Origin of the sequence: Halodesulfurarchaeum formicicum (assembly GCF_001886955.1) — an archaeon.
Classification (GTDB): Archaea; Halobacteriota; Halobacteria; order Halobacteriales; family Halobacteriaceae; genus Halodesulfurarchaeum; species Halodesulfurarchaeum formicicum.
In genome coordinates this window covers 1381279-1604544 of the sequence record NZ_CP016804.1, presented here as the reverse complement: position 1 = coordinate 1604544, position 223266 = coordinate 1381279, and the positions used below count along the sequence as shown (strand labels likewise).

Genomic DNA, 223266 nt, shown 5'->3' with positions numbered 1-223266 from the left:
ATCGGGCGCACCCCGCGGTCGAACCCGGCGACCTACACCGGCGTCTTCGATTACGTCCGGGAGCGATTCGCGGAGACCAAACTCGCCAAGCAGCGCGGCTACGACAAGGGTCGGTTCTCCTTCAACGTCAAGGGCGGCCGGTGTGAGGCCTGCGGTGGCCAGGGAACGGTCACCATCGAGATGAACTTCCTCTCGGACGTCGAGGTCCCCTGCGAGGAGTGTGGCGGGGCCCGGTACAACGACGAAACGCTTGACGTGACACTTCGCGAGAAGACCATCGCCGACATCCTGGATATGACCGTCGAGGAGGCCCTGGAGTTCTTCGAGGCGGACTCCCGGATCAGCCGGCGGCTCCAGTTGCTCGCGGACGTCGGCCTGGACTACATGCGCCTGGGCCAGCCCTCGACGACGCTCTCCGGCGGGGAGGCCCAGCGGATCAAACTCGCGGAGGAACTGGGAAAACAGGACTCGGGGGAAACCCTCTATCTCCTCGACGAACCCACGACGGGCCTGCACAAGGCCGACGAGCGCAAACTCATCGACGTGCTCCACCGGCTGGTCGAGAAGGGCAACAGCGTCGTCGTCATCGAGCACGAACTCGATCTGGTGAAAAACGCCGACCACGTGATCGACCTCGGGCCCGAAGGTGGGGAACGTGGCGGCGAAGTCGTCGCGGCCGGCACGCCGGAGACGATCGCGACGAACGACGAGTCTTACACGGGTCGGTATCTTCGGGACAAACTCCCGACGGTCGAACTTGACGGCCCCCGGGCCGGGGAACGAACCGCGGGTCGGGCCAGCGGGGACTGATCAGTCCTCGCGGTCGTTCGAGCGCTGGGCGGCGGCCAGATACTCCTCGAGCAGCCCCGGAAACTCCCGGCCGCGCATGTACCGCAGGCCGAACTCCTCGGCCCAGTTGATGATCCCCGCGTCCTCGGTCACCACGCCGGCGTTCATCTCGCGGGCCAGCACGAGCAGGTCAAAATCCTCCCGCGAGTCCAGAATTCCCTGTCTGAGGGCCCGGCGATACTTGTCCCGCAGATCGGAGATCACCTCGTCGGTCGGGGTCTTGTACTCGTGCTCGTCCAGGGCCTCGGCCTCTGCCTCCTGGGCATCCCGGACGGCTCGTTCGGAGACTCGCAGCCCCCGGTCCACGCGGTCTGACATCTCCTGGACGAACTCGTAGACGACCTCCGCGGGGATCATCACCTCGTAGTGGGCCGGGTTCTTCCGGATGATCCAGGTGTTCAACCGTGAGCGCAGCTCCTCGCTCACGTTTCGGGTCTCTAGCATCCGCATGAGTTCCTCCTGGATCGAGGGCGGCATGTAACAGGAGATCCCCAGCTCCAGCTTCGCGTCGGCGATCAGGTCCACGAACCGTTCGAGGGCCGCCTCCAGGTCCTCGTCCTCGCGGCGGATCTCCTCGGTGAGGAAAGCGGAGGTGTCGACGACGAACCGCTGTTTGAGAGGTTCCTCGGCCATGGGTTGGGGTTCTCTCCCAGGGGGTAAAGTTTAACCGGCGGACTGCTTTTTGTGCCCGACCGAGTATGACCGGTATGGACGAGGCCTCCCTGTTCGGGGTCGAACCCGAGGAACTCTCGGCGGTCCGATCGGCGTTTACCGAGGCCACGTACCGGGGGCTGGAGTACGCGTATCTGGGTAGCCCGACCCGTGGCATCGAGCGCGGGACGGTCCGTATCGCCGACACGCTGGTCCGGGGCTATCCCAGCACGCCTCGCGTGCTCATGCTCGACCCGGGCGTCCCGACGTTCTTCGATGGCCCACTCGCCATCGAGGAGAAACTCAATGGGTACAACGTCCGGATCGCCCACGTCGGCGAGCCACTGGCCTTCACCCGGAGCGGGCGGATCTGTCCGTACACGACACGAATCGCCCGCGAGCAGTTAAACCTGCAGGCCTTCTTCGCCGCCCATCCCGACCGCATGCTGTGTGCGGAGTTCGTCGGCCCGGAGAACCCCTACACGCCCCACGAGTACGATGTCGACTCCCTGGAACCGCGTGTTTTCGACGTGCGACATCGGGAGACTGGCCGGCCGATGCCGGTGAAACAGCGCCGGGCCATCGCCGAGCGCTTTGACTTTCCCCAGCCGGACTGGTTCGGGGTGGTCGACCCCGGGGACATCGAATCCATCCGAGAGGCGATCACGGAACTCGACGCCCGTGGCCGGGAGGGGATCGTCATGCAATCGATGGATGGCCGGGACCTCCTCAAGTACACGACTGCGGCCACCCACCGCCAGGACCTCGAATCGGCGTTTGCCCTCCCCTTCGACTACGGTCAGGAGTTTCTCTTCTCGCGGCTGATCCGTGAGGGGTTCCAGGCCGTCGAATTCGACGCGGACGAGACGGCGATCCGGGAACGGGCCCACGGCCTCGGTGAGGCCATCCTCGAACCGATGGTCGAGACCATCCGGGCCGTCGAGGCGGGCGAGACCGTCGGGGAGCGCCACACTGTCCGGGGCAGTGACAGTGCGGTCGGGGAGTTGCTCATCCACCTGGAGGAACAGGGGCTCAGCATCGAGATCGAGGCCGACCGCCGGCAGGGCGGGGAGCGAATCGTCGAGTTCGTCAAGATCTCGAACACCACCCGGGACAAGATCGAACACTTCCTCGCGGGCGGGACCATCGATCAGTAGCCGACACACACTTGAGGAGTCGACTGCAGGTCGAAACGATGGGAGCCGAGGCCGAAGATCGGGTCTATTATGTCATCAGTGACCTCCACATCGGCGGCGACGAGCAACTCGAAGCCGTCGAGTTCCTCCCGGAGTTGCTGGCGTTTCTCGACCGACTGGCCCACACAGAGGAAAACGCCGAGCTGATCATCAACGGCGACGCCTTCGGACTCTGGGAGTTCACGGAGATCGAGGGAATCGAGAAGTTCGAGGCCCTCGAAGAGCGGTACCCGACCCTCTTCGAACAGCTACGCGAGACCGGAGCCAACATCCCGATCACCCTGGTGCCGGGCAATCACGACCACGAACTCGCGGCTCACGAGGCGTACGTCGAGCGCTTTGCGGCCTACAACGTCGATCTGGTGGTCGAGCAGTCCATCGAGCGCGTGGTGGGCGAGACCCGCATTCACTTCGAACACGGCCACCAGCAGGACCCGAACAACCGGATCGAGGACTGGGGCAATCCCCACGCGAGCCCCCTTGGCTACTACTTCAACACCCTCGTCACCAGCCGCGCGGGCCGGCTCTCCGACCGGGGGCGGTTCAACTGGCTCAAGGACGTCCAGGCGGTCACGCCCACCGAGCGGATCCCGGCCTGGCTGATCTCGAAGTACTTCTATCGTGAGATGAACCCGCTGATCCGCTACGCGCTGGTCCCGTTTCTCCTGCTTTTCAACATCAGCGCCGTTCTCGCGGTGCTGGCCGGCCTGGATCTCGTCGGGATCTGGTCCTGGCCCGTGGAGTGGACCACGACCGCGCTGGGCCAGCTCGGGACTGCCGGCACTGCGATCTGGTTTCTCCTCGCGGTCAACGTGGCCGTCGCGGGCCTGCTCTTGCTCGTCGGCATCCCGCTTTACTTCCTCCGGCGAGACGTCAGGCAAACCGTCAACCGCTTTGGCGTCTTCGAGACCGATCTGACCGTCAACACGGTCGAGCCCTACGAAGACGCGGCCCGGGCCGTCTTCGAGGCCAAACCCGACACGCGGATCTTCTGCTATGGCCACACTCACCGCCCGTCGATTCGCCCAGTCGAGGACGGCCTGCTGGTCAACACCGGCACGTGGCTCAAACGACTCCACCGTCGCGAGGGCGTCATTGGCATCCTCCCGTCGGTCTTCTACCCGACCTACCAGCTCAGCGCCGTCCGCATCGCGGCCGAACCCGAGGGCGTGAGCGTCGAGTTCGAACCCATTCAGAAGCCAAATCCCACGCCGGAAGAACTCACGCGCACCGAGCGTTTTGTCACGCTGGGCCGCGAGCCGGATCCGGATCTCCCGGATCGGGCCGTCCTCCGGACCGAGCAGTCACGGCGAGAGTGATCGTGGGCACAAGGGATTTTGCCCGTGACCGGGTAGGCCGGGTATGATCGACGTCGCCGTCGTCGGGCTGGGGCCTGCGGGGGCCCACTACGCCCGCCGCGCGGCCCAGCAGGGTCAGTCCGTCGTCGCGTTCGAGCGTGGCTCGGTCGGCGAGCCACTCGCCTGCTCCGGGCACGTGAGCCGCGACCTCTGGGAGTTCCTGCCCGATGCGGCCCCGGATCGACTCCGGCAGCACGAGATCCGCGGGGCTCGCTTTCACGTCGCTCCCGAGGACGACGGCTATCTGTTCTACCGGGACGAGCCCATCTCGAATGCGATCGATCGGGTCGACCTGGACCGACTGCTGGTGGAGTTGGCCGCCGAGGCCGGGGCCGAAATTCGAACGAATCACCTCGTGACAGCCGTCGAGGAAGGGCCCGAGAGCGTCTCACTCACCGTTCGTGGCCCCGACGGTGTCGAACGCGTGGAGGCCGCGATGGTCGTCGGGGCCGACGGCCCACAGTCGACGGTCAGGCGTGAACTCGGGCTGCCAGAGCCGGAGCGGTTCCTCGTGGGCACACTGCGTCACGTGCCCGAACCGGACCACGCCGACCACGTCGACGTCTACCTGACGGTTCCAGGATTTTTCGCCTGGCGCATTCCCCGGGGGGACGCCGGCGTCGAGTACGGCCTCGCGGGCCCGCCCGGTTACGATGTGGTCGACCACCTCGACAATCGACTGGCCGGGCATGGTGTACCAGACGGCGAGCGCTTCGGGGGGCATATCCCGATCGGGCCGCCCGAGCGGGTGCACACGGACCGGGCGATCCTGCTGGGCGATGCGGCGGGCCAGACCAAACCGTTCACTGGGGGCGGCATCCTCTACGGGCTTCGGGCCGCCGAGATCGCCGCTCGAAAACTCGATCCGTCAGCCCTGGACACGACCGCCTACGAGCGGGCCTGGCGGGCCGAACTCGGGACCGAGATCCGACTGGGGCGGTGGCTCAGACGGGCCTACTCGCTTCCGGACCCGCTGGCCCGACTGGGACTGTCGACACTCGCCGGCGAGATCGACGTGCACATGGACGAACCCTCCTCGCTTTTCTCGAAAGACGCACTCACGACCCTGTTTCGGGGCTAGAACCCGATCAGCTCCCGGAGCCACTCGAAAAATCCGGGTTCGGGTTCGCCCGTTTCGGCTTCGATCGCCGACTCGGCCACCACGAAGACCGGTCGCTCCTTCCCGTCGTCGATCGAGACGAGCCCCGCGGACTGCAATCCCGAGAGGGCGGCCTCCAGGTCGTCGATGTCGGCCCCCACGATCGATCGCAGTTCGAAGACGGTCATTCCCTCCTCGTGGCGGTCGGCGAGGGCCTGGAGGACGGCCACTTCGGTCTCCTCGCGGTCTCGATGCTCCCGGCGGAGCTTCATGCCCGCTCCTACGCTAGCCCTTGCCTTAGGTAGTCGGGCCGCGGTGGCTGAGCGGTACCCTTTTGCGGGTGGACCGGAAATCACGCGCCAATGGGTCTCAGGTGTTCACTGCTGGGTCACGCCTTCGGGGAACCGGTGACCGAGCGCGACCGCGAGCAACGGGGGGACGAGGCGGTGGTCACGATCCGGAAGATCAAGACGTGTGACCGCTGTGGTGCCGAACAGGTCATCTCGGAGAATACGGAGGTCAGACACCTCGGAGCGGCGGATTCGGAACCCGAACCGGAGCCAGAATCGGAACCGGCCCCCGTCTCCGAGTCCGCAGAAGCCGAGGCGGACACGGCAGTCGACGTCTCCGAGCTCGTCGAGGACGCCGAGGCCGAACCGTCCGTCGAGGCGGACACGGACGAATCGATCACCGACACCGAACCGTCCGTCGAGACAGACACGGACGAATCGATCGCCGAGGGCGAGGACGCGGTCATCCTGGACGACTCAGCGGGCCCCGACGAAGCGACGACGGAACCGGACGATTCCGAGCCGGCGTCCCCCGAATCGGTCGAGGAAGTGGACACGGTGGAGTCCGAGGACACCGGCGTCGTCATCGAGGACGAACCCGCAGATGCAACCGCGGATACGGCCGAACCGGCCTCCATGTTCGGGACGGAAACGGAGGAATCGATGGCCGAACCGACGGATCCGGCCGAGGCGTCCGGGCCAGCCGACTCCGAGACGGCGACCGACACGCCGACGGAGACGACCGCGGCGGCCGAATCCACGACCGAAGCGACGGACACGCCGGCCGAACCCGACGGCGAGACCGGGGCAGGCGACGAGGCCGAACCCAGTGCGGCCACGGCCGAGACCGACGAGTCACCGATCGAAGGGACGGGAGACTGGCCAGCGGCCGACCAGGAAGCAGCGACAGACGCGGCGGCCGAGACGGGCGGTTGGTCGGCCAGTCCACCCGGGGACGAGGAGCCACCCGCCGACGACGACCCCGCCTTCCAGTTCGACACCCAGAGCGAGTCGGCGGCCGCCGAACCCGCAAGCGGGAATCGTGGCCCAAGCGGGATCACGAGCGAAGGGCCACTCGAGGTCGACGAAGACCCAGATTCGCCGGCCCAGTCCCTCGAATGCCCCGAATGTGGCTTCACGGAGGGGCCCGGCTCCTCGCTGCGGGCCGGGGACATCTGTCCGGAGTGCCATCGCGGCTACCTCGCCGGACGCCGGTGACGAAGGCGTTTTACCCATCAAAGCCGATTTCCTCAGCATGAAGGAGTACAAGATGCGTCGGGGGGAGTACCTCGAAGAGCGAGTGCCGGACCTGCAGGCGAAAATCGAGGAGTACTTCGGCCCGGTCGCGGGCACCGAGGAGTTCGAAGGCGTCGAAATGTACGTCGTCGAGGACCCGTCGAACCCGGTCTTCGACCGCATTTTGGCCGGCCGATCCGATTACGGTTCCAAGAAGGACCGGCTTGCGGTCCACTTCGATGAGCGACCGGCCGAGGAGGTCATCGCGGCCGGGCAGGCCGACGCGGCCGCCGAGGCTGTCGACCTGAAAAACGAGTTCCTGCTCGAAGTCACCGGCCGGGACGCCAAGTCCCGCCGCGAATCGATGAAGCGGACCGTCGAGGACTCCGACGACGTCCCCGAAGAAGTCTGATTAGCGGTTGAGCTTTTCTCGGCTGATGCCCACGCCGGTCGGCGTGATGATGATCTGGTCGTCGCCCTTCTTGACGATGTCGCCGCCGACCTCCTTTGCGGTCTCCCGGAGTTCGTCGATCGCGTGATCGATGGTCGGGTCCTCGGTGCGCAGCCGGGTGATCTCCGCGACGACGAGGTCCCCGTCGTAGACGGCGTCCTTGATCGCGATCACGTCCTCCTGGCCGTCGATCTCGGCGATGTGAAGTTGCATCTTCGTCTCCGCGTCGGCGGCCACGTCCTCCAGGTCCAGTTCCACGTAGTCCCCGGTACTCCGGCTTTCGCCCCCGAGGATGCGATCCATGAATCCCATGTCAACAGGATGCCCCGGGGCGGGCAATAGTGTTTCCCCTCGTCACACTTCGAACTCGAAGAGTTCGTCGCCGACGTGGTGTAATGACTCGACGACCTTCCCGGCCTCGCCGACCATGTCCTCGCCGTCGGTCAGTGCACGCCCGATCGCCAGGGCCTTGCCGTGGGTCTCCTCGACGATGATGACCAGATCCCCAGCCTCGATGTCGGGGTCGGCCTCGGTGATCCCCGGGCGCATCACGTCCGCGCCGTCGCTCACGAAGGAGATCGCCCCGGTGTCGACGGTCACGAGGTGATTTGTCGGTTCGTAGACGTTCGCGCCCTTGACCGTGAGAAACGGCTCGTCGTCGGGATACCACACGAGGGCGTCGCCGTCGATGAGGCCCACGTCGAAGTCAGCATCTGCCAGTTCTGCCAGTTCGAAGGCTTCGGCGGTGACCTCGATCCCGAGGGTGTTCGCCAGCGTGTCCTCGATGGCCGCCACTTCGTCGCTCCGGAGGTGATGGCGGGACGAAACTTCCATATCCGGGACTCGGCCCGGTCCGTACTTAATTGACCCGCTCGGCGGGCGGCCAATAGGACTAACTGCTGGCTTCGTGTACCCAAACCCATGACGACGGACCAGCAGGCCGAGGCGGGCACTGCCGAGGGGCAGGGACCGGTCGAGATCAGCCCGGATCTCGCGGATCGACTCGCCGCGAAACGCGAGGACCTCTTCGAGAAGTTCGAGATCCCCGAAGGGTTCCCGGCGGCCGTCCGGGAGGAGGCCGACGAGATCACCGACGACGTCCAGCCCGAGGTCGAATCCGAACTCGAAACGCGAACCGACCTGCGGGACATGACGACCTGGACGACGGACCCGATCGACGCCCAGGACTTCGACGACGCGCTCTCGATCGAGGAGCGGGACGACGAGTTCGTCCTCTGGGTGCACATCGCCGACGTGACCCACTACGTCCGCCCGGGGACGGCCATGTGGGAGGAGGCGCTGCGACGGGGGAACACGGTCTATCTCCCGGGGCATACCGTCCACATGCTGCCGCCGATCCTCGCCGAGACGGTCTGCTCACTCGTCGCCGAGGAGGATCGCCTTGCCCACACCGTCGAGATGCACCTCGACAAGGAAACCCTCTCCTTCGAGGACATCGAGATCTACAAGTCGGTCATCCAGAGTGACGCCCGGCTCACCTACACGGAGGCCGTCGATCGGCTGGCGGACCCGGATGCAGCACTTCACGACGAGATCGAACTGGTCTGGGAGGTCACCGACCAGCTACACGAACAGCGGAAGGCAGATGGCTCACTCGTGTTGAATCCCCGCCGGGACAAGGCCCACACGATCATCGAGGAGGCGATGCTCAAGGCCAACAAGGCCGTGACCCACGAGTTGATGTGGAATCGCGGGGTCGAGGCCGTCTATCGCGTTCACCCCCAGCCCTCGCCCGACGAGTGGGACGAGGCGCTGCGGGAGATTCAGGAACTGGATGGGGTCTCCATCCCCGGGGATTCCTGGGACGACCCGCGGAAGGCAGTCAACGCGACCCTGGAGCAGGCCCCCGAGCGCCAGCTCGGCAAGATCCAGTGGGCGGTCATGAAGGTCATGCCCCGGGCGAAGTACATGAACGACCCCTTCGGCGGCCATCACGCGTTGAACTTCGAGATCTACGGGCACTTCACCAGTCCGATCCGGCGGATGAGCGACCTGGTCAACCACTGGATCGTCTACCAGAACGACGTGCCGGAGAACCTCATCGAACTCTGTGATCGAGCTTCGGAGCGACAGAAAGCCGCCGAACAGTGCGAACGGGAGTACGAGAACTTCCTCGAAGAGGTGGGGCTGAATCCCGATGCGGTCACGAATCGCGGGCTCGAAATCCTCGCGGAGGACTAGAGGACACTGGGCACGATCAGTCCCAGCGCGAGGACCGTGTTCGTCGCCAGGATCCAGAGGACGTTGTCACGCTGGGCCCCGACCGGGAGGTCGGTGTCCGGTTCGGTGATGGCCCAGCGGGCCGGTCGAGCGAGTAACAGTGACGGAAGAATCCCGAGCAGTCCCCAGGCCGGAAAGATCCCAGCCGCCCAGCCGGCGACGATCGCGAGTGGCACACCAAGCCCGGCGATGACGTAGATCCAGCCCGCCGCCGACCGGCCCAGCCGGTGAATCAGGTTTTGTCGATCGCCACGTCGGTCGGCCGCCACGTCCGGGAACTCGTTGAGCAGGAGCAGGTTGAAGGTCAAAAGCGTCGCCGGGACGCTGGCCACGACCATTTCGGGCGTGATCGACCCGACCTGGACCAGTCCCGTGCCGAGCACCGGCAGCCCACCCAGTCCGAGCCCGGCGAAGAGTTCGCCCAGGCCATAGCGGGTCAGGTGGCTCGTGTAGAAGAGCACGCTGATCGCGCCGACGATCGTGATCGGAACGAGCAACAGGCCGACCTCGACGATGAAGTAGCCCCCGATGACGGCCCCGATCCCGGCGGTGACCGTCGCCAGGCGTTTGGCTGCGACTGGTTCGAGTTCGCCCTCGGGCAGGGTCTTGCTGCCGCCGCTGAACGGGGTCGGGTCGGTTTCGTGGTCCACTCCGGACTGGTAGTCACGGTACTCGTTGCGGGCGTTGATCGAGACGTGCAGGGAGAGCAGGCCCACGAACGCCAGGATCGCCGCCACCGGGTCGAACCCGCCGGCGACGACGGCCGCTGCCGAACCCAGGAGGATTAGCGTCACCGGGAGCGCCAGAAACGGGGCCCGGGCCACCTGGAGATAGCCCTGGACGCGATCCGTCGCGGATAACGTTTCCATGCTCGATTTTGGGGGCTGTGGCGATTAACGGTTTCCCATCCGGCAGGGGGCAACTACCGGAACGACATGATTAATACTGAAGGACTCGACGAGTCGGGTATGGAAGCTGATCGCTACGAGTGCTACCAGTGTGGGCGAACGGTCACCGATCCCGGAGCCCGAGTCTGTCCGGCGTGTTCGGGACGGCTTCGGAACTGCGCCCGGCCAGTCGAGTAGCTCACTCACTCAGATATCCGTCCTGGGCCGCGAGCAACAGCCCTTCAAGCGTGGCGTCGTTCGCGGGTGGCTCCCGGGCGATTTCGATAGCTTCCGTCCTCGGAACCCGACACACCGAGAGAAACTCGTTTTCGTCCAGATTCCGGGTTCCCTCCGTGAGGGCAGTCGCGACCACGATCCCGCGCTCGTGGCGCAACACGCCGGTGGCCACGTCCATGGTCTGGAGTAGTTCGACGCGTTCGGGCACCAGTCCGGTTTCCTCCGCCAGCTCGCGCCGGGCTGCGTCCAGGTAGTCCTCGCCGTCTTCGACGATGCCGGCCGGCAGCTCCAGGCTCTCGACCCGTGTCGTCGGGCGATACTGCTCGACGAACACCACCTGTTCGTCGTCGATGGCGACGACGATGACCGCCGGGGCGAGGTCGGCCCAGTAGTAGCGTTTGGTCGTGCCATCCGGCTGTTCGACCAGGTCATACCCCCCGTCGTACCACCCGGTCTCGTACTCGCGGACCGACTCCCGGACTGGCCACTCGTCGGTGGTCATTCAACCACCAGGTCGCGGTAAAACCGGCCGAAGGCCTGCCGGCGGAGCGAGGCGACCGCGGCGTCTGGCTTGTCCTGGAAGGAGACCGCCACGACCGCAGCCCGGGGCCAGACCGGGTGCCAGGCCCGCCGTGGGACGGTCTCGGTCCCGGCGAAGACGACTTCAAGGTCCTCGCGGGCCGCGAGCCAGTCCTCGTACTCCTCGGTGGAACCGACCTGCACTGCGAGCAACGAGGCAAAAAGCGCCTGTTGGGCGGTTTCGTAGACATCCTCATTCGTCAGTGCCCGGTAGGCGTCCCGGTCTGTCGTTCCCGCCTCGGCGATCTCCTTGGTCACCGTCTTCGCGGGGCCCGCGAGGGCCGCGTACTGTTCCCGGGCCGCTCGCTCGGTCTCGGGAGCGAACTGTCCGCGTGTCTCCATGGTGGTGCCAGGGAGCGAACCGACAACACGTTTGTGGCGCTACCCGAGTTCGCGGGTCAGCAACAGGGCGTCCTCACCGTTCGGGTAGTACTGCTCCTTGCGGCCGGCGACGGCAAACCCCGTGGAGCGATACAGCGACCGGGCCACCTCGTTGCTCGGTCTGACCTCCAGTCGAGCGGCCGTCGCGCCCTGGCTTTCGAGAGTTCCCAGCGCCCCCTGGAGCAGCCGTCGGCCGAACCCCGCGCCCTGCCGGGCCGGCTTGACGGCCAGGTCCTTGATGTGCCCGACCCGGGTCCCACCAACGCGCATGAGCGAGGCGACGACGTAGCCCGCGATCGACTCGCCCACGGCATCGCTCTCGGGATCTTCGAGCACCAGAAATCCGGGCGCATCGAGATAGTGCTCGAAGGTCGACAGCCGCCAGGGCTCCTCGAAGGTCCGGGCTTCGATCCGGACCACGGCGTAGAGGTCGGCCCGCTCGACGGGGCGCAATCTGGCACTGGCAGCGTCTGGGACCGTCACGAACGAGTCAACGCCTTGCGGTCAAAAGAGGGTCACGGTGACCGAAAGCACAAAGGCCATACGCCGGCCCGACCCGGATTCGAGCATGTTCAGAAGCGGCGCGTTCGTCGCCGACCAGCTCGATGGGATCGACGCCGAACAGGTCCAGCCAAACGGCGTCGATCTCCGCCTCGAAGCGGTCCTCGAACCGGTGGGAACCGGGCGAATCACGCGCGATGGGAAGGCGATTGCCGACCGAGACCAGGTCGAGTCGGTCGCGATCGGCCCCGAGGACCGCGAGGGGTATCGACTCGCGCCCGGGGGCTACATCCTCCAGTACGCCGAGACAGTTTCGATCCCTGAGGAACACGTTGGGTTCGTCCTGCCCCGGTCGTCGCTCATGCGCAACGGCGCAATGCTCAACACCGCTGTCTGGGACGCCGGCTACTCGGGTCGGGGCGAGGGGCTCCTCCAGGTCCACAACGAAATCGAACTGGAGCGTGGGGCCCGGGTCGCCCAACTCGTCCTGGCGGCGGCCGACCACGAGGGAACCTACGACGGGAGCTATCAGGGGGAGCGACTGGACCGGGCCTGAGATTATTTAAGGGAACGCGCGTCAATGGGTAGGCATGTCCGTCTCCGTGCGGCGAACCGTCGCCGTTTCACTCCTACTGGGGGCCCTCGCGCTGCTAGCGGTCTCGGCACCGGCGGCCGCCCAGGCAGGGCCGACGGTCGTCGAGCACAACGTCACAGAGACGACCACCTGGGATGGCGAGTACCGGATCGTCTCGAACGTCACGGTCGCGGAGAACGCGACCCTCGAAATCGAGCCCGGCACCACCGTCGAACTCGCGGAGGGAATCTCACTCTCCGTGGCCGGGACCCTCTCTGCCACCGGCACCAGCGAAGCGCCCATCAGGTTCCGCGCCTCGAAACCGGCGGCCACGGCCGGGGCCTGGGACGCCATCCGAACCACGGGAACGGGGTCGGCGACGCTCACGCTCGCACACGTCGAACTCCAAAACGCCACGAACGCGATCCGAATCGAGACCCCGGATTCGACCGTCAGGCTTACTGAGTCCACGACCCGGTCGACCGCGGGGGATGGGATCGCCGTATCCGTGGCCGACCGGAGCACGGATTTGCAGGTCCACTCGACCCGCCTGGAATCGATCGGCGGCGACGGGATTTCGGCGACCCGAACAGCGATCCTGCCGGTCGAGAGCGTCTCGGGGTGGGAAATTTCGGACACCACGTTCACCGACATCGAGGGGGCCGGCCTCGACCTCCACGCGACGACGGTCAGGGGCCTCTCGGTCCGTGACAGTGCCTTCACGGGACTCGAGACGGGGATCGGGATTGATACCGACCAGATCCGAACCACGGCCATTCGCGCGACCGCGATCGAACCAACCGGAACTGGGGTCGGTGTCGAGACACTCGACGTGCAGGGGTTCTCGATCAGCAACAACGAGATCACGGGCGCGGAGACGGGCGTGAACCTCCGGCTCGAGCGGAACGTCCACTCGCTGGTCCTCTCGGCCAACGAAATCACGTCGGGCGACCAGGGTGTCGCCATCGAGCACGACCCGCGAATGGATCGGTTCTACGGTTTTGACTTTGTCTTCGACGGGAACACGGTCACCGACCACACTGCGAACGGCCTGAGCCTCCACTCGAAACTCTTTGCCGACTCGTCGATCGCCGTCCGGAACAACACCGTCAGCGACAACGACGGGCACGGAATCGGTCTCTTCGTCGGCGCCTTCCAGGACGCGACAGTCTCCGGGAACGCACTCCGCGAAAACGGGGAAAGCGGCCTTTCGATGACGGCTCGACACGTCAGGAATACCCAGGTCGGGGACAATCTCGCCCGCGAGAACGGCGGGTCGGGCCTGTCGATCGCCGCACGACAGTCGATGACCGGGCTCCGGGTGGCCGAGAACGAACTGCTCGACAACGCCCGCGAGGGGCTCGCGATCGAAAACGGCGTTCGCACGGCTGGCAACTACACGATCGAGGAAAACTTCCTCGCGGCCAACGCCTACGGAATCACGGCTTCGGGCCCCCAGCGGGCGACGATCGAAGCCAACGAGATCGTCTTCAACACGGTGGCGTTCGGTGACCTCGATCCCCGGACAGACGCCGACCCTGGTGTGGGCGTCCTGTTGACCGAGGGGGCCAGCGGGGTCGACCTGCGGGCGAATGACATCTATGGCCATCGCGTCGGCCTCCTGACTGACGTGTCGGGAACGGTCCGGGCGGAAGCCAACTACTGGGGCGCGGCAAACGGCCCGTACCACCGCTCGATCAATCCCGAGGGCGAGGGGAACGCCGTGGAGACCCGGAACGGGTGGGTGGACCTCCACGAGGTGAGCCCGGACCGACACGGCCCGGCTTACGCCCGCCCATCCGCCGAAATCGAGTTCGCGCCATCGGCCCCCGCCGTGGACGAATCGATCGAACTCTCGGCCGCGGGTTCGAGTGATTCTGACGGGGCGGTCCGGACCTACCGATACTCGGTGAACGAATCAGTGACGGTCACGACCGAGGCCAGCCTCGACACCGCCTTTGACGCGGCTGGCTCCTACCCGATCACGCTCTGGGTCGAAGACGACATGGGCATCGAGAGTGCGACCCCGGCGACGGCGACGGTCACGGTCGAAGCCGCACCGACGCCGACCACGACCGGTCAGACCCAGCCACCCACGACTCACCCCGATCCGGGTTCGAGTGCCCCGCTGGGGCTCATCGGTGGGCTGCTCGGGGCTGGCCTGTACGGTATGGCCGTCCTGCTCGGGGCCCGTGGGCTGTATCAGACCCTCACCGAATCGTTGTTGACGGTCAGGGGGCGCCGGCTTCACGTTCTGGCCGGGGCCGGCATCCTGACCTGGGGGCTCGCGTCCATTCCGGGACCGTCGATTCTCCGCCTGGTCGCCGTGGCCGCCTTCCTGGTCTGGGTGGGTCTGACCGGGGTAGCGTACCTCGTGGTTCGGCTCCGCTGAGTCCGACTGAACCCCTCATTTTGAGAATCCTACCTTAGTTCGCAGAGTCTTGGATGGCGTCTGGGAACGGGCTGTCGGGAATGTTTCGCGGGCCTCCCAATACTCCACTATGTAAATAGCCCTCCGTATATTGGGACGTGTACTACCCCCATGGGAACCCACTATCTGTATGTTAATGTCCAGCATAAGTTTCGAGCGACGGGACTTCCTCAAGGCCGCGGGCGGGACCGCCCTCGCCACGGCCGCCGGGAGTTCTCGAGTCCTCGCACAATCGACCGAGGAAGACGGGGCCGCCGGTGATAGCTCCACCGAGACGGTAAAGACCATCTGCACTCACTGTGCCGTGGGCTGTGGGCTGGAGATGGAGGTCGAGAACGACGCCGTGGTGGGCTTACAGCGGTGGGAGGAGAACCCGATCAACCAGGGTGGGCTCTGTTCGAAGGGTGCCAGCCTGACTGACACGGTCAACTCCGAGACCCGTCTGAAGGAGCCGATGAAGAAAGTCGACGGCGAGTGGCAGGCGATCTCCTGGGACGAGGCGATGAGCGAGATCGCCGACGAACTCGACCGGATCCGGACGGAGTACAGCCCGGACTCGGTCATGTGGATGGGGTCGGCGAAGGTCAACAACGAGGAGGCCTATATGTTCCGGAAGCTCGCGGCCTTCTATGGGACCAACAACGTCGATCACCAGGCCCGGATCTGTCACTCGACGACGGTCTCCGGCCTGGCGAACACGTGGGGCTTTGGGGCCCAGACAAACCCCATCAACGACTATCGCAACCAGGACGCGAACCTCATCATCGGGCACAACCCCTCAGAGTCCCACCCCGTGATGATGCAGTACCCCCAGAAGATGCAGGACAACGGGGGCACCATCATCGTCGCGGAGCCGCGATTCTCGAAGACCGCCGCCCAGGCCGACAAGGTCGTCCGGTTCCGGCCGGGCACGGACACGGCTTTCATCAACGGCCTGCTCTATCACATCGTCTTCAACCTCGAGGCCCACGACGAGCAGTTCATCGAGGACCGGGTCTACGGCTGGGACGAGGTGAAGGAGAACCTGCGGGACTACGACCTGGAGACGGTCTCGGACATCACCTGGGTCGACGTCGAGGAACTCAAGGAGGTCGCCGAGATCCTCGCCGACGCCGAGGTCTCGACTGTGGACTGGGCGATGGGTGCGACCCAGCACAACAACGGGACCCAGAACATCCGCTCCTTTGCGACGCTGAACCTCGCGCTGGGACACGCCGCTCAGCCGGGGGGCGGCCTGAACGTCGTTCGTGGTCACGACAACGTCCAGGGGGCGACTGACCTGGGTGTCCTCTCGAACACCCTGCCCGGCTATTACGGCCTGGGTGAAGGGGCCTGGCGACACTGGGCCCAGGTCTGGGACCAGACCCCCTCGACCAGCGGCTCGACGTCCTACGACGAGCTATTCGATCGGTTCCACTCCAAGGAGATCATGGAGAAAAACGGCCTCACCGTCTCCCGCTGGTACGAGGCCGCTCATCCCGAGAACACCGTCGGCGAGGACTTCCATCAGCCCCATCCCCTCAAGGCCGTGATGATCTGGGGCCACTCGCTGAACTCCGTCTCCGAGATGAAGCGGATGCAGACGGCCATGGAAGAACTGGATCTCATCGTCGGGATCGACCCCTACCCGGCCCTGACGTCCTCGCTGCCGGACCGGGACGACGGCATCATCCTGCTGCCGGCCGCGACCCAACTCGAGACCAAGGGCAGTGTCACCAACACCCACCGCTCGATCCAGTGGCGCAGCCAGGTCGTCGAACCCAGGCACAACTCCCGCCCGGACTTCGACATCATGCAGGACCTGGCCGAGCGACTCGGCTTCGGGGAACACTTCGACTACGAGACGGTGGAGGACGTGACCCGGGAGTGGAACCTCGGCATGCGCACCATCGGCATGATCGGGCAGACGCCCGAGCGGCTGAAAGCCCACCAGCAGCACGCCGGCATGTTCAGCCCGGTCGATCTCAAAGCCGAGGTCACTGACGATCACGATCTCGCGGGGGACTACTACGGGATGCCCTGGCCGTCCTGGCACGACGAACATCCTGGCACCCCGATCCTCTACGACGCCGGCAAACACCCGGCTGCAGGCGGAGCCGACTTCCGAACCCGCTGGGGCACGGAGGGCCCGGACGGCGAGACCCTGCTTCGGAACGACTACGAACCGGACTGGTGGGACGGCACGCTCGAGGGTGTCCCGCAGTATCCGATGTGGCACACTGCGCTGCCGGATCCCGAGGACCCCGCCGCGAAGACCATCCCGATCGAGTACGCCGAACGGGAGGATACGTCGGTCTACGACGCCGCCCAGGCGCTTTCGGAGGCGGGGTATGACGTCGATCCGAGCGAGTACAGCGACTTCGATCACGCACAGCCGGACCCGCCGACGGGACGTGGGCGAGCCCGCGGCTCGGCCTGGAACCTCTACGATGCGGTACCGGTCCACCGCGAGCCGATCGAGACCCCGCGGCCGGACATCGCCGAGGAGTTCCCGACTTACGGGGACATGGAGGATGTCTTCCGGGTCAACCTGGAGGACCGCTCGAAACAGGAGAGTCGGGCGGACCTCAAGGACTCCCACCCGATGATCATGACCACCGGCCGGCAGGTCGAACATACCGGTGGCGGGGCCGAGACCCGGAACAACCCCTACACGGCCGAGCGAGCGCCGTTCATGTACGCCGAACTCAACCGGAAAGTCGCCAACGAGATCGGCGTCGATACGGGTGAGTGGATCAAGGTCGGGACGAAACGCGGGACGATGGTCGTGCAGGCTCGGGTGACCGAGCGGGTCAACCAGGAGGAGATATTCCTCCCCTTCCACTGGGGCGGGATCTTCGAGGGCGAATCGCTCGTCGATCGGTACCCCGACGGGCTCGAACCCCTCACGATCGGGGACTCGGCGAACATCGGGACGTCGGACGGCTACGATCCACACACGATGATGCAAGAGACGAAAGCCAACCTCGCGCTCGTCGAGAAGGCAGGTCCGGAGGAGATCCCGGAACTGCCGGAGAAGCAACTGGCCTACCAGGAGGAGAAAGGGATCATTCGCCGCCCGCTCGGAGGTGATGCGGAATGACGAAACGCGTCGTGCCCGACACTGACCGCTGTATCGATTGTGGCGGCTGTGAGGTCGCCTGCAAGGTCGAGTGGGACATCGGCCACACCGAGGAGCGTATCGAGGTCGTGACCCACAACGAGGGCCAGGAAGGCACCCGGTACTCCGGCGGGGAGTCCCACACGCCCATGCAGTGTTACAACTGCGCGGAGGCTCCCTGTATCGACGTCTGTCCCACGGACGCGTTACACCGGGACGAACACGACCTGGTGCAGGTGGACAAGGATCTCTGCATCGGCTGTTCGTACTGCTCCTGGGCGTGTCCCTTCGGGGCGCCACAGTACCCCAGCGAGGAGGAGACGGCCGGTGGCTCGGGGATCATGGACAAGTGCACCACCTGTGTCGACCGCCTGGAGGAGGGCAAGGACCCGGCTTGCGTGGAGACCTGTCCCACCGACGCGCTGGTCTTTGGCACCCCGAGTGAGATCTCCGACGAGATGCGTCGCCGCGGGAGCGACACGATGTTCACCGAGAGCGAGGCAGCCATCGTGTTCGGAACGGGAAGTGACTAACCCGTAATCGATCGATGAACGCAGATTACGTCCGTCACGCTGTCGCCGCAGTCGCCGCGGTCCTGATCGCCGCCGGAGTACTGGCCTGGCTGAACGGCCTGTCGCCGGGGCTCACGACCGGCGTGTGGATGCGCGACACGCTGGCGCTCGTTGGTGAAGGGGTCTCCCAGTACGAGTCCATGTCTGGCAACTGGGTGTTGCTCCGTGGCCTGCTCGGCGTGTACCTCACCGGCCTGGTCGCGACCGTCTCGGTGTTGCTGCTGCTCTCGCTGCGCACGCACCCGGGAGGTGTGGATCGATGAGCGGCTCCGAGGAGATCTCCCGGTTCTCGGCCGTCCAGGTGTACGTTCACTTCCTGATGGCCGCGGCCATCCTGATCCTCTTCCTGACCGGGGTCGCGATCACCTTCGGCGGCCAGGTCGGATGGATCGTGTCCCTGCTGGGCAACGAGTCCATCATCCTGATCCACATCATCGCCGGTGTGGCCCTGTTCGTCACCCTGCTCTACTATCTCGTCTTTGCGCTCACCGGCCTGGCGACTGGGGACTTCCCGACCAAGTGGCTTCCCGGCCCGAGTACGATCCGGGAGCTGATCACGTATGTAAACTACCACATCCTTGGTCGCGGCCCAGAGCCACGCCCCGGGAAGTACACCTGGATTCAGAAATCCGAGGTGCTGATCATCGCCGTGGAACTCACCGTCCTCACGGCGACGGGACTCGTGCTCACGTTCCCCGGGCTGTTGCTCCGTTATCGCCCCGCCTTCCTGGTCGCGAGTGACCTCCACGTGGTCTTTGCCTTCACGCTCCTGATGGGCGTGACCTTCCACCTCTATGACACCCATCTCCTCCAGTTCCCGCTCGACACCTCGATCTTCACCGGTCGAGTCTCCCTCGACCGGGCCCGAGAGGAGTGGGCGGGCTGGGTGGATGCCGGCCAAACCCGCTCGGACGGCGGCAGCGGCGACCGGTTCATCCAGGTCCTCGGTGTGTTCGCGGTGCTGTTCGTGTTCGCCGTCGTCTACTCGGGGGTCCTGATCGACCGGATCCTGGCTCCCATTCCGGGGACCCAGGAGACTCTCTATCTCCTGGAGCGTCCCGAGACGATCCTCGAGGGGCCGGCCGGGATATTCTGGACCGTCGGGTTCAACCTGGTGGTCATCGTGATTCTGGTCGGACTGGTGGCCCTGCTCTACGGCATCACGCTCCGATTCGGGGACTGATAGGCGAACTTTTCACTTTCAAATGCGAACTTCAAGACAATGAGTACGGAGGACACCGACGACGCAACGATGGCACAGCTCTATGACCTGCTCGCGGGTGTGTTCGCGGATCCACCGGACGAGGAGACTGTCGCCGCCCTCGCCTCGGGGCCGCTACCCGATCCCGGGGTCGCTCCGAACGACCGGTTGGCCGCCGGCCTCGAAGGCCTCGATGCCTGGGGCGAGACCGTCGAGGATCCGGCCGCGGAGGCCGACCGACTCGCGTCGGAGTTCACCCGACTCTTCATCGGCCCACGCCCCAAGCTCCAGATCCACGAGTCCTACTACGCCGGGGACTACCTCGGGGAACCGCTCGCGGCCGTCAAAGAGACCTACCAGGCCCTCGGGATCGCTTCCGCTCCGGATCGCAAGGAGGAGGCCGACCACGCGGCCGTCGAACTCGCGGTGCTGCGGGAGCTGACGGCGACCGACGGGGACCGGACGGCCCCCTTCCTCCGCGAGCACGGGGACTGGTTCGATGACCTCGCCCAGGACATCCACGAGCAGACGGATGAACCGTTCTACGAGGCGATCGCGGACCTCGTCGCAGGAGTCGTGGCTTTCGACGCCAGCCGGCAGGGGGTCCGTCAATGACTGTCGCCGTCATCAGTGATTGTCGCGGGACGGCCGACATCGACCGCAACGCCGTCGCCGAGGCGATCGACGTCGAGGAGGCGATTCTCACGAGCGCGGTCGCGGACCATCGCGAGGCCATCGCCGAGCGAATCGAGGACGCTGACACGGACGCAGTCCTCTTCGTCGCCGGCGACGGGCCGGTCGTCACCGAACTCCTGGAGGCCCTCGAGGAAGCCGGCTACCGAACGGACCGCGTGAGCCCCTTCATCGGTGCGTCCGTCGACTCGGCGGTCGGGACGGCCGTGGTGGCTGGCGCCGCGAACGCGGCCGTCCGACAGCTCGCGATCCGGCCGGAGATCGATCTCGATCCCGCCCCGTCGGGCGAGCACGTGGTCGTCGTCGGAGACCCGCTGGTCGCCCGGGACCTGGCCGGAAACGTCGACGTGACGCTGATCGCCGATCACCAGGACCTGGCGGGCACGTCACTTCCCGATTCGGTGACTGTGCGGCGCGGGACTGCAACCGCCCTGGAGCGTGTGGGTGGCGGCTACGAAGTGCAACTCGAAACGTGGGTGACCGAGGACTGCACGGGCTGTGGGCGCTGTCTTCGGCGCTATCCCGAGGCGACGACTGACGTACCGGTCCAGGTCACAGCGGACACCGTGGAGCCGGCGGTCTGTCCGGCCGACGCGATCCGGCCGGCCGATGAGCCACTCGTCGAACAGGTAGAAGCGAGCCAGGTCGTCTGGCCGAATCACCAGGGCCCCCTGGCAGCGGACCGCTGGGTGCACACGATTCGAACTGGCGTCGCCGGGGCCGTGAACCGGGCGGCCTGGATGCGAGCCCGACCGGAGGTGACAGTCGATCACAGCACCTGTGCCGTCGGCACAGCGGGCAACGAGGGCTGTTCGGCCTGCGAGGAGGCCTGTCCGAACGACGCCATCTCGATCTCACTCGCCCACGACGGGGGCGTCAGCATCGAACCCGACCGCTGTGTCGCGTGTGGGACCTGCGTCTCGGTCTGTCCGACCGCGTCCATCGAACCCACCCGGGCTCACGACGTGGCGACGACGGCGGACTTCGTCGAGGCGGCGATCGGTCCGGTGGCCGACGCGACCGCCGGGTCCAGTCTGCCGTGGGGTGGCAGTGCCACACCGTTCGGCGTGGTCTTCGTGAGCGAGGCGATCGAACCGGCCGTGCGGGCCACCCTCAGTTCTCGGTCGGTGCCGCCAGTTATCCCCATCGTGCTTCCGAACGTGCTCTCGGTCTCGGACGCGGTGGCGATCTATGCCGTGGCGCTGGGGGCCGATGGCGTGTTGCTGGCGAGTGACCCCGACCGGGCGACCGAACCCGTCGAGGATGCGGTCCGGCAGGCGAACCTGGCCCTCGACGATCTCGGCCTCGGGGAGCGGGTGGCGGTGGCAAACACTGCTGACCCCGACGCGCTTGCCCGGGCAATGGACGGTCTCGTTGCCGATTCGATCGACGCCGTCGAGACCGGTTCCGTGCGGACCGACTCCCGTCACGCCCTCGGTCTCGATGCGAGTGTGGCACTCGCGGCCGGGCACGGCAGCAATGCGAGCATGGTCGCGGCGCCAGGCTCGGGGACCGTCACGGTCGAGGAGTCGGGTTGCACGCTCTGTACTACCTGTCACGACGTGTGCCCGACCGGGGCGCTCGAACAGACCGAGGGGCAACTGCACTTCGATCCCGAGGCCTGTGTCGGCTGTGGCCATTGCGAGACGGCCTGTCCGGAGGACGTGATCGACGTCAGTCCACGGGTGCCCCTGGAGAACGGGGCCGTCCCGGAACGGGACGTCGTCGTCGAAAAAGAGATGGTCGAGTGCCGGGTGTGCGGCGAGCCGTTTGCCTCTCGGGCGGGTATCGAAGAGATGGAGGCCCAACTGGACGAGGCGGCACTCGAAGCACTCGATCTGGAGGTCTGTCCGGACTGTCGCTCTCAGCGGGCTGCGGAGACGGAGTTCCTGTAGCTACCGCATATCTTCGAGGGACACGAAGTCCTCCCCGGTGGCCGATACCCACTCCGAGAGAAGCCGCTGGGCGCTTTCGGGAACCGGCGATATCGTGCAGATCCACTCCCCGTTGGCGTCTCTGGTGACGTTCGCCATAAATGGTTCTCCACCTTCGGTCGTGAGTGGCCCCGGCGGGTTCCTGTCCCGTGGTGCGGTGTCCATGGTGATTCTCCTCGCTCGGTGGTTCATGCTACGGGACCCTCTCACATAGCTATTGGTTATGATTCCAAGATGTTGGGGGCGGGAGAGCGGCTACTCCTCGGCCTCGAGCATCCATCCGAAGCGCTTCTCCCAGAACTCCTCTGACCGTGGCTTCTTGGACTTCCCGTAGGTCTTCTTGTCCCGGATCTGGCGTTCGAGAACGTCACGAGCCTCGTTGATGGCGTGACTGGCACCGTAGCCTTCGCCGGAGGCGATGTACAGGCCCTGGTCGGTGTACAGACGGATCCGGGCGAGCAGCAGCGGCGTCCCCCGCAACTTCTCGTCGTGTTTGTGGAGATGCACCTTCGCGTCGAGGACCGACATCCCGTGATCGCGATCGTCGAACTTGTCGATCATGGCGACGATATCCTCGTAGCTGATGTCATCGACCAGGTCGCTCCCGTAAACCTGGACGGCCCGGTTCCCCCCGGCTTCCCAGGTCAGGGAGTCGAGGATGTCTGTTTTCGTGAGGATGCCGTGTGGGGAGCCCTCCTCGACGACCACCAGGGACGATCCGCTGTCCTCGAACAGCTTTTCGACGGCGACGTCGAGGGTCTCGGTCGGGTCGATCGTTCTGGCCGGGCTGTTCATAATGTTTCGCACCGGAAGGTCGAGCATTCGAGCGAGCTCGCCTTCTCGGGCGCCGAATCCGCCCCGTCCAGACCGGCCCGTGCTGGCCGAGACGTCACCGCCGTGGGGATCAGTGCCTGAAGCGTCGCCGCCCTGGCTGCGGTCCACGGAGCGAACCGTCATGTTGGTGACGTCATAGAGGCTCACCACCCCGACAGCGGAGCCAGCCTCCACGACTGGCAGGTGGGTAATGCGATTCTCGCGGAAGATGTGTAACGCATCGCCGAAGGTCGACTCGGGATCGAGGGTCACCAGATCCGTCGTCGCGGCTTCCTGAACCGTCGCCGCGTCGAGATACGGCTGGACCTTCCGCAGGATGTCGTTTGCGGTCACGACTCCAATGAGGGACTCGCCCTCGAAGACGGGAAGCAACTGGGAGTCGCTATCGATCATGAGCTGGGCGACCTTCCGGATGTCCTCGTCGGGAGTGAGCTGCGGGACGTGCCAGACGAGCGAGTTGAGCTTCTCGTTTGGCTGGTGCTGGGAGCTCGCGAGCTGGCGTCGGGTGACGACCCCCTCGAAGGTATCGCCCGCGACGATAACTCCCGGGACCGAGGGGTCCTCGAAGGTCCCGACGAGTTCCGAGACGGTGGTGTCCGGTGAGCGAGTGACGTAATCTTCCGAGACGATGTCTGCGATGTCCATGGTTGGTATTGGTTCGCACGTAACCTAATGGTTCCCCCGGGCGGCTCGATACTGTCAACATACACCAGTTGGCGTGGACGAACCAAGTTCCCGGTGGCCTTTCTCAGGAATTGGTAACCAGTCCAACTAATAGTTCCTCGCCATGAGGGCCCTTGCGTGCTTTTGACAAGGCGCATACGAAGGAGTCCGGAACCAGGCACATTCTGAACGGACGAAACCTCTCCGTGATCCTAAATATCCATAGATCTAAATATTTGAGTATCCTAATATTAACCGGAGGAAAACCTGATGCCACCACCCAGCCAACCCCAATCGACCGGACGAGCGGTACAGTTTCGTGGGCAGACCCGGAGCCGAGACGACGTTTCGACGGTCGATACGGCGGTCGTCGTCACCGGGGAGACCGTCTCCGTGAACCCGCTGGCGGGCGTCGAGATCGACTCGGCACTCGACTTCTCGGTTCCGCTCGCGGATATCACGGCGCTGCGGTGTGAGGGGATGCTCTGTCGGGCCATCACCCTCGAAACGGACACGGCGGAGTACCGGATTCCGACCGCGGACCTGGACGAGACCGCGTTCCGCAACGCGATCCTCCAGGCGACGGATCTGGAGAACTCGTGTACACGGCTGAGTCTGGGCCAGTACGGGATCTGTCTCTGTGGCCCGGGGACATACGCCGGCTGTCTGCTGACCGTCGCCGGGCTGGGGATGATCCTCTCGGTAGTCGGGGCCGCGCTCGGCGTGCTCGTGGCTGGTGCCGGTGTGTTGTTGCTGGCTGCCGTTTTCCTGTCCCGGACCATCTCGAAGTGGCGTGGGGCAAACGTCTGGGAGCGCCCCCGGACGGGAGCCACCGCGTGATCGTCCGACCCCACGTCACTCGTTCAGTTGATCTCTGATCACGCCCTGGATGACTTCGATGCCGTCGACGATCCGGTCATCAGCGATCGAGTAGAAGTTTCGCACGCCATCCCGCTCGCGGGTGAGCATCCCCTGATCGCGCATGACTTTGAGATGCTGGGAGAGTGTCGACTGGGGGATGCCAGTCTTCTCTTCGATCGTCGAGACCGAGTAGGAATCGCCGGACTTGAGCAGATCCAGGACCTTGAGCCGGTTCGCGTTCGCACAGATGCCACAGTACTCGGCGTGGGCTTCGTAGAACTCGTCGCTTTCGAGTTCAGTCATAATTGTGCTAGGGCTGTTCGCTGTAAAGAAGATTCGCCGTTGGCATCGAATCCATTTCTATCTGCACTGGCTCATCGTGAACGTGCCAGTGCCCACCCAAACATCCCCAGGGCGACGAAGTACAGCACGATTGCCGTCGTCACTGACGCGGTGACGACCGTTCCTGTCAGGAACCCGGTGCCAAGCAAGGTATGGAACCCCCCTAGTCCGATCCAGAAGTTCCGTCGAGAAATTCCAAGTCGTGCTCGGAGGACGGACATCTCCCTGTACTCTTCTACTGACGGGTTAACCTGTTTCGATAAGTGGGCCAAAACGAGTTCAAGAAATGGAGGGCGGAAGACCTCAAGTCCATCACGCTAAAGAACCAACTCGGGGCCGTTCGATTATTCTTTCAAGTCTGTGAACGGCTGGGAGTCACACCGACGGATATCAACCAGCGGCTTACATTGCCGGACCTCGGTCGTGAAGACGAAGTCCGGGAGACGATACTATTTTAGGAGGAATCACAGAGGATTCTTGACTATCTCGAACGGTTCGAGTACGCAATGTTTCGTAATGCCTTATTCTATCTGCTGTGGCACACTCGTTTGATATCTACAGGCTCACTCGTCCATACTACGCAGATGAATCCCCACATGGACGGTCACGCGACAAATGTGAGGCTACGACCAATGCCCACGCCTCGAAATGTCCGTCATCTGTGAGCCCGCACGCAATTCGTCGAAGGTCAATTACTGCTCATTGGAACGGGAACATCCCAAAGGACGTTGCATCCGACCGAATGGATGTTAGTGGCGTGGTTCTCGACAAACATCACGACATGGCGGCCCCGAAGGAAAGCAAAAACGAAGACAGGAGTTCCTTAATAAAATCTGGAACCCTTCATTCCAAGATGTGAGACGAGGCACACAATCCCAAGCTTATTTTGTGATATAGCCCGCTACTATCGCATCAGTGACGCTACCGAATCGGTCCCACTCTTATCGTGAATTTATCGACCCCTCTGAACCGATGTATATCTCGGATAGGGATATACTGGCAAAGCTTGTTGAATTTGAACACGCGAGCCCCGGTGAACTCTCCCAACAACGCTTTCGTGAGAATGTAATTAGGCTCCAACTTCGGGATTTAAAACGTATCGGCCTTGTGCAATCTTTATCTCATGACACCTATGAGATGACTGACTTTGGTAGGAGCGTATCTGAGGGTGAAGAATCACTTCCATCCAAAGACGGGCTTTTCATGGTTGCCGAAATTGATGATAGGACCTTTCCCGACTCAAACTGGCATCTTAATGATTTTTCCAACTTAGACGGGGAGACAATCATCGCTGTAAATTTTGATATCATCGATGATTCAGCAGAAGAGTATGGTTGGATTCAGGATTCACCAGAAAAAACACGACACAAAATTGGAAACGTTTCCGAAACCGACCTAAATCGTATTATGAGAGAGTTTCCAACGCATGAACCCATTCCACAACAGAGTGCCCATTGGGTCAGGGCCATTGCAGGGCTTCATTTTTTTCCTGATGCTAATCACCGTACTGCGATGAACACACTTTCCGTACTCTATAGGACCTTAATGGATGGGCCGCTTCCAATTGGTGACAATATCGGGCGTGTAGTATTGGAGTCCAAAATCGCTCGTGTTCTCTTAACCGACGTCCGATTTGACACTCTTTGGAAACGGGACGCTCTTTACCAAGTGTGGCACCGATACTTTCGGCGCGTTCTCTGTGGAGATGGGGACAAAAGACATGAACCACCAGAGCACAAGCTACGGTTGATTCTTAACTATGCGAGAGAAATTCTGTAGGGGAGTTATTCAGCGACGCCAAAGGAATCTGTATGCTCCGCCCGTCCCATGGCGAAGTAGAACTCGCTATTCGCCTCACGATGTTCACGTGCCATTGACAGGCCTTCCTCTTTCATTACCAGTAGGTAGAGAGTGGTGCCTATAAAATCTGTTGGTAATGCCTAATTCAGGTCGATTAACCGCTAAAACCAGCTACCAGTGATATGCAGTAGTATTCTACGGTTCAAATCACCGGCGATCAGAACAGGGCCGGCCAGGATAGCAACCTGTTCCCATTGACCGTAATTCTCGAAGCGTTTGGCTTGCGAACTCATCATAGCAGACCCGGCACTGGTAGGCCACGTATTGCTCCCACTCGGTCACGCAGACCACCCCGATAATTCGACAAAACCACCAACCGGCGGAGAGCCGGATTCAGTCGCTCCGTTACTTCGGTGATTTTGGGTACCCCTATTCCGGGGTAAATTTTCGGAGAATGCAAAATTGAAGGCCCAAGCTACGTGATTTTGAGACCTTCGAGAAGATGCGCGACAGTTATGGACTCGCCGGGATTTGAACCCGGAGGAAGACGGTCGCCTCACTCCGTTCGGCGCTGCGCCTTCCAGGGCTTCAAATCCACGCGTTTGCTCCGCGAACGCTCGGCTCGTCCATTCGCTCACTCGCAAAACTCGTTCGCTCCGATGGACTCGCCGGGATTTGAACCCGGGGCCTCTTCCTTGCGAAGGAAGCGATCTGCCACTGATCTACGAGCCCGCGCAATCATTCGTATCCACTGCGATGCCTTGAGGATTCTGCTTTACCGTCGAAACAGAATCGCGGCCAGCACGAGAGCGCGAATACCGGTTAGTCCTCGAGGACGATCTCGATGGAGACGTCGTTGGGGACCTGGATCCGCATGAGCTGGCGCAGTGCGCGTTCGTCGGCGTCGATGTCGATCAGCCGCTTGTGGACCCGCATCTCCCAGTGTTCCCAGGTGGCGGTCCCCTCGCCGTCGGGGGACTTCCGGGCCGGAACCTCCAGGGTCTTGGTGGGCAGCGGGACCGGACCGCTCATGCTGACGCCGGTCTTCTCGGCGATCTCCCGGACGTCGGTCGAGATGTCGTCGAGCGCATCCGGACTCACGCCGGCGAGACGCACGCGTGCTTGCTGCATTATTCGGACTCGGTGACGGAGAGGACCTTCCCGGCGGCGATGGTCTGACCCATGTCACGAACCGCGAAGGAGCCCAGTTCGGGGATTTCGCTGGACGGTTCGATGCTGAACGGCTTCTGCGGGCGGACGGTGACGACCGCGGCGTCGCCGGACTGGATGAAGTCGGGGTTCTCCTCCTCGACCTGACCCGAGGACGGGTCGATCTTCTTGTTGATCTCCTCGATGGTACAGGCGACCTGCGCCGTGTGCGCGTGGAAGACCGGGGTGTAGCCGGCAGTGATGACACTCGGATGCTGCATCACGACGATCTGGGCCGTGAAGGTCTCGGCGACCGTGGGCGGATCGTCGGCGGGACCGAGGACGTCACCGCGGCGGATGTCGTCCTTGCCGATGCCACGGACGTTGAACCCGACGTTGTCACCGGGGCCGGCCATGTCGACTTCCTCGTGGTGCATCTCGATGGTCTTGACCTCCCCACCGACGTCGGAGGGCTGGAAGGAGACCATGTCACCGGGGTGCATGGTACCGGTCTCGACGCGGCCGACCGGGACCGTCCCGATGCCGGAGATGGTGTAGACGTCCTGGATCGGCAGGCGGAGCGGCGCGTCCGTCGGCGGCGAGGGCTCGGGCAGGCCGTTGAGTGCCTCGAGGATGGTCTCGCCGTCGTACCACGGCGTGTTCTCCGAGTGTTCGGAGATGTTGTCGCCCTCGAAGGCCGAGATCGGGATGAAACTCGCGTTGTCCGAGTCGAACTGGACCTGCTTGAGCAGTCCCTTGACTTCCTCGACGGTCTCGTCGTAGGTGTTCTGCTCGTAGTCGACGAGGTCCATCTTGTTGACGCCGATGATGAGTTCCTCGATACCGAGGGTGCGAGCCAGGAAGACGTGTTCCTGGGTCTGCGGCTGGACGCCGTCGTCCGCCGCGACGACGAGAACGGCGTTGTCAGCCTGGGAGGCCCCCGTGATCATGTTCTTCACGAAGTCACGGTGACCCGGCGTGTCGACGATGGTGTAGTTGTATGTGTCCGTCTCGAACTCCTGGTGGGCGATGTCGATGGTGACCCCACGCTCACGCTCCTCGGCGAGGTTGTCCATGACGTAGGCGAACTCGAATCCGCCCTTGCCCTTCTCTTCGGCTTCTTCTCGGTGCTGTTCGATGACGTGCTCGGGAACGCTCCCCGTTTCGAAGAGGAGTCGGCCCACGAGCGTACTCTTCCCGTGGTCCACGTGGCCGATGATGGCCAAGTTCTGGTGTGGTTTGTCGCTCATGATCGTATTCGCGCTTTATACGCGCTCTGTGGAATCCCTTCGACAGTTCGGATTAAAACCATTTCGAAAGCGCCTGACACCCATCCCGACGCCGTCGGGTGGTTTGTCTTTTGGGCACGTTCGCGGCGGCCCGGATGACCCCCCTATCGAGAGCCGGTTCGGACGCTCGAAGTCGTATCACAGCTCAATCGGTCGACGTCCGCGAGGACCGCGGAGGCGGTTTCCGGGCCGCCCGCGCCGCGACCGCTGATGTTCAACTGCCCCGCGTGCTGGGTGTCGAACTGCAGGATGTTCATGGTGCCCGTCACCGCGAGCGTGGAGTTCTCCGGAACCAGCCGCGGCCCAACCCTGATCCGGTCGGCGGTGGCTTCTGCGATCAGGCGGACGGTCATCCCGTCGTCGGCGGCGACGTCCAGCGCGTTTGCCGGGAGGTCTTTGATGCCCTCGATGCGAGCGTCGGCGAGTGTGTGACCGCCACCGTCGAGGACGTTCGCCAGGATCACTCCCTTCAGCGCGGCGTCGGTCCCCTCCACGTCGAAGCTGGGATCGGTTTCGGCGACGCCCAGGTCCTGGGCCTCCGCCAGGACGTGTTCGTAGGCCAGTCCCTCGGCCTGCATCCGCGAGAGAATGAAGTTCGCCGTTCCATTCAACACCCCGCGTGCGGCCGTGACGTGCTCGGGGCCGAGGCCCTCGGCGGTCGCGATCGCGGGGATCGCTCCGCCCACGGTGGCTTCGAACCGAACAGCCCCCTCGCTGTCGGCGGCAACTGCGGCGAGGTCGTCGTACCGCTGGGCGACCGGGCCCTTGTTCGCGAGGACGACATCCCGGTCCCGTTCGAGGGCTGTGGTCACGTGACCGAATCCGGGTTCGGCGTCGCCCAGCGTGGTCGGGGTTGCTTCGATCAGCACGTCGTATTCGGCTCCGAGAACGCCCTCGGGATCGTTCGGGCCGACCGCACCCGACTCGCTTTTGCGTGTGAGTGCCTCCGTGACATCGACACCGTTCTCGTCCCAGACGGCACTGCTCGAATCGGCGATGGCCGTGACAGTGTGGCCGTACTCCCCGGCCAGACGGGCGACGGACTGCCCGACATCGCCGGCCCCCATGACAGCGAGTTTCATCGTGATCCCTCCACGAGCGGGGCGACGAACCGCAGATCCATGTCCGTGGCCACCTGCCGGACGGCGTCGAGTGCTGCGTCCGCTGCACCGGCTTCGAGTGCCAGCCGGAACCGACCGCTGGAGACGGCCTCCGAGTCGGTCGCTCCCGAGAGCGAGAGGTCGATGACCGAGGCCGGGGTCTCGGACTCGATGCGTTCGATGGTCGCCGAGAGGTCCTCCTCCAGGCGGGCGCCGATCAGGAGCACCAGCACCTCCTCACCGTACTTCTCGGTTCCGGCCTGGATGACGTTGATCCCGCGATCCCTGAGCGCCGCGGTGATCTGTTCGAGCTGTTCGGGCGCACACTCCAGATCGATCTCGACGGGGATCCGTCCCCGCGGGGTGACCGAGCCCCGCTCGTGAAAGATACTGAGCAGGTTGCCGCCGTTCTCGGCGATCGGTTCCAGCGCCCGCAGAAGTTCGCCCGGCTCGTCGACCAGTTCGAGCCGAACCGTATGGGCGCGGGTACTCCCGTGTTCGTCGCTCATACGTGCTGTCGACGGCCCGGTCGGTATAAGCCTTCGGCGATTGTCGACCCCGAAGGGATTCCCAACCTGCCGATACGTACCCGGTGGCTTTTTTATACCCCTCCACCAAAGGCAGATATCGAGATGGTACTGACCCGCAGGCCGGTTTCGGAGACGTCGGATATCGCAGTTTCGGCTGGGAGCACTGCGAAGGGGCCAGGAAGAAACGCGGAATGTGGGCGCGGGGACAAGCACACATGAGTGAAGCTACGCCGACCGTCCTGATCGTCGACGACGAGGTGAACATCACCGAACTCTTCGGCGTCTGGCTCGAGGCAGCGTACGACGTGCGGATGGCGAACAGCGGGGAGGAGGCGCTTGCGGAACTCGACGAGTCCGTCGACGTGGTCCTCCTCGACCGTCGCATGCCGGGGCTGTCCGGGGACGAGGTCCTCGAGGAGATCCGGGACCGGGGCTATGACTGCCGGGTCGCGATGGTCACGGCCGTCGACCCGGACTTCGATGTCATCGAGATGGGCTTTGACGATTATCTCACGAAGCCCATCGACCGGGAGGGCCTGGAGTCGGCTATCGAGTCCCTGCTCGACCGGAAGGAGTACGACGACGCGATGCAGGAGTACTACGCGCTGACCTCGAAGAAGGCCGCACTGGAGTCCTCGAAACCGGCCTCGGAACTGGAGGCCAGCGAGGAGTACGCCGAATTGAAAGCCGAGATCGAGACTCTCGAAGGGGATCTGGAAGGGGCCCTCGAGACCGAATCGGACTTCGAGTCCGCGTTCCGTGATCTTGACTGACCACTGCCGGCTTAATAGCCTCCATTATTAATCCGAACCCGAAAGCCGGGGGCTCGCGTTCCGTTGCACATGGCGGAGCAACAGCGTTCCGACGGCGACAGACAACCGACCCCGGCCGGTGAACACCTCAATCGAAGAAATCTTTTGGCCGCGCTCGGCAGCGCGGGCCTGCTCTCGACGGCTGGCTGTCTTGGCATCCTGGGGGACGACGAGACCGGCCCGCGCGCGGACGATCCCACTCCAGTACCAACCACCGAGGGTGGCGAGGGGACGACCACCGGTCCCGTCGAGACATTCGACATCGAGTGGACTGTCCAGGGGGCGACGACTGCGGTCGCCAGCAACGAGGTCCTGCTCGACGTGGCCATCGACGAAGGGCTCGACGTTCCATACCAGTGCGAACAGGGGATCTGTGGGGTCTGTACCTCCACGGTTCCCGGCGACGGGACCGACTACGTCGAGCACACCGGTGCCGACTATCTGAGCGACGAGCAGATCGCCGGCGGGTTCGTGCTTCCCTGTGTCGCCTCCCCGAAACAGGATTTCTCCATCGAGACCGGCAAGCAGGACGCGGCTGACGCCTACTCGCCCGACGGTGCGGAAACCGAGGAGACGACCACCGCGGCCGACGTTGAGTCCTTCTCGATCGACTGGACCGTTCAGGGTGCCACGACCGATGTGCCGGCCACCCAGACGCTGCTCGACTCGGCCCTGGATAACGACCTGGACGTGCCATACGAGTGTGAGCATGGCGTCTGTGGGGAGTGTACCTCGGAGGTTCCGGGTGCTGGTAGCGAGTACGTCGACCACGACGGCAACCAGTATCTCAGCGACGAACAGGTCGAAGCGGGCTATGTCCTCACGTGTGTGGGTTCGCCCAAGCAGGACTTCGAGATCACGACTGGCGTGAAAGACGACGCGGACGCAGTCTAGGTTCAAATTCGGCCGGGGCCGCCAGACTGCCGTGGTACCGTGTCGCTCCGGTATAAAAAACTCTGCAAAATTAACGACCACCCCTATGCCCGACCGTAAACTACCAGTGGATATGGATTCGACCGTCTCGTTCACACACACGAGTACCGCACATCCCGGTTGTCCCCGGGCGTACGCGGAGGGATATCCATGGTAAATCCGCTCCTGCCCGCCGAGTTCTGGGGGCTTTCGATCGGGATCTATCTGTTCCTGGGCGGCCTGGCCGGCGGGGCGTACGTCGCCGGGGCCGTCGCCGACCTCCTCAGTACCAGACACCCGGAACGTCGGGACTCCTACTTCGCCACGGCCCGCTGGAGCATGGTGATCGCGGTCGGGGCGATCGCCGTCGGTGGGGTCTTGCTGGTCTCACACCTCGGCGAACCGCTGAACGTGCTGAAGTTCTGGCTGTTCACGAACTCCCAGTCCTGGATGACGATCGGGATCTGGGTCATCGTCCTGTTCACGCTCCTCGCCTTCGTGCAGGCTCTCTGGCTGGGCTTCGGTCGCGAGAACGGCTTTGCGGTGACCCTCGGACCGATCGACACCCTCGCCAGGGTAACTCGCCCCTCCGAACCGGTTCGACGGGGAATCACCGCCTTCGGAATCGCCATCGGCATCCTGCTGGCGGTCTACACGGCACTGCTGATCAGCGCGGTCGGGGCGGTCGTTCCGCTGTGGGACCCGACCTGGCTCCCGCTTCTGTTCCTGACCAGTAGCCTCTCGATCGGCATCGCGGCCGTCTTCGGGTTAACCACCCTGACACAGGGCATCATCGAAACTGGCGTGGAGACGTTCAGCCTCGCCGACGACGCGATCATCCTCGCCGAGATGGGTGTGCTCGCGGTCCTGCTGGTGACACTGCAGAACGGCAACTCGACCGCCGTCGAAACCGTCCAGTACATCATGCAGGACGGCTGGCTCCTGTTCTGGGGCGGCGTGGTCGGTGTCGGACTGGTGGCGCCACTGGTCCTCTCGGCGGCCCTGATCCTCGTCGAGCGGCGGGTCGACCTCCACGGGAACGCGAAAACCCTGCGCCGGGTCCGTGGGGCCTACGTCCTCAAGTTCGGCCTCGTGGTCGTCGGTGGCCTCCTGCTTCGGCTCACGATCATCTTCGGCGCGCTGAACGTGCCGATCATCGGTGCGTGATAACTCATGACTGACAAGATAGACACAGACGACATCGACGACGTGGTCGGGGACATCCTCGCGGACGTCGACGCAGACGAGACACTCGGGAAACAGATGGCCACGGACGCCCGCCGGGTCTCGGCGGGTGAACTCTCCCGGGCCGAATTCGAGGACCGGTACGCCGAGGACGTGGCCGAGGAGTTCGGCACGGACCTCACCGGCGGCACGGCCGGCGCTTCGATGCCGGGTACCCCCTCGGTCATGGACCAGGCCTCGCGGCGATCCGTGCTGAAAGCCGCCGGTGTGGCCGCTGTGGGAGCCGCGGCCGTGGGCGCGGGCGTGTCTTCGAACAACGCCGCTGCGCAGTCCGATTCGGGCAGTTCCGTCCAGCGCGGGATGGTGCTGGACACGGAAACCTGCATCAAGTGTCTCTCCTGTGTGGAGGCCTGCAAGGAGGAGAACCACACGCCGGAGGGCCACTTCTGGATGGAGGTCCACCGCTATCAGCGGGCCGACGAGGAGTACGATGGGCCCACGGACTGTGACTCCCTGCAGCGACCCTGTCAGCACTGTGAGGACGCCCCGTGTATCGAGGTCTGTCCGAACAACTCCCGGTTCAAGACCGAGAACGGCCGGACGGTCTGTGATTATGACACCTGTCTGGGCTGCAAGTACTGTGAGGTCGCCTGCCCGTATCACGTGAACTCGTTTGTCGGGACCGGCGTCCCCGAGTACCTGGACGGCCCGTTCGAGGGCCAGCGCCGGGACGCGGAGGGCCACTGGCTCGCCGGTACGCCGCCGGAGGGCTCCTGCAGCAAGTGTACCTTCTGCATCCACCGCGAGTGGGACGACGAACTCCGCGGTACGACCGCCTGTGAGGAGGCCTGTCCGGTCGACGCGATTCACTTCGGGGACCTCAACGACCCCGAGAGCGCGCCGAACCAGTACCTCGAAGACTACGACGAGTCCGAGACGTTCAAGGCCCGTTCGGAGGTCTCGGATCCGAACGTGATCTACGTCGGCGACGAGCCGGAAGGGGTCGAAGTCGAACCGGTCCCGGGCCCGACCACACACCAGGACCTCGGCCTGGAGGAGTCCGAACCGACAGGGCACTGACCGCGGCTGCACGCTTTTCTGGCACGCATGCGGGTACGTCCCGGGGTGGCCGGACCAATCCGAGAGTGTGACGTGCAACTCGCCGCTCGAAATCGCTCGTTCGGTATTTCACGCCTTCTATTGCCGAAATTTCTGACCCCTACTTAATGACCTAAATTGTGCTCATGAACCCCTTTTGAAGTAGGGTTGGTAGGAGAAATTGCAATGGAACCTGATAGAAACGCGCGCATCGGATCTAACCTCTCGCGCCGGAAGTTCGTCGCTGGAACGGCCGCCGGTTTCGCGACGGTCAGTCTCGCCGGCTGTACGGACGGCAACGGCGAACCGACCACCACTGCGGAACCCGAGCCGGAAGACTACGTCGTCACCGACGACATCATCGTCAGTTCGTCGTACGTTCCGGAGAACGCCGGCTTCGCACAGGCCTGTTCGCCCTCCCGGATGTTCGTGCCGGGCATGCACCCGGTCTTCAAGATCGGTGTATACGATCCCGAAACGGGCGAGATCCTGGGGAACGACGAACTCGAATCGGTCGTCGTCAACATCGATGGGCACGGCTCGGTCGAGCTGGCCTGGAGTGGGGACGACGAGGAACATCCCGCTGACGAGTGGAGTGGGAGCTGGGCCATCCCCGAGGATGTCTCCCCCGGGACGATCACCTACACCGTCGAGGTCACCGACGGCGACGCCGAGTTCCAGCGGGTCGGCATTCTGGAGAGCTCCTTTACGGTTATCGAGTACACCGATCCGCGGAACTACGTCATCACTGATGACGTCTACGCTGGCTCGGCGGGGATGGACGGCTACGGCGACAACGAGTTCATCTCCTCGTGTCAGCCGAGTCGACAGTTCGCGCCCGGGATGATGGTCGGCTTCGACATCGGCGTCTACGAGGGACGGACCGGGAACCCGGTCGGGCCAGCCGACGGCGACCAGGAGGACGTCATCGCGGGCATCGAGTCCGCGACGATTACTATCGACGGCTTCGGCGAGACCCTCGACCTGGAATGGGCCGGCATTGACGACGAGGGCGAGCCCACCGAGGATCTCAACTGGAACGCGACCTTCTACATCCCCGAGGACGCCGAGTCGGGCAGTTACACGTACACCGTCGAACTCGTGCCCGCCGACGACGATGTTAGCTCCGGCGAGGTCGGGGCCACTGCCCACGTCGCCAACGAGTTCACGGTCGTGTAAGCCACTCGGCCTCAGTCCACTTCGACCCGCGATTTTACGTTCTCGAAGTATCGATCGACGTCGCCCTCGATGAACTTCTTCAGGAGTCGAGCACCGAGGCTAGCGACGCCGCCGGTGTAGAACAGTTCGGCCGCGTAGGAGAGATCGACTTCGCCGGTTTCGGTCTCCTGCATCTCCATCGCCGCGAGCACGTCGAAGGTACTGCCGGTCGTGGCGTCAAAGGCCTCCCCCTCCGCGATGATCCAGTCCGGTTCGTCCATCTCGACGAGTTCGAACTCCCCGTCGAGCGAGACCGAGACGTGGCCGATCCCACGCTCGATCTCGAGGGCATAGCGCCGTTCTGTGTGTCTGGTGACATTTTTGGCCCCCGGAACCACGTCCGCGAGGTTCTGGGCATCGGAGATGAACTCCCAGAGGGTCTGTTTGTCCGTATCGGCTCGCACGGTGTCCGTGAATTCGAGACTCGATCGATCGTCGTCTGTGTCGGGTGTCATGGATGTGTTGGGTCGTGTTTTATTGCTGCTGCCAGGGAGTGAGCCAGTCGCCGATCTCCTCCGGTCCGTGGACGAAGACCAGGCCGAGCACGTTGATCGAGAACAGGGCCACGTACAGCTCCAGGATCTTGAACTGCTGCCAGGACGTCCAGATCACATAGCCCAGGCCGCTGTCCGCCGCGACCATCTCGATGATGACCAGGAGGACCACGGCGATGCCGAGCCCGAGACTCAACCCGCTCGCGACCTGTGGGAGAATGCTGGGCAGGACGACCTCCCGGTAGATGGCCACGCGACCGGCCCCGTTGTCCCTCGCCGCGGCGATGTACTGGTCTTCGATCTGTGTCACGGCGTCCATGGTGTTGATCGTCACCAGGAGAAACACCGCGAGTGCCATCGTGAGGATCCGGGCCGTCTCGCTCACGCCGAAGATCGAGAACATCACCGGCAGGATGGCGATCTTCGGGAGCGGGTAGAGCACACTGAGATGCGGGTCGAGAATCGCCCGTACGCCGCCGTTTCGACCGGCGAGCAGTCCCATCGTCACTCCACTCGCCGTTCCCAGCAGCCCGCCGAGGAGGACCCGCCGGAGGCTCGCGAGGAGATGGGTCAGAAAGTCCCCGTGAACGTACAGTTCGACGGCCAGCCCGAGAACGGCCGTGGGCGGCGGGAAGAAACGCGCATCGATCACGCCGCCACGCGCACCGGCCTCCCAGACGACCCCCAGCGCTACAAACGGCCCCAGCAACAACAGGAGCCGGCTGCTAGAGCGTCGAGCGGCCGTCATTCCTGGCCTGCCGTGTCGTTGACGACCGTATCGAGGATCGACCAGACACGGTTCTGGAGCGCCTCGAACCGGGCGAAATCGAGGGTTTCCCTGGTCCGTGGTCGATCGAGGTCGACATCAATTACCTCGGCGATCTGTCCCGGCCGGTCGGTCATGACCCCGAGCCGATCGCCCAGGCGGACGGCCTCCTCGATGTCGTGGGTGACATACACCACTGTCTTCGGCCGTTCGCGCCACAACCGGATCAGCTCCGCCTGGAGCCCTCGTTTGGTCTGGGCGTCCAGATCACCGAAGGGCTCGTCCATCAGCAGGACCTCCGGATCGTTGGCGAAGGCCCGGGCGATGTCCACCCGCTGTTTCATGCCGCCCGATAGCTGATGGGGGTAGGCGTCCTCGAACCCGTCGAGGTTCACCTTTCGAATGTACTCCCGGGCGATCTCCCGGCGCTTCTGAGTCGGCACGTCCCGCATCTTGAGCCCGAATGCCACGTTCTCCAGCACCGTCTTCCAGGGGAAGATCCCCTTCTCCTGAAAGACGAGCCGGGACTTGGGGCGGTCAGCCGCGGACTCCTCGATCTCGATCGTGCCGGTGTCGGGTTCGAGTAGTCCACTGAGTCCCCTGAGAAACGTGGATTTCCCACAGCCGGAGGGCCCGAGCAGACAGAAGAACTCCCGGTCCCGGACCGAGAGCTCCATCCCGTCGAGGGCCTGGACGGTCGTGCCGTTGGACTGGTAGGCCATCGTCAGACCTTCGACACGAATACGGACCTGTTCGGCCGGTTTCGGCTGGGCCGTAGCCGGGGTCGGTCCGTCGCTGTGGGCGCTCTCGGGTGGGATCATCGGGCAGGTTAACAGCTCGAATCGGTGGGGAACTCACTCGGGGTTCGGCGCTCGCCCACGGGTGGATAGGGGGCCAGTGCGTTCTCGCCCCACTGTTCGATCGTCTCCACGTCGGGCCTGGCGGCCTCATCATCGAGTCGGCCGACCGTATCGAGGGCCGACTCCAGGAACGTCTCGTCGATCACGTCCTCGACGGGCACCGTCTCCTCGACGTTGCCCCGACAGGCGTAGAACGCCTGCTGGTTCTCGACGCTGTCGGCGTTGAGGTGGCCGTTCTTGTGTGGGAGGGAGGGGATCGAGGCCTGGATGGCCGCCTTGGGCAGGTCGAACGCCTCGCTGACGATCGTCGCGACCTCCTCGCTCGGGAACCCGCCGAGTTCGTAGTACTCTCGGACGCCTTCGAGGTACGCCTCGACCCAGCGAGTCGCCACCTCGGGGCGCTCCTCGACAAATGGGCCGCCGAACAGGTAGGCCCCGATCTGCATCCGTGGGGCGACCATGGAGGCATAGCCCAGTTGGGTCGCGTCCGCCTGGTCGGCGACCTGCAGCCCCAACGGGTCCGGAATCGCGCAGGCGTCGATCTGTCCCTCGGCCATCGTCACGGGCATGTTGGTATAGAGGACCTCGGTGGTCGAGACGTCCGCCCAGGTCATGTCGTTCAGCGCGAGGATCCGGCCCCAGACATACGAGTCGACGTTGCCCGAGCCGTGCAGGCCGATCGTCAACCCCCCGGGCAGGTCGTAGATCGAGTCGGTGTCCGGAACGGCTGCCGAACGCGCCCAGATTCGGTTCGCCGAGGGCTGGCCCGGCCAGTACTGGGTCTGGTCCGCGACGACCCGGATGTCGATGTCCTGGGCCACGGAGTTGAAGAGACTGGCCCCGATCGAGCCGGTGGCGACGTCCAGATCGCCGCTTGCAAGTTGTGGGGTCGCCTTCGGGGCACTCTGGATCCGCTTGACTTCGAGTTCGATATTTCGGTCCTCGAAGTAGCCGCGATCGCGGGCGATCAGCACTTCTGCCACGGCTGGGATCGTGAGCGTGCCGAAGGTGACTTTCTCGGGGCCGCCATCGACCGCGCCGAGACAGCCGCCGAGGGCTGTCGCGGTGGCGACCCCGGCACTGGCGAGGTACGCCCGTCGCGAGAGTCCCTGGCTCTTCCGCTTGTTATCGACTGATTCCGATACGGGTCCGTCCATGCCAGTGGGTAGTCTCCCCGTGACCGAAACGATCCACCTGCATTTTCCAGCCTTTTTTCCACGCCCCCACTTCAAGAACAGCCATTTGCTCGGGTCGCTTTAAGGTGGATCTTCGGGTGCCCGATGGGCTACTCGTCCCCGATTTCGCCGCCGTGACGGCTAACGGCCACTCCGCCACCGATCGGGAGCAGTTGGGTCTGGAACCGTGGCTCCGTGCGGACCGCCTGGAGGAACTCGAAAACGCCGCGCGTGTGCGCGTTGGTATCGGCTGAAAGCGTTCCGTTCTGCAGGCCCGCCAGAAGCGGTTCCGTCTCGATGATCGCTGCGGTCATGACGTTGTCCGCCACGAGGAGCCCACCCGTTGAGAGGCGATCGGCCACGGTCTCGAACGCCGCCGGATACTCGTCGTTTTTGTGATCGAGCAGGACCAGGTCGAAGTCCCCCGTCGTTCGCTCGAAAATCGACCGGGCATCGCCCTGCTCGAACCGGATCGACGCCCGAAACTCGCCCCGTTCCACGAACTCTCTCGCGAGGTCCAACTCGTCCTGATCGCGTTCGGTCAACACGAGTTCGCCCGAGCCATCGAGGGCCCGAGCCAGCCAGTAAGCCGAATAGCCAAAGCCCGACCCGAATTCGAAGACCCGGTCGATTCCGGGGCGACTGGCCAGTTGGTGGAGCCATCCGCCGACGGTGTGGCCCACGGTCGGGAACGAGGCTTCGCCGGGGAACCGGTCCCCGCGTTCCTCGGCCAGGGCTGTCATCTCTTCCTGGACCGCATCCGGCTCGGGAGCAAACGTTTGCACGAACTGTTCACTGTGGGTTGGCAGGATCTGGATTCGAGGTGCGGCCATGGTCAGGGGTTGATAATGGTGTGATCCCCCATCCGGTCCCAGGGGATGAGCCGAGTCCGCAGTGTTGCCAGGCCGTCCGTGACCAGGACCCCGATGGCCCCGATAACGACCAGGGTGGCATAGAGGTCCGGCAGGACCGAGGCCTGCCAGGAGATCCAGAGCACGTATCCCAGGCCGTCGGTTCCGGCGACGAACTCCACGGCCGTGACGATCAACAGGGACATGCTCAGCCCGAGTCGGAGTCCGACGAACACGAGCGGGAGGGCTCCCGGAAGCCACACTTCCCGGAGCTGGGCCAGTCGGGATCTGGCGCCGTTGTCCCTGGCTACTTCGAGGTAGACCGGGTCGATGGCCTTCGCGCCGTTGCGTGCGTTCCAGACGATCAGGATAAAGGAGCCGACCGCGCCCGTAAACACCAGCGCGGCCTCCGTACTCCCCATGACGAGGATGAGAAGCGGGAAGAGCGCGATGACCGGGAGCGCGAAGATCGCGGAGATCACCGGCGAGAGGACGGCCCGAATCCGCTTGTTGGCGGCCATCGCGAACCCGATCGGGATGCCAAAGAGCGCGGAACTTCCGGCCGCCAGGCCCGTCCGCCTCAGAGTCGCATAGACGTGCCCGCGGAAGTTCGCCTCCGTGAGGAGATGGAGTGTTCGCTGCCCGATTTCTATCGGTGGCGGGACGAAGGTCGGATCGAGGAGGCCGGCACTGACTGCTCCCTGCCAGAGGACAATGGGAAGGGCAAGCGAGAGCGTGCGAGTCAGCTTCGGCCCGACCATCGGTTATTCGGTGATCTCGATTGTCATGTGTAGCCCCGGGAGCGGCCGGATCGGGTGGTTGTCGAGATAGGAGAGGTGTGGTGTCAACTCGAAGTTGGGCTCGTCGTCTTTCACGTCGAAGAAGCTGGGGTAGACGTCGATGAAGTGATAGCCCGGCTGGCCGCTGGCGGTGATCTCGGTCTTTGCGGTCCGGGCCTCGAGCCCACAGACATAGCCGATGGGCTTGTTGTCATAGACGAAGTAGTAGGCGTTCTCGTAGGTCGGCCACCCGATGCCGCCGAGTTCGATCTCGATCGTCTCGCCCTGTTCGGCGGTCTGTGGGCTCACCTCCAGGATGTCCGCCTGCATCATGAAGCCGGTCGTGGCGACGGACCGGTCGTCGATCTTCGCGGCGATCGGCCTGGTCGAGCCCTTGTCCTGTGGGATGGTGATCTCCTCCTGGAAGCGGCCGTCTTCATCGGTGGTGACGGTGGGCAACACTTCGGGCAGTGGCTCGGGTCGGATCGGGATGTCCTTGACCCGGTGCCCGGAATGTGAGTGCCAGACCAGTTCGACGTCGGTGTTCGCGGGGAAGTCCGTGCCCGTGATGACCGCGTCGGTGCCCGGCTGGCCGGACTGGGGCGTGATGTCGATCGTGGCGTCGTGTTCGACCTCGGGGTCGGGGACGTGTACCTGGAGTGGGGACTCGTCGAACAGTTCCTCGACCCAGTAGCCGCCGAGTTCGGAGTCCGGTTCCGTGACCTCGACGTCGAACTGGTACTGGCGGCCGGCGGCGACCTCGCCGAACGGGGACTGGGTGTTGTTCTGCATGAACGGCACGCCGCGATAGTTGCGCCAGACCTGGATCTGGTGGCTCCCCACGGGGCCGGCCGCACGGATGCGAGCCGTGGCCGTGCCGTGATTTTTCACGCCGGTGATGAACCCGACCATGCCGTTGTCCCAGGTGAGCTGGTAGTTGTTCTCGACGACGTTCGGGCCGATGCCGTATCCCGTGACGGTGAAAAAGCCGCCGAGCGGGGCTTCGGTCTCCTCGATTTCGAAGTGCGGACGGATGCGAACGGCGGCCGTCGCGATCGCCTCGTCGTCGCCGTTCCGGACCTCGATCGTGTGCTCTCCGCCGTAGTCTTTGGGGACCGTCCACTCCTCGGAGAACTTCCCCTGGTCGTCGGTCTGGGCCGTGAGCGCGTGGATGGTCCGGGGGCGATACTGGGCCCCGTTGACCTCGTTGCCCTGCAGGACCCCCCACTTTCCCTCGACGGTCCGCCAGAACACGTCGAGTTCCGCGTCTGGGGGGAGGTTGAGCCCCCGAATCGTGATCGTGTCGTGTACGTAGGCCTCCTCGTCGCTGAGGATGAGGGTGCCACTCGCGCCCTGATTGGCCTCGCGGCGCTCCGAAAGCCGGTTTTTGACGTCACTGGATAGGCCGTCGTCTCCCATGACTCGAATGCCGCGACCGTCGGCGAAAGGGATTCGTCTGAAATATGCAGGGTTTTAGGCGAGCCGCGACTCGCTACTTCGATTTTCGCGTGTGGACGTCTTTGGTCCCCAGTATTGCGGGGATGATTTTGGATTCTGCCGCCCGGAGTCGCTGGGAGACCGCGGACTTCGAGATCCCCAGGTCCGCGGCGATCTCCTCGAGGTGGCCCCCGCGGGGCGAGGTGTAGTGCCCCTTCTCGTGAGCGACCCGCAGCGCCTCCCACTGTTTTTTCGTCAGATTGCCGACCTCGATCGTGAGCGGATGTGAGTGCTCGTTTTCGGGGTCGACGATCGTGATCGTCTCGATGTCTGATTCCATCGACCCGTAGGCCTGGATCACCTTCCGCAGGGCTGCCCGATCCGCGATTCGAAAGGTCACGTAGAGCGGTGGGTCACTATCCGACATGTGGACCACCGGTGCGAAGGATCGCCGGGTGGGTTCGCCGGGCTCTGTTCGGTCCCCCACCCGCCCGACGCGTCCTGGCCGTCCACCACTTCGGGCACATACTGGGACCGACGGGTCTCTGGCCCCTGTAGTTTAACCTGTACTTTCCTCCGCTTCAAACCGTCACTGGCCCGAAAGCTGGCCGACGAGTTTGCGGGCCAGCCGGGATTCGACGGCCTTGAGCCGCTGAGAGATCGCCGACTTCGAGACGTCCAGTCGGTCGGCCAGCACCTCCAGGTCGGCCTGGCGCGGGGAGTCGTAGTACCCAGTCTCCACGGCGACCTCCAGGGCTTCGAGTTGCTTCTCGGTGATCTCGGAGGTGTCGATCCGGATCGAGCCGCCCGAGTCGGGGGCGGACTGGGTGATGCTGTTGACACTCACCGTGGAGCCGGTGGCCCGGAGCCGACTGATGAGATCTCGAAGCGTCTCCCGGTCCGGAATCTGGACGGTGACGATGACCTTCTGCCGGTTGGTCCGCTCGAAGGTCGGGATGCAGTCGACCTGGTGGAACTGGAGACAGAAACAGCCGGGGGTGATCGCCGCGCGCATGAACTGGCTCTCACCCTCGTTCCCGTCCGCGGCCATGGCGGTGTTGCAGGTCCCGTGGTCGTGGGTCCCCTGACACGAGTTCTCCGAGCAGTCCGATTCGAAGGTGAGGTTCTGTTCGAGGGAGTCGACCTCCTCGGTCCCCTCGAATAGCGGGCACTCCATCTCCTGTTCGGGTTCGATGGCCAGGGTGGCGACGAGTGGCGGACCGGTCGACGATTCGCCGGAAACCGCGGTGTGGGTGTGTTGGGAGGACATATTTGCAGAGGGTTGTGAATACCGTGGGACCTGTCAAATATGTCTACACTATCCAGTTATTTAAGTGGGTTTCCGATTTCTACAACCATGGAATTGGGGGCTACTGACCCGCGGAGGCCCTGGAAAAGGCCCCGGTCACAAGCTTGGATTCGGCGGCTTTCAGCCGCTGGCTGAGTGCCGACTTCGAGATGTCCAGGCGGTCGGCCAACTCGCCCAGCGAGACCTCCCGGGGGGTCTCGTAGTAACCCGCCGCGACTGCCGCGGTGATCGCCTGGCGCTGTTTCTGGGTGAGTTCGTAGAGATCGAGGGTGACGAACTTCTGGCGGTCCCGCTCGTCCTGGGTGTCAACGCGCTTGAGTCGTCGGACCGAGACGCTCTCGACGGCCGCCCGGAGGTCCCCGATCAGGTCGCTGAGTCGCTCGCGATCGGTGAGGTAGGTCTTCATGAGGACCGTCGAGCCGTCGCTCTCGGTGACCTGGGGGACACAGCCGTACTTCACGAAGACCGGGCAGGCACAGTCGGGTTGGATCTGTGTTTCGATGTGTTCGACCGTGGTGCACTCGTGGGGACAGGAACAGTAGGAGTCGGTCATCTTCGCGTCCAGGTGACAGCGCTTCTGGCCGACCTGGTGGCGCACGTCGACGATGGACTCCTCGAACCGGCAGAGCGGACAGGGGTGTGTGTCGGCGAGTTCGACGTCGAGTTCGACGAAGAGCCGCTGGGTGCTGCGATCACCCTGGGCCCGGGTCGCTCCCGCGACGTCGTTTGCCATCACCCAATCTTCATTTCCGTTTCCTTAATGTTCGATGGGTTTTCCCACAAACCTGGAACGACTGCAAGAGCGCGGTGTGGTGGGACCTGGGATGACACCGCGATTGTGCGCACCGACACCGCACTCAGCCCTCACCGTAGCGCATTTCGAGTCGCGTGCTCAATCGGCCGTCAACGATCTCCCAGACGAGGCCGATCGGGTTCGTGTATTCGGGTTCGAAGGGGTAGTAAACGTAGTCCTCGTCAGGTGAGTCCCGCTCCTGGTAGTGGTCCAGGCCGTCGACGTGGTCGTTTTCGTGACGATGCCACCCACAATCGAATCCCGAGCTATCGTGGTAGTGAATTCGATACCAGTATGCATCACTGTCGGGCTGGGGCCACCAGTTCAGCGTCACGGTGGCAGCAGCGACATCGAGGATTCCGTCCCCGTAGATGTTCGGATCCAGTTCACCCACGAGTTCTTCGTCGACACCGGTTGTGCTTGACTCGAATCGAACGTTCGTGGTCCCTGGGATCTTTCGCAGGTTGGTCGCCATCGCGGTCAGTGCCCGCTCGCGGGTCCCCCCGATTGGATGGTCGAAGGGATTCCGGCCGGGTGTCGGTGGGGCCGGCATTACGCTATCGCCCGTTCTCGGCTGAACTCGTCGTAGCGCTCCAGGGCCTCTTCGAGGACGTCGAGTCGGTGGACCAGGGTCTCCCACTCGGCGGCCGCTTGCTTGTACTCGCGGACCGTCTCACCGCTGGTGTCTGCCTCGGTTGCCCGCAGCCGCAGTTCGGCCGGCGTTTCGACCCCATAGCGGGTTTTGGTCGTCGCGATCTGGTCCTGGGTCGTCGCGATCCGATCCATGAGCGTGTCCCGATCGAACTGTTCGACGTACTGGGCGACCGCCGTGAACCGTCGGTATGCGCGATCGAGTTGGTACTTCGTGACGCCGCGGGCTTCAGTCGTCGCGACAACTCCCAGGGTGGTCAGGCTGGCGAGGTGGTCACGAGCGGTCTGTTCCGCGACGGCCGCTTCCTCGGCCACCCACGCCGCAGTTCGGGGCTGATCGAGCGTGAGTGCGATTTCGATCACACGATCGATCGCCTTGGTCTGGGCCGTCCACTCCTCGCTGCCTGGCGGGGAACCAGATGTCTCGCGCGCGCCCGTGACTTCTTTCATGCTCACCATGTCGGATCCGATTTGATATTGGTCGCCCGAGACTAATTATCTTTGGATGGGAATGAAATAGTTGAGTTCCACGAGTCGGGGTTTCGAGTTGGGGTAACGAACTCGTTTTCCATCACTCTCACCCGCCTGGCTCCAGACGCCCGCGACAGGCCCGCAGCGGTCCGTGTGAACCGTTGCCAGACCGAGACGGCCACACAAAGCATTTATAGCAGTCTTGCCTTTGTTCGATTACCCCTACCCACTCCCACAGCTGACCGGGAGCCGTTCGCATGGAAACATGCAGACGGGAAATCAGTCAGCACGAACGATAATCATGACAAGCAATAACGGAAAACTCCGCGCCCTCTTCCTTGCGGCGCTGATGGTGCTCTCCATTACGGTGGGCAGTATCGCGTTTGCAGGTGGAGCGGCTGCGGCAGTTCAAGGTGACAATGGCGGCGCAGAAGTTGTCACCGTCACGGATGGCACAGCAAGCCAAAATGTCACATTTAATGTGACGAATGGCACAGATATAGTAGCTGATGGCGGTAACGTTGTCAACATTTCATTCACTGAAACCAATGGCATCAGCTTCGACGGCGCTACTGCTTCTGCAACATTGACAAACGCATCTGGAAACGAAGTTTCCGCAATCAACGCGGAAGTTGTCAATGATTACGGGGCAGACGACGTGAACGCTGTCAACATTACGATTACTGAAAATAGCCTCAACGCCTCGAACTACGAAGATGGCGATGAACTTCAGGTTGACGTCACTCTAACCGGCCTTGGTGTCTCGGACGCCGAGCACGGTGACGCGACGTATACGCTCACGAACGATGCGTACGATGTGAGCGACCTGGAGCTTGACTTCACCGTCGCAGACGACAGTGCCCAGGGAACCCAGTACCTTGGTCAGTACCTGAGTGCCGCCACTAACAACCTTGTCGCTGCGGACACTGAACTTCGTAGTGTTGATGACGGAGAGGTCGGCAATCTTGAACAGGTTCTCACAGTCTTTAGCGATCAGACTTCCGTTGATACTTCTGACCTGGCAGCTGGCCAGTACGTCATCACGGACAACGCGAGCGGTACCGAAATCGGCTCTGATGACGTGCGGTTCGAGCTGGTCCAACAGGACCTTGATGCCGAGTGGGACGAGGAGAGCATCGAAAACGAGGGCGACGATACGGAGACCTTCGTTGAACTCTCATCTTCGCTCCGGAACGACTACAATGTGATTGTGTCGGCAGATAACCTCGACCACGAGGATCTGACTGACATCTTCACTGAAGACACTAGCTCCCCCTATGCGTCCGAGGATGACGATGAGATCGTGATCGAGGACGCAGACGGTGAAATTAGCGCAGACTTCGACGGTATCAGCACCGGTAGCTACTCGTTCAACTTCGAGGTTGTCGACAGCACCGCCTCTGCTTCCGCATCGATTGATGTTGAGGAGGAGGCAACTGGCGAACTTGGCCTCGACGAGACTTCGGTCACTCAGCAGCAGGGTGACGTTGCATACATCCCGGTCACATTCCAGGACACGGAGACGGGTCAACTGGTCATCGGTGATGTCTCAGACAATAACTACCAGGCAAACATCTCGATCGACAGCGGTGGCGAAGACCTCGTGACCGTGGCCTTCAACACGATGGAGGCAGGCAACGACACGATCGGTGACGCTGTCTGGATTGCGGACGACGACACGGACGCTGAAATTACGGACGAAAGCGAAATTGTCGCCGGCGATGACGACAAGTTCGCTGATGTGCTGGACACCGGTGACTACCAGCTGAGCGTCAAGTCTGGTGAATCTGGCACGAACGGTGCGAACACAATTGACCAGTCCGATAACGTGGGGACGCTCTGGATCGAAGAGCGCTCGACGGATTCGATGAATGTGTGGACTGCGTCCAGCAGCAACGCTGGTGACATTGAGACGATCGATGACGTTACCACTGCGGTCGAAGACGGTCAGCTGACTCAGACCGAGACGGTCGCGATGGATGACGAAGTCGTCCTCGAAATCAGCGCAAGCGGTCTGAACGGCTTCATGCTTGACTCGTCCTTCGAGGATGGAGTTGTTACGGATGAGTTCTACACTGCGCTGCAGGGAGCAGAGAACGAAACGTTCAACATTACGTTTGAGCAGGCAGCACCGGGTGCGAACCGGGATGCTGAGACTCTGAACCTCGCAGACCTCGACAAAGAGGACCTTACGGTCTTCTATGACGAGAGCGGTGACAACTACTACGTCCTGGTCAATCAGGTGGACCTTGCGGACAGCGATAACGCAGATCATCTGAGCACTCTCGAGGACGAGGAAGAGTACGAAGTCAGCTTCGACGTTCAGGATGACTGGCTCCTGCAGTACGCTGCAGACTACAGTGGTCCTGACACGTACGACGGTGACGAGGACTCCCTCGAAGACGAGTACGAGACGGTTACGGCCTCGGTCACGTTCGAGGACATCACGGCGTCCTTTGACCTGACGGATGTCGAGGGTACGGATTACATTGTCGTGGAAGCTGCAGAGGAGCAGGAGATCACCGGAACTACCAACATCGCGCCGGGTAGTGAAGTGACAATCCGTGCCTCCGGCACGGGTGACGCTCGCTTCGTCGAAGAGAAGACCGAACTCGTCGTCGCGGAGGACGGCAGCTTCGCTGGCACGTTCGACTTCAGCGAGCAGTCTGATGGCGACGAATTCGAAGCTTCGCTCCGCGGTGACCTGCTGAACGATGACGACGGCGACAACTTCGCCGCTGATGGTCTCGTCCAGGAGGCGCAGCCGGCCGACACCACGACTGAGGAACCGGCCGACACCACGACTGAGGAGCCGGCCGACACGACGACCACGACTGAGGAACCCGCCGACACGACCACGGAGGCTCCGGCCGACACGACGACCGAAGCCCCCACGGAAACCCCGACTGAGACGCCCGGCTTCACCATGGGCCTGGCTCTCGTCGCACTGCTCGGCGCTGCGCTCCTCGCGCTCCGCCGCAACTAAGTAAGTAAAAACGACTGACCGGCGTTACCGGTCACTTCGACCTCCAACCCTGGGGGTCGAATTACCCCTACCCAACTTTTCATTTTTCACGCCCGATCAGCGACAGCTGTGGCACCCGATGATTTGACTGCGTTCCTCGCTATCAACTCGGGCTGCTGGGCCAGCGCTACCCCGCGAGCGTCTGCGGTACTGATCACGAATACGAAGCAGTCGGTCAATTCCGAATGGGTAGCGCGATGAAACACAACCGGATCGCTCCGTGACGAATCGGTGGTGGGCTTTGCCTGCCGTCTCCATTGATCGCGAACCCCCATGAACAACCGGCTACCCCCCAGCACATTTCTTCTCGCCGTCCGGAGGCCTCGAAACCAAGCGATCGAATCACGAGACGTGCACCGTCGTCGTGAGTTTGGTGGGAGCTCTCTCTCGTGAAGCCAATCGAACTCCGAAGCCCCCAACAAAGACGGGCTACTCGCGACCACCCCTCCCAAGAGTACGACCGTGACCGACCACACTGCAACGCGTTTGATCGAACCCACAGCAACGAGGCCGCGGCTTGTAGACACGAACCCAACTCGTAATGGGACGGGCTCGGCCATGCGAGCCAGGATCTCGTACCAATTCACGTCCGACAGAAAAGCCCACCAGCCGCGAACGCCCCAGGGAGCTAGACCGCGTAGCCGTCCCAGCGAGCGTAGGCCTGCACGGCCGGCGGCAGGACGATCACCGAGGCCGCAAAGGAGTAGAACACGCTCAGGGCCATCAGGAAGCCGAAGTCACCCAGCACGGGCGAGATCGCGAACGCGAGTGCGCCCGTCCCGAGCGAGGTCGTCGCCATGCTCCCCGCGAGTGCGCCGCCGGTCCCGGTGAGCGTGGTCAGCAGTGCCTCCTGCGTGTCGGTTCCGTCGCCGACCTCGTCCACGTAGCGATGGATCACGTGCACCGAATAGGCGATTCCGACCCCCATCGCGATCGAGAGGATCGTCGCGGTGACGGCGTTCAGCGCCATGTCCAGGGCCCGCATCGTGGCCAGCAACACCACGACGGCCACGACGATCGGGAAGACGTTGATGACCCCGAGCATCGGCCGCCCTTCGAGCAGCCAGTACACGACGATCAGGAAGGCCCCGGAGAGGACGATCGCCAGGATGAGACTCTGGATGGAGGACTCGAAGACGATGTCCGCGATCGCCCCGAAGACGATGGTGTCGCCCGTGGCCGTCGCCGAGAACCGGAAGTCATCGGCGAGTTGCGTCCCGTCCGTTTCGATCTCGTTCTGGGTCGCGTCGGCATCGACCGCATACGAGATGGTGGCACCGCGCCGGTCCTCGGTCAGGTACTCCGACGCGCGATCGCTGTATGGCGAGTCCTCGAGTTCGTCGTAGATCCGTTCGAGGTTTCGATCCGGCACGCCGTTCCCGTCGATGTCGTTGCGGGCCACGAGTTTGGCAAACGCCGGATTGGCCTGGGCGTAGGATTGGATGACGGTCACGATGCTCCGGCTGTCTGCCTCCCCGTTGGGGCCGACCGCGAAGGCGTCCGGTGGGTCCGCGTTGGGTTCGACCAGCGCTTCGAGGGCGTAGTCCGCGTCGAGTGGCCCTTCGACGTACACCATCACCGATTCGCTCTCCGCGGTCGCAAAGCGATCCTCGATGAGGTTCGTGGTCTCGGTCATCGTGTACTCGCTGGGGGCGAGTCCGGCGGGGAGGTTCTCGACGTAGTCCGGCTGGTCTTCCGGCGGGAGGAAGTCCTCGGTCTCGAAGGTGTTGTCGACGCCAGCCCCGTAGGCGGTGGCCCCGGCGGTCAAAAGCAGGATCACGAGGACCACCGCCACCGGGGCCCGGTTGCTGATCCGTGCCGGGACGGCGAGAATACGCCCCAGCGCCGACTCGTCACTGCTGATGGGGGTGTTGTCGAACTCCGGGAAATCGAATCGCTCCCGGAGCCGATCCGACTCGATCTTGGCGGCCGGGAGGAACACCCCGAAGATGAAGAAGGTGAACAGGATCCCGACGCCGGCCGCAAATCCCATCCGCTGGATCGGGACCAGGTCCGAGGACATGTTGGCCCCGAATCCGAAGAGGGTCGTCACGGCGACGATGACAAAGGCGACGAGGAGCTGTCCCAGTGCGACCCGCATCGATGGAAGATGGTCCCGCCCGATCGCGGTTTCCTCGCGATAGCGGTTGATGATGTGGATGCCGAAATCCACTCCCACGGCGAGTAGCAGCACCGGGACCGTGATCATCGTCAGGTCGAATGGCACGTCTGCGAACCCGAGGAAGCCAAACGTCCAGACGATGGTCATCCCGAGGGCGATCAACCCGAGTACCATGTCGATCGGGTCGCGGTAGGCGACCGCGAGAAAGCCGAGGATGAGCAACACGACGATCGGCATCACGATCGCAAGCGAGTCGTTGATGACGTTGTTCATCTCGGACTCGATGAGCCCGTCACCGATGACGAAGATCGTCGCGCTGCTGTCCTGGGCCATCGACTGGATCGACGTCTGAATGGACTGGATCTCGTCGGCCCGTTCGGGTGGCGTGTGGGTGATGACGGTTATCGCCGCGGAAGCGGTCCCCTCACGGGGGTTGAGATCCGTGCTCAGTGTTCGCTCGATGGTGGGCTGTTCGACGACCGCCTTGACGGCCTGTTCGTACTGTGTCTCGCTGGCTCGCTCGATGGCTCGTCGCTGCTCGGCGGGTGTCTCCGCGCTCGGATCGATCGCCTGGGCGATGGCGGTAGCGGGGCCCTGTGCAGCGTCCATGTACAGGTCCTCCCGCTGGTCGATCGTTTCCAGCAGGAGCAACATTTCCTGGGTGGAAGACCGTGAAAGGACGTTGTCCCCTTTCTGTACCAACTGGGTGGACTCCGAGTCGGTCTCGAATGGCCCCTGGAACTCGGCCTCGATGCTATCGAGGGCCTCCTGTTCGGGCACCCCTTCGGTGAACGAGTCGAGTTGATCGGAGCCGCCCATCGTCACCTGTCCCATCCCGAGACTGAAGACGGCGGTCACCAGCAGAAACCCGGCAATAACGGCTCCCGGTCGGTCGACGACGGTGTCGACGACCGTTTGCACCGCCGAGTCGATCCGCTCGCTGGCCGCCATCGGTCACCCCCTCCAGTACCAGAGGCCCCCGATCACGAGCACGAGGAGCAGGCCGACGAGAGCGATCTGCATCCACCCGATCCCCGTGTCCTCGGCCGTCGTGACAGTGATCGGGACGGTCACGGTATTTGAGATCTTCGAAGTGCCGTCCGCATCCTCGTACTTGACGTGGAAGTCAGCCGGATGGACCTTCGGAACCGCCTCGCCCGTGGCGCTCAATTCGAGGGTGACAGTGCGTGACGCTCCGGGCGAGAGCGAGCCGATGTATCCCTCGTCGTCTGCGCTATCGAGTGGATCGTCCACGAAGAGTTTCACGTCGACGTTGGTGACCTCCTCGTCGAGTTGGTTGGTGACCGTCGCCTCGATGGTGCGCTCTTCCCCGGCCTGGATGGTTTCGTCTTCGACCACGACATCGAACTGGTCGCGGCGCTCGTCGACAGCAGCTGCTGCGTTCACGTCCTTGTAGGCCCGTTTTTCGTTGTCCGCGTTGCGGTACGTGACCGCGAGGTTCAGGGAGTGGGTGATTGCCTTCCCGCTCGTGGTGACCTCGAGGGGCAGGACGAAGTCAGTAGACGCTCCAGGTTCGAGATCACCAACTGCAATCTTGGTCTCGACGGGGATGATCGAGGTGGTCGACTCCTCGGCGTACTGGACGACGACATCCTGGACCGGTTCCGGACCCGTGTTGGTCACGGTTCCTCGAAGTTCGCCCTCCTCACCGATCCGAAGTGTCGACTCGGTGGTTTCGACATCGAAGGTCTGTTCGGGGAGCGGTTTCACACCCACGGATAATCCTTCGTGGACCCCGGGCAATCCGTCCGGATCCGTGTACTGGACCGTCCCAGCGAGCGAGAACTCTCGAAGGCTCGTCTCCGGCGGGACGGTCACGTCGTACTCGAGGGTCGCGTTCTCGCCTGGCTTGAGTGTATCGACACGGCTCGTGTCGGCCTGGGCCTGTCCGAACAGGAACTTCCCACTTGCGGATTCCAGTGCCAGCCGAACGTCCTCGGCCGTCTGTGATCCCGTATTAGCAAGCGTTACGGCCATCGACCCCCGGTCGCCGATCCGAACGTCGGTGGTGGCGTTCTCGATCGAGAAGCGTGGCGCGTCGTCGACCTCGACTTCGACGGTTCGGGTGACCTGTTCGGTGTCTTCATCGACCCGTGTACTGCCGATCCAGACAATATCAGTGTAGGAGTATTCGAGATCGACATCGATCTCGTAGGTTCCTGGCTCCGTCCCTTCGGGCACCTTGAGGGTTAGTGGCACGTCACGTGGTTTGTTCGTCGTAATCGTTCCAACGGCCATTTCACCGCCCTGCACCTCGAGCGGGCCCTCGGCCTCCATGTCGACCCGAACGTTTCGGGCCGAGGTTACTATCTCCTGGTACTCCGCGGTTCCCCATTCCATCTCTCCGTCGTTGGATATCTGGAGGTCGATCTGGGACCGCTCGCCGGGCATGACGGTGTCCTGGGGCAGGTGGACGTCGAGATCCGGTTCCCCCTGGGCGGTCCCGGCAGCCGTTGCCGTCTGAGCGGCGCCGACCCCGGCCATCGCGACCGTTCCCGAGGCGATCAGCAGGACCGACAGTAGCAACGCGAGCCCCGACTGGCGGGAACTCATCGGCCTGGTGTCACCTCGATTGGGGCGCCTGATCTATCTCGATCCAACCGTCGCTGCACTGCGAGGCGGGTGCGACCAGTCGTTTGCCGGTTCATGGCTCGAAATAGGAATTCAAAAATACAAAATGTTTTTGTTCACAAGTTCGTAGCAAGTCCAGTATGACCGAAACACACGTGGCAATCACTCCGGGTGAACGACGATGAAGGGATTCTCCGAAGATGAGCGGGAGCGGATTCGTGCTGAACTCATCGAGGCGGGGAAAGAGTTGTTCACGGCGATTGGCCTCGAGCGAACCCGCGTCCGGGACTTGACCGACGAAGTCGGTATCGGGACCAGTACGTTCTATCAGTTCTTCGATTCGAAGGGGACCCTGTATCTCACCGTTCTGGACCACGAAGTCGAGCGGATCGCCCAGTCCTACGAGGGAAAACTCGACTCTGCACCGGATATTCGATCCGAGGTCCGGCTGGGTCTCGAAGCCCTGTTCGAGGAACTGGAGACCAATCCATTGTTCTATCGGGCAGTCGTCGAGAACGAGCGCCAACAGCTACTCCGGAACCTCCCGCCGGAGCAACAGCTGGGCAACTTCAAGGAGGGGCGGGATACGCTTGTCACCCTGGCCGAACGCTGGACGCGCAACCCGCGATTCCAGCTCGACGATCCGGTGGCCGTCGTCGACCTCTTGCGGTTGCTCTCCCAGACGGTTCGTCTCCGCGAGCAGTTCGAGACGTTGAGTTCCATCGAGGAGTACGAATCGGCCCGCAACGTGTTGATCGACTCGTTAGTCCACGGCCTGACTGACCAGGACCACACGGAGGATTAGCGCGTGAACCATCCCCAAGGCACTCGCCGTGCTCATCTGCAGAAATGGAGCGGGACTTGAACAACGCGAAACGCTCGCTGCGCTCGCGTTTCTCTCGTTCAAATCCCGACGGGGTTCACAACCGCAATCACGCGTTTCGCAACACAGCAAAGCTGGTTGCTCAACGGCGTGAGTTACTGAGAACGCCCGGAGCGGGATTTGAACCCGACGCAAACGCTCACTACCGTTCGCGTTTGCTTGATTCAAATCCCGCCGGTCGTTCACCACCGCGAATTCACGTCTCGCAACACAGCAAAGCTGGTTGCTCGACGGTGAATGTCGAAGAGAAGCGCCCGGAGCGGGATTTGAACCCGCGTCACGACCGTGACAGGGTCGTATGATGGGCCACTACACCATCCGGGCTTCACTCCTCGATAACTGGGTGATGTGTATAAGGCTTTCCAAAGGAAGGCCCTGTGGTTACAAGTACCAACTCGTGGTCCGAAATAGCAAGGCCGGTTGAGTTGACAAGACTTATCCGTTCGCTTCCTTTAATAATCTGTAGTATCTCGTGAGCAGTTCTCCCCACAGCCAGGTGCATCCATGGTAGATGTAAGCCAACACGAACTCGTACCGGAGCATACCGTCCTCGACGATGCGGCCCTCGAGGGCGTTCTCGAAGAGTACGGGATCAAGCGGACCGACCTCCCCAAGATCAAGGCCAGCGATCCGGCCCTGCCGGAGACGGCCGAAGAGGGGGATGTCATCCAGATCACCCGTGAATCCCGAACGACTGACACGGCCACCGTGTATCGACTGGTAATCGAATAATGCAAACGGAACAACGACGCAAACTGTCCCGGTCGTACTTCTCGAAGGAACGACTCGCCGACCACCACTTCCGCTCCTTTAACGCGTTCCTCGAACGCGGCATGCAGGAGGTCGTCACCGAGAAAGAACGCATCGAGACCGAAATCGGTGACAAGGAAGACGAAGAACCGGTCTGGGTCGAACTCGGCGACGTGCGCGTGGTCACGCCCCGCGTCCGCGAGGCCGACGGCTCCGAAGAACTCCTCTACCCCCAGGAGGCCCGCCTGCGCAACATCACCTACGCCGCGCCGGTCTTCATGGAGATGACGATCAAACGCGGTGGCGAGGAGGAACCCATCGAAGTGCTCGACACCACCGAGACCAAGGTCGGCCGCATGCCGATCATGGTCGGCTCCCAGAAGTGCAACATCGCCGGCTTCGACGACGAGGAACTCATCGAGATCGGCGAGGACCCCGCCGACCCCGGTGGGTACTTCATCATCAACGGCTCCGAGCGAGTCCTGATGACAAGCGAGGACCTCGCGCCGAACAAGATCCTCGCGGAGTACGACACCAAGTACGGCGACGAGATCCAGGTCGCAAAGACCTTCTCCCAGCGCCGCGGGTATCGGGCGCTGGTGCTCGTCGAGCGGAATCGCGAGGGCCTGCTTGAGGTCTCCTTCCCGAGCATCTCGGGTTCGATCGACTTCGTCACGCTGGTCCGGGCCCTCGGCCTGGAGTCCGACGAGGAGATCGTTCATCGGGTCTCCGACGACCCGGAGATCGTGAAGTTCATGCTGGAGAATTTGGAGGAAGCCAGCGTCCAGACCCAGGAGGAAGCCATCGAGGAACTGGGCAAGCGCGTGGCCTCCGGCCAGGGGAAGAACTACCAGCTCAAACGCGCGAACTACGTGATCGACCGCTACCTGCTCCCACATCTCCACGAGGACGAGGTCGAGGAGGAGGACGTGCGGATCAACAAGGCCTACTATCTCTGCCGGATGGCCGAGGCGGCCTTCGAGCTGGCCTTACACCGCCGGCAGTCCGACGACAAGGACCACTACGCCAACAAGCGCCTGAAGGTCTCGGGCGATCTGATGACCGACCTCTTCCGGACGGCGCTCAACAAGCTCGCTCGCGACGTGAAATACCAGCTCGAGCGGGCCAACATGCGCAACCGACAGCTCACGGTCACCACCGTGGTCCGATCCGACGTGCTCACCGAACGCCTCGAGCACCCGATCGCGACGGGGAACTGGGTCGGCGGCCGATCCGGCGTCTCCCAGCTGGTCGACCGCACCGACTACATGGGGGTTCTCTCACACCTTCGCCGGCTCCGGAGCCCGCTCTCCCGGAGCCAGCCGCACTTCGAAGCCCGTGACCTGCACGCCACTCAGTGGGGGCGGATCTGCCCCTCCGAGACCCCGGAGGGTCCGAACTGTGGGCTCGTGAAGAACTTCGCCCAGGCGATGGAACTCTCCCAGCACGTCGAGGACGAACGGGAACTCAAGGCCGAACTCGCCTCGATGGGCGTCGAGGGCATCCCGGAGATCACTACCGAACACACACCGGCAGACGATTAATATGAGTCAGGGACGAGACGCGAAAGTCTATGTCAACGGGAGCCTCGTGGGGACCCATCCGGACCCCGAGGGGCTCGCAGCACAGATTCGAGAGGCACGACGCCGCGGGGACGTAAGCGAGATGGTCAACGTCTCGGTTAGCGAACGGACCGACGAGGTCATCGTCAACGCCGACGCCGGCCGGGCCCGTCGCCCGCTTCTGGTCGTCGAGGACGGCGACTCGCTGGTGACCGAAGCCGACGTCGAGGCCGTGCAGAACGGGGACCTGGAGTTCGAGGACCTCGTCGAGGCCGGCAAGATCGAGTACATCGACGCCGAGGAGGAGGAAGACATCCTCGTCGCGGTCGACGAGGACGAACTCACCGAGGATCACACACATCTGGAACTGGACCCACAGCTCATCTTCGGTATCGGGGCCGGGATGGTTCCGTACCCCGAGCACAACGCCTCGCCGCGCATTACGATGGGTGCAGGGATGATGAAACAGTCCCTGGGGCTGCCGGCGGCGAACTACCGGATTCGCCCGGACACCCGCCAGCACCTTATGCACTACCCCCAGAAGGCGATGGTCAATACTCAGACCACCGAGCAGATCGGGTACGACGAACGGCCGGCCGGTCAGAACTTCGTCGTCGCGGTCATGTCCTACGAGGGGTTCAACATCGAGGACGCCCTGGTCATGAACAAAGGCTCCGTCGAGCGCGGCCTCGCCCGCTCTCATTTCTTCCGCACCTACGAGGGCGAGGAACGGCGCTACCCAGGCGGCCAGGAGGACCGCTTCGAGATCCCGGACACGGACGTCCGTGGCTCTCGCGGCGAGGACGCCTACACGCATCTGGACGAGGACGGTCTCGTGAATCCCGAGACCGTCGTCGACGAGAGTTCCGTGCTGCTTGGAAAGACCTCTCCACCACGCTTCCTCGAAGAGCCGGACGACATGGGCGGACTCAGCCCGCAGAAGCGCCGGGAGACCTCGGTCACCATGCGGTCCGGGGAGGACGGGGTCGTGGACACGGTCACGCTGATGGAGGGCGAAGACGGCTCGAAGCTCGCGAAAGTCTCCGTGCGTGACGAGCGAATCCCCGAACTTGGGGACAAGTTCGCGTCGCGACACGGCCAGAAGGGCGTGGTGGGCCACCTTGCGCCCCAGGAGGACATGCCCTTCACCGAACAGGGTGTCGTTCCCGACCTGGTCCTGAACCCACACGCCCTGCCGTCACGGATGACGGTCGGCCACGTGCTGGAGATGCTCGGCGGGAAAGCCGGGTCCCTCGAGGGCCGAAGCGTCGACGGAACGCCCTTTACGGGCGAGGACGAGGAGGAACTTCGCGACAGCCTGGTGGAACACGGATTCAAGTCCTCCGGGAAGGAGGTCATGTACTCCGGTGTCACCGGCGAGAAGATCGAGGCCGAGATCTTCGTCGGCACCATTTTCTATCACAAACTCTACCACATGGTGTCGAACAAGATCCACGCCCGGTCGAAGGGACCGGTGCAGGTCCTGACTCGCCAGCCCACGGAGGGGCGTGCCCGCGAGGGTGGCCTTCGCCTGGGTGAGATGGAGCGTGACACCGTCATCGGTCACGGTGCGGCCATGGTGCTCAAAGAGCGCCTGGTGGACTCCTCGGACAAGGAGTACATCCACGTCTGTGGCAACTGTGGCATGACCGCAGTGGAGAACGCGAACGAACGACGGGTGTACTGCCCGAACTGTGGGGAGGAGACCGACGTCCACGAGATCGAGATGAGCTACGCCTTCAAGCTCCTGCTCGACGAGATGAAGGCCCTTGGAATCGCTCCCCGACTCGAACTGGAGGACGCCGTATAAATGTCATCTGGACAGAGCCCCAAGTCGATCGGGAAGATCAGCTTCGGGCTGATGAACCCCGAGGAGTATCGCGACATGAGCGCCACGAAGGTCATCACGGCCGACACCTACGACGACGACGGGTTCCCCATCGACATGGGACTGATGGACCCCCGACTTGGCGTGATCGACCCCGGGCTGGAGTGTAAGACCTGCGGGCAGCGTTCGGGCTCCTGCAACGGCCACTTCGGTCATATCGAGCTTGCGGCCCCCGTGATCCACGTCGGGTTCGCGAAGCTCATCCGCCGGCTCCTGCGGGGGACCTGTCGGGAGTGCTCCCGCCTGCTCCTCGACGAGGAGTCCCGGGCCGAGTTCCAGGACGACCTCGAACGGGTGCGGAGCCTCGATCAGGACGTTTCAGACGTGCTGAAATCGGCGATCCGGGAGGCCCGGAAGACCGACGTCTGTCCCCACTGCGGGGAGAAACAGTACGACATCAAACACGAGAAGCCAACGACCTATTATGAGGTCCAGGACGTCCTCGCGGAGGACTACTCCGAGCGGATGGCTCAGGCGATGCAGCCCGACCCCGAGGACGAGGCGTCCGAACCGGTCGCCCCGCAGGACCTGGCTGACCAGACCGACATCGCCCTCGATCGGATCAACGAGATCCTTTCCGGGGAGTTCCGACCGCGCAAGGAGGACCGAGAGGCCCTCGAACGCGCGCTCTCGACGGATCTGACGACCGAGGACATGAACAAACTCATGCCCTCGGACATCCGGGACTGGTTCGAGGACATCCCCGACGAGGACCTGGAAGTGCTGGGGATCGACCCCGAGCACTCCCGGCCCGAGTGGATGATCCTCACGGTCCTGCCGGTGCCGCCGGTCACCGCCAGGCCGTCGATCACCCTCGACAACGGCCAGCGCTCCGAAGACGACCTGACCCACAAGCTCGTGGACATCATCCGGATCAACCAGCGGTTCATGGAGAATCGTGAGGCCGGCGCGCCACAGCTGATCATCGAGGACCTCTGGGAACTGCTGCAGTACCACGTCACCACGTTCATGGACAACGAGATCAGCGGGACGCCGCCGGCCCGACACCGCTCGGGTCGGCCGCTGAAGACCCTCTCCCAGCGACTCAAAGGCAAGGAGGGACGGTTCCGCGGGTCTCTCTCCGGGAAGCGCGTGAACTTCTCCTCGCGGACGGTCATCAGTCCGGACCCGACCCTCTCGCTGAACGAGGTCGGGGTGCCCGACCGGGTCGCAAAGGAGATGACCCAGACGATGGTCGTCAACGAGAACAACCTCGAACGCGCCCGGAAGTACGTCTCCAACGGGCCCGATAAACATCCCGGCGCGAATTACGTCACCCGGCCGGACGGGCGACGCGTTCGGGTCACCGAGAAGGTCTCCGAGGAACTCGCCGAGCGAGTCGAACCCGGCTGGGAGGTCCAGCGACACCTCGTGGACGGCGACATCGTGATCTTCAACCGGCAGCCCTCGCTGCACCGGATGTCGATCATGGCCCACGAGGTCGTGGTGATGCCCTACAAGACCTTCCGGCTGAACACCACAGTCTGTCCACCGTACAACGCTGACTTCGACGGCGACGAGATGAACATGCACGCCCTGCAGAACGAGGAGGCCCGGGCCGAGGCCCGTGTCCTCATGCGCGTGCAAGAGCAGATGCTCAGCCCGCGGTTTGGGGAGAACATCGTCGGCTCCATCCAAGACCACATCACGGGCACCTACCTGCTGACGAACTCCAACCCGACGTTCAACGAGACCCAGGCACTGGACCTGCTCCGCCAGACCAGCATCGACCAGTTGCCCGAGCCGGCAACCGAAGACGAGAGCGGTCAGCCCATGTGGACCGGCCGCCAGCTGTTCTCCGAACTGCTGCCGGAGGGGCTCAACCTGGAGTTCACGAGTTCCGCCGGGGACACCGTTATCGTCGACGACGGCCAACTCGTCGACGGAACGATCGACGAGGACGCGGTCGGTGCGTTCGGCGGCGAGGTCGTCGACACCGTCGCCAAGCAGTACGGGAAGACCCGGGCACGCGAGCTAATCAACGAGATCTCCGCGCTCGCGGTTCGGTCGATCATGCACTTCGGGTTCTCCATCGGGATCGACGACGAGACGATTCCGCCGGCCGCTCAGGACCAGATCGATGAGGCGATCGAGAACGCCTACGACCGCGTGCAGGAACTCATCGAGACCTACGAGCGGGGGGAACTCGAGAGCCTCCCGGGTCGAACCATCGACGAGACCCTGGAGATGAAGATCATGCAGACACTCGGCAAGGCCCGGGACTCCGCAGGTGACATCGCCGAGGAGCACTTCTCGGATGTCAATCCGGCAGTCGTGATGGCCCGGTCCGGGGCCCGTGGCTCGATGCTCAACCTGACCCAGATGGCCGGCGCGGTCGGCCAGCAGGCGGTTCGGGGCGAGCGCATTAACCGCGGGTACGAGGACCGCACCCTCTCGCACTTCAAACCAAACGACCTCTCCGCGGAAGCCCACGGGTTCGTGGAAAACTCCTACACGGGCGGACTGACGCCCAAGGAGTTCTTCTTCCACGCCATGGGTGGCCGCGAGGGGCTGGTGGACACGGCGGTCCGGACCTCGAAGTCCGGGTACCTCCAGCGGCGGCTCATCAACGCCCTCTCCGAACTGGAGACCCAGTACGACGGGACCGTCCGGGACACGAGTGACACGATCGTGCAGTTCGAGTTCGGCGAGGACGGCACCAGTCCGGTCGAGGTCTCCTCGTCGGTCGATCACGAGATCGACGTGGACGACATCGCCGATCAGGTGCTCGAAGCCGAGTTCGCCGACGAGGCCGAACGGGCGGCCTTCCTCGGCGAACGCGACGAGACGACCAATCTCTCCGAACACGGCGAGAGCTGGGAGGTGACACAATGACGACTATTACAGACGACATCGAGGCCCTCGTCGAGGATTCGGATCTCACGCGCCGCCTCAAAGACGAGGTCTACGAGACGATCGAGGAACGCTCCGTCTCCACGGAGGAGGCCGCACAGATCGTCGATGCGGTCGAGGCCCAGTACGTCGACACCCGGGTCGACCCGCTCGATCCGGTGGGCACCGTCTCCGCCCAGTCGATCGGGGAACCCGGAACGCAGATGACGATGAACACCTTCCACTACGCGGGCGTGGCTGAGATCGACGTCACGCAGGGCCTGCCACGACTGATCGAACTCGTGGACGCCCGGAAGACCCCGGATACCCCGATGATGACCGTCCATCTGGACGAGGAGTACGCGACCGACCGCGACCGGGCCCACGAGGTGGTCTGGCAGATCGAGGCGACGAAGATCCTCGCGCTGGGGGACATCTCGACGAACGTCGCGGACATGATCGTCCGCATCGACCTCAACGAGGACACACTCGAAGAGCGCTGGCCCACGGTGCCCGACACCGCTGAAGTCGCCGCCGAGATCGCCGACGTGATTCGGGGCGAACTCGGCGTGGAGGTCCGTCGCGACGGCATGATCCTGGAGTTCGGTCCCGAGCGGCCGAGCTACCGCGAACTCCTCCAGCTCGTCGAGCAGCTTCGGGACGTGGTGTTCAAGGGGATCGAGGAGGTCTCCCGGGTCGTCATCCGGAAGGAGGAGACCGAAAAGGGCGAGGAGTTCGTCCTCTACACCGAGGGCTCGGCGTTCAAGGACGTCCTCGACATCGAGGGTGTTGATGCCTCCCGGACGACGTGTAACAACATCCACGAGATCTACGAGGTCCTTGGCGTTGAGGCCGCCCGCGAGGCCATCATCGAGGAGACCCGGGACACCCTCGAGGAACAGGGCCTTGGCGACGTGAACATCCGCCACCTCATGCTGGTCGCGGACATCATGACCAACGAGGGGACGATCGAGTCGATCGGCCGCCACGGCATCTCGGGCAACAAGAAGAGCGTGCTTGCGCGGGCCGCCTTCGAGGTGACGGTGAACCACCTTCTCGATGCGGCCATCCACGGCGAGGTCGACGATCTGGACGGCGTGATCGAGAACGTCATCGTCGGCAAGCCGGTAAAACTCGGGACTGGCGACGTCGACCTGCGGATGCGGGCGAGTCGCTCGGACTGAGATGCGTGTCAGCCTCTCCGATACGGCACGGCAGTACCTCGTCCTCTTCGAGGACGTGACCGGGGCGACGGCCGTCGATTGCGTGCTCGACGAGGACCACGAGCAGGTCCTCTTCGTCGTGGCCGCCGGCGAGATGGGGCAGGCGATCGGGCCGGACGGCAAACGGGTCAAACGACTGGAGGCCCGTCTCGGGGAGGACGTAGAACTGATCGAGGACGCCCCCACCCCCGAGGGGTTCGTCGCGAACGCGCTCGCGCCCGCGGCGGTGTACAACGTGACGATTTCGGAGAACGACGACCGGGTCGCGTACGCCGAGGTTGATCACGAGGACCACGGCATCGCGATTGGCGAGAAGGGGCGCAACATCGAGGCCGCAAAGCGATTGGCAAAACGGCACTTCGACGTGGACGACATTCAGTTGACCTGAGTTTGGGTTCTGGTTTGGTCCAGCTTTTTGGCGGGCCGTCAGGCCCGCGAAAAAGGTGGGTGTGACTGGTTGAAGTAACTAATCTGTGTTGTCGTTTCGCTCCTTTTTGGTCCAGCTTTTTGGCGGGCCGTCAGGCCCGCGAAAAAGGTGGGTGTGAAAGGCCGAGTTTAAGTACATGGGTGGGTTAACCGAGCGTATGTCGAACGGCAAGTACGCCGCCCGCAAACTCAAGAAGGACCGCCAGAACCACCGGTGGTCCGACTCCGATTACGCGCGGCGGGAGCGAGGCCTTCGCACCAAGTCCGACCCCCTGGAAGGTGCACCCCAGGCCCGTGGCATCGTCCTCGAAAAAGTCGGCATCGAAGCCAAGCAGCCAAACTCCGCGATCCGGAAGTGCGTGCGAGTCCAGCTGATCAAAAACGGCAAGCAGGTCACCGCCTTCGCCCCCGGCGACGGCGCGATCTCCTTCATCGACGAGCACGACGAGGTCACCATCGCCGGCATCGGTGGGGCCAAGGGTGGCTCGATGGGCGACCTCTCCGGTGTCAACTACAAGGTCGAGAAAGTCAACGGCGTCTCGCTCATCGAACTGGTGCGCGGAAACGCGGAGAAGCCGGTGCGATAACATGTCCGAGGAAGCAGATCCCGAGGCCGAGACCGAGGCCGAAACGGACCCGGAAGTCGAGGAGGAAGAAGAGACCGTTTCTGCCGAGCTCTTCGGCAAGTGGGACGTGACCGGTATCCAGTACACGGACCCGAGCACTCGCCGGTACATCAGCGTGACTCCTGTGGCCCACACCATGGGCCGACACGCGGCCAAGCAGTTCAAGAAGTCGGAGATCTCCGTGGTCGAGCGACTGGCCAACCGGCTGATGCAGACCGAGGAGAACACCGGCAAGAAACAGAAGACCCTCAAGATCGTCGAGGAGGCCTTCGAGCTGATCGACGAGCGCACCGAGGAAAGCCCGGTGCAGATTCTGGTCCGCGCCATCGAGAACGCGGCCCCGCGTGAGGAGACCGTCCGCCTGAAGTACGGTGGCATCTCGGTCCCCAAGGCCGTGGACACGGGTCCACAGCGACGGGTCGACCAGGCACTGAAGTTCCTCGCCGAGGGCACCTATGGGGCGTCCTTCAAGACCCCGACCGACGTCGAGGAGGCACTCGCCCAGCAGCTCATCGGCGCTGCGGAAGGCGATGTGCAGACCTACGCGGTCAACCAGAAAGAAGAGAAAGAGCGCGTCGCGGCGGCGGCCCGCTAGACTCTCTGTCTTTTCTCTCTCCCGGCTGCAGAGCGGCAGCGCTGTACTCCGTTTCGCATTGTGAGTGGCTCACAATGCCATCTGTGCGGGAATCGCCGCGCAATCGGAAACACTACCCTTTTGAACCTGCTCTTGATACTACGGATTAATAATGGGCCGACGCAAGAAAATCGTCGAACAGTGTGAGCGGCTCATGGACCAACCGGAGCAGATCCGGAACATCGCTATTGCCGCTCACATCGATCACGGAAAGACCACGCTGACTGACAACCTCCTCGCTGGGGCCGGGATGATCTCCGAGGACCTGGCCGGCGAGCAACTCGCCATGGACACCGAGGAGGACGAGCAGGAGCGTGGCATCACCATCGACGCGGCGAACGTGTCGATGACACACAACTACCAGGACAAGGACTACCTGATCAACCTCATCGACACGCCGGGCCACGTCGACTTCGGGGGCGACGTCACCCGTGCCATGCGCGCGGTCGACGGGGCGCTCGTGGTGGTCGACGCGGTCGAGGGTACCATGCCTCAGACCGAGACGGTCGTCCGCCAGGCCCTGCGGGAGAACGTCAAGCCGGCACTCTTCATCAACAAGGTCGACCGCCTGATCAACGAGCTCCAGGAGGGGCCCGAGGAGATGCAGGAGCGGCTCCAGGAGGTCATTCGGGACGTCAACGAGCTCATCCGCGGGATGGCCGAAGAACGCTACGAGGAGGACAACTGGAAGGTCAGCGTCCAGGACGGCACCGTGGCCTTCGGCTCGGCACTCTACAACTGGGCGATCAGCGCGCCGTCGATGGCCGAGACGGGCATCGACTTCGGGGACGTCATCGAGATGGAGCGCAACGACAAGCGGGCCGAACTCCACAAGCAGTCCCCGCTCTCCGACGTCGTGCTCGACATGGTCGCCGAACACTTCCCCAACCCGGTCGACGCCCAGCCCGACCGGATTCCGACCGTCTGGCGTGGGGACGACTCTACCCAGCTGGCCGAGGACATGCAGATGGTCAACAAGGACGGCGAGGTCGTCTTCATGGTCACGGACATCTCGATGGACCCCCACGCGGGCGAGATCGCCACGGGGCGGGTCTTCTCCGGGACGCTCCGTGAGGGCCAGGAGCTGTACGTCTCCGGGACGGCCGGCAAGAACCGGCTCCAGTCTGTCGGGGTCTTCATGGGCGGCGAACGCGAGGAAGTCGATTCGGTTCCGGCCGGGAACGTCGCTTCGGTCACCGGCCTGAAGGACGCGATCGCCGGATCGACGGTCTCCTCGGTGGAGATGACGCCGTTCGAGTCCATCGAGCACATCTCCGAGCCGGTCATCACGAAGTCCATCGAGGCCCAGAAGATGGACGACCTCCCCAAGCTGATCAAGGTCCTCCAGCAGGTCTCCAAGGAGGACCCGACCATCGGGGTCGAGATCAACGAGGACACCGGCGAGCACCTGATCTCCGGGCAGGGCGAACTCCACCTGGAGGTCATCACCCAGCGCATCGAGCGCAACCAGGGCATTCCGGTTCGCACGGGCGAACCGATCGTCGTCTACCGTGAGGCCCCCACCCAGGAGTCCGAAGAGGTCCAGGGCATCTCGCCGAACCGTCACAACCGCTTCTACGTCACGGTCGAACCTCTCAGCGACGAGCTGATCGACACGATCAAGCTCGGCGAGGCCTCGATGGACATGCCCGAACAGGAGCGCCGTGAGGCCCTCCAGGAGGCGGGCATGGAGAAGGAGACCTCCCAGAACGTCGAGGAGATCGTCGGCACGAACGTCTTCATCGACGACACGAAGGGGATCCAGCACCTCAACGAGACGATGGAGCTCATCATCGAGGGCCTGGAGGAAGCCCTCGAAGACGGCCCGCTCGCGGCCGAACCGGTCGAGGGCGCGCTGATCCGACTCCACGACGCGCGGCTCCACGAGGACGCCATTCACCGTGGTCCCGCCCAGGTCATTCCGGCCATGCGCGAGGCCGTCCACCGGGCGCTCATCGACGCCGAGATCCGCCTGCTCGAACCGATCCAGGACGTCCGGATCGACGTTCCCTCCGAGCACATGGGCGCGGCTTCCGGCGAGATTCAGGGTCGCCGGGGACGGGTGGATGACATGTATCAGGAAGGCGACCTGATGGTCGTCGAGGGCATCGCCCCGGTCGAAGAGATGATCGGCTTCTCCTCGGACATTCGCTCGGCCACCGAGGGCCGTGCCTCCTGGAACACCGAGAACGCCGGCTTCCGGGTGCTGGTCGACAACCTCCAGCCCGAGAAGATCACCGAGATCCGCGAGCGCAAGGGCATGAAGACCGAACTGCCCGAGAGCATCAACTACTTCTAAGCTCCGGGTCCGGCAGGCCTTTACCCGCTCCGTGGTAACACTCGGGCGAACGAACATGCAGGGTCAACAGCAGCAGGCCTACGACCGCGGGATCACCATCTTCTCCCCGGACGGACGGCTCTACCAGGTCGAGTACGCACGCGAAGCAGTCAAACGGGGCACTCCCTCTGTCGGGGTTCGAACCGCGGAGGGCGTGGTCCTCGCGGTCGACAAACGATCGCGTTCGGAGCTCATGGAACCGGACTCCATCGAGAAACTCCACAAAGTCGCCGATCACGTCGGCATCGCCAGCGCCGGCCACGTGGCCGACGCGCGCCGACTGATCGACTTCGCCCGTCGCCGGGCCCAGGTCGAGGAACTGCGCTACGAGGAGCCAGTCGGCGTCGAAGTCCTCACCAAGGCCGTGACCGACAACATCCAGCAGTACACCCAGATGGGCGGCGTGCGCCCGTTCGGGGCCGCCCTGCTGATCGGTGGGGTCTCCGACGGGGAACCCCGGCTCTTCGAGACCGATCCCAGTGGCACGCCGAACGAGTGGAAAGCCGTCGCCATCGGCGCGGATCGCTCGGACATCCAGGACTATCTGGAGGAACACTGGACACCGGAACTCACCCTGGATGAGGGGATCGAACTGGCCCTGGGCGCACTCTCCCACATCCGTGAGGAATCGCTTTCGGCCGGCGAACTGGCGCTGGCCGCTATCGAGACCGAGACCGAAGCCTATCGCCGACTCACGGAGGCTGAAATCGCCGATCACCTGGAGGCCGTCACGGAGGAAGAATGAACGTCGAGGACCCCTACGAGCCCGAACTGGGGTCGCTGCCCGAATGGGAGTCGGCCGGTGGAGACACCAAACACACCGAGACCGGGACGACCTCGATCGGCGTCACTACCGCCGATTCGGTCGTGATCGCGACCGACCGGCGGGCGAGTCTCGGTGGCCGGGTCGTCTCGAACAAGAACGTGACCAAAGTCGAGCAGGTTCACGACACCGCGGCCCTGACCATGGTCGGCTCCGTCGGGGGCGCTCAGTCGTTCATCCGCTCGATCCGGGCCGAGGCGAACCTCTATGAGGCACGCCGGGACAAGCCGATGAAGATCGACGCCCTGGCGACGCTGGCCTCGAATTTCCTGCGTGGTGGCCCCTTCTTCATGATCAATCCCATCCTCGGTGGCGTGGACGACACCGGGCCACACGTCTACAGCATCGACCCGGCGGGCGGGCTCAGCGAGGACGAGTACGTCGTGACCGGCAGCGGCATGCAGTTCGCGATGGGTGTGCTCGAACAGGAGTACCGCGAGGATCTCTCCCACGAGGAAGGTATCGAGATCGCGGCCCGTGCCGTCCAGAGCGCGAGCGAGCGGGATACGGCCAGCGGCAACGGTATCACCATCGCCGAGGTCACGACCGAGGGCGTTGAGATCCACGAACACGAGGATATCGACGACGTCCTCGGTGGGGCCTAACGGACCGGTTCGTCCCGCAAGAGGACTGCAAACACTTTCTTCTGGGCCGTCCGCAGATGCTGGAGGAAGGTAGATTGGGAGATCGCCATCGTCTCGGCGATCTCCTCGCCGGAGTTCTCCCGCGGCCAGTCGAAGAACCCAGCGATGAAAGCCGTATGCAACGCCTCCCGCTGTCGATCTGTCAGTGACTCTTCGATGGTCGTCCGGACTTCCTCGGCGGTTGGCGCCGGACGCTCGGTCTCGCGTCGGGCCCGCAGTTCGATCGACGGATGATCGGTCTGGAGTCCCTCGATCACGGCCCGGACGTTCGCGTTCGGCGAGAGGTGAACTGTCAACCGGGCGCGACCGTCGGCGGCCTCGATGTGTCGGAGGTCGCCCCCCGCCTCACCGATCGGTCGTGCGAGGGTGGACTCCTGTACCTCGAAGCGAACCTGGAGCTCGGCATCGTCCTCGGTGAGGATGTCGACGGCCGTTAGGCTGGGGGTCCCAGCCACGTATTCCCGTATCGCTTCGGGTTGGAGTCCCGTGACCGTGAAGTACTGGACGAGCGTGTCGCCAGTCCCGGGGGTCATCCAGGTGAGTTCCATCGACCCGCCGTCCGCTGTCAGGGCCACTGGGAAGTAGGATGGGTCGGTCACCTGGAACTCGATCTCGGTCACACTGTCGGTCAGGAGCGCCTCCTTGCTCTCGACGGCGTTGATCGCGTACCCGATCGTCTCGCCCAGTTCGGCGAAGACGGCCGTTTCGATGTCCTCAAACGCATCTCCCGCCTCGGTCCCGATACAGAGCACGCCGTACTGGCGGTCGCCGTAGGTGAGTGGGATGGCGACGGTCGCCCGGTACCCCCGATCGAGCCACGGGTCACACCACTCGGCCTCGGGGTCCGCACAGCTGCTGATCTGGACGGTTCCGGTCCGGGCCGCCGTCCGAAGCGGGTCAGCGCCCTCGAGGTCGTTGATGGCCGCGATGAGCTCCTCCATGTCTGTGTCGTCGATTCCGGCTTTCGCCCGGGGGCGGATCATCTCGGCGTCGACGGCCTGATCGGAGAGGCAAGCGAAGGCATACTGGTCCGAGTTGGCGAACTGCTCGACGACGGCGGTCTCGATGTCCGCCCGGCTATCGGCCTCTACCAGTTCGCGATTGATGTCTCTGAGGACCTCGTTTGTCCGGTTCAGGGTCGCCAGGCGCTCTTTCTGCTCGGTAATTTGCTCCTTGCGTTCCCGCCGATCGGTGATGTCGGTGTCGACGGCCACGTATTTCTCCACGGCCCCCGAGTCACCGACGATGGGTGCGATCGTCATATCGACCCAGACCTCCGCACCGGATTTGGTCTCGTTAACGATCTGTCCCTCCCAGATCGACCCCGCCTCGATCGTCTCCCACATCTCCCGGTAGAAGGCTGGATCGTGATAGCCCGACTTCCACATCGAGGGGTCTCGTCCGATGACCTCGCCCCGGGTGTACCCGGTGACCGATTCGACGGCGCGGTTCGCGTAGGTGACCGTGCCGTCGGGCTCGGTGATGAAAATCGCGTGGCCCGCGTGTTCGATGGCTTTCTCGAAGGTCCGGAGGCGGTCGTTGGTCGCTTCGATCGTCTCCCTGATCGTTTGCTCCTGCTCGACGTACTCCGAGAGGTAGTAGACAGTGAGCACGGCGAGGACGCTGACGACCAATCCTGGCAGTTCGTCGATGCCGGAGGTACCAGTCTGATAGCTCAAGATCTGTCGTGATGCCATCAGCCCCAACATTAACGTGAAGAACCCGAACCGGCGGTCTTCGACCTGATACAACAGGTAGACCGAGTACCCCAGTCCGATAAGCCGGAGCCCGATCGAGGTCAGGATGACGAGGCCGTCAAGCGGGAACACGTGTACTGCACGCGACTTGAGCCGCCGAGAGTATAGGCTCGTCGCCTCCGGTCCAATACCTATTGGCCCGTTCTTTTTAAGGCAGCGAAACCCCTCACGCTGAACCTATCTATATTGGTCGACCGCTCAGGGGCCTGGATCCCGATGATTGCTCTGTATGCACTCACTGACCGAACCACGTCGAACCGACACGCGACCGCCGGGAGGGTCGCGATGAGCGTCGACGGCGCTCCGGGCGTACCCGACCTCGATCGGGCCCGGATGGACGAAATGGTAGAGGCCGAGCGGGCGGACCCCGAGGAGACACTGGCCGAGGTCGCGTACTCGACGGAGCTCGGGCTCGCCATGGCCGAGGACGCCAAACGAGTCTCCAGTGGGTCACTTTCGAGTGAGTCCTTCTGGGCGACGTACGACGAGCAGGCCAGAGCCGAGTTCGGGGCGGAGTATACTGAGACCCCGAACCCGGCCGTGGACAAGGGTGGAAGCTGCCAGACCATCGACGAGCCGGCGGCTGACCAGCTCTCCTGTTCGGTGGACTCGATGGACGCAGTCGCCGAACAGATCGAGACCCCGGAGGAGGGAGACGTTCGATGGGGCATGGTGATCGACCTGCAGAAGTGTGTCGGCTGTGATTCGTGTACGGTGGCCTGCAAGGCGGAGAACCGCACCCCGCCCGGGGTCACATACAACGTCGTCATGGAGGAGGAGCACGGGGAGTTTCCCAACACGACCCGGACGAACATCCCCCGCCCCTGCATGCAGTGTGAGAAGCCCTCCTGTGTCCAGGTCTGCCCGGTCAGCGCGACCTACAAGATGGAGAACGGGATCGTCAACATCGATTACGACCGCTGTATCGGCTGTCGGTACTGTATGATCGCGTGCCCGTACGGGGCTCGGTACCTCGACTTCGGTGGGAGTTACGAGGACGAGGTCATGGGCGCCGGCGAAGTGACCAGTCCGGAGTACGGCGTCGATCGAGGGGCCCGCGAGGAGGGCGAATCACCGATGGCCAACGCCCGAAAGTGTAGCTTCTGCTATCACCGGCTCGGACGGGGCGAGGAACCCGCCTGCGTGGAGACCTGCATCGGCGACGCCCGGAACTTCGGAGACCTGAACGATCCGGACAGCGAGGTCTCCAGGATGGCCGATTCCACCCGGGCTACACAGCTGAAAGAGCACACGGGCAACGACCCGAACGTGTACTACCTCAAGTGACAATGGCGACTGCAAGCTCACTTCCGAACTTCAATCCGGGTTTCGAAGACAATCGGATCCGGATCGCGTGGTACGGACTGCTGGTCCTCACGCTCCTGGTCGGTGCATACGCGACTTACCAGCGCATCGTCGGGGGCATGGCGACCACGAATCTCACCTCGATCACCCCGTGGGGGGCCTGGGTGGCCTTCTACATCTACTTCATCGGGCTTTCGGCGGGCGCTTTCCTCGTGAGTACCCTCGCGAACGTCTTCGAGATGGAGGGGATGGAGAAGATCGATCGCGACGCGCTGTTCGCGGCGATCATCGCCATGGTCGTCGCGATGTTGTTCGTCTGGATCGACCTCGGCCGGATGGAGCGGATGTACTTCCCCTTCATCTGGCGGCAGCTCACCTCGGCACTGTCCTGGGAAGTGCACGCCTACGTGGCCTACATCGGCGTGTTGACTGCCGAACTATACTTCTCGATGCGGGCCGATCTGGTCCGGGTCTCGAATCACGCGTCCGGACTGCGGGCCCGAATCGCCGGGCTGCTCACGCTGGGCCGCACCAGCCTGAGTGAGAGTGCCATCCAGACCGACCGCTCGTGGCTCAAACGCATCGGTATCCTCGGGATTCCGCTGGCCATCTTCTTCGTCCACGGCGGGACGGGGATTCTCTTCGCCGGCGTGAAAGCCCGGGCCTACTGGAACAGTGGCCTCTTCCCGGTCATCTTCGTCGTTTCGGCCCTGCTCTCCGGGACCGCACTGGTCATGGCCGTCTATGTGTTGCGTCGAAAGCTCTTCGAGGGAAAACCGGTCGATTTGGACCTCCTCGACCGGCTGGGCCAGTTGTTGCTCGGCTTCGTGCTGATCGATGCGGCCTTCACCGCGATCGAGGCCCTGATCGGCGTGATGTCGCTGGAAGGCGCCCACTTGAGCGCGTGGCTCACGATCGCCCTGGGCAAGATGGCCTGGTCGTTCTGGATCGTGATGGTCGGACTGGGGTGGGTGGTACCCCTCATCCTGACGAGCCGTCGGTCCTGGCGGCGCCGGCCGATGTTGATGGTGATCGCCGGACTCTCGGTCGTCATCGGGATCGTCGGTGTCCGGTTCAACATCGTCGTCCCACCGCTGGTGAACCCGGTCATGGAGGGACTCCCAGCCGGTGATTATCTGCCGTCGCTCACCGAGTGGGCCACGAGCTTCGGAATCGTCGCCGTCGGGCTCCTGATCTATACGCTCGGCGCTGAAGTACTGCCGTTGACCCCGCTAACTGAGGAGGATAACTCATGAGCACAGACGACCGACCCGATGACGAACCGAACGTGTCACGGCGCGAATTCGTGAAGGCGGCTGGCGGCTTCACCGCGCTGTCCGCCGGTGGCGCGGCCGGCGAACTGGACTTCTCGTCGCTGTTCGAGGACGAGACCCAGCACTACGTGGGTACCGACTACGACGAGTACGACGCGAGTGACGTCATTCACACGACCTGTGGGCAGTGCAATACGTTCTGCCCGATCAAGGTCCGACTGGACGACGGCGGATCCGAGAACTCGACGTACACCTCGCTGGTTCGGAAACTCGCCGGCAACCCCTACTCGTTTTTGAACACCCAGCCCTTCGCGCAGGTGCCCTACGACAGCGACTTCACCTCCGTCGCCACTGGCGACCTGGAGGGGACCGGCGACATCTCGACGGACCGCTGGTCGCTCAACGCGGGTCGCATGTGCCTGAAGGGGCAGGCTGGCATCCAGACGGCCTTCGATTCCTATCGGGTCCGGAAACCGATGAAACGCGTCGGCGAACGGGGTAGTGACACCTGGAAGACCATCTCGTGGGACCAGGCGATCCAGGAGATCGTCCACGGCGACGAGGACCTCGGCCATCGCGGCCTCGCTGAGATGTGGGATTACGTCCCCGAGGAGCAGGTCATGGCCGACAGGGAACAACTCAGCGACGCCGAATTCGAGGCCAAGTACGAGGACAAACTGATCGATACGGACATCCCGGAACTCGGACCCACGGCCAACCAGATCGTCGACGTCGGTGGGTTCCGACGGTTCCTGATCCGGGCGCGGATGTTCCAGGGCTCGCTGGGCTCGATCAACAGCCACCATCACGCCGGTGTCTGTGGATTCTCCTCGGTCCTCGGGAACGTCCGGTCCCACGCGAACACGAAAAAGCGCCAGTACCCGGACATCGAGAACACGGAGTACCTGCTGGTCTGGGGGACCAACCCGATGGTCTCGAACAAGGGTCCGACCTGGCTGGCCCCGAAACTCACCAACGCGATCGAATCCGGCATGCGGATGGACGTGGTCGATCCCCGGATGTCCAAGACCGCGGAGAAGGCGGACACCTGGGTCCCGGTCAAGCCGGGGGCTGACGGCGCGCTGGCGATGGGGATGGCCCGGTGGATACTCGAACACGAGCGGTACGACGAGGGCTACCTGACCAATCCCGCCGACGGTCCCGCGGGAGCGGACGGCGAGACCACCTTCAGCGACGCCACCCACCTCGTGATCGCCGACGGGGATCCGACCACCACGCCGAAGGCAAAGACCAAAGCGGCCGAGGCGCTGGGCGTCGAAGGCGACCGGGCCGTCCTGGACGCGAAGACCGGCGAGGCTGTCCCGGCTGGTGAGGCCGAGACGGGCACACTGGCGGTCGATACGACCATCGAGGGAACGTCGGTCAAGAGTGTCTTCACGCTCTACCGGGAGCGGGTCTTCGAACACAGCCTCGAGGAGTACGCCGAGATGGCCGGGGTCCCGGCATCCCAGATCGAGACCATCGCCGACGAGTTCACGAGCCACGGCAAGCGGGCCGCGATCATGCAGTATCGCGGGCCGTCGATGCACACGAACGGCTTCTACAACACCCGAGCCATCGCGACGCTGCAGCACCTCATCGGCAATTTCGACTGGAAAGGGGGCCAGATTACACCGTACGCGAGCTATGGCACCATGGGCGGCCGCTATCAGCTCGGAAACGTCCCCGACGGCCGCACGCCATGGGGGCTGCCGATCACCCGGGCGCTCCACAACGCCGAGGACTTCGAGGGCACCCGACTGTTCCCGGACGAGGACGGTGATCCCTACCCCGCGGAACGTCCCTGGTTCCGCCTCGCCCCCCAGCATCAGGTTCAGGAGATCTATCACAGCGCTCAGGACGAGTATCCCTACTCCATCAACGCGCTGTTCCTGCGGACCTACTCCGAGAACCACGTCATGGCGGCGGCTGGTGGGGACAACATTACCGACGCGCTGCGCGACGAGGACGCTATCGAACTCCTGGTGGCCTTCGACACCGTCATCGGCGAGATGAGCGAGAACGCCGATTACATCCTGCCCGAGCCGACCTACCTGGAGCGGTGGGAGAACTTCGGCACCTACCCGAACAAGCGCCTGGCGGACGACAAGATCAGCCACCCGGCCGTGAGGGTGTTGCCCGACACGAAACTCTCCGAGCAGGTCCTCATCGACCTGCTGAAGGAGTTGGAGACGACGACCGGCGAATCGATGCCGGGCGTCGGCGAGGACGCGATCATCGACCAGAACGGGGACACCTGGCCACTTCACGATCCGGAGGACTTCTACCTCAAGATGACCGCGAACCTGGCTTTCCAGACCAAGACCCTGGATCCGGATCGCGCCGCCCTCGAGCAGAGCAACTCACTCCCGCCGGGACTGGACCGCGAGAGTTTCCCCTACGAGGAAGGTCCCGTGCCGGACGCCGACGACGACGAACTGCAGGCCTTCCGGGAGGCCCACGAGACGGGCCTCGGCGAGTTCTTCGATTACGAGGCGTGGAAGGGGAAGGTCAAACCCGAGGAGTGGCGGAAGGTCGTCACCGTCCTCAACCGTGGTGGCCGCTTCGAGGAGCCGATCCCGAACTACGCCGAGGCCTTCGAGAAGCACGGCTTCGATTACGATTATGCCGAGCGGTACGACCCTTCGAACGCCTACGTCGGGGACAAGATGCGGTACCGCCTCGACGGCGAGGTGACCTTCTTCAACGAGATCATGCCAGTGGGGAAAGACGCCTACGACGGCACCCACTTCGACCCACTCCCGAAGGTTACCGACGTGACACACTTCAACGGTGATGTCCTCACGCCAGTCACGAGTGACACCGAGCCAGAGCGTCCGCTTCATCTCATCAACTGGAAGCCACGAACCCAGGGGATGACACGGACCCAGAACGCCCCCTGGCTCCGGGAGACACGCCCCGAAAACCCGGTCTGGATGAACCCAGACGACGCCGACCCCAGGGGCATCGAGAACGGCGATACAATCGAAATCGACGCCGGACGGAAGACAGTCGAAGGGATCGCGATGGTCACCGAGGGCATCCGGCCAGGCGTCGTCGGCACCATGTGGGGCTGGGGTCGACACGGCGACGGTGCAGTGGAACGAACCGTCGACGACGAAGCGATTGCCCCGGCCAACGACCGCTACGGCCACTCCCCTTACGAGTTCGACACGCCGATGACTGAGGAGGCCGGGTACGCGAAGGGACGGGACGCCGGCTTCGCCGTCAACCACCTCGCGCCGGTCGACACGACAACTGGCGACGTTGGACCGTCTGACCCGATCGGTGGCGCACAGTCACAATATGACACCCACGTGGAGATCACCCGACGTGAACAATGAGTGAGGGGACTGTCGCCGCCGAGTTCGCTCGGGCCCGCGCGGACCTCTACGATCTGCTCTCACGGGCCTTCGACGGGGACACCGAGGCGCTTGCGGAGGCCCTGGAGACAGGGGTCTTCGCGGATTTCGCCGGCGTCTTGCCGGGAGCTCCTGACACGGCGGTGCTGACACGGACCGACCTCGATCAGGACGCCCTTCAGGTCGGCTACGACAACCTCTTTGTCGTGCCGGGTCCCTACTACGTGCCGCCGTTTGCCTCTGGCCACGCGACAGAGCCGAGTGAGGCCTACGACTCGGACGCGGCGTATCACGAGGTCGGGACCGCCGGGGAACTCTTCGGCGACCCGGCCGAATCCGTCGCCGCGCTCTACGATCGCGCGAACTTCACCCCAGAACGCGGTGAGGGAATCCCCGACCACGTCGCCGCGGAGTTCGAGTTCATGGCCCGCCTCGCTGCGCGGCAGGCTACCGGTGACTCCCAGCCGAGCGAGGAACTGCTCGCGGTTCAGGGGGAGATGATCGATCACCTCGCGTGGCTCGCGGACTTCTCCGAGGCGGTCGGCTCGGCCGACGATGCTGAAGGAGTGTACGCGGCTGTCTGCTCGTTCGCGAGAGCCTTCGTCGCCTGGGATCGTGAACAGTTCGACGCGACGGAACGCTGAGACGATCGGGGCTAGACAGCGCGCGTCGCCGCGCTACTTTCTGTCACGTGGATAGGGACGGAGCAGCGTGAGTTCCACGGTCGAGTCCGTGACGTCGATGGAGCCGCCCCACTGTTCGAGCAACGCGTGGACCGGACCGAGTTCGAGGTCCGGCCGCGCAGCCTCGGTCGCCCGCCCGGTCAACTGCTCGCTGACCGCTGCCGGGAGCGCCGGCCCGTTGTCGCTAATCTCGACGATCGCCCGTGACCCCTCGGTCCTCACACGGATCCGGATCTCGGGCTCGCTCGAATCGTTGTACAGGACGAGTTGTTTCAGAATCGTCTCGGTGATGTCCACGAGGGTCGTCGCCTCCGCAAACACGGTACGTTCGGGGACCGCCTCCCGGTCGACTTTCATCGCCGGATAGGTCACTTGCAGATTCCGCGTGGCCGTCTCGATGACCGTGTTGAGCGTCGCTGTCGTGCCCAGCGGCAGGCTCACAAAGGCCCACGAGGCGAGGCGGCCGACTACCGGCAGCTGGAACGTCGCCGGCCCCAGCAGGCTGCGGTGTTTTCTGTCGGTGTCTTGGTCCGCCGCTCCCGGAATCGGGCCCGCGCCAAGTTCACGGGTCACGACGGCCTGCTGCTCGCGTTTTCGCTGTTCGACCTGGAGCCGCCGGCCCAGGACCCCCACCGTGAGCACCGCGAGCAGGTTCACACTCGTCTCGAAGACCTCGCCCAGGACGTTCCCGAGCGGGTTCGCCCCGGTGAGCAGCAGCCAGACTTCGGTCACCTGGTGGGCGCCCATGAGTCCGAGCAAAAGCGAGCCGATCAGGAGCCGCCGTTCACGGACGACCGCGCCCCAGACTGTCAGGACGAACCCGCCCGCGAGCACCGTGAGGGGGAGGACGGTGAACACGGCCACGGCAAGTGGATCGGCGGCCATTACTGGTGGGTTGGCCGGCCGGCCTCAAAGATGCGTGGATGTGTCAGACCCGCTCGATGGTTACATGGCTCCGCGTGACCGCCGCGACTTCCCCGTCGATCGAGGCGTGCTGTGGGTTGCTGATGCCCTCCTGGGCCGGCTCGGCGATCAGGTCCCCCTGCTCGACCCGCTCGCCAGGGACCACGACAGGCCGACTCCGCGTGACCAGGCCCTCGAGGCGTTCGTTCGTGAGCAGGGGAATCCGGACGGTGTCTGGAACGATTTGCTCCGGCTCGGTTTCGAAGGTGCGACTCTTCCAGGCCTGGGGGCCGAGAATGTTGATCCGGCCGCCGCCAAGCGTGTTCTCCGCGGCCAGGTTCTCGTCGACGATTAGCAGGCAGTTCGTCCGCTTGCGGACGCCGAACTCCGCCGGGCGCGCCTCGATCTCGAAGCTCCAGCCCGGGCCCCCATCCGCGAGGATTTCGCTCTCGCCGGGGCCGCCTGGCCGGCCCGCCTGGGCCAGCAGATCGGTCGCCGGCGTCCCGATCGGCACGTCGAGAAACCGGTGTCGCGGGGTGTCACCATCTACGTGGACCAGTTTGCGGGTCACGGGTCGTTCCGCCGCGAGGGCCCGGTAAATGTTGTACATCGATTCGGTGTTCTGGACGAGCCAGCCGTGATCCAGGGGCAGGTCCGACCCGATGGTGACTCCCGTGACCTCCCGCAGGAGGACACTCTCCATCCCGTACTCGTACCGATCCGGCGTGCAAGCGATGACGACCGATGGGGCCGTTTCGACGTCGATGGGGAGTTCCTCCGGTGACAGGACGGCGGCGTCGAGTTGTTCTTCGAGGGCTCCCAGCCAGACGCCCCGGTAGGCTTCTTTCGTCCCGATGACGACCGTCGAGACCCCCGATTCGAGCAGCCAGCCGATCAACGCGGCGAGTTCGTCGGCGTGCTCCCGGCCGAGATGCCTGTCCTTGAGGAAGTTCGGTTCGCTCTCCTGGTGGTTGATCATCACCGCGTCGACCTCGTCGAATCGGTCCCACTTCGCGTAGGCGGGAAAGCCGGCCCCACCGGCGCCGGCGACCCCTGCCGACCGGATCCGTGGCACGAGATCGTCCGGGGTAACGTCCGCGAGTGGTTCGTCCACGTCTGTCATATGTTAAGATACGAACTAGTCAGGGATAAACGTCCACGTAGGGGCACGTTTCGAGCCGAGGCTGTTCGGCGCTGGCAACCGAGAAAACGGAACCGGAGTTAGTCGCGGGAACCCACACTCGGGCGCGTGTGCTCGGAGCCCGTCCCGCGCTTGAGCATGCCGCGCCCCCGGTCGCCGGCCGTGGTCAGCCCGCGGAGGGCACGGTTCTCGTGGGCGTCGTCACAGATCCAGTTCAGGTCGTCGTCGTTCTCGATTGCGGGGTGGTTCGGATCCAGGAGGATCACTTCGAACCACTTCTGGCTGCCGTCTTCGCCGACCCAGTAGGAGTTGAGGACTCGGAGATTGATGAACTTCCGCGTCGCCCGCTCCTCGGCGATGCGCTTGAGATTCTTCTTGCGACCCAGTCGGTTGACGCCGGTGCGCTTCGAGCGCCGGCCGGCCGTGAACCGGGACTTCCGAGCGCCGCCCTTGCGCACGCTAACGCGTGCCAGGACGACTCCCTGCTTTGCCTTATATCCCAGGTCCCGGGCCTTGTCGAGCCGGGTCGGGCGCTCGATGCGCTCGATGGCGCCCTGCGATCGCCAGTCCTGTTTGCGCTGCCACTGTAGCTCGGCGAGTTTCCCGTCGTCGGGGTCCCGCCAGGCCTCCTTGATGTACGAGTAGGCGCTTCGTGTCATTGTTACCCGCGGGCGTTGGTGGTTCAACCCTCTCGGGTCACATCCCGTCCCGATATCTCGGGCGCCCACTGGTGCCCGCCGTCCAGCGAGTTATCGATACTCCGCCGTGTACCCCCAAAAGGACTTCGAAACCCCGGTTAGCCGCGACTGACCTGAAACTCGATCGAGCGATCCCGCTCGAAGGTGATCGGCGTGGCTTCGGCCCCGGGCCGGGAGAGCAGTGTCGCCGACTCGGTCCCCGCTGGAACGGCAAAGACGACGTATCCCCGGGCTGTCTCCCCGGCATCGAGGACGACCGGTGGCTGTCCGACCGCCCCCTGGAGATACTGCGGGCCGTATCGCTTCTCGCCGGTGGCAACCGCGAAGTCCCGTTCCCGGAGGACCTGTGTCGCTTCGGTCGGGTTCGTCGCGTTGAACTGGACGATTAGAAAGGTCGTGTCGTTGCCCGGCTCGAATCGGGTCCCGTTCGGGCCCACGACTGCCTGCTGGGTTCTGGCGTCCCACTGGACCCCGACCGAGGCGTTCTCGGCCTGCGTAAACGAGACCGCCGTCATGCTGAACCCACCGCCACCGAGGCCGAGGTCCAGCCCCGGAACTCCTCCCAGGGCGCCCGTCAGGAGGCCCCCTGCCAGCAGGACGATCAGGAAGAGCGCCCCGAGACCGAGGAGCCGTCGCCCACCGCCCAGGCTCGGGGTCGGCAGATCGACCGTGGGGAGCGAGGGGCGGCCGACGGCCGGAAGCAGGCCGAGCAACCGACTCGACAGGCCCCGTGACGTGTACTCCGCGAGCAAGTCCTCGAAGCCCTCGGCCGAGGCGGTCTCCTCGACGACGCTCGGATCGACCAGGTGCAGGCCGTTGTCCCTGGCAACCTGGTGGGCCGCATCGGTGAACGTGCCCTGGGTCGCCGCGACCGGCACGTCGAGGGATTTCTGCTCCTGGAGGGTCACCAGCGCCCGGACTGCTTCGGCGTCGACTGGCTCCTGGCCGGGAAACACCAGAATGAGACCGCGGGTGCCATCCGGCTGATCACCCGCGACCAGGAACTGCTCGCCGCGCTCGGTGACCTCGGTTTGCCAGTCCCGGCGTTCCCAGATGGTCGCGAGGAACTGTGCGAACTCGTGACCCGAAAGCTCCTCGACCATCTCAGGTCACCGCCTCCCGGGGACAGGCTGCCATCCCGTGGGACTGCACCCGCGCGGGTAATAAAACATGTCTCACCGATCGGCTCGCTTGTCGGCCATGCTACTGGTCGTAGAGCCGTTCGACCCGGTCGAGCGTGTCCACGTCGCTCACGGCGAGGTCGTCCCGGAACCCGACGAACCGCGGGAAGCGAAGCGCATAGCTCGAGTCGTACTCGGGGGAGGCCTGGATCTCCTCGAACTCGACCTCCAGGACGAGTTCCGGGTCGAGGACCACGTCCCGGCCCTCGGTCTCGACGATCAGTGGCTCCAGTCGCTCGGTGACGGTGGCGAGTTCCTCGTCGGTGAAACCCGTCGAGAGCCGGCCGACTTCCTTGAATTCGCCGCTCGCGTCTCGACAGCCCAGGTAGAGCCGCCCGAGCTGGTTCGACCGCCGCCCCTCGCTGTAGGTCGCCCGGGTGACCACCAGATCGAGGGTCTCCAGTGTGGGCTTTACCTTCATCATGTAGCCCACCCGGTTCCCGGGCTGGTAGGTCGCCGCCGGGTTCTTCACCATGATGCCCTCCTGGCCCGCCGCTAACGCGTCCTCGTAGAGGGCTTCGATGGCCGCCGGGTCCTCGCTCATGCAGTTTCGGGCCCGTTCGATCTCCTGGGTGGACTCCGTGAGAACCGATTCGAGCCGGTCGAGCCGTTGCGTGAGCGGGGCCTCAAGTAGCGACTCCTCGACGTACATCGCGTCGAAGAGCAGCAGGGTTACTGGGATCTCCGTTTTCGTGGCCTGCAGGTCGTACTTGCGCTTGATGCGCTTCGAGAGGGTCTGGAACGGAAGGGTCCCGCCCGTTTCGGGATCGTACCCCACGATCTCGCCCTCCAGAATTGCCTGTTCGGCGTCGACGTGCTCCTGGACGGCCGCGACCACGTCCGGGAACTGTGCCGTGACGTCGGCCAGCCGGCGGGTAAAGACCGTGACGTCCGCTCCGTCGACGTGGACCTGGGCTCGCATCCCGTCGTACTTGTACTCCGCGAGGACGGGCCCGTCGGGAGCGACACGGTCCATTCCCGTGCGCACCGATTCGGCCTTCTCAGCGAGCATCACGGCGATCGGCCGGCCGACCTGGATTTCGAGTTCCGCCAATCCTTCCACACCTGAACCACGGGCGACTGCTGCGACCGTCCGGTAATCGTTCGTGACCTGATAGGCCCGCTCGACAGCCGCGATGTCGGCCTCGCTCCCCCCGAGGAAGGCCTGGGCGATCGCGTCCCTGATCGTCCCCTCACCGACGCCGATGCGGAGGTTTTCGAGGACGGTCCGGACGAGGTACTGGGCCGTCTCGGGCTCGGCGTCGGAGAGCAGCCCGGCGATCGCATCGACTTTCCGTTCCTGGCTTCCCGCCCCATCGTAGGCCGCGATGGCTTCGAGGGTGTCCTGGACTCCCTCGACGGTCAGGGACTGGCCGAAGAGGGTCTGTTGCCGGTCGTTTTCGATCGCTCTCGCGGCCGCGCTCCCCAGGTCGCCCGTCTCGCGCCACCACTCCTCGATCTGTGCCTCGCTGTGGCCGGTCGCTTTCGCGATGGCCGTTCTGGTCAGACTCGAGGAGACGCCCAGATCCCGATCGTCCCAGGCCACGAACGGCCGGCCCTGCAGGAGGGTGACGAGCAGTTCGACTGTCTCGGGCCGCGCTGTCAGCGTGCGTGCGATCAGCGCCGTCTGTTCCGTGTTCGCTTCTGTCGCCGAGAGCTCCGCGTACAACTCCACCAGGCGGCCGTACTCCATTGGTCGGCCGTTGGAGGGCGTGGGGGATAAGCCTTCGAAAAGCCCGGCAGACACTTTCTTTGTCGGGCCCGCCGAAGGCAGGGCAATGGCTATCACCGACCTGCTTCTCGGGGCCGTGTTGCTCGGCTTGCTCTTCGTGATCGGACTCCTCTTCCAGGTCCGGCGGACTGTCGCCGAGTCCGACGCCGGCGTCGAGACCGACCAGCTAACCGCCGCACTCTCTCAGAGCCTCTCCTCGATGGAGTTCGGTGAGACGGTCTCGCGGATCGAGGACCGGGCGGGGAAGATCGAGTCCCTCCATGATGACTTCGACCGGCTGTTGCGGGCCCCTCGCGAACGCGGGGAGTTCGGCGAGGTCCAACTGGAGGTCATGCTCTCCGATCACCTCCACCCGGGGATGTACGGGATCAGAGAGCAGGTCGTCGGTTCGAAGACCCCCGACGCACACGTCGAGACCCCGGAGGGGATCGTGGCGATCGACTCGAAGTTCCCGCTGGATCGCTACGAGCAGTTCCTCCAGGCCGACGATCCCGAGCAAAAACGGGCGCACAAGCGGGCCTTCCGAGACGCCGTGGAATCTCAACTCGCGAAGATCGAACGGGATTACGTCGACCCCAGTGCGGGCACCACGGACTTTGCCTTTGCCTACATTCCTTCGGAGAGTGTCTACTACCATCTGATTACCGAGGAGTACGACCTGTTGCGGGAGTACACCAAACGAGGTGTGCAGGTCGTCTCCCCGCTCACCCTGGGGCACAAACTCGAACTGCTCAAGACCGGGGCGCAGGCCCAGAAGCTCTCCGAGGAGGCCGAGGCGGTGCTCGATCACCTGGCCCAGCTGGGGGACCGCTTCGAGTCCGTCGAGGACGAGTGGAGTACCCACAAACGACACGTGGACAACGCGGCCAAACGAGCGGACGACGTGGACCGGGCGCTGGGCCAGGTGCGTGATGCCTTCGACCGGATCGATCGGCCGGAGGGCAACCTCTCCGTGACCGAGGACTAGCCCGTGAACTCCCGCCAGTGGGTGATCGTCCAGTAGGCCAGGCCGCTGCCGATCAGGCCCGCTGCGAGCAGATACAGGATGAAATCCGGCTGGAAGACCGCTCCCGGGTTGGAGACGGCATACGCCAGGCCCTCGCCGGTCAGCGTGACCACGACGAACACGGTGACGGTCACCCCGATCGTCGCCATGAGCACCTGGCTCCCCTCGATACGGGGCCGCTCCAGGACGAACAGGGCACTCACGAAGCCGATGGCCATCAGGACCACGTAGTAGGGAAACCGGGCGCTGAATCCCTCGACGCCGCCCATCGTGAGCGAGAGTGCACCCAGAAACGACGCGGTAAGCACAAGTGTCGAGCCGAGGATCGGCCCGAGCACTCGCAGGAGTGGCTGCCGGGATAGCCAGTCGGGGCCCCGTTGCATGCTCGAAGTCTCTTTGCGCCCCGGGAAAAGTGTACTGACACCGATCGCCGGCCCGCGGCAACTATTTACCCCCGGGAATCGAACGGCCGAGCGAATGGCTCGCGAGACGGAGCGGATCGTCGTCTCCGAGGATGGGTTGTCCCTGCCGGTCATCGAGGTGTTGACCGGACGGGGCGCCATCTTCGGGAAGAGTGGCTCCGGGAAGAGCAACACCGCGAGTGTCGTCGTCGAGGAGCTCCTCGAACGCGGGTTTCCCGTCCTCATCATCGACATCGAAGGGGAGTATGCGACACTCAAGGATCGCTACGATGTCGTGCACGTCGGGGACGGCGACCAGTACGATTACGGCCTGTTCGAAACCGACCCGGGGAAGATCGTCGACTTCTGTCTCGATCAGCACCGGCCGGTCGTCATCGACATTTCCGAAATTCTGGAGATCGAACGGGCCGAGGTGACGATCCGGGACACATTGCAGTTGCTCTTCTCCCGCGAGAAACACGAGAACAAGCCCTTCCTCGTGCTGGTCGAGGAGGTCCACGAGTTTCTGCCCCAGCAGGGTGGGCTCGATGACCTGGGGGAGATGCTCATCCGGATCGCAAAGCGGGGCCGAAAGCGTGGACTCGGGCTCCTGGGGATGTCCCAGCGACCCGCCTCGGTCGACAAGAACTTTATCACACAGTGTGACTGGCTGGTCTTCCATCGCCTGACCTGGGAGAACGATACCCGGGTCGTGAAATCGATCCTCGGGAGTGATTATGCCGCGGACGTCAAGGAACTGCGTACGGGGTCGGCCTTCCTCATGGCCGACTGGGAGGACGCCGTCAGGCAGGTCACGTTCCGGCGCAAGCGAACGGACGATGCGGGAGATACCCCCTCGCTGTCGCCATCACAACGCCGTGACCTGACGTCCCCCACAGAGGAATCGCCCGAGACCGATTCTGAATCGGTGGCCGAGCAGGCTGCCGAGACCGAATCGGACGCTGAGACGGCCGCCACCGAGCCGGATGACGCGTCCGCGGCGGCGTCGACCTCCGATGCTGAGGCGGGCGTTACGCCCCTCGACGCCGACCCGCCGACGGTCCTCGTGGACCGCGCCGAAGCGGAAGAGACAGACCCAGTGGAGCGATCGCCGGAACCCGTCGACCGCTCTGACCCGGAGCCGTCGTCGAGTACGCCGGACTCGACGGCCGTGCCGGAACCGCTGGCCGAACCGGCCCGTCGGGAGGACTCACGGGTGGATGCCCGGGACGCGGATCCCGGGGCCGCAGAGACACTCTGGGAACTCGGCCATCTGGTCACCTACGTCCTGCTTCGAGCGTTCAGCGGACTCCGCTATGGGGTTCGACTCGCGTATGCGCAAGTGACTGGGCAGTCGAAGCCGGTCGATCGACTCGCCCCGCTCTCGATCGGGGGCGATCCGGACCGATCGGCGTCCACGCGGTTCGCGATTCGCGTCCTGATCGTTCTGCTCGCGGTCATCGGGGGGCTGGTGGTCTTTGCCGTCGCTGGCCTCTGATCGGGAGCAACCTTACCTTCTGGCGGTCGAAGAGCCGGTATCCGTGCCAGGTCGCCCACAGCAGGTCTTCGTCTCGCAGGCCGAGGGAACTGACCTACAGGTCTATCACACCTCGACGGCGTGTCCGGTATTGCCCGGTGCCTATCAGGTGTTAGCCCGCTCACTGGCCGAGGAGCGTGGGCTTCGGGAGTGTCACCGGTGCCGAGCGCGTCGCTACGACGTTCTGGAGCTGTGAGTTTTGGCTCGTCCGTCCCTGATACGGAGGCCGGCCGGTTCGACCCCCATTTGATATAGTCAATAACAGTTTATCAGCGTCGCTTGAGCCGCCGATTCTCCTAGTCGAGCCGGTCAAACGTGCCGTCTTCGATGGCTGTCGCGATGGAATCGGTGTCGATTTCCCCGATTTGTCCGGGATACTTGCGCTCGAAGTAGCTGGTGATGTTCTCGATGTCCCGGCGGAGGAACTCCTCGGCGTTGTCGTGATCGACGGGCACGGCCTGTGGCCAGTCGAACAGCGTGATACCTTCCGACGCGACGAAGACGTTGTACTCACTGATGTCTGCGTGCACGAACCCGGCCTGATAGGCCGTCTGAAGCTCCCGCAGGATCAGCTCCAAGACGCCACGGACCTGCTCGTCGGGGAGTCTGGCTTTGGCCAGTTCCACGCCGGGGACTTTCTCCATGACGATGGCGTGGCGGTTCTGGTCGATCGGCTGGGGGACCGACACCGCCGGGTACAGCGTCTCCAGGGCTTCATACTCCCGTTCGGCGGCTTTGCGGGCGGTATAGAGCCAGGAGACGTGTTCACGATCCGCGGTATAGTCCCGCTCTCGCCGCACGGCCCGGAAGTTCGCGAACCCCTCGCGGTGGAACTTCAGCGCGAGGGGCTTGTAGGACTCGACCTCGTAGACGTCTGATTCCTTGCCGACCCCGAGTGGCGCGCCAAATCCTTCGATTGTCCCCCGCTCGGCGAAGGTATGCAACGCGAGTGCGTCGTATCCCCGCTGGGTCAGCTTGATGCCCTCGTACTGGATGGTTTTGCGCTCGATGAGCTCCAGATCGAGCATCCGATTCAGGTGAAAATCGACGTTTTCCGTGGTTAAACCCGAAAAATCGGGCAGTTTCTCGCGATTGACCCACTCGGAGAATCGCATCCCCTGCTCGACGCCCGAGAGGAGATGGAAATCCTCGGGTGCGAGGTCGGCCATCGCGTCGGCGACAGTTCCGGCCATGGCCGGTCTAGCCTGGCGGTGCCTATAAGAGTCCGGTCCGCTTTCGATCGCCGAATAAATCAAATACCGCTATACAAAATTCAGAAACAATTTTGTCCGATATAGCCCGACAAAAAGATGGGGGCAGGACCGTCCCGTTTCGGGAAAGGGACTTACTATCGGCCCCTCAACGCCGTGTATGCGAATCGGAGCACACGTCTCTATCGCCGGTGGGGTCGACAACGCCGTCGAGCGAGAGCTCGCGGTGGGCGGGAACTGCGGCCAGATCTTCACGCACTCCCCGCAGGTCTGGCAGACCCCGGACATCGATCCCGAGGAGGCTACGGACTTTGTCGAGGGCACGGCGGCCAACCTCGCGGGCCCGTGGGTGATTCACGCCTCGTATCTCGTCAATCTCGCGACCCCGAAAGACGACCTGCGACGGAAATCGATCGACTCGATGCAGGCCGAAGTCGATGCCGCCGCCACACTCGAGATTCCTTACGTCAACGTCCATCTCGGCGCGCATACGGGGGCGGGAGTCGAGGGCGGCATCGAGAACGCAGCCGCCGCACTGGACGAACTCGATATTCCCGAGGACGTGACCGTCCTGGTCGAATCCGATGCGGGCAGCGGGACGAAACTCGGCGGTGACTTCGAACACCTGGCCGCGGTCCTGGAACAATCTTCCCAGGACCTCGAGGTCTGTCTCGACACGGCCCATGCCTTCGCGGCGGGCTATGACCTCTCTTCGCCCGCGGCAGTCAAGGAGACCGTCGCGGCGTTCGATGACGTGATCGGGTTGGACTCACTTGCCTGCATTCACCTGAACGATTCGAAACACGCGGTGGGAACGAACAAGGACGAACACGCCCATCTCGGTGAGGGCGAGATCGGCGTGGACGGCATTCGCTCGATTTTGAACCACGAAGCCCTCCGGGAGCTTCCTTTCGTCCTCGAGACGCCCACGGAGGACGGTCGGGGCTTCGAGTGGAACATCGACCGGGCCAGGGAGCTCCGAGAGGCTTAACCAACTTCCTCACCCACTCCCGCTGTGCGCCGTTTCACGGAAGCCTATCTACGCGATACCCGCCGTGGGCTCTGGGAGGATCGGGAGGCGCTGGCTCCGCTGTTCCGTGGAGAACCCGAACGTATTCTCGATGTGGGCGCCGGGACGGGCGAGTTCACGCGAGTCTTGCGCGAGGAATCTGGGGGGTGGGTCGTCTCACTCGACGCCGACGCTTCCTTGCTCCGTGCCGGGGCAGTCGAGACACCGATCCAGGGGGATGCCACGCGACTCCCCATCCCCGACCGGACATTTGACCTGGCGGCCTGCCAGGCCCTGCTTGTGAATCTTCCAGATCCAGATCGCGCGATTCGGGAATTGATGCGGGTCTCTGCGGACCGCGTTGCCGCCGTCGAACCCGACAACAGCGCGGTGACCGTCGAATCGACCGTCGAAAACGAGGCTACCCTGGCCAGTCGGGCTCGGGCTCACTATCTCGACGGCCTGGAGACCGACGCCAGTCTCGGGGCCGATCTGGGGGTTCGATTCGAGCGGGCCGGGCTCCGAGAGGTCGCGGTAACCAAGCACGTCCACGAGCGACGCATCGAGCCGCCGTATTCGGAGGCGGCCATGGAGTCGGCTCGGCGGAAGGTGACTGCCACTCGCATCGACGCTCACCGCGAGACGATGCTCGCCGGCGACCTGGAGCGGGCTGATTTCGACCGATTACGCGACAAGTGGCAGGCGATGGGGCGGGCGGTCGCCGAACAGGTACAGGCGGGCACCTACCGTCGGATCGAGCGGATCCCGTTTTACGTTGCCGTCGGGCAGATCGAGCACTGAGACACTGGGCGTTTATGGCGCCCTGGTGCCTACCGCCGGGCATGGATCCCCGCATTCGGGAGCACGCACGCATCATCGTCGACCACTCCACGGAGATCGAATCAGGTGACAACGTCCTCGTCACGGCCCCGCCCGTCGCCGAGGATCTGGCGGTTGCCGTCTACGAGGAACTCGGGAAGCGCGGTGCCCACCCGATGCGTATGGGGGGCGGTTCGAGAGCCAGCCGCGCCTATCTTCGCGCAGCGGACCCCGAGGACTTCGAATTGCCCGAACACCTGCTCGCCGCGGTCGAGGAAGCCGACGCCGCGATCCGCGTTCGGGCCGACCGGAATACGAACGAGCAGGGTGATGTGGCTCCCGAGACGAACACCGCCTACCAGAAGGTCCGCCAGCCGATCTCGGACGCGTTGATGGACACTCGCTGGGTGCTGACCCAGCACCCGGCCCCCGGAAACGCACAGGACGCCGAGATGAGCACGGAGGCCTACGCGGACTTCGTGTACGAGGCGATCAACAAGGACTGGGAAGCCCAACGCGAGCATCAGGCCCAGATGGTCGAGATCTTGGAGAGCGGGACCGAGGTCCACCTCAAGAGCGGGACCGAGACCGACCTCACGATGCGAATCGACGGCATGCTGACCCGGAACGACGACGCCGAACACAACCTGCCCGGCGGCGAGGTCTTCACCGCGCCGGTCCCTGATTCGGTCGAGGGAACGGTGCTCTTTGACATGCCGCTCATGGCCCAGGGCCGGGAGATCACCGACGTGTACCTGGAGTTCGAAGGGGGCCGTGTCGTCGAGCACTCGGCGGCCAAAAACGAGGACGTGCTCTCGGCGGTCCTGGAGACCGACGACGGGGCCCGCCGGATCGGCGAACTCGGGATCGGCATGAACCGCTCGATCGACCAGTTCACCTACAACATGCTCTTCGACGAGAAGATGGGCGACACCGTCCACCTGGCGCTGGGTCGGGCCTACGAGGACACTGTCGGCGAGGACCGGGAGCGCAACGACTCGGCCATCCACATGGACATGATCGTCGACATGAGCGAGGACTCCCTGATCGAGGTCGACGGCGAACTCGTCCAGCGAAACGGGACCTTCGTCTTCGAGGACGGCTTCGAAGCGAACTGAACTGGGGCCGAAACGGTGAAACCGGCGAGTCGGCAACTCTCACCCGATGGAATGTGATCGGTGTGGTCGGGAGGCCGTTATTCACGTGGCTTACTCCGGGGCCCACCTCTGTGGAACGCATCTCCGCCAGTCGGTCGACCGGCGCGTGCGCCGGCGCATTCGCTCCGATGGACTGCTGCCGGACACTGCGACCCCCGAGGATCCCGTCACCTGGCTGATCGGCCTCTCGGGCGGCAAGGACAGTGCCGTTCTCACCCATATTCTGGCCGATACTTTTGGAGACGACCCCCGGGTCGAACTGATCGCCCTCTCGATTCACGAGGGCATCGCGGGCTACCGCGACGAGAGCCTCTCGGCCGCCGAATCGCTCGTCGAAGACCGTCCGGTGGAATACGTGAGCACCTCCTACGAGCGGGAGTTCGACCTCCGGATGGACGAGGTCGCCGAAGCCGACCCCTGGGACATGGCCCCGTGTGCGTACTGTGGGGTCTTTCGCCGCGACATCCTCTCGGCGGTCGCAACCGAGTACGACGCCGACCTGCTCCTGACGGGGCACAACCTGGACGACGAGGCCGAGACGGCCCTGATGAACATCTTCGAGGGCGACGTCGCCCAGATGGCCCAGCACTACGACGCGAGCCTGGCGCCCCTCGAAGCACGCGAGGCGGACAGTCCGTTCGTCCCCCGGGCGAAGCCACTTCGGGACGTTCCGGAGTCCGAGATCGCGCTGTACGCTCGCCTCAGCGATATTCCGGCCCACATCGCCGAGTGCCCCCACAGCAGCGAATCCTTCCGCGGGACCGTCCAGGAGCTCTTGCTCGAACTCGAAGCGGACCATCCGGGGACCCGCCATTCGATCATGTCGGGATACGAGGAATTGGCCAAGCTCGCGGCCACACAGAAGCGTCGCGGGGAGCATGGGCCCGCCGGTGTCTGTGAGGAATGTGGGGCGCCGACCGATGGCGATCGCTGTCGAGCGTGTGAATTGCAGGCCGCATTAGAATAGTCGGCCGAGACCGGCCGCACCGGCCACGACTATCGGATGACGTCCAGGCCGTTCTCCTGTTCGAGTTCGTCCTGGCCGCCGTCGGAGTGAGCCCCGAAGGAGGGGGAACTCTCCGTCGAACCGGGATTCTCGATCTCTGCACGGGAGCGGTCGGCCTGCTCCTGAGTGGATGGCCCGAGGACCTGGGCGCTCTGCACGCCGGTCATGATGGCCATCACCCGGACCTTGCCCTTGTAGTTCTCCTGGATCCGCGCGCCCCAGATGACGTTCGCGGAGGCATCGAGTCGCTCGGTGATGTTGTCCGCGATGCCCTCGGCCTCCTTGAGCGTGAGGTCGGGGCCACCCGTGATGTGGACGAGGCCGCCGGAGGCCCCACGGTAGTCCACGTCCAAAAGCGGGTGGTTCATCGCGTCTTTCACCACTTCCTGGGTCTTGTTCTTGTCCTGGGTCTCCCCGACGAGCATCACGGCCACGCCGCCCTGGTTCATGATGGCGGTCATGTCCGCGTAGTCGAGGTTGATCAGGGACGGCTGGGTGATCGTCTCCGAGATACCCTTGACCGTCTCGGCGATGATCTGGTCCATGACCGAGAAGGCCTTGCCGATCGGGAGGTTGGGAACGTAGTCCAGCAGTCGGTTGTTGTCGAGGACGATGATCGAGTCGGCCTCGCTGCGGAGCTTTTCGAGGCCCTCCTCGGCCTTGACGGTCCGTGCGCGCTCGACGTTGAACGGCGTCGAGACCATCCCGACGACGATCGCGCCCTGTTCTTTGGCGATCTGAGAGACGACCGGTGCGGCTCCGGTCCCGGTGCCGCCGCCCATCCCGGCGGTGACGAAGACCAGGTCGGCGTCTCCGAGCACTTCCTTGATGGTCCCCTGGGCCATCTCGGTCGCGCGCTCGCCCATGCTAGGATCGCCACCGGCTCCGAGGCCGTTGGTCAGGGACTTCCCGACCAGGATCTTCGTGTCGGCCTCGACCATTTTGAGGTGCTGCTTGTCGGTGTTGATCGCGACCGTGTCGGCGCCCTCCACGCCGATGTTGTAGAGTCGGTTGACCGTGTTGTTCCCCGCGCCGCCACAGCCGACGATGACGATCCGCGGATCCCCGAATTCCGACGCGTCGTCGGCATCCGGCGTCTCCCTCGCCTCCTCTTCGGCGTTGTCAAGGGCGTCTTGAACGATGTCTTGCATTGTTACACCTTCACGTAGGTCCGCGGACTGTTCGTTTGCTCCCCTCGATCCTCCTCGAGCATATCGCGAACCGCTGCACGAATGGCCTCGCTACGATTGGGGTACTTCCCCGTCTCGACCATCCGTTCGACGGCCTCGATCTGCTGTTCCGGAATCCGGAGTGTCACACGCTCCATGGTTTGTATATCCCCGTTCCCGTAAGACCGGCCGACCCATCGAGTGGGTGCGCAGGTCTCACGTGGTGACAGTCGCCACCTGTAAGACCCGTGTCTTACGTAGCTTAGCCGACACTCCCATGCCATATATAATTAACGGCGATTGTAAACGGTTTGTTTACGTCCGAGCGTATTACACCCCGGGTGTGGTGTGTGAATCCAACACTTGGTTAGGGCCTGCATAAATGCTACTTAGAGCGCTTCTAAAGGCTATTGAGGTCAAATATTAACAAAACTTTGATAGGATTACAGGCTCGGAATGGACCCTCGGATGGGAATGGTAGGTGCCAATAGCGTCCTTTCGGAAAGGATAGAATTCGACCGTTCCTATCACGTTTGCACAACGGAACTGCGGACCTGGTGGGCCAAACCGGCGATCGATGCTTCGGGGCTGCTGGTTCGGGTGAATGACAATCCTTAAATTCGGACGGGGCGCTACGTGAGAGTGCACCCGCCCTTAGCTCAGACTGGTAGAGCAGCCGACTGTAGATCGGCTTGTCCCCCGTTCAAATCGGGGAGGGCGGACTGCGAGACCGACCGAAGGGAGGTCTCGATTTTGGCGAGCGGTGAACGAATGGAATGAGTGAGCCGCGAGCTGTGTCCCTGCGAACGAAGTGAGCAGTGAAAAATCCACACCGACACGATTTGAGCCTGGAAGGCGCAGCGCGAACGAAGTGAGCGACCGTCTTCCTCTGTCCAAATCGGGGCGGCGCAACGCGAACCCAAATCGACCACCCCTACTCGAGGGTCGTTGACAGTGTAATATCCACGCCCGCAAGCGCCTTCGAAACCGGGCAGTTTGCCTTCGCCTCGGCAGCGTACTCCTCGAACGTCTCGACCTCGATGTCCGGAACCTGCGCGTCGAGCGTGAGTTCGATGTGATCGATCTCCAGGGAGTCCGCGTTCAGCGAGACCGCCGCCTCGGTGTGGACACGCTGGGGGTCATACCCGTCTTCGGCGAGGGCGTTTGCAAGCGCCATCGAGAAACAGCCCGCGTGGGCCGCGCCGATGAGCTCCTCCGGGTTGGTGCCGTTCCCGTCCGCGAAGCGTGAATCGAAGGAGTAGGTCCCCTCGAACGCGCCGCTTCCAAGCGCCATCGAACCCGCTCCCTCCTTGAGTGTGCCTTCCCACGTCGCTGTGGCGTTTCTGACTGGCATAGCAGCAGTAGGTGCCAGCCCTTGATAGGTGTTGGCTAGCGGGCAGCGAATGGGAAAACCCTGACTAGCAGTTCAAAAAAAAACGGGGAGCCGCTCAGATCGGAATCTCGTCCTCGGGGTGCTTCTCGCCTTTGTCCTTGCCCTGCTTGCCGATGATCCACATGATCGCCAGCAGCGGCCAGACCGGCAGCAGGACCAGTGCGATCCCGGCGGCGATGATCCAGCCGAGGACCGACATCTCCGGCGCGGTGTGTGTGGGTGTCGGTGGAGTGACGGTGTCCATACGCCGCGGTTTGCGGGCCTAGGCAAAAGCCGTGACGGTTCTGCCCAGCGCAGGCCTACTGGTACATCCCCGGCATGCGACTCTCCTTGTACTGCCCCTGGCCCTCGACCATCTGTTCGTACTGTTCGGCGATCTGCTGCATGCGCTCCTGGATCTCCGCTGCCTGCTGTTCGAGTTCGGTGGTGTCGATGTCGAAGTCCACGAGCGGTTCGAGGGCCGTCTCGATCACGTGCTGGGCCGCCCCGGGATCGGGCAGGTAGGGGTGGGCCTTGACGATCAACACCGCCGCGGGGATCGACTCGTGGTGGCAGGCCTGGGCAAGCGCGCCGGTCACACCACCGATCACGCCGGGATCGGCCGCCAACTCGATGTCCTCGGCCTGGAGTTTCTTTTTCATGTCGGGGGTCGTCGCGACGGCCGTGACCGCGCCGCGCTCGTCTTCGAACTGAGCGGGCGCGCCCGCGAGGAAAACGGCCTCCTCGATCTCCCCGAGCTTCGAGAACGTTGCCGTGGAGAGCGGTCGGAAAGCTTGCCAGGGCAGTGCGAGGTCACTCTGGAGCGTGAGGATGGCCGGGTCAGCGCCGGCATAGACTCGGACTGGATCCCGGGCCATACCCTCCTGGAAGGTGACGACCTGGGGGAAGGTCTCGTCGTACAGCGTCCCATAGAGGTCGAGACCGAGCTGTTCGGTGATCTGGTCGACCGCGATCGAGGCCACCAGCCCGTGCCCGGGCAGTCCCTCGATAAGGGTCGTCCCCGCAACCTCGATGGTGTCGTGCTGTTCGAAGGTCGCCGCGTCGTCGATCTCTCGCTGGGTCGGGGCCATGGAGACATGTTTGTACGCCTATGTGAAAACAACTCCCATGGGTTCGATCGTCACCTCGAAACTTAGTTGAGGGGGAGGGCCCTGGCACGTGCCGTGCACGGACAGCGTTCGCCCGGACGAATTCGGGACGGTGAAACACGGAGGGAGCGATGGTAGAGGTCCTCGCGGTGGCCTCTGGGAAGGGCGGCACTGGAAAGACGACGGCGACGCTCGCGCTCGGGATGGGCCTGGCCGAGGAGTACGACGTGACCGTCGTCGACACGGACACGGGTATGGCGAATCTCCTCTTTCACGCCGGCCTGGCTGACGTCCCGGTGACTCTGCAGGACCTCCTCGTCGGCGAGGGCGACCACCCAGTCTCCGAGGCGGTCTATCACCGCTTTGGCATGGATATCGTGCCCTGTGGGACGAGCCTGGAGGCCTTCCGGGACGCGGATCCGTCCCGACTCCAGGACGTGATCGCGACCCTGGCCGAACGGACCGACGTGCTGCTGCTCGATTCCCCGGCCACACTGGGAAGCCGGGATGCGGTCCTGCCGATTGTCATCGCCGACCGGATCGTCCTGGTCGTCCAGCCGACGATCCCGGCGATCACGGACGGCCTGAAAGTGCAGGAGTACGCGACCGCCTACGGGACCGACGTGGCCGGCCTGGTCTTCAACAAGGTCCACGATCCCGAGGAGGTCTCTCACATCACGGATCGTGCGGGCGAGTACGTCTCGGGACCAGTTCTGGGCGCGGTCCCCATGGACGAGGCGGCCCGGGAGGCACGGAAGGCGGGCACCCCACTTCTGGCCCACGCTCCCGACAGCCCGGCCGGGTCGGCCTTCGCCTCGATCGCGTCGGCACTCGACATCGAGGCCGCCGATCCGGACCGCGTGGCCGATCGGTTCCGGAACGCCGTGATCCCGGACGCCCCATGAGCCGGCCGGACGGACAGGCGCGCTTCGACCGCGTCGTGATGGACGTCGGCGAACCGCTCTGGGAAGCACTCGAAACCGAACTCGTCGGGTACGGTGAGATCCAGCCCCAGGCCGGCCTCTTCGGGGACGGGGCCGGTCGGTGTGTCCTATGGTTCGACGAGGGTGTCCCGGTGAGCGTGCGCCACACGGGGACGGGTCGGAGTGGCTCCGAGGCCCTCGCCGACATCGCCGAAACCGGTCCCTACCGCGTTCGACTCGTCGAGACCGCCGACGTCGAGACGGTTCAGCACGGTGAGATTCCCCCGGCGGCCCCCGCCAAGCGGGTCGTCGGGGACGCCGACCTCGCCGATCGAACCCGCGAGGCGGCCGACGACCCTGAACCGGCGGAGCCGGACGCCGAACTCGACGCCGTCGAAGCCTTCCTCGCCGACGACGAGAAGATCGAGGCGATCCAGAAGCGGGCGGCGATGGAGGCCCGCAAGCGGGCCGAGGAGTGGGGTTTCGACGTCGCCGAGGAGTGATCAGACGAGGCCAGCGAGTCGGAAGCCCACCCAGGTGATCCCGACGAGCACGCCCGAGTGCAACAGGGCCTCGTAAACTCCACGTCCGGTGAGCCCGGCGAACCAGCCACTGGCGAGCATCGTCGCCTGCGTGAGGACATAGAAGAGCGGCCGCTTCTGGCCGGGCGCTTCCATAGCCGTCACCGTCACGCCGGCGACCGGGCCGGTGGGACTGGCCGTATCGAGCACCATCAGGTTCACCGCGACGACGATGGCCACGATCAGCAGGGCAACCGTCCAGCCCACCAGGATGACCACGGGAAACCGGGAGCGGCGGGCCCGATCGGCGTGAACCAGTCGCCCCGTCTCGGTCTGGAGGTGGGCCACGGCCGTCCGGGCGTCGGCCCCGGCTTCGATGGCCCCGATGGCCAGCCCAACCGTCCGGCCCGCGAAGGGCGTCCCGATTCGGCCGACGAACCGTTCGAGGGCCTCCGTCCGGCCGCCGGTCGGTCCGTGGACGAGTTTCAGATCGACGGCGAGCTTTCTGATCGGCTCCTGGAGCGGGCCGTAGGACTCCTCGGTTGCGATCTCCGCGACGGCCTGACGGAGGGGGCGACCGCTCTCGAGTCGCTCGGAGAGGCTGTGGACGAACCCGGGGAGCGCCCGATCGATACGGGCACGTCGGCGGGCCCGTCGCACGTCGACGAGCCCAGTTGGGACCGCGACGGCCACGTACGCCCCGAGGAGCAAGGTGGATACTGCCCCTCCAGACAAGAGTCCCCAGCCGAGTGCGCCGAGGGCGACCGGGAGCAGGACGAGCAGGGCGTTTGTCGGGTTGCGAGGGCTCGATTGCAGGACCGCGATCGGGCTCTGTGCTGGGGCCGGAGCAGCCCAGCGATGACCGCTCGGTCGGAGCAGGAAGGCAAACAGCGCTGCCACGGCCCCGAGCAGGACGATCCCGGCGCTGCCGACCCCGGCCAGGAGCCCGTCGAACTGTGGGCGGCCGAGTTCGAGTGCCGTTGGAAGTGCATCCGGGAAGACGATCGACACGCCGGCCAACCCGAGAAGAAGGAACAGCGGCCCGACCAGTAGCAGCACGAACAGCCCCACCACCGTCCGGAGGTACGACGCCTCTCGTCTGTGTCGTTGTTCGTCCTCGACGGCGAGCAGCCGACTCTCGTCGGCCAGAAACTCTCTGAGTGCCGCGTTTCCCTCGCGACGCCGTTCGATGAACGTCAGGAGAAAGGGCGCGAGTGACTCTGTCGCGGGTGTGTCACGGGCCTCCCGCCTGATCGCTGATTCCACGCTCCCCGTGAATTGCTGCCGACGGCGGATCCGTCTCGCGCTGTGGGCCATCGCGCCGTGTACGCGCTCGTTGTCGGCGATTCGCTCGAAGAGCCGGGCGGGATCGACCGTTCCAGCCGCCGTCACGTGCAGATACCTGACCGCCCCCGGGAGCGTGTGCTCGATCTGTGTTCGGCGCCGTCGGACGAGATACTCCAGAGCGAGACTCGCTGTCCGCCGGAAGAGGTACTTGGCGAGGCCCCCAGCGATCAGCCCGATAGTCAGGCTGCCCGCCAGGACGGCCCCGAATCCGTCGATGGCGGGGAGTGTGAACGGGGCCGATCGGAGGAACCCACGAGCGGCGATGGCTCCTGTGGCTCCAGCAGCGAGGGCGACGAGCCAGGAGAGTGCGTACTGACGGAGCAGATAGGTCTCGAAGGAGTGGGACCGCCCGAGGGCCGCAAAGCGGGTGCGGTCCCGTTCGTGGCGAGCCGAATCGACGTGTCGGCCGAAGAGCCGAAAGACGACCTGGCCGAGTCGGTTACGAACCCGCCGGCTCATTGCTCCCGATTTCGGATCCGTTCGATGGTCGCAGCCTCGTCCGTCCGCAGATCGGCGAGAAAGCCCATGAGGCGCTCCCGGTCGGTCGAGCCCTCGGTCAGGAGGTACTCGACGTACTGGCGGCGTCGCTCGAAGGCGACCGCCGGTGGACCCACCCCGGTCTCGGGACTTGCGGCCAGTGTGCGAGCGAACCGGCTGGAGAGTGACCCGTCTCCCTCGGTGTCGAAGAGCCGCTCGAACTCCAGGCCCGGGTTTCGTTTGGCACCCTTGTCATCGGGCGATACTGGGACCCAGCCCGTCGCGGTTTCGTCCGCGTCCGGCGCTGGCAGCTCGATTACGAGATCCACACCGGCCGTGAACTCCTGGACGATCCCGGCCTGGGACACCAGGTGGGCAAACAGGGACCGATCGGCAGCTCTCGCCGCCGCGAAGGCCGGCCGGCCGCTCGCGACGACACTCCCGAGTTGTTCCAGGGCCTCGGGGGTGTTCAGCCCGCTCAAAACGGCGACATCGGGGTGCAACGCGTCCCGCTCGATGCGCCGGTCCCGCACCCCGTTTTGCCGAGGGACTGTGATGGCCGTTTCGTGTGGCAAGTCGACCTGCGACCCCCCGGCCCCAATCTCGACCGGGCGGTCGGCGGCGGGGATAAACGGCGTGTGCGCGCCCAGTGCGGCGGTCGGTTCGGCATCCACCGGGCCCACGAACACGACCGTGCCCCGATTCGCGGCCGCGGTCCAGATTCCCGCGACGAGCTCGGGATCAAGTTGGTTCCGTTCGACGAGCGCCATTGGGGTCGGGGGCGTCTCGCGCTCGGCCGTGATCGAGACGTGCCCGCGCTCCGCTCTGTCGGGCAGGGACACCGAGCAGTGCATCTCCCGACGACCCGACTTCGTGTCCCGTTCGAGTGTCACGGTGGTGGCCGGTCGATGGACGCTCAGCTCGACGCCACCCTCCGCTGCGAGCGAGCGGGTCAGCGCGACGAACTCCGCCGTATCTTCGATCGAGAGGGTAGTCGGCATCCGGGTGTCCCCGACCGTGGTTCCCCGATGAGAGACGACCGTGATGCGGTCGCCGACCCGGTTGACTTCCACCGACCGGACTGCGGGATCACGAAGTGGAATCGTCAGCTTCCCGTCCCCGAGCAGGTCTCGAAGCACGTAGTAGGTCAAGGCGTCGAGGCGCTCGCTGCGGGACGCGGGGGTCAGCGATCCGGAACGGGATCGACGGGGGAGCGGAAGTCGATCGGCCAGGCGGGCAAGTGGCCGGGTCCCGATGCGACGGTTGAGCAACGTCCGAGCGCGTTCGGCCACGCTGTGGACCTCGTCGTCCAGGATCCCGGCGGGCGGGGATTCGAGGAGGCGGTCGAGGACGGTCTCGATCAGCGCTCGATCCCCGGGAAGCAGGTCCGGCTCCTCGACGACGTAGCTCACCTCGAAGGTGTCCGCGCCCAGGAGGTGTCCGCGGACCACCGTGACCGGGATCTCGAACCCGGCGAAGGGGACTGTCTCCCGACGCAGGCGCTCACCGAGAAACCGGTCGAGGAAGGGCGTGTCGTCCGGCAGGTCGGTGATCGCGGGCGCGAAATCCCGGGTGTGAACTGCGAGCCGATCCGCGTTCGTATCAGCGATTCGGACCCGGTCGTCAAGCGCCAGCGGCGTCAAATCTCCGAGGGCCCGCAACGACGCGAGCAGGTGGTACTGGAGCCGTCGTCGGCTGGCCGGTCGGCGACCGTCGAGTTCCGGCAGCCGGTCCCGGAGGCGACTGGGCAGGCCGTCGCTTACCCGCTCGACGGCTCCCGCCCGGGTTCGTGGCCGGCTGATCGTGGCGTCCTCGAATCGGCGTTCGATCCGTTCCTGGGCCGCTTTTTCCCGTTCGCTCAATGACGGTGTCCGGGTGTGATACCGATATCCCTCGCCCTGTTCGCTGACGGTCGCGACGATCCCGTTCGAGACGGCGTACTGCGAGCGGACCCCTGGGGCGTACCAGGCCGTCCGCTCGTCGGGTGGAACCGGCCCCGGAACGGATGCCGGCAACTCCTCGCTCATGGGCCCCTTTGCCCCGCCCCGGTTTGTAAACGCTCCCCCATCGGGGCAATAGTATATGAAAATTGATGTGCCAAAATCTGGAATCGATAGACGATTGTAGCGGCATAAAAATCCCCGTCCCCGATACCTATCGGGAATCCAATAGTGGTGTCGATGTGTGGCGCTGCCGGGTTGCTCCCGATTCGGAACCGAAACGGACAAAGGGGCCTGCAGGTAACGATTAGCTGCGCCGAGGTAGCCTAGCCCGGCCAAGGCGGTTGCTTCGAGAGCAACTGTCCGTCAGGACTCGTGCGTTCAAATCGCACCCTCGGCGCTTTTCTACAGGCTGAGCAGGCCGAGTGCCTCGGGGTCGCCGGAAGACGGAGTCTTTCGGGATGACGAGAGACCTTCGGTCTCTCGAACCACTTGACCCCGAGGCGGTTCACCGCAGTCCAGGTAGCCGATCGAGGAGCCGAAGCAACCACACCATTCCCGATTCGTACCACCCATTCGGGAGCCAGCGCGGGGGGTGAATCGACGGCCCCCGTTGTTCGGAGACCGTTCGGGCTTCGGTGTATTTCAGCACACCTTCCGGGCCGTGGCGCCGCCCAATTCCCGAGTCCCGCATGCCGCCCATGGGTGCGTCGATCGACCCCCACGCGGGAGCGTAGGCCCCGTTGACGTTGACGGTCCCACACTCGATCCGGCTGGCGAGTTCTCGTCCTCGTTCAGGCGTGTCCGTAAAGATGCTCGCGTTGAGCCCGTAGTCGGTCTCGTTGGCCATTTCGACGGCCTCGCTCGTGGCGTCAAACGGCTCGACAGTCACCACGGGGCCGAACGTTTCCTCGCGGGTGATAGTCATCGAGGAGTCCACGTTCGTCAGAACGGTCGGTTCGTACACGTACGGACCGACAGCCGGACGATGTCGGCCGCCGACCTCGACTGTCGCCCCGGATTCGGTCGCGTCTTCGACGTGAGCTTTTACCGTGGCCAGCTGCGCTGGGCCGATCAGCGAGCCGACGTCCGGCCCGTAGTCGTACCTGAGCCCCAGTTCGAGTGTGTCGATCCGTTCGACCAGCCGCTCCACGAACGGGTCGAACACCTCTCGGCTCACATAGAGTCGTTCGAGGGCGAGACAGAGCTGGCCGGCGTTCCCGAACGAGCCGTGGATCACCGCCGCGACAGCCCGATCCAGATCCGCGTCGGCGAGGACGATCATGGGGTTCTTGCCACCGAGTTCGAGTGTCGCGTCGATCAGGTTCTCCCCGGCGCGACTGGCGACCCTTCGCCCGGTCCCCGTACTCCCGGTGAAGACAACGAAATCGACCCGATCGACGAGTGCCGGGCCCACTGTCCCACCCGGCCCCGTCACCACCTGGAAGACGTCCTCCGGGAGGCCAGCCCGTCTGAGGAGGGTCCACACCAGCAGGGCGGTAAACGGGGTCGCACTCGCCGGAGTCAACACGACGGCGTTGCCCGCGAGTAGCGCTGGAATCGCATCAGCGATCGACAGGGTCAACGGATAGTTCCACGGCGAAATGACGCCGACCACCCCCACCGGCGGGTGCTCGACGGTCGTCCGGGTCAGGAATGGGATCGCACCCCGTCGGGGTTCAGGTTCGAGCAGGGCCGGTCGGTGCCCGTAGTATCGGGCGGTGTTCGCGACGTCCAGCAACTCGTTGAGGGCGTCGAGGCGGGACTTCCCGGTCTCCAGTTGAATCAGGTCGAGTACGGTGGCTCGATCGTCGAGGATCGTTTCATGAAACCGGCGGAGGATCCGGGCGCGGGATTCGACCGGGAGATTCGCCCAGGACTGCTGGGCAGCACGGGCCCGGGTCACTGCTTCGGCCACGTCGGTTTCGGTTCCGGACGGAACCGACCCGATTTCGGCATCCATCCCGGGGGCCCGGACCGAAATGGATTCCCGCTCGCCGGCCGTCCGAACCGTGTCAGCGAGTCGGGAGAGCTCGCTCTCGGAGACGCGTGGCGGGAACTGGGCGACTGTCATCCTATCACGATAGGTCCCCGCGTCCCAATAGTGTCGGGGGCCACCCGAACGTGTCAGTCGTCGGCCGGGAGCGCTGGGTCGTCCTCGGTGGCCAGCAGGCGATCGAGCCCGTCGACGATCGCATGGACGCTGCCCAGGGTGATGTCCGCCTCGCTGCCCGTCGCGGCGACCGAGCGATCACCCCGCGAGAGGGTCACCTCGACGGTGACGACGGCGTCGGTGCCGCCGGTGATCGCGTCGACGTGATACTCCTGGAGGTGGAAGGTCAGATTCCCCAGGGCCTTCTTCACCGCCTTCATCGCGGCGTCGACCGGCCCGCTCCCGGTGCCGCTCGCGACCCGCTCGGCGTCGCCCACGCGCAACCGGACGCCCGCGGTCGGGGTGCTCGACCCGCTGGTCGCGGTGAGATCGAGCAGTTCGACCTGGCGCTCGCGGTCCACGTCGGTCACGTCCTCGGCGATGGCGAGCAGGTCCGTGTCCGTCACACGCTTGCCGCGCTCGCCGAGGGCCTTCACCCGCGAGACGATCGCTTCGAGCTGGTCCTCGGTCACCGAGACGCCTTGCTCGTCGAGCGCGGCGCGCACCCCGGCCCGGCCGGCGTGTTTGCCCAGGACGAGTCGTCGCTCCCGCCCGACCGCCTCCGGTGGGTAGGGCTCGTACATGCGCTCGTCCTTGAGCGTGCCGTCGGTGTGGATCCCGCTCTCGTGGGCGAAGGCGTTCTGCCCGCTCACGGCTTTGTTCGGCGGGAGCTCCATCCCCATCGCGTCCGCGACCAGGCTGGAGAGGCCGTAGAGGGACTCGGTCTCGACCGTCTCGATGTCGTAGCCGTGCCACAGGGACACGACGACCTCTTCGAGGGCTACGTTCCCCGCCCGCTCGCCGATGCCGTTGACGGTCGCGTGAACGAGGTCCGCGCCCTCGCCCACGCCCGCGAGCGCGTTCATGAGTGCGAGGCCCAGGTCGTCGTGAGTGTGGACACTTACCGGGCCCAGGTCGGCCAGGCCGGCCACTGCCTCGGCGACCTGGTCCGGGCTCGCGTGGCCGACCGTGTCGGCGTAGGCGAACCGGTCGGCCCCCGCGTCGTGGGAGACCGCCGCGAGTTCCTGGAGAAAGTCGGGGTCCGCCCGGCTCCCGTCCTCGCCGATCACCTCGACCCAGAGACCGTGGTCGGTGGCGTACTCGACGAGTTCGGCCGTGGTCTCCTGGACCCCGGTCTTCGTGGTTCCCACCTTCGTCTCGACGTGGCGGTCGCTGGCCGGCACGACCAGGTTGATGCCGTCCACGTCGGCATCGAGCGCGAGGTCGACGTCGTGTTGGACCCCGCGCGCGAAGCTGGTCACCGTCGCGTCGAGGTGCTGGCTGGTGACCTGCTCGATGGCCCGCTGCTCGCCCGGGCCGGTACAGGCACTGCCCGCCTCGATGACCGAGACGCCCGCGTCGTCCAGTGCGCGGGCGATTTCGACCTTCTCGGCCGCCGTGAGGGACACACCTGGGGCTTGCTCGCCGTCCCTGAGCGTGGTATCGAGGAGCTGTACGTCGCTGTCGGGGGGTGCGTTAGATTGCACCCGCAATAAATCGATCCGTGGTCATCGCTGCCACACGTCCTCGAATGCGACCTGGCTACTTAAATTACACCAGTCGAACCCGGGATGCAATATTTGCGTTACTCCCGCAGTTCCACGCGATCACCGGGCGATATCGCGTCGGCCGTGCCCGCGGGCAGTTCGACGATGCTGTCCGCGCGATGGCGCTCGAACCCGGTCCAGGGCTGGAGTCGCGAAACGGCTGTCACCGTCCCGTCGACGAGCCAGAGCACGTCGATCGGGACGCGGACGAAGAGCATGTGGACGCCGCGTGTCTTGGCTGTCTCGAAGGGAAAGACCAGCCCATAGGACGCTGGGAGCGACGAGCGGAACATCACGCCCTGGAGTTTCTGTCTGAACGAGTCCGCGACCGAGACGTCCGTCGCGAGCGTGCGTGTCTCGCCGTCCGCGACGTGTACGAGGGGCACAAGGGCGCTCGGACCGGCGGGGCGAAAAGAATTCCTCTCTGCCGTTCGATTTTCGACCGTGAAGCGGACGCCAACGGGAACCAGCGTTGGAGTCGATGACCCCTACGCCCACGCGGGGCCCTGCGATCACGTCACGAGCGAGGGGCGGTGTCGATTCCCGCTGGACCACCCCGGAGCGGACCCCACGTTCGCCGATCGACGGCGCGCGGCCGACTTCGAGTGTCTGGTCGGTGCGGCCGAGCGTGACTGGCAGGACTGTCCGCACTACCGGGACACGAGCACCGCCGAGAAATGTGCCCGCTGTGGGCTCGAAGAGCGTCGCCAGGCCCACGAGGACTCCCGGCCCCTGCTCGAAGCCCACCACCTCGTGTATCCCGACGAAAAAGCGGTCTCCCACGAGATCACGGTCACGCTCTGTCGCTGGTGTCACGCCGCCGTGCACGACTCCTGGGGACGAATCGACGACGACGCGAACCCGGCCCCCGAGGCCCTGGCCGCCGCGGAGGCCCGTCGGAGCGAGGAACTCTCGGAGCTGTCCTTCGAGTCGGCCGCGGACCGGTTCGATCGGGAGCCCTGAGAACGAATGGGTTTTTGAGTCCGTCCCGGGTAAGTCCGTCAATGATCGATATCCACGTCATCGACAATCACGGCCAGTTCACCCATCTGGAGCACCGGATGCTCCGGGATCTCGATGGGGTCTCGACGGAACTGATCGACAACGAAACACCGCCCGAGGAGATCGACGCCGACGGGCTGGTGCTCTCCGGTGGCCCCTCGATCGAGGAGACGGGAAACTCGGCGGCGTACCTCGATCTGGACATCCCCGTGCTCGGTATCTGTCTGGGCCATCAGCTCATCGCTCAGGAACTCGGCGGCGAGGTCGGCGAGGGCGATTACGGCGGGTATGCCGACGTCGAGGTCCGGATCCTTTCCGAGTCGGATCCACTTGTCGGGTCGCTCGCGCCCTCGATTCGAACCTGGGCGAGCCACGCCGACGAAGTCCTGACGGTGCCCCCGGGCTTCGAGCGCACCGCCGAAAGCGACGTCTGTGGCGTCGAGGCGATGTCGGATACGGACCGGGATATCTACGGCGTGCAGTGGCACCCCGAGGTCGCCCACACCGAACGGGGCGAAGAGCTGTTCGCGAACTTCCGCGACATCTGTCAGTAACATGACCACGAACCAGGGCGAACTGGCCGGCCTCTCCCGGTACATCTTCCGGACGCCGCGCTGGTACTCCACGATGGCCGTCGGCCTGCTGGTCGCCGCCCTGGTCGGCGTCGCGGCCTTCGACTCCCGGTATATCTTCGAGGACGCCTGGCTGGGGGTCTTCTATCTGGGCGTGCCGACGGTCGTCGCGAGCGTGCTGACGGCCCCGATCGATCGGGCGCTGGGCGGGCAGTTCACGTTCAACCGTTCGACGCTGCTCGCGACGGTGAGTCTGCTGATCGCCGTGTCGGTGCTCACGGCCGCCGGCCTGCTCGCGGCGGTTACGAGCCTCGGGCAGAACTTCGTCTACGACGCGCTCATCGGGGCGCTGGCGCTCATCTTCGCGTTCCGGTTCCTGGTGGTGCATGCGGTCTCCCGGACCCATCCGCTGTCCGCGATCCTCCCCGCGAGCGTGCAGACTGGCTTTGCCGGGCTCTTCCTGTTCGTGTACAGCGGCACGATGAACTACCTGACACTGGGTGGTGGCCCGTACTTCCAGGCCCTCCTGTCTCGGCCCAGCCACGCACCGCCGGAGATAACGTACGCGTTCGTCCCGGGCGATTTCACGCTCCTGATCGGGATGTCGGCACTCTACACGGGGGTGGCCTACGCCTTCCTGCGCATTCTGGATCGCCCGTGGCGACGCAGCCTCGACGTGAGTTCGCTTGACTTCCTCCGTGGGTTCATCGGCCACATCGCGGAGGGCTCTCGCGAACTCGAGGACTTCTTCGAGGAGATCGGTGAGGAGGCGGTCGTTCCCGTGACGGTCCTCTCCTTCCGGCAGCCGGACGGCGAGGAGAAGGCCCGCTTTGTCCTCCCGATGATCCACCCCGGCCCGATGGGAGACATTGGGGGTGGGAACCTGCCCCAGCGGGTGGCTGAATCGACCACGGGGTTGGCTTTCCCGCCCCACGCCACCGCCGGGCACGACTTCAACCTCGTGACCGAACGCGAGGTCGAGACCCTGATCGACGCGGCGGATCGGGCGGCCGAGCAGATCGAGTACGGCGACAGCGGGACTCGTCCAGTTCGGGTGGACGTCGGTGAGGCCTCGGTTCTCGGCCAGCGCTTCGGGGACGACGCGCTCTTCGTGAGCACCTTCGCGCCCGGCTTCGCTGACGACATCGCCTACGCCGTTGGCCTCGCGGCGGGGGCCGAGGCCCGGGTCGAGGGAATGGACGACGTGCTCGTCGCGGACGCACACAACAGCAACAACGGCCTGCAGGGCGAGGATCTGGGCCACGTCGTGCCGGGGAGTCGCCGCTCCTTCGAGTTGATACAGGCGGTCAGCGACACGGCCGCCTCCCTCCAGGCGGAATCGACCGGCCCGATGGAGCTCGGCACGGCCTGGGACCCCACGAACTGGCGGCCGGAGGAGGGGATCGGCCCGCTGGGGATCCGGGTGGCCGTCCTGTCGGTCGATGGCGAACAGGTCGCCTACGTGCTGATCGACGGGAACAACATGGAACCGGGGCTCCGGGACCGCATCATCGCGGCGATCGACGGCGTCGACGCCGTGGAGGTCATGACGACGGACACGCACATCGTGAACACGGTTCGGTCCTCGAATCAAGTCGGCGGCGCGCTGGATCAGGACCAGCTGATCGACCGCGTGGTCGAACTGGTCGATCGCGCCCGCGAGGACCGCGAACCCGTCGAGGCCGGGATGGCCACGGAGATGGCGAGTGTCACGGTCTTCGGCAACGACCGGACCGAGAGCCTGGCCAGTCAGGCAAACGCCGTCATTTCGATGGGTGGGGGCCTGGCGGCTGCGGTCATCGTCGCGACGGCAGCCGTGACACTGCTCATCTTCTTCCTCACCTGAAAACCGCGGGGGCCTACTGCTCGAAGAGGTCGTCGACTGCGTTCCCAGCCGCCCGCGCCGCGTCGTCCGCAATCCGTTCCAGGTCGGCCTCGACCTCGGGTGCGAGTATCGAGACGTCGACTTCCAGGACCTGGTCTTCGAAGGAGACGGTGACGTCGATGTCCTCGACGTCAGACTTCTTGAGGCGTGAGAACACGTACCCGTGGGCGGCCTCGCTGGCCGTCTCCACGACCGTGTCCGAATCGACCATTCAGACGCCGTCGGGGGACGGCGGGCCGCCACCCATGCCGCCGGCACCGCCGGAGAGGAGCTCCTGCAGTTCCTGCTGGAGTTCCTCGAACTGCTCGCGCACGCGGTTCTCCTGTTTCTCCAGGGTCTGTACGCGAACTTCGAGCGTATCGGCCTTGTCCTCGAGTTCGGTCTGGGCCTCGTCGTACTCGGTCTCGACGAGCAGCTCGCCGACCTCCCGGTACATCGTCGTGCCGGGCTCGATGTTTTCGAGTTCTTCGAGGGCCGTCTCGGTCTCGGTGAGCTGTGTTTCGGCCTGCTGTTTCTGCATCGAGACCTTCTGGGCAGTCTCCTGAAGGTCTTCGAGTTCTTCGACTTTCTCCTGTGCTTCCGGCGGAAGGTTGCCCTGCATGCTCGTCCGGAAGAGGGGCCGACTGAAAAGTCCCCTGTTGTGTACCTCCCCATGAGAATCGCCCCCGACCGCCGGTCGGCACACTTGTAGGGACGGCCCGAGTACCCCCCGTCAATGCGACCCCTCCTCTCTGCATTTGTAATCGCGGTGTTTCTCGGGGCCCTCCTGGGTGCCGGAGCCGGTATCGTGGTGTTCGGCGCCGATGCTGGCCCGTCTGTCGACCCCCCGGCACCCGCCGAGACGGGGGCCACCGATGGGAACCTGACCGAACTCTACGAGCAGACCGCCGATTCGGTGGCGAAACTCCGCGTCGAGACCGACGCCGGCACCTCTCAGGGATCGGGATTCCTCTACGATCGACGCCACGTGGTTACGAACGCCCACGTCGTCCAGGGCGCCACCGACCTCACCGTCCAGTTCTCGGACGGTGCCTGGCGCACCGGAACGGTCGTCGGCACCGATCCCTACACGGACCTGGCGGTCGTCCGCGTCGATTCGGTACCCAACGGAGTGGAGCCACTCCCGCTTGCGGAGTCAGTCCCCCGACCCGGCCAGCCAGTCGCCGCCTTTGGCAGTCCCTTCGGCTTGCAGGGGACGATCACCCACGGCATCGTGAGCGGGGTCAACCGCTCGATGCGAGTAAACGGCGGCTTCTCGGTCCCCGACACCGTCCAGACCGACGCGCCAGTCAACCCCGGAAACAGCGGCGGCCCGCTGGTGTCGATGGACGGGACTGTCGTCGGCGTGAACCGGGCCAAAGAGGGTGACAACATCGGGTTCGCCATCTCCGCGCGGCTCGTGGAGCGGGTCGTGCCCGAGCTTATCGCGGACGGCTCGATCACCCACTCGTTCGTGGGAATTCGGACGGTTCCCGTGACACCCAGCGTCGCGGCCGAAAACGATCTCGAACGGGCGACCGGCATCGCGGTCGTCGAGACCACGGCCGACGGGCCTGCCGATGGCGTGCTCCAGGCCGGCAACTGGACTGGGACCTCGGCCGGCGGTGTGCCAAGCGACGCGGACGTGATCGTGGCGATCGACGGCCAGCCGGTTCACAGCCAGGAGGATCTCAGCCGGTATCTCATGCTACACACTCGCCCCGGCGAGACGGTTTCGCTCACGGTCTATCGCGGGGGCCAGCGGCTCACCGTCGACGTGACACTCGGGGAGCGACCGTCGCCTACCTGATCGTCTGAACTGTTTCCGCGACTTCGAGCAGGCCAAGCCAGGTGTTCTGGCCGGCCCGAAGCGCGACTGGGTCGCTGGCTCGAACTGTCAGTTCTAACTCCGCCCCCGCTCGGTCGAGACTGACAGTGGTTCGGTCACCGGCGATCGCCCCGACTTCCGGGCGGAGGGCCGCCTCGATCGTGGCCGCGCGATCACTCGATCGATAGGAGAGTTCGACAGTCGTCTCGTGCACTACTCGACCTGGACTTCCTTGATGTCCCGGCTGCGCTCCTTCAGCAGCACGCGATGACCGCAGTAGGGACAGCGAACGCCACCGTACTCGTCGAGTTCCACGTCGCGCTTGCAGCGGGAGCACTTGTAGGACATCTATTCCTCCGTCGCTTCCTCGGTCGTGTCGTCTTCGGACAGTGCGGTGCGGATCGAACGAATGACTGCCCGTCCACCCGGTGTCTCGGGGCGGTACGCGCCGCCGGTGAAGGTGTACCCACAGGAGCCACATTCCCAGATGCCACTGCCCTGGCGGTCGACTGACGGGGAACCACACTCGGGGCAGACGTGGTCCGCGTGCATGTCCGCCTCGATCTCGGCGACGCGTCGCCGGGCCAGCCGCCCGTAGCGGGCACCGAAACGACCCGCACTGCCGGTCCGTCGACGTCGATCGGATTCGCTCATGGACTCGGTTAGTCAAAGCGCGGTTAAAAACGTGTTGTGTCCGACTCAGGATTCCCGCAGGTCCGCATCGATGAGGGCCTCGTTCAGATCCTCCCGCACTCGCTCGCCGGTCTCCCGATCCCGGGCCGTGGTCACGACCCGGTTCTCCTGGACGCTCGAGCCGTCCCGCAGTACGAGCCTGAGGTTGCCGTTCTCGTCCGAGCGGCTCACCTTCGCCCGGGTTCCCGTCCGGGAGCCACTCCCGCCCGCGTCGATCGGGCCCGGGACGACCTTCTTCACGTTGGGGTGGCCGGCGATCGTCTCGATCGCCCGCTGGCCGTCCCGACCCCCGATAACGGTCGAGTGTGACCCGCCGATCTTCTCCCGCGGTGGGGCGTCGATCACGTCCAGTTCGGCCTCGCCACGCCGTTGCAGAACTGTTTCGACCGGTTCGGATTCGGGAACCCGGTAGACGGGATAGTGGATCTGTTTCCGCAGCGCCTGGATGACCGTCCGGTCGCCGGTCACGTACACCGAATCGGGGCGTTTGCGCCGGATCTCATCGGCGATCCGACCCGCGAAGTTCCGGACTTGCACGGTCGAGAGCGTGGATTCGGTCTCCGGCGTGGTCGGGATCTCGGTTACCCCCAGCACACGCTCCTCGTAGAGCATCGTCAGGGTGGCCCGGTCGGGTTCGACGGCGAGGACGACGGCGTCGGCGTTTGCGGTGTCACAGGAGAGACAGTAGTCTCCGGGCCGGTCGAGCGGTCGTCCACACCGGCGACACGCCATGGGGGCTGTTCCTGCCGGCCGAGTAAAGGACTGCTGATCCGGGTCGCTGCCGTCCGTTTCAAGGTGGTGTCACCCGTCGGTCGAGACGATGGAGGCTGTCGAGATCACGCTGCGGATCCTGGCCGGGATCGCGCTCATCCTCGCGAACGGCTTTTTCGTCGCGATCGAGTTCGCTCTGACCCGCGCGAGACAGTTCTCGAAGGCGGAGTTCCTGGGAACAGGGAGTCGTGGACTCGAACGGGCCTGGGAGATGACCCAGGACCTCGAACTCTACCTTACGACCTGTCAGGTCGGGATTACCGCGTCGAGTATCGCGGTGGGGATCGTGGCCGAACCGGCGCTGGCGGCCCTCTTCGAGCCGTTCTTCCGGAACACGCTGTTGGCGTCGGTCGGTTCCGGCGGCATTCTGGCCTTTCTCATCATCAACCTGGTTCACCTGACTCACGGCGAGCAGACACCCACCTACCTGGGGGTCGAGCGCTCGCGCTTTGTCGCCCGGTACGGGGCGATTCCGCTCTACTGGTTCCACTGGCTCATGTCGCCGGTCATCACGCTGGGCGATGGCATCGCCAAACTGACCCTGCGGCTCTTCGGCATCGAGATGACCGGGGCCTGGTTGGAGGGCCGGGAGATCGAGAGTCGGGCCGATCTTCGTTCGGAGATGGACTCGATCCTCGCCCAGAGTGACATCGCCGCGGACCGTCGCGAGGAGGTGTTGAACGCACTGGATGTCGGCGAACAGCCGGTTCGTGAGGTGATGGTCCCACGCGATCGGATCGTCGCGCTCCGGACCACGGACACCGCCGACCGAAACCTCGATCGCATCGCCGCCACTCCCCACACGCGATATCCACTCGTCGGTGACTCGCTCACCGACTTCCGGGGGATCGTCTACGTCCCGGCGCTGTTCGAGGACGGGAGCGTCACGGCCGACGATATCGACTTCGAGGCGATCGCGGCCCCGCCGATGACACTCTCGCCGGACGTCGACGTGAGCGACGCGATCGACCAGTTCCAGGCCGAACACCAGGAACTCGCGCTGGTGTTCGAGGACGGTGCGGTCGTCGGGATGGTGACCGTGACCGACCTGCTCGAATCAATCATGGGCGATATCGAAGACCCGATCGACGTCCGGGACCGGTAGCTCAGAGCGCCCGGGGCGAGACCTTGAGGTACTCCCGGAGGAGGACAGTGGCGTAACTCCCCTTGGGGAGCCCGAACTCGAAGGTGAGCGGATCGTGCTGGATCGTCGGGTCCACGCGAAGCAAAATCGCCCGTCTGGTCCCGGTGGAGTGATACGGCTCTGGGAGCTCGAAATCCGCCGGCTCCAGCCCCAGGTCGGCCATCGCCTTCCGCTCGATTTCGCCCGGCTCGCCCGCGGCGAACTCGGTCTCGGTCCCGACGAGGGGGGCCGTGACGAACGCCCGGTCGCGCTTGCAATGACGGGCCATCACCTCGGTCCGACCCTCGGACACCCGCTGCAGACGGTCCATATCCGGAATCGGGAAGTCCGCCGGCGCGTCGGTGTCGGCGAAGGCGACCACGTCGCCGGCGACTGGTTCGTGGAACGGGAGCCCGGCGTCGAGTCGCTGACTCAGAATCCGGTTGAAAACGGCCGACTGGGCGGCGTTGACGAAGAGTCGCTGCAGGTTCTCGGGGAAGGTTCCAAGCGCCCCCTGGAAATCTGCCGGCGAGTCGACTAGCGTGTGAAGCATCGACCGCTCGTAGCGCAGACGGTTCGGAAAGCGATCCAGGGCCGTTTCCCAGTCCCGCGTTTCGGCGACGAACTCCCTGGCCTCCCGGGTGCTCGCTGGCTCGTGCGGGCTCGGATTCCCCAGGTACGCCATCACCGCGCCCTCCCAGTCCCCCCGGAGGACGGCGAGCCCGACCTCGTGAGTGATCGAGCGATAGCTGCCAAACCGCTGGTGGCCGAAGTAGTTCGGGACCCCGGGCCGGCCGCCGAACCGCGATTCGAGTTCGGTCGTGATCGTCTCGGCCCGGTTCGGGGCGTCCGGGTCCCGGACCACGACCGTAAAGTCGTTGCCCAGCAGGTCACCGAAGGCCAGCCCGCGACCGGCCCGCCCGAGGATCTCGATCTCCGCCCCATCGATGGCAGGGACTTCGGCCGGGTCGACGCCTTTGAGGGTAAACAGCTGGGTCGAGATCGCCCGCTTGTCCTTGGTGCCGGCCCAGCGAACTCGCTCGCGGCTCATCGAGAGCCGGTTCGAGAGCTCTCTGGCGAAGTCGTTCGTGTCCGTATTCCGCAGCGTGACCCGACAGACGAGCCAGGGGTAATCGCCGGTGTCGGTTTCGATGGGGTGAAAATCGAAGCGCTCTCGCTCGCGAACCCGGAAGTCAGCGGGTCGATCCCGGAGCCGGCCGCCGACGCCGTCGCTGTCGCTCGCGTACCACTCGATCCCGTAGGGGCGTTCTTCCTCGTGGGCCGGTCGCATCATCCGGAGTTGGCCCCCCGCGCTCAAAAGGCTCGGTTTTCAGAACAGGGAGAGCGAGCCCGTGATCCGGTCGACCGCGTCGTTGCCTGCGGGGCCGACGGACACGGTGGTCGGGGTGTCGGGGTCTAGCTGGGTTCGCCCGGCGTCCCGGATCAGCGCCGTGGGGAGGCCGGCGGCTTTGGCGTTCTCGTGGACCTCGAAGAGCGCCCGCTCGCCGGTGATCTCCAGGACGACCTTGCGCTGGCCCTGGTTCTTCCACTCTTTTTGCGCGTCGGCGGGGGCGTCCTCGTAGCCCGAAAGCGCGGCGTGGGCGACCTGGGCCGCGAGTTTCCCGGTGCCCATATCGAGGTCCGACCGGACGACGATGGCCTGTTTCATGCCCCGACTGACTGGGCGGACCCTCTTAGGCGTGACCCTCCGCAGTCGACGTCGGATTGCTTAAGGCACTTTGGCTCCCGAACTCCGGCATGATCCTCTCGGACGGCGACATCCTCGATCGACTCGAATCGGGGACTCTGGTCATCGAGCCACTCGATGACCCGGCGCTGCAGATTCAGCCCGCGAGCGTGGACGTGCGACTGGGCGAGGAGTTTCTGGAGTTCCAGCGGACCAACATCCCGAGCATCCACCCCCAGCGGGAGAACCAGGTGAGTGACTACGTCTCGGAGACCAACGTCGCCGAGGGCGAGGAGTTCATCCTCCACCCCGGGGACTTCGTGCTCGCGACCACCAAAGAGCGCGTCGAGATCCCCTCGGATCTCGTCGCGCAGGTCGAGGGCCGATCCTCGCTGGGACGGCTTGCCGTGATAACACATGCCACTGCAGGGTTCGTCGATCCGGGGTTTCGCGGCCGAATCACGCTCGAACTGTCGAATCTCGGGACCGCGCCGGTCGCGCTCTCCCCCGGGATGCGGATCGCACAGCTAGTGTTCACCGAACTCACTAGCCCGGCCCGTGAGCCATACGGCTCGGAGCGCGGCTCGAAGTACCAGGACCAGTCCGGGCCGGCCGCCTCGCGGATCGGCTCGGACGCCGAATTCGAGGGGACCCAGGAGTGAAGTTCCGCGCGGAGATCGTTGTCGAGGAGGTACTGCCCACGATCAGGGTCCTGCTCGCCACGGAGTTGCGCGAGCGGGGACTCACCCAGCAGGCCGTCGCGGCCAAACTGGGCCTGAGCCAGAGCGCCGTCTCGAAGTACGCCCAGGGACAGGTCGAGACCAGGGACACAGTCGCACAGGACGAGCGCGTTCAGGCACTCGTCTCCGAGCTAGCTACGGGGCTCGCGACTGGTGACATGCGGCCGGTTCACGCGCTCGTCGAGATCGAGGCCCTGCTCCGTCGGCTCTCCGGCCCGGGCGACATCGTCGCCGACCTCCACGAGGCGGCGGTCCCGGAACTGCAGGACCTGTCCTATGACTTCAGCGAGCCGGGCCCCGATCAGGCAGCTATCGAACGTGAGCGCGCCCGCTCCTCGGTTCGTCGGGGATTGCGTGTCCTCTCACAGACGCCGGGCGTTGCCACCCTCGTGCCACACGTCGGCTCGAACCTGGTCGAGTGTCTGCCGGGGGCCGCGAGCCGCGAGGACGTGATCGGCATTCCGGGCCGGATTCGGGACGTGGGGGGTCGGGTGGACGTCCCCGCGGACCCCGACTTTGGCGTCAGCGAGTACGTCGGTGGGGTTCTGATCAGCGCGCGTGAGGCGGGGAGTTCGGCCAGAGCCGGCCTGAACCTCGCCTACAGCGACGCCACGCTCGCGGCGCTCGAAGATGCGGGCCACCAGAGCGTCGAACTCGACATCGGGGCGGCCGATCTCGAATCGGCCGTGACTACAGCCATCGACGCCCACCCGGAGGCCACGGTGCTCTACCATCAGGGCGCGGTCGGCATCGAGCCGATCGTCTATCTGCTCGGCCCGGCTGCGGACGGCCTTGCACGCACGGTTCGGCGGGTCGCGACCGAACTGACCGAATCCTGATCGATCAAAGGCCGTCGCGAATCCGCGCTTCTGCGGCGTCGAGTGCCTCAGCGGCGTCGAAGTCCGTTCGAGCCTGTTCGATCGCTTCCGGGCCCGCTTTTGCGAGGTCCCTCGCGTGGTCGGTGATCCGCGGGACCGCTCTGAGAATGTTGTCGATGATCGGGATGGCCGCGACCTGGGCCGAGCGGGAGAGCGGATTCAGATCGATCACGATCTCGGTCTTGCCCATCTCGGACAGCGCCTGGGCGCGATCGCCGTCCTCCAGCGGAACGAGCACTACGTCAGCCGCTTTGATGCCGTCGGCGTCGACTTTCGCCCGCTCGTGGGAGAGGCCCGGGATGCGGGCGTCGGCGTTTCGGCCCTTGACCTCCCTCGCCCCGTGGTCTTCTAAGTGGGACTCGATCGCCGCCATTCGCTTTTCGGTCCGGTTGAAGAGGTTGACTTCGAGGTCGGCGTCCACTGTTTCGGCCAGTTGCACCATCGCCTCGGGAACGAGCGCGGCGACGTTCCCGTTGACGCTCAACACCGGGTGCTCGGCGGCCAGCAGGGTCGCTGCCGCCGCGCGAGCGGCCCGGTCGGCACTCGGGATCGTCTCCTCGCCGAGCAGGTAATCGAAGGCCTCGCCGCGTCCCTGGGCGATGAGTCCCTGTCGACTGGTGATACCGGCGTCCACGCCCGCCTCGATCCGGTGGCGGGTCACGAGCGAGTCGTGCCGGGGGTGATCGGCCGGGATCTCATCGCAGTCGGTCATCGAGTGGCCTAGTTCACGCGCCGCCAAAAACCCCGCTACTCGATTCGGGCCCCGGCCGGATCGACACGTGTCACCTGGGGCTCGTAGCCGGCGTCGCTGAGTGCCGTGCCAAACCCGAAGACGGTCTCGCCGAGCATCGCCATCGAACCCACGCCGCCGGTCTCCTCGACGGCCGCGAGGATCGACTCGACCCGCGCCGTGGCGAGTCCCACGTCGGCGGTGAACTGGCGGGCGGACTGCATGAACTGCGATCGAGTGGGCCGTTCCTGGAGGCGCTCCAGGGCTGCGGTTCCGGCCCGGGTAAGCACGTCCGGGTGCTCGGTGAGGACATCGGGTGTGGAGAGTTCACCGAGCGCGAGGTACTCCACGCGGCCGCCGCCGGGAATTCCGTCCAGGGCCCCGTGGGGCGGCGCTCCTGGGGACTCGCGGATGACGATGCCACCCCGGGCCTGCGCGACGACGTCGCCCAGTCCGGTGCCCGCCTCGACGTCGGCCACGTGGGCGACGGAGACCAGTTCGTTCATCGTGTGGGCCAGCCCGGCCGCCTCGTTCGCCGCGAGTGCGGTTCCCAGAGCCATCCCGCCGGAGAGCCCAAAGCCTCGTCCGATGGGGAGGTCCGTACTGACTTCGACGGTTGCCTCGACCCCTAGCGCGTCGAGCACCCGGGAGACGGATTCGACGCTGGTCGGCGCTCCGTCGAGCGTGATGGTCGTCCGGTCGGCCGGCTGGCAGGTCACCTCGACGCCGGCTTCGAGGGTCAGGCCTGCGCCGCGGGACCCGGTTTCAGCCGGTGCTTCTCGCCGATCGACCGTGAACAGGCCGGTGACGTGGCCGGGGACGAACGCGGTGGCCGCAGCCCGGTCGGGCATCCACTACGGCGAGAGCCGCGAGCGGTCCCGCGGGAAGATGACGGCCTCGCGGATGTTGTCCAGATCGAGCATCGTCACGAGCAGCCGCTCGGCACCCATCCCCCAGCCCGCGTGGGGCGGCATGCCGTACTTGAACATCTTGGTGTAGTACTCGAAGGCCGCCGGGTCCAGGCCCTGGGCCTCGAAGCCCTCGACGAGTTCCTCGTAGCGGTGTTCGCGCTGCCCGCCCGAGACCAGTTCCATCCGGGGGTGATTCAGGTCGAAGCCGGTCGAGACCTCCGGATCGTCGTCCTCGTCTTTGATGTAGAAGGGCTTGACCGAGGCGGGCCAGTTCGTGATGAAGTAGTGCTGGTCCATCTCCTCACCGAGGGCTTTCTCGGCCTCGGTCGGGAGGTCATCGCCCCAGGTGAGTTGTTCGTCGACGACGCCGGCGGCGTTGGCTCGCTGGATCGCCTCCTCGTAGGTGATCCGGGGGAAGCCGGCCTCGGGCACCGTAAAGGAGTCGGCCAGGCCCAGGGTTTCGAGTTCGTCCTGGCAGTTCTCCTGGACGGCCTCGTAGACCGAACGCACGAAGGTCTCGGCCACGTCCATGGCCTCATCGGCGTCGATGAAGGCACTCTCGAAGTCGATGCTCGTCGCCTCGTTCAGGTGCCGGGGCGTGTTGTGTTCCTCCGCCCGGAAGATCGGGCCGATCTCGAAGACCCGCTCCAGCCCGGAGGCCGCCAGGAGCTGTTTGAACAGCTGAGGGGACTGGTTCATGAAGGCCTCCTCGCCGAAGTACGTGATCGGGAAGAGTTCGGTCCCGCCCTCGGTCCCGGTGGCGACGATCTTCGGCGTGGTGATCTCGGTCGAGCCCAGGTCGCGGAACGTCTCTCGGGCGGCCCGCAGCACTTCGCTCCGGATCTCGAAGATCGCCCGTGGCTCGTCGCGCCGCAGGTCGAGCGTGCGGTTGTCGAGTCGCGTCGAGAGGTCGGCGCCCACCTTCCCCGAGGGGTCCAGGGGCAGTTCGGGGTCGGCCGCGGCGATCACCTCGATCTCCGAGGGGACGACCTCGACGCCGGTCGGGGCCCGATCCTCCTCGAAGACCTCGCCCGTGACCGAGAGGACACTCTCGCGGTGGACCGAGAGCGCCCGCTCGACGAGTTCGTCGGGCAACTCGTCTTTCTCGAACTTGATCTGGATCTTGCCCGTTCGATCGCGGAGGATGAGAAAGGCGATCCCCCCGAGGTCGCGAATCTCGTGTACCCACCCGGCGACGGTGACCGACATGCCAGGCTCGGCGTCTGCAGCGTGTGTCCGGTCTTCCATGGACGTGACTAGATCCCGGGCCGCTCTTAAACGCCAGTATTTCGGCCGACCGGTCAGGCCTCTTTCGCGCCGCGGACGGTCTCCTCGACGGCTTCGACCCCCTCCTCGTGGACGAGGTCGCCGACGACCACGACGTCGGCCACTGCGCCCATCGCTTTGGCTGACTCGTAATCTCGAATCCCGCCACCGTAGAAGAGTGTCGAGTCATCGAGTGCCTCGGTCGCGGCCGCGACCGTCTCGGTGTCCCCGAGCATCCCCGAGTACTCCAGGTAGACGATCTCCTGGCCGAAGAGTCGCTCGGCGACCGCCGCGTAGGCCGCGACCTCCTCGGTGTCGAGATCGCAGTTCGCCTCGGTGTAAGTGGCAACCGAGGCGTCGGGGTTGAGCACGATGTAGGCCTCGGTGTGGGTGCGATCCCACTCGACCTCGTCGATGCGTGCCCACTCCTTGTGGGCGCCCGTGATCCAGAAGGGATCCCCGGCGTTGAACACTGTCGGGATGAGATAGCCGTCCAGGCCCGGATCCTCGATGACGACACCCGGGTTGGACGGCTCCTGGAAGAGTGGCACGTCGTACTCGCGACAGGCGCCCACCACCCGCTCCATTTTCTCCTCGGTCATCCCCGTCGTCCCGCCGATTTCGATGGCGTCGGTGCCGCTCGTGCAAACGTCGGCGAACGTGTCATCGCCGGCGAGTTCCTTGTCGGGATCGACTTTGAGCACGTGATCCCACTGAGTCCACGGCCCGCTCATGGCTTGATCGACACTTGGCGCGGCTAAAACGGCTTCGACTCTAGTTGTGGATGCCCATCGCTTCGATCTGCTCCTGGTACCGGTTCCGGATCGTGACCTCGGTCACCTGGGCGACGTCGGCGACCTCCCGCTGGGTCTTCTTCTCGTTGCACAGCAGTGAGGCGGCATAGATCGCGGCGGCGGCGTAGCCAGTCGGGGATTTCCCGGAGAGCAACCCTTTCTCGGCGGTCGTCTCGATGATCTCGTTTGCTTTGGACTGGACTTCTTCGGAGAGTTCGAGTTCGGAACAGAACCGGGGGACGTACTTCTTGGGATCGACGGGTTTCATCTCCAGCCCGAGTTCCTGTGAAATATACCGATACGTCCGACCGATCTCCTTGCGTTCGACCCGCGAGACCTCCGAGATTTCCTCGAGACTGCGGGGGATGCCTTCCTTGCGACAGGAGGCGTACAGGGCCGAGGTGGCAACGCCCTCGATCGATCGGCCGCGAATGAGGTCCTCCTTGAGCGCCCGGCGATAGATAACCGAGGCGACCTCGCGTACCGATCGTGGGACCCCGAGCGCACTCGCCATTCGGTCGATCTCCGAGAGGGCAAATTGGAGGTTGCGTTCGCCGGCGTCCTTGGTCCGGATCCGTTCCTGCCACTTGCGAAGCCGATGCATCTGGCTTCGCTTCTTCGAGGAGATCGACCGACCGTAGGCGTCCTTGTCCTTCCAGTCGATCGTGGTCGTCAGCCCCTTGTCGTGCATCGTCTGGGTGGTCGGGGCCCCCACGCGGGACTTCTGCTGGCGCTCCTGATGGTTGAAGGCGCGCCACTCCGGGCCGGGGTCTATCTTCTCCTCTTCCAGGACGAGTCCACACTCGTTACAGACGAGCTCGCCCCGGTCGGAGCTTTTGACCAGATCCTCGGAGCCACATTCCGGGCACTCCCTGACGCCCTCTTTTGACTCCTCGGTCTCGGCCGCTTGTCGCTCCCGCTGGCGGGTAGACCGTGTCATCGCACTTTTATAGTAGCACTCTACACACACTTAAACCCATTGCCGATGTCGGGTCCCTTCTCAGGGGACAGAACGCAGTAAACGCGCTGTAATACGCGTCTACACGCTCGTCGGCAACTTCACTTGAAGTATGACGATTCGCATTATACTTGTGCGACGGGAACCGACAGGCTGGCATGCCGGTCCTGGAGTGTGACCCGACCGAGGCTCGCGAGCGTCTGCGGGAGGCAGGCGCGACGATCTCGCCCGGAAAGACCGACCACGAGGTCTTCCACGCCGACTTAGGTGAGGCCCACGCCGTCGCCTACGAGGACAGCGTCGTCGTCCAGGGCAAACGCCCGGTCGACATCACCGCGGTGCTCGAGGGCGACGGGGGTGGGCGCGTGCATGTGTACTTCGATGGAGCCTGCCGGGGTAATCCCGGGCCGTCGGCCGTGGGCTTCGTCCTCGTCGACGAGCATGGAATCGTCGAGGAGGGTGGCGAGACGATCGGTCGCGCCACGAACAACCAGGCGGAGTACGAGGCACTCATCCGCGCGCTCGAAGTCGCGGCCCAGTACGGGTACGACGAGATCGAGATTCGCGGGGACTCCGAGTTGATCGTCAAACAGGTTCGGGGAGCCTGGCAGACCAACGATCCCACCCTCCGGGAGTACCGGGTCCGGGTGCACGAACTCCTGGACGAGTTCGAGGAGTACTCGATTACCCACGTGCCCCGGGAGACGAACGAGCGGGCGGACGACCTCGCAAACGAGGCCCTCGACAATGCCTGAACTGCCGGAGCCGGTCGTGGAGACGGCGCGGGCGATGACCCGAGCACTCCGCCGTGGCACCCATCAGGACCCGGACGCACTGCGAGATCGACGCGAACGGCTCCTCGCTCGGTTCGACTACACGGCTCGCGTTCGTGAGGACGATTCTGGGCCGGTCCTGGTCTGTCATCCCGCCGCGTGGCTCGACGACGATGGGGTGTTCCAGCCCGAAGCAATGGAGTCGACGGCAGCGGCGGTCGAGCGGGATCTCTTCGAGCCGGCCGTCGAGGGGGGCTGGGCCACGATCGAGGCCCACAACCGCGAACTCGCTGGGGAAGTACAGGACCGATACGGTGATCCCCACGGCGCCACGGCGACGGCGTTTGCCGAGTACATGGCGAATCACCACGAGGCGCCCATCGAGGCTGCCTCGGAATCGGCGGTCAAAACCTTTCTCACCGAGTACCTCCCGCGAAACGCCTGGCCGACCCAGGCACAGAAAGCAAATGCCGAAACCTCGATTCGGCGGCTTTTCGACGTCGCGGGTGAGCCCGTGCCGCTCGACCGTGACCGGAAACGGTGACCGGTAACTCCCGTTAGGCGGTGCTTAAGCTTCGTCGACGATGGCGTCGACGAGTTCTGCGCGTTCGCTGTCCGTCACGAAGTGTTCCAGACTCCAGGTGAGGTCATCCTTGACGGCCTCCATGCCCGCGTCCGTGAGCGCGTACTCGTTGGTCCGCTTGTCGAGCGCGCTCTTCTCCACGAAGCCCTCCGAAACCAGGTCGTCCAGGTTGGGGTACAGGCGTCCGTGGTTGACTTCGTCGTCGTAATAGGACTCCAGCTCTCGCTTGATCGCGAGCCCGTATCGGGGCTGCTCGGCGAGGACCGTGAGGATGTTCTTCTGAAATGCCGTCAGCTCCCGTGCAACCGCCACCTCGGCGCTCCGTGCTTCTGCCATAGCCGTTAGGAAGTCATTGAAACATTTAACACTTCTCAAACGAAGCACGTTTCCCTTGACACGTTTCCGGGCCAACCCGTAAAGTTGATGCGGCAACCGGGGACAGCACTCAGTATGACGAATCTCTTCGAAGACCTCGAAACCGGGCCGAACCCACCGGAGACCATCTATGCGGTCATCGAGTGTCTCAAGGGCGAACGCAACAAGTACGAGTACGACAAGGACATCCCCGGCGTGGTGCTCGACCGGGTCCTGCACAGCAACGTCCACTACCCGGGCGATTACGGCTTTATCCCCCAATCTTTCTACGACGACGGTGATCCCTTCGACGTGCTGGTGCTGGTCGAGGACCAGACCTTCCCCGGCTGTGTCATCGAGGCCCGCCCGATCGGGCTGATGCGGATGGACGACGACGGCGAGCAGGACGACAAGGTCCTGGCGGTCCCCGCCGAGGACCCCCGCTATGACCACATGCAGGACCTGGCCGACGTGCCCCAGCAGACCCTCGATGAGATCTCGGAGTTCTTCGAGACCTACAAGAACCTGGAGGCAGGCAAGGAAGTCACCACCCAGGGCTGGGAGGACCGGGAGGCTGCCTTCGACGCCATCGAGCACGCCCAGGAGCTCTACGTCGAAGAGTTCGAGTAGGTTTCGGGACCCCCATTTTCGCGCTGATGTCTCTCACACATCAGCACCGGCTCGACCCATGTATTATGCGCATGGGTAATTTCATGTGGGTGGGTCGCAAAGTATAGTTCGTGATGGCCGCAACGGACACCCGCGTGGGAATCAGACACCTGACGGTCGTGCCGAGGAACTTCGAACCCGATCTGGAGCCCCGCTCGGAGACGGAGACAGACCCGGACCAGAACGCGTAGCTGGGGCTGGGACACGCGGATACGAACCTTCTTGGGCGTGCCCACGATAGTGCCAGGCTGATATGGGTCTGTTCGACCGGTTGCGCGGGGACGACGGTCCGCGTGTAGCGTTTGTGGGCATCGACGGGGTTCCGTGGTCGCTCATCGAGGACAACCCCGAGACGTTCCCGAACCTCACGGCGATGGCCGAGGACGGGGCCGGGGGGCCAATGAACAGCATCGTTCCGCCGGAGTCGAGTGCCTGCTGGCCGGCGCTCACGACCGGGACCAACCCCGGTAAAACTGGCGTGTACGGCTTCCAGGACCGTGAGGTCGGCTCCTATGACACCTACGTCCCGATGGGGAACGACGTGCAGTCGACCCGCCTCTGGAACCGGGTCGTCGAGGCCGACCGGAACGCGACGGTCATGAACGTGCCCGTCACCTTCCCGCCGGACCGGGAACCGACACGGATGGTCTCGGGGTTCCTCTCGCCCTCCGTCGAGAAGGCGGCCGTCCCCGCTAGCTTTGCCTCCGAACTCGAATCGATGGGCTACCGGATCGACGTGAACGCGAAACTGGGCCACGACGCGGACAAAACTGAGTTCATCCAGGACGCCTTCGAGACCCTCGAAGCGCGGTACCAGGCCTTCGAGCGGTACGTCGAGGAGGGAGACTGGGACCTCTTTTTCGGCGTGTTCATGACGACCGACCGGGTCAATCACTTCCTCTTCGAGGAGTATGAACGCGACGGCGAGTACCACGACGAGTTCCTCGAGTTCTACGCGACCGTCGATTCGTACCTGGGAGCGCTCCGCGAGAAGCTTCCGGCGGACACGACGATGGTCGTCGCGAGCGACCACGGCTTCACCACGCTGGATTACGAGGTCCACTTGAACACCTGGCTCCAGGAGGCTGGTTGGCTCTCCTTCGAGAGCGAGGATCCCGAGGACCTGAGCGACATCGCCTCGGAGACGACCGCCTACTCCTTCATCCCCGGCCGCTTCTACCTCAATCTCGACGGGCGGGAGCCCCGCGGGTCGGTGCCCGAGTCCGAGTACGAATCGGTTCGTGCGGATCTCAAAGCGGAGATCGAGTCCCTGACGGGCCCGGACGGCCGCCCCGTCGTCGACCGAGTCGTTCCGAAAGAGGAGGCGTTCGCGGGCGATCACGACGACATCGCGCCGGATCTGATCGCGATTCCGAACGACGGCTTCGACCTCAAATCCGGGTTTACGAGCCACGAGAACGTCTTCGACAAGGGCCCACGAAACGGGATGCACACCTTCGAGGAGGCCACGCTGATCGTGGACGACCCGTCCGTGTCGATCCCCGCGGAGACGGACTTGCTCGACATCGCGCCGACGATTCTCGATCTGCTGGACCTCGATCCGGAGGTCCCCGAGTTCGACGGCGAGTCCCGCTGCTGACTCCCGAGGTTTATCAGGGAACGTCGGCCCACCCTGGAGCGATGCCTGCACGACGCTCCATCGACGAACGACTAGGTGCTCTTGAACGCCGATTCGACGACCGTGAGGGTCCGGCCGCACCGACCAGCGCGGACACCGACCCCGCCCGGGAGGAGTCCCTCGAAGCCCGAATCGAATCCCTTGAGGAGACAGTCACCGAACTCCGCTCGGAGGTCCAGGCCTTGCGGGGCTATGTGGGCCAGGTCGAGCACGTCAACCAGTCGGTCGAACGGCGGGCCGACGCGGCGATAGCCGCCGTCGAACGGCTCGAATCGGCTCCGAAGACCCCACCGCCGATCGCCACGGCCAGCCCCGACCCGACGACAGCGGACGCCGATTCTGGGACCGAAACCACCGAGTCTGATCCCGCGGAGCCGGCCGAACCCACCGCGGAGTCGGGACTCCTCGATCGGCTTCGGGACCTTCGATGAGCGTTCGGGTGTTGCTCGCGGTGGTCCTCGCCGCGGCACTCATCGGGGTTGCGATGCCAGCGATTCACGAGGCCCAGGCGGCCCGGGCCGACCAGCAACTCTCGGGGAGTGTCGATCGGCTGACCGCTGGAGCGACCGACCTCACTCGCCACAACGATCCAGTCCAGCCCGGCGTTCCGGGGGCTCGCCGACAGGTGTCGGTGACCATCCCCCCGAAACCCGCAGGCGTTTCTCTCAGTATCGAACCCGCTTCGGGAAACGGAACCGACACCGTCCTCCGGACCAGCGTTCCCGGCGAGCCCGACTCGATCACCCGTCTCTCGATGCCCGTTCGTCCTGTGGGCACGGAACGAGCAGTCCGGTGGAACGACACGCTCGTTCTCGACGATTCGAGTGACCTCACCCTTCGGTATCGGCTCGTCGACGGGCGGCCGGTGGTGACGGTGGCCCGAGGGTTCAAGTAGGGGCACCGGGCCACCCCGATCCATGTTCGGATCGTCGGACGACGCCGAGGCCGCCTGCCAGTGTGTGCCCACGACGGACGGATCGACCCTGCAACTCGACGCGACTTCCTGCCCGTCCGGCGGTGACCTCGTGACGAGTGGGGCCTGCCGTCGGACTGTCGTCGAAGCGATTTCTCGACCCATCGAAGTGATTCGCATCCAGCGAGCCGGCGTCGTGCGGGTGCACAAGGGTGAGGCGGTCGACCTGTTCCGTGCCGCCGCCCAGTTCGCTGGTCGGATCGGGGCCCGGGACGAACGCCTCGCCACGCGTACCCGCGAGGATCCCCTCGATGTGTCCGCCGAGGCCGCTGGGCGGGCTGGACTTGTCGGCGAGGCAGCCACGGCGAGTGGGCTGGCCTCGTACGAGGACGACAGCTACGAGCACGTACTCGATCCGATCCGGGTCCCCACGATCGCGTCGAGCGCACTCGACCAGCGGCCGCCGTCGGATGGGGTGCTCCGGGGTTCCCGCGTGCTCGATTCCGGCGCGACCGTTCGGGTCTACGATCGGCCCCACGGCCAGCCGATCCATCACCTCGAACCGCTGGAGTACACCCTCGGGGACACGGCCCTGTCGACACTTGCCGCGGCGCGGGATCGGCTGCTCGCGACGGCCCCCGGCACAACGAGGGATCATCGAGCGGCGGTCGAGGCCGTCGCCGGGACGGACTGCCCGATCGACACGCTCACCCGGGTACTCCAGAAACACACCGCCGGATACGGCGTCTTCGAGGATCTCTTTGCCGACGACCGGCTGTCGGAGGTCTTCGTCAACGCACCGGCGACCGAGAACTCGCTTTTCGTCCGCGTGGACGGCGAGGAACGGCGCACGAACGTCAGGCTCACCGACCGCGGCGCGGATCGACTCGCCGCCGGTCTCCGCTCCGAGAGTGGTCGGGCCTTCTCGCGGGCCTCGCCGACTATCGACGCCTCGCTCTCCGGGATCGGGTCGGCCGACGCCGTGCGGGTTGCGGGTGTTCGTGAACCCGCGAGCGATGGATATGCCTTCGCGCTCCGGGTCGAGGGCACCGATCGTTGGCGATTACACGATCTGGTCGCGAATGAGACCCTTGGGCCTGCGGCGGCTGGGTTACTCTCCGTGGCGATGGAGCGGGGCGGCGCCCTGTTGATCGCCGGGCCGCGAGGGGCTGGAAAGACCACGATGGCCTCGGCGTTGCTCTGGGAACTCCCCGCCCACACTCGCCTGCTGGCCATCGAGGACACGCCGGAGTTGCCCGTTCGGGCGCTCCAGGACGCTGGTCGGGACGTGCAGCGCCTCGAAGCCGCCGCCGACCCGAATGCGGCGATCGATCCGGCGACCGCGCTGCGGACCGCGCTTCGATTTGGCAACGGCGCGCTGGCGGTCGGCGAGGTCCGGGGCGAGGAAGCGTCGGTCCTCTATGAAGCCATGCGGGTGGGCGCAGCCAGCGACACCGTCATCGGGACGATCCACGGCGACGGCTACGAGGGGGTGAAAGAGCGGGTGGTGGCCGACCTGGGGGTCCCTGAGTCTTCCTTTGCCGCGACGGATCTCCTGGTCACGCTCAAACCCACGGCCGATGGGAAGCGAGTCCACACGATCGAGGAGGTCACCGACGGGGGAAGTGCCACCCTCTATGCGTACGACGGCACGCAACTGAATGAGACGCCGCGCCTCGAACGGGGAAACAGTCACTTCGTCGAGTCGATCAGCACTCCGGGAGAGACCTACGCCGAGACCCGCCGGGCGATCGAGACTCGTGCCGACGCGCTCACGGGGTCGCCGCTCACTCGGGACAGTCACACATCGGAGGCTCGGGCTGATGGGTGAGCGAATCGAGTGGGCGACGACCGGGGCGACAGTCCTGACGATCCTGGGGCTGGACGAGCTGTTGGCGTCGGTTCGGGATCGACTCGACGAGTTCAGTCGAATCCGGGCGGTCGGGGCCGCTCCGGACCTGATCGCCTTCGTGATCCTCCAGTTGAAACTCACGCCGTCCCTGGAACGCGGCGCGGACTTCGCGACGGGGGCCGTCGACGGCCGACTGAGTCGCTCGCTTGCGGCCCATCGGATCACGGCCGTCTCCGGTGACCGTGCCTTCGAGACGTTCGGTGCCGAATGGGCACCCTATGCCCCATCCCTTCGCCGGGCGAGTACCCTGTTGGGGGTCGCGATGGACGCGCCTGCAGAGCGACGGGCGGAGACGCTGGCCGATGCCCTCGAAGCGGTCCTCGAAGGGACTCGCGAACGGGTCGTCGAGTTCTCGACGGCCATTCGCGGGCCGGCGATGGGGATCTACGCGTTCGGCGTGATGCTCCCGCTCGCACTGGTCGGGTTGTTGCCAGTGCTCTCCTCGACTGGTGGCGGCGTCTCGATGGTCGCGCTGGCGGTCGCGTACGATCTGCTGGTTCCGCTCGGGTTGATCGCGAGCGGCGTATGGCTGTGGGCCCGCCGGCCGGCGATCGCCGACAGCGCGTTCGACCGCGGGCTGCTGGCCCACGGGACGAGTTGGGTCACGGTGGTGCTGGCCGGGCTTGGTGCGGCCATCCTCGCCACGCCGGGCGCGACCGTCCTTGGACCGTCCTGGGTCGGGCCGATCGTCGCCGTCGGCGCGAGTCTGGGGACTGCACTGTTCGTCTGGCTCCGGCCGATCGTCGAGGAGCAGGACCGACTCGACGAGCTAGCGGCCCGGCTCCCCGACGTGCTGGCCGTCGCCGGGCAACGACTCGAAGCCGGTGCCCCCCTCGAACGGACGCTGCCCGCCATCGGCCAGCGCTTCGACGGACCGATCGGCGATCTCTTCGAAGCGGGTGCAACTCGCCGACTTCAATCGGGCGAGCCGGTCGAGGCGGCGCTTCTCGGTCCCGATGGTGTGGTGGCCGAACTGTCACGGAAGCGTGTCCGAGCGGCCACGTCGCTTCTCGTGACGGCGGGCGAGTACGGTCCCGAAGGCGGGGCGACACTCCAGACCGTCGGGAGCTACCTGGGTGAGCTGTTCGCGGTCGAGCGTGAGGCCCGCCGCGAACTCGCACAGACCACGAGCACGCTCCGGCAGACCGCGGTCGTGTTCGCGCCGGCGATCGCCGGGGTCACGGTGGCGCTGGCGACGGGGATGAACGCCGCGGAGGCGGGCTACACCATCGAGGTCGCGCCGCTGGGCCGTGTCGTGGGCATCTATGTCCTCCTGCTCGCGGCGATTCTCCCCTCGCTCTCGGTCGTCCTGGCTCGCGGGTTCGACCCGGTCCGGATGGGCTTTCAGAGCGGGATCGCGCTGGGTGTCAGCAGCCTCGTCTACCCGCTTTCCTTCGTGGCCGCCCGGACGCTGGTGTATGTTTAAGTAGGAACGTCGGACCACCCCAGTTCATGTTCGACGTTCCCGCCGACACGACGTGGCTCTGGGTCGGCCTGGTGCTCGTCTCGGCGACCATGCTGGGTGTGGCCCTCAGCCTTCCCACGGCTCCGCCGGACGCCGAGCGCACGGCGTCGACGATCGACTCGGTTGCGGCGACCGACTATCCCGGTTCGGCCACGATCGACCTGCGAGCCGAGGCCGTCAAGATCGGCCCGGAGCGGGTCAGCCTCAGGGGCGCTGGTGGCACGGCCCACGCGGACATCCAGTATGGGCCGGTCACGCCGGTGCCGCCCAATTCGAGGCTCGAACGCGTGCTCGACGGGCAGTCCCCGGCAGCGGTCTTCGACGGATCGATCGCGTTCGCCGGGGCGGCGGAACGCGCAACCGGGCGGCCGGCGTCCTGGCGCGAGAACAGCGAGACCTTGCGGGTTCGACAGGTAACTTACGGGGAGGTGAACCGTGTTCTCGTCGGCGCGTAGGGGCCAGATCGAGCCGCTTCCGGCCCTGCTGGCGGTCGCGATTTTCGCCATCGGGATCTCCCTGTACGGGGTCACCCTCTCCGGGGTCCCGAACCCGACTGGGCCCGAGATCACCGACGCCACGGTGTCGGCGACCGCCGAAACCCTTGGCGAAGGCTCGACGGTGGTGCCGGCACGGATGGATCAACTGGACGGCGAGCTTCCGCCGGATGTCGGCGTGACGCTCCGAGCCGACGGCCAGGTGTGGGAGTACAACGACCCGCCTGCAGATCCGGACCGAACACGGATTCGACACGTGCTCGTTCGCACGGCGACCGGGGAGCAGCCTGGCCTGCTCCGGGTGAGTGCATGAGCGAGCGCGGCGTGAGCACGGTGCTCGATGTCGTGCTCGGGCTCCTCCTGGTCGGTCTCGCGGCGGGCGTTCTCGTCACCTCGATTCCCCAGCCCGCCGACCCACCGACCGAGGACGGGACCCCGTCTGTCCTCGGGAGCACGCTCACGGTCGAGTACGAGACGTCCGCCGGAGCTCATTCCGTCGAGGCGACGGTGGGCACACTGCTCAGGGACGCCATCCTGGCCAGTCACGGTTCACAGACGCCACGGACGGCTGCGTTCCGTTCGGCCGTCGAGACGACGGTGAGCAGTCACCTGGAGACCCACGGCCTGCCAGTTCAGCTGGTCGGGAGCTGTCGGGGCACCGAGTCGACCGATCCACTCGTCGTCGGCCCGGCCCCGCCTGGCGACCAGGTGGTCCGGGCGACGGTGTACCAGGTTCCAGCCCCAGCCAGTGCCACCGAGCAGTGTGAGCCGGTGGTCGTCGTCCGGCGGTGGTCGCGATGACGTTCGTCGCCGACCGCCGCGGACGGGTCCCCTTCGCGTTCATCGGGGCGGTCCTGCTCCTGACGAGTTCGCTTTATGCCGCCTCCGTGGCCCCGCCGGCCACAACCGAACCCATCGTCGATGAGGTGGGTAGCGACGCCCAGATCGAGGCCCGACTGGCCCTCGACACGGCGATTCGGGACGCCGATCGAGCGGCCGCGGCCGAACCGGTTCTCGAGCCGAGTCCGCGTGGACTGGGCCGGGCGCTCCCCGAGAACGACACCTTCGAACACGCCCTCGAACTTCGGATCGCGGGGGCGGCCGAGACGGCCCTACAGGAGGCCGAGGCGGGTCGGGCCGGCGTCAAAGCCACCGTCTCGCTGCCACCGGTCCGGGACCACGAGTCGGCCCGTGCGGCCCTGGAGCGTGTGTCTATCGAACCCGTCACGGCGGACCGCTATCGAGTAACGATCCGGGACCTGCGGGTGACTGTCACGCGACACGATCGGCCCATCGACCGGTTCCGGTACAACGAGACGATCACGATGGAACTCCCCTCGCTGTCGCTCCACGATCGGACGAGTCGATACGAGGAGCGGTTGAACGCCGGGCTGGCCCAGCCGGGGCTCGCCCGCGATCTCACGGCCCGGCTCTTTCCGATCGTCTGGGCGCGGGGCTACGCCCAGTACGGGGGCGCGCCGATCCAGAACGTCCTGGCGAACCGCCACGTCGAACTCATGGCGAACGATGCGGCAGTGGCTCAGCAGGCGGCGGTCTTCGGCCAGGCGGACCCGGCGGGCCGCCGTGGCGTGAGCGTCGCCGCCATGGATGTCGCCACACGGGACGCTTTTACGGGAGCCGAGGAGATGCTGAAGTCCCAGGTCAGCAAGCCACGGGGTGACCAGAAGGGAGCTGGCGAGGTCGAGGGGTCCCCGTCGGTTTCGCTACCGAGCGTCGTCGACAACGAACAGTCGGTCGACGCGAACCACACCGCCGACGAGGCCTTCCTGGACTACGTTGCGGGCCACGATGGTCCGGGTCTGGAATCGACCGTCGACGATGTCTATCGAGCCGACGTGCGCGTCGAGACCCGTTCCCGGCCGATCGACACCGAGCGGGTGGCTGCCGAACCGCCGCCATCGAACGGGACCTATCTCGGCCGGACCCTCCACACTGACGAGTGGCTGGCGGACGGCCACTGGGAGTCCGGCCACGGTTCGACCCTCCGGACCTACGAGGGGCAGGTGATCGAGGAACGACGGGTCACCAAATGGTGGGTCCAGAACGGCTCGCTCGCGTTGACCGAGGCGGTAGATCACACAACCCACGCCGTCGAACTAACACTTTCCTGTCGGTACCAGCCGCCGGGAATCGCGCCGGACCGACCCGATGATCGGTGTCCCTTCGGGGCCGAGGTGCGCGAGCAACTGGCCGAGGACGGGTCCGACCGCCTGCTCTCGGGGTCGGCGCTCTCGAATCGGGCACAGGCGGCCGTCGACGGTGACGGCGAGTCGGGCTGGGAGCCGATCGACCTGGACCCGCCCGAAACCGTTCGGAACCGGGCCCAGCGGGAGACTGGCGAACTTCGACGGGCCGTCCGAGACATTTCAGTGAGCGTCGAGACTCGCTCGGTCGCGAGTTCCACGAACCCGGCTCGAAAACTGCGAAAAGCGATCGCTGCCCGTCGAGGGGCGCTCCTTGAGACACCCGCCAGCTACGACTCGGCGGCGGATCGAGCGGTCGCCGCCACCCGACAGACGTACCTCGACCGACTCACCGACCGCCTGGGGGACCGAACCCCCAAGGTCCAGCAGGCACAGGCCGCGTTCTCGGATCAGCTCCAGTCCCACGCGATTCCGAGCGAACCGCCCGAACGATCCACCCCCACACGGGCCCCGTACGTGGCCGGGGTAGACACCGGCCCGGCGTATCTCTCCGCTGACCCGCCCTCGGCGACCGACCCATCGATCGACGTTCGGAACGTGAACCTCTTTACGGTCCCCTACGGGGATGCAGCCGATGCCGTCACCGAGCAGGTCGAAGGTGTTGGGTCCCGAGAGGTTACCCTCCGGACCGCGGCCCAGACGCTCGCAGCGGTCGACTCACGGGATTCCGTGTCCGGCCGCGAGGTCCGTGCGCTCCGTCGCGAGGTCGAGGGCTCGGTGGCGAGTGCCACGGCCCGCTACCGGTCGGTCCTGGAAGCGGAACTGGGGTCCCACGAAGCCGATCGGGTCGTCACCACTGCCACGAACCGGTATCCCGACACCGCGTCCCGGGCGCTCGCGATCACGGACGGGCGACTGGCGCGGGCCATCGGCGACTCGCTTCCGGCGGGGGTGCCATCCCACGAGCGGGATCGGCTGCGCGTGGCCCTCCGGGTCGCCGGGACCGAGATCCAGTCCGAATCCGAGGTACAGGTCTCCCAGGACCTGGTCGAGGAAGCCCGTGTGGCGGTCGAATCCGGCTCGAATCCCGTCGTCTCGGAGACGGCCAAGGCGGCCGGCGAGAAAGTCGGGACGGCAGCCTGGGAGAAGGCCACTGACTCCTCGGTCACAAAGCTCCCCGCCGGGCTGCCGCTGTTGCCGATGCCCGGCTCCTGGTATGCCACCGCGAACGCCTGGACGGTCTCGGTTCGGGGGTCCTACGAGCAGGTCAGTGTTCGCACGCGTCGGGCCGCACCCGGCAGCGCAGAGAACGGGACGGTCAAATACGTCCGGGAGGACAGCCCTGTCCGACTGGACCTCGATCGGGATGGGCATCCCGACCGTCTCGGCTCCAATCGCGCGATCGACTTCGAGGCCCAGACGGGCGTGGTCATCGTGGTCCCGCCGGGCAAGACCGGCGTGGGCGATCGCGGTGGCGACGCGATCGAGGAGTCCCCAGGCTGGTGAGCGGCGATGACCGAGCCGCCACTGACGGCATTTTTGCGGGTTCCCGAGCGATGTGCGGACCCGATCACTGTCTCGCTGGAGAGTTTCGAGACGCTCCGTCGCGAGTATCGGGCGGTCCTGGCTACGGTGGTGCGAGCCGCGGGCGTCGACGCCGTGGCTGCGGCGACGGGGCTGGATCGGGAGCCGGTGGCGTCACTGCAGGCTTCTACGGACGCATCGTCGACGCCATCGCTGACGATCGATTCGGCGGCCGCGATTCTCGCCGTCGAGTCTTCGCTGTCCGAAGCCGAGATCGGCGAGCGGATCCGGGAGGACCTGCAAGTCGAAATGGCGCGGGTCCCGATCGATCTGACGGCGCTGGTAGACGCTCACGCGCTCGGCGATCGAACGACACTCCGTGCCCAACTGGCTGGCCAACGGCCACTCTCGCTCCGCTCGTACGCCCGCATTCGGGCGATCCTCTGGGACAGCGCGCGATCGTAAGGCTTGACACGGGCCCCGGAGAAGCAAAATCGTGCAGCCGCCGCAGACCGTCGACGTCGAGCGCCGCCGCCTGCAGGTCTTCTCGTCGCTTCTGGTGCTCGTTTTCCTGGTGAATTTCGGTCGGATCGTGTTCGCGCCCCTCCTCGACCCGTTCATCCGGACCTTCGGCGTCGGCGAGGCGACCGTCGGGATGGTCGCCACCCTCGCCTGGATGGGCAGTGCGGTCCCCCGCCTGCCGACGGGCTGGTTGCTGACCCGGTTCTCCCGCCAGCGAGTGATTTTGGGAACCGGCCTGCTGCTCGCCGGGGCCGCGAGTTTCACTGCGCTCGCCCAGTCGATCTGGCACATCGGGCTCGGGGCCTTCCTGCTGGGGTCCTCGAGTGGGATCTACTTCATCGCGGCGAACTCCCTGGTGAGCGAGCTATTCCCCGATCGGGTCGGTCGGGTCATCGGGATCCACGGGACTGCCTCCCAGGTGGCCGCGGTCGTCGCGCCGTTCCTCGTGGCCGCGGCCATCGCGATCTACAACTGGCGATTGCTCTTCGTCGGCATGGCGATCGCCGCCCTCCTGGGAACGGGCTGGCTGGTCTACACGGCTCGGCGGACAGAACTCCCCGACGTGGGTCGTGGGGATCGCCATCTCCTGCGCTCGGTTCGAAACCACTGGCCGATCGTCCTGACCGCGGTCGCGATCATCGGCGCGACTGGCTTCGTCTGGAACGGCTTTTTCAACTTCTTCGTGCGCTATCTCGTCACCACGAAGTCCCTCTCCACGGGGATGGCCGGGGCGATGTTGACTCTGATCTTCGCGGCGGGCGTGCCGGCCTTTTTCTATGCCGGGCGACTGGCCGACCGGCTCCCGCAAGTCTCGCTCATGCTCGGGATCATCACGTGGTTCGTCGGGTCCCTGCTCGTGATGACTGCCGTCCAGGGGCTCCTCGCGATCACGGTTGCGACCATCGCGCTGGGGCTGGGAATGCACAGTCTCCTCCCAGTCATCGATACCTACCTGCTCTCCTCGCTGCCCGACGCGGACCGCTCCAGCGCCTATGCGGCCTACAGCGCCACCATGATGGTGATCCAGGCCAGCGCCAGCGTCGTGGTCGGGACGCTGATCGAGGCGGGCTATGGTTTCGACCAGGTGTATCGCAGCTTCTCGGTCGTGCTGGTGGTCGTCGTCGTCCTCCTGCTCGGCCTGCACGTGACCGACCGGCTCCCGGAAGGGACAACGTGATAGCGGCCCCGAACGAGGGGCCGGTATGGAGCTGTCAGGCGACGAACTCGCCGGGATCGTCGACCAGTTCGGGGCCCTGCCCCCGGCCGCGCTCCGCTCGGGGATCGAGGAGACGGCTTTCCGGGCCGGTGTGGAACTCGATGCGGAGACCGTCGAGGAGTGGATCGACGAGGCGAAAGCGGACTTCGAACTGTTGACCGTCGAGCACGATGAGAAGACGCTGATCGTCCCGGGTCCCCGGGCCTTCCCCGAGGTTCCCGAGGCGGCCTCGGACCTGCCACACGTGCTGGCGGAGCCAACCCGCACGGTCCCGGCGGCAGCGCTGGAGTCGGGCATCCGGGCGCGACTGGACGAGGCCGTCGCGGCGGCCGAAACACCGGCGCGCGCAAACGAACTCGTCGACGTGACCTACGACGCGGAAGCCTGGGCCGGGATCGAACTGGCGGACGTTCGGGATCGGTTGCTCGATCTGGCGGAGGGGGAAAGCTAAGTTCCTGCATCCGAACTGGGCGTATGGATCTCGGGCCCATCGCCGACCGCGATCCGACCCTCGTCTCGAATCCACAGCGGGCAGCAGCCGTGCTGGTCCCCGTAATAGAGGGTTCGGGCGGGCCGGAGTTGCTCTTCATCAGGCGGGCCGCGGACCTCGCGGAGCATCCCGGTGAGATGGGATTTCCGGGCGGGGGCGCCGAGCCGATCGACGGGGATCGCTGGGAGACGGCAGTGCGGGAGGCTGGCGAGGAGATCGGCCTAAAGCCCACGGAGATCGAGTACACGGGCCGACTGGACGACGTAGCCACGACGACCGGCTACACCATCTCGCCCTTCGTCGCCCGGGTGCCACAGCGGATCTATGAACCCGTCGATGGGGAGGTCGCGGCAATCGCGTCCCTCCCGGTGTCGGCGCTGTACCGGGCGGAGAATCACCGTTTCGAGCCTCGCGAGCATCCCGAGTACGGAACCGTGCCGGTCCATCACTTCCGGGTCGACGGGTACACGATCTGGGGCGCAACCGCCAGGATACTCACCCAGTTGCTGTCGCTGAGTACGGACTGGACCGAACCGGAACCGCCGGCCCAACCGCTCGGAGAACTGATCGGAGACTGATTGCGTTACGCCGCCGTCTCGTTCGGCTCGTCTGTGTCTTCCGCGGCGGGAGTCGGGGCCTTCGGCACCGTGATGACCAGCGTTCCGTGGTCGGTCAGCGTGGCTGTGGTCCCGTCGGCGTCGATGGCGCCCTCGGGAAGCGGGACCTGGCCGTCGAGTTCCAGCCCCCGTCCCGGGAACAGCATCTCGAAACCCTCGTTGAAGGGGCGGAAGCGATCGATACGGACCTCGATTGTGCCGTCGGTCACCTGGACCTGGACGTCACTGGCCGTCGCACCGGGGGCGTCGAGGATCACGCGATAGGCCGTGTCACTCTCCAGAATGTCGGCTGGAAGCGGGGACTCCTCCTGGACCCGACTCGTGGCTCGGCCCATCCGTTCGAGGACGGTCTCGGGAATCGCACGCCCCACTTCACGCAGGGCTCGTGGGTCGGGCTTCATACGGTGAGTTCCTCCAGCATGTCCGTCTCCCCGCAGTACGGACAGGCGAAATCCTCGACGGTGGTGTCATCGGGCATGTCGTAGGTGTAGTGGACCTCGAACATGTCCAGTTCACAGTCGGGATTCGTGCACTTGATCTCCTTTGTCGGGGGCATAGCCGTCTTTGGTCGGCCGCGGGCATAAGCCCGGTGGGCCCGGTGTGCTTTTGCCGGTTGAGCGGCAAACCGACTCGATGACTGCTCCCCGCGACCTGTCGGTGACCATCGTCGACGGGTACGTCGACGAACCGGCCCACTTCGGGGTGCCCCCCTACGTCGCCACCTATCCCCGGTACACTGCCGGGGCCCTCCGGGACGCCGGCGTGCCGGCCGAGTCGATCACCTACCACACGATCGACGGCCTGCGCGAGGACAACACCGGCTGGCGGGACGTCGAAGCGGCGGATCTCCTGATCTACCTCGGCGGCATGACGGTGCCGGGAAGCTACGTCGGGGGAACCCCGGCGGAACCCGACGAGGCAAGAAAACTCGCCTGGACGGCGACTGGCACCGCGATCGCCGGCGGCCCGGTCCGATTCGGCGTCGGCGAGCAAAACGAGGGCGGCACCGAGACGACCCGGACCGATCTCGACTTCGACTTCCTCGCGATGGCCGACGTGGAGGCCGCGGTCTACGATCTCGTAAAGAGCGGTCTGGAGGGGTTTTCCGACCGCTATCGCGATCTCGGTGAGGCGGACCGGTGGGCCGAACTGGGCGCGTTCGTCGTCGACCAGCATCCGGACCACCCGGCGGGACTCATCGCCGAGATCGAGACGGCCCGTGGGTGTGCCTTCCGCTGTTCGTTCTGCACCGAACCCATGTACGGCGACCCCTCGTTTCGCGATCCCGAAGCGATCCACGCGGAGGTCGCCGCGCTCGCCGACCAGGGGGTCAGACACTTCCGTCTGGGTCGACAGGCCGACATTCTGGCCTACGGCGGTGACGGCGAGCGGCCGAATCCGGACGCGCTGGAAGCCCTGTACGCGGGGATTCGTGCGGCCGCCCCTGACCTGGAAACCCTCCACATGGACAACATGAACCCCGTCACCATCGTGAACTATCCCGAAGCCGCCCGGGCGGCGTTGGCGGTCATCGCGACCTACAACACGCCGGGGGATACGGCCGCGTTCGGGGTGGAGAGCGCCGATCCGGTGGTGCAGGAAGCGAACGATCTCCTGGTGACGCCGGACGAGGCCTTCGAGGCCGTGAAACTGGTGAACGAGGTCGGCGGCTGGCGACCGGGCGAGGACGAGTCGGTCGCCCCCTCGATCGATCCCGACGTGCCGACCCGGTTGCCGACCCTGTTGCCGGGGATCAACTTCGTCCACGGCCTCGCTGGTGAGCGCGAGGCGACCTTCGAGCACAACCGGGCGTTTCTGGACCGCCTCCTCGAATCGGGGCTTATGGTCCGTCGGATCAACATTCGCCAGGTGATGGCCTTCGAGGGCACGGAGATGGAATCGACCGGTGCGGACCTCGCAGACGCCCACAAGAAGCAGTTCAAGGAGTACCGGGCCGCCGTTCGCAAGGAGGTCGACGTGCCGATGCTCGAACGGGTCGCCCCGCCGGGGACCGTGCTCCCGGACGTGCGCACCGAGTACCAGGAAGGTGAGTACACCTTCGGCCGACAGGCCGGGACGTATCCGCTCCTCGTCGGGATTCCCGGCGAGCATCCGCTGGGGGAGTTCCTCGACGTCGCCGTGGTCGATCACGGGCCCCGGTCAGTGACTGCCGTTCCCTATCCCCTGTCGATCGACGAGGCGGGGATGGACACACTCACTGCGATTCCGGGAATCGGATCGGCCACGGCTGGGGACATTTTCGTTGGCCGTCCCTACGAGTCACTCGAAGCGGTACCGGGATGGGAGAAACTCGAACCGTACGTCGGGGCTACTCGAAGTCCTCCTCGATGACGTCCCCCACCGCGAAGTTCGACTTCACTTCGGTGATCTCGATTTTCACGCGCTCGCCCATTTCCGCACCGGGCACGATGATGACATAGCCTCGCTCGACGCGAGCGATCCCGTCGCCCTGCTTGCCGATGTCCTCGATCTCGACGTACCGGATCTCGCCCTCTTCGACCGGCGGCTGGGGTTCCGACGGGACAGTCGTCTCCGCGGACTCGCCGCCCTCACTGGGTTTGCCCCCACGGGCGATGATCGCGACGCGGTAGACCGATTCGGGGTCGATCGTGCCGTTCTCGACTTCCCGCTCGGGGATCTCCACGACGTAGCCGTCCTCGGTCGTGGTGACTTCCCCGTTGAACAGACAGAGGAGTTCATCAGAGATTTCCATGGATTCCAGCTACCTCTCCACACGGGCCGCTATTAGTAGTTGTCACCGACGGGTGCCCTCGAAGGCCGTTCCGTCCGGATACTTTGCCCCCTCCGAGTCGTGGACGATCACGCCCTCGGGATCCGGAACCGGCTGGTACTGCTCCCGGAGCGCGATGGTCTCCTCGAGTTCCCTGACCGCCCGCGTTTTGAGTCGCTCGGCCATCGAACGGGCGCGTTCGGCATCCAGCTCAGCCCCGAGTCCGGGACAGGCCGAGGCCCGGACTCGCCCGGCGCTTTCGACGGCCGCGTCCTCGGAGACGCCGGTTCCGGGCAGGGACAGGCTGAACGGGTAGGTTTGACAGAGCAGGGGTCGGCTGCCGTAGATCGAACACCTGGTTCGGTCGTCCTCGCTCGTCAGAAACGTACAGTCGCCGTTCGGGGCCGTCTGCAGTGCCCACTCGAAGGTCTCACCGGTGCCGTCCTCGATCCCGAACGGCATGGGGCGCGCGATCTCCGCCCACTCGTCTCCGGTCTCGGTCTGGATAGCCCGCACCTCGTCGGGAAACACGGTCGCAGTGTGGGGCTCCCCATCGGCGGCCGAACAGCAGCGCCCACAGCGCGTGCACTCGAATCCGATCTCCTGGAGGTGCCGGGCGATCGGCTCCGGGTCGAGTTGCCGGACGAACTCCAGGGCGGCTTCCAGACGCTCCATGGGGTCACCACGGGCTCGCGGGGAAAAACCACTCCGAAAACGGGCCCGATCAGACGTCCAGGTAGTAGACCTGCTTTCGGGCGTCCCGGAAGCTGTACCGCGAATCCACGAGTTCTGCCTCGCTCAACCGGTTGAGCGCGTACCGGACTGTCCGGTCCGGGAGCAGGGACTCTTCGGCGAGTTGGCCCTGTGAGAGGGGCTCTTCGGTTTCCAGAACTTTTGCGACCAACTTCGCGCTCGGCGGGAGCTCACGGAGCCGCTCCCGGAACTCGTCGTTCGCCTGGATCGGGGATTGGCTGGTGGCCGACGTACTCATGTGTTACCCACACTGATGGTGCAAGGTAAAGGTTGTCTATACTTGTGACTATATTCCTTATATTATATTAGGGGCTGTGTCGACCGATCAGGGGCCCCGGCGTGGGGCTGTATCGGTCGTTTCCAGTACGGTTTTAACTACGGGCCGGCGTGTTACTGATGACGTGAAGGGACAGGAGTTCTACCAGGCCGACGCGGTCGCGGAGGCCTACGAGGACAAGCGCTTCTCGCGTGGCGGCCGCCTCATCGATCGGCGGGAGAAAGAGGCGGTACTCGAGGCCCTTTCGCCCCTGCAGGACCGGCGAATCCTCGAAATCGCCTGCGGGACCGGTCGGTTCACCGTCATGCTCGCGGAGCGAGACGCCGACATCGTCGGCCTGGACATCTCCCAGGCAATGCTCAGCCAGGGCCGCGAGAAGGCCAAGCGGGCGGGCGTGACCGATCGCCTGGATTTCATGCGTGGCGACGCCGCCCGGCTCCCTTTCCCCGACAATCACTTCGATGCCGTCTTCGCGATGCGATTTTTCCACCTCGCGGACACGCCACAGGCGTTTCTCACAGAGATGGCCCGCGTTTCGAAGGACCTGGTCTTCTTCGACACGTTCAACGCCCGCAGCGCCCGGAGTGTCTACAACTGGGCGCTTCCGATGGGCTCGCGGCTCTACGAGGACTCGGAGGTAACAGAGCTCATCGCGGGGGCCGACCTCGAACTCGAGGCCGTGACTGATGACTTCGTCCTCCCATACGGGCTTTACCGGAAGATCCCCGACTGGATGGCCGACGGCCTCCGGGATCTCGACACCGCAGCCACCGACGGTTCGGTGGGCGAATCCCTCGCGACCGTCTCCTACTGGACTGCACGGCACTCCTGATCCGAATCCGAGAGGTTTTACGCGTGTCTGTGCTTTGTCACGGGCATGCGACTCTCGGTGGTGGTCCCGACGCTCAACGGCCGGTCCGAGCTTCCGGCCACGCTTTCGGCCATCGCCGATCACGCCCCCGACGCGGAGGTTATCGTCGTCAACGGCCCCTCGGCCGACGGTACGTCCGGCTACCTCTGTGGGCACGAGACCGTCGATACGTTCCTCGAACTCTCCGACCGGAATCTGAACGTGGCCCGGAACGCCGGTATTCGGGCCGCGTCGGGCGACGCGGTGGCATTCCTCGGTCAGGACACCCAGATCGAGGCGGGCTGGCTTCGGGCCGTCCGAGCCGCACTTGGAGCGGGGGCCGACGCGGTCACCGGCCCGATCCACCGACAGCTCGGCGCTGATGTGACGACCGAATCGCTCGAAGAAACCACACTCGGCGATCGGACGATTCGCTTTTTCGACGGCGGAAACGTCGTCTTCGACCGGGCGGCCATCGAAGCCCTGGACGGCTTCGACGAGTATCTCAGGGTCGACGCTGCCCGGGACCTCGCCCACCGGCTCGCCGCGCAGGACCGCTCGTTGACCTGGAAGTCCGGGGCCGCGGTCCTCAGAACCGATCCGGATCCGACCGCACAGGCCGACCCCATCGAAGCGGATTCAAAGCGCCGGTACCGGTCTCGGGGGTATCGACTCGCGAAGAACTACGGGCTCGACTGGCATTCGGGATTAGGACTCGCAGGGGGGCTTGTGCGGGATGGGCTGAGGGCTGGCTGGGCCGCCCTTCGTGGCGAGGAGAAACCCTCGGCCTGGCTCGGCCAGGGTCGGGACGCGATGACCGCCGTGATCCGGGGGGTCCAGGACGGCCTGGCCGCCAGATACGCCGATCGAACCCTCCGCCGGAACCCCCACGGGGTCTCGGCCAGATACGGCCGGCCGGTAACACGCTGTGAGGAGGACTAAGCCGGCTCCAGTTCGGGGATCACCCGGACCGGGTTCTTCGTGAATACTCGGGCCATACTGTTCTCCGGAACGTCGAGGGTCAGCACCTCCATCACCGCGACGTCAGGGTGGACCGTCGGGCTGTGGCTCCCGAACAGGACCCGGTCCGGGTGCTCCATGATCGCTCGTTCGAGCAGGTCCCGGAACCGGACCGCGCTGGTGTCCAGATAGAGGGAGTCCCGTCGATCGAGCAGGTCGATCGCCTCGGTCATCAGTCCCCTGTCGGCCGGATAGCCTCCGAAGTGGGCCAACACGACCGGCATCGAGCGACCGAGAAGGTGTTCGTCGACCCGCTCGGGCGGAAACGCAGTGCCGCCCTCGACGAGGACCGGCAGCCCCACGTCCTCCAGGGCATCCAGGACCGCTGGTGTCGGGAGTCCGTCCCGCCCCGGATCGAGCTTGAACCCGAAGAATCGATCATCGTAGGCGTACTGTTCGACGTCTTCCGCGGTGGTGTGCTCGTCTTCGGGGCTGGCGACGGTGTTCTTGAGCCGCGCGGTAACAGTGCCGGTCCCCGCACGCGGTCCGTCGAGTCTAGCGACGGCGAGGAAGGGGCGCTCGACGGCCTGCCGGGCGATGGCGTTGTTCGCCCGGAGGTAGCCACGTTCGTCGTCGACCGGCCCGGGAGCGACGACCGCCTGGGCGATCCCCGCCTGGTGGAGTTCCCGTTCGAGCCCTTCGGCGTCGATGGTCTTCCCCCGGATCGGCTGGCCCGGCCCCGGGTCCAGGCGGGCGTTCACGTCGACGGCCTGGAACCCGTGTTCCAACTCGAGCATGTCACTCCCTCCGTGGGCCCCCCATATCGGCCTGACGGTGACTCTGTTAGTCAGTGGCGTTCTCCACCGGAGCGAGATAGACCGGATCGCCGGGTTCGAGGCCGAAGACCCGGTCGCCCCGGCCTCGGTTCACCGCGAGTTCCACGTTGCCATGACTGCCGACGGTTGCCACGCTCTCGGTCGGGGGCACCTCGGCGTAGGTTCTGGCGACTGGGGTCTGCCGGCCGTCGACGAGGATCGAGTCCTGTGCATACTCATCGAGAAACGAGCCCGGAATGTTCGTGATCGTGTTGCCAAAATCGTCGACGACCAGCACTTCACCGATCGCTTCTGCCCCTTCGATCGTGGCCGTGGGGAACTCGATCCGGGTCACGTCCTCGATCGGCGCGAATCCCTCGCGCTCGACGGTCGATTCGAGCCCCAAATCCTGGATTTCGGCCGCCAGCGGGGCGAACACGTCCCGCCCGTGGAAGGTCGTGCTTTCCGGATCGGTCGCCGAGCCAGCATAATAGGTCGGGTCCGCGGCCAGGCGCTCTGCGACCGGCACCAGTATCCCGTTGTCAGGGCCGACCAGGCGGTGATCGCCGGCCTCGACGATCAGCACGCGGCGGTCGGTCCCCACGCCCGGATCGACCACGACCAGGTGAACGGCCGGCGGGAAGTACGGAAGCACCTCACGGAGCCAGAACGCGCCCGCCCGGGGGTCCTGTCGCGGCAGGTCGTGAGCCACATCCACGAGGCGGGTGTCGGTCCGTGAGAGGATCACGCCCTTCATCGCGGCCGGGTACGGCGAGCCGAAATCCGAGGCGAGGGTGATCATTCCGGATCGGCCCGCCCGCTCTTGTCCGTGTCCGCGACGTGCTGGATGCGGGTGATGCCGTTAATCTCCTCGATCGTCGCCACCACCGGGTCCGGGAGCAGTTCACGCCAGTCCTCGTCCTGACGCATGCGGTCACGAATCGTGGTTCCCTCCAGTTGCTCGCGTTCGAACATGGGGGACTGGTGGACGTCGATGTTCGACTCCTCGAAGAGCCGGATCACCAGTGGGTTGTTCGAGTAGGCCACGTCGAAGGTCGGGCTCATCGCCTGGACGTGACTGACCCAGACCGAGTTGCGGTTGATGTCCTCGATGGGTACCACGTAGGTTACCAGATCCAGGTCGGCCAGACACTTCGTGATCATCACCATGCGCTCCCCGGCCGTGAAGGGGTTATCGAGGGTGTGGCTCTGATCTGCGCTCCCGATACCGACGACCAGTTCATCGACCTCCGCCGCGATCTGCTCGATCACGCGGTGATGGCCGCGGTGATAGGGCTGGAAACGGCCGATGTAAAACCCCCGTGTCATTACCTCCGCTTGGGCAGGCTCCTACATGAATGGCGGCGATCCGGGTCGATTGCCTGACCGTCTCGATTCGATTGGTAATTTCGGCGGGGAGCAGGCCTGATGGACGGATAACTCCCCGAATCGCTGGATGGCCGAAGGGAGAAAGTATATCAATCGAGGGACCCTGTTTTCGAGCGTCGAACACATTCTATGAGCAACGATCCTACGAGCGATCCCCCCCGCGACGACGCCCCGATCCGGAAGCGGGAGGACCGTCCGTCCGGTGAGGACACGCCGGCGGAGGGCGATTCGGTCCCGCTTTCGGAGGACCTCGGGAGCGAAGTCGACGTCGAAGGGGACCTCACGATCGACGAGGACGCCGCGGAGGACGACCTCCTCGGTGGCCTGCGAATCGACTCGACGGCCGACATCGAGGTGCCTGAACGGCTCGTCGATCAGGTCATCGGGCAGGAAGAGGCCCGGGAGATCGTCAAACGGGCCGCCAAACAGCACCGTCACGTGATGATGATCGGCTCCCCCGGGACCGGGAAGTCGATGCTCGCGAAGGCGATGAGCCGCCTGCTCCCCCAGGAGAGCCTGCAGGACGTTCTGGTCTATCACAATCCTGATGACTCCAACGAACCGCGGGTCAGGACCGTGCCCGCGGGCAAGGGCGATCAGATCGTCGAGGCCCACCAGGAGGAGGCCCAGAAGCGCAAGCAGATGCGCTCGTTTTTGATGTGGATCGTCATCGCGATCATCGTCGGGTACGCCATCCTGATCGCCGGCCAGGTCCTGCTGGGTCTGCTGGCCGCCGGTGTCATCTACTTCGCCTTCCGGTACACGAACCGAGGCACCGACGCGATGGTTCCAAAGCTGCTGGTCAATAACGGCGAGCGGTCGATCGCGCCCTTCGAGGACGCCACGGGCGCCCACGCCGGGGCCCTGCTGGGCGACGTCCGCCACGACCCGTTCCAGTCCGGGGGCATGGAGACCCCGAGCCACGAGCGCGTCGAGGCGGGCTCCATCCAGAAAGCCCACAAGGGCGTGCTGTTCATCGACGAGATCAACACCCTGGACATCCGGTCCCAGCAGAAGCTGATGACCGCGATCCAGGAGGGCGAGTTCTCGATCACCGGCCAGTCCGAGCGCTCCTCGGGGGCCATGGTCCAGACCGAACCCGTGCCGTGTGACTTCATCATGGTCGCGGCGGGGAACATGGACGCGATGGAGAACATGCACCCGGCGCTTCGCGACCGTCTGAAGGGCTATGGCTATGAGGTCTACATGGAGGACTCCATCGACGAGACGCCCACCACCCGGCGGCAATACGCCCGCTTCGTGGCCCAGGAGGTCGAGAAAGACGGCCGGCTCCCACATTTCCAGCCCGATGCGGTCCGAGAGATCATCCTGGAGGCCAAACGCCGGTCCGGTCGGAAGGGTCAGTTGACCCTCAAACTTCGTGATCTGGGTGGTCTGGTCCGCGTGGCCGGGGACATCGCCAAGGCCGAGAACGCCGAGTTCGTGGAGCGCGAGCACGTCCTGGAGGCGAAAAAGCGCTCCCGCTCGATCGAACAGCAGTTCGCCGATGACTACATCGAGCGGCGCAAGGACTACGAACTCAAGGTCAACGAGGGCAGCGCGGTCGGCCGGGTCAACGGCCTGGCGGTCATGGGCGGTGACTCCGGGATCGTGCTCCCCGTCATGGCCGAGGTCACGCCTCGGCAGGGTGAGGGCGGCGAAGTCATCGCCACCGGCCAACTCAAGGAGATGGCGATGGAAGCCGTGCAGAACGTCTCCGCGATCATCAAGAAGTTCTCCGACGAGGACATCTCCGAGAAGGACATCCACGTGCAGTTCATCCAGACTCAGGGTGTGGAGGGCGATTCGGCCTCCATCACCGTCGCGACGGCGGTCATCTCGGCCCTGGAGAACATCCCGATCGAGCAGGACCTCGCGATGACCGGATCGCTCTCGGTCCGTGGGGATGTCCTCCCGGTCGGCGGCGTGACTCACAAGATCGAGGCCGCCGCGAAAGCCGGCTACGATCGGGTCATCATTCCCAAGGCCAACGAGCAGGACGTGATGATCGAGGAGGAGTACGAGGAGATGATCGAGATCATCCCCGTCTCCCACATCAGCGAAGTGCTCGACGTGGCCCTGGCCGGCGAACCCGAGAAGGACTCGCTGGTCGATCGGCTGAAGTCGATCACCGGGCAGGCCCTGGAAGCCACCGAGGGAACCACGGCGACCGGGGCCAACCCCTCCCCGCAGTAGGGGACCTTCTTCTGTGCGGCCTCCATTGTGATATTCGATGGCGAGCCCGGCCTGGACCACGTTTGCCGTGTCTGCAGTCCTTCTCACAGCCGTCGTAGTCGTCCTCGCGCGCCGCTCGGCCCGACTTCTCGCTACACCGGACCGTCCGATCGAGGGCGGGCGATTGGCGCTTTACGCGAACCTCGTGGTGACACAGACACTCCTCGTCGGGGCGGTCTGGCTCCTGCTCGTCTGGACGGGCGCCCCGGTCTCGACACTTGGTGTGACCGACCGCCCGACAATCCTCGCCCTCGTGGGACTAACCGTCGCGCTCGTGGCGCTCAACGAAGGGGCGTCGAAACTCGCCGTGGACACCGACAACCCGCTGCGAGCCCTTCTCACTCCGGAACGGTCCCTGGAGTGGGTCGTCCTCGCCGGGGTCGTGCTCCCGGTCATCGCGATCAGCGAGGAGGTGCTGTTTCGTGGGGTGTTGATCGGCGGGCTGGCGGCGGGGACGGGCATTCACCCGGCAGTTTTGATCGTCGGCTCCAGTCTCGGCTTCGGGCTGGCCCACACGGCCCAGGGCCAAGTGGGGATGTTGGTCGCTTCGATGCTTGGGGTCGGACTTGGCGTGGCCTTCTGGCTCGGCGGGAGTCTCTGGCTCGTGATCCTCGTCCATTACCTGGTCGATCTCGTGGAGTTTCTCCGGCACGCGAAAGTCAGTCCAGGCCCTCGATCCGGCGAAGGGTTCGCCTGATAGCCGGCGGAGCGTTGCCGTCCGAGTCGGTGACGCGGTGGTCCGGAATCAAAATCGGGACCGGATTTTCGGCGAGCGCCGTTCTGGCGGTCTCCAGGTCGGCCTCCTCGGCCGGGTCGAGGCCCGGCGTGTGTGCGACCAGTCGGTCGAGCGGGAACTGCTCACCGTAGGGGATCTCTCGCACACGTTCGAGGACGGCCCGCTGGTCAGTCGGCACCGTCAATCCCACGTCGATTTCGGTCACGTCCGTGTACTCGCCGTCGAGGTATCCCTCGATCCAGTCTAGAATTTCGTGGTCCGCTTTGGCACTCGGGTCCGGCGTCTCGGGGACGGACAGGGAGATTACCCGCCGGTTCGCCACGCCGATCTGAACGAACCGATCGAGGGACGCCACCTTCCTGGCGTAGATCCCAGCACCTGGCATGGGACTTGGTTCGCCGAGACCGCCCTTGAACGTTGGCCTGGAGTCACAACAGTTATGTACATATCCGTTCATCAATGAACAATAATGGGTACTACAAAGCAGCCCGACGAGGGGCTCGCGCCGGCGGTTCGCGACCTCCTCGCGGCCGCGTCTGAGCGCTCTCGTGGCGACAAACCGGTTTCGGTCGAGGCTCGCTCGCTGTCTGGGGCCTTCGAACGGGCCGAAGCCGACGGGCGAACGCCGCTGATCGCTGAAGTGAAGCCGACCAGCCCGACCACGAGCGGCGAGCGAGACGTCGATCCGGTCGCGGCGGCCGAATCGATGGTCGCCGGCGGGGCCAGCGCCATCTCGGTGCTCACCGAACCCGACCACTTCGGCGGGTCGGTCGAAGCGCTCCAGGCAGTGCGGGAGGCGGTTTCGGTGCCAGTCCTCCGGAAGGACTTCCTCCTCCGGGAGGCCCAACTCGACGCGGTGGCCGCCGACGCGGTGTTGCTGATCGCCCGGTTTCTGGATGACCTGGAGGGAATGATCGAGGCGGCCCGCGACCGTGGGATGACTCCGCTGGTCGAGACTCACACCCGGGACGAAATCGAGACGGCTCTGGCGGCCGGTGCCGAGGTGATCGGCGTGAATAACCGCGATCTCGCCACCCTGACCGTCGATCGCTCGACCGTCGACCGGCTGGCACCGGCAGTGCCGGATTCGGCGACGCTCGTCGCCGAGAGCGGGATCGAGACAGCAGCGCACCGCGACCGGATGCGCAAAGCAGGAGCCGACGGCATGCTCGTGGGGTCGGCGATCATGGACGGGGACATCGAGGCGAACACACGGAGGCTGGTCGCCCGATGAGCCAGCACCGCTTTGGCTCGTATGGTGGCCAGTACGTCCCCGAGGTACTGATGCCGGCCGTCCAGGAACTGGAATCGGCCTACGAACGCTACGTCCTGGAGAACGAGGACGGGTTCATGGACGAGTTCCGCGAGCGCCTGCGGGACTTCGGCGGTCGGCCGACCCCGCTCCAGCGGGCCGACCGGCTCAGCGAGGAGTACGACACCGAGGTGTACCTCAAGCGCGAGGACCTCCTGCACGGCGGGGCCCACAAACTCAACAACGCCCTCGGGCAGGTGCTTCTGGCCCAGTACATGGGCAAAGACCGGATCATCGCCGAGACGGGGGCGGGCCAGCACGGCACCGCCGTGGCGATGGCCTGTGCACACCTGGACATCGACTGTGAGATCTACATGGGCCGGACCGACATCCGCCGCCAGCGGCCCAACGTCTTCCGGATGGTGACCCACGACGCGACGGTCAATCCCGTCGACGAGGGCTCGGGCACGCTCAAGGAGGCCATCAACGCCACCATGCGTGACTGGGCGACGAACGTCGAGGATACCCACTACGTGATCGGCTCCGTGGTGGGGCCCCACCCGTTCCCGAGCATGGTTCGGGATTTCCAGGCTGTCATCTCCGAGGAGGCCCGCGAACAGGCCATCGAAACCATCGGCGACCTTCCGGGCACCGTGTTGGCCTGTGCTGGGGGCGGCTCGAACACGATGGGCTCCTTCCAGCACTTCCGGTCTGACCCGGTCGAGTTGATCGCGGCCGAAGCGGGCGGGGAGTCTCTCACGGTCAACGAATCCGAGGAGTACGCCCCCCACTCGGCCTCGCTCGCCACGGGGACCGACGGCGTCCTCCATGGCGCACACACCCGGCTCCTCCAGACCGAGACGGGCCAGATCGTCGAGTCACACAGCGTGAGTGCCGGCCTGGATTACGCCGGGGTCGGTCCGGAACTGGCACACATGGTCGAAACCGGTCGTGTGGAACCAGTCTCGGTCGGCGACGAGGCGGCCCTTCGGGCCTTCCATCACCTCTCCCGGGCCGAGGGGATCATCCCGGCCCTGGAGAGCAGCCACGCCCTGGCGGCGCTCGAAGAACGGGACTTCGCCGACCCGGTCATCGTGACCGTCTCGGGCCGGGGCGACAAAGACCTGGATACCGTGATCGAGGAGTCGGATCGGCGGGATCTCGACGCCGCGCCGGATATGGAGGTGTTCTCCCATGAGTGAGGAATCGATCCGTGCGGCCTTCGAGGGCGGGGCCCTGGTGCCCTATATCGTCGCCGGGGATCCGACCCCGGAGGCGACGGCCCGATACGCCGAGGCACTGGTCGAGGGCGGGGCGGACGTGCTCGAACTCGGGTTGCCGTTCTCGGAACCCGTTGCTGACGGCCCGACTATCCAGGCCGGAATCAGACGGGCGCTTGATGCCGGCATGACACCCCAACGGTTCCTCGATCTGGTTGCGGACCTCGATGTCGAGGTGCCCGTGGTGGCGATGACCTACTACAACATGCTCTACCGGTACGGCGACGGCGACGTTCGTGAATTCGTCGCCGATGCCGCCGATGCGGGACTCTCCGGACTCATCGTCCCGGATCTTCCGGTCGAAGAGAGTGGGGAGCTAGCTGCTGCGTGTGCGGAACACGACCTCGCACTCGTGTTTATCGTGGCTCCGACCACCACCGAACAGCGGTTGGAATCCATCGTCGACCAAGCGACTGGCTTTCTCTACGTGCAGGCCCGGCTGGGCACGACCGGCGCGCGGACCGACGTGAGCGACGAGACGACCCGCTCGCTCGCCCGACTGCCCGAGACGGAGGTTCCGACGGCGGTCGGTTTCGGCGTGAGCACCCAGGATCAGGCCCGGGAGATCGTGGCCGGTGGGGCAGACGGGGTCGTCGCCGGGAGCGTCTTCGTGGACATCGTTGCGGACGGGGAGGCCGTTCCGGAACGGCTGGCGGAGACTGCCGCCGAGTTGGCCGCGGGCGTCGCGGCGGGCCGCTAAACCGGAACGAACATACCCACCCGCTTGCTATCCCCTGGCAATGTCTACAGGGGTCGAAGCGCGATTGACACGACTCGGGCGTGACGGCAAGTTCGTCACCGTCCCGATGGACCACGGCATCACCATGGGGGCAGTCGACGGACTCAAAGACATCGAATCGACCATCGCCGACGTAACGGAGGGCGGGGCCGACGCCGTCCTCACCCAGAAGGGACTGGCCGATCGGGTCTACCCGAACCGCAACGACGCGGGCTATCTCATTCATCTCAACGGCTCGACGGAGATCGGGCCCGACGAGGCCGAAAAGCGCCAGACTGCGACCGTCGAGGAGGCCGTGCGACTGGGTGCCGACGGCGTCTCCTTTCACATCAACGTGGGCAGCGACCACGAACCGGACCAGATCGAGGCGCTTGGCAACGTGACCGAACGAGCCCACCAACTGGGAATGCCGGTCCTCGCGATGGCGTATGCTCGTGGCCCGGGCATCGACGAACACGACGCCACGAACCTGGGGCATGCCGTCAGGCTGGCCGAGGAACTCGGGGCTGATATCATCAAGACTGCCTACTCCGGGGACCCGGCGAGTTTCGAACACGTCGTCGAGTCGACGAGCAAACCCGTCATCATCGCCGGTGGCAGTCCGTCAAGCGACCGTGAGACACTCGAAACCGTTCAGGATGCGGTTTCTGTCGGTGGGGCCGGCGTCTCGATGGGCCGAACGATCTTCCAGCATCCCGACCCCTACGCCATCTCTTCGGCAATCGCAGCCGTCGTCCACGAGGGCTTTGCTATCGACGTGGCGATGGATCGATTCGACCTCCCGATCGAGCCCTGAGTATCGGTCCGGCACGTTCAAGACGGGGCCCCGTGTGTGACCGAGTATGACACGGAGCGTCTGGCTCAAGGCCGACGACGAGGTCGGCGACTGGGAGCAACGCAAGCGACGGATCACCGCCGGGCTCGAGGCCGGCGTCGACTGGATTCTCGTCGACGAGTGGGACGTCGACCGGGTTCGCGAACTGGGCGAGATGAACGTCGCCGCCTTCGTCACCGACGACGTCGACGTGATCGGCGACGACGCCGAGGCCGCCGGCGAGGCCGACCGCTACATCGTCGGCAAGGACGGCGAGGGCGACGGGACGATCGACCTGCCGACTGACTTCTCGGGATCGGCGGATCTCTCCACGCTTCGCCGTGACGGTGCGAGCGGGGCCTACGTGCGGATCTACGACCCTGACTACGAGACTTTCGCCGAGAAGGCGGCCGAGGAGTCCGAATTCACGATCGTCGTGGGCGAGGACTGGCAGATCATTCCCCTGGAGAACCTCATCGCCCGGATCGGCGACTCGACGGATCTCATCGCGGGTGTGACGACCGCCGAGGAGGCAAAGACCGCCTTCGAGACCCTGGAGATGGGTGCGAGCGGGGTTCTGCTGGACACCGACGACCCGGACGAGATCCGGGAGACCGTCGCAGTCCGAGACGACTTCGATCGCGAGCAACTGGACCTGGAATACGCCACGGTCACCGCCATCGAACCCGCCGGCAGCGCGGATCGGGTCTGTGTCGACACGGGCAGCCTCTTCGACCACGACGAGGGGATGTTGATCGGGAGCATGTCCCGCGGACTCTTCTTCGTCCACGCCGAGACCGCCGAATCACCGTACGTCGCCTCCCGTCCCTTCCGGGTCAACGCGGGCGCGGTCCATGCCTACGCCCGCCTCCCGGACGGGTCGACGACGTATCTCGCGGAACTCGGGAGCGGCGACGAGGTGCAGGTCGTCGATACGGATGGACAGACCCGCGAGGCCGTCGTCGGCCGGGCCAAGATCGAGCGCCGACCGATGTTCCGACTGGAGGCCGAGACCGAGAGCGGCGAACGGATCGAGACGCTCATCCAGAACGCAGAGACCATCAAGGTCCACGCCAGGACCGGGCGCAAAGCCGTTACCGACCTGGAGGCCGGCGACGAGGTACTGGTCTACACCCAGCCGGGTGGCCGTCACTTCGGGGAGTCTATCGACGAGCGCATCATCGAGAAGTAGTTACCGTTCGGCCCTGTTTTCGGAGTCCTCCAGCCGGGTGGTACACCACGGACAGAAGTCCAGTTCCGGGTCGAGTTCCTTCCCACACTCCGGGCAGGTGTTCGCGTCGGGTGATTCGGCTTGAGCCGCCTTCGTTGCTTGCTGTAACCCGGTGAGGTAGGCGTCGACGGCGTTGAGCACCCGGACGACGAGCATACTCAGGACCGCCTCGGTCGGGAGCGTTCGACTGACTTCCACGAGTCCCGAGAACCCGTTGGTCTCGAAGGCGGTGTAGGCCGATTCGGGCAGCACCATCGCTGCCGCGATCAGTGCGACGCCGAACCAGGCGATGGCGCGAAACCAGGCCCGGAGGTAGACGTGCCCGAGCCCGGGATAGACCATCGCCAGTATCGCGGCGACGAGCGACCGTCGCGTGAACCAGGACCGCTGCACGAACACGCTTTGGTCGGGTCGACGGTTAAACCTTTGAATCCGCGGGCCGCTCGACGTCGAAGGTCTCAAGCAGTCCATCGAGGGTCGCCAGATCGAACTGCCCGGGGGCCGTGGCGCTCTCGGGGTCAATCGGGGCGTATCCGATCTTCGAGCCATAGAGCGGCGCGATCGCCCGGGAGTGGGCACCCGGGGCCCCCATCGCCATCGTCGCGACGGTATGGCCACAGGTGGTCAGGTCCTGGGTCGCGGCCAGCAGGTCCAGCACGTCTCCCGGGTCGGTGGCGGTCATGGCGAGTTTGGCGACCGACCCGAGCCGGCAGCCCCGCTGGGCCAGACCGAGCAGCGTCGATCTGGAGGGGACCCGCTCGAAGTCGTGGACCGAGACGACGACCGGTAGGCCAAGCTCCTGGGCCCGGTCCAGCACGGGGTCGAGGTCCGTCCGATCGGTAGGGGCTTGCAGGGCTCGAAGCTCCAGATCGACCGCCGCGACGGCCGGCTCCGAGAGGGCATCGAGTAGCTGGTCCCGGCGCTCGGGGCCGTCCGGGTGCTCGCCGCCCTCCCACTCCGGCCGGTTCGTGACCATGATCGGCAGCTCCCCGTCGTAGGCCCCGAGTGCCGAAAGCGGGTCGGCGGCCAGATCCATCCGGAACTCGAGCAGGTCGGCGTGGGGGCGAGCCGCCGGCTCATCGTCCAGGTTCGGCGTCGAGGCCGCCAGGTGAAACGACTCGAACTGCAACATTGGCCGGTTAGACCGGAATCGAGTCCTCGGCTTCGAGGAGTTCGTGATATCGGTTGCGGATCGTGACCTCCGAGATGTCCGCGACCTCACTGACCTTCGCCTGGGTTGTCTTCTCGTTGGTGAGCAGGGCGGCCGCGTACACCGCGGCGGCGGCCAGGCCGACCGGGCTCTTGCCGCTGTGGACGCCTTTCTCCTTGGCGTTCTCGAGCAGTTCGCGGGCCCGATGCTGGGCTTCGTCGCTGAGTTCGAGCGAGGAGGCAAACCGGGGGACGTAACTCGCGGGGTCCGCGGGCTTGACTTCCAGGCCCAGTTCCCGGATCACGTACCGGTAGGTGCGGGCGATCTCGTCCTTGTCGACCCGGCTGACGTCGTTGATCTCATCCAGGCTGCGGGGCACTCCGGCCTGCCGGGCGGCGGCATAGACACAGGAAGTCGCGACGCCCTCGATCGAACGGCCCGGGAGCAGATCTTCTTCGAGGGCCCGGCGGTAGATCACCGAGGCCGTCTCGCGGACGTTGTCCGGCAGGCCAAGCGCACTGGCCATCCGGTCGATCTCGCCGAGGGCCTGCTTGAGGTTGCGCTCCTTGGCGTCACGGGTGCGAAAGCGCTCGTTCCACTTGCGCAGGCGCTGCATCTTCTGGCGCTGTCGGGAGCCAAGGGAGTTGCCGTAGGCGTCCTTGTTCCGCCAGTCGATGTTCGTGGAGAGGCCCTTGTCGTGCATCGTGTTCGTGGTGGGGGCCCCGACCCGGGACTTCTCGTCTTTCTCCTGGGAGTCAAAGGCCCGCCACTCGGGCCCGCGGTCGATCCCTTCCTCCTCGACGACCAGGCCACAGTCCGCACAGACCTTCTCGCTGTGTTCCTCGTCGTGGACGACCAGACCGCCACACTCCGGACAGCTGTCCGTTCGTTCGGGTTCCTCCTCTTCTTTTTCGCGGGATCTGAGAGTTGCGTTGGGCATAATTACAAAGTGTATCGGGATTCGGTGACCCATCGGTTTCGACAAAACGTACTTAAGGATTGTGTTTTCTTTCCGTAAAACGACCGTGATAGACTCCACCCTCCTTCGTTCGACGATGTCGAAATCTCTTCGTGCACTGGCGTGTGAGTCGGTCACGAGGTTCCCTGAGGGCCGCGTAGGCTGGCTCTGTCCGGGGTTCTGCAGCGAGGGGTAAAACTCGTCCCGGCCGCCGCTTTTAGTGGGTCTTCAGGTTTGGTCCGGTCGGCTCGATCCCTCCTCGATCTCGCCCGGCCCGTCGATCGCTTCGGTGAGCGAGACGTTGAGGACGACCATCGAGACCGCACCGCCCAGCACCGTCACGGCGTTTTTCACCGCGTGATCGACGATGGCGACACCCAGCGCCGTGGGCGGTCCAATAGTCGTCAGGGCGACCACCAACACCGTGAACGCCGCCTCGTAGAGCCCGATGCCGCCGGGGGAGAGGGGCAGCACTTTCGCCAGATTGCCCACGCTGACCGCGAAGAAGGAGACGGCGACCAACAGCCCGAGTGGTACCTCGACGCCGAAGGCCTGGAAAACCAGAATGGCCGTGAGGACGTCGATCGCCCAGATTGCCAGGCTCGCGACCCCGACCCGGGCGAAGGTGGCCGGTTCGGCTGCGACACGCTGGACGTCGCCCACGAACCCTTCGAGGGTCGTCGCGACCAGTTCGACGTAGGAGTCCTCCGACGCCCAGTTGACGATTCGTCTGATCCGGTTCCGATCCGACCGCGCCGAGAGGACGATGGCGATCACGGCCCCGATTGCGCCGATCCCGACCACCGCCGCGACGGCGATCGCCGTTCGGGCACTCTCCTGTTGGCCGCCGGAGAGGCCGGTTCCCTCGGTCAGGGCCTGGCTCAGCGCCACGACCCGCTCGGGGGCGAGAGTGACGACGCCGAGGAGTACCCCGCCGGCAAGGATGGTGATCGTCAGCAGGTCGAAGACCCGCTCGACGGCGAGCGAGGCGAACCCCGAGGTATAGGGCACCTGCCGTCTGGCTTTGACGACGTAGGCCCGGACGGCGTCCCCAGCCCGGGCTGGGAACACCAGGTTCCCGGTCTGGCTAATGAAGACCGCACCCGTGAGAAAGCCCACGCGTTCGCGATAGCCGAGCGAGCCGAGAATATCGGCGTATCGCCAGCCACGAAGTGGCCAGGAAAAGACGTAGACGAGCGCGGCGGCCGCTACCAGACCCAGGTCGGCCCGGGCCATTTCCTGGAGCACGTCGCGGGGATCCAGATAGAAGAACATCAACCCGATAGCCAGCACCGAGAGCAACAGTCCCGCGACCATGCCGGTCCGTCGGTTCGCATAGGGTCTGATACGGATCTCCCAGGCCGTTCGGAGTATCTGGCTTCCCATTCCGAATACGTCCCGGACTAGATCGACCTTCGAGTCCCCCTTGGGCGTCCAGTTCACCGCGAACTCCTTGACGGCAAATCCTCGTCGCTGGGCCTTGACGAGCATCTCGGTGTCCCAGAACCAGTGGGAGTCTTTCACCGCCGGGCGCAGGGCCTGGAAGGCAGCCCGGCTGAAGGCTTTGAACCCGGCCTGGTGATCCTGTAGGTCCGAGCCCAAAAGCGTTCGAACGAGCATGTTGAACCCGCGACTGGAGATCGCCCGCTTGGCCGGCCGGTCGGCCTCCTCGCCGGGCATCCAGCGCGAGCCAGTGGCGAGGTCGTACTCGCCGGAGCGGACACTCTCGATTAGCTCTTCGAGGTGGGACATGTCCGTGGCGAGGTCGGTATCGAAGTAGACCAGTGTGTCGCCGGCGGCGCTCTCGAAGGCCCGATTCAGTGCCTCACCACGGCCCAGGCGCTCGTCACTGTGATAGTGGCTGACCCGCTCGTCCGCGGCCGCCAGTCGATCGGCGATCTCCGGGGTTCGATCATCACAGCCGTCTTCGGCGATGATGACCTCGAACGTGCCGGCCGGGAGGAACGATTCCAGCGTGTCGAGCGTGACCTCGACGGTCGATTCGATGGTCGCCTCCTCGTTGTACGCGGGGAGCACGACGCTAACCTCCACAGCCGACGCCATGCCTCGCTGTCGGTCGTGGCCACCCAAGAACTTTCTGAACTGTGTCACCCGCGATTAACCGATCGTACCAAACCCGCTTTTGACCTGGCACTTCTCCATACTGCTATGGGGGCCAGCGCCGTCGAACTGAGCACGGAGGGACTGACGCCGAAACAGCGGACGATTCTCCAGTATCTGCGCGAGCGGGTGGACCAGGAGACCTACTTCAAGTCCCGGCTCATCGGCAAGGAACTGGGCTTCTCGGCCAAAGAGGTCGGTTCGAACATGCGTGCGGTCGCGGATGCCGAACACGACCTCGATATCGAACAGTGGGGCTATTCCTCCTCGACGACCTGGCAAGTGACCACCGCCTGAGCTTCAGGGTTCGTACCTGAGCAGATCGGCGGCGTCCGCGGCGAAGTTGACCGTCTCCGCGTCGAAGCTCTCGGCGTATCGAACGAGGAGCGTGATGACCGTCTCCGGTCGGTTCACTCGATACCCCTCACTCCGGTCGAGGACCCCGTGTTCTGCCATCTCTGTGGCGTGGTTGCTCACTGTCGCCGGTGAGACGCCGATCGCCGCTGAAAGCGAGGCCCCGGTATGAGTGGGCTCTTGCAACAGCGTGCAAACCATGGCCCGCGGGGTTTCCCGCCTGAGATAGCCCAGCGTGACCTGCTCGAAGGCGTCGAACCGGCCGGCTGGATAGAAGCGCTTGTAGTCGCCGTCGCGATACCGTTCGAGTGTGCCCTGGTCGGTGAGTCGCCGGAGGTGATACTGTGTCTCCCCCGTCGCGATTCCCAGGTCGTCACGGATCTTCGAGAAGTGGGCGCCGGGAGTGCGCTCGACGTAGCCCGCGATGGCTTCCCGGGTCTCGCTGGCACCCTCGTCCTGGCCCGCCAGTCCGAGCAAGGGGCTCCCGGCTCCGACGGCGGCGAACTTCCGCAGCGTCGTGCGCTTCTCCTCGTCGATTCCCATTTACTTCTCCGTTGGTTCCTCGGTGTCTTCGAGTTCGGCGTCCATCTCTTCGATGACTTCCTCGGCGGACTTGATCGAGCCCGTTCCCTCGGTGAGATCGGATTCGTTGACGTCCATCGGCGCGCCGATCTCGTCCAGGATCGATTCGATGTCGTCCAGCCCCAGCAACTCGCGGGTGTCCGCGTCGAACTCCAGGCTCTCCAGGCCCTCGGTCGGTTCGGCGACGTCGCTGTCGGTGAGCTGTTTGCCGTATCGACCCACCAGTGAGGTCAGTTCCTGTGGGAGCACGAAGGTCGTGCTTTCGGCGGCCCCGATGACCTCCAGGGCTTCCAGCCCCCGTTCGATCACGGCCCGCTCGCCCATCGATTCGGCGGACCGAGCTCGCAGCACGGTCGAGACCGCGTCCCCCTGGGCTTCGAGGATCTGGGACTGCTTCTCACCCTGTGCACGGATGATGTTCGAGCGTTTCTCCCCCTCCGCGCGCTCGATGGCGGACTGTCGTTCCCCCTGGGCCTCCAGGATCATGGCCCGGCGCTTGCGCTCGGCGGAGGTCTGTTGTTCCATCGCCTGCTGGACGTCCTTGGAGGGATTGACCTCCCGAACTTCCACGGACTCGACCCTGATCCCCCACTCGTCGGTGGGTTCGTCGAGCTCCTTCCGGATGCGGGCGTTGATCTCCTGGCGCTTGTTGAGCGTGTCGTCCAGTTCCATGTCCCCGATCACGGCCCGCAGCGTGGTCTGGGCCAGGTTGGAGACCGCTCGCTTGTAATCATCGACCTCCAGGAAGGCCCGTTTCGCGTTCATGACCCGGATATACACCACGGCGTCCGCGGTGACCGGGGAGTTGTCCCGGGTGATCGCTTCCTGCCGTGGGACGTCGATCGTCTGGGTCCGCATGTCGAAGATGTACGTGCGGGAGACGAACGGCGGGATGAAGTTGATCCCCGGTTCGAGCAGGCCCCGGAACTCGCCGAAGACCGTCAACGCCTCCTTCTCGTAGGCGTCGACGATCTCGATGGCCTGGTAGACTGCTACGACCAGGACGACGAGCAGGAGCAACCCGACGACCGAGAGCGGGGACGGGCCGGTCAGTGACTGGAGGGGGAGCACCATACTGTTCCTTATGTCCGACGGTTGATAAAGCTGCGCCAGCCGGTCAGTCGTGCCACTGATTCACACTACCCGCGCGATTCGTCCTCGGTCTCGGTTTCGACCGGCTCCGCCTCGCGGGCGCGACCACGTTCGAGTTCGCGGTCGATGTCGTCAACGTCCGAGAGGGCCTCCACCTCGACGACGTTGCCCCCGCCGGGATCCACGACGATGATCTCGGTCCCGACGCCGATCTCGCCCTCGACACTCCGGGCGGCGTAGGTCGGATCGAAACCGCCCTCGGAGAGTTTCACCCGGCCGGTCCGGGGCGTGACTCGCTCGGTCACGTAGCCCCGTCGGCCCACGAGTTCGGCCGACCCCTCGGTCTTCCCGCGATCGGTCCCCTTGTAGAACTCGAAGTGACGGTAGACATAGTACGCGCCGGCCCCCGCGACGAGTACCGTGAGCCCGAGCACCAGCGGGGTCGCTGCGGCCGGGACCAGTACCCCCAGGAGGCCGGCCGCGAGGAGCGCGACCCCCAGGACGATGAAGTGTGCACCCGGTGCAAAGCCCTCCAGCACGACGAGTACGAGCCCGGCGAGCAGGAGGATCGTCGACAGCGACGTCCCGAGTACTGAGGCCATACCACATGCTTGGGCCCGGGTGGGGAAAACCGTTGCCCGGACAGCGCACCTTGCCGGAATCGGCGCTTAGAGACTCACTACGAGGATCGCGATGGCGAGGCCGACACCGAGCAGGAACGGGAGGACGTGTTCCAGACGCGGGTTGCCGGGTTCGATTTCGGGCACTTCTGGTTCGGCTTCGGGCCCGACTTCGTCTACCTCGAACTTCCAGTCGCTCATAACGGCCCCCGTTTGCGCCCCGCCGCGGGTTTGTTCACTTCGCCGTCGTAGACCACCCCACGTTCACCGTCGATGGTCACCTGCTGCCCGGGCTCGAGGTCCCCGATGTCGGCCCCGGTGATCATCGGGATTTCGAGTTCGCGGGCCACCATGGCCGCATAGCCGGTCATCCCAGAGCGGGCGCTCACGATTCCGCCGAGTTTCTCCAGTCCGTCGCTGAACTCGCCGTTGAAGTCCCGGTGAATGACACCGATGCTCCCGGCCTCGATCGTTTCGGGGTCCACGTGCTCCAGGTCGACGACCGGCCCGGTGGCCCGCCCGTCAACGACCGACCGACCGACGGCGAGGGTTTCGGCGGCCACGTGGACCTTGAGGGTGTTCGTCGTGTCCTCGCCCTCCAGTTCGGTCATCATGCCGGTCAGGACGACGACGGTATCCCCGGGGTCGACGATCCCGGAGTCCAGGCCGGCTTTTACCGAGTCCTCGATGACCGTGGTCGCCGTCCCGACCTGGACGTTTGCGTGCTGTGCGTTCACGCCCCACACGAGCCCCAGCTGTCGGTGAACCTGGTCGTTCGGCGTGGTCGCCACGACTGGCACGCTGGGGCGGAACTTGGTGACCCGTCGGGCCGTGTACCCGGACTCGCTCGCGACGACGATCGCACTCGCGTTCACGTCCCGGGCCAGGTACCGCGCCGAGCGCGCCAGGGCGTCCGTGCGGCTCTCACCGGTCGCCTCCGGAACCCGCTGTTCGATGATCTCGTCGTACTCCACACTCTCCTCGATCTCACGGATGATCCGGTCCATCGTCTCGACGACCCGGGTCGGGTGGGATCCGATCGCGGTCTCCGCGGAGAGCATGACGGCGTCGGTCCCGTCGAGGACCGCGTTCGCCACGTCCGAGGCCTCCGCCCGGGTCGGGCGGGCCTGCTCGACCATCGAGTCGAGCATCTCGGTCGCGGTGATGACCGGCACGCCTGCAGCCTGGCTCTTGTGGATGATCCGCTTCTGGATGAGCGGCACGTCTTCCATCGGGAGTTCGACCCCCAGGTCCCCCCGGGCGACCATGATGCCCTGGGCGGTCTGGATGATCTCGTCCAGGTGGTCGACGGCGTCGGCCCGTTCGATCTTCGCCACCACCGGGATCTCCCCGCCCAGGTCCTCGATAGCGGCCTCGACTTCGAGCACGTCCGCCGCGTCCCGGACGAAACTCGCGGCGACGAAGTCCGCGCCCGCTTCGACGGCCAGTTCGAGGTCCGCACGGTCCTTTGCCGTGACTACGTCCACGTCCAGATCCACGCCCGGGACGTTCACCCCCTTGTGGCTCTGCAATTTCCCGCCGCTCTTTACAGTCGCGTGGACCGCATTCCCCTCGACTGAATCGACGACGGTCTCGATTCGGCCGTCGTCGAGCAGTACGCGATCGCCAGGAGAGACACGTGAGATGTCCGTCGAGAGACCGATCTCCTGCTCGGTCACGGCTGTCGACTCACGGAAGGTGACTGCCGACCCGGTTTCCAGTTGAACTGGCTCGGCCGTCTCGCCGGTGCGGATCTCCGGGCCCTGGAGGTCGACCATGACCGCGACCGGTTTGTCGAGTTCGGCGTCGACACGTTGGGCCCGCTCGATGAGCGCGGCCCGGTCCTCACGGGTCCCGTGACTGGAGTTGATCCGTGCGACGGTCATCCCTGCCGCCGCCAAATCGCTGATCGCGGCCCGGTCGTCACTCGCCGGGCCGAGCGTGCAGACGATCTTCGCGTTTCGCATTACCAGGGGTTCGATCCCCCGCCGAATAAATGTGGCACTCGCTTACTGGATCTTCGTTCCGGGGCCGGCGTCACCCTGGGTCGTCAGCAGGTCGGCCTCGTCGCCGGCCGCCAGGAGCATGCCGTTGGATTCCACGCCGAAGAGTTCGGCTTTCTCTAGGTTCGCCAGGACGATGATCTTGGTCCCCGGGAGCTCCTCGACGTCGTGGAGCTGTCGGATTCCCGCGACCAGCTGGCGGGTCTCCGCGCCGATGTCGACCTGCAGGCGGACGAGTTTGTCCGCGCCCTCGATCGGCTCGGCGGACTCGATGCGGCCGACCCGGATGTCCAGGTCCTGGAAGTCTTCGAAGGCGATGCGATCCTCGTTCAGGGGTTCGATGTCGGTCATTGTCGTGTCGGTCTCGGAGTCGGTGTCTTCGTCCTCGATGCGTTCCTGCAGGGCCGCCTGGCGGGCTTCGACCTGCTCGTCCTCGATCTTCTCGAAGGGCTCCCGTGGCTCGCCGAAGGTGGCCGGGGGCGCGTCCAGGCAGTCCTCGATAGTCGCCTCGGCTGCGGTCCCGTCCTCGTTCAGGTCGGTCCAGATCTGCTCGGCGGTGCGGGGCGTGAAGGGCTGGATCGTGATCGCGATGGCCTTCACGAGTTGAACGGTATCCCGAATGACCTGGGCGGCCTGTTCGGGATCCTCGTCGACGAGCTTCCAGGGCTCGTTGTGCTGGATGTACTCGTTGCCGAAGCGAGCCAGTTCGAGGGGGACGGTCCCGGCCTCCCGGACCGAATACTCGTTGAGCGCCGCCGTGAAGTCCGCCATCGCGGACTCGATCTCGGCCTCGACGTCGGCGGAGACCGCGGCGTCGGGCGTGCCCTCGTAGTTCCGGTTCGCGAAGAGCAGCGCCCGGTAGACGAAGTTCCCCACGTCGTCGGCGAGTTCGGCGTTGACCCGGTCCTGGAAGGTCTCCCAGGAGAAGTCGATGTCCCGCTCGAACGGGCCCGCCGTGGCGATGTAAAACCGGAGGAGGTCGGTGTCGAACGGCGAGTCCAGGTACTCCTCGGCCCAGACCGCCCGATCGCGGCTCGTCGAGAAACTCGCACCGTCGAGGTTGACAAAGCCGCTTGCCATGACCGCTCGCGGCTCGTTGAACTCGGCCCCGGCGAGCATCGCGGGCCAGAAGACGGTGTGATGCTGGATGATGTCCCGGCCGATGACGTGGACGATCTCGCTGTCGCCATCGCGCCAGACTTCCTCCCAGTCGTAGGTGTCCGCGCCCACGCGATCGCTGTACTGTTTGGTCGAGGCGATGTACTCGATAGGTGCATCGACCCACACGTAGAGGACCAGGTCGGTCTCGTCCTCCGGATAGTCGATGCCCCAGTCCAGGTCCCGGGTGATACACCAGTCCTGGAGTTCGCCCTCGATCCACTCCCGGGGCTGGTTGCGGGCGTTTTTGGTCCCCTCCAGGCGGTCGATGAACTCCGAGAGGTACTCCTGGAAGGCCGAGACGCGGAAGAACTTGTGCTCGCGGGTCCGGTACTCCGCTGGGTTCCCGGTCAGAATACTGGTCGGGTTCTCGATCTCGCCGGGTTCGAGGTGGCGACCACAGCCCTCGTCACACTCGTCCCCGCGGGCCGTCGCGCCACAGTAGGGACAGGTGCCCTCGACGTAGCGGTCGGGCAGCGGCTGGTCCTCGATCGGGTCCCAGGCGACCTCGATCTCCTTCTCGTAGACGTGGCCCGCCTCGTCGAGGGTCCGGACGATCTCCTGGGTCAACTCGACGTTCTCGGACTGGTGGGTGTTCCCGTAGTTGTCGAAATCCACGTCGAACTGGGGGAAGGTCTCCTCGTAGGTCTCGTGCCAGTCCATCGCGAACTCCTCGGGGGAGACCCCCGACTCGGCCGCGTTGACCGCGATCGGCGTCCCGTGCATGTCCGACCCCGAGACGAAGGCGGTCTCCTGGCCGATGGTCCGCAGCGACCGTGTCAACACGTCGCCGCTCACGTAGGTCCGCAGGTGACCGATGTGGAGGTCCCCGTTCGCGTAGGGCAGTCCACAGGTCACCACCGCCGGGTTCTCGGTGGGAAAGGACTCGTGGCTCATGGGTATGGATGCCACCCCAGCCGATTAAAGTCCCGTGATTGGCGGGCGTCCTCAGTCCAGAATTTCCACGCCGCCGAAGAGTGTCACACCGGTCACCACGAGGTCCGGGGTCTCGGTGACCGTTTCCCGCCGCCGTGAGTCCTCCGTGCCCCCGAAGATGGCCAGGACATCGAGTGTCACGTTCCATTCCGGTGGGACCCGAAACTCCGTTCCACCGAAGAGTGTGACCGCCTCGATCACGGCCGGTGGGTCGGAAATCTCGGCGTCCCGGAGATCGATCTCCGAGCCACCGAAGATCGAGATGACGTCGCCGCCGGTGAAGTCCGTGGCGGTCACCCGCGTGTCGGCCCCGCCGAAGACGGCGATCGCGTCCAGTTCTCCACTCGTTCCATCGACACGACTGCGTCGGCGACCCCGTCCCACGAGTAACAGGAGCCCGAACAGGACCACGAAAAGCGGCCACCACGACCCGATTTGGGCGTCGGAGATAACTCCCAGATTCCGAAGTTGGACGGTTCCGGCGACGGCGATGACCATTACTGGCCCGGTGAGGTTTCGACCCCGAGAGCGGAGTAGCGCCCAGGCTCCGAGGAGGACGAACACTCCGGGGACCCAGTTCCAGAGTGATTCAGTCGCGAAGGCTCCGGTCGTGCCGGCGAGCAGGAGGGCCCCCAGGAGCAAGACGAGAAGGGCAGTTGTCGTTCGGCCGGTCCGTCGAAAGTTCATACCCACCGGTAGGTCTTGTCAGCATATAATGATTTGTGGCCCAACTACACGACGAAGAGGGCTCCTTCGATCAACCCCATCGTCACCACGAGCCGTCCCACGCTCCCGGCGAAGGCCGCGGCCGCGAAGCGACGGTAGCCCGTTCCCAGGACCGAGAAGGCATAAATCGAGGCCGTATCGGGGAAGAAGGGAACGCTGAGCCCGATCGCCATCCCGAGGGGGCCCCACCGTTTGCCGAGTTCGACCAGCCGCTTCTGTGACCACCCGACCGGGTCGAACCCGATCCACTCGACGAACCGGATGGTGACCCCGGAGTGAGCGGCGGAGTGCCCGACCATCAACGCGATGACACTCCCCAGCGCCTTCCCGAGCCCGCTTACCACGATCACGAGGAGGATCTGGACTTCGTACGGGAACAGTGCAAGCGCGAGGGTATTGGTCGGACAGAGATAGCCGACCGGGCAGAGAACGATCTCGCTCGGAAACGGGAGCACGAAGGCGATGAGCGCCGAGTAGACGAAGATCACGCCAAGCCCGGACCAGCCCGAGGCGGCCCTGACGGCCGTTTCGAGCCCGAGGTCCAGGATGGCTTCGAGCATTGGCTCTCCCTGTGGGCTCCGGTCTCAAAACCGTGCCGATCACGGACGGTGCCGGTCCACGGCCGTAAGAAACGCATCTAGCATATTTCGGTCCACGTGGGGCATGACGACGATCCGTATCGCCCCCTGCTGGGTCCGGGCGATCCGCCAGCCCGCATCCCGAAGGCGTTCGAACAGCGACTGGCTCGCCTCCCAGGCCACGAGCGGGAGTTCCGGCTCGATCACGTCGAACCCTCGTGAGTCGAGTTCCGTCGCGAGCCACCTGGCCAGTTCCATCGTCCGCTCGAAGGCAGCACGATACCCGTCGGGCCAGAGTGTTTCGAGTGCGGCGTGGGCGCTCGCGACGCCGGCCCCACTCCGGGTACCGCCCAGGGAGACCTGGGATTCGGACTCTAGATAGGGCGTCTGGATAGACAATGCGTCGAGCACCGATCGGTCACGCGCCAGGAACCCACCCGCCGGAATCGCCGCCCGCCCGGCCTTGTGAGGGTCGATCGTCATCGAATCGATGCCGGCGTGCCCGAAGTGCCACTCACGATCGGTAAACGGGAGGAAAAAGCCGCCGAAGGCGGCGTCGACGTGCAGCATCGCGTCGACGGAGTCGGCGAGGTCCACGAGGGCCGGGATGGGATCGACCCGGCCGTACTCCGTCGACCCGGCCACGCCGAACACGAGGGCGGTCCGCTCGTCCACAGCGTCGGCCATCGCTTTGGGGTCCGCCCGATGGTCCGGCCCCGTCTCCACGAGTCGGAGTTCGACGTCTAGCAGCGAGGCGGCCTTCCGAAGGGAGAAGTGGGCACTGGTGGGCGCGACGACGTTCGGTTCGGCCACCGTGGCTCGGTTTCGCGCAGCTCGCACGGCCTGGATGTTCGCCTCGGAACCACCGGCCGTGACATACCCGTGTGGGTCAGCCAGGCCAACTAGCTCTCCCAGCATCGAAACCGTCTCCCGTTCGCGTGCAGCGATGGTCTGAAAAGTCGCCGGGTCGCCAGGGTTCGAGCCCAGAAACGCCATCGCGGCCCGTCTGGCTGCCGGCGCCGGTTCCGTGCACATCGAGGAGAGCACCCGGTCGAAGGATTGTGGCTCTGAGCTCGCGGATACGTGAGTCATCGGTCCGCACCCTCCACGAGCCTGCGGATTCGCTCGGGGACCGGCGGATGCTGGTAGTGAAACGCCTCGTAGAGCGGGTGGGGGAAGGGATTCGAGAGGTTCTCACCGGTCATCTGTGCCAACGCAGCCGCCAGCGGCTCGCCCGATCCCATCACTTCGACGGCGAAATCGTCGGCGGCCCGCTCGCTTCTGAGCCAGAGGCGATTCGAGAGTGGCTGGGTGAACTGCAGCACCGGCTCCAGCCAGAGCCCCGCGAGCAGGAGCCCGGCCGCCGGGATCTCGGGCACGCCGAACATGGCATACAGCCAGGACTGTCCCAAGAGGATCTGGGCGAGCGCGAGGAGCACGGCCGCTTCGAGGATCGAGACGGCCATTCGCTGCCAGACGTGGTTCTGCTTCCAGTGGGCGAGTTCGTGGGCCAGCACGCTCTGCAGTTCGCGCTCTTCGAGTTGCTCGATCAGTGTATCGAAGAGGACGACCCGCTTGGTCCGGCCAAAGCCCGTGAAGAAGGCATTCGAGTGGCCGGATCTGGAGCTCGCGTTCATCGCGTAGACGTCCTCGCAGGTGAACCCGGCCCGATCGAAGACCGCTTCGACGGCCGTCCGGAGGTCCCCGTCCTCGATCGGCTCGAAGTCGTAGAAAAGCGGCATGATAACACGTGGGACGACGATCTGGGACCCGAGCACGAACAGCGCCACGACGCCCGTCGCGGCGAGCCACCACCAGGTGGGGAACTGCTGGAGGACGAGCAGAATTCCGGCTCCCAGGATCGAAACGAAGGCCACCGAGACGGCGGTCCCGACGATCGCGTCGCGGACGAACAGCTGTGGTGATTGTTCGTTGAACCCGTAGGCCGCCTCGATCCCGAAGGTGTCGAAGGCCTCGAAGGGAAGGGAAAGCAGTTGCATTGTGACTGTCGCCACGACGAAGATCCCGACCCCCGCGAGGAGGTCGTTCCCGATCGCTCCGTCGATCGTCGCGATTGCGTCTCCAAACAGGCCGGTGTAGAGCACTAACAGGACGATCGCGAGGACGAGCACGTTCTTGAGCGTGCCGGCGCTCGTCGAGAGGCGATGATACTGGCGCAAACGGGCGGGGTCATCGACGGAAAGGGTCGCAGTCACCCACGCGGAGCGCTCCCGGATCCTTCGATCCGCGTGTCTCACGTTCAACGCGGCGAGCCCGGCAACGACTCCCGTCGAGCCCACCACGAGCAGTAGAAAAACGGCGTGATACGCGAGCATACCCTTCGATACGGCAGCAGGCAAAAACGTCTGACGTTACCGGACCGAATCCAGGAGGAGGCGCTGTTCGGTCCGTTTGACCTCGTGCTGGACGTCCCGCACGGCGTCGATGTTCGCCGAAATCGAGGAGATACCCTCCTCGACCAGGAACTCGACCATCTCGGGCTTCGAGCCGGCCTGACCGCAGATACTCGTGTCCACGTCGTGCTCCCGGCAGATCTCGATCGTGCGACCGATGAGTTTGAGCACGCCGGGGTGGAGTTCGTCGAAGCGATCCGAAACCCGCTCGTTGTTCCGATCGACGGCCAGGGTGTACTGCGTGAGGTCATTCGTGCCGAAGGAGGCAAAGTCGATGCCCTCCGCGGCCATCTCCTCGATCGTCATGACGCTGGCTGGCGTCTCGATCATCACGCCCCACTCGCGTTTCGTGGTGTCGATACCCACCGATTCGAGCCGGTCCCGGGCCCGCCGCACGTCCTCCGCGTCGTTCACGAGCGGGAACATGATCTCGACGTTGTCATACCCCAGTTCGTAGAGGTGCTTGATGGCCGCTAGCTCGTGTTCGAAGATTTCGGGCTCGTTCAGGCTGCGCCTGATGCCTCGGTACCCGAGCATCGGGTTGTGTTCGCTCGGCTCGTCGTTGCCGCCTTCGAGCTGTCTGAACTCGTCGGTGGGCGCATCGAGGGTGCGCACCCGGACCGGTCGGGGGTAGAACTCCTCGGCGACGGTGCGGATGCCATCGACGATCTCGTCCCGGTAGGCCTTGGCCCCGTGATCGTCGATGTACCGCTTGGGGGTCTTGTTCGTCCCCATGATCATGTGCTCCATCCGGAGGAGCCCCACTCCGTCAGCCCCAGTCGCGGCCGCCCGCTCGGCCGCCTCCGGGATCGAGATGTTGACCTTGACTTCCGTTGCGGTCATCGGTTTGACCGGCGCTTTCGGGCGGGCCTCCTCGATGGGCTCCCGCTCCGACTCTTTGGGGGTGTCACGGCCCTCGCGGACTGCCCCGCGTTCGCCGTCGATCGTGATGATCTGGCCGTCGCGCAGAATTTCGGTCGCGCCGCCGGTGCCGACCACGGCCGGCACGCCCAGTTCCCGGGAGACGATGGCGGCGTGGCTGGTCATCCCGCCTTCTTCGGTAATGATGCCCGAGGCCCGCTTCATCGCGGGCACCATGTCGGGGGTCGTCATCGGCGTGACGATGATGTCACCCTCGCTTACCTTGTCGAGTTCGTCCAGTTTGCGAATGATGCGAACGGCTCCGCTGGTGATTCCCGGACTGGCTCCCAGCCCCGAGAGAATATCCTCCCCGCCGGCTCCTTCGACCTCGGCGTCGTCCGAACTGGTGTCGTCGATCGTGGTGATCGGGCGGGACTGGAGCATGTAGACAGTCCCGTTCATGATGGCCCACTCGACGTCCTGTGGGGTCTCGTAGTGATCTTCCACCCGCTCGCCCATCTCGACCAGTTCGTGGATCTCGGCCTCGGTCAGGACCTGGGTGTCTCTGCGATCGCCTTCGATCGACCGGGTGACGGTCTCCCCGGTCTCTTCGTCCCGGACCATCTCGATTTTCTTCTCGGCGACGGTGACCGACTCGATCTCCCGGCTCTCCCGGTCGACGTGGTAGTTGTCCGGGGACACCGATCCCGAGACGACGGCTTCGCCGAGCCCCCAGGCGGCCTCGATGATGGTCTGGGGCGCGCCGGTCGATGGGTGGCTGGTGAAGAGGACGCCGCTTTTATCGGCGTCGACCATCTGCTGGACGACCACGGCGATGTCCACCGCGTCGTGGGCGAACCCCTGCTGCTCGCGGTAGTAGATAGCTCGTTGCGTGAAAAGCGAGGCCCAGGCTCGCTGGACCCGATCGAGCAGTTCTTCGCCCTGAATGTTGAGGTAGGTCTCCTGCTGGCCGGCGAAACTCGCTTCGGGCAGGTCCTCGGCGGTCCCCGAGGAGCGCACCGCGACGAAGGGCTCCTCCCCCTCCAGATCGGCGTAGGCCGTCATGATCTCCTCGCGGATGTGTTCGGGCATTTCGGTCCCGAGGATCAGCTCCTCGGCCCGCGAAGCGGCCTCGGCGAGCGCTGCGGAGTCCTCCGTTTCGACGTCGACTGCCGCGAACAGTTCCTGGTCGATACCGGTGTCTTCGATGAAGGATCGATACGTGTCCGCGGTGACGACGAACCCGGGCGGGACGGGAAGCCCGGCGTCGGTCATCTCCCCGAGCGAGGCCCCTTTCCCGCCGACGCTCCCGATGTCGTCGGCTCGTATGTCTTCCAGCCAGCGTACAGCCATGAGGTACATAAACAAACCCGGAGTGAGCCCATGAAGGTTGCGGAGAAACGGTTCCGGTGGCAAATCGGATGGGCCGTGGACTTCGTGACGGTGGATTTAAGCCGGATCCCACACCCGTCATCGGCATGGAGCGAACTCGATCCCTTCGATGGGCTGGTCGGTACTTCCTCTACACCACCGGGCTGGGCCTGTTGGGCCTCCTGCTGGTGGGACTTGGGGGCTACCTGGCGTATAGCGGGCTCATGCTCGGTCCGGAGACGATCTACGGGGTCCCTTATCCCCACGTCACGAGCACGTCTTTCTTCGGTATCGTGCCGGTCGTCCTGGGGGTCGTCGTCTGGCGCGTGGGCAAGGCCTGGGCCCTGTATCACACGCTTTCCGGGGCCGTGAGCGAGGAGCTCGGTGATACCTACGACACCGAACACGTCAAAAGCGACATCGTCGCGGTGCTCGACGATCGCCTGGCCGACATGCAACAGGATCTCCAGTCGGTCAATCGCGAGGTGCGGGATCTCAAGGAAGCCGAGGAGTTCGAGTTCAATACTGCGGATTGATCGAGCCGAGACGAGTGGATTAAAGTCCTCGCTCCCCTCGGTGGCCAATGGTGACCGAAGCTAATGGGTGAGCTCCCGGACGAATTTGACTGTACCATCACGAACTGGGATTACATCTACGGTCTCACTAGGGATGTCGCCAAGCAGGTCCGCGCGGCGGACTTCGAACCGGACGTCATCGTCGCGCTGGCCCGCGGGGGCTGGTTCGCCGGGCGTGTCCTCTGTGATTTCCTGGGGCTGGATGACCTGACCAGCCTGAAGGTCGAACACTACGTCGGTACGGCGGCGAAATCAGAGGAGCCGGAGATCCGCTACCCCATGCCGGAGGGATCAGTCGAGGGCAAGGACGTGCTGATCGTCGACGACATCGCGGACACCGGCGGGTCGATCGAGCACGCCTACGAGTACGTGACCGACCGGAACTCCGGGGAGGTCCGCACGGCCACACTCCAGCTCCTGCAGACAAGCGAGTTCGAACCTGACTTCATCGGCGAACGCCTCTCGGACTGGACCTGGATCGTTTATCCCTGGAACTTCATCGAGGACATGGTCGATCTCGTCGCCGGGGTCATGGAGAAAGGCGGTGACGGTCCCTACCGCCCCGAGCAGATCCGTACTCTTCTCGAAACCTATCACGGGATCGATCGTATCGAGATGGAGATCGCCCAGCCGGACCGCCTGGCGGAGGTCCTGACGGAGATGGCCCATCGCGGGGTCATCACCCAGGAGGGCGAGAACGCCTGGGCGCTCACCGACGCGAACTGACCGTCTGGGAACCCAACGTTAAGGGCCCGAGGGACGAAGCTATCGGTATGATCGGATTCATCGGTGGAAGCGGTATCTACGAAGCCCTTCCGCTCACGGACGTCCGCGAGCGCGAGATCGAGACGCCCTTTGGCGAACCGAGTGCCCCAGTCACGATCGGGACCTACGAGGGGACTGAGACCGAGGTCGCGTTCATCCCCCGACACGGCCGGCACCACCAGTATTCGCCGACAGACCTGCCCTACCGGGCGAACATCTACGCGTTCAAGACACTCGGCGTCGAGCGGGTCATCGCGAGCAACGCGGTCGGAAGCCTTCGCAAGGAGATCGAGCCCCGCACGCTTGTCGTCCCGGATCAACTCTTCGACCGCACCCGGCATCGCGAGTACTCCTTCTTCGGCGAGGGGATGGTCGTCCACCAGGGGTTTGCCGAGCCGTTCTGCCCCGAACTCTCAAAGGAACTGCAGAACGCCGCCGTCACGGAGACCGACGCCTCTGTCAAGGGCGGGGGCACGTACGTCACGATCGAGGGGCCACAGTTCTCAACCCGGGCCGAGAGCGAGTTCTACCGTGAGCAGGGATTCGACATCATCGGCATGACCGCCATCCCGGAGGCCAAACTCGCCCGCGAGGCCGAACTCTGCTATGCCACCGTCGCCGGCGTGACCGACTGGGACGTCTGGAAGACAGACAGCCAGGTCTCCCTGGAGGAGGTGCTGGAGAACGCCTCGCACAACGAGGCCGCGATTCAGGACGTGGTCGGGGCAGCGATCGAATCCCTCTCCGAAACCCGGTCCTGTGAGTGCGGGTCGGCCCTGGAAGGGACGATCAATACCGATCCCGAACACATCCCCGAATCCACGCTGGAGTCCGTGGAACCACTCGTCGAAGATTACCTCTAGTCCTCGGCTTCGACGCTCTCGCTGGGACCGATTTCCTCGGCCGTACCGTCCCCGACTGCGTCTTCGCTCTCTGTTGTGGCTTCTTCACCGGCCTCGGAAGGTGATTTAGCGGGTGTGGGTCCCTCACTTCGCCGATCCTCGATCCAGAGGTCGCCGAAGAGTTCGTCCTGTTCGAGGAAGACCACGCCCCGATGGGCCAGAAAGAGCAGCGCAAGGAACGTATCGACCCGCGAGCCGCCTGCGTCCGCGATTTCGGCGAACAGGACCTCGGCTCGGCCCCGGTCGTATCGCTCGTGGAGTTCGGCCTCGACGGCCTCGATGAGTTCGTCGATGTCCTCGTCGTGGGCGGTGCCGGTGACTGCAGCTTCGTCGGGCTCGCCGTCGCTGCGGGTGTCGTCCCCCGAGCGGTAATCCAGGGTCTGGACGCCGCGCTGGAACCCCTTCGGGGAGTTCTCGGTGTCGTAGGATCGGCCCGACTTCCACCAGGAGCCCCGTTCGGCCTCCCGTAGTTCGTGGACGAGTTCGTCGAGGGTTTCGGGGGTCCCCCGGGCGGACTGGCGTTCCAGCCGGCGGTCCATCTCGGCCTCTAGCTGGTCGATCGGATCGCCGACCCCCGTCTCGGGGCCGTCGAGGGGGGTGTCGCTTGCGAACGGGTCGACCCGTTCGGGCTCCTCGGGGTCCGGGTCCTCGTCCTCGGCGAACAGTTCGTCGCTTTTCATCCGGAGGAGAACACTGGCATAGAAGAGCGCCCGGCCAGAGGTCCGGATTTCGGCCTCGTCGATGGCCGCCAGGAAGGCGTCGGTCACCTGGATGATGTCGATGTCCCAGGGGTCGATCTCCCCTCGTTCTGCGAGCCCGACCAGTACCTCGACAGGTTCTGGCCCCTCCTCATCCGGCTCTTCCGGGCCGAAAGCCGCCGCCTCAGTCATCGGCGACCGCCTCCTCCCGGCCGGCCAGATCGATGCCCGTGACCGCCGAGATGTTGTTCTCCTGCATGGTCACCCCGATGGCCCGCTCGGACCGTTCGAGCATGGCCGAGCGGTGGGAGACGACCACGAACTGGGCTTCACTCGCCAGTTCGTCGACCATCTCCCCGACCCGCTCGGCGTTGGCGGCGTCGAGGAAGGCGTCGATCTCGTCCAGCGCGTAGAACGGGGCCGGGTTGTACCGCTGGACCGCGAAGATGAAGGCCAGCGCGGTGAGTGATTTCTCGCCGCCCGACATGGCGTCCAGGCGCTGGACCGGCTTGTCACCCGGCTGGGCGCGCATCGTCATGCCGCCTTCGAAGGGTTGTTCGGGATCTTCGAGTGAGAGTTCGCCGGTCCCATTCGAGAGCCGCTCGAAGATCTCCTGGAACTGGTCGTTGATCGCCTCGTAGGCCGCCATGAAGTTCTCGCGTTTCAGCCGGTCGTAGCGGTCGATGCGCTCCTCGATTGCGGCCCGCTCCTCGTCGAGTTCGTCGTGTTTTGCGGTCAGTTGCGCCAGGGCCGACTCGACGGTGTCGTACTCCTCGATGGCCTTCATGTTGACCGGCTCCAGACGGGCCATCTGGCGTTCGAGACGCCTGACGTTTTGCTCGACGGTTTCGAGGTCGGGGACCGACTCGGGATCGGTCTCCTCGACGTTCGCCTCGAGTTTGGCGACCTCGGCTTCGAGTCGCTGGGCCGACCGTTCGAGGCTCTCGATCCGGTTCCGCAGACTCTCGGCCTCGTTTTTCGTCTCGTCGCGCTCGTCTCGGGCCGCCGCGAGTTCCTCGCGGAGGTCCTCGCGCTCGGCCTTGAGATCCGCCAGCTCCGACTCGAGTTCTGCGATCTCCGCCTCTTTCTCCTCGATGTCCGCGCGTCGCTCCTCGATGGTCGCTTCGAGCTCCTCGATCCGCTCTTCCTGTTCGGCTTTCGTGTTCTGGGCGGACTCGACGGTCTCGTGGAGGTCCTCGATGGCCGACTCGGCGTACTCCTTCTCCAGGTTCAGGCTGTTGAGTTCGCTGTCGATGTCCTCGATGCGGTCCTCCAGGTCCGCGACCTCGGCCTGCAGGGACTCCTTTTCGTCTGTGAGTTCCGGAATCTTCGACTCGGCCAGTTCGGCTTCCAGCTCCTCGATCTCCGCTTCGGTTGCCGTGATCTCTTCCTCGGCGGCCTCGATCTCGGCGTCGAGTTCGGCCATCTCGGACTGGACGGACTCGCGTTCGTCCTCCAGCTCCGCGATCCGGGCTTCGAGCTCCTCGATGTCGGTCTCGGCCTCCTCGCGATCCCGCTCGGCCCGCTCGATTTCGGACTCGATCTCTCGCACGCTCTCGACGGCGTCGGCGCGTTTCTCGCGCGCCCGGTCGAGCTGTTCGTCCAGGTCGGTGATGTCGGCCTCGATCGAGGCGCGTTCGTCCTCCAGGGACTCGATCCGCTCGGCAACCCGTTCGAGTTTGCCCTGGCCGGTCGCCGTAAAGGAGTAACGGGATCCCGAGCGGCTCCCACCGGTCATCGCACCGCTTTTCTCCACGAGGTCGCCGTCGAGGGTCACCAGCCGGAACTCGCCCATGAACTCCCGGGCGGTCGCCATGTCCTCCACCACGAGCGTATCGCCAAGCACGTAGGAGAAGACCGGCGCGTAGGTCTGATCGAAATCGACCAGGTTGTACGCGAAGTCGATCACGCCGGGGTCCTGGGGCAGGCTGGGGAGCGAGCGGTGCTCCATCTCCGTGATCGGCAGGAAGGTTGCCCGCCCGGCGTTTCGGGATTTGAGGTGTTCGATACAGCGCTCGCCGACGCCGTCGTCGGCCACGACGACGTGGGCCATCCGGCCACCGGCCGCCGTCTCACAGGCAGTCGCGTACGCCTCCTCGACACTCCCCAGTTCGGCGACGGGGCCGTGGACGCCCTCGATGTTGGCGTTGCGAATGGTCGTAACGGCCCGGCCGAAGGAGCTGTCTCCGCTCTCGTCGGCCCGCGCTTCGAGTGAGGCGTACTCCTCCTGGGCGGCATCGAGTTTTGATTCGACGTTTTCGAGGTCAGATCGGCGCTCCGACCGTCGTGTTTCGATGTCCTCGATGACATCCTCGATCTGGGCCTTGTTCGTCTGTGCCTTCTCCAGCTCGCGGTCCAGATCGGTGAGTCGCTCCTCGAGCTCCTCGATACGGGTCTCGGCGTTTGCTTTATCCTCCCGAGCGGATTCGAGTTCGGTCGACCGCCGCCGGGCCTCGTCGAGATAGCGGTCTTTCTTCCGCTGGAGGTCGTTGCGCTCTGATTTGGCCGTTTCGAGGGATTCTTTCGCCGCTTCGAGGTCGGCACGGAGGTCGTCGTAGGCCGTGTCCACGGCCTCGATTTCGGCCTCGACTGACTCGATCTCCTCCTGGCGGTCCTGTTTCTCGCCGACCAGGGAGGCCTTCTCGACTTTCAGCTCGCGGATCTCGCCTTCCAGGTCCTCGATCTCCTCCTGCTTGCGGTCGATCTTGACGAAGGCCTGTCGCCGGGTCTCGGTGGCCTCCTCGATCCGCTCTTCGGCCCCGTCGATCCGATCCTCCAGGCCGCCGATTTCGGCCTTGAGCTCCTCCATCTCGCGTTTGAGCGCGAGCTGTTCCTCCTCGCCGGTCCGTTCGATCTCGGCCTCTAAGTCTTCGAGGTCTTCGGTGAGTCGTGTGACCCGCTCTTCGCGTTCCGCGAGTTCGGCCTCCATGGATTCGAGTTCCGCCTCGCGGTCCTCGATATCGGCCTCGGTGGCCGCGAGTTCCTGTCGGCGCTCTTCGAGTTCGGCCACGTCCCGGTAGGCCTCGTACTCGGCTTTCTCCTCGCGCAGGCCCTGGTACTCCAGGGCCGTCTCCCGCTCGTCTTCGAGCTGTTCGAGGCGCGTCTCTTTCTCCTCGATTCGCAACTCCGCCTCGTGGATGTGCTCCTCCACCTGTTCGAGTTCCTCGTGGGCGTCTGCCTTCTTCCGGTCGAACTCCGCAACCCCGGCGATCTCGTCGATGATCTCCCGGCGCTCGTGGGGGGTCATCTGGATGATGCCGGTCACGTCCCCCTGCATCACGACGTTGTAGCCCTCGGGGGTGACCCCGGCCGCGGCCAGCAGGTCCTGTATATCGGAAAGGTTCACCGAGCGCCCGTTCAGGTAGTAATAGGAGTAGTAGTTGTCCTCGGTCTGCTTGATCCGCCGTTTGACCCGGATCTGATCGACTTCATCGATGTCCTCGGTGCCGATCGCCGTGGCGATCTGGGAGGGCGAGATCGTGCGGTCCTCGTTGTCGAGGGTGACCTCGACGCTGGCCTCCCGAGCGCCGTCGTAGTCCCGATCCTCCTCGTGGGCGGGGTTGTAGATCAGGTCGGTGAGCTTCTGGGCGCGCATGCCACGGGTGCGAGCCAGGCCCAGCGCGAACAGGATCGCGTCGATGATGTTCGACTTGCCCGAGCCGTTCGGGCCGCTGATCGTGGTGAAATCCTCGTAGAAGGGGATCCTGGTGGTTCGTCCGAAGCTCTTGAAGTTCTCCAGGACGATCTGGTCGATGTACATCGAGAGGGTTAGCCGACGATGATGTCATCCCCGATTGTCTCGACGTCCCGATCCTCCCCGTCGTCATCGCCTGTCTCTTCTGCCGCGAACAGTTCCTCGACGCTCTTCTCGGAATCCGTCTCCTCGGTCAACTCGGCTTCGAGGAGTCGGACCCGCTCCTGGAGGTCGAGTAGCTCCGTCGTCAGTCCGTCGACGGTCGCAGCGAGTTCTTCGACGCGGGCAGAATCGGCGTCGCCGTCGGTCATGACTGGACGAACCGCCGTGATCCTCTTAAAGCGTGCGGCAGACGCCCGTCAGACGACCGGCCCCACCCTTCGTCAGGTTAAAAGCCCTCGGTAGGGAATCGAAGCACAATGACACAGGCCTCAGCGCGGGACACTCTCGCTCCCGTCATCGGCCTCGAGGTCCACGTCCAGCTAGAGACGGCGACGAAGATCTTCTGTGGCTGTTCGACGGACCCCGATCCCGAACCCAACACGCACACCTGTCCGGTCTGTCTCGGCCTCCCCGGCGCGCTGCCGGTTCTCAACGAGGCAGCCGTCGAGGCAGCGGTCAAACTGGGCAAGGCGATCGAGGCCGACATCCCCGAGCGGACCCGCTTTCACCGGAAGAACTACTTCTATCCCGACCTCCCCAAGGGCTTTCAGATCACCCAGTACGACGCGCCGATCTGTGCCGGGGGGCAGTTGGAGATCTCTCATGAGGGCGAGCGCCGCGAGATCGGCATCGAGCGGGCCCACCTCGAGGAGGACCCGGGAAGCCTGCAACACGCCGGCGGCCACATCGACACCGCCGATTACACCCTCGTCGACTACAATCGGGCGGGAATCCCGCTGATGGAGATCGTCACCGAACCGGATTTCCGGAGCCCCGGGGAGGTCCGGGCCTTTTTGAGCAAACTCGAAGAGGTCCTCGAGTATCTGGGAATTTACGACGGCCAGCGCGACGGGAGTCTGCGGGTCGACGCCAACATCTCGTTGGTCGAGGCAAGCGAGATCGATTCGGACGGCGGGATCGCAGAGTCGGTGCTGGAATCGGCCAACCGGACCGAGGTGAAGAACATCTCCAGTCACAAGGGGGCCGAGACCGCCCTGGCCTACGAGGTCACCCGTCAGCGCAACGCCATCGAGCGCGGTCGGGAGGTCACCCAGGAGACCCGCCACTGGGACGAGTCTCGGGGCATCACGGTCTCGATGCGCGAGAAGGAAGCGGAGAAGGAGTACCGATACTTCCGGGAAGCGGACATCCCGCCCCTGGAGGTCAAAGACTGGAAGGAGAAGATCCCGATCCCGGAACTTCCCGAGGCCCGTCGCGAACGGTTCCAGGCCGAGTACGACCTGGGCGAGGAGGCGGCGGCGAAACTCACCTCGACGAAGCAGGTTGCGGACTTCTTCGAGGACATCGCGGATCGCTTTGCCCCCGATCTGGCGGCGACCTGGGTCGCGGACGATCTGCTGGGCGAACTCAACTACCGGGACATGGCGATCACCGACGTCGCCGACCGCTTCGAGGAGTTCACCCGGCTGGTCGGGATGGTCGCCGCGGAGGAGATCACCGAGAAGAACGCCCGCGAGGTCGTCCTTCGCCGAATGCTTGATGACGGAGAGCGTCCGGATGAAATCGTCGAGGCGGCGGGACTGGGCAAGACGACCGGCGACGAAGTGGCCCAGGCCGTGAAGACGGCCATCGAGGAGAACCCCGACGCCGTCGAAGACTATCACGCGGGCGAGGGCGGGGCCATCAACTTCCTCGTCGGGCAGGTCATGCAGCAGACCGGCGGCAGCGCCGACCCGGGCGAGGTCAACCAGCTCCTCCAGGAACAACTGGAGTGAACTCGGAACTGAGCTTCTGCGGCAGACACGCGACAGCGAGTTACCGTTGTGCGGCCCAGTAGTCGATTGTCCGGTAGCAGACAAAGAGGACCGCGTTGAGGAGTCCAACGGTCGCGAAGAGAACCCCGAGGTGCGAGCCGATCCGTCCGACGAGACTCGCGCCCCGCAGGCCCACGTTGCCGATTCCGTACGCGAAGAAGGCGGCAATGGCTCCCCACACGAGCAGGATGGCCGCGATTCGGGCTCCGTCACCGACGTAGGACGGGACCGAGTGAGGCGAACGAATGGCGGGCAGTTCGTCCATGCCCGCCTTTCCGTGAGAACTCACAAATAGGACGGGGATCCGTCACGAGCGACGAAATCCTTACAAACCGGTCCGGCTTACGGCCAATTCAGTTCCCGTGGAACTCATCATCACCGAGAAGAACAACGCCGCCCGTCGTATCGCAGACATCCTCAGCGACGGTTCCGCTCGAACCGAACGCGTCGGCGGCGTCGACGTGTACGCCTGGGGGACCCACCGCGTGATCGGGCTCGCCGGCCACGTCGTCGGGGTGGACTTCCCGCCGGAGTACGAGGACTGGCGGGACGTCGAACCGGCCGAACTGGTTCACGCGCCGATCGAGACCCGGGTGACGAAACCGGACATCGTCACCAGCCTCAAGCGACTCGCCAGGAAGGCCGACCGCGTCGTGATCGCCACCGACTACGACCGCGAGGGCGAACTCATCGGGAAGGAGGCCTACGAACTCGTCCGCGAGGTCGAGGAGTCGGTGCCGGTCGATCGGGTGCGGTTCTCCTCGATCACCGAAAACGAGGTCAAAACCGCCTTCGCGAACCCGGACGAACTGGACTTCGAGCTGGCCGCGGCCGGCGAAGCCCGCCAGCGCATCGACTTGCTCTGGGGGGCCGCACTCACCCGATTTCTCTCACTTTCGGCCGGACAGCGCGGCCAGGACTTCATCAGCGTGGGGCGGGTCCAGACGCCCACGCTCAAACTCGTCGTCGACAAGGAGCGGGAGATCCAGGCCTTCGATCCCGAGACCTACTGGGAGCTCTTCGCCGATCTCGCGGGTGGCGAGACGACCTTCCAGGCCCAGTACTTCTACGACGATGACGGCTCCGAGGCCGAGCGGATCTGGGACGAAACGCATGCCACCGATGCCGAGGCGGACCTCGCCGGGGCCGGGACCGCGAGTGTGGAATCGGTCCGGCGACGACAGCGCACCGACGACCCGCCCGCACCCTTCGACACCACGCAGTTCATCAAGGCGGCCGGGTCGCTGGGGTTCAACGCGGGTCAGGCGATGAGCATCGCCGAGGATCTGTACACCGCTGGCTACATCACCTACCCGCGGACGGACAACACCGTCTATCCGGACGACCTGGAGCCCGCCGAGTTGCTCGCGGTCTTCGAGGGGACCCCCTTCGACGAGGCGGCGAGTTCGCTCCTTGCGGGCGAGGACCTGGAGCCGACCCGTGGGGAGTCCGAGACGACCGATCACCCGCCGATTCACCCCACGCCGGACGTGCCCGACCAGGGGGATCTCTCCGAGGACGAGTGGACGGTCTACGAACTCGTGACCCGTCGCTTTTTCGCGACGCTCGCGGAGCCGGCCGTCTGGGAGCACCTGCGCGTGGTGGCCGTCGCCGAGGGCCGCACGCTCAAGGCGAACGGCAAGCGCCTGGTCGAGCCGGGATATCACGCGGTCTACCCCTACGTCGACACCTCGGAGAATTACGTCCCCGATCTGGAGGAGGGCCAGACCCTGTCGATCGACGCCGTGGACCTCGAAGAGAAGGAGACCCAGCCACCCCGACGGTACGGCCAGTCTCGACTCATCGAGACCATGGAGAAGCTGGGCATCGGGACGAAGAGTACCCGCCACAACACCATCGAGAAGCTCTACGACCGCGGGTATCTGGAGGACGACCCGCCGCGTCCGACCCAGCTCGCGATGGCGGTCGTTGAGGCCGCCGAGGAGTACGCCGACCTGGTCGTCAGCGAGGAGATGACCCAGGAGCTCGAAGCGGAGATGACGGCCATCGTCGAGGGCGAGAAGGAACTCGAGGACGTCACTGCGGACTCCCGGGACGCACTGGACCGAATCTTCGACCTGCTCGGGGCTTCGCGGGCGGAGATCGGTGAGCACCTCCGGTCCTCGCTGAAGGCCGACCGAACCCTCGGGCCGTGTCCGGAGTGTGGCCGGGACCTCCTGATTCGCGAAAACCGGTATGGCTCCTACTTCGTGGGCTGTGATGGCTATCCGGACTGTGAGTTCACCGCTCCGCTCCCGAATCGTGGCGAGCCCCAGGTCATGGACGAGACCTGTGACCGACACGATCTGCACCACGTCAAGATGCTCGACGGGCGAAACACCTTCGTCCACGGCTGTCCGCTCTGTCAGGTCGAGGACGCCGAGTCGACCGAGGACACGGTCATCGGCCCGTGTCCGGAGTGTGGCGAGGAACACGGCGGCGAACTGGCGATCAAACACCTCCGAAACGGCTCCCGACTGGTGGGCTGTACCCGCTACCCCGACTGTGAGTATGCCGTCCCGCTGCCCCGCCGCGGTGAGATCGAGGTCACGGAGGAGCGCTGTGCGGACCACGACCTGCCCAAACTCCGCATTCACGACGACGATGACGATGAGCCCTGGGAGTTCGGCTGTCCGATCTGTAACTATCAGGAGTACGCCGCCCGGCAGAACGGTGACCTCGAATCCATCGACGGAATCGGGGAAAAGACCAAGGACAAGCTCGTCGAGGCGGGCATCGAGTCGGTGCCGGCCCTGCTAAAGGCCGACCCGGACGAGTTGGCTGGCGAGGTCGATGGGGTCTCGGCCGACCGGATCCGGGACTGGCAACAGAGCGTGGGCTGACCCCGAGAGTTTTAACCCGATCCCGGCCCTGGATTCCAGTAATGCGCCTCGACGAGTACATCGAGGGCTTCCAGCCCGACGAGTCGGCCCGCCGTCGCCGCCTCGCCGAGGAGAAGTCCTACGAGATCATCGACTACGTCGAGGACCTCCAGACCGGTCTTCAGTCCTCGCTGCAGGGTGATTCGCTCGTGGGAAGTACCGCCCCGTCAGTGTTCGTGGGCCGCTCGTCGTACCCGAACGTGAGCACCGGGATTCTTGCCCCGGTCGGGCAGGAGGACACCGCCGCCGAGTTTGCCACCAGCGGCGAGTGGTACCAGCGAGGGCTGGACATCGAGAACGTCCTGCAGTACCGCACCGGCTTGCTCAACTCCCGGCGGTCGGCCAAGGTTGACGTCGAGGACGTCTGGGACGGCTTTGTCGGCACCCAGCGTGAGGTCGCCATCGCCGACCGGCCGGTCGACGTCGAGATCGGGCTCCGGGACACCCCGGAGATCGACCTGGAACGGTATCGCAACCCGCAGGCCAACGCGCCGAGCGGTCCGAGTGCGACCGCCGACCGGGCGGAGTTAGGTGAAAATCCACACGTGCCTCGGCAGGTCAAAAAGACCCTGGAGGACGACGACTGGCGGGCCGAGGGTGCGATGACCTACCTCTATCGCCGTGGCTTTGACGTGTACGACATCAACCAGGTGCTCTCGGTGGGGGCACTCGGCCAGTCACAGAACCGGCGGCTCGTGCCCACCCGCTGGTCGATCACGGCCGTCGACGACACCGTCTCGAAGTTCCTCCGCGGGTCGATCCGGAACGCGCCGTCGATCGATCAGGTGCAGGTATTCGTCAACGAGTACATCGGCAACCGGTACTGGATCGTGCTGGCTCCCGGGTCCTGGGAGTTCGAACTCGTGGAGATGAAAGCGCCGGGCAGCATCTGGAACCCGGAGCCGACCGGCGAGATCTTCATGTCGAGTGCCTACGAGAACTACGAGGGCCGCTCGGGCTACGTCGAGGAGACCGCCGGGGCGTACTACGCCGCCCGTCTGGGCGTGCTCGAACACCTCGAATCGATCGGGCGGCAGGCCAAAGCCCTGGTGCTGCGGGAAGTGTCGGACGATTACTGGGCTCCAGTCGGGGTCTGGCAGGTCAGAGAGAGCGTGCGCAACGCCTTTGCGGAGGGGCCAAAGCCAGATCTGGCGGGCGAACCAGGGGTCGCCGAGACCTTCGAGTCGGCCATCGGACAGATCGTCCCCCACCTCCCGGTTTCGCTGGGAGCGCTTCGCCGGAAGTCAGAACTCGTCGCGGGCCGGCAGGCCGGGCTGACGGACTTCCAGGCGTAGTGCCGGGGCCAGAAGGATTAATCGGGCTCCGCTCCCAGGTTTGGTATGAGCGATACTGACCCGTGGCGACCGGTGGCCCCCCGTGGTTCCCATCGCGGGTACGCCCTGCTCGGGGCGATCGCAGCGGGTGTCGGTGGCATTTTCCTGGCCTTCGTGCTCACTGCGCTGTTCGGACTTGGTGTCGGCCGGTTCTTGGGTGGTGTCTCCTTTCTCGTCATGGTTGGCCTCCTCTTTCTCACGAGTGCCCTGGGGCTGGCGGGTGGGGGCGTCCTCTATCTCCGGTATCGTGGCCTCTCGGCCCGATCCTACGTCCCGGCGGCCGTTCCGGGGCTGCGTGATCTCCTCTACGCGGGTGGCGGCTACGTGGCCGCGATGGGACTTGTCTTCGCCGCCGGCGTGTTGCTCACTGTCTTTGGTGTCCAGCCGGAGACCACAAACCAGGCCGCGGAACTGGGCATCGAGAACCCGGAACTGCTGCTCTGGCTCGTCCCGCTCTCGCTTTTCGTAATTGCACCGAGCGAGGAGTTCCTGTTCCGGGGGGTCGTCCAGGGGCGACTTCGCGAGGCGTTTTCGGCCCCACTCGCGATCCCGCTGACGGCCGCCCTCTTCGCGCTGGTTCACTACTTCTCGCTGACCGGCGGGAGCGGGGCCCGATTCATCGCCATCGCGATCCTCTTCCTGCCGAGTCTTGTCTTCGGGGTGGCGTATGAACGAACGGAGAACCTGGTGGTCCCAATTTTGATCCACGGGGTGTACAATTCCACCCTCGTGCTGTTGCTCTACGTCTCGATCTCGGTCATGGGAGACGTGCCCGCGGCGATCTGATTACTCCTCGGTTGGAACCGGGCCGGTGCCGATGACCCCGTCGACGGCCTCGCGGAAGGCCTGTCGAGTGGGGAAGTACGTCTCGTCGATCTCCGCCAGGATGTCGGTGAGTTCCTGGGGCCCGTCCGGCGTCCGGACGGCGGTGTCGCCCTCTTTGCGGTCGATTTCGCTCTTCTGAATCGCCCAGGTCAGTCGCTCGGCGACCCGGGCGATCGGGGCGCCCTCCACGTCGGGGCCCGAACCCAGTTCGACGCCGTCCGCTTCGTCGGTGTCCTCGGCCATGGAGGGGACTTTTCTCGGCCGCCGATTCAAGCTTTCGATGCACTGCGCCACCGGCCCGTCTGACATAGTGTTATGGGCCTCCGGTTCCAACGGGGCCGTATGCCAAGCCTGGGGGAGACCTACGAGCGCCGGGTCGGGGTTGCGAGCCGCAAGCAGGTCCTCCTGGGAACCGGGCTCTTCGTCGCCGGAGCTGCCCTCCTCGTGGCCGCGATCCTGATCGGTGGCACTGGCCTCCTGGTGGAGAACGGCTTTGGCGTCCTGGAGAGCCGGGAGATCGCGGGCATCCTCGGCGGCGTCGGGATCCCAGCGGTGTTCCTGGGAGTTACGATCGTCCTCCCAGCGACGCGGTTCCACAAGACCGCTGCCGGACTCGGGGCCGCACTGGCCCTCGTCGGCGTGGCGCTCTTCCGGCATGCCTACCCCGAGAACTGGTATGCCAGCCCCGGTGTCCCCTCGACGCTGGTCCTGGCCCTGCTGCTGGTCTACTTCGCCGGCATCCTGGTCTCCTTCTGGACGCTTTTCACCGCCGTCGCGACCTTCAAGACCCGCAACGATCCCGGGGGCACAGTCTCGCTCTCGGTCGACAATCCGGGGGCGACGGTGCGGGCCGTGGAGGCCGTTCAGACTGAGTTCCAGAACGCCGGCAAGGCCATCAGTAGCGGTCTGGGCGGCATCGGGACCTTCGGGGACGAAACCGAGACAACGGATCTCGGGCCACAGCCACACCAACAGGCCGGGTCGGTATCCGACGGCGGGGTCTCGGCGGATGCCGAGATCGTCGAACCGGGTGCGGAGCCGACGACCCAGGTAGACGACGGCGAAGTGATGGACGAACCCGGTACCGGGCCGGACCAGTACTGTGGGAACTGTACGCACTTCGAGTACACCGAGCGGGACGGCGACATGCATCCCTACTGTGGGCTCTCCGAGGAACCGATGGACGACATGGCGGCCTGCCAGTGGTGGCAGGGGAACGCGAGTTAATCGGGTAACTGCGCCCGGAGGTGTTCCCAGTGGCTCCCGATCCAGTAGAACTGCCCACAGTCCCGACACTGCCAGACCCGCTCGTCGGTGGGGTCGGGCCCGGCTTCTGGACCGGGGCCCGATTCGACCCGCGCTAACGGCCCGTTACAGCGCGAACAGCGGGTCGGCTCCGTCAGTTCGAGTCCGAACCCGGCGTCGGCCAGTTCCGCGAGCTGGTCCTGTGGATCGAGTTCCTTCAGCAGCAGGCTGTCAGCCGCTCGCTCGGCGACCTCCACGTCCCGGGTGAGAAGCAGGCGATCCTCCCGCTCGGCCCAGGCGAGGATCGCCTCGTCGGCCTCGATGCCCCGGTCGAGGGCGTAGGCCGTGTCGTAGCCAACCATCCGGAGGATCGAGACGAGGCCGCCGAGCATCACGTCGAGGAGAAGTCGGGTGTCCGCGGGCCGGGCCATCAATGGAGGAACTCGCGCAGGCCGTCGATGTCACGGGTGTTGAGCACGTCCGTCGCTTCCGCCCAGCCGCGACGGGCGGTGTGGACACCGAACCGCTGGTAGGCGAACTCGCTGGGCGCATGCGCGTCGGTGTCGATGGCGATGGTCGCGCCGGCTTCGATCGCTGCCTTGACGGCACTCCCCCAGAGGTCCAGCCGGTGGGGGTTGGCGTTGACCTCCAGGGCGACGCCGTTTTCGGCCGCCGCCGCGCCGAGCCGATCGGCGTCGAACTCCATTGCGGGCCGCTGGTTCAGCAGCCGACCGCTGGGATGGCCGAGCACGTCGACAGCCGGGTTTTCCATCGCTTTGATCAGGCGTTCGGTCCGATCCGCGTCGTCTCGCAGGTCCGCGTGTGGCGAGGCGATCACCACGTCCAGTTCCGCCAGCACGGCCGTATCGGTTTCGCCAACCGTGCCGTCCGGGCCGACGTTCGCCTCGATTCCGGTGAGGACCTCGATCGGTGCGTCCGCGGCGACGGCCCGTACCTCCTCGATCTGCTCGCGAATCTCGTCGTCTTCGAGCCCGCTGTCGCCGAACACGCCCGGGCCGGCGGCGTGATCCGAGATAACCAGATAGTCGTGGCCGTACTCGGCGGCCCCGGTCACCATCTCCTCGATGGTGTTCTCACCGTCAGACCAGTCGGTGTGGGCGTGGAGATCGCCGCGGAGATCCGCTGCTTCGAGGAGGTCAGGTAGCGAGTCTTCGCCGGCCGCAGCGATCTCGCCCCGGTTCTCCCGCAATTCCGGCGGAATCCAGGGGAGATCGAGGGCCTCGTAGACCGCAGTCTCGTCTTCGCCGGCGAGTCGCGTTCCGGCACGCGTGTCCTGTGCGGCCCGCTGTTCTTCGGTGACGGCGAAGACGCCATACTCGTTGACCTTGCGGTCACGCTCGATCGCCCGGTTCCGCAGCGCGATGTTGTGATCACGACTGCCGGTGAAGTACACGAGCGCGCTCCCGAACTCCCCGGGATCCACCAACCGAAAATCGACCTGCATGTCGGCCACGCGGAGACTCGTCTTGGTCTCGCCCGATTCGGCCACGGACTCCACACGCTCCCAGTCGGTGAGCCGGGTGGTGACCGCGGCCTTCGAGTCGCTCGCGATCAGCACGTCCACGTCCCCGATCGTGGGTCGCCAGCGTCTGAGCGACCCCGCCAGTGCGGCTCGCTCCACGCCGTCGAGGCCTCTCGCGAAGGCGAGGACGTCCTCGCCGACTGGACGGGCGTTCCCGAGCAGGACCCGTTCGCCGGCCTGTCTGGCGAAGGGGATGTTCGCCAGGATGTTCTGCTCCGTTTTGGCCCCGAACCCCGAGACGGTCTGGATCTCGCCGGCTTCGGCGGCGGCTTCGAGATCGTCGAGGGTCTCGATGCCGAGGGCCTCGTAGAGCGCTCCGACTGTCTTCGGGCCCACGCCCTCGACGCGGGTGAGTGCCGCCATGTCCACCGGCAGGTTCGCTCGCTCTGCTTCGAGTTCCTCGATCGAGCCGGTCTCGACGTACTCGATTATCTTCTCACCGATGGCCTCGCCGACCCCCTCGATCGCCGTGACGGCATCCAGTCCCGACGCGGCGAGCTCCTCGATCGGCTCCGGGTGGGAGCGAACGTTCGCGGCCGCGTTCCGGTAGGCTCTGGGCTTGTACTCGACGTCCTGGGCCTCCAGGAGGGCCGCGAATTCCTCCAGCCGGTCGGCGACTGTGTTGTTTGTCACCATGTGTTCCCCCGGCGACCGCCTCGGTTCTCGTCCTCGCCGGTCGCCGAATCGAGAAAGGATCGCCACCGCTTCTGATCGGCCCGTTTGCGTCGTCTTGCTTCGGCTTCCAGGTCGGTGTCGGCGTCGGATTCCAGCGCTGTCAGTGCCCGATCGATCCCGAGAATCGACTCCGCGAGCCGTTCGCCGCGATCACGGGAAATTTCTCCCGTTTCGATTTTGGCCCGGCGTCGCTTTCGTTCGCCTCGCAGCTCCCGGATCAGCGACTGGACTTCTTCCGCCGACGGTTCGGGGCCGTCGCCCCTCGCGTCGAGGACGAACGCCGCGAGATCGATCTGTTCGCCGTTCACCTCGAGGGAGTCGGGGATCGAGGCCCCGACCGTGGCGCCCTCGCGATCGATCCGTTCGAGGAGTCGCTCGCGTTCGTAATCCTGCACGGCTCTTCCTACCGCGCCGGGCCCCAAAAATCCACACGTCCGTCGTCGGGAGTTTTATCCCGAGGACTGACATACCCGAGCCCATGGTGCGATGTGACTACTGTGGGCGCGAAGAGGGCATGCCGTACCAGTGTCGCATGTGCGGCGGCACGTTCTGTTCCGAGCACCGGCTCCCCGAGAACCACGACTGTCCGGGACTGGATCAGTGGGAGGACCCCGGCGGGGTCTTCGACTCGGGGTTCGACGACTCGGTCTCGGGCTCCTCCACGCGGGCCGGCCGGAGTTTCCTCGAACGGCTCGGTCTGGGGAGCGGCCCGGGTGGGATCGGGGGCTACGTCCGGCGGAACATGACCTACGTCTTCCTCGCGATCATCTGGCTTGTCTTCCCGCTGGAACTCCTGGTCGCGTTCGGCCTCCAGGACGCACAGCTCTTCAGCGCCCTCTTCACACTCGATACGAATCACATCGAGTACGTCTGGACCTGGGTCACCTCCGTCTTCGCCCACTCCCCGACGAACTTCATGCACATCTTCTTCAACAGCATCGTGCTGTACTTCTTCGGCCCGGTCGTCGAGCGGAAGATCGGATCGAAGGCCTTCGCGGCGCTGTTCCTCGTCAGTGGGGTCGCCGCCGGCCTGGCGCAGGTCCTCGCGACCCTGGCCGTTGGCGGGACGGCCACCGTGCTCGGCGCGAGCGGGGCCATCGCGGCGTTGTTGGGTGTCTTGACGGTGCTCAACCCGAACCTCCGCATCTATCTGTACTTCATCCTGCCCATGCCCCTCTGGGTCGCGACCGCGCTGTTCGCGGGTTACTCGGTGCTCGTGAGCACCGCTGGCGGGGTCGGGTTCGGCGGCGTCGCCCAGATCGCCCATCTTTCGGGACTCGGAATCGGCCTGCTGTATGGCCTGTACCTCAAGCGGACTGGAACCCGGGCCCCCCAGCAGCTTCGGATCGGGGGCAACGGTCCCAATCGCCGTCGTCGCCGCTGAGATGGAGCCGGCCCGTGCCGAGTACGTTCCGAACCCCGACGCCTCCCGGGACGAAATGGAGGCCCAGCAGCGCGAAATCGCGAATGTCGCCACGTTTGCCGACGCTGGCTGTCCCGCCCCCGCAGCCGTCGAGATCGAGGAGCCACTCGACCTCGACCAGCGGCGTTCGCTAGCGGGCACCGGGCCAATCGTCGCCGGCGTCGATCAGGCCTTTCTGGACGGAGTCGCTGTGAGCGCGGTCGTCGCGATCCAGGGCGACTCGGTCGTCGAGGTCGCCTGTGGGCGGACCGAACTCTCGATCCCCTACATCCCCGGCTTGCTCTCCTTTCGCGAGGGCGGGCCGATCATCGACGCCTTGGACTCACTCACGGTCGATCCGGACCTCCTGGTCTTCGATGGAAGCGGGCGCATCCATTATCGCCAGGCCGGGCTCGCGACCCATCTGGGTGTGGTCTATGACCGCCCAGCCATCGGCGTGGCGAAGAACCTGCTCTGTGGCCAGCCGGCCGAATCGCTGGCTGAGCCGTTGCCGGAGGGAACGCGGGTACCGATTTACGCGGACGAATCGGTGACGGCCGAGCCGGGGACGATTCTCGGCTACGCCTCCCAATCACGCCAGTTTCCGAATCCCGAGAGGCGGCACGTGAACCCCATTTACGTGAGTCCGGGCCATCGCGTGAGCGCCGAGACTGCCGTGTCGCTAGTCGCCGCGATGGGGGCCGGCTACAAGCTCCCCGAGCCGATTCGGCTGGCCGATCGGGCCGCGTCGGACTGCAAGCATTAACTGCCTCTCGGGCGAGGGTGGGGTATGGAACGGACCGTACTCGTCACCGGGTGCTCCTCGGGCATCGGCCACGCGACGGCCGAGGCCTTTCTTTCGGAGGGGTGGACGGTGATCGCGACTGCTCGCGAGGAGGCAGACATTACGGACCTTGCCGAGAAGGGAGCGCTCACCCACGAACTCGATGTGACCAAACCTGCCCAGTGCCAGGATGTGATCGACTGGACGATCGCGGAGACGGGGCGGCTGGACTGTCTCGTGAACAACGCGGGCTACGCGCAGTTCGGCCCGCTGGAGGACGTGCCGACCCGACACGTCGAGTCCCAGTTCGACGTGAACGTCTTCGGCCCGCATCGACTCGTCAGGGCCGCCCTCCCCCACATGCGTGAGGCCGAACGCGGGACCATCGTCAACGTTTCCTCCGTTTCCGGGCTGCTCTCGGCGCCGGGAATGGGTGTCTACTCCGCCTCGAAGGCCGCCCTCGAATCGATGAGCGACGCGCTCCGGGCGGAGGTCACGCCCTTCGACATCGACGTGGCCCTCGTCGAGCCCGGGCCGGTAGACACACAGTTCGAGGACCGTGCCCAGTCCTCGCTTGCTGACCTCGACCGGACCGCGGCCTACGAGGACCTCTACGGTGCGCTCACCGACGCGGGTATCGTGGGCGAGATGGGCTCCGTGCCACCAGAGCGGGTGGCTGATGTGATCCTCGAAGCTGGGACCTCGACGGACCCGCAGTCGCGGTATACCGTCGGCCCGGCCGCGAAATACCTCACGCTCGCCCGTCTGCTCCCGGATCGGGTTCGGGATCGCATCTTCTCGCTTTTGCGGAGGCTCGGTGCATGACACGGATTCAGAATCGGGCGGCACTCGCCCAGTCGCCGGCTCACGAGACGGTTCTCGACGCACTGCTCGCTGGCATCGAGGCGAGTGACCCGGCGACGGTCGTCGAGTCGACGGTCTCACTCGACGGTGACCAGCTCCGGGTTGGGGAGACGACCTACGACCTGGCAGCCTACAGCGAGGTCGTCGTCCTGGGTGGCGGCAACGCGGCTTCGCAGGTCGCGCGGGCGCTCGAAGCGGTCCTCGGGGACCGGCTCGACGGCGGCCTGGTCGTCACCGACGATCCAGTAGAGACCGAGCGGGTGACGGTGCGGCCCGGGGATCACCCGGTGCCGAGCGAGCGCGGCGTCGAATCGACCCGGCAACTCCTGGACCGGGCCGCAGCAGCCACCGAGGAGACCCTCGTCCTGGGTGTAATCACCGGTGGCGGCAGCGCGCTGATGCCGGCCCCGGCGGCAGGCATCGAACTCGACGATCTGGTCGAGACGACCGATCAGTTGCTCCAGAGCGGCGCGCCGATCCAGGACATCAACGCCGTCCGCAAACACCTCTCGGCGATCAAGGGTGGGCAACTCGCGGCCCTGGCGGCCCCGGCGACGGTCGTCTCACTCGTTCTCAGTGACGTAGTGGGGAATCACCTCGATGTGATCGCCAGCGGCCCGCTCGTGCCCGATCCGAGCACCTTCGCGGACGCCCAGGCCGTGATCGATCGGTTCGACCTCTCGCTCCCGGATTCGGTCAGCGAACGCATTCGAGCCGGGGTTGCGGGGGACCTCGAGGAGACGCCGAAACCGGGCGATCCGATCTTCGAGCACGTTTCGACCCACGTCATCGCGGATGGGATGACGGCCCTCACAGCCGCCGCGGACGTGACCGAGGCGGCGGGGTATGACTCGCTCGTGCTCTCCTCGCGAGTGGAGGGCGAGGCCGCCGAGGCGGCGAAAACTCACGCCGCGATCGCAAACGAGATTCGGGCCACGGGAACGCCGATCGAACCGCCCGCAGCGATTCTCTCGGGCGGCGAGACCACCGTCACCATCGACGGCGATGGGGGCTCCGGAGGGCCGAACCAGGAGTTTGCCCTCTCCGCGGGGCTATCCCTGGACGACTCGACAATCGTGGGTGCGGTCGACAGCGACGGGATCGACGGCGCGAGCGACGCCGCAGGCGCGCTCGTCGACGAATCGGTCGTGGATCGCCAGGCAGCCCAGGCCGCCCTCGACGCGAACGATACCGGGGCGTACCTTCAGGCCCGGGACCGGACCATCCTGACTGGACAGACCGGGACGAACGTCAACGATCTGCGGATCCTGCTCGTCGAAGAGGGCTCACTCAAGGCAGGCGGCGACGAGTCGGAGTAGCTCCTCGCCACGGACTTCTTCGGCGAAGAGCGGGACCCGCTTCACGTCATAGCCCATGAAGAGTTCCTGGGCCGTTCCGAGTGCGGACTGCTGGACATCCCAGCGTCGCTGACAGAACTGGCAATCATCGAGGTTCGGGGCGACGTACTCCCCGGGGGCCACGTCGTCGAGGATCGATTCGAGTGGCTCCATCACGCGATTGACCACGACCGTCGAAACCGGAATGCCAAAGCCCTGCAACTGGTTCTCCAGTCGTTTTGCCTCCTCGACGGCCATCTCCTCGGGCACGGTCACGATTCGGAAGTCGGTGCGCTCCGGATCGGCGAGCAGCGCTCGCAACCGCTCGACGCGCTCGATCTGGGGGTCGAGGTCCGGGCCGTCGGCTCCTTCCGACTCGCCGAACAGGCCCGTCAGACTCTCACCGAGGGAGCCGAGTCGGTCCCGCAACCGGACGAACCGGCCCATCATCGTCTCCATCATCTCGGGCAGTTCGAGCAGTCGCAAGGTATGTCCGGTCGGGGCCGTGTCGATGACGATCCGGTCGAACCGGTCGTCGTCCAGGTACTCAAGCAAGAGTTGCATCGCCGCGGCTTCGTCCGCGCCGGGGAACTGGCCGTCCAGCAGGGGATCCGGCTCCTCGCCGCCCAGCAGGTCGCCGACCCCGCCCATCGAGAGGTCGCCACCGAACGCGCCGACCTCCTGGAGGGCCGTCTCCGGGTCGATCTCGACGGCGAAAAGCGGGATGTCCTCGCGGATTCGGGTCGGTTCGGATGGGATCGAGACGCCGTAGGCGTCTCCCAGCGAGTGGGCCGGGTCGGTCGAGACGACGAGGGTGTCGGTCCCGTCGAGTGCGCTGGCCAGCCCGGTCGCCGCGGCCATCGTGGTCTTTCCGACGCCACCTTTCCCGCCGTAGAGCACGTACTCGGCCGTCCCACCGGCCACGCCCGGTTCGAGGGAGTCGACTGCTTCGACCTCGATGTCGTCCATGCTCTGTCTTCGCACGGAGCCGGGAGTATCTTTTCTTCGACCGGCCCACAGGTTCTTGCCAGGGGCCGACCGAATGCCACCATGAGCGACCAGGACGAACCCATCGAGGCCCGTCTGGGGGCGGCCCTCGACGCCCGGGACCAGACCCTCGCGACCGTCGAATCGTGTACTGGCGGCCTGATCGGCTCGCTCGTGACCGACGTGTCGGGGTCGAGTGCCTACTTCGACCGTGGCTTTGTCACCTACTCGAACGCGGCCAAACTCGACCTGGGGGTAACCCGGGAGTCCCTGGACGAACAAGGCGCCGTGAGCGAACCGGTGGCCCGCGAGATGGCCCAGGCCGCCAGAGACGCGGCGGGCACTACTTGGGCCGTTTCGAGCACTGGCATCGCCGGGCCGACTGGGGGCACGGCAGAAAAACCGGTTGGCACAGTGTACGTGGGGGTCGCCTACGCCGGCGAGTGGGGCACTGGAACCACTGGAACGAGAGTTAGCCATCACGAATACGACGGGTCGCGGACGGCGATCAAGTCACAGGCCGCTCACGACGCGCTTCGGGCCGTCCTCGAAGCGGTCCGGGATCAGTACACGGCCACGTCGTCGAACCGGCCGTCGTAGGCGACGTGGTCCGGATGGGTCGGTTCGGTCCCGGAGAGCAGCAGTCGATCGAACTTCTTCCAGGTGTTCTCCCAGGCCAGGTGGGCGAATTCGGCCCGACAGCGCCAGTCGTGTCGCGAACCGTTCCGACGCTCGACACGGCGATCACGCCCCTCTCGAAACGCTTCGAGCAGGGCCGTCTCCGAATCGATATCGCCCGAGATGGCCGTCCAGACCTCGCCGATCGTCTGTTTCCGGTGGGCATACGAGGATCCGAACTCCGGCATGTCCAGGGTTTTGGCCAGCTCCACGGCCCGTTCGTTGTGCCGTTCGAGGTGTTTTGGATTGTAGACTTCCAGGGCGTCGATCTGTGACTCGTAGGCCCGCAGATCGCCGCGGTCGAGACTCACGGTCAGGAATTCGGGGTGTGGGGCGAGGACCACCGCGTCCTGGCGGTCGAGTTCCCGCATGGCTCCCTCAAGCGTGATGAAATCCGGGACGGGTTCGTCTAGCCCCAGCGCCAGCACGTGTTTGCGGTGTTGCCAGGGGCCGGTGAAAATCTCGCGAGCTGGGACCACGAGCAGGTCCTCGTCACTCAGACGTTCGGCCCGTCGGCGGGCCGCGGGGAGTCTGGTGAAGTGTGGTGCGTAGACCAGGACGTCGAGCCCGCGGGATTTCGCCCGCTCGATGACCTGTTCGTCGAGGATTTTCACGTGGGGATCGACACGCGTTTCCGACACGAATCGGGCTACACACGGCCCGGTAATCTCCCTTGCGAAACTGGTCCCGCCGTGGGAAATCTTATGGGACCGCCTCGCCAAGGGCCGCTATGTCGCGCTGGCTCTGTGCGATCGAGGGCTGTATGGTGGGCTTCGAGGACGTCGAGTCCCTCCTCGCACACCAGAGAGACGATCACGAAGGTCACACTTGTGAGATCTGTGGGGAACGGGTCCCCGCGGGCTTTTTCGCTATCAGACACGCCTTCGAGGAGCACACGCGAGCGGAGTATGTGAGACACTACGACGCTGACTCCGACGCGATCCGCTGGCGAGAACAGATCCTGGCCGCGGTCGGGGAGCAGCTAACGGCCGCCGAGTAACCTACCGCTCGTCGCTGTCCAGCACCCGGATCTGGTCCCCACGGACCGTGACCGGAATCGGGACTGTCGCCTCGTACAGTTCGACTGTCACCTGGTCCTTGCCCTCGTCGATCCGCTGGACCTGGGCCTTCTCACCCTTGAACGGGCCGGCGATCAGTTCGACGATGTCCCCCTCCGCGATGCCCTCGACGTCGGGCTTTGGCGAGAGGAAGTGCTCGACTTCCGTGATGCTGCTCTCCCCGGGCACGATGCTTCGTGCGTGGGGAATGTCTTCGAGCACCCGCTCGAGCACGCCCGTGTCCTCGGCCTCGACCATGACGTAGCTGGTGAGTGACTCCGGGGCCAGCACGGCGTGGACTTTCTTCTCCTCGCGGTTCGCGATCATGCTCGCCACGGTCTGTTCCTGGCTGGCCGTGGTTTTGACGGCGTATATCGACATGATCAGGCACCCGGCAGTACACCCATGATGAGGAAGATGAGAAAGCCGATGAGGCCGATGAGGAGGATCCCGGCGGCCGCGATGAGCGAGATGCGGGAGAACTCCTCCCAGTCCGGAGTGCTGGCGAGTTTCAGCACCCGCGTGTAGGCGTTTAACTCGTAAGGTACGTCCATGGACCTCCGTTTGGGGCGGGTGCTTTTCTATCTATTGGAAAACGCTCTCGCTACTCGACGTAATCGAAGTCCTCGAGTTCCTGGGCGGGGGTCTGCTCTGTCGCCTCCTCCTGCCGGCCGTAGATCTGCGGGGACTGAACGCCGGTGACGACGACCATCGTCCGCATGTGCCCGTCGAGGTCCTCGTCGATCGAGGTCCCCCAGATGATCCGCGCGTCCGGATCGATCCGGTCGTAGATCTCCTCGACGACGCCTTCTGCCTCCTCGATGGACATGTCGGGCCCGCCGGTCACATTCACCAGCGCGGAGTTCGCACCGGCGATGTCCACGTCCAGAAGCGGAGACCGTAGAGCCTCCTTCACCGACGCCGTGGCCTTGCTGTCCGAATCCGCTTCGCCCAGGCCGATCATCGCGACGCCGCCTTTCTCCATGACCGTCCGCACGTCGGCGAAGTCCAGGTTCACGAGCCCCGGCTTGGTGATCAGTTCGGTAATCCCTTTGACCGAGCGCATCAGGATCTCATCGGAGATCTTGAAGGCCTGGCGAACCGGCAGTTGCCCGACGGAATCAAGCAGTCGGTCGTTCGGAACGACGATGACCGTATCGGCCACGTCCCGAAGCCGCTCCAGCCCGGCTTCGGCGTTCGTCCGCCGGACCTCGCCCTCGGCCGTGAACGGGGTTGTGACAACTGCAATGGTCAGTGCGTCGGTCTCTCGCGCGGCCTTCGCGACGACCGGCGCGGAGCCGGTGCCCGTGCCCCCGCCCAGGCCGGCGGTGACAAAGACCATGTCCGAGGTGGAGATCGTCTCGCGGATCTCGTCCTGGCTCTCAAGGGCGGCCTCCTCGCCGACCTGTGGGAGCGACCCGGCGCCGCGGCCCTGGGTCTTCTCCCGGCCCATCAGGATCTTCTTGTCGGCCTGAATGTCGACCAGATGCTGGACGTCGGTGTTGGCCGCAACCAGCGACGCGCCGTGAATGCCCTCCTCGAACATCCGGTTGATCGTGTTGCTTCCGGCCCCGCCACAGCCAACCACGGTGATGTCGGTCTTGAGGTCCTCGAGGACCGCCTCGAGTTCCTCGTTTGTCATCTCCCCCGTTGGGTGTTCAGTGTCCCCCGAGGCCGCGCTCCCCGTTTCGGCCTCGTCGATCGCGTCCTCGACGATAGAGTCCATCTTGGGTATCGGTTACCGGATGAACCTTAATTACCTTTCCCCTCTCGTCACGCGGCCGTCAGACGTCGAATTGCTGGGTTTCCCGACTGGAGACTGTCTCCGGTTCGATCGTCTCCCCGTCGACAGTGACTGACTCACCCGCTGCAAGCCGGCCGAACAGCGGCCCCTCGGGCACTCCGTGGTCCGCTGCGAGCGCCGGATCGAAGCCCTCCCGTTCGGCGATTACTTGTCCGTCGACTCGTTTCACCGTCTCGAACTCCCGTTCGAGTAGCCCGACGAGGCCATCGATCAGCGCGTCATAGGCCGCCTCGTCCGGAAGCGCGGCCCGATCGCCGACCCGGTTCCCGTTCTCCTCGCTCTGGTAGGCCACCGTGTGTGCCGCGACGGTCGCCACAGTATCCGCCGGGTCGATCGCCGCGGCAGCGTCGAGCAGTTCGCTTGGGAGCGAGCGCACGTCCAGATCCTCAGTCGCCGTCCGCTCGCCGAATCGAAGCCCCTCCTCGACGGCCCCTAACCGGGACTCCAGCCGCTCGACGAGGGCCGGATCGACGCCGCTGGTCTCCCGGATCCACGTCTCGCTCACGATCTCGTACCCCAGTGACTCGACGACTGCGGCCACCTCGGGGTAGTCCCCGTCGAAGACCGCGGCGGACGTGTTGCTGCGCTCGAAAAGCGCCTGGACCAGGTCCCGATTGGCTTCGGGGTCGCCGAGTTCCTCGAGACTCCAGTCCGCGGCCACGTGTCCGATCGCGGCGTCGGTCTCCAGGAGGAGCCGAGTTGGTTGCGGGGCGTAGTGGTTCCCGCCGACGGCGACGAACGTTCGCTCGGCGTCGGGACCAACCCCTGCCAGGGACAGGATGGCCTCCGCGACTGCCCGGCCGCCAACCGAGTCGTCCCACTGTTCCGGGCCGCTACCGAGTTCAACGAACATCGCGGGCGCGCCGTACTCGGTCGGACCGTGGTGGGTACACTCCATGGCGACCTCGTATGGCTCCGGTGCGAGATTGTCGAGTTCGCGAATGACGTGTTTGAGCGCGCCAGGCGCGGGCTGGGAGACACTTCGGGGCTCGCCGCCGTACTCGGCGGCACCGAAGTTTCCCGTGAAGTGCGCACTCAAAAGCGGGCCGCTGTCCCCGGAGTGTTTCGAGGCCACGACGACATACTCCGGGTCGTCGAAGGCCGCCGCCACCTCGTCCAGTTCCAGGTGGAGCTGATCGAACTCCCGGAGTTCGAACCCACCGTGACGGTAGACCCCGGGTTCGGTCTCGGTCCACTCGACGAGGTTTAGCAACTCCTCGGCGATCGTAACCGAGGCCTGATCCGCGGTGCTGCAGACGATTCCGATCACAACTCCTGTAGTATCGAGCGGCGATTAAGGGCGTCGAAGCCCGTGGAAGTTTAGTGGCTCCCGAGCGTTGATTCAGGCGATGAGTACTGGGCAACGATTCGAAATCTTCGAGGACAAGGCGGGTGAGTGGCGATGGCGACTCGTTGCCGCGAACGGGAACATCATCGCGGACAGCGGCGAGGGCTACAGCTCGAAACAGGGCGCGAAACGGGGGATTCAGAGCGTGAAACGGGGCGCAGCTGACGCCGCCGTCGAAGTTCTCGAGGACTAACTGGGGCGGGATCGATCGCTTCAGTGATCGAGGCGGACAGTGAACGATCTATCGCCGAGAGTGGTGTTTCTCTACGTGTCGACACATTTCGACGCTGTTTCCGCCCGTGGCCGGTCTATCTCACTTCCCGGCCACGAGTTGCGGTCTCACCCCGACGAACCGCCAGTTTCGAACAATCTTGTGGCTTTTAAGGGTCCCCGGAGTGACCTGCAAACAGTAGCGATGTTCTGGTGCAATCGTGGACTGGACGGGGGCTCGACGGCCGTGTCGGCACAGGGAGGGCTGGCTCCATGAACCGCCAAACAGCCGGCGCGTTGCTCGGTGCGATCGGGCTGACGGTCCCGTGGCTCGTCGTCTGGCTGTTCTCGGTCGAGGGGCTGTCGACGAACCTGACCGTGTTCGTCAGCGGCATCTCGGTGCTGGGAGCGGCGTTCCTCCTGGCCTGGGCGGCCGAAACGGCCGAGCGTGACGTGCCCCGACCATTCGCGATCGCGGTGCTCGCGGTCTTGGCCGTTGCGCCCGAGTATTCGGTCGACGCCCTCTATGCCTGGAACGCGGGGGCTTTCGCGGGGACGGCCCGGGGGATCGAGGCCGGGAACCTCGCGGTCGCGAACATGACCGGGGCCAACCGGATTCTCATCGGAATCGGGTGGGCCGGAATCGCCCTGTTCACCGTCTATCGGAGCGGGGCAGACCTCGATCCAGCCGTCGAGCATCGGGACGGCTTTCTCGCCGACGCCGTGACCGTCCACAAGGATCTCGCCCTCGACATCACCTTTCTCCTGGCTGCGACTTTCTGGGCGTTTTTCGTCCCGCTCTTTGGCGGGATCGACGCCCTGGACATGGCGGTCCTGGTTGGCATCTACGTGACCTACATTTTGGTCATTCTTCGGGGTGATATCGAGCCAGAGGAGGAACACGTCGGGGTGCCGGCGGCCCTCCAGGCCCAGCCGAAGTGGCGACGGGTCTCGACGGTTCTGGCCCTGTTTGCTTACTCGGGATTGATCATCTTCACCGCCGTCGAGCCCTTCGCGCACGGCCTCGAGACGATCGGGACGAACATCGGCGTGCCCGCCTTCTTCATGATCCAGTGGATCGCGCCCCTGGCCTCCGAATCGCCGGAACTCATCGTCGTGGTCTACCTCGTGAACAAGGCCCGATCCACGGCCGGGTTCAACGCGCTGATCTCCTCGAAGCTCAACCAGTGGACGCTCCTGATCGGGACCCTGGTGGTCGTCTACTCGATCGCCTACGGGTCCTACGGTGTGCTCCCATTCGACGCGAAGCAGGCGGCCGAAATCTGGCTGACTGCCGCCCAGTCCTTCTTCGCCCTGGGCATCCTCACGAACTTCGAGATCTCGGTCCGCGAGGCCCTCATGCTGCTGGGGCTTTTCGTCTCCCAGGTCGGCCTCGAATTCCTGATCATTCGGGATGCCGTGGCACTGCCCCTGACCAGCCACGAACTGCTGCTCGCCTACACGGGGATCTATCTCGTCCTCGGCGCGATTCTCTTCCTCACCCGGTGGAGCGCGTTTACGGCCCTTCTGGGTCGGGCGAGCCAGACGATCGGGGCGGCCCTACCGTCGCGTTGACTGCGGGCGACAACGCTTAACCTGCCACGGGTCCGACCGCGGGTATGGAGGTTTACGGACTCGTCGGGAACCCCGTCGGGCACTCCGTCTCGCCTGCGCTCCACGAGGCGGCGTACGACGCCCTCGGACTGGACGCACGCTACGTGACCCTGGAGACCGATCCGAACCGGCTCGGGGCGGCGATCGAGGGCGCCGCCGCCCTGGGGATCGACGGCCTGAACGTGACGATTCCGTTCAAAGAGGGCGTTCTCGAACTGGTCGAACCGGACGAGACCGCCGCCAGGATCGGCGCGGTCAACACGATCGACTTCTCGGGCGAAACGCCGACCGGGCACAACACCGATGCCGCCGGAGCCAGGCGAGCGCTCACGCATCACGATGTCGACCCGGGCGAACGAACGGCCCTGCTGATCGGGGCTGGTGGGGCCGCCCGGGCGATCGGGTTCATGCTCGTCGAGGCCGGGGCAACTGTCCACGTCGCGAACCGGACCGCCTCGCGAGCCGAATCGCTCGCGGCGGACCTGGACGCGACGGGGCACTCACTCGATGCCGTTCCCGAGATCGCCTCAGACGCGGATCTCCTCATCAACGCGACCAGCGTGGGCATGGAGTCGGATCGCTCGCCCGTGTCTGCGTCGATTTTCCGTCCGGAGATGGCTGTCATGGACGCCGTCTACACCCCGCTGGAAACGCGGTTTCTCAGGGACGCCGCGGCGGCCGGCGCACAGACGATCGATGGGGCCTGGATGCTGCTCTACCAGGGGGTCGCCGCCTTCGAGCGGTGGACGGGACAAAATGCGCCAGTCGAGGCGATGAATCAGGCGTTGCGAGCAACATTGGGGGCGGAGTGAATGTGGCGCTTTTCGCTGGTCGAGTGGTTTCGTGCTCGCTTCCAGCCCAGTGACGGTTCGGACCACGAAGCGATGGCCCCAGCGACGGCCACCGAACGGGCAGTCAAAGCACCGCTCTCGGAACTCCGGGAGGACGAAACCGAGTGAAAGCTCCCCGGCACCGTGGATGAAAAAGGACTTAGGACCGCGTGCGGAGGGTAGGGTTATGGATGCTGTCGTACTTGCGGGGGGATATGCGACCCGGCTGTGGCCGATCACGAAACATCGGCCGAAGATGTTTCTCCCGATCGGATCCGAAACGGTCATCGATCGGATCTTCGCCGAACTCGAGGCCGACGATCGCATCGAGACGGTTTACGTGAGCACGAACGAGCGCTTTGCCCCGGACTTCCGTGAGCACCTGCAGGCCACTGACTACGAGAAACCGCAGCTCTCGATCGAGGAGACGACCGCCGAATCGGAGAAATTTGGCGTGATCGGGGCCCTCGCTCAACTGGTCGACCGCGAGGGCGTCGAAGACGATCTGATCGTGCTGGCGGGGGACAACCTCATCAGCTTCGACGTGAGTGAGTTCGTGGACTTCTTCGAATCCCGGGGCACCCCGACCATCGCCGCCTACGACGTCGGCAGTCGGGAACGCGCCAAGTCCTACGGGCTGGTTGAACTGGACGGTACCGCGGTCACGAACTTCCAGGAGAAGCCGGCCGACCCGCAGAGCACGCTCGTCTCGATCGCCACCTACGCCTTCCCCGCCGAGTCACTGTCGCACCTGGAGACCTACCTGGCGGGTGATAACAACCCCGACGAGCCGGGGTGGTTCATCCAGTGGCTTCAGGAGCGGGGGCCGGTCCATGCCTTTACCTTCGACGGCGCGTGGTTCGATATCGGAACCCCGGAGAGTTATCTCGATGCGGTCCGCTGGGCCCTCGACGGCGAGACGGTCGTGGCCGAGGATGCCACGCTCGTCGACGCCACCCTCGGAGAGAACGTCCACGTCATGGCCGGGGCCCGTATCGAGGACTCTCACGTGCAGAACTCGGTCGTCTTTCCGAACGCCACGATCCGAAATTGTGACGTGCGGGATTCGATCATCGACGAGGAAACCTGCATCGAGAATATCGACTTCTCGGGCGCGCTCGTCGGCGCACACACGGATCTCTCCGCGACGAACTGATCACCCGAGCCGAGCTGACTCGATTTCGACGTGGCCGCGGGTGCCATCCCAGTGGGTCGTGTACTCGATTTCGATCGGCCGATCCATGTGCGGGCCGTCCGTGACGAGTGTCTCGAACTCCCCACCCTCGCCCAACACGTGAACCCCGTACTGCTCGTTGAGTGCCTGAAGCTCCGAGAACGCCTCGCGGTCCAGGGGCCGCCCGAGCCAGGTCTCGCCGAGTCCCGCCGCGGCGACGGCCACGATCCGGATCTCGAAGCCCCGGTCGAGAAGCCACTCTCCAAGTTCGACCGGGTCCCGCTGCCAGAGTGGTGCGTACATATCGATCCCGAGCCGACGGCACATCGCCTCGATTCGGGTCGCCTGGAACTCGCTCTCGATTGCGCCGACGGTCACGCCGGCCAGGCCACCGGCCAGTTCCGTGTCGAGGGCTTTGAGGGCTTCTTCGAGCGGTTCGAGTTCTTCGTCCCCGCGTTCGCTCGAATCGTGGCCCGAACTCGGGCCGCCGGAGACCGCCGTCAACTCGGTCCCGATGCTCGTTGCAGCCAACTCGGCCAGGCGGGTTGCCGGCACGTGATAGAGATAGGAGTCTCCCTCCGGGTGGACGGTCACCAGCCGATCCACGGCCAACCCGGCCTCCCGGGCCATGACGAAGGCCGCGACCGAGTCCTTGCCCCCCGAGAAGAGACTGACCCACTGCCCGTCTTCCATGCCCCAAACTCGTGTTCGAGCGGGAAAACCAGCCCGACTCAGGCCGCCTCGAGGTCCCGGTCGCCCTCGTGGGTCAACCGCGAGGTGAGCCCGATCCCGAGCAGACTCACGAGGATACCCAGCAAGACGAATCCGGCCAGCCGGTGTTCCGGCGAGAGTGTGAGTCCACGGATGGTGATCGCACCGATCCGGGTCGGTTCGAGGACGATCCCATCGATGATGGCCGCCCGTTCCAGAAAGTACGCGGCGAATCCCCGAACGACCAGTCCCATGGCCAGCGCTCCGAAGGGCAGGTTCAGAGAGGCAGTGCGAATCGTTTCGTCCCGGAGGACCTCGTCGACGAGTCGACCGATCGAGGCTGCCATCGCGCCCAGGGCGATCCAGGGCACGCTGTAGTACGCGAAGGCCATCACGGTCACGAACTCCAGCCCCTCGACCGGCAGTTCTGAAGCGCCAAGCACGCCCACGAAGATTCCGACAAGCGCAAGGCCAGCGGCGATCACGGAGGTCACGATCGAGATCCGGCCGGAGTAAAGCGCATCGCGGGCCTGCGTGGAGAGGGTTGCGAGCCGCTCGTCCACCCCGAACCCGCGATAGAGGAGGAAGGTCCCGATGACGGCCGTGATCGATCCCACCGCGACGGCCACGTCGCTCAGCATGAGAATCGCCGGGAACACCAGCATGACGATCCCGATCGGGATCAGCACGGTGCCCCGGAGCTCCTCGTCCGCGAGGAACTGCTTGAGCAAGTAGTAGGTCGATTCGAGGTCCCTGGCCTGGCGGACGACCACACGATCGACCGAATCGATTCGAATCCGGCTCTCGATGATCGGCAGCAGTCGCTCGTCCTCGGTGCTGTCGATGACTACCACGGCCGAGTCCGGGTCGTGTGTCTCGATCAACTCCTCGATCTGTTTCGCGATGGCCTGGTCGGCAGATACGACGTTCTCGGCGTTGCCCGAAACGATCCCGACGACGGCTGACTCTCCCGTCGCCTCGATGTCCCGGCCGACGGCGAGTGCCTCGAGTAGCGTGTTGACCGTCGAGTCCTCCGGGTCCTGCATCCCGAACTCGACGATCAGATCGGAGACGGTTTCCACACCGCTGACGGGCAGTGAGACACCGGTCTTGCCCGGGACGTCACCGGTGCGATCGATCGCCACGACCAGGGTCTGCATTCGGCTGTCAACTCGCCCCGACGGAATAAAAACCTCCGGTGTCGCCTACAGGTGACCGCTCTTCTGGAGCTTGCGCAGGTCCTCGGTGTCGAGGGTTTCGCCCTCCTTGAACCGCTCGTAGATCTCCTCGGCCTCCTCGCGAGCTTCCTGACGCTTCTCCTCGCGCTGGTCCTTGCGCTGTTCCTCCTCCTTTTTGTCCAGTTCGCGCAGGCGCTTCTGAACCTCGACGAAGGCCTGGTGGTGTGCGTCGGCCGCTTCCTGTGCCTTGACGAACTCTTCGTGTGTCTCGTCGGCCCGGTCCCGAACGTCGTCGGCCTCCCGGTAGGCCTCGATCATCTGATTGTGATGTTTCTGGGCCCGATCGGCCAGTTCGGTGACCTTCTCGTGGTGCTTGGAGGCTTCCGCCCGGACCTCCTCGGCGCGGTCGACGAACTCCTCGAGGTCGTCGTTCTGGTCGAGTTTCTCCTTGCGGCTCTGGTACTCCTCGCGTTTCTCCTCGATCTTCTCGATGAGTTCCCGCTCGTCCTCGGTCGAGAGGACTTCGGTCTGCTGTTTGAACTCCAGGTCCTCGATTTCGGATTTCAGCTCTTCGAGGTCCTTGCCCTCGTCCAGTTCGAGGTCGGCCTTCATGTCCTCGACCTTCTCGAAGAGCTCGTTTGCTTTCGCGTTCAGCTCGTTCCGGACCGACTTGTGGGCCTGGACGCGGTCGTTGAGCGTGTCGCGAATTTCCCGGTGTTCCTGGGCGCTGTCGACCTTCTCGCGGGTTTTTGCGTTGAGATCGTCCCGCTTTGAGGCCCGGGAGCTGGCGAGCTGGTTGAGCTCGTTGCGTCGGTCCCGGAACTGGCCGGCCTTCTTGATCAGCTGGCCCTTGGATTTTTCCTGAAGCTCTTCGTCTGTGATAAGTTCGTCCGCACTCGATACCGTGATTTCAACTTGTTCTGCCATTGTTTTACCCTCTATTCCATACTGTCACGACGTTCGCAGGGCGACGGCTCCTCATCGATCCGAAGCCAACGTGTGAGAACCTTCGATCGTTTGTCGGGCTGTGCGCGAACACTCGTGATCTTCTGGTATCTACGTGTATCTTGGGACCCCGATTAAGTGTTTCGCTGTTGATTCAGGGGACTACTTTCACTTTCACTCCGCGCCAGGGTCGCCATCAAGGGGGCTGCAGTGCTGGGTCAAACTATGCTCGCGGACCTCGCGCTGACCTGTACCCGCTGTGGGGCACCCCTCGATTCGAGCGACCGGAAGCTCTCGATGCGAACGCCCGATGGCCTGCGACACGCCTACGAGTGTGACTGTGAGGCGATCACGATCACGGTCTCGGCCGACCCCGAACCCGCTCGTGGAACACTGCCCCGTCGCGAGTAGCATCACTCAAGGGCGACTCCCGTGTAGCGTGGCTATGCCGATCGAGGAACGAATTTCGGCGTCGGGACACGAGAACGTCCTGGCCGAACACGCGAGCACGTTCGAGGTGACCACCGACGACTACCTCACGAAAGCCGGCGACTGTATTCTGGGCATCGACGCCGACCGCGCACCGACGGACTTCGACCCCGAGTTCGTCGCCGCCGCGAAAAACGCCTCGGCGACGATCACAGCCACCCTCCAGGCGGCCGATCGTGAACTTACCATCACGGGTCGTGGGGATCCGCGGCTCACCTTCGAGAACGAGCGGAGCATGGTCGGTCGCACAAGTAACTACGTGGACGACCGGACGATCATGGTCGAGGCTGACGCGGCCGCGGCCGACCTGGACCGGGAGTTCGTCGCCGCGCTCGCGAACGGGGCCGACCTCACCGTCGTTTTGCGGGTCGAGTGATCCCGGTGTGTTTCGAGGGCGACCAAAACTGTTGAACGGCCCGCTCCCCGACTGTCACCCATGACCGAGCGATCCGAACCTGCACACAACATCGCCGCCGGGACACCTGCCGAGGAGCAGCCCGGCGGGCAGGAGCCCGAAACCCGGGCCGAGGCGGTCGTGGATCGTCTGGGGGAGCTTTTCTGGCGGAGCACGTACGGCGATCAGGCGGCCTTCGAATCGCTCGTCCGGACAATCCTCTCACAGAACACGAGCGACCAGGCGAGTCAGCCGGCTCACGACGCGCTGCTGGAGCGATTCGACGGCGAGGGGGACCTCGCCAGGGCGCTTGCCGAGGCGGATCGCGAGGCCATCGTGTCCGCGATCAAGTCCGCGGGGCTGTACAACCAGAAGTCGGCTGTCATCCAGCGCACGGCCGAACACGTGCTCGACGCCTACGGGAGCGCCGACGCGTTCGACCGGTACGTGCGCGAGGAGGACGCTGTCGAGGTCAGAGACACGTTGCTCACGCTGAAGGGTGTCGGGCCGAAGACCGCGGACTGTGTCCTGCTCTTTGCCGGTGGGCGAGACGGTGTCTTTCCGGTCGATACACACGTCCACCGCATCTACCGCCGTCTCGGGATTGCCCCACCGGACGCCGATCACGAAGGGGTTCGTGAGGTACTGGAGCGGGAGGTGCCGCCACAGAAATGTGGTTACGGCCATACGACGAGCATCCAGTTCGGGCGGGAGTACTGCACGGCCCGGGACCCTGTCTGTCTAAAGGACCCTGCGGCCTGCCCGCTCTTCGATCGCTGCGATCGAGTCGGCGTGGATCTCGACGCCGGGACCGTCACCGATCCCGCAGAAACAGTCTAGACGAACCGGAAGGTTTCGAGGTTCTTCGGCGCGAACGTGCGGATGTCGTACTTGTGATAGAGCGCCGAAGAGAGCTCCTGGGTGGAGCGTTCGTCGCCGTGGACACAGAGGATCTTCTCTGGACGGGGGTTCATCGTCTTCACGAAGTCCTCGAGGCCTTGCCGGTCGGCGTGGCCCGAGAACCCGTCGACGGTCTCCACGTCGACCTCAAGGCTGAGTCGCTCGCTGCGACCGCCCCCCGAGGAGATCGGGATCTCGTCCCAGCCACTCTGGATCCGGCGGCCCAGGGTCCCCTGTGCCTGGTAGCCGACGAAGACCATCGTCGATTTGGGATCAGGGCCGAGGTGTTCGAGCCAGGACATGATCGGCCCGCCAGTGACCATCCCCGAGGTCGAGAGGATGATCGCCGGGTCGCCGTCAGCGATGTCCTGTCGCTCGTCCTCTCCGCCGTCGACCTGGTTGAACTGCTCGGCGAGGAAGGGGTTCTTGTCGTCGTGGAAGATGCGGTCCCGCAGGTCATCCCGGAGGTACTCCGGATAGGTGGTGTGAATCGCGGTCGCCTCCCAGATCATCCCGTCAAGGTGGATCGGCATCTCCGGGATCTCGCCCTTTCGCATCGCCTCTTCGAGGACGAGCATGATCTCCTGGGATCGACCGACTGCGAAGGCGGGGATCAGGACTTTGCCGTCCTGCTCGACGGTCTCGTTAATGACCTCTTTGAGGTGCGCTTCGGCGTCGGCCTGGTCGGTCTGGTAGTCGTTTCGCCCACCGTATGTCGATTCGAGCACCAGGGTCTCGACGCGGGGGAAGTCATTGACTGCGCCGTTGAACAGGCGCGTGTCCTCGTAGTGAATGTCACCCGAGAACGCGACGTTGTAGAGCCCGTCACCGATGTGGAAGTGAGAGATCGACGACCCCAGAATGTGGCCAGCGTTGTGGAGTGTGAGTTTGATGTCCGGTGCGATGTCGGTCACGTCGCCGTACTCCAGCGGAATGGTGTGATTGATCGCCTCCCGGACCATCTCGGAGTCGTAAGGCGGCGTGCGGCCCTCCTTGGCCGCGACGTCGAGGTAGTCAAGCGTGAGCAGCCCCATCAGGTCCCGCGTGGGCTCGGTCGTGTAGATCGGGCCGTCATATCCGTATTTGAAGAGCAGCGGGACGAGTGCCGAGTGATCGAGGTGGGCGTGAGTCAGAACGACGGCGTCGATGTTCGTCGCCCCGGCACCAAGCGCCTCGGGAACCTGGAGGTACGGAACGTCGTCCGATCCGGGTTTGTCACCCGCGTCGACGAGAATCCGGGTTTCCGGCGTCGAGAGGATGAACGCGGCCCGGCCGACCTCCCGCGAGCAGCCCAGGGTCGTGATCCGGACCCACTCCTCGTCGGACATCTTCTCGCGGTGGATCTGACGGCCGACCCGTTCCAGAATGTCTCGGCGTTCCTCCCGCTGTTGTTTCAGGAAGTTCCGCACGTTCGAGACCGTCGAGGACTCGATCGGCGGTGTCCGGACGACTTCGGGCGTCCAGCCGGCCTCCTGGGCGATCTCCCGGAGCGTACTTCCGTGTCGGCCGATCACGAGGCCCGGTTTTTCGGCCTCGATGACGACCTCCCCGGTGTCCTCGTGGAAGTCCAGATCGGTCACGCCGGCCTCGTCCGGGATGACACGCATGACGGCCTCCCGCGCCTTGTCGGGCCGGGAGAGCACCGCCGGGTCGGGTCGGACCGTAATTCGTTTGCGCAGCTGACTCGCGAGATCCCGGATCAGATCGCCGTTGCGAGCAAATCGCTTCGGGTCGCGGGTGTACACGACCAGTTCCGGGCCCTCGTATTTCACCTCGGTGACGGAGATGTCGGCTGGTACCGCCTCGGTGATCGTCTCGTGAAGTTCCTCTAGTTGCCGGTCTACAGCACTCATAGTCGAATAGTACGGGTTCGGTGGTCGGTCATTGCATCAGCATCTTTCTTCGCCGGGTCGAATGGCCCGGTCATGTTACACTCGTGAATGGATACGACTGCCCAACGTGGGGCGCGGGAGTCGACCGTGAGAACCCGCTTTAACGACGTATTCACGGTGCCCGGTATAAAAACCTTCGCACCAGTTTCCCCTTCTCAGGCCATCGACGCCAACCGGGCAATGTACACCAGACTCACGAGGTGATCGGCTGTCTGAAGGGAATGCCCTCCGTCACCTGTTCCGCCGTCCTCGAAGACTCTGACGTAGTCACGCAGGTCGGCGGCGGCCCCCTCCCCGAGCCAGCCGATGTCGCCGTAGTACTCCAGGGCCTGGAGGGTCTGTCTGGATCCGGCCCGCTCGAGGGTGAACTGCAACCACTCGAAGACGGTGAGCCTGGCAGCGTACTGTTCGGGGACCCGTTCGAGATAGGGCCGCTCCAGATCGGCCGGGTCCGCCCCGCCCTCCAGGAGGAGGAGTTCCTTCAGCCGCTTTTCTGGGAACTCGGCCGGCCCAGCGTCCGCCCCGGCGAGGTCCTCTCGGAGGGCCTGGATGTCTTCTTCGCGAACACTGGGTGCCGACTCCCGTCGGGATTCACGGGCTTCTCGTTCGGATTGAAGGGGAGGATCTGTCATAGTGACGCCCGGTTGCTCGCTACTTTGCGTAGTTCGCTCTTTAAACTACTGGCCTAATTTTCAAAACCAAGAACGTGCCGTCCAGTACCGGTGGCCCCAGCCCCCGACCGTGATCCCCATTCCAAACCCAGTCGCGTGTGCGTAGACGTTGCTGATCGCGGGGCCGGCAAACGGGTTTGCCGGAACGAGGGCAATTGCACTCGCGAGCAGGACGGTAAAGACCGCTGTCGTGAGGAGTAGGCTTGCTTCAACTCGATGTATCCGGCCGGCTGGGCGCTGGCGTTCCTGATCGCTACGGATCCGACTGCCCACGTCGAAAAGCAGGACCGCGACGCCGGCGCCAAGGATCCCGATAACGGTCGTCCAGGGCGGGTCGCCGACCACCCAGAGCAGCCCCACCAGCGTGCCGATCAGGACGTTGCCGCCGACACTGATAGCGACACGGCGGTCGAATTCCCGCTGGAGAAAACCCAGAAAGAGCACGTAGAGCAGTCCCAGCATGGCTGCGACGACCGCTGACGCGCCGCGAGCGGCATAGCTGAAACCCGGAAGAAGCCAGCCGAATACCAGATCGCTGGCGAGCGCAGTGCTCGGCGGCACGACTACCAGGATCGTGAGCCCGGAGAGTCGGAACCACCATCGCTCCTTGACGAGCCACGCGAGCCCGTAGGCCGCCCCGGCTACGAGCCCGTAGCCCATCACGTTTCCCACCAGGTGCGCTGTCGAGTGGTGGACCGCCCAGTGACCGAACAGGCCCTGGAGTGTGGTGGCGTCGGCGTAGTGGGTCAGGCTCGCAAGGAACGACTCAGTTGCCGTGAAATGAAGGAGCGACACCACGACCGGCACGACCAGCAACCCCGCCACGTCGAGCCCCAGAATCATCCAGTCGACGCGTCGTTCGGTCATGCTTATACTGTCTTATTGCTTTGATCCACTAACTCGCTTGTGCCCTGAAATTATTATCGGAGCCGATAACTGCCGCCCTAATTACTTATACTACGATTTTGAACGGACTGGATAGGCAGGCACCAGCCCGGTGCTTGTGAGGACCCATGATACGCAACACACTCGGATCGATCAAGGAACGTCTCCCCGACTCGGGAGAACACGGTCAGGTTGGTATCGGTACCCTGATCGTGTTCATCGCGATGGTGCTGGTCGCGGCCATCGCGGCAGGCGTGTTGATCAACACGGCCGGCTTCCTGCAGAGTTCGGCCGAACAGACAGGCGAGGAGAGCACCGAACAGGTCACGAACCAGCTCCAGATCGTGAGTACGACTGGGGAGGTCGCGGCGACGGAGCTGACGATCGAGAACGAGAGTTCGAACGCGGAATTCAATGTCCACGAGGACTTGACCTTCGAAGCTAACGTAACCGATGGCAACAACTCGCTGGGAGAGAGCTCCGCGAATTTGACCGAGGAGGACGGTGATGCGACCCTCCAGCTCGGTGATTTGAACCAGACACACACGGTGAAAGTTTCGGACGTCACGCTGAACGACGACGGGGCTGACACCTACACGCTCCAGTACTGGAACCCCGAGGAGTTCGACCAGCCGCGGGAAGCGACGTTCAACGCCAGCAAGAATCTGACCTACGAAGGCTACGTAGATGATTCCGAGGTATTCGCCGAACTGACCCTTGACGGCACGACTGTCGAGATCAACAACACCAACGCGACAGTCTCGGGCTCCGACGAAGGGGTCACGCCGCTGGTCTCGGACATCGAGATGATCGTGACCCAGGCACCCGGTGCGAACGACATCGACATGAAGGGCACCACGATCAGCATGGTCGCCCCTGATGGCAGTCACGACCTCGTCTACCGAGGGCCTCCAGGTGAAACCGATCCTGTCGAGGACACCAGCTTCACCCTCTCGGCGATTCAGGACGACGACAACACCGTCCCAGTCCTGACTTCCGGCGACCGCTTCACGATCCACGTCGATCCTGGCACCCTGGCCGCTGGCACGAGCTCGGAAGTCTCGATTACGACGCCCTCGGGCGCGACGAAGTCCATGGAGATCCGTGTCCCTGACTCGCTGGCCAACCAGGAAGCCGTGAGTCTCTAACTTTCGGACGCCGTTTCGATTTTTTTCTTCGCCGGCCCACGAACGCCGTGGCTCGCCTGTGTTATCGCAGCCGATAATAGCGACCGTACTTTCTTATAGTAATTTGCTGAACGGGGTGGTAGGCAGGCACCCGACCGGTGCTTGCGAGATACTATGATACGCGACACACTCGGATCGATCAAAGAACGGCTCCCGAAATCGGGAGAGCACGGCCAGGTGGGTATCGGTACCCTGATCGTGTTCATCGCGATGGTCCTCGTCGCGGCTATCGCGGCGGGCGTACTGATCAACACGGCCGGCTTCCTCCAGAGTTCGGCCGAACAGACCGGCGAAGAGAGCACCCAGCAGGTCACGAACCAGCTGCAAATCGTGAGTACGACTGGGTTGGTCTCCTCCGCGGAACTGAACGTGGAAAACGACAGTGGTCAGAACTTCGACATCCGGGAGAGTGAGGTACTACAGGTCAACGTGACTAATTCGACCGTCAATGACGGTGATACCGCCTCCCTTCAGGAGGTGGGTAGCCCAGACAACGCACTCGAACTCGGCGAATACAACACCACCCACGAAGTCACCGTGACGAGTGTCGAGGTCAACGACGAGGGGCACGACGAGTACACCCTCCAGTACTGGGACCGCGAAGCGGCGAACGAACCGAATACGTTCACCTTCAACGCGAGTTCCAACCTGACCGCGGATGGCGATACCTCGGTAACGATCACCGACGACGACACGGACTACACGGCGAATCTCACCGCCACCGAATCCTTCGAGATCACGGCCAACGATGACGGCGTGACCCCGCGGGTGAACAAGGTCGAGATGATCGTCACCCAGGCCCCCGGTGCCAGTGACATCGACATGAAGGGCACGACCATCTCGCTCGTCGCCCCCGACGGCAGTCACGACCTGACCTACGAAGGCCTGAACAACAACGCCGTGCCGGAGGAGGACACGAGCTTCACTCTCTCGGCCGTTCAGGACGACGACAACACCGTGCCCGTGCTGACCTCCGGCGACCGCTTCACGATGCACATCGATCCGGGCTACCTCGATGCCGGCACGAGTACGGAAGTCTCGATTACGACCCCCTCGGGTGCGACGAAGTCCCTCGAGATCCGGGTCCCCGACTCGCTGGCGAATCAGGAAGCCGTGAGCCTGTAAGGCCCACACTTTCTCTCACTTTCGAACGCTTTAGAACCACACCACACCACCAATGAACACGACACGCGTGCTCCTGATCGGCGTCATCTTCCTCGGGCTCGCAGCCTCGGGACCACTGCTGCCCACCGGCGCGAACGCCCAGGCGGACTGTGACCCCATCGAGGATCGCTCGCTCTGCATCGAGGCCGTCGAGTTGAGCGAGGAGTCACTCGTCCTCGGTGAACAGGGCGAGTTCACCGTGACGGTCCGAAACACGGGCGAGACCGTCACGAGTGGGACGGTCGTCCTCCACACCGCCAGCCCGGAAAACGAGACGGAGGCCTACGAGGTCGAGACGATCACGATCGATCCCGGCGAGCAAGCCAGTGTCTCGCGGGCGATCAACGCCAGCACGGTCGGCACACACGGCCTCCGGTTCTCGGTTCTCGACGCCGAAACCCGCCAGCCCGCCGACGTCTCCGAGGTGCACACGATCGAGGTGCTCGAATCTCATCCCGCCGAACTTGGCGGCCCCATCGATCGCACCGAACTCGCATTAGTCGCCTTCCTCGGTGCCATTCTCTCCCTCGTCGGGTTGGGCTATCGAATGGTCCAGTCCTGATATGGCGGGACGACGGCGGCACGTGGACCGCCACAAGCGGAGTCAAGAGGGCAGTGGGTCCGAGTTTGGACCCACCCGGGCCCAGATCGGGGCCGGAACGATCGTCATTCTCGTGGCCGTCCTGATCGTCGCCGCGACGACGGCCGGTGTTCTGTTCAACGTCACTGACGTGCTTCAATCCAGGGCTGATATCACGGGCGAGGCCGTCACGTCAGAAGTCGACTCGCCGCTCACGGTCGTCGCGGTGACCGGCCGCGTGAATCAGACCGCCGACCCCAGTACGCTGACCGACGTTCGGGTAATCGTCTCGACCTCACAAGCGCCCGTTTCGGTGGACTTGCGACAGGCCACGGCGCTCGTCGAAACTCCAGGCGCGATCGACGACCTCGAGTACAGTGCCGACACACCGACTGCGGGCGAGACATTTTCTGTCGAGGCACTTTCAGATCCGGACGGCTCGGCCCCCGTCGTCACCGAAACTGCGGATCAGTTCGCGGTGGTGATCGAGACGCCACCGCTTTCAGTTCACGACCGGTTTGCGGTCCGGCTCCAGCTCGAATCGGGGGCCACCAAGCGGATCGAGATCCGGGTTCCCGAGCGGATTCGGACCAGATCTGCCGTCTCGCTCCGGTAGTCACCCACCGGATTTGGGGGCCGGGATGAGTACAAATATACCCCTGCCGCTGGTACTCCTGGTCAGTGCCCTCGCTCTTCGGACTGGAACGAGATCGGGACGTCGAGACCCTGACCGCGGTGGTCACCGAGAGTGACAACCCGACAGTAAGAGAGCGGGCCGCCGAAATCCTTGGCAGTCTCGACGAGACTGACGAAGCCGGCATCGAAGCGCTCGTCGAGGTCGTACAGGCAGACGACAACGAGGCCGTTCGGGCAGCGGCCATCGACGCGTTAACGGCGCTTGACGCCGTCGACGCGCTTCTCCACGCGCTGGGCCGGGACGTCCCGGAAGACGCTGCGGACTGGAAAATAGCCGAGACGTTCGTCCGGGATCTCTCCGCGGACGCGCCGGAGCTCCGGCTGGCCGCCGCGAACGTCCTCGGCCGGCTGGAGAACGAGAACGCTGTCGGCCCGCTGGTGGAGTCCCTCTCCGATCCGGACCCCCGAGTGCGGGTCAGGGCTGCCCGGGCACTCGGTCGGATCGCAGATCCGGGGGCCGCGGGCGCGCTCGTCGAGCATCTGCAGGGTGAACCGCTCCCGGTCAGGCGAGCCGTTGCTGACGCGCTGGGTTACCTCGGCAACCGGCCCGCCCTCGAGGGCCTGCTTTCGATGGCCGATGACGATAGCGAGGCGATGCGGCGAACCGTGGCTGCCTCGCTCGGGCGCTTTGGCAATACGGAGCCGATCGACACGCTCGTGGATCTGCTCGGCGACGAGAGCGATCTGGTCAGGCGGGCGGCGGTCTTCTCGCTGATCGAGATCCTCTCGAACGTCGACGCCTCGAAGAGCGACGAACTCAGACAGGCCGTCGTCGATCGAATGAGCGCGAGCGGCGATCCGAGCATCGTCCAATCCCTCGCCGAGATCATCGAAGAGGGAACCCAGCTTCACCAGCGGCGCAACGCCGTGTGGATGCTTGGGCGGGTGGCCGAGGAAGGCGATGGGGTGGCCATCGATGCGCTCCTGTCCGTCCTGGACGCCGATGATCAGTTGATCCAGCAGTTCGCCACCACGAGCCTGGCCGAGATCGGCGGCAGACGGGTCGAGACCGAACTGCTCGAGGTGCTGGATACCGGCACCGAGGCGGCGGTTGGAAAGGCCGCATTTACGCTTGGGAAAATTGGGGGTGACCGCTCGCGCCAGAAACTCGAACGGCTGGTCGACGAGACCGAGAGCGAGGAGGTACGGCAGTACGCCTTTGCGGCACTCTCGAAACTCGAACAGTCCTCGCCCGATCTCGAAGGCTTCGAGTTTTGAACAGTCAGACAAATGTTTTATAGCGACCCTGTGAAGGTCCAAGTAGCATGATGTCGGCGGGGGCGACCGGGTTGGGGCCGATCCGACGGGGAGCTTCTCGCCCGTGGAGGGGATGGGAATGAGCGAGTCCGAGTACAAGATCGAGGACACGAAAGGCAAGTTCCTCCAGGCGGTCAAAGACGGCCGACGGTTGAAGGACGCCGACTGGTCGCCCGGCCGGATCATCCTCTCGAACAAGCGGCTCATTCTGGTCAGCAACGACGGGAAGCGGACCCTCCCGCTGTCGAAGATCACGAGCCTGAGCGGTCGGTACGACGTGAACCAGACCGTCGCCAAGGTCTCGGATTACGTCAGTATTCAGCTCGCGAACGAGAGTGTGGTGCTCATTTCGCTGGGTTCGAACACCGAGTCCTTCGAGTTCTCGCTTTTCGGTGCCATGTTGGACCAGGAGCAAGTCCAGGTCAAGCACCCGGCCGTCGAGGGTGGGGTCGTCCAGGATACCACCTACGAGCAGGCACGGGTGAAGGTCTCTGATGACGACCGCGAACTCAACGTCGCACTCTCCTCCGGAGCCTTTGTGCCGATCGATCTGGACGACGTGGGAAGTGTGGAGGCGGACAATCAGCAGGTGGCTGGGACGGCCCGCCCCATCCTCAAGGTCGAACACGCCCAGGAGGGGACCAGCGTCCAGACCTACTTCGCTGGCGAGTCCCACGCCATGGCCGTCCTCGAATCCCTCTTCAAGCGTGGTGTCGAGCAAAGCCAGGGCGCAGTTGACCTCTCGGAGACAGAGAAACGGGTCCTCATGGGCCTGTATTCTGGTGTCTCCCCGTTCGAAATCCCCGACTTCCTGGGGATGGACGTCGACGAAGTCGAGTCGATCTACGACCGGCTTATCGAACTCGACATCCTGGAGGAGGTCCGGACCCGACGGGAGGTCACGATGAAGACTCGTGGGCGCAACATCGCCAGTGAGGTCATCAACGAGGAGTGATCACAGGTTGACCTGTTCGAGGTTCTCCCCGACGGCCAGCTTGCCGGTCGGGGTGAGTGTCCACCCCGAGGCGGCCTCTTCGAGCAAGGACTTCTCGGCCAGTCGACGAAGCATCGTCGAGACCCGGCTCGCGTCCACGCCGAGCATTCCCGCGAGATTCCCCTCGCTCGCACCCGAATAGAGTCCCACGAGGATTTCGATCTCCTCGTCCCGCAGGTCGATCTCCGCGAGATCCTTTTTGAGCTGGGTGTACTCGATCCGGAGGAACCGGCCCAGCACGTTCATCTTTCGCTCGGGTTGCAGGGCGATCTCGCTCGTGGCGATCTCCCCGCCATCTGCGTGCCGAACAGAGAGCACGGGCCGGGTCCGACCGCCCACCTCTCGCTCGATCCGCTCGAAGTGCGAGACCGTCGAGACCTCGATTTCGAAGGGGTCCTCGCCTCTGAACTGCACCGTCGCCGAATCGACAAAGAGCGATGCTCGTTCGTAGGCTTCATCGGTGATCCGGCCTCCAACTTTGGCGGGGTGTTTGACCGCGACGACGGTGTCGTTCAGCACGGCCTTGAAGAGCAAGGTGGTAAAACGCTCGACTGTCTCGTCGGCCCCCTCGATCAGTGCGGCCCGCTTGGAACCGGCCCGTTCGTAGGCCACCGTCACGGTGTCCTCGAAGAACGCCCGGAGCTCTGATGGGGCGCTTCCGTAGGCGATGTCGAACACGTCCCCGACACCGAAGTTCACACGGTCCTCTGGGGTGACAAGGACCACTTCCTCGCGGTTCATCACCACGCGGCCCCGGACTGGCTCGTCGTACCGGCCGGTATCGGGAACCACGTCCGTGACGAAGTCCGCGACGACGGAATCACCCATTTGTCGATCAAATCCTGGACCGGCGGGCTCTTAGATCACTCGATCAGTCGATAGATTCGAAGCCGGGGGTCGGCGGCCTCGAACCGGGCTTTGATGTCCGGCGGAATCGTCTCGGTCTGCCCGAGGACGAGATAGCCACCCGGCCTGAGTGACTCGCTGACGGTCTCAAGGATCGGGTGTTTGTACTCGCTGTCGAGATAGATGCAGACGTTCCGACAGAGCACGAGGTCAAAGCCCGATTTTGGATCGCCGGTGATCAAATCGTGGCGCTCGAAGCTGATGAGATCTTTCACCTGCTTTGCGAGCGTGATCTGGTCCCCGTCCTGGGCCACGTACTCGTGGGGATCCTCGAGGAAGGAAAGCTGGTCGTCGAGGTCGGTCGTCCGGGTGCTCTGATAGACGCCCTGCCGGGCCCGGTCCAGGGCGTTCTCGTCGATGTCGGTCGCGAGAATGTCGACCGACCGTGGCGAGAGCCCGGCGTCGAGGGCCAACATCGCGAGAGAGTACGGTTCGCGGCCATCTGCACACGCCGCACTCCAGATGTCGACCGACCGGTTTTCCGCTGCCAGGTCCTGAACGACCTCCCTGAGCGCGTGCCAGACCTTCTCGTCACGGAAAAAACTCGTGACGTTGACCGAGAGCGTATCAAGTAGTTCGGCCCGCTCGTCCTCGTCTCGTTTGAGCAGGTCGAAGTACGCTCCGTAGTCCTCGGATTTGGTCCGCCGCATGCGGGCTGAGATCCGTCGGTCGAGGTAGGACTCGTCGTAGTAACTCGATGCGAAACTCGTCTCCGATTCGATGTACGTGATGAGGTCTTCGAAAGCGTTCATAGCACTGTCGTCTCCGCGTCCACCCGTTCGATCGTCAGGGCTCCGGTCGCCGGGTGAAACGACACGGAGCGGCCCGAACTCCCGCCGGTCTCCTCGGCGGCGAGGTCGATCCCTGCCTCGGTGAGGGCTGTTCGGGCGGCCGAGACGTTCGTGTCGCCGATCGGCTCGTCGCTCCCGATGTCGAGCATCGAGGAGCCACCGGTCAGTTTTGCTGTCAGTTCTTCAGGGCCCGCACCGAGGGCCGCCAATTCGGCGGTCAGCAACTCGATCCCCGAATCGACGTACTTCGGCGTCGGTTCGTCAGCGGCTGGGACGGTCGGTAACATTGCGTGCAACAGGCCGCCGATCCCATCACCGTCGTGGATGGCGACGGCTACACAGGACCCCAGCCCACTGGTCACGATCAGTCGTGGCTCGTCGGTCACCGCCATGTCAGCCACGCCGACCCGGATCCGCTCCCCCCGTGTTTGCATTTCAGACACGCTCCACAGTCGAGACGTCCAGATCCTCGTCGAGTGCCGAGACGACTGACTGGAACCCGTCGGCATCGGGGAACGCGAAGAGCCGGCAGGTAAACGGGTCTTCGGCGGTGATCGCGACGTCGAAGACGTAGGCAAACTCCTGGTTGCGGCCGAGCTGGGCCGCGATCGACTCCAGGACAGCCTGGCCCAGATCGTCCACGAAGTCCGGGACCGAGTGATCGATGGTCGTCCCCAGGGCGTTGGCCCACCCGTCGATGAACCCACTGGCCGTGATGTTCCCGATCTCTTCGATTGCACTCCGCTGGATGGCCTCGTCGGAGGCGTCTCCCGGTACCAGGGCCTCGGTGACCGTTTTGGCGTGTTCGGCCTCGAAGAGGACCGCGAGAAAGCCGTCCATCACCCCGGAGAACTCGAAGACCGTGCCGACGTACTCCGACTCGTCGACCGCCCCGGAGACGTCCTTGATGGGGACGAAATCGAGATGGGTGACCGCGACGTCGGTCGCCAGGCCGGTCATCGCTTCCAGGTTCTCGGCGACGGTCTCGGCCCCGGCGGCGGTCAACCGGATGAACGTCGAGAGCTCCTGAACCGACACCGCCGAGTCGCTGGCGTCGGCGCCTGCCTCCTGGAGCATCTCGAGGAAGCTCGTCGGGTCCGGGAGCAGGTAGAACCGGCATTCGTGGCCAGCTCCGACCTCGATCTGGCTCTCGAAGACGAAGGAGAACGCCGCCAGATCCGCGTCAGGAACCCGCTGGGTCGGGTCTTCGATCGTCGTGGGGGTGGAGATGTCGATGGTCTCGGCGAGCTGCTCGGCCCACCCGTCGACGAAGCTGCTGGTCAATATATTCCCAACCTCGTTAAGGTAGGCGGGGTCCGGATCCGGACCGGCGCCAGCTAGTTCGGAGAGCACGAAATCGGCGCTTTCGCCGTCGAAGACCAGGAGTGCGTGCCCCTCCAGTCCGCCCTCGTACTCGACGGCGACGGCCGTCTCGAAATCGGCCACCAGGGTATCGATCGAGTCGATCGGGGCGAAGTTCACCTTCGTCGTCTCGACGAAGGTTTCGGCACCTGTCAGGGTGGCGAGGGCGTCCGCGGCCGTTTTTGCACCGGCGGTACCGATCCGGTTGAACGTGCCAAGGGAGGCAAGATCGACACGCATGTTAGATCGAGTTGATGAGTTCCACGAACTCCTCGATGTTCGGGAACGTGTAGATGGTCGCTTCGACGTCGACATCCGGGGCCTCCAGGGTCGAATCGAAGACCAGTGCGATCTCGTGTTCGCCCGCTTCGACGCTGTGCTCGACGATCGTGTCGCCCTCGGCCCGCAGCAGTTGGGGTGTCGAGATGTCGATGGTTCGCCCGAGGACGTTCGCCCAGCCGTCGATGAAGCCACTGGTCATGATGTTGCCGACTTCCTTGATCGCCGACCGTTCCATTTCCGAGTATGTCGGGCCGCCGCTCGGTTCGCTCCCGAGCATCGAGTGAGCCAGTTTTTTCGCGCTCTCATCCTCGAAGAGGATCAGTACTGACCCGTGTGGGTGTTCGAGCAGGGGCACGTTGACACCAACGACCCGCTCCCGGCCCAGATGCGCCCCCAGGTCCTCGATGTCAAGCACGTTGATCTTCGTGATCTGCATCTCCGTCTCGACGCCGGTGAGTTGGGTCAGATGCTCCGCAACCGTCTCGGCACCGGCCTTGGCGAGCCGATTGACGTCCCTGAGTCGTCGGATGTCGATCTTCGTGGACATGATCAGAGCGTCGCCACGTCGAGGATGGTCACCACGTCGCCCTCCCCGAGGACCGCCGCCCCGGAGAGGCCCGGAATGCCGCTCAAGATGCCCTCGAATGGCTTGACGACGACTTCCTCCTGTCCCTGGACGGCGTCACAGTGCAGCGCTACCTGGCGTTCCGTGTCCCGGATCTTGACAAGCATGCCGTCGCCGTTCCGGGTTTCACCGGGCACGTCGAGGGCGTCGCCCAGGCGCACGAGTGGATAGACCGTGTCGTCGTAGGTGACCACTTCCTCGCCGTCGACCTGTTTGAGCGGGCGCATCCGGCTGATCTCGTCGATAGTCTTGATCGGGATCCCGTATTTCTCCCCGCCGGACTCCACGAACAGCACCTTCACGATGGCGACGGTCACTGGCAGCGTGAGGGTCACAGTCGTCCCCTCGCCCGGTTCGCTCGTGACCGACACCGAGCCATCGAGTCGCGTGACGGTGTCGTTGACCACGTCCATCCCGACTCCGCGCCCGCTGACGTCTGTTACCTCCTCGGTGGTCGAGAACCCGGAGTGGAAGATCAGTTCGGCCACCTCGTCTTCCGTCAGGTCCTCCGCCTCTGCACTGTCGAGAATGCCCTTCTCGACGGCTTTCGTTCGAATCGCGTCGTGATCGACGCCCTGCCCGTCGTCGATGACCTGAATCTTCACCCGGTCCCGTTCGCGCTCGGCCCGGAGCGTGATCGAACCGGTCGGGTCCTTGCCGGCGGCTTCGCGTTTCTCAGGCGATTCGATCCCGTGGTCGACTGCGTTCCGCAGAATGTGCATCAGCGGGTCGCTGATCTCGGTGAGGATCGTGCGATCGAGTTCGACGTCGTCACCCTCGATCGTGAACTCGACCTGTTTGTCCTCCTCGCGGGCGAGATCCCGGACCAATCGGGGAAACTTCCCGACGATCTTCTTCATCGGGACCAGCCGCATGTCCATCACGGTGTCCTGGAGGTTCGAGGTGATCTTGTCCAGGTCGTCGAGTTCCTCCTCGGTCCGGCGGTCGTTCTCGCCGACGCTCCGCCGGAGTTTGATCCGGGTGGTCACTAGCTGTTCGACCAGGCCGTGGAGTTCGTCGAGCTGATCGACGTTCACGCGGACCGATTGGATCTCGCCGACCGAGTCCGTGCCCGACTCCCCAGCATTGTCCGCTGCCGTCTCCGTCTCGCTACCCTCGCTCTCGGTGTCGAGTTCCTGGACGGTAACGTTCGTGACGTCGCCGTTTTCCGCGATTTCCGAGGCGACATCGCCGGCGTCTGTTGCAAGTGCCAGCGTGAAGTCCGTATCGTACTCGCCGTCCTCGATCGCGTCGATCTCGGGGACGGCCCCGAGCACGTCGAAGGTCTCCTGGATGTCCTCCAGGACGAACATCGCGTCGACCCCTGGCATCTCCGAGTCGGCCATCTCCACTGTCGCCTGAACCACGCGCTCGCCATCGGCGTCCAGTGTCGCTGGATCGAAGGCGACGTCCTCGGTGGTCGATTCCTGGGCAGCCGTCTCGGTGGCCGGCTCGTCAGCTCCATCAAGGACCGCTCTGAGGTCCGTGATCGTCGGCCTGACGTCTCGGGCAACCTCGCCGTCGGCCTCGATCTCGTCGAGACAGGCCTCGATCTCGTCGACGCCGGCGAAGATGTGGTCCATCCGGTCGGCGGTGACCGCGATCTCGCCCTGGCGCATCGCGTCGAGGAGGTCCTCGACGGCGTGGGCGAGGTCCGAAGCGTCCTCGAAGCCCATCGCTCCGAAGTTGCCCTTCAGGGTGTGGGCCGTCCGGAAGATCCGCTCCATAGCCCCGTCGTCCTCGGGGTCGCTCTCGAGGGTGAGCAGCGCGTTGTTCAGCTCGGTGACGTGGTCTTCGCCCTCGCGGACGAATTCTTCGAGATAGTCTTCCATCAGGTTCGGTCCCGTATCGTGTCGAGAACGGCGTCGACGAGTTCGTCCGCCGGGTGCACCCCGTCGACACAACCGGTCTCGATGGCTCGGCCGGGAATGCCGAAGACCGCGCTCGTTTCCTCGTCCTGTGCTAGCACCTGGCCGCCGATAGCGTCGATCGCCTCGACCCCCGCCGCTCCGTCCGAGCCCATTCCCGTCAGGACGACGGCGGTGACTGGGTCGTCGATCGTCTCGGCGACGGATTCCATGGTCACGTCGATGGCCGGCCGCACGGAGTGAACGGGCGCGGACTGTTCGAGCCGGACCCGGAGCCGACCGCTACTGTACCCGCTCACGACCATGTGGTAATCGCCTTTCGCGATCAGTGCCTCGCCACCCCCGATCCGGTCCCCGTCGCTCGCTTCCCGGACATCGTAGGCCGACCGCCCGTCCAGTCGCTTCGCGAATCGCCCGGTGAACTGATCGGGCATGTGCTGAACCACGAGGACCCGGAAGTCTGCAGAACGCGGGAGGTCGGCGAGAATCGACTCCACGACGTTCGGGCCACCGGTCGAGGCTCCGATCACGAGGGTCGGATGGTCGACGTAGGTCCCCTCGCGATCGGCCGTCGATCGCTGCCCCGTCGAGATCGTTTGAGCGGTCGGATCGGATTGGGCGACCGATTCGACGGTGCGAACCAGCGCTTCGGCGTGGGCGGAGAGGTCAGTCGAGATGGTCCCACTCGGCTTCGCGAAGAAGTCGACGGCGCCTTTCTCCATGGCCTCGAGCGTGGCGTCGGCCCCGTCGGTCGTCAGCGCCGAGAGCATCATGATCGGGACCGGGTCGTGGTCCATGATCGCCTCGACCGCTTCGATGCCGTTCATCTCGGGCATCTCGACGTCCATCGTGACGACATCGGGGTCGTGGTCGGCGACGAGTTCGACCGCCTCGCGACCGTTTGCGGCCTGGGCGACGACGGTCAGCCCGGCGTCCTCGAGGATGTCGGTGATGACCGTCCGCATGAAATGCGAGTCGTCGACGACCAGGACGCGTGTCATGCCGCGAGCACGTCTTCGATGGCGTCCATCACGCTGGGCTTCTGGAACGGCTTGGTGATGTAGCCGTCCGCGCCCGCCTTGACCGCCTTCTTCATCTTTTCCTCCTGTCCGATGGACGTGCACATGATGACGTGGGCGCCGGCGTCGGCGTCCTTGATAGCCGCCGTCGCCTCGATCCCGTCGCGGATCGGCATCACGATGTCCATCATCACCAGGTCCGGGTGGTGCTCCTTGTACATCTCGACGGCTTCGACGCCGTTCTCCGCCTCGCCGACGATCTCCAGTTCGCCCTCCAGGATCTCGCGAAGGAGATTCCGCATGAACTCCGAGTCATCAACGAGAAGCACGTCCTGTGCCATACGTAGCCTGTTAGTACGAAGGGTATTATAAAGCCACCTTGCCCGTTATCAGATATGATTGTCGACTAGACGCCTGGTCCGTCAGTCGAGATTGCATCGATCAGCCGGGCGATGTCCAGCCAGAGCACCAGCGAGATGTCCTCAGGGACCCCATCCTCGTCTCCCTCTCCGAGGTGCTTTCGCAGCACGCCCTGGACGAGGTCGGCCTCGATCGCGCTGGTCTGGATGCCCGCCAGATCACCGTTCCGGTCGATCTGGGCGGGTGGATAGCTGGTGACCTCTTCGACGGACCCGACCCGGATCCCGATCTTCTGCTTGTCGCCGTCGCGATCCAGAACCAAAATGTTCGCGGCCGTCCCGTCGTTTTCGATCGCGAGGAACAGCGTCGGGTCCACCACAGCCGTAGTTTCCCCGCGAAGGTCCATCACGCCCTCGACCGCCTCGGGGGCCCGCGGCACTCTGGTGATCTGTTTTGGCTCGACGATACTGTCGACTGCGTCGATGTCGATCGCACAGCGTTCGGCTCCGAGCATGAACTCGACCACCTCCGTGGCTGGTTCCGCGGCAGTCTCCTCGCGCTTCTCGCGGGCCATCGCGGTATCGGAATCGGTGGCGGTCATCGTCGCTGTCCCAACCACCGGCAGAGCGGAGTATAATTGTTTCGCGACAGCTATCAAAATCGAAAGTCAGGGAAAGACCAGGCCGTCGTGCTCCCGAACCGTTTCCAGGAGGTCGCCGATCGAATCCTCGGGGTCGAGGTCGTGTTCCTCGAGGTACGCCAGCAGCCCCGTGACAGGATAGCGAACCCGGACGTTCGACTCCGAGAGCAAGATCCCCAGGGTGTCCTCGACCGCCGTTCCGTCCCCGACCTGCTGGGCGTACCACATGAGCAGGCCGTCGAAGGCCATTCCGATGTCGTCGGAGGCAAGTTGCTGATGGCTCACGTTCTCGCCCGTCTTGGCCGCGAGCCGGTAGGCGTACTGGCTGTCGGTTCGCCGCAGGTTCGCGCCGATCCAGCGTTTGACATCACTCCCCCGGAGCTCCTGGGACTCGGTCCCCGCGGCCCCCTGCTGAGTCGTCTTTTTCGTCGGTGCTTCGGTGTCCGGGGTCGACCGGCGGTGATCCTCTTCCGGTGACTTTCCCATCGCTGATTTGTCTACGTCCGGCCGGCCCTCCGCCCCGATGACGAACCGGCTCTCGTCCAGCTCTGCCACTTCTTCTTCCTCCCTGAAATCCAGGTCCTCGGGCGTGAGAACTGAGTCGTCCGGCATCTCCTCCTGATCCCGAGGCGGGTCCATACAACGACGTTTGACACTCAGGGTCATAAATCCACCCGGGCTACGCCGTTCTCAAAACCGAGAGGGGTGCCGGGCGTTTTAAGTGGATTATCCTCCCAAATCAGGGCATGGAACACAACGTGAGGTGGTCCCCGTGAACGAGGAGACAGTCGTCGTGAGCGACGGCGTCACGGTGACCAAGTCCTTCGACGCCGAGGAGTTCCCGGTCCCGGCCGTGACCTTCGCGGTCGAGTCGACCCGGGCGGAGCCGGTGGAGTTGACGATCACGGATACGATCCCCGAGGACTTTGGAATCGAGCAGATCGGGTTCCATCCGGCGTACGGAAGCGAGGACTGGACTGCGACCGGGAACGGTGAAGTCCGCTTCGAACGCACCGTCGAATCGGACGCGAGTTTCACCACACTCTATGGTATCAGAATGGCTGCCGACACCGAGCCGACACTCTTCCTCGAAAAACCGACCGTCGAGGTGAACGCGGGCACTCAGGCGGCGGTCCCCGAGACGGAATCCGAAGGGGAGGAGACAGACACCGTTGTTCCCGCCGAGAGCTCCGAACTGGTCCGGGAGCTGGCTCGCGGGGACCGGGAGAGTGTCCCTGGGCTGGCCGCGGAGACAGCCAGCGACGAACCTGGCGAGGAAGGCGGAGCCGACCCCAGCACGGAACCAGCCGACGCCGACGAGGCGGCCCGCAGGACTGTTGCTGGACTGGTCGAGGAGACCGTCACGGATTCCGAGACCGCCCCGGCGGAGATGTGGGCGGAGACAGACCAGTCCGAGCCTGATACTATGGCCGACGAGACTGAGTCCGATACTATGGCCGATGAGACTGATTCCGATACTATGGCCGATGAGACCGATCCGGAGACGGAAACGGCGGCCCAGACGGACGCCGGTGACCCCACGGCCGAGACGGCAGATGAACCGATCGAAGCGTCGGCCTCAGAGGCGGGCGTCGCAGCGTCCGCCTCCGAGGATTCGACACCGTCGGCGGTCGCCGACGCCGAACCAGTGCCTGCCGACGCCGCCGAGGACGAAGCCACTGATCCGACCCCCGAAACACCAATGAAGCCCGAGACCGAGTCCGAGTCGATTGCCACTGCACTCGCCGAAGAGATCGAGGCCGGAACCGTCGACCAGGAGGCGCTCGCGACGATTCGCGAGGCGGTCCGGACCGAGTCGCCGAGCGATCGCGTTCGGATCGAACACCTCCAGACCCGGCTCTCGGACCTGGAGGCGTATTCGGACGCGCTGGCGGAGTTCATCGACGACAACGGCAGCGCCCAGCAGGTACTCTCGGACCTGGAGGCCGAAATCGACTCCCTGGGCGCGGACTTGGCGCGCGTGGAGGAGCGCCTCGATGAGGCCGAGACTGACCGGGACACGATGAACGAGCACCTTGAGAACCTCACGGACACTGTCGAGGCCATCGCCGGCGTGGCCGAGCAGATCGAACGGTTGCGTGGGGACCTCGAGGCCCTCGACGAACGGGTCGATGAGGTGGAGTCCACGCAACTCGAACTCGAAGCCCTGTCCGAGCAGGTGGAGACCCTCGAATCGGAACTCGATGCAGTCCAGGAGTGGCGCGACCAGCTTTCGGACGTCTTCGGGTGACTGACACGATGACCACGATTCAAATCGTGATGGACGACCGCGTTGCCGGGACCCGACCGATGGGCTTGCGGGCCGAACACGGCTTTGCAGCGGTCGTTGGGGATGTCCTCTTCGACACGGGGCAGACCGGCGAAGCCGTCGAGAACGCCCGCCGGCTCGGACTGGAGCCGAGCTACGAGCAGATCGTATTGAGCCACGGGCACTACGATCACACTGGCGGCTTGCCCGCGTTTCTCGACGGCGCCGAAACCGTGTACGCCCATCCCGATGCGTTCGATCCGAAGTTCCAGGACGGGACGTACATCGGGCTCCCGTATCGGCGGGAACGACTGGCGGCCGACGTCGAAATCCACACCCACGACGGGCCGATCGAAGTCGCCGACGGAATTCACGCTCTCGGGGAAATCCCTCGACCCCATCCCGACAATCCGCTCGGGACGACGGTTCGTTCGGACGGCTCCCGAGAGGCCGATCAGATCGCGGACGACCAGTCACTGGCGGTGGAGACGGCGAACGGAATTGCCCTCGTCTGTGGCTGCTGTCACGCGGGATTGCGAAACACGATCGAACACGCAGAAGCAGTGACGGGCGAGCAAGTTCGGGCTGTCATCGGCGGGACACACCTGGTCGGATCGAGCCCCGCGGAGATCCAGGAAATCGCCGACTGGATCGGCAACCGACTCGATCTGTTCGCGCCCTCTCACTGCACCGGTCACGTGGGCGAGCGGATCTTCGCCGAGCGGTTCCCCGAGGCCTACGAGTACGTGGGTGTCGGGTCCACGATCGAGGTCTGATCAGAGCAGCCCTGCCGTTTCGAGGTACTCGTGGGCCACCACGCGGGGGTGGCGCTTCCCGATGTCGACCTGTCTGACCAGCCGACGGATCTCCGAGACGTCCTCGAAGGTGGGGCCGATCCGGTTGAGAACGTCCATGACCTCGGGGTGGGC

General features: G+C 64.9%; 229 protein-coding genes and 4 tRNA genes (2 of these 233 cut by a window edge). 115 read left to right on the top strand and 118 right to left on the bottom strand.

Going from position 1 to position 223266, the window contains the following annotated elements; all coding sequences use genetic code 11:
* A protein-coding gene (gene uvrA / locus HSR6_RS08305; RefSeq protein WP_071933324.1) for an excinuclease ABC subunit UvrA crosses the window boundary here: on the top strand, positions 1–810 show its end. The gene continues 2139 nt to the left of window position 1, outside the view; the window shows 810 of its 2949 coding nt (coding positions 2140–2949); its start codon lies beyond the left edge, outside the window; the stop codon is at positions 808–810.
* Here the strand turns inward: uvrA and HSR6_RS08300 are convergent, their stop codons facing one another.
* Entirely contained in the window at positions 811–1482 is a 672-nt protein-coding gene (locus HSR6_RS08300) for an RNA ligase partner protein (RefSeq protein ID WP_070365435.1), read from the bottom strand.
* Positions 1483–1547: 65 nt separating this feature from the next.
* Between HSR6_RS08300 and HSR6_RS08295 the strand changes: the two genes are divergently transcribed.
* Genes HSR6_RS08295 through HSR6_RS08285 form a run of 3 tightly spaced genes read left to right on the top strand, consistent with a single transcriptional unit; the run spans position 1548 to position 5135 of the window.
* Complete coding sequence (locus tag HSR6_RS08295; protein WP_394327098.1) at positions 1548–2657, top strand: RNA ligase; 1110 nt, start codon at positions 1548–1550, stop codon at positions 2655–2657.
* A gap of 38 nt (positions 2658–2695) precedes the next feature.
* Positions 2696–4015: a metallophosphoesterase gene (locus HSR6_RS08290; protein WP_070365433.1), complete on the top strand. Its 1320-nt coding sequence runs from the start codon at positions 2696–2698 to the stop codon at positions 4013–4015.
* Positions 4016–4058: 43 nt separating this feature from the next.
* A complete protein-coding gene (locus HSR6_RS08285; protein WP_071933323.1) occupies positions 4059–5135 on the top strand; it encodes a geranylgeranyl reductase family protein in 1077 nt (358 codons plus the stop codon).
* On the opposite strand, the gene HSR6_RS08280 is transcribed toward HSR6_RS08285, so the two are convergent.
* On the bottom strand, positions 5132–5425 hold the full coding sequence (locus HSR6_RS08280; protein WP_070365431.1) for a DUF6432 family protein: 294 nt from the start codon (positions 5423–5425) through the stop codon (positions 5132–5134). The two genes, HSR6_RS08285 and HSR6_RS08280, sit on opposite strands and share 4 nt — an antisense overlap.
* Before the next feature lie 90 nt (positions 5426–5515).
* On the opposite strand from HSR6_RS08280, the gene HSR6_RS08275 reads away from it, so the two are divergent.
* Positions 5516–6661, top strand: coding sequence for a DUF7093 family protein (locus HSR6_RS08275; protein WP_071933322.1), 1146 nt, complete (start codon positions 5516–5518; stop codon positions 6659–6661).
* Between the two features lie 37 nt (positions 6662–6698).
* Positions 6699–7091: a DUF5611 family protein gene (locus HSR6_RS08270; protein ID WP_070365429.1), complete on the top strand. Its 393-nt coding sequence runs from the start codon at positions 6699–6701 to the stop codon at positions 7089–7091.
* Here the strand turns inward: HSR6_RS08270 and HSR6_RS08265 are convergent, their stop codons facing one another.
* Positions 7092–7442 carry a cell division protein SepF gene (locus HSR6_RS08265; RefSeq protein ID WP_070365428.1) on the bottom strand — a complete coding sequence of 117 codons (351 nt, stop codon included), beginning with the start codon at positions 7440–7442 and terminating at the stop codon, positions 7092–7094.
* A 42-nt stretch (positions 7443–7484) separates the two neighbouring features.
* Positions 7485–7964: an RNA-binding protein gene (locus tag HSR6_RS08260; RefSeq protein ID WP_071933321.1), complete on the bottom strand. Its 480-nt coding sequence runs from the start codon at positions 7962–7964 to the stop codon at positions 7485–7487.
* An 87-nt stretch (positions 7965–8051) separates the two neighbouring features.
* On the opposite strand from HSR6_RS08260, the gene HSR6_RS08255 reads away from it, so the two are divergent.
* Positions 8052–9332, top strand: a complete 1281-nt coding sequence (locus HSR6_RS08255) for an RNB domain-containing ribonuclease (RefSeq protein ID WP_070365426.1) — start codon at positions 8052–8054, stop codon at positions 9330–9332.
* Here HSR6_RS08255 and HSR6_RS08250 read toward each other — a convergent pair.
* Positions 9329–10240, bottom strand: coding sequence for a prenyltransferase (locus HSR6_RS08250; protein ID WP_070365425.1), 912 nt, complete (start codon positions 10238–10240; stop codon positions 9329–9331). The two genes, HSR6_RS08255 and HSR6_RS08250, sit on opposite strands and share 4 nt — an antisense overlap.
* A gap of 99 nt (positions 10241–10339) precedes the next feature.
* On the opposite strand from HSR6_RS08250, the gene HSR6_RS10925 reads away from it, so the two are divergent.
* Entirely contained in the window at positions 10340–10456 is a 117-nt protein-coding gene (locus HSR6_RS10925; protein ID WP_148661821.1) for a rubrerythrin-like domain-containing protein, read from the top strand.
* Position 10457: 1 nt separating this feature from the next.
* On the opposite strand, the gene HSR6_RS08245 is transcribed toward HSR6_RS10925, so the two are convergent.
* From HSR6_RS08245 to HSR6_RS08235, 3 genes are read right to left on the bottom strand one after another with little or no spacing between them, the layout of a single operon-like run.
* Positions 10458–10997 (bottom strand): NUDIX hydrolase, encoded by a 540-nt coding sequence (locus tag HSR6_RS08245; RefSeq protein ID WP_071933320.1) that lies wholly within the window; start codon positions 10995–10997, stop codon positions 10458–10460.
* Positions 10994–11416: a DUF5809 family protein gene (locus HSR6_RS08240; RefSeq protein WP_071933319.1), complete on the bottom strand. Its 423-nt coding sequence runs from the start codon at positions 11414–11416 to the stop codon at positions 10994–10996. Before HSR6_RS08240 ends, HSR6_RS08245 begins: the two co-directional genes overlap by 4 nt.
* 39 nt (positions 11417–11455) lie before the next feature.
* Positions 11456–11938, bottom strand: a complete 483-nt coding sequence (locus tag HSR6_RS08235; RefSeq protein ID WP_070365422.1) for a GNAT family N-acetyltransferase — start codon at positions 11936–11938, stop codon at positions 11456–11458.
* Between the two features lie 85 nt (positions 11939–12023).
* On the opposite strand from HSR6_RS08235, the gene HSR6_RS08230 reads away from it, so the two are divergent.
* From HSR6_RS08230 to HSR6_RS08195, 8 genes are all read left to right on the top strand, one after another.
* Complete coding sequence (locus HSR6_RS08230; RefSeq protein ID WP_071933318.1) at positions 12024–12512, top strand: deoxyuridine 5'-triphosphate nucleotidohydrolase; 489 nt, start codon at positions 12024–12026, stop codon at positions 12510–12512.
* A gap of 34 nt (positions 12513–12546) precedes the next feature.
* On the top strand, positions 12547–14922 hold the full coding sequence (locus HSR6_RS08225) for a right-handed parallel beta-helix repeat-containing protein (protein ID WP_071933317.1): 2376 nt from the start codon (positions 12547–12549) through the stop codon (positions 14920–14922).
* A 175-nt stretch (positions 14923–15097) separates the two neighbouring features.
* Positions 15098–18043: a molybdopterin-dependent oxidoreductase gene (locus HSR6_RS08220; protein ID WP_233488536.1), complete on the top strand. Its 2946-nt coding sequence runs from the start codon at positions 15098–15100 to the stop codon at positions 18041–18043.
* Positions 18040–18594 carry a 4Fe-4S dicluster domain-containing protein gene (locus HSR6_RS08215; protein WP_071933315.1) on the top strand — a complete coding sequence of 185 codons (555 nt, stop codon included), beginning with the start codon at positions 18040–18042 and terminating at the stop codon, positions 18592–18594. Before HSR6_RS08220 ends, HSR6_RS08215 begins: the two co-directional genes overlap by 4 nt.
* 14 nt (positions 18595–18608) lie before the next feature.
* Complete coding sequence (locus HSR6_RS08210; protein ID WP_070365417.1) at positions 18609–18896, top strand: hypothetical protein; 288 nt, start codon at positions 18609–18611, stop codon at positions 18894–18896.
* Complete coding sequence (locus tag HSR6_RS08205; RefSeq protein WP_071933314.1) at positions 18893–19816, top strand: cytochrome b/b6 domain-containing protein; 924 nt, start codon at positions 18893–18895, stop codon at positions 19814–19816. Before HSR6_RS08210 ends, HSR6_RS08205 begins: the two co-directional genes overlap by 4 nt.
* A 39-nt stretch (positions 19817–19855) precedes the next feature.
* Positions 19856–20449: a TorD/DmsD family molecular chaperone gene (locus tag HSR6_RS08200; RefSeq protein WP_070365415.1), complete on the top strand. Its 594-nt coding sequence runs from the start codon at positions 19856–19858 to the stop codon at positions 20447–20449.
* Complete coding sequence (locus tag HSR6_RS08195; protein WP_071933313.1) at positions 20446–22422, top strand: 4Fe-4S binding protein; 1977 nt, start codon at positions 20446–20448, stop codon at positions 22420–22422. The genes HSR6_RS08200 and HSR6_RS08195 overlap by 4 nt, the downstream gene beginning before the upstream one ends.
* Here HSR6_RS08195 and HSR6_RS08190 read toward each other — a convergent pair whose 3' ends face one another.
* Both HSR6_RS08190 and HSR6_RS08185 read right to left on the bottom strand, forming a co-directional pair.
* Positions 22423–22626, bottom strand: coding sequence for a DUF7511 domain-containing protein (locus HSR6_RS08190; protein ID WP_148661820.1), 204 nt, complete (start codon positions 22624–22626; stop codon positions 22423–22425).
* A gap of 90 nt (positions 22627–22716) precedes the next feature.
* Positions 22717–23940 carry a CBS domain-containing protein gene (locus HSR6_RS08185; RefSeq protein ID WP_070365413.1) on the bottom strand — a complete coding sequence of 408 codons (1224 nt, stop codon included), beginning with the start codon at positions 23938–23940 and terminating at the stop codon, positions 22717–22719.
* A gap of 288 nt (positions 23941–24228) precedes the next feature.
* On the opposite strand from HSR6_RS08185, the gene HSR6_RS08180 reads away from it, so the two are divergent.
* Entirely contained in the window at positions 24229–24798 is a 570-nt protein-coding gene (locus HSR6_RS08180) for a hypothetical protein (protein WP_071933311.1), read from the top strand.
* Positions 24799–24813: 15 nt separating this feature from the next.
* Here HSR6_RS08180 and HSR6_RS08175 read toward each other — a convergent pair whose 3' ends face one another.
* Positions 24814–25122 carry an ArsR/SmtB family transcription factor gene (locus HSR6_RS08175; RefSeq protein WP_071933310.1) on the bottom strand — a complete coding sequence of 103 codons (309 nt, stop codon included), beginning with the start codon at positions 25120–25122 and terminating at the stop codon, positions 24814–24816.
* Between the two features lie 1011 nt (positions 25123–26133).
* On the opposite strand from HSR6_RS08175, the gene HSR6_RS10920 reads away from it, so the two are divergent.
* Complete coding sequence (locus tag HSR6_RS10920) at positions 26134–26940, top strand: hypothetical protein (protein WP_071933308.1); 807 nt, start codon at positions 26134–26136, stop codon at positions 26938–26940.
* 681 nt (positions 26941–27621) lie between these two features.
* Here the strand turns inward: HSR6_RS10920 and HSR6_RS08160 are convergent.
* From HSR6_RS08160 to HSR6_RS08140, 5 genes are all read right to left on the bottom strand, one after another.
* Positions 27622–27693 (bottom strand) — tRNA-Ala (locus HSR6_RS08160).
* Between the two features lie 90 nt (positions 27694–27783).
* Positions 27784–28095 (bottom strand): 30S ribosomal protein S10, encoded by a 312-nt coding sequence (gene rpsJ, locus HSR6_RS08155; protein ID WP_198400454.1) that lies wholly within the window; start codon positions 28093–28095, stop codon positions 27784–27786.
* A complete protein-coding gene (gene tuf / locus HSR6_RS08150; protein WP_071933307.1) occupies positions 28092–29360 on the bottom strand; it encodes a translation elongation factor EF-1 subunit alpha in 1269 nt (422 codons plus the stop codon). The genes rpsJ and tuf overlap by 4 nt, the downstream gene beginning before the upstream one ends.
* A 143-nt stretch (positions 29361–29503) precedes the next feature.
* The gene (locus HSR6_RS08145) at positions 29504–30481 is read right to left on the bottom strand and encodes a homoserine dehydrogenase (RefSeq protein ID WP_070365406.1); all 978 of its coding nucleotides are present in this window, start codon (positions 30479–30481) and stop codon (positions 29504–29506) included.
* Positions 30478–31008 (bottom strand): amino acid-binding protein, encoded by a 531-nt coding sequence (locus HSR6_RS08140; RefSeq protein ID WP_070365405.1) that lies wholly within the window; start codon positions 31006–31008, stop codon positions 30478–30480. Before HSR6_RS08140 ends, HSR6_RS08145 begins: the two co-directional genes overlap by 4 nt.
* Before the next feature lie 236 nt (positions 31009–31244).
* On the opposite strand from HSR6_RS08140, the gene HSR6_RS08135 reads away from it, so the two are divergent.
* The 5 genes from HSR6_RS08135 to HSR6_RS08115 all read left to right on the top strand — a co-directional run bounded on the left by HSR6_RS08135 (position 31245) and on the right by HSR6_RS08115 (position 36215).
* Complete coding sequence (locus HSR6_RS08135) at positions 31245–31802, top strand: response regulator (protein ID WP_070365404.1); 558 nt, start codon at positions 31245–31247, stop codon at positions 31800–31802.
* A 69-nt stretch (positions 31803–31871) separates the two neighbouring features.
* Positions 31872–32735: a 2Fe-2S iron-sulfur cluster-binding protein gene (locus tag HSR6_RS08130; RefSeq protein WP_071933306.1), complete on the top strand. Its 864-nt coding sequence runs from the start codon at positions 31872–31874 to the stop codon at positions 32733–32735.
* Positions 32736–32924: 189 nt separating this feature from the next.
* On the top strand, positions 32925–33920 hold the full coding sequence (gene nrfD, locus HSR6_RS08125) for an NrfD/PsrC family molybdoenzyme membrane anchor subunit (RefSeq protein ID WP_070365402.1): 996 nt from the start codon (positions 32925–32927) through the stop codon (positions 33918–33920).
* 6 nt (positions 33921–33926) lie between these two features.
* A complete protein-coding gene (locus HSR6_RS08120; protein ID WP_070365401.1) occupies positions 33927–35018 on the top strand; it encodes a 4Fe-4S ferredoxin N-terminal domain-containing protein in 1092 nt (363 codons plus the stop codon).
* A gap of 204 nt (positions 35019–35222) precedes the next feature.
* A complete protein-coding gene (locus tag HSR6_RS08115; RefSeq protein WP_083258890.1) occupies positions 35223–36215 on the top strand; it encodes a hypothetical protein in 993 nt (330 codons plus the stop codon).
* Between the two features lie 11 nt (positions 36216–36226).
* Here HSR6_RS08115 and HSR6_RS08110 read toward each other — a convergent pair whose 3' ends face one another.
* From HSR6_RS08110 to HSR6_RS08055, 12 genes are all read right to left on the bottom strand, one after another.
* Complete coding sequence (locus HSR6_RS08110; RefSeq protein WP_070365400.1) at positions 36227–36709, bottom strand: CoxG family protein; 483 nt, start codon at positions 36707–36709, stop codon at positions 36227–36229.
* A 19-nt stretch (positions 36710–36728) separates the two neighbouring features.
* Positions 36729–37496, bottom strand: a complete 768-nt coding sequence (locus HSR6_RS08105) for an ABC transporter permease (RefSeq protein WP_070365399.1) — start codon at positions 37494–37496, stop codon at positions 36729–36731.
* On the bottom strand, positions 37493–38335 hold the full coding sequence (locus HSR6_RS08100; RefSeq protein ID WP_199399059.1) for an ABC transporter ATP-binding protein: 843 nt from the start codon (positions 38333–38335) through the stop codon (positions 37493–37495). Before HSR6_RS08100 ends, HSR6_RS08105 begins: the two co-directional genes overlap by 4 nt.
* A gap of 8 nt (positions 38336–38343) precedes the next feature.
* A complete protein-coding gene (locus tag HSR6_RS08095) occupies positions 38344–39531 on the bottom strand; it encodes an ABC transporter substrate-binding protein (RefSeq protein ID WP_071933305.1) in 1188 nt (395 codons plus the stop codon).
* A gap of 128 nt (positions 39532–39659) precedes the next feature.
* On the bottom strand, positions 39660–40334 hold the full coding sequence (locus tag HSR6_RS08090) for an O-methyltransferase (RefSeq protein WP_233488535.1): 675 nt from the start codon (positions 40332–40334) through the stop codon (positions 39660–39662).
* Positions 40335–40384: 50 nt separating this feature from the next.
* On the bottom strand, positions 40385–41161 hold the full coding sequence (locus HSR6_RS08085; RefSeq protein ID WP_070365396.1) for an ABC transporter permease: 777 nt from the start codon (positions 41159–41161) through the stop codon (positions 40385–40387).
* 3 nt (positions 41162–41164) lie between these two features.
* A complete protein-coding gene (locus HSR6_RS08080) occupies positions 41165–42598 on the bottom strand; it encodes a hypothetical protein (protein ID WP_071933303.1) in 1434 nt (477 codons plus the stop codon).
* Between the two features lie 73 nt (positions 42599–42671).
* Positions 42672–43043: a helix-turn-helix domain-containing protein gene (locus HSR6_RS08075; protein ID WP_070365394.1), complete on the bottom strand. Its 372-nt coding sequence runs from the start codon at positions 43041–43043 to the stop codon at positions 42672–42674.
* A gap of 162 nt (positions 43044–43205) precedes the next feature.
* Positions 43206–43886 (bottom strand): helix-turn-helix domain-containing protein, encoded by a 681-nt coding sequence (locus tag HSR6_RS08070; RefSeq protein WP_071933302.1) that lies wholly within the window; start codon positions 43884–43886, stop codon positions 43206–43208.
* A gap of 100 nt (positions 43887–43986) precedes the next feature.
* Positions 43987–44658 (bottom strand): helix-turn-helix domain-containing protein, encoded by a 672-nt coding sequence (locus HSR6_RS08065; RefSeq protein WP_071933301.1) that lies wholly within the window; start codon positions 44656–44658, stop codon positions 43987–43989.
* A gap of 124 nt (positions 44659–44782) precedes the next feature.
* On the bottom strand, positions 44783–45271 hold the full coding sequence (locus HSR6_RS08060; RefSeq protein ID WP_071933300.1) for a hypothetical protein: 489 nt from the start codon (positions 45269–45271) through the stop codon (positions 44783–44785).
* Positions 45271–45819, bottom strand: coding sequence for a DUF7342 family protein (locus HSR6_RS08055; protein ID WP_071933299.1), 549 nt, complete (start codon positions 45817–45819; stop codon positions 45271–45273). Before HSR6_RS08055 ends, HSR6_RS08060 begins: the two co-directional genes overlap by 1 nt.
* A 322-nt stretch (positions 45820–46141) precedes the next feature.
* Here HSR6_RS08055 and HSR6_RS08050 point away from each other — a divergent pair, with 322 nt between their 5' ends.
* Positions 46142–48826, top strand: coding sequence for a BGTF surface domain-containing protein (locus HSR6_RS08050; RefSeq protein WP_071933298.1), 2685 nt, complete (start codon positions 46142–46144; stop codon positions 48824–48826).
* A gap of 667 nt (positions 48827–49493) precedes the next feature.
* Here the strand turns inward: HSR6_RS08050 and HSR6_RS08045 are convergent.
* Both HSR6_RS08045 and HSR6_RS08040 read right to left on the bottom strand, forming a co-directional pair.
* Positions 49494–51938, bottom strand: a complete 2445-nt coding sequence (locus tag HSR6_RS08045; RefSeq protein WP_071933297.1) for an efflux RND transporter permease subunit — start codon at positions 51936–51938, stop codon at positions 49494–49496.
* Positions 51939–51941: 3 nt separating this feature from the next.
* Positions 51942–53561, bottom strand: coding sequence for a COG1361 S-layer family protein (locus HSR6_RS08040; RefSeq protein WP_071933296.1), 1620 nt, complete (start codon positions 53559–53561; stop codon positions 51942–51944).
* 199 nt (positions 53562–53760) lie between these two features.
* On the opposite strand from HSR6_RS08040, the gene HSR6_RS08035 reads away from it, so the two are divergent.
* Entirely contained in the window at positions 53761–54384 is a 624-nt protein-coding gene (locus tag HSR6_RS08035) for a TetR/AcrR family transcriptional regulator (protein WP_071933295.1), read from the top strand.
* A 329-nt stretch (positions 54385–54713) separates the two neighbouring features.
* Here the strand turns inward: HSR6_RS08035 and HSR6_RS08030 are convergent.
* Positions 54714–54786, bottom strand: a tRNA-Asp gene (locus HSR6_RS08030).
* Positions 54787–54966: 180 nt separating this feature from the next.
* Here HSR6_RS08030 and HSR6_RS08025 point away from each other — a divergent pair.
* The 11 genes from HSR6_RS08025 (at position 54967) to psmB (ending at position 68169) form a co-directional block, all read left to right on the top strand.
* Positions 54967–55194, top strand: coding sequence for a DNA-directed RNA polymerase subunit H (locus HSR6_RS08025; RefSeq protein ID WP_070365385.1), 228 nt, complete (start codon positions 54967–54969; stop codon positions 55192–55194).
* Positions 55194–56756 (top strand): DNA-directed RNA polymerase subunit B'', encoded by a 1563-nt coding sequence (locus HSR6_RS08020; protein WP_070365384.1) that lies wholly within the window; start codon positions 55194–55196, stop codon positions 56754–56756. Before HSR6_RS08025 ends, HSR6_RS08020 begins: the two co-directional genes overlap by 1 nt.
* A 1-nt stretch (position 56757) precedes the next feature.
* Positions 56758–58584 (top strand): DNA-directed RNA polymerase subunit B, encoded by a 1827-nt coding sequence (rpoB, locus tag HSR6_RS08015; protein WP_070365383.1) that lies wholly within the window; start codon positions 56758–56760, stop codon positions 58582–58584.
* Positions 58585–61497, top strand: coding sequence for a DNA-directed RNA polymerase subunit A' (locus tag HSR6_RS08010; RefSeq protein ID WP_070365382.1), 2913 nt, complete (start codon positions 58585–58587; stop codon positions 61495–61497).
* Complete coding sequence (rpoA2, locus tag HSR6_RS08005; protein WP_071933294.1) at positions 61494–62678, top strand: DNA-directed RNA polymerase subunit A''; 1185 nt, start codon at positions 61494–61496, stop codon at positions 62676–62678. The genes HSR6_RS08010 and rpoA2 overlap by 4 nt, the downstream gene beginning before the upstream one ends.
* Position 62679: 1 nt before the next feature.
* Positions 62680–63105: a NusA-like transcription termination signal-binding factor gene (locus tag HSR6_RS08000; RefSeq protein ID WP_070365380.1), complete on the top strand. Its 426-nt coding sequence runs from the start codon at positions 62680–62682 to the stop codon at positions 63103–63105.
* 196 nt (positions 63106–63301) lie between these two features.
* Positions 63302–63730: a 30S ribosomal protein S12 gene (locus HSR6_RS07995; protein ID WP_070365379.1), complete on the top strand. Its 429-nt coding sequence runs from the start codon at positions 63302–63304 to the stop codon at positions 63728–63730.
* 1 nt (position 63731) lies between these two features.
* On the top strand, positions 63732–64364 hold the full coding sequence (locus HSR6_RS07990) for a 30S ribosomal protein S7 (protein ID WP_070365378.1): 633 nt from the start codon (positions 63732–63734) through the stop codon (positions 64362–64364).
* 151 nt (positions 64365–64515) lie between these two features.
* Complete coding sequence (locus HSR6_RS07985) at positions 64516–66702, top strand: elongation factor EF-2 (protein WP_070365377.1); 2187 nt, start codon at positions 64516–64518, stop codon at positions 66700–66702.
* Between the two features lie 55 nt (positions 66703–66757).
* Positions 66758–67486: an archaeal proteasome endopeptidase complex subunit alpha gene (gene psmA / locus HSR6_RS07980; protein ID WP_070365376.1), complete on the top strand. Its 729-nt coding sequence runs from the start codon at positions 66758–66760 to the stop codon at positions 67484–67486.
* Positions 67483–68169, top strand: a complete 687-nt coding sequence (psmB, locus tag HSR6_RS07975) for an archaeal proteasome endopeptidase complex subunit beta (RefSeq protein WP_070365375.1) — start codon at positions 67483–67485, stop codon at positions 68167–68169. The genes psmA and psmB overlap by 4 nt, the downstream gene beginning before the upstream one ends.
* Here psmB and HSR6_RS07970 read toward each other — a convergent pair.
* Entirely contained in the window at positions 68166–70037 is a 1872-nt protein-coding gene (locus tag HSR6_RS07970; RefSeq protein WP_070365374.1) for a bacterio-opsin activator domain-containing protein, read from the bottom strand. The two genes, psmB and HSR6_RS07970, sit on opposite strands and share 4 nt — an antisense overlap.
* A 213-nt stretch (positions 70038–70250) precedes the next feature.
* On the opposite strand from HSR6_RS07970, the gene HSR6_RS07965 reads away from it, so the two are divergent.
* From HSR6_RS07965 to HSR6_RS07950, 4 genes are read left to right on the top strand one after another with little or no spacing between them, the layout of a single operon-like run.
* Complete coding sequence (locus HSR6_RS07965; protein WP_070365950.1) at positions 70251–71252, top strand: 4Fe-4S dicluster domain-containing protein; 1002 nt, start codon at positions 70251–70253, stop codon at positions 71250–71252.
* Positions 71253–71254: 2 nt separating this feature from the next.
* On the top strand, positions 71255–72526 hold the full coding sequence (gene nrfD, locus HSR6_RS07960; RefSeq protein WP_070365373.1) for an NrfD/PsrC family molybdoenzyme membrane anchor subunit: 1272 nt from the start codon (positions 71255–71257) through the stop codon (positions 72524–72526).
* Positions 72523–75888 carry a molybdopterin-dependent oxidoreductase gene (locus tag HSR6_RS07955; RefSeq protein WP_070365372.1) on the top strand — a complete coding sequence of 1122 codons (3366 nt, stop codon included), beginning with the start codon at positions 72523–72525 and terminating at the stop codon, positions 75886–75888. Before nrfD (HSR6_RS07960) ends, HSR6_RS07955 begins: the two co-directional genes overlap by 4 nt.
* The gene (locus HSR6_RS07950; protein WP_071933293.1) at positions 75885–76550 is read left to right on the top strand and encodes a TorD/DmsD family molecular chaperone; all 666 of its coding nucleotides are present in this window, start codon (positions 75885–75887) and stop codon (positions 76548–76550) included. Before HSR6_RS07955 ends, HSR6_RS07950 begins: the two co-directional genes overlap by 4 nt.
* A 33-nt stretch (positions 76551–76583) precedes the next feature.
* Here the strand turns inward: HSR6_RS07950 and HSR6_RS07945 are convergent, their stop codons facing one another.
* From HSR6_RS07945 to HSR6_RS07925, 5 genes are all read right to left on the bottom strand, one after another.
* Positions 76584–77474 carry a histidine kinase gene (locus tag HSR6_RS07945; protein WP_071933292.1) on the bottom strand — a complete coding sequence of 297 codons (891 nt, stop codon included), beginning with the start codon at positions 77472–77474 and terminating at the stop codon, positions 76584–76586.
* Between the two features lie 43 nt (positions 77475–77517).
* A complete protein-coding gene (locus tag HSR6_RS07940; RefSeq protein ID WP_070365369.1) occupies positions 77518–78615 on the bottom strand; it encodes an NADH dehydrogenase in 1098 nt (365 codons plus the stop codon).
* Between the two features lie 98 nt (positions 78616–78713).
* Positions 78714–79292, bottom strand: coding sequence for a 50S ribosomal protein L15e (locus HSR6_RS07935; protein ID WP_070365368.1), 579 nt, complete (start codon positions 79290–79292; stop codon positions 78714–78716).
* Between the two features lie 137 nt (positions 79293–79429).
* Positions 79430–80434 (bottom strand): restriction endonuclease, encoded by a 1005-nt coding sequence (locus tag HSR6_RS07930; protein ID WP_070365367.1) that lies wholly within the window; start codon positions 80432–80434, stop codon positions 79430–79432.
* 100 nt (positions 80435–80534) lie between these two features.
* Positions 80535–82205, bottom strand: coding sequence for an ATP-dependent DNA ligase (locus HSR6_RS07925; RefSeq protein WP_071933291.1), 1671 nt, complete (start codon positions 82203–82205; stop codon positions 80535–80537).
* Positions 82206–82290: 85 nt separating this feature from the next.
* Between HSR6_RS07925 and rmuC the strand changes: the two genes are divergently transcribed.
* Positions 82291–83211 carry a DNA recombination protein RmuC gene (gene rmuC, locus HSR6_RS07920; protein WP_071933290.1) on the top strand — a complete coding sequence of 307 codons (921 nt, stop codon included), beginning with the start codon at positions 82291–82293 and terminating at the stop codon, positions 83209–83211.
* On the opposite strand, the gene HSR6_RS07915 is transcribed toward rmuC, so the two are convergent.
* Complete coding sequence (locus HSR6_RS07915; RefSeq protein WP_070365364.1) at positions 83208–83633, bottom strand: hypothetical protein; 426 nt, start codon at positions 83631–83633, stop codon at positions 83208–83210. The two genes, rmuC and HSR6_RS07915, sit on opposite strands and share 4 nt — an antisense overlap.
* 94 nt (positions 83634–83727) lie before the next feature.
* On the opposite strand from HSR6_RS07915, the gene HSR6_RS07910 reads away from it, so the two are divergent.
* Together HSR6_RS07910 and HSR6_RS10915 are read left to right on the top strand one after the other, a co-directional pair.
* Positions 83728–85149, top strand: a complete 1422-nt coding sequence (locus HSR6_RS07910; protein WP_071933289.1) for an ATP-binding protein — start codon at positions 83728–83730, stop codon at positions 85147–85149.
* Positions 85150–85192: 43 nt separating this feature from the next.
* Positions 85193–85384 carry a hypothetical protein gene (locus HSR6_RS10915; RefSeq protein WP_148661819.1) on the top strand — a complete coding sequence of 64 codons (192 nt, stop codon included), beginning with the start codon at positions 85193–85195 and terminating at the stop codon, positions 85382–85384.
* Between the two features lie 100 nt (positions 85385–85484).
* Here the strand turns inward: HSR6_RS10915 and HSR6_RS07905 are convergent, their stop codons facing one another.
* Entirely contained in the window at positions 85485–86381 is an 897-nt protein-coding gene (locus HSR6_RS07905) for a serine/threonine-protein kinase RIO2 (protein ID WP_071933288.1), read from the bottom strand.
* A gap of 178 nt (positions 86382–86559) precedes the next feature.
* Here HSR6_RS07905 and HSR6_RS07900 point away from each other — a divergent pair, with 178 nt between their 5' ends.
* From HSR6_RS07900 to ncsA, 4 genes are read left to right on the top strand one after another with little or no spacing between them, the layout of a single operon-like run.
* Positions 86560–87390, top strand: coding sequence for a deoxyribonuclease IV (locus HSR6_RS07900; RefSeq protein ID WP_071933287.1), 831 nt, complete (start codon positions 86560–86562; stop codon positions 87388–87390).
* Positions 87391–87414: 24 nt separating this feature from the next.
* Positions 87415–88209, top strand: a complete 795-nt coding sequence (locus tag HSR6_RS07895; protein ID WP_071933286.1) for a class I SAM-dependent methyltransferase — start codon at positions 87415–87417, stop codon at positions 88207–88209.
* Positions 88210–88250: 41 nt separating this feature from the next.
* Positions 88251–89345, top strand: coding sequence for an aminopeptidase (locus HSR6_RS07890; protein ID WP_070365359.1), 1095 nt, complete (start codon positions 88251–88253; stop codon positions 89343–89345).
* Between the two features lie 46 nt (positions 89346–89391).
* The gene (gene ncsA / locus HSR6_RS07885; RefSeq protein ID WP_071933285.1) at positions 89392–90351 is read left to right on the top strand and encodes a tRNA 2-thiolation protein NcsA; all 960 of its coding nucleotides are present in this window, start codon (positions 89392–89394) and stop codon (positions 90349–90351) included.
* Positions 90352–90380: 29 nt separating this feature from the next.
* Here ncsA and ftsZ (HSR6_RS07880) read toward each other — a convergent pair whose 3' ends face one another.
* Together ftsZ (HSR6_RS07880) and HSR6_RS07875 are read right to left on the bottom strand one after the other, a co-directional pair.
* Complete coding sequence (gene ftsZ, locus HSR6_RS07880) at positions 90381–91541, bottom strand: cell division protein FtsZ (RefSeq protein WP_070365357.1); 1161 nt, start codon at positions 91539–91541, stop codon at positions 90381–90383.
* Between the two features lie 2 nt (positions 91542–91543).
* Entirely contained in the window at positions 91544–91717 is a 174-nt protein-coding gene (locus HSR6_RS07875; protein WP_070365356.1) for a ribbon-helix-helix domain-containing protein, read from the bottom strand.
* 490 nt (positions 91718–92207) lie between these two features.
* Here HSR6_RS07875 and HSR6_RS07870 point away from each other — a divergent pair.
* Positions 92208–92281: transfer RNA gene (locus tag HSR6_RS07870), tRNA-Tyr, on the top strand.
* A gap of 212 nt (positions 92282–92493) precedes the next feature.
* On the opposite strand, the gene HSR6_RS07865 is transcribed toward HSR6_RS07870, so the two are convergent.
* The 3 genes from HSR6_RS07865 to HSR6_RS07855 form a co-directional block, all read right to left on the bottom strand.
* Entirely contained in the window at positions 92494–92913 is a 420-nt protein-coding gene (locus HSR6_RS07865; RefSeq protein ID WP_071933284.1) for an OsmC family protein, read from the bottom strand.
* A 94-nt stretch (positions 92914–93007) separates the two neighbouring features.
* Entirely contained in the window at positions 93008–93196 is a 189-nt protein-coding gene (locus HSR6_RS07860; RefSeq protein WP_070365354.1) for a DUF7535 family protein, read from the bottom strand.
* 55 nt (positions 93197–93251) lie between these two features.
* Positions 93252–94022, bottom strand: coding sequence for a proteasome assembly chaperone family protein (locus HSR6_RS07855; RefSeq protein ID WP_070365353.1), 771 nt, complete (start codon positions 94020–94022; stop codon positions 93252–93254).
* A gap of 149 nt (positions 94023–94171) precedes the next feature.
* Between HSR6_RS07855 and HSR6_RS07850 the strand changes: the two genes are divergently transcribed.
* Together HSR6_RS07850 and HSR6_RS07845 are read left to right on the top strand one after the other, a co-directional pair.
* Positions 94172–94945, top strand: a complete 774-nt coding sequence (locus HSR6_RS07850; RefSeq protein ID WP_070365352.1) for a nucleotide-binding protein — start codon at positions 94172–94174, stop codon at positions 94943–94945.
* Complete coding sequence (locus HSR6_RS07845) at positions 94942–95466, top strand: hypothetical protein (RefSeq protein ID WP_070365351.1); 525 nt, start codon at positions 94942–94944, stop codon at positions 95464–95466. The genes HSR6_RS07850 and HSR6_RS07845 overlap by 4 nt, the downstream gene beginning before the upstream one ends.
* On the opposite strand, the gene HSR6_RS07840 is transcribed toward HSR6_RS07845, so the two are convergent.
* A complete protein-coding gene (locus HSR6_RS07840; protein WP_070365350.1) occupies positions 95467–97290 on the bottom strand; it encodes a type II secretion system F family protein in 1824 nt (607 codons plus the stop codon).
* A complete protein-coding gene (locus HSR6_RS07835; RefSeq protein WP_071933283.1) occupies positions 97287–99335 on the bottom strand; it encodes a type II/IV secretion system ATPase subunit in 2049 nt (682 codons plus the stop codon). Before HSR6_RS07835 ends, HSR6_RS07840 begins: the two co-directional genes overlap by 4 nt.
* Before the next feature lie 228 nt (positions 99336–99563).
* On the opposite strand from HSR6_RS07835, the gene HSR6_RS07830 reads away from it, so the two are divergent.
* Positions 99564–99648, top strand: a tRNA-Ser gene (locus tag HSR6_RS07830).
* A 108-nt stretch (positions 99649–99756) separates the two neighbouring features.
* Here HSR6_RS07830 and HSR6_RS07825 read toward each other — a convergent pair.
* From HSR6_RS07825 to HSR6_RS07815, 3 genes are all read right to left on the bottom strand, one after another.
* Positions 99757–101322 carry a succinic semialdehyde dehydrogenase gene (locus HSR6_RS07825; RefSeq protein WP_071933282.1) on the bottom strand — a complete coding sequence of 522 codons (1566 nt, stop codon included), beginning with the start codon at positions 101320–101322 and terminating at the stop codon, positions 99757–99759.
* 53 nt (positions 101323–101375) lie between these two features.
* Complete coding sequence (locus tag HSR6_RS07820) at positions 101376–102902, bottom strand: 2-isopropylmalate synthase (protein WP_071933281.1); 1527 nt, start codon at positions 102900–102902, stop codon at positions 101376–101378.
* 83 nt (positions 102903–102985) lie between these two features.
* Positions 102986–103333 carry a DUF192 domain-containing protein gene (locus tag HSR6_RS07815; RefSeq protein WP_070365346.1) on the bottom strand — a complete coding sequence of 116 codons (348 nt, stop codon included), beginning with the start codon at positions 103331–103333 and terminating at the stop codon, positions 102986–102988.
* A 58-nt stretch (positions 103334–103391) separates the two neighbouring features.
* Between HSR6_RS07815 and HSR6_RS07810 the strand changes: the two genes are divergently transcribed.
* From HSR6_RS07810 to HSR6_RS07800, 3 genes are read left to right on the top strand one after another with little or no spacing between them, the layout of a single operon-like run.
* Positions 103392–103910 (top strand): DUF7097 family protein, encoded by a 519-nt coding sequence (locus HSR6_RS07810; protein ID WP_071933280.1) that lies wholly within the window; start codon positions 103392–103394, stop codon positions 103908–103910.
* Positions 103911–103951: 41 nt separating this feature from the next.
* Positions 103952–104503 (top strand): GMP synthase subunit A, encoded by a 552-nt coding sequence (locus HSR6_RS07805; protein WP_070365344.1) that lies wholly within the window; start codon positions 103952–103954, stop codon positions 104501–104503.
* Between the two features lies 1 nt (position 104504).
* Positions 104505–106367, top strand: coding sequence for a DUF2070 family protein (locus tag HSR6_RS07800; RefSeq protein WP_070365343.1), 1863 nt, complete (start codon positions 104505–104507; stop codon positions 106365–106367).
* Between the two features lie 13 nt (positions 106368–106380).
* Here HSR6_RS07800 and HSR6_RS07795 read toward each other — a convergent pair whose 3' ends face one another.
* Together HSR6_RS07795 and HSR6_RS07790 are read right to left on the bottom strand one after the other, a co-directional pair.
* On the bottom strand, positions 106381–106617 hold the full coding sequence (locus tag HSR6_RS07795) for a DUF3194 domain-containing protein (RefSeq protein WP_070365342.1): 237 nt from the start codon (positions 106615–106617) through the stop codon (positions 106381–106383).
* Positions 106618–107007, bottom strand: coding sequence for a prefoldin subunit beta (locus tag HSR6_RS07790; protein ID WP_070365341.1), 390 nt, complete (start codon positions 107005–107007; stop codon positions 106618–106620).
* A 114-nt stretch (positions 107008–107121) separates the two neighbouring features.
* On the opposite strand from HSR6_RS07790, the gene HSR6_RS07785 reads away from it, so the two are divergent.
* Positions 107122–108195: a S1C family serine protease gene (locus tag HSR6_RS07785; RefSeq protein ID WP_071933279.1), complete on the top strand. Its 1074-nt coding sequence runs from the start codon at positions 107122–107124 to the stop codon at positions 108193–108195.
* Here the strand turns inward: HSR6_RS07785 and HSR6_RS07780 are convergent.
* Genes HSR6_RS07780 through HSR6_RS07765 form a run of 4 tightly spaced genes read right to left on the bottom strand, consistent with a single transcriptional unit; the run spans position 108188 to position 109638 of the window.
* Positions 108188–108427: a KEOPS complex subunit Pcc1 gene (locus HSR6_RS07780; protein WP_070365340.1), complete on the bottom strand. Its 240-nt coding sequence runs from the start codon at positions 108425–108427 to the stop codon at positions 108188–108190. The two genes, HSR6_RS07785 and HSR6_RS07780, sit on opposite strands and share 8 nt — an antisense overlap.
* Complete coding sequence (locus HSR6_RS07775) at positions 108427–108561, bottom strand: DNA-directed RNA polymerase subunit P (RefSeq protein ID WP_070365339.1); 135 nt, start codon at positions 108559–108561, stop codon at positions 108427–108429. The genes HSR6_RS07780 and HSR6_RS07775 overlap by 1 nt, the downstream gene beginning before the upstream one ends.
* Positions 108562–108867: a 50S ribosomal protein L37ae gene (locus tag HSR6_RS07770; RefSeq protein WP_070365338.1), complete on the bottom strand. Its 306-nt coding sequence runs from the start codon at positions 108865–108867 to the stop codon at positions 108562–108564.
* Between the two features lie 45 nt (positions 108868–108912).
* Positions 108913–109638: a DUF2103 domain-containing protein gene (locus tag HSR6_RS07765; protein WP_070365337.1), complete on the bottom strand. Its 726-nt coding sequence runs from the start codon at positions 109636–109638 to the stop codon at positions 108913–108915.
* Between the two features lie 88 nt (positions 109639–109726).
* On the opposite strand from HSR6_RS07765, the gene HSR6_RS07760 reads away from it, so the two are divergent.
* The gene (locus HSR6_RS07760) at positions 109727–110782 is read left to right on the top strand and encodes a hemolysin family protein (protein ID WP_070365336.1); all 1056 of its coding nucleotides are present in this window, start codon (positions 109727–109729) and stop codon (positions 110780–110782) included.
* A 1-nt stretch (position 110783) separates the two neighbouring features.
* Here the strand turns inward: HSR6_RS07760 and truD are convergent, their stop codons facing one another.
* Positions 110784–112091, bottom strand: coding sequence for a tRNA pseudouridine(13) synthase TruD (truD, locus tag HSR6_RS07755; protein ID WP_070365335.1), 1308 nt, complete (start codon positions 112089–112091; stop codon positions 110784–110786).
* A 39-nt stretch (positions 112092–112130) separates the two neighbouring features.
* Positions 112131–112469 carry a peptidyl-tRNA hydrolase Pth2 gene (gene pth2 / locus HSR6_RS07750; RefSeq protein ID WP_070365334.1) on the bottom strand — a complete coding sequence of 113 codons (339 nt, stop codon included), beginning with the start codon at positions 112467–112469 and terminating at the stop codon, positions 112131–112133.
* A gap of 89 nt (positions 112470–112558) precedes the next feature.
* Here pth2 and dcd point away from each other — a divergent pair, with 89 nt between their 5' ends.
* On the top strand, positions 112559–113149 hold the full coding sequence (gene dcd / locus HSR6_RS07745) for a dCTP deaminase (RefSeq protein ID WP_070365333.1): 591 nt from the start codon (positions 112559–112561) through the stop codon (positions 113147–113149).
* On the top strand, positions 113146–114066 hold the full coding sequence (locus tag HSR6_RS07740; RefSeq protein ID WP_071933278.1) for a thiamine-phosphate synthase family protein: 921 nt from the start codon (positions 113146–113148) through the stop codon (positions 114064–114066). Before dcd ends, HSR6_RS07740 begins: the two co-directional genes overlap by 4 nt.
* A gap of 4 nt (positions 114067–114070) precedes the next feature.
* Here the strand turns inward: HSR6_RS07740 and HSR6_RS07735 are convergent, their stop codons facing one another.
* The 5 genes from HSR6_RS07735 to HSR6_RS07715 are packed head-to-tail and all read right to left on the bottom strand — an operon-like array spanning position 114071 to position 118746.
* Positions 114071–114817 carry a 4-phosphopantoate--beta-alanine ligase gene (locus HSR6_RS07735; RefSeq protein WP_071933277.1) on the bottom strand — a complete coding sequence of 249 codons (747 nt, stop codon included), beginning with the start codon at positions 114815–114817 and terminating at the stop codon, positions 114071–114073.
* Positions 114818–114852: 35 nt separating this feature from the next.
* Positions 114853–115686: a pantoate kinase gene (locus tag HSR6_RS07730; RefSeq protein WP_070365330.1), complete on the bottom strand. Its 834-nt coding sequence runs from the start codon at positions 115684–115686 to the stop codon at positions 114853–114855.
* A 3-nt stretch (positions 115687–115689) separates the two neighbouring features.
* Positions 115690–116994: an aspartate--tRNA(Asn) ligase gene (gene aspS / locus HSR6_RS07725; protein ID WP_071933276.1), complete on the bottom strand. Its 1305-nt coding sequence runs from the start codon at positions 116992–116994 to the stop codon at positions 115690–115692.
* 53 nt (positions 116995–117047) lie between these two features.
* Positions 117048–117746, bottom strand: a complete 699-nt coding sequence (locus HSR6_RS07720; RefSeq protein WP_070365328.1) for a phosphoglycerol geranylgeranyltransferase — start codon at positions 117744–117746, stop codon at positions 117048–117050.
* A 40-nt stretch (positions 117747–117786) separates the two neighbouring features.
* A complete protein-coding gene (locus tag HSR6_RS07715; RefSeq protein WP_070365327.1) occupies positions 117787–118746 on the bottom strand; it encodes a transcription initiation factor IIB in 960 nt (319 codons plus the stop codon).
* Positions 118747–118922: 176 nt separating this feature from the next.
* Between HSR6_RS07715 and rnhA the strand changes: the two genes are divergently transcribed.
* Positions 118923–119519 carry a ribonuclease HI gene (gene rnhA, locus HSR6_RS07710; protein ID WP_070365326.1) on the top strand — a complete coding sequence of 199 codons (597 nt, stop codon included), beginning with the start codon at positions 118923–118925 and terminating at the stop codon, positions 119517–119519.
* On the top strand, positions 119512–120081 hold the full coding sequence (locus HSR6_RS07705) for a DUF7108 family protein (protein WP_070365325.1): 570 nt from the start codon (positions 119512–119514) through the stop codon (positions 120079–120081). The genes rnhA and HSR6_RS07705 overlap by 8 nt, the downstream gene beginning before the upstream one ends.
* Positions 120082–120105: 24 nt before the next feature.
* On the opposite strand, the gene HSR6_RS07700 is transcribed toward HSR6_RS07705, so the two are convergent.
* Positions 120106–120456 (bottom strand): PadR family transcriptional regulator, encoded by a 351-nt coding sequence (locus HSR6_RS07700; RefSeq protein WP_070365324.1) that lies wholly within the window; start codon positions 120454–120456, stop codon positions 120106–120108.
* 114 nt (positions 120457–120570) lie between these two features.
* Between HSR6_RS07700 and HSR6_RS07695 the strand changes: the two genes are divergently transcribed.
* The 14 genes from HSR6_RS07695 (at position 120571) to HSR6_RS07630 (ending at position 134061) form a co-directional block, all read left to right on the top strand.
* Entirely contained in the window at positions 120571–121104 is a 534-nt protein-coding gene (locus HSR6_RS07695; protein WP_070365323.1) for an inorganic diphosphatase, read from the top strand.
* 292 nt (positions 121105–121396) lie between these two features.
* Complete coding sequence (locus HSR6_RS07690; protein WP_071933275.1) at positions 121397–122743, top strand: alkaline phosphatase family protein; 1347 nt, start codon at positions 121397–121399, stop codon at positions 122741–122743.
* A gap of 41 nt (positions 122744–122784) precedes the next feature.
* On the top strand, positions 122785–123213 hold the full coding sequence (locus HSR6_RS07685) for a DUF7310 family coiled-coil domain-containing protein (RefSeq protein ID WP_071933274.1): 429 nt from the start codon (positions 122785–122787) through the stop codon (positions 123211–123213).
* Entirely contained in the window at positions 123210–123677 is a 468-nt protein-coding gene (locus HSR6_RS07680; RefSeq protein WP_070365320.1) for a DUF7311 family protein, read from the top strand. The genes HSR6_RS07685 and HSR6_RS07680 overlap by 4 nt, the downstream gene beginning before the upstream one ends.
* Positions 123678–123699: 22 nt before the next feature.
* A complete protein-coding gene (locus tag HSR6_RS07675; RefSeq protein WP_071933273.1) occupies positions 123700–125526 on the top strand; it encodes an ATPase, T2SS/T4P/T4SS family in 1827 nt (608 codons plus the stop codon).
* The gene (locus HSR6_RS07670) at positions 125519–127033 is read left to right on the top strand and encodes a type II secretion system F family protein (RefSeq protein ID WP_071933272.1); all 1515 of its coding nucleotides are present in this window, start codon (positions 125519–125521) and stop codon (positions 127031–127033) included. The genes HSR6_RS07675 and HSR6_RS07670 overlap by 8 nt, the downstream gene beginning before the upstream one ends.
* A 26-nt stretch (positions 127034–127059) precedes the next feature.
* Positions 127060–127527 (top strand): DUF7283 family protein, encoded by a 468-nt coding sequence (locus HSR6_RS07665; RefSeq protein ID WP_071933271.1) that lies wholly within the window; start codon positions 127060–127062, stop codon positions 127525–127527.
* Complete coding sequence (locus tag HSR6_RS07660) at positions 127508–127879, top strand: DUF7285 family protein (protein WP_071933270.1); 372 nt, start codon at positions 127508–127510, stop codon at positions 127877–127879. Before HSR6_RS07665 ends, HSR6_RS07660 begins: the two co-directional genes overlap by 20 nt.
* Positions 127876–128367, top strand: coding sequence for a DUF7284 family protein (locus HSR6_RS07655; RefSeq protein ID WP_071933269.1), 492 nt, complete (start codon positions 127876–127878; stop codon positions 128365–128367). The genes HSR6_RS07660 and HSR6_RS07655 overlap by 4 nt, the downstream gene beginning before the upstream one ends.
* On the top strand, positions 128364–131237 hold the full coding sequence (locus tag HSR6_RS07650; RefSeq protein WP_071933268.1) for a DUF7286 family protein: 2874 nt from the start codon (positions 128364–128366) through the stop codon (positions 131235–131237). Before HSR6_RS07655 ends, HSR6_RS07650 begins: the two co-directional genes overlap by 4 nt.
* A gap of 6 nt (positions 131238–131243) precedes the next feature.
* Positions 131244–131720 carry a DUF5791 family protein gene (locus tag HSR6_RS07645; protein ID WP_070365313.1) on the top strand — a complete coding sequence of 159 codons (477 nt, stop codon included), beginning with the start codon at positions 131244–131246 and terminating at the stop codon, positions 131718–131720.
* 31 nt (positions 131721–131751) lie between these two features.
* Entirely contained in the window at positions 131752–132954 is a 1203-nt protein-coding gene (locus HSR6_RS07640; protein ID WP_083426120.1) for an MFS transporter, read from the top strand.
* A 25-nt stretch (positions 132955–132979) separates the two neighbouring features.
* The gene (locus HSR6_RS07635) at positions 132980–133444 is read left to right on the top strand and encodes a DUF7109 family protein (protein WP_070365312.1); all 465 of its coding nucleotides are present in this window, start codon (positions 132980–132982) and stop codon (positions 133442–133444) included.
* Between the two features lie 23 nt (positions 133445–133467).
* Positions 133468–134061 (top strand): NUDIX hydrolase, encoded by a 594-nt coding sequence (locus tag HSR6_RS07630; protein ID WP_070365311.1) that lies wholly within the window; start codon positions 133468–133470, stop codon positions 134059–134061.
* Between the two features lie 5 nt (positions 134062–134066).
* On the opposite strand, the gene HSR6_RS07625 is transcribed toward HSR6_RS07630, so the two are convergent.
* Both HSR6_RS07625 and HSR6_RS11150 read right to left on the bottom strand, forming a co-directional pair.
* Positions 134067–134501: an Hsp20/alpha crystallin family protein gene (locus HSR6_RS07625; protein ID WP_198400406.1), complete on the bottom strand. Its 435-nt coding sequence runs from the start codon at positions 134499–134501 to the stop codon at positions 134067–134069.
* Positions 134498–134656 carry a DUF7559 family protein gene (locus tag HSR6_RS11150; RefSeq protein ID WP_198400405.1) on the bottom strand — a complete coding sequence of 53 codons (159 nt, stop codon included), beginning with the start codon at positions 134654–134656 and terminating at the stop codon, positions 134498–134500. Before HSR6_RS11150 ends, HSR6_RS07625 begins: the two co-directional genes overlap by 4 nt.
* Before the next feature lie 77 nt (positions 134657–134733).
* Here HSR6_RS11150 and HSR6_RS07620 point away from each other — a divergent pair, with 77 nt between their 5' ends.
* Complete coding sequence (locus HSR6_RS07620) at positions 134734–136452, top strand: radical SAM protein (RefSeq protein ID WP_071933267.1); 1719 nt, start codon at positions 134734–134736, stop codon at positions 136450–136452.
* Here HSR6_RS07620 and HSR6_RS07615 read toward each other — a convergent pair.
* From HSR6_RS07615 to HSR6_RS07605, 3 genes are read right to left on the bottom strand one after another with little or no spacing between them, the layout of a single operon-like run.
* The gene (locus HSR6_RS07615; protein ID WP_071933266.1) at positions 136430–136834 is read right to left on the bottom strand and encodes a TRAM domain-containing protein; all 405 of its coding nucleotides are present in this window, start codon (positions 136832–136834) and stop codon (positions 136430–136432) included. The two genes, HSR6_RS07620 and HSR6_RS07615, sit on opposite strands and share 23 nt — an antisense overlap.
* Before the next feature lie 42 nt (positions 136835–136876).
* Entirely contained in the window at positions 136877–137527 is a 651-nt protein-coding gene (locus tag HSR6_RS07610; protein ID WP_071933265.1) for a YkgJ family cysteine cluster protein, read from the bottom strand.
* A gap of 49 nt (positions 137528–137576) precedes the next feature.
* Positions 137577–137843 carry a MarR family transcriptional regulator gene (locus tag HSR6_RS07605; RefSeq protein ID WP_070365307.1) on the bottom strand — a complete coding sequence of 89 codons (267 nt, stop codon included), beginning with the start codon at positions 137841–137843 and terminating at the stop codon, positions 137577–137579.
* A 163-nt stretch (positions 137844–138006) separates the two neighbouring features.
* Here HSR6_RS07605 and HSR6_RS07600 point away from each other — a divergent pair, with 163 nt between their 5' ends.
* The gene (locus HSR6_RS07600) at positions 138007–138714 is read left to right on the top strand and encodes a class I SAM-dependent methyltransferase (RefSeq protein ID WP_071933264.1); all 708 of its coding nucleotides are present in this window, start codon (positions 138007–138009) and stop codon (positions 138712–138714) included.
* 45 nt (positions 138715–138759) lie between these two features.
* Entirely contained in the window at positions 138760–139674 is a 915-nt protein-coding gene (locus tag HSR6_RS07595; protein WP_070365305.1) for a glycosyltransferase family 2 protein, read from the top strand.
* On the opposite strand, the gene HSR6_RS07590 is transcribed toward HSR6_RS07595, so the two are convergent.
* From HSR6_RS07590 to HSR6_RS07580, 3 genes are read right to left on the bottom strand one after another with little or no spacing between them, the layout of a single operon-like run.
* Positions 139671–140489 (bottom strand): amidohydrolase family protein, encoded by an 819-nt coding sequence (locus HSR6_RS07590; protein ID WP_070365304.1) that lies wholly within the window; start codon positions 140487–140489, stop codon positions 139671–139673. The genes HSR6_RS07595 and HSR6_RS07590 overlap by 4 nt on opposite strands.
* A gap of 46 nt (positions 140490–140535) precedes the next feature.
* Positions 140536–141309 carry an SAM hydrolase/SAM-dependent halogenase family protein gene (locus HSR6_RS07585; protein WP_070365303.1) on the bottom strand — a complete coding sequence of 258 codons (774 nt, stop codon included), beginning with the start codon at positions 141307–141309 and terminating at the stop codon, positions 140536–140538.
* Entirely contained in the window at positions 141306–141836 is a 531-nt protein-coding gene (locus HSR6_RS07580) for a nicotinamide-nucleotide adenylyltransferase (RefSeq protein WP_070365302.1), read from the bottom strand. Before HSR6_RS07580 ends, HSR6_RS07585 begins: the two co-directional genes overlap by 4 nt.
* 189 nt (positions 141837–142025) lie before the next feature.
* Between HSR6_RS07580 and lonB the strand changes: the two genes are divergently transcribed.
* The gene (lonB, locus tag HSR6_RS07575) at positions 142026–144092 is read left to right on the top strand and encodes an ATP-dependent protease LonB (RefSeq protein ID WP_070365301.1); all 2067 of its coding nucleotides are present in this window, start codon (positions 142026–142028) and stop codon (positions 144090–144092) included.
* 37 nt (positions 144093–144129) lie between these two features.
* Positions 144130–144828: a CPBP family intramembrane glutamic endopeptidase gene (locus tag HSR6_RS07570; protein WP_071933263.1), complete on the top strand. Its 699-nt coding sequence runs from the start codon at positions 144130–144132 to the stop codon at positions 144826–144828.
* Here the strand turns inward: HSR6_RS07570 and HSR6_RS07565 are convergent.
* Positions 144791–145252, bottom strand: coding sequence for an MGMT family protein (locus HSR6_RS07565; RefSeq protein WP_071933262.1), 462 nt, complete (start codon positions 145250–145252; stop codon positions 144791–144793). The two genes, HSR6_RS07570 and HSR6_RS07565, sit on opposite strands and share 38 nt — an antisense overlap.
* An 84-nt stretch (positions 145253–145336) precedes the next feature.
* Here HSR6_RS07565 and trpC point away from each other — a divergent pair, with 84 nt between their 5' ends.
* From trpC to HSR6_RS07540, 5 genes are read left to right on the top strand one after another with little or no spacing between them, the layout of a single operon-like run.
* Positions 145337–146101: an indole-3-glycerol phosphate synthase gene (trpC, locus tag HSR6_RS07560; protein ID WP_071933261.1), complete on the top strand. Its 765-nt coding sequence runs from the start codon at positions 145337–145339 to the stop codon at positions 146099–146101.
* On the top strand, positions 146098–147321 hold the full coding sequence (gene trpB, locus HSR6_RS07555; RefSeq protein WP_070365297.1) for a tryptophan synthase subunit beta: 1224 nt from the start codon (positions 146098–146100) through the stop codon (positions 147319–147321). The genes trpC and trpB overlap by 4 nt, the downstream gene beginning before the upstream one ends.
* Complete coding sequence (gene trpA, locus HSR6_RS07550; RefSeq protein ID WP_071933260.1) at positions 147314–148099, top strand: tryptophan synthase subunit alpha; 786 nt, start codon at positions 147314–147316, stop codon at positions 148097–148099. The genes trpB and trpA overlap by 8 nt, the downstream gene beginning before the upstream one ends.
* A gap of 40 nt (positions 148100–148139) precedes the next feature.
* On the top strand, positions 148140–148934 hold the full coding sequence (locus tag HSR6_RS07545) for a 2-amino-3,7-dideoxy-D-threo-hept-6-ulosonate synthase (RefSeq protein WP_070365295.1): 795 nt from the start codon (positions 148140–148142) through the stop codon (positions 148932–148934).
* 46 nt (positions 148935–148980) lie between these two features.
* A complete protein-coding gene (locus tag HSR6_RS07540; RefSeq protein ID WP_071933259.1) occupies positions 148981–150144 on the top strand; it encodes a 3-dehydroquinate synthase II in 1164 nt (387 codons plus the stop codon).
* Here HSR6_RS07540 and HSR6_RS07535 read toward each other — a convergent pair whose 3' ends face one another.
* From HSR6_RS07535 to HSR6_RS07520, 4 genes are all read right to left on the bottom strand, one after another.
* Positions 150145–150576 (bottom strand): zinc ribbon domain-containing protein, encoded by a 432-nt coding sequence (locus HSR6_RS07535; RefSeq protein WP_232502976.1) that lies wholly within the window; start codon positions 150574–150576, stop codon positions 150145–150147.
* A gap of 25 nt (positions 150577–150601) precedes the next feature.
* Entirely contained in the window at positions 150602–151312 is a 711-nt protein-coding gene (locus tag HSR6_RS07530; protein WP_070365945.1) for a type I 3-dehydroquinate dehydratase, read from the bottom strand.
* 10 nt (positions 151313–151322) lie between these two features.
* Entirely contained in the window at positions 151323–152273 is a 951-nt protein-coding gene (locus tag HSR6_RS07525) for a transcription initiation factor IIB (protein ID WP_070365293.1), read from the bottom strand.
* A gap of 246 nt (positions 152274–152519) precedes the next feature.
* Entirely contained in the window at positions 152520–154355 is a 1836-nt protein-coding gene (locus HSR6_RS07520; protein ID WP_071933258.1) for a flippase-like domain-containing protein, read from the bottom strand.
* Positions 154356–154460: 105 nt separating this feature from the next.
* On the opposite strand from HSR6_RS07520, the gene HSR6_RS07515 reads away from it, so the two are divergent.
* The gene (locus tag HSR6_RS07515) at positions 154461–154709 is read left to right on the top strand and encodes a DUF7123 family protein (RefSeq protein ID WP_071933257.1); all 249 of its coding nucleotides are present in this window, start codon (positions 154461–154463) and stop codon (positions 154707–154709) included.
* Positions 154710–154712: 3 nt separating this feature from the next.
* On the opposite strand, the gene HSR6_RS07510 is transcribed toward HSR6_RS07515, so the two are convergent.
* The 11 genes from HSR6_RS07510 to ppsA all read right to left on the bottom strand — a co-directional run bounded on the left by HSR6_RS07510 (position 154713) and on the right by ppsA (position 167089).
* On the bottom strand, positions 154713–155309 hold the full coding sequence (locus HSR6_RS07510; RefSeq protein WP_071933256.1) for a winged helix-turn-helix transcriptional regulator: 597 nt from the start codon (positions 155307–155309) through the stop codon (positions 154713–154715).
* Positions 155310–156422 carry an SPFH domain-containing protein gene (locus tag HSR6_RS07505; RefSeq protein WP_070365289.1) on the bottom strand — a complete coding sequence of 371 codons (1113 nt, stop codon included), beginning with the start codon at positions 156420–156422 and terminating at the stop codon, positions 155310–155312.
* A gap of 65 nt (positions 156423–156487) precedes the next feature.
* Positions 156488–157042, bottom strand: coding sequence for an NfeD family protein (locus tag HSR6_RS07500; protein WP_071933255.1), 555 nt, complete (start codon positions 157040–157042; stop codon positions 156488–156490).
* A 66-nt stretch (positions 157043–157108) separates the two neighbouring features.
* On the bottom strand, positions 157109–157261 hold the full coding sequence (locus tag HSR6_RS11145) for a DUF7312 domain-containing protein (protein WP_198400404.1): 153 nt from the start codon (positions 157259–157261) through the stop codon (positions 157109–157111).
* On the bottom strand, positions 157258–159027 hold the full coding sequence (pyk, locus tag HSR6_RS07495) for a pyruvate kinase (RefSeq protein WP_070365287.1): 1770 nt from the start codon (positions 159025–159027) through the stop codon (positions 157258–157260). The genes HSR6_RS11145 and pyk overlap by 4 nt, the downstream gene beginning before the upstream one ends.
* 42 nt (positions 159028–159069) lie before the next feature.
* On the bottom strand, positions 159070–161118 hold the full coding sequence (metG, locus tag HSR6_RS07490) for a methionine--tRNA ligase (protein WP_071933254.1): 2049 nt from the start codon (positions 161116–161118) through the stop codon (positions 159070–159072).
* 51 nt (positions 161119–161169) lie between these two features.
* Positions 161170–161844, bottom strand: coding sequence for a LiaF transmembrane domain-containing protein (locus HSR6_RS07485; RefSeq protein WP_071933253.1), 675 nt, complete (start codon positions 161842–161844; stop codon positions 161170–161172).
* 44 nt (positions 161845–161888) lie between these two features.
* Entirely contained in the window at positions 161889–162443 is a 555-nt protein-coding gene (locus HSR6_RS07480) for a VTT domain-containing protein (RefSeq protein ID WP_070365284.1), read from the bottom strand.
* Between the two features lie 39 nt (positions 162444–162482).
* Positions 162483–163553, bottom strand: a complete 1071-nt coding sequence (gene mfnA, locus HSR6_RS07475) for a tyrosine decarboxylase MfnA (protein WP_071933252.1) — start codon at positions 163551–163553, stop codon at positions 162483–162485.
* Entirely contained in the window at positions 163550–164797 is a 1248-nt protein-coding gene (locus HSR6_RS07470; RefSeq protein WP_071933251.1) for a M48 family metallopeptidase, read from the bottom strand. Before HSR6_RS07470 ends, mfnA begins: the two co-directional genes overlap by 4 nt.
* A gap of 36 nt (positions 164798–164833) precedes the next feature.
* Positions 164834–167089: a pyruvate, water dikinase gene (ppsA, locus tag HSR6_RS07465; protein WP_071933250.1), complete on the bottom strand. Its 2256-nt coding sequence runs from the start codon at positions 167087–167089 to the stop codon at positions 164834–164836.
* 125 nt (positions 167090–167214) lie between these two features.
* Between ppsA and HSR6_RS07460 the strand changes: the two genes are divergently transcribed.
* The 3 genes from HSR6_RS07460 to mtnP all read left to right on the top strand — a co-directional run bounded on the left by HSR6_RS07460 (position 167215) and on the right by mtnP (position 169310).
* On the top strand, positions 167215–167643 hold the full coding sequence (locus HSR6_RS07460) for a hypothetical protein (RefSeq protein WP_071933249.1): 429 nt from the start codon (positions 167215–167217) through the stop codon (positions 167641–167643).
* A gap of 63 nt (positions 167644–167706) precedes the next feature.
* The gene (locus HSR6_RS07455; RefSeq protein WP_071933248.1) at positions 167707–168408 is read left to right on the top strand and encodes a phosphoribosyltransferase; all 702 of its coding nucleotides are present in this window, start codon (positions 167707–167709) and stop codon (positions 168406–168408) included.
* 47 nt (positions 168409–168455) lie between these two features.
* On the top strand, positions 168456–169310 hold the full coding sequence (gene mtnP / locus HSR6_RS07450) for an S-methyl-5'-thioadenosine phosphorylase (protein ID WP_071933247.1): 855 nt from the start codon (positions 168456–168458) through the stop codon (positions 169308–169310).
* Here mtnP and HSR6_RS07445 read toward each other — a convergent pair.
* From HSR6_RS07445 to HSR6_RS07435, 3 genes are read right to left on the bottom strand one after another with little or no spacing between them, the layout of a single operon-like run.
* Positions 169307–170239: a segregation/condensation protein A gene (locus tag HSR6_RS07445; RefSeq protein WP_070365277.1), complete on the bottom strand. Its 933-nt coding sequence runs from the start codon at positions 170237–170239 to the stop codon at positions 169307–169309. The genes mtnP and HSR6_RS07445 overlap by 4 nt on opposite strands.
* Positions 170232–173807, bottom strand: coding sequence for a chromosome segregation protein SMC (gene smc, locus HSR6_RS07440; protein WP_071933246.1), 3576 nt, complete (start codon positions 173805–173807; stop codon positions 170232–170234). The genes HSR6_RS07445 and smc overlap by 8 nt, the downstream gene beginning before the upstream one ends.
* A gap of 8 nt (positions 173808–173815) precedes the next feature.
* Entirely contained in the window at positions 173816–174052 is a 237-nt protein-coding gene (locus tag HSR6_RS07435) for a DUF7518 family protein (protein ID WP_071933245.1), read from the bottom strand.
* Positions 174053–174160: 108 nt separating this feature from the next.
* Here HSR6_RS07435 and gatB point away from each other — a divergent pair, with 108 nt between their 5' ends.
* Entirely contained in the window at positions 174161–175639 is a 1479-nt protein-coding gene (gene gatB, locus HSR6_RS07430; RefSeq protein ID WP_071933244.1) for an Asp-tRNA(Asn)/Glu-tRNA(Gln) amidotransferase subunit GatB, read from the top strand.
* A 40-nt stretch (positions 175640–175679) separates the two neighbouring features.
* Here gatB and HSR6_RS07425 read toward each other — a convergent pair whose 3' ends face one another.
* Positions 175680–175943 carry a hypothetical protein gene (locus HSR6_RS07425; protein WP_070365273.1) on the bottom strand — a complete coding sequence of 88 codons (264 nt, stop codon included), beginning with the start codon at positions 175941–175943 and terminating at the stop codon, positions 175680–175682.
* Positions 175944–176040: 97 nt separating this feature from the next.
* On the opposite strand from HSR6_RS07425, the gene HSR6_RS07420 reads away from it, so the two are divergent.
* Genes HSR6_RS07420 through HSR6_RS07410 form a run of 3 tightly spaced genes read left to right on the top strand, consistent with a single transcriptional unit; the run spans position 176041 to position 180680 of the window.
* Positions 176041–178521: a DNA topoisomerase I gene (locus HSR6_RS07420; protein ID WP_071933243.1), complete on the top strand. Its 2481-nt coding sequence runs from the start codon at positions 176041–176043 to the stop codon at positions 178519–178521.
* Positions 178522–178562: 41 nt separating this feature from the next.
* The gene (gene nreA / locus HSR6_RS07415) at positions 178563–179855 is read left to right on the top strand and encodes a DNA repair protein NreA (RefSeq protein ID WP_070365271.1); all 1293 of its coding nucleotides are present in this window, start codon (positions 178563–178565) and stop codon (positions 179853–179855) included.
* Between the two features lie 45 nt (positions 179856–179900).
* Positions 179901–180680, top strand: coding sequence for a CPBP family intramembrane glutamic endopeptidase (locus tag HSR6_RS07410; protein WP_070365270.1), 780 nt, complete (start codon positions 179901–179903; stop codon positions 180678–180680).
* Here the strand turns inward: HSR6_RS07410 and HSR6_RS07405 are convergent, their stop codons facing one another.
* On the bottom strand, positions 180681–180962 hold the full coding sequence (locus HSR6_RS07405; protein ID WP_070365269.1) for a DUF5789 family protein: 282 nt from the start codon (positions 180960–180962) through the stop codon (positions 180681–180683).
* 99 nt (positions 180963–181061) lie between these two features.
* On the opposite strand from HSR6_RS07405, the gene HSR6_RS07400 reads away from it, so the two are divergent.
* On the top strand, positions 181062–181946 hold the full coding sequence (locus HSR6_RS07400) for a DUF7139 domain-containing protein (RefSeq protein WP_070365268.1): 885 nt from the start codon (positions 181062–181064) through the stop codon (positions 181944–181946).
* On the opposite strand, the gene HSR6_RS07395 is transcribed toward HSR6_RS07400, so the two are convergent.
* Genes HSR6_RS07395 through HSR6_RS07385 form a run of 3 tightly spaced genes read right to left on the bottom strand, consistent with a single transcriptional unit; the run spans position 181943 to position 184577 of the window.
* A complete protein-coding gene (locus HSR6_RS07395) occupies positions 181943–182395 on the bottom strand; it encodes a Mut7-C RNAse domain-containing protein (RefSeq protein ID WP_070365267.1) in 453 nt (150 codons plus the stop codon). The genes HSR6_RS07400 and HSR6_RS07395 overlap by 4 nt on opposite strands.
* Positions 182395–184143: a DNA polymerase/3'-5' exonuclease PolX gene (gene polX / locus HSR6_RS07390; RefSeq protein ID WP_071933242.1), complete on the bottom strand. Its 1749-nt coding sequence runs from the start codon at positions 184141–184143 to the stop codon at positions 182395–182397. The genes HSR6_RS07395 and polX overlap by 1 nt, the downstream gene beginning before the upstream one ends.
* The gene (locus HSR6_RS07385) at positions 184137–184577 is read right to left on the bottom strand and encodes a DUF5788 family protein (RefSeq protein WP_071933241.1); all 441 of its coding nucleotides are present in this window, start codon (positions 184575–184577) and stop codon (positions 184137–184139) included. The genes polX and HSR6_RS07385 overlap by 7 nt, the downstream gene beginning before the upstream one ends.
* Positions 184578–184660: 83 nt before the next feature.
* On the opposite strand from HSR6_RS07385, the gene HSR6_RS07380 reads away from it, so the two are divergent.
* The 4 genes from HSR6_RS07380 to HSR6_RS07365 are packed head-to-tail and all read left to right on the top strand — an operon-like array spanning position 184661 to position 188551.
* Positions 184661–185566: a rhomboid family intramembrane serine protease gene (locus HSR6_RS07380; RefSeq protein ID WP_071933240.1), complete on the top strand. Its 906-nt coding sequence runs from the start codon at positions 184661–184663 to the stop codon at positions 185564–185566.
* Position 185567: 1 nt separating this feature from the next.
* On the top strand, positions 185568–186350 hold the full coding sequence (locus HSR6_RS07375) for an endonuclease V (RefSeq protein WP_070365263.1): 783 nt from the start codon (positions 185568–185570) through the stop codon (positions 186348–186350).
* 24 nt (positions 186351–186374) lie between these two features.
* Positions 186375–187193, top strand: coding sequence for an SDR family oxidoreductase (locus HSR6_RS07370; protein ID WP_070365262.1), 819 nt, complete (start codon positions 186375–186377; stop codon positions 187191–187193).
* Entirely contained in the window at positions 187190–188551 is a 1362-nt protein-coding gene (locus HSR6_RS07365; RefSeq protein WP_071933239.1) for a glycerate kinase type-2 family protein, read from the top strand. The genes HSR6_RS07370 and HSR6_RS07365 overlap by 4 nt, the downstream gene beginning before the upstream one ends.
* Here HSR6_RS07365 and HSR6_RS07360 read toward each other — a convergent pair.
* Positions 188519–189538 (bottom strand): ArsA family ATPase, encoded by a 1020-nt coding sequence (locus HSR6_RS07360; RefSeq protein ID WP_071933238.1) that lies wholly within the window; start codon positions 189536–189538, stop codon positions 188519–188521. The genes HSR6_RS07365 and HSR6_RS07360 overlap by 33 nt on opposite strands.
* An 81-nt stretch (positions 189539–189619) precedes the next feature.
* Here HSR6_RS07360 and HSR6_RS07355 point away from each other — a divergent pair, with 81 nt between their 5' ends.
* Positions 189620–190156 carry a CinA family protein gene (locus HSR6_RS07355; RefSeq protein ID WP_071933237.1) on the top strand — a complete coding sequence of 179 codons (537 nt, stop codon included), beginning with the start codon at positions 189620–189622 and terminating at the stop codon, positions 190154–190156.
* Here the strand turns inward: HSR6_RS07355 and HSR6_RS07350 are convergent.
* Positions 190120–190875 (bottom strand): PHP-associated domain-containing protein, encoded by a 756-nt coding sequence (locus HSR6_RS07350; RefSeq protein WP_233488534.1) that lies wholly within the window; start codon positions 190873–190875, stop codon positions 190120–190122. The two genes, HSR6_RS07355 and HSR6_RS07350, sit on opposite strands and share 37 nt — an antisense overlap.
* Positions 190876–190964: 89 nt before the next feature.
* On the opposite strand from HSR6_RS07350, the gene HSR6_RS07345 reads away from it, so the two are divergent.
* Complete coding sequence (locus tag HSR6_RS07345) at positions 190965–191234, top strand: DUF7565 family protein (protein ID WP_070365258.1); 270 nt, start codon at positions 190965–190967, stop codon at positions 191232–191234.
* Between the two features lies 1 nt (position 191235).
* Here HSR6_RS07345 and HSR6_RS07340 read toward each other — a convergent pair whose 3' ends face one another.
* From HSR6_RS07340 to HSR6_RS07325, 4 genes are read right to left on the bottom strand one after another with little or no spacing between them, the layout of a single operon-like run.
* The gene (locus HSR6_RS07340) at positions 191236–191673 is read right to left on the bottom strand and encodes a transcription elongation factor Spt5 (protein WP_070365257.1); all 438 of its coding nucleotides are present in this window, start codon (positions 191671–191673) and stop codon (positions 191236–191238) included.
* 2 nt (positions 191674–191675) lie between these two features.
* A complete protein-coding gene (locus HSR6_RS07335) occupies positions 191676–191846 on the bottom strand; it encodes a protein translocase SEC61 complex subunit gamma (protein ID WP_070365256.1) in 171 nt (56 codons plus the stop codon).
* Positions 191847–191896: 50 nt separating this feature from the next.
* Positions 191897–193018, bottom strand: a complete 1122-nt coding sequence (ftsZ, locus tag HSR6_RS07330) for a cell division protein FtsZ (protein ID WP_070365255.1) — start codon at positions 193016–193018, stop codon at positions 191897–191899.
* A gap of 58 nt (positions 193019–193076) precedes the next feature.
* Entirely contained in the window at positions 193077–194366 is a 1290-nt protein-coding gene (locus tag HSR6_RS07325) for a D-aminoacyl-tRNA deacylase (RefSeq protein WP_071933236.1), read from the bottom strand.
* Between the two features lie 79 nt (positions 194367–194445).
* Between HSR6_RS07325 and HSR6_RS07320 the strand changes: the two genes are divergently transcribed.
* The 5 genes from HSR6_RS07320 (at position 194446) to HSR6_RS07305 (ending at position 198254) form a co-directional block, all read left to right on the top strand.
* On the top strand, positions 194446–194637 hold the full coding sequence (locus HSR6_RS07320; protein WP_070365253.1) for an HVO_2922 family protein: 192 nt from the start codon (positions 194446–194448) through the stop codon (positions 194635–194637).
* A gap of 290 nt (positions 194638–194927) precedes the next feature.
* On the top strand, positions 194928–196229 hold the full coding sequence (locus HSR6_RS07315; RefSeq protein WP_070365252.1) for a sodium:calcium antiporter: 1302 nt from the start codon (positions 194928–194930) through the stop codon (positions 196227–196229).
* Positions 196230–196273: 44 nt separating this feature from the next.
* Positions 196274–197080: a shikimate dehydrogenase gene (locus HSR6_RS07310; protein WP_070365251.1), complete on the top strand. Its 807-nt coding sequence runs from the start codon at positions 196274–196276 to the stop codon at positions 197078–197080.
* A complete protein-coding gene (locus HSR6_RS11015; RefSeq protein ID WP_157754390.1) occupies positions 197081–197227 on the top strand; it encodes a hypothetical protein in 147 nt (48 codons plus the stop codon).
* A 58-nt stretch (positions 197228–197285) separates the two neighbouring features.
* On the top strand, positions 197286–198254 hold the full coding sequence (locus HSR6_RS07305) for a sugar phosphate nucleotidyltransferase (protein WP_070365250.1): 969 nt from the start codon (positions 197286–197288) through the stop codon (positions 198252–198254).
* Here the strand turns inward: HSR6_RS07305 and HSR6_RS07300 are convergent, their stop codons facing one another.
* From HSR6_RS07300 to HSR6_RS07290, 3 genes are read right to left on the bottom strand one after another with little or no spacing between them, the layout of a single operon-like run.
* A complete protein-coding gene (locus HSR6_RS07300; protein ID WP_071933235.1) occupies positions 198255–198965 on the bottom strand; it encodes a diphthine--ammonia ligase in 711 nt (236 codons plus the stop codon).
* Positions 198966–199003: 38 nt separating this feature from the next.
* On the bottom strand, positions 199004–200143 hold the full coding sequence (locus tag HSR6_RS07295) for a DUF373 family protein (protein WP_070365248.1): 1140 nt from the start codon (positions 200141–200143) through the stop codon (positions 199004–199006).
* A 45-nt stretch (positions 200144–200188) separates the two neighbouring features.
* Positions 200189–201088 carry a coiled-coil protein gene (locus HSR6_RS07290; protein ID WP_070365247.1) on the bottom strand — a complete coding sequence of 300 codons (900 nt, stop codon included), beginning with the start codon at positions 201086–201088 and terminating at the stop codon, positions 200189–200191.
* 243 nt (positions 201089–201331) lie between these two features.
* Between HSR6_RS07290 and HSR6_RS07285 the strand changes: the two genes are divergently transcribed.
* From HSR6_RS07285 to HSR6_RS07275, 3 genes are read left to right on the top strand one after another with little or no spacing between them, the layout of a single operon-like run.
* On the top strand, positions 201332–201517 hold the full coding sequence (locus HSR6_RS07285) for a hypothetical protein (protein WP_070365246.1): 186 nt from the start codon (positions 201332–201334) through the stop codon (positions 201515–201517).
* Between the two features lie 34 nt (positions 201518–201551).
* Entirely contained in the window at positions 201552–201971 is a 420-nt protein-coding gene (locus tag HSR6_RS07280; RefSeq protein WP_083258880.1) for a DUF371 domain-containing protein, read from the top strand.
* A 60-nt stretch (positions 201972–202031) separates the two neighbouring features.
* The gene (locus tag HSR6_RS07275; RefSeq protein WP_070365245.1) at positions 202032–202829 is read left to right on the top strand and encodes an endonuclease III domain-containing protein; all 798 of its coding nucleotides are present in this window, start codon (positions 202032–202034) and stop codon (positions 202827–202829) included.
* Here HSR6_RS07275 and HSR6_RS07270 read toward each other — a convergent pair.
* The 3 genes from HSR6_RS07270 to HSR6_RS07260 form a co-directional block, all read right to left on the bottom strand.
* Entirely contained in the window at positions 202826–204742 is a 1917-nt protein-coding gene (locus HSR6_RS07270) for a beta-CASP ribonuclease aCPSF1 (protein ID WP_070365244.1), read from the bottom strand. The two genes, HSR6_RS07275 and HSR6_RS07270, sit on opposite strands and share 4 nt — an antisense overlap.
* Positions 204743–204936: 194 nt before the next feature.
* A complete protein-coding gene (locus HSR6_RS07265) occupies positions 204937–205413 on the bottom strand; it encodes a FlaD/FlaE family flagellar protein (RefSeq protein WP_070365243.1) in 477 nt (158 codons plus the stop codon).
* A 60-nt stretch (positions 205414–205473) separates the two neighbouring features.
* Positions 205474–206319 carry a hypothetical protein gene (locus tag HSR6_RS07260; protein ID WP_071933234.1) on the bottom strand — a complete coding sequence of 282 codons (846 nt, stop codon included), beginning with the start codon at positions 206317–206319 and terminating at the stop codon, positions 205474–205476.
* Between the two features lie 146 nt (positions 206320–206465).
* Between HSR6_RS07260 and HSR6_RS11425 the strand changes: the two genes are divergently transcribed.
* From HSR6_RS11425 to HSR6_RS07230, 6 genes are all read left to right on the top strand, one after another.
* On the top strand, positions 206466–207485 hold the full coding sequence (locus tag HSR6_RS11425; protein ID WP_071933233.1) for an archaellin/type IV pilin N-terminal domain-containing protein: 1020 nt from the start codon (positions 206466–206468) through the stop codon (positions 207483–207485).
* 153 nt (positions 207486–207638) lie between these two features.
* Positions 207639–208649: an archaellin/type IV pilin N-terminal domain-containing protein gene (locus tag HSR6_RS07250; RefSeq protein WP_071933232.1), complete on the top strand. Its 1011-nt coding sequence runs from the start codon at positions 207639–207641 to the stop codon at positions 208647–208649.
* 52 nt (positions 208650–208701) lie between these two features.
* Positions 208702–209250 (top strand): hypothetical protein, encoded by a 549-nt coding sequence (locus HSR6_RS07245; RefSeq protein ID WP_071933231.1) that lies wholly within the window; start codon positions 208702–208704, stop codon positions 209248–209250.
* Positions 209251–209272: 22 nt separating this feature from the next.
* Positions 209273–209884 (top strand): hypothetical protein, encoded by a 612-nt coding sequence (locus HSR6_RS07240; protein WP_158514142.1) that lies wholly within the window; start codon positions 209273–209275, stop codon positions 209882–209884.
* A 65-nt stretch (positions 209885–209949) separates the two neighbouring features.
* Positions 209950–211182, top strand: coding sequence for a HEAT repeat domain-containing protein (locus HSR6_RS07235; protein WP_071933229.1), 1233 nt, complete (start codon positions 209950–209952; stop codon positions 211180–211182).
* A 118-nt stretch (positions 211183–211300) separates the two neighbouring features.
* Positions 211301–212176: a CheF family chemotaxis protein gene (locus HSR6_RS07230; RefSeq protein ID WP_070365236.1), complete on the top strand. Its 876-nt coding sequence runs from the start codon at positions 211301–211303 to the stop codon at positions 212174–212176.
* Here the strand turns inward: HSR6_RS07230 and HSR6_RS07225 are convergent, their stop codons facing one another.
* From HSR6_RS07225 to HSR6_RS07180, 10 genes are all read right to left on the bottom strand, one after another.
* On the bottom strand, positions 212177–213043 hold the full coding sequence (locus tag HSR6_RS07225; protein WP_070365235.1) for a CheF family chemotaxis protein: 867 nt from the start codon (positions 213041–213043) through the stop codon (positions 212177–212179).
* Positions 213044–213078: 35 nt separating this feature from the next.
* On the bottom strand, positions 213079–213873 hold the full coding sequence (locus HSR6_RS07220) for a CheR family methyltransferase (RefSeq protein ID WP_070365234.1): 795 nt from the start codon (positions 213871–213873) through the stop codon (positions 213079–213081).
* Positions 213870–214346, bottom strand: a complete 477-nt coding sequence (locus HSR6_RS07215; RefSeq protein WP_070365233.1) for a chemotaxis protein CheD — start codon at positions 214344–214346, stop codon at positions 213870–213872. Before HSR6_RS07215 ends, HSR6_RS07220 begins: the two co-directional genes overlap by 4 nt.
* A 1-nt stretch (position 214347) precedes the next feature.
* Positions 214348–215514 carry a chemotaxis protein CheC gene (locus HSR6_RS07210; protein WP_071933228.1) on the bottom strand — a complete coding sequence of 389 codons (1167 nt, stop codon included), beginning with the start codon at positions 215512–215514 and terminating at the stop codon, positions 214348–214350.
* 1 nt (position 215515) lies between these two features.
* Positions 215516–216103, bottom strand: a complete 588-nt coding sequence (locus HSR6_RS07205; RefSeq protein WP_070365231.1) for a chemotaxis protein CheC — start codon at positions 216101–216103, stop codon at positions 215516–215518.
* Between the two features lie 2 nt (positions 216104–216105).
* Positions 216106–218013, bottom strand: a complete 1908-nt coding sequence (gene cheA, locus HSR6_RS07200) for a chemotaxis protein CheA (protein ID WP_071933227.1) — start codon at positions 218011–218013, stop codon at positions 216106–216108.
* Complete coding sequence (gene cheB, locus HSR6_RS07195; RefSeq protein ID WP_070365229.1) at positions 218013–219050, bottom strand: chemotaxis-specific protein-glutamate methyltransferase CheB; 1038 nt, start codon at positions 219048–219050, stop codon at positions 218013–218015. The genes cheA and cheB overlap by 1 nt, the downstream gene beginning before the upstream one ends.
* A complete protein-coding gene (gene cheY, locus HSR6_RS07190; protein ID WP_070365228.1) occupies positions 219047–219409 on the bottom strand; it encodes a chemotaxis protein CheY in 363 nt (120 codons plus the stop codon). Before cheY ends, cheB begins: the two co-directional genes overlap by 4 nt.
* A 65-nt stretch (positions 219410–219474) precedes the next feature.
* Positions 219475–220029: a chemotaxis protein CheW gene (locus tag HSR6_RS07185; protein ID WP_232502974.1), complete on the bottom strand. Its 555-nt coding sequence runs from the start codon at positions 220027–220029 to the stop codon at positions 219475–219477.
* Between the two features lie 66 nt (positions 220030–220095).
* Positions 220096–220707, bottom strand: a complete 612-nt coding sequence (locus tag HSR6_RS07180; protein ID WP_070365227.1) for a DUF7500 family protein — start codon at positions 220705–220707, stop codon at positions 220096–220098.
* Between the two features lie 133 nt (positions 220708–220840).
* Here HSR6_RS07180 and HSR6_RS07175 point away from each other — a divergent pair, with 133 nt between their 5' ends.
* Together HSR6_RS07175 and HSR6_RS07170 are read left to right on the top strand one after the other, a co-directional pair.
* A complete protein-coding gene (locus tag HSR6_RS07175; RefSeq protein ID WP_148661818.1) occupies positions 220841–222319 on the top strand; it encodes a hypothetical protein in 1479 nt (492 codons plus the stop codon).
* Between the two features lie 8 nt (positions 222320–222327).
* Complete coding sequence (locus HSR6_RS07170) at positions 222328–223113, top strand: MBL fold metallo-hydrolase (protein WP_070365225.1); 786 nt, start codon at positions 222328–222330, stop codon at positions 223111–223113.
* Here the strand turns inward: HSR6_RS07170 and HSR6_RS07165 are convergent, their stop codons facing one another.
* Positions 223114–223266 carry the 3' portion of a glycine betaine ABC transporter substrate-binding protein gene (locus HSR6_RS07165; protein ID WP_071933225.1) on the bottom strand. It continues 1872 nt past the right edge of the window, so the window shows 153 of its 2025 coding nt (coding positions 1873–2025); its start codon lies off the right edge, out of view — the gene reads right to left on this strand; its stop codon occupies positions 223114–223116.

Excerpts from the sequence above, each read along its gene's own strand:
- HSR6_RS08300 (WP_070365435.1), bottom strand. The coding sequence starts at position 1,482 with ATGGCCGAGGAACCTCTCAAACAGCGGTTCGTCGTCGACACCTCCGCT.
- HSR6_RS08295 (WP_394327098.1), top strand. The coding sequence starts at position 1,548 with ATGACCGGTATGGACGAGGCCTCCCTGTTCGGGGTCGAACCCGAGGAA.
- HSR6_RS08290 (WP_070365433.1), top strand. The coding sequence starts at position 2,696 with ATGGGAGCCGAGGCCGAAGATCGGGTCTATTATGTCATCAGTGACCTC.
- HSR6_RS08285 (WP_071933323.1), top strand. The coding sequence starts at position 4,059 with ATGATCGACGTCGCCGTCGTCGGGCTGGGGCCTGCGGGGGCCCACTAC.
- HSR6_RS08280 (WP_070365431.1), bottom strand. The coding sequence starts at position 5,425 with ATGAAGCTCCGCCGGGAGCATCGAGACCGCGAGGAGACCGAAGTGGCC.
- HSR6_RS08275 (WP_071933322.1), top strand. The coding sequence starts at position 5,516 with ATGGGTCTCAGGTGTTCACTGCTGGGTCACGCCTTCGGGGAACCGGTG.
- HSR6_RS08270 (WP_070365429.1), top strand. The coding sequence starts at position 6,699 with ATGAAGGAGTACAAGATGCGTCGGGGGGAGTACCTCGAAGAGCGAGTG.
- HSR6_RS08265 (WP_070365428.1), bottom strand. The coding sequence starts at position 7,442 with ATGGGATTCATGGATCGCATCCTCGGGGGCGAAAGCCGGAGTACCGGG.
- HSR6_RS08260 (WP_071933321.1), bottom strand. The coding sequence starts at position 7,964 with ATGGAAGTTTCGTCCCGCCATCACCTCCGGAGCGACGAAGTGGCGGCC.
- HSR6_RS08255 (WP_070365426.1), top strand. The coding sequence starts at position 8,052 with ATGACGACGGACCAGCAGGCCGAGGCGGGCACTGCCGAGGGGCAGGGA.
- HSR6_RS08250 (WP_070365425.1), bottom strand. The coding sequence starts at position 10,240 with ATGGAAACGTTATCCGCGACGGATCGCGTCCAGGGCTATCTCCAGGTG.
- HSR6_RS10925 (WP_148661821.1), top strand. The coding sequence starts at position 10,340 with ATGGAAGCTGATCGCTACGAGTGCTACCAGTGTGGGCGAACGGTCACC.
- HSR6_RS08245 (WP_071933320.1), bottom strand. The coding sequence starts at position 10,997 with ATGACCACCGACGAGTGGCCAGTCCGGGAGTCGGTCCGCGAGTACGAG.
- HSR6_RS08240 (WP_071933319.1), bottom strand. The coding sequence starts at position 11,416 with ATGGAGACACGCGGACAGTTCGCTCCCGAGACCGAGCGAGCGGCCCGG.
- HSR6_RS08230 (WP_071933318.1), top strand. The coding sequence starts at position 12,024 with ATGTTCAGAAGCGGCGCGTTCGTCGCCGACCAGCTCGATGGGATCGAC.
- HSR6_RS08225 (WP_071933317.1), top strand. The coding sequence starts at position 12,547 with ATGTCCGTCTCCGTGCGGCGAACCGTCGCCGTTTCACTCCTACTGGGG.
- HSR6_RS08220 (WP_233488536.1), top strand. The coding sequence starts at position 15,098 with ATGTCCAGCATAAGTTTCGAGCGACGGGACTTCCTCAAGGCCGCGGGC.
- HSR6_RS08215 (WP_071933315.1), top strand. The coding sequence starts at position 18,040 with ATGACGAAACGCGTCGTGCCCGACACTGACCGCTGTATCGATTGTGGC.
- HSR6_RS08210 (WP_070365417.1), top strand. The coding sequence starts at position 18,609 with ATGAACGCAGATTACGTCCGTCACGCTGTCGCCGCAGTCGCCGCGGTC.
- HSR6_RS08205 (WP_071933314.1), top strand. The coding sequence starts at position 18,893 with ATGAGCGGCTCCGAGGAGATCTCCCGGTTCTCGGCCGTCCAGGTGTAC.
- HSR6_RS08200 (WP_070365415.1), top strand. The coding sequence starts at position 19,856 with ATGAGTACGGAGGACACCGACGACGCAACGATGGCACAGCTCTATGAC.
- HSR6_RS08195 (WP_071933313.1), top strand. The coding sequence starts at position 20,446 with ATGACTGTCGCCGTCATCAGTGATTGTCGCGGGACGGCCGACATCGAC.
- HSR6_RS08190 (WP_148661820.1), bottom strand. The coding sequence starts at position 22,626 with ATGGACACCGCACCACGGGACAGGAACCCGCCGGGGCCACTCACGACC.
- HSR6_RS08185 (WP_070365413.1), bottom strand. The coding sequence starts at position 23,940 with ATGGACATCGCAGACATCGTCTCGGAAGATTACGTCACTCGCTCACCG.
- HSR6_RS08180 (WP_071933311.1), top strand. The coding sequence starts at position 24,229 with ATGCCACCACCCAGCCAACCCCAATCGACCGGACGAGCGGTACAGTTT.
- HSR6_RS08175 (WP_071933310.1), bottom strand. The coding sequence starts at position 25,122 with ATGACTGAACTCGAAAGCGACGAGTTCTACGAAGCCCACGCCGAGTAC.
- HSR6_RS10920 (WP_071933308.1), top strand. The coding sequence starts at position 26,134 with ATGTATATCTCGGATAGGGATATACTGGCAAAGCTTGTTGAATTTGAA.
- tuf (WP_071933307.1), bottom strand. The coding sequence starts at position 29,360 with ATGAGCGACAAACCACACCAGAACTTGGCCATCATCGGCCACGTGGAC.
- HSR6_RS08145 (WP_070365406.1), bottom strand. The coding sequence starts at position 30,481 with ATGAAACTCGCTGTCATGGGGGCCGGCGATGTCGGGCAGTCCGTCGCC.
- HSR6_RS08140 (WP_070365405.1), bottom strand. The coding sequence starts at position 31,008 with ATGAGCGACGAACACGGGAGTACCCGCGCCCATACGGTTCGGCTCGAA.
- HSR6_RS08135 (WP_070365404.1), top strand. The coding sequence starts at position 31,245 with ATGAGTGAAGCTACGCCGACCGTCCTGATCGTCGACGACGAGGTGAAC.
- HSR6_RS08130 (WP_071933306.1), top strand. The coding sequence starts at position 31,872 with ATGGCGGAGCAACAGCGTTCCGACGGCGACAGACAACCGACCCCGGCC.
- nrfD (WP_070365402.1), top strand. The coding sequence starts at position 32,925 with ATGGTAAATCCGCTCCTGCCCGCCGAGTTCTGGGGGCTTTCGATCGGG.
- HSR6_RS08120 (WP_070365401.1), top strand. The coding sequence starts at position 33,927 with ATGACTGACAAGATAGACACAGACGACATCGACGACGTGGTCGGGGAC.
- HSR6_RS08115 (WP_083258890.1), top strand. The coding sequence starts at position 35,223 with ATGGAACCTGATAGAAACGCGCGCATCGGATCTAACCTCTCGCGCCGG.
- HSR6_RS08110 (WP_070365400.1), bottom strand. The coding sequence starts at position 36,709 with ATGACACCCGACACAGACGACGATCGATCGAGTCTCGAATTCACGGAC.
- HSR6_RS08105 (WP_070365399.1), bottom strand. The coding sequence starts at position 37,496 with ATGACGGCCGCTCGACGCTCTAGCAGCCGGCTCCTGTTGTTGCTGGGG.
- HSR6_RS08100 (WP_199399059.1), bottom strand. The coding sequence starts at position 38,335 with ATGATCCCACCCGAGAGCGCCCACAGCGACGGACCGACCCCGGCTACG.
- HSR6_RS08095 (WP_071933305.1), bottom strand. The coding sequence starts at position 39,531 with ATGGACGGACCCGTATCGGAATCAGTCGATAACAAGCGGAAGAGCCAG.
- HSR6_RS08085 (WP_070365396.1), bottom strand. The coding sequence starts at position 41,161 with ATGGTCGGGCCGAAGCTGACTCGCACGCTCTCGCTTGCCCTTCCCATT.
- HSR6_RS08080 (WP_071933303.1), bottom strand. The coding sequence starts at position 42,598 with ATGGGAGACGACGGCCTATCCAGTGACGTCAAAAACCGGCTTTCGGAG.
- HSR6_RS08075 (WP_070365394.1), bottom strand. The coding sequence starts at position 43,043 with ATGTCGGATAGTGACCCACCGCTCTACGTGACCTTTCGAATCGCGGAT.
- HSR6_RS08070 (WP_071933302.1), bottom strand. The coding sequence starts at position 43,886 with ATGTCCTCCCAACACACCCACACCGCGGTTTCCGGCGAATCGTCGACC.
- HSR6_RS08065 (WP_071933301.1), bottom strand. The coding sequence starts at position 44,658 with ATGGCAAACGACGTCGCGGGAGCGACCCGGGCCCAGGGTGATCGCAGC.
- HSR6_RS08060 (WP_071933300.1), bottom strand. The coding sequence starts at position 45,271 with ATGCCGGCCCCACCGACACCCGGCCGGAATCCCTTCGACCATCCAATC.
- HSR6_RS08055 (WP_071933299.1), bottom strand. The coding sequence starts at position 45,819 with ATGAAAGAAGTCACGGGCGCGCGCGAGACATCTGGTTCCCCGCCAGGC.
- HSR6_RS08050 (WP_071933298.1), top strand. The coding sequence starts at position 46,142 with ATGACAAGCAATAACGGAAAACTCCGCGCCCTCTTCCTTGCGGCGCTG.
- HSR6_RS08045 (WP_071933297.1), bottom strand. The coding sequence starts at position 51,938 with ATGGCGGCCAGCGAGCGGATCGACTCGGCGGTGCAAACGGTCGTCGAC.
- HSR6_RS08040 (WP_071933296.1), bottom strand. The coding sequence starts at position 53,561 with ATGAGTTCCCGCCAGTCGGGGCTCGCGTTGCTACTGTCGGTCCTGCTG.
- HSR6_RS08035 (WP_071933295.1), top strand. The coding sequence starts at position 53,761 with ATGAAGGGATTCTCCGAAGATGAGCGGGAGCGGATTCGTGCTGAACTC.
- HSR6_RS08025 (WP_070365385.1), top strand. The coding sequence starts at position 54,967 with ATGGTAGATGTAAGCCAACACGAACTCGTACCGGAGCATACCGTCCTC.
- HSR6_RS08020 (WP_070365384.1), top strand. The coding sequence starts at position 55,194 with ATGCAAACGGAACAACGACGCAAACTGTCCCGGTCGTACTTCTCGAAG.
- rpoB (WP_070365383.1), top strand. The coding sequence starts at position 56,758 with ATGAGTCAGGGACGAGACGCGAAAGTCTATGTCAACGGGAGCCTCGTG.
- HSR6_RS08010 (WP_070365382.1), top strand. The coding sequence starts at position 58,585 with ATGTCATCTGGACAGAGCCCCAAGTCGATCGGGAAGATCAGCTTCGGG.
- rpoA2 (WP_071933294.1), top strand. The coding sequence starts at position 61,494 with ATGACGACTATTACAGACGACATCGAGGCCCTCGTCGAGGATTCGGAT.
- HSR6_RS08000 (WP_070365380.1), top strand. The coding sequence starts at position 62,680 with ATGCGTGTCAGCCTCTCCGATACGGCACGGCAGTACCTCGTCCTCTTC.
- HSR6_RS07995 (WP_070365379.1), top strand. The coding sequence starts at position 63,302 with ATGTCGAACGGCAAGTACGCCGCCCGCAAACTCAAGAAGGACCGCCAG.
- HSR6_RS07990 (WP_070365378.1), top strand. The coding sequence starts at position 63,732 with ATGTCCGAGGAAGCAGATCCCGAGGCCGAGACCGAGGCCGAAACGGAC.
- HSR6_RS07985 (WP_070365377.1), top strand. The coding sequence starts at position 64,516 with ATGGGCCGACGCAAGAAAATCGTCGAACAGTGTGAGCGGCTCATGGAC.
- psmA (WP_070365376.1), top strand. The coding sequence starts at position 66,758 with ATGCAGGGTCAACAGCAGCAGGCCTACGACCGCGGGATCACCATCTTC.
- psmB (WP_070365375.1), top strand. The coding sequence starts at position 67,483 with ATGAACGTCGAGGACCCCTACGAGCCCGAACTGGGGTCGCTGCCCGAA.
- HSR6_RS07965 (WP_070365950.1), top strand. The coding sequence starts at position 70,251 with ATGAGCGTCGACGGCGCTCCGGGCGTACCCGACCTCGATCGGGCCCGG.
- nrfD (WP_070365373.1), top strand. The coding sequence starts at position 71,255 with ATGGCGACTGCAAGCTCACTTCCGAACTTCAATCCGGGTTTCGAAGAC.
- HSR6_RS07955 (WP_070365372.1), top strand. The coding sequence starts at position 72,523 with ATGAGCACAGACGACCGACCCGATGACGAACCGAACGTGTCACGGCGC.
- HSR6_RS07950 (WP_071933293.1), top strand. The coding sequence starts at position 75,885 with ATGAGTGAGGGGACTGTCGCCGCCGAGTTCGCTCGGGCCCGCGCGGAC.
- HSR6_RS07945 (WP_071933292.1), bottom strand. The coding sequence starts at position 77,474 with ATGGCCGCCGATCCACTTGCCGTGGCCGTGTTCACCGTCCTCCCCCTC.
- HSR6_RS07940 (WP_070365369.1), bottom strand. The coding sequence starts at position 78,615 with ATGACAGACGTGGACGAACCACTCGCGGACGTTACCCCGGACGATCTC.
- HSR6_RS07935 (WP_070365368.1), bottom strand. The coding sequence starts at position 79,292 with ATGACACGAAGCGCCTACTCGTACATCAAGGAGGCCTGGCGGGACCCC.
- HSR6_RS07930 (WP_070365367.1), bottom strand. The coding sequence starts at position 80,434 with ATGGTCGAGGAGCTTTCGGGTCACGAGTTCGCACAGTTCCTCGCGACC.
- HSR6_RS07925 (WP_071933291.1), bottom strand. The coding sequence starts at position 82,205 with ATGGAGTACGGCCGCCTGGTGGAGTTGTACGCGGAGCTCTCGGCGACA.
- rmuC (WP_071933290.1), top strand. The coding sequence starts at position 82,291 with ATGGCTATCACCGACCTGCTTCTCGGGGCCGTGTTGCTCGGCTTGCTC.
- HSR6_RS07915 (WP_070365364.1), bottom strand. The coding sequence starts at position 83,633 with ATGCAACGGGGCCCCGACTGGCTATCCCGGCAGCCACTCCTGCGAGTG.
- HSR6_RS07910 (WP_071933289.1), top strand. The coding sequence starts at position 83,728 with ATGGCTCGCGAGACGGAGCGGATCGTCGTCTCCGAGGATGGGTTGTCC.
- HSR6_RS07905 (WP_071933288.1), bottom strand. The coding sequence starts at position 86,381 with ATGGCCGGAACTGTCGCCGACGCGATGGCCGACCTCGCACCCGAGGAT.
- HSR6_RS07900 (WP_071933287.1), top strand. The coding sequence starts at position 86,560 with ATGCGAATCGGAGCACACGTCTCTATCGCCGGTGGGGTCGACAACGCC.
- HSR6_RS07890 (WP_070365359.1), top strand. The coding sequence starts at position 88,251 with ATGGATCCCCGCATTCGGGAGCACGCACGCATCATCGTCGACCACTCC.
- ncsA (WP_071933285.1), top strand. The coding sequence starts at position 89,392 with ATGGAATGTGATCGGTGTGGTCGGGAGGCCGTTATTCACGTGGCTTAC.
- ftsZ (WP_070365357.1), bottom strand. The coding sequence starts at position 91,541 with ATGCAAGACATCGTTCAAGACGCCCTTGACAACGCCGAAGAGGAGGCG.
- HSR6_RS07875 (WP_070365356.1), bottom strand. The coding sequence starts at position 91,717 with ATGGAGCGTGTGACACTCCGGATTCCGGAACAGCAGATCGAGGCCGTC.
- HSR6_RS07865 (WP_071933284.1), bottom strand. The coding sequence starts at position 92,913 with ATGCCAGTCAGAAACGCCACAGCGACGTGGGAAGGCACACTCAAGGAG.
- HSR6_RS07860 (WP_070365354.1), bottom strand. The coding sequence starts at position 93,196 with ATGGACACCGTCACTCCACCGACACCCACACACACCGCGCCGGAGATG.
- HSR6_RS07855 (WP_070365353.1), bottom strand. The coding sequence starts at position 94,022 with ATGGCCCCGACCCAGCGAGAGATCGACGACGCGGCGACCTTCGAACAG.
- HSR6_RS07850 (WP_070365352.1), top strand. The coding sequence starts at position 94,172 with ATGGTAGAGGTCCTCGCGGTGGCCTCTGGGAAGGGCGGCACTGGAAAG.
- HSR6_RS07845 (WP_070365351.1), top strand. The coding sequence starts at position 94,942 with ATGAGCCGGCCGGACGGACAGGCGCGCTTCGACCGCGTCGTGATGGAC.
- HSR6_RS07840 (WP_070365350.1), bottom strand. The coding sequence starts at position 97,290 with ATGAGCCGGCGGGTTCGTAACCGACTCGGCCAGGTCGTCTTTCGGCTC.
- HSR6_RS07835 (WP_071933283.1), bottom strand. The coding sequence starts at position 99,335 with ATGAGCGAGGAGTTGCCGGCATCCGTTCCGGGGCCGGTTCCACCCGAC.
- HSR6_RS07825 (WP_071933282.1), bottom strand. The coding sequence starts at position 101,322 with ATGACAGTCGCCCAGTTCCCGCCACGCGTCTCCGAGAGCGAGCTCTCC.
- HSR6_RS07805 (WP_070365344.1), top strand. The coding sequence starts at position 103,952 with ATGATCGATATCCACGTCATCGACAATCACGGCCAGTTCACCCATCTG.
- HSR6_RS07800 (WP_070365343.1), top strand. The coding sequence starts at position 104,505 with ATGACCACGAACCAGGGCGAACTGGCCGGCCTCTCCCGGTACATCTTC.
- HSR6_RS07795 (WP_070365342.1), bottom strand. The coding sequence starts at position 106,617 with ATGGTCGATTCGGACACGGTCGTGGAGACGGCCAGCGAGGCCGCCCAC.
- HSR6_RS07790 (WP_070365341.1), bottom strand. The coding sequence starts at position 107,007 with ATGCAGGGCAACCTTCCGCCGGAAGCACAGGAGAAAGTCGAAGAACTC.
- HSR6_RS07785 (WP_071933279.1), top strand. The coding sequence starts at position 107,122 with ATGCGACCCCTCCTCTCTGCATTTGTAATCGCGGTGTTTCTCGGGGCC.
- HSR6_RS07775 (WP_070365339.1), bottom strand. The coding sequence starts at position 108,561 with ATGTCCTACAAGTGCTCCCGCTGCAAGCGCGACGTGGAACTCGACGAG.
- HSR6_RS07770 (WP_070365338.1), bottom strand. The coding sequence starts at position 108,867 with ATGAGCGAATCCGATCGACGTCGACGGACCGGCAGTGCGGGTCGTTTC.
- HSR6_RS07765 (WP_070365337.1), bottom strand. The coding sequence starts at position 109,638 with ATGGCGTGTCGCCGGTGTGGACGACCGCTCGACCGGCCCGGAGACTAC.
- HSR6_RS07760 (WP_070365336.1), top strand. The coding sequence starts at position 109,727 with ATGGAGGCTGTCGAGATCACGCTGCGGATCCTGGCCGGGATCGCGCTC.
- truD (WP_070365335.1), bottom strand. The coding sequence starts at position 112,091 with ATGCGACCGGCCCACGAGGAAGAACGCCCCTACGGGATCGAGTGGTAC.
- pth2 (WP_070365334.1), bottom strand. The coding sequence starts at position 112,469 with ATGAAACAGGCCATCGTCGTCCGGTCGGACCTCGATATGGGCACCGGG.
- dcd (WP_070365333.1), top strand. The coding sequence starts at position 112,559 with ATGATCCTCTCGGACGGCGACATCCTCGATCGACTCGAATCGGGGACT.
- HSR6_RS07735 (WP_071933277.1), bottom strand. The coding sequence starts at position 114,817 with ATGACCGACTGCGATGAGATCCCGGCCGATCACCCCCGGCACGACTCG.
- HSR6_RS07730 (WP_070365330.1), bottom strand. The coding sequence starts at position 115,686 with ATGCCCGACCGGGCTGCGGCCACCGCGTTCGTCCCCGGCCACGTCACC.
- aspS (WP_071933276.1), bottom strand. The coding sequence starts at position 116,994 with ATGGAAGACCGGACACACGCTGCAGACGCCGAGCCTGGCATGTCGGTC.
- HSR6_RS07720 (WP_070365328.1), bottom strand. The coding sequence starts at position 117,746 with ATGAGCGGGCCGTGGACTCAGTGGGATCACGTGCTCAAAGTCGATCCC.
- HSR6_RS07715 (WP_070365327.1), bottom strand. The coding sequence starts at position 118,746 with ATGACACGGTCTACCCGCCAGCGGGAGCGACAAGCGGCCGAGACCGAG.
- rnhA (WP_070365326.1), top strand. The coding sequence starts at position 118,923 with ATGCCGGTCCTGGAGTGTGACCCGACCGAGGCTCGCGAGCGTCTGCGG.
- HSR6_RS07705 (WP_070365325.1), top strand. The coding sequence starts at position 119,512 with ATGCCTGAACTGCCGGAGCCGGTCGTGGAGACGGCGCGGGCGATGACC.
- HSR6_RS07700 (WP_070365324.1), bottom strand. The coding sequence starts at position 120,456 with ATGGCAGAAGCACGGAGCGCCGAGGTGGCGGTTGCACGGGAGCTGACG.
- HSR6_RS07695 (WP_070365323.1), top strand. The coding sequence starts at position 120,571 with ATGACGAATCTCTTCGAAGACCTCGAAACCGGGCCGAACCCACCGGAG.
- HSR6_RS07690 (WP_071933275.1), top strand. The coding sequence starts at position 121,397 with ATGGGTCTGTTCGACCGGTTGCGCGGGGACGACGGTCCGCGTGTAGCG.
- HSR6_RS07685 (WP_071933274.1), top strand. The coding sequence starts at position 122,785 with ATGCCTGCACGACGCTCCATCGACGAACGACTAGGTGCTCTTGAACGC.
- HSR6_RS07680 (WP_070365320.1), top strand. The coding sequence starts at position 123,210 with ATGAGCGTTCGGGTGTTGCTCGCGGTGGTCCTCGCCGCGGCACTCATC.
- HSR6_RS07675 (WP_071933273.1), top strand. The coding sequence starts at position 123,700 with ATGTTCGGATCGTCGGACGACGCCGAGGCCGCCTGCCAGTGTGTGCCC.
- HSR6_RS07670 (WP_071933272.1), top strand. The coding sequence starts at position 125,519 with ATGGGTGAGCGAATCGAGTGGGCGACGACCGGGGCGACAGTCCTGACG.
- HSR6_RS07665 (WP_071933271.1), top strand. The coding sequence starts at position 127,060 with ATGTTCGACGTTCCCGCCGACACGACGTGGCTCTGGGTCGGCCTGGTG.
- HSR6_RS07655 (WP_071933269.1), top strand. The coding sequence starts at position 127,876 with ATGAGCGAGCGCGGCGTGAGCACGGTGCTCGATGTCGTGCTCGGGCTC.
- HSR6_RS07650 (WP_071933268.1), top strand. The coding sequence starts at position 128,364 with ATGACGTTCGTCGCCGACCGCCGCGGACGGGTCCCCTTCGCGTTCATC.
- HSR6_RS07645 (WP_070365313.1), top strand. The coding sequence starts at position 131,244 with ATGACCGAGCCGCCACTGACGGCATTTTTGCGGGTTCCCGAGCGATGT.
- HSR6_RS07635 (WP_070365312.1), top strand. The coding sequence starts at position 132,980 with ATGGAGCTGTCAGGCGACGAACTCGCCGGGATCGTCGACCAGTTCGGG.
- HSR6_RS07630 (WP_070365311.1), top strand. The coding sequence starts at position 133,468 with ATGGATCTCGGGCCCATCGCCGACCGCGATCCGACCCTCGTCTCGAAT.
- HSR6_RS07625 (WP_198400406.1), bottom strand. The coding sequence starts at position 134,501 with ATGAAGCCCGACCCACGAGCCCTGCGTGAAGTGGGGCGTGCGATTCCC.
- HSR6_RS11150 (WP_198400405.1), bottom strand. The coding sequence starts at position 134,656 with ATGCCCCCGACAAAGGAGATCAAGTGCACGAATCCCGACTGTGAACTG.
- HSR6_RS07620 (WP_071933267.1), top strand. The coding sequence starts at position 134,734 with ATGACTGCTCCCCGCGACCTGTCGGTGACCATCGTCGACGGGTACGTC.
- HSR6_RS07615 (WP_071933266.1), bottom strand. The coding sequence starts at position 136,834 with ATGGAAATCTCTGATGAACTCCTCTGTCTGTTCAACGGGGAAGTCACC.
- HSR6_RS07610 (WP_071933265.1), bottom strand. The coding sequence starts at position 137,527 with ATGGAGCGTCTGGAAGCCGCCCTGGAGTTCGTCCGGCAACTCGACCCG.
- HSR6_RS07605 (WP_070365307.1), bottom strand. The coding sequence starts at position 137,843 with ATGAGTACGTCGGCCACCAGCCAATCCCCGATCCAGGCGAACGACGAG.
- HSR6_RS07595 (WP_070365305.1), top strand. The coding sequence starts at position 138,760 with ATGCGACTCTCGGTGGTGGTCCCGACGCTCAACGGCCGGTCCGAGCTT.
- HSR6_RS07590 (WP_070365304.1), bottom strand. The coding sequence starts at position 140,489 with ATGCTCGAGTTGGAACACGGGTTCCAGGCCGTCGACGTGAACGCCCGC.
- HSR6_RS07585 (WP_070365303.1), bottom strand. The coding sequence starts at position 141,309 with ATGATCACCCTCGCCTCGGATTTCGGCTCGCCGTACCCGGCCGCGATG.
- HSR6_RS07580 (WP_070365302.1), bottom strand. The coding sequence starts at position 141,836 with ATGACACGGGGGTTTTACATCGGCCGTTTCCAGCCCTATCACCGCGGC.
- lonB (WP_070365301.1), top strand. The coding sequence starts at position 142,026 with ATGAGCAACGATCCTACGAGCGATCCCCCCCGCGACGACGCCCCGATC.
- HSR6_RS07570 (WP_071933263.1), top strand. The coding sequence starts at position 144,130 with ATGGCGAGCCCGGCCTGGACCACGTTTGCCGTGTCTGCAGTCCTTCTC.
- HSR6_RS07565 (WP_071933262.1), bottom strand. The coding sequence starts at position 145,252 with ATGCCAGGTGCTGGGATCTACGCCAGGAAGGTGGCGTCCCTCGATCGG.
- trpC (WP_071933261.1), top strand. The coding sequence starts at position 145,337 with ATGGGTACTACAAAGCAGCCCGACGAGGGGCTCGCGCCGGCGGTTCGC.
- trpB (WP_070365297.1), top strand. The coding sequence starts at position 146,098 with ATGAGCCAGCACCGCTTTGGCTCGTATGGTGGCCAGTACGTCCCCGAG.
- trpA (WP_071933260.1), top strand. The coding sequence starts at position 147,314 with ATGAGTGAGGAATCGATCCGTGCGGCCTTCGAGGGCGGGGCCCTGGTG.
- HSR6_RS07545 (WP_070365295.1), top strand. The coding sequence starts at position 148,140 with ATGTCTACAGGGGTCGAAGCGCGATTGACACGACTCGGGCGTGACGGC.
- HSR6_RS07540 (WP_071933259.1), top strand. The coding sequence starts at position 148,981 with ATGACACGGAGCGTCTGGCTCAAGGCCGACGACGAGGTCGGCGACTGG.
- HSR6_RS07525 (WP_070365293.1), bottom strand. The coding sequence starts at position 152,273 with ATGCCCAACGCAACTCTCAGATCCCGCGAAAAAGAAGAGGAGGAACCC.
- HSR6_RS07520 (WP_071933258.1), bottom strand. The coding sequence starts at position 154,355 with ATGGCGTCGGCTGTGGAGGTTAGCGTCGTGCTCCCCGCGTACAACGAG.
- HSR6_RS07515 (WP_071933257.1), top strand. The coding sequence starts at position 154,461 with ATGGGGGCCAGCGCCGTCGAACTGAGCACGGAGGGACTGACGCCGAAA.
- HSR6_RS07510 (WP_071933256.1), bottom strand. The coding sequence starts at position 155,309 with ATGGGAATCGACGAGGAGAAGCGCACGACGCTGCGGAAGTTCGCCGCC.
- HSR6_RS07505 (WP_070365289.1), bottom strand. The coding sequence starts at position 156,422 with ATGGTGCTCCCCCTCCAGTCACTGACCGGCCCGTCCCCGCTCTCGGTC.
- HSR6_RS07500 (WP_071933255.1), bottom strand. The coding sequence starts at position 157,042 with ATGGCCTCAGTACTCGGGACGTCGCTGTCGACGATCCTCCTGCTCGCC.
- HSR6_RS11145 (WP_198400404.1), bottom strand. The coding sequence starts at position 157,261 with ATGAGCGACTGGAAGTTCGAGGTAGACGAAGTCGGGCCCGAAGCCGAA.
- pyk (WP_070365287.1), bottom strand. The coding sequence starts at position 159,027 with ATGCGAAACGCGAAGATCGTCTGCACGCTCGGCCCGGCGAGTGACGAC.
- metG (WP_071933254.1), bottom strand. The coding sequence starts at position 161,118 with ATGAGCCACGAGTCCTTTCCCACCGAGAACCCGGCGGTGGTGACCTGT.
- HSR6_RS07485 (WP_071933253.1), bottom strand. The coding sequence starts at position 161,844 with ATGAACTTTCGACGGACCGGCCGAACGACAACTGCCCTTCTCGTCTTG.
- HSR6_RS07480 (WP_070365284.1), bottom strand. The coding sequence starts at position 162,443 with ATGCTCGAAGCCATCCTGGACCTCGGGCTCGAAACGGCCGTCAGGGCC.
- mfnA (WP_071933252.1), bottom strand. The coding sequence starts at position 163,553 with ATGACTCACGTATCCGCGAGCTCAGAGCCACAATCCTTCGACCGGGTG.
- HSR6_RS07470 (WP_071933251.1), bottom strand. The coding sequence starts at position 164,797 with ATGCTCGCGTATCACGCCGTTTTTCTACTGCTCGTGGTGGGCTCGACG.
- ppsA (WP_071933250.1), bottom strand. The coding sequence starts at position 167,089 with ATGGCTGTACGCTGGCTGGAAGACATACGAGCCGACGACATCGGGAGC.
- HSR6_RS07460 (WP_071933249.1), top strand. The coding sequence starts at position 167,215 with ATGGAGCGAACTCGATCCCTTCGATGGGCTGGTCGGTACTTCCTCTAC.
- HSR6_RS07455 (WP_071933248.1), top strand. The coding sequence starts at position 167,707 with ATGGGTGAGCTCCCGGACGAATTTGACTGTACCATCACGAACTGGGAT.
- mtnP (WP_071933247.1), top strand. The coding sequence starts at position 168,456 with ATGATCGGATTCATCGGTGGAAGCGGTATCTACGAAGCCCTTCCGCTC.
- HSR6_RS07445 (WP_070365277.1), bottom strand. The coding sequence starts at position 170,239 with ATGACTGAGGCGGCGGCTTTCGGCCCGGAAGAGCCGGATGAGGAGGGG.
- smc (WP_071933246.1), bottom strand. The coding sequence starts at position 173,807 with ATGTACATCGACCAGATCGTCCTGGAGAACTTCAAGAGCTTCGGACGA.
- HSR6_RS07435 (WP_071933245.1), bottom strand. The coding sequence starts at position 174,052 with ATGACCGACGGCGACGCCGATTCTGCCCGCGTCGAAGAACTCGCTGCG.
- gatB (WP_071933244.1), top strand. The coding sequence starts at position 174,161 with ATGACACAGGCCTCAGCGCGGGACACTCTCGCTCCCGTCATCGGCCTC.
- HSR6_RS07425 (WP_070365273.1), bottom strand. The coding sequence starts at position 175,943 with ATGGACGAACTGCCCGCCATTCGTTCGCCTCACTCGGTCCCGTCCTAC.
- nreA (WP_070365271.1), top strand. The coding sequence starts at position 178,563 with ATGCGCCTCGACGAGTACATCGAGGGCTTCCAGCCCGACGAGTCGGCC.
- HSR6_RS07410 (WP_070365270.1), top strand. The coding sequence starts at position 179,901 with ATGAGCGATACTGACCCGTGGCGACCGGTGGCCCCCCGTGGTTCCCAT.
- HSR6_RS07405 (WP_070365269.1), bottom strand. The coding sequence starts at position 180,962 with ATGGCCGAGGACACCGACGAAGCGGACGGCGTCGAACTGGGTTCGGGC.
- HSR6_RS07400 (WP_070365268.1), top strand. The coding sequence starts at position 181,062 with ATGCCAAGCCTGGGGGAGACCTACGAGCGCCGGGTCGGGGTTGCGAGC.
- HSR6_RS07395 (WP_070365267.1), bottom strand. The coding sequence starts at position 182,395 with ATGGCCCGGCCCGCGGACACCCGACTTCTCCTCGACGTGATGCTCGGC.
- polX (WP_071933242.1), bottom strand. The coding sequence starts at position 184,143 with ATGGTGACAAACAACACAGTCGCCGACCGGCTGGAGGAATTCGCGGCC.
- HSR6_RS07380 (WP_071933240.1), top strand. The coding sequence starts at position 184,661 with ATGGTGCGATGTGACTACTGTGGGCGCGAAGAGGGCATGCCGTACCAG.
- HSR6_RS07375 (WP_070365263.1), top strand. The coding sequence starts at position 185,568 with ATGGAGCCGGCCCGTGCCGAGTACGTTCCGAACCCCGACGCCTCCCGG.
- HSR6_RS07370 (WP_070365262.1), top strand. The coding sequence starts at position 186,375 with ATGGAACGGACCGTACTCGTCACCGGGTGCTCCTCGGGCATCGGCCAC.
- HSR6_RS07365 (WP_071933239.1), top strand. The coding sequence starts at position 187,190 with ATGACACGGATTCAGAATCGGGCGGCACTCGCCCAGTCGCCGGCTCAC.
- HSR6_RS07360 (WP_071933238.1), bottom strand. The coding sequence starts at position 189,538 with ATGGACGACATCGAGGTCGAAGCAGTCGACTCCCTCGAACCGGGCGTG.
- HSR6_RS07355 (WP_071933237.1), top strand. The coding sequence starts at position 189,620 with ATGAGCGACCAGGACGAACCCATCGAGGCCCGTCTGGGGGCGGCCCTC.
- HSR6_RS07345 (WP_070365258.1), top strand. The coding sequence starts at position 190,965 with ATGTCGCGCTGGCTCTGTGCGATCGAGGGCTGTATGGTGGGCTTCGAG.
- HSR6_RS07340 (WP_070365257.1), bottom strand. The coding sequence starts at position 191,673 with ATGTCGATATACGCCGTCAAAACCACGGCCAGCCAGGAACAGACCGTG.
- HSR6_RS07335 (WP_070365256.1), bottom strand. The coding sequence starts at position 191,846 with ATGGACGTACCTTACGAGTTAAACGCCTACACGCGGGTGCTGAAACTC.
- ftsZ (WP_070365255.1), bottom strand. The coding sequence starts at position 193,018 with ATGGACTCTATCGTCGAGGACGCGATCGACGAGGCCGAAACGGGGAGC.
- HSR6_RS07320 (WP_070365253.1), top strand. The coding sequence starts at position 194,446 with ATGAGTACTGGGCAACGATTCGAAATCTTCGAGGACAAGGCGGGTGAG.
- HSR6_RS07315 (WP_070365252.1), top strand. The coding sequence starts at position 194,928 with ATGAACCGCCAAACAGCCGGCGCGTTGCTCGGTGCGATCGGGCTGACG.
- HSR6_RS07310 (WP_070365251.1), top strand. The coding sequence starts at position 196,274 with ATGGAGGTTTACGGACTCGTCGGGAACCCCGTCGGGCACTCCGTCTCG.
- HSR6_RS11015 (WP_157754390.1), top strand. The coding sequence starts at position 197,081 with ATGTGGCGCTTTTCGCTGGTCGAGTGGTTTCGTGCTCGCTTCCAGCCC.
- HSR6_RS07305 (WP_070365250.1), top strand. The coding sequence starts at position 197,286 with ATGGATGCTGTCGTACTTGCGGGGGGATATGCGACCCGGCTGTGGCCG.
- HSR6_RS07300 (WP_071933235.1), bottom strand. The coding sequence starts at position 198,965 with ATGGAAGACGGGCAGTGGGTCAGTCTCTTCTCGGGGGGCAAGGACTCG.
- HSR6_RS07295 (WP_070365248.1), bottom strand. The coding sequence starts at position 200,143 with ATGCAGACCCTGGTCGTGGCGATCGATCGCACCGGTGACGTCCCGGGC.
- HSR6_RS07290 (WP_070365247.1), bottom strand. The coding sequence starts at position 201,088 with ATGGCAGAACAAGTTGAAATCACGGTATCGAGTGCGGACGAACTTATC.
- HSR6_RS07285 (WP_070365246.1), top strand. The coding sequence starts at position 201,332 with ATGCTCGCGGACCTCGCGCTGACCTGTACCCGCTGTGGGGCACCCCTC.
- HSR6_RS07280 (WP_083258880.1), top strand. The coding sequence starts at position 201,552 with ATGCCGATCGAGGAACGAATTTCGGCGTCGGGACACGAGAACGTCCTG.
- HSR6_RS07275 (WP_070365245.1), top strand. The coding sequence starts at position 202,032 with ATGACCGAGCGATCCGAACCTGCACACAACATCGCCGCCGGGACACCT.
- HSR6_RS07270 (WP_070365244.1), bottom strand. The coding sequence starts at position 204,742 with ATGAGTGCTGTAGACCGGCAACTAGAGGAACTTCACGAGACGATCACC.
- HSR6_RS07265 (WP_070365243.1), bottom strand. The coding sequence starts at position 205,413 with ATGACAGATCCTCCCCTTCAATCCGAACGAGAAGCCCGTGAATCCCGA.
- HSR6_RS07260 (WP_071933234.1), bottom strand. The coding sequence starts at position 206,319 with ATGACCGAACGACGCGTCGACTGGATGATTCTGGGGCTCGACGTGGCG.
- HSR6_RS11425 (WP_071933233.1), top strand. The coding sequence starts at position 206,466 with ATGATACGCAACACACTCGGATCGATCAAGGAACGTCTCCCCGACTCG.
- HSR6_RS07250 (WP_071933232.1), top strand. The coding sequence starts at position 207,639 with ATGATACGCGACACACTCGGATCGATCAAAGAACGGCTCCCGAAATCG.
- HSR6_RS07245 (WP_071933231.1), top strand. The coding sequence starts at position 208,702 with ATGAACACGACACGCGTGCTCCTGATCGGCGTCATCTTCCTCGGGCTC.
- HSR6_RS07230 (WP_070365236.1), top strand. The coding sequence starts at position 211,301 with ATGAGCGAGTCCGAGTACAAGATCGAGGACACGAAAGGCAAGTTCCTC.
- HSR6_RS07225 (WP_070365235.1), bottom strand. The coding sequence starts at position 213,043 with ATGGGTGATTCCGTCGTCGCGGACTTCGTCACGGACGTGGTTCCCGAT.
- HSR6_RS07220 (WP_070365234.1), bottom strand. The coding sequence starts at position 213,873 with ATGAACGCTTTCGAAGACCTCATCACGTACATCGAATCGGAGACGAGT.
- HSR6_RS07215 (WP_070365233.1), bottom strand. The coding sequence starts at position 214,346 with ATGCAAACACGGGGGGAGCGGATCCGGGTCGGCGTGGCTGACATGGCG.
- HSR6_RS07210 (WP_071933228.1), bottom strand. The coding sequence starts at position 215,514 with ATGCGTGTCGATCTTGCCTCCCTTGGCACGTTCAACCGGATCGGTACC.
- HSR6_RS07205 (WP_070365231.1), bottom strand. The coding sequence starts at position 216,103 with ATGTCCACGAAGATCGACATCCGACGACTCAGGGACGTCAATCGGCTC.
- cheA (WP_071933227.1), bottom strand. The coding sequence starts at position 218,013 with ATGGAAGACTATCTCGAAGAATTCGTCCGCGAGGGCGAAGACCACGTC.
- cheB (WP_070365229.1), bottom strand. The coding sequence starts at position 219,050 with ATGACACGCGTCCTGGTCGTCGACGACTCGCATTTCATGCGGACGGTC.
- cheY (WP_070365228.1), bottom strand. The coding sequence starts at position 219,409 with ATGGCACAGGACGTGCTTCTCGTTGATGACTCGGAGTTCATGCGGAAT.
- HSR6_RS07185 (WP_232502974.1), bottom strand. The coding sequence starts at position 220,029 with ATGACCGCCACCGATTCCGATACCGCGATGGCCCGCGAGAAGCGCGAG.
- HSR6_RS07180 (WP_070365227.1), bottom strand. The coding sequence starts at position 220,707 with ATGGACCCGCCTCGGGATCAGGAGGAGATGCCGGACGACTCAGTTCTC.
- HSR6_RS07170 (WP_070365225.1), top strand. The coding sequence starts at position 222,328 with ATGACCACGATTCAAATCGTGATGGACGACCGCGTTGCCGGGACCCGA.